The sequence below is a fragment of the Pedobacter jeongneungensis genome, from assembly GCF_000633455.1.
In the GTDB taxonomy this organism is placed as follows: Bacteria; Bacteroidota; Bacteroidia; order Sphingobacteriales; family Sphingobacteriaceae; genus Pedobacter; species Pedobacter jeongneungensis_A.
Genome location: NZ_AYMG01000010.1, coordinates 1 through 230,686 on the forward strand (window position 1 = coordinate 1; position 230,686 = coordinate 230,686).

200 protein-coding genes, 4 tRNA genes and 2 riboswitches (1 of these 206 cut by a window edge) are annotated in these 230,686 nt (G+C 38.2%); of the genes, 49 read left to right on the top strand and 155 right to left on the bottom strand.

Annotation, left to right across the window (positions count from 1 at the left end):
- Nucleotides 1-345 precede the first annotated feature (345 nt).
- Together U859_RS0108185 and U859_RS0108190 are read right to left on the bottom strand one after the other, a co-directional pair.
- Nucleotides 346-996: a LolA family protein gene (locus tag U859_RS0108185; protein WP_025142915.1), complete on the bottom strand. Its 651-nt coding sequence runs from the start codon at nucleotides 994-996 to the stop codon at nucleotides 346-348.
- Nucleotides 997-1,057: 61 nt separating this feature from the next.
- Nucleotides 1,058-3,652, bottom strand: coding sequence for an FtsK/SpoIIIE family DNA translocase (locus U859_RS0108190; RefSeq protein WP_025142916.1), 2,595 nt, complete (start codon nucleotides 3,650-3,652; stop codon nucleotides 1,058-1,060).
- Between the two features lie 727 nt (nucleotides 3,653-4,379).
- On the opposite strand from U859_RS0108190, the gene U859_RS0108195 reads away from it, so the two are divergent.
- Nucleotides 4,380-5,036: an ankyrin repeat domain-containing protein gene (locus tag U859_RS0108195; protein WP_025142917.1), complete on the top strand. Its 657-nt coding sequence runs from the start codon at nucleotides 4,380-4,382 to the stop codon at nucleotides 5,034-5,036.
- Between the two features lie 68 nt (nucleotides 5,037-5,104).
- On the opposite strand, the gene U859_RS31585 is transcribed toward U859_RS0108195, so the two are convergent.
- From U859_RS31585 to pyrF, 5 genes are all read right to left on the bottom strand, one after another.
- Nucleotides 5,105-5,323, bottom strand: a complete 219-nt coding sequence (locus tag U859_RS31585; protein WP_029277136.1) for a PspC domain-containing protein — start codon at nucleotides 5,321-5,323, stop codon at nucleotides 5,105-5,107.
- Between the two features lie 136 nt (nucleotides 5,324-5,459).
- Complete coding sequence (locus tag U859_RS0108200; RefSeq protein ID WP_025142918.1) at nucleotides 5,460-5,675, bottom strand: hypothetical protein; 216 nt, start codon at nucleotides 5,673-5,675, stop codon at nucleotides 5,460-5,462.
- 55 nt (nucleotides 5,676-5,730) lie between these two features.
- Nucleotides 5,731-7,014: a DUF2851 family protein gene (locus U859_RS0108205; RefSeq protein WP_025142919.1), complete on the bottom strand. Its 1,284-nt coding sequence runs from the start codon at nucleotides 7,012-7,014 to the stop codon at nucleotides 5,731-5,733.
- 406 nt (nucleotides 7,015-7,420) lie between these two features.
- Nucleotides 7,421-7,669: a hypothetical protein gene (locus tag U859_RS0108215; protein WP_025142921.1), complete on the bottom strand. Its 249-nt coding sequence runs from the start codon at nucleotides 7,667-7,669 to the stop codon at nucleotides 7,421-7,423.
- 137 nt (nucleotides 7,670-7,806) lie between these two features.
- Nucleotides 7,807-8,637, bottom strand: coding sequence for an orotidine-5'-phosphate decarboxylase (gene pyrF / locus U859_RS0108220; protein ID WP_025142922.1), 831 nt, complete (start codon nucleotides 8,635-8,637; stop codon nucleotides 7,807-7,809).
- Nucleotides 8,638-9,062: 425 nt separating this feature from the next.
- Here pyrF and rho point away from each other — a divergent pair, with 425 nt between their 5' ends.
- Nucleotides 9,063-10,817, top strand: coding sequence for a transcription termination factor Rho (rho, locus tag U859_RS0108230; protein ID WP_025142923.1), 1,755 nt, complete (start codon nucleotides 9,063-9,065; stop codon nucleotides 10,815-10,817).
- Nucleotides 10,818-10,901: 84 nt separating this feature from the next.
- On the top strand, nucleotides 10,902-11,594 hold the full coding sequence (gene pssA, locus U859_RS0108235; RefSeq protein ID WP_025142924.1) for a CDP-diacylglycerol--serine O-phosphatidyltransferase: 693 nt from the start codon (nucleotides 10,902-10,904) through the stop codon (nucleotides 11,592-11,594).
- Nucleotides 11,595-11,642: 48 nt separating this feature from the next.
- Here pssA and U859_RS0108240 read toward each other — a convergent pair whose 3' ends face one another.
- Both U859_RS0108240 and folK read right to left on the bottom strand, forming a co-directional pair.
- A complete protein-coding gene (locus U859_RS0108240) occupies nucleotides 11,643-12,014 on the bottom strand; it encodes an Hpt domain-containing protein (protein WP_025142925.1) in 372 nt (123 codons plus the stop codon).
- Nucleotides 12,011-12,523, bottom strand: a complete 513-nt coding sequence (gene folK, locus U859_RS0108245) for a 2-amino-4-hydroxy-6-hydroxymethyldihydropteridine diphosphokinase (protein ID WP_025142926.1) — start codon at nucleotides 12,521-12,523, stop codon at nucleotides 12,011-12,013. Before folK ends, U859_RS0108240 begins: the two co-directional genes overlap by 4 nt.
- Nucleotides 12,524-12,563: 40 nt before the next feature.
- On the opposite strand from folK, the gene sppA reads away from it, so the two are divergent.
- Nucleotides 12,564-14,330, top strand: a complete 1,767-nt coding sequence (gene sppA, locus U859_RS0108250) for a signal peptide peptidase SppA (RefSeq protein ID WP_025142927.1) — start codon at nucleotides 12,564-12,566, stop codon at nucleotides 14,328-14,330.
- An 81-nt stretch (nucleotides 14,331-14,411) separates the two neighbouring features.
- Here the strand turns inward: sppA and U859_RS0108255 are convergent, their stop codons facing one another.
- Nucleotides 14,412-15,041 carry a hypothetical protein gene (locus U859_RS0108255; protein WP_025142928.1) on the bottom strand — a complete coding sequence of 210 codons (630 nt, stop codon included), beginning with the start codon at nucleotides 15,039-15,041 and terminating at the stop codon, nucleotides 14,412-14,414.
- 89 nt (nucleotides 15,042-15,130) lie between these two features.
- On the opposite strand from U859_RS0108255, the gene U859_RS0108260 reads away from it, so the two are divergent.
- The 6 genes from U859_RS0108260 to murA all read left to right on the top strand — a co-directional run bounded on the left by U859_RS0108260 (nucleotide 15,131) and on the right by murA (nucleotide 21,681).
- Nucleotides 15,131-16,810, top strand: a complete 1,680-nt coding sequence (locus tag U859_RS0108260; protein WP_025142929.1) for a helix-hairpin-helix domain-containing protein — start codon at nucleotides 15,131-15,133, stop codon at nucleotides 16,808-16,810.
- Nucleotides 16,811-16,895: 85 nt separating this feature from the next.
- Nucleotides 16,896-17,498, top strand: a complete 603-nt coding sequence (locus U859_RS0108265) for a DUF4254 domain-containing protein (RefSeq protein ID WP_025142930.1) — start codon at nucleotides 16,896-16,898, stop codon at nucleotides 17,496-17,498.
- Between the two features lie 34 nt (nucleotides 17,499-17,532).
- On the top strand, nucleotides 17,533-18,564 hold the full coding sequence (locus tag U859_RS0108270) for a glycosyltransferase family 9 protein (protein ID WP_025142931.1): 1,032 nt from the start codon (nucleotides 17,533-17,535) through the stop codon (nucleotides 18,562-18,564).
- Nucleotides 18,557-19,054 (top strand): SixA phosphatase family protein, encoded by a 498-nt coding sequence (locus U859_RS0108275; protein WP_025142932.1) that lies wholly within the window; start codon nucleotides 18,557-18,559, stop codon nucleotides 19,052-19,054. The genes U859_RS0108270 and U859_RS0108275 overlap by 8 nt, the downstream gene beginning before the upstream one ends.
- Before the next feature lie 454 nt (nucleotides 19,055-19,508).
- Nucleotides 19,509-20,198, top strand: a complete 690-nt coding sequence (locus tag U859_RS0108280; protein ID WP_025142933.1) for a DUF4290 domain-containing protein — start codon at nucleotides 19,509-19,511, stop codon at nucleotides 20,196-20,198.
- A 157-nt stretch (nucleotides 20,199-20,355) separates the two neighbouring features.
- Nucleotides 20,356-21,681, top strand: coding sequence for a UDP-N-acetylglucosamine 1-carboxyvinyltransferase (murA, locus tag U859_RS0108285; protein ID WP_025142934.1), 1,326 nt, complete (start codon nucleotides 20,356-20,358; stop codon nucleotides 21,679-21,681).
- Nucleotides 21,682-21,996: 315 nt separating this feature from the next.
- On the opposite strand, the gene U859_RS0108290 is transcribed toward murA, so the two are convergent.
- The 7 genes from U859_RS0108290 to U859_RS0108320 form a co-directional block, all read right to left on the bottom strand.
- Nucleotides 21,997-23,358, bottom strand: a complete 1,362-nt coding sequence (locus U859_RS0108290) for a pyridoxal-phosphate dependent enzyme (RefSeq protein WP_025142935.1) — start codon at nucleotides 23,356-23,358, stop codon at nucleotides 21,997-21,999.
- 214 nt (nucleotides 23,359-23,572) lie between these two features.
- Nucleotides 23,573-24,667, bottom strand: coding sequence for a DNA-processing protein DprA (gene dprA / locus U859_RS0108295; protein WP_025142936.1), 1,095 nt, complete (start codon nucleotides 24,665-24,667; stop codon nucleotides 23,573-23,575).
- Between the two features lie 50 nt (nucleotides 24,668-24,717).
- On the bottom strand, nucleotides 24,718-24,984 hold the full coding sequence (locus U859_RS0108300; protein ID WP_025142937.1) for a hypothetical protein: 267 nt from the start codon (nucleotides 24,982-24,984) through the stop codon (nucleotides 24,718-24,720).
- 149 nt (nucleotides 24,985-25,133) lie between these two features.
- Nucleotides 25,134-26,624 carry a S41 family peptidase gene (locus tag U859_RS30980; protein ID WP_025142938.1) on the bottom strand — a complete coding sequence of 497 codons (1,491 nt, stop codon included), beginning with the start codon at nucleotides 26,622-26,624 and terminating at the stop codon, nucleotides 25,134-25,136.
- 2 nt (nucleotides 26,625-26,626) lie between these two features.
- A complete protein-coding gene (locus U859_RS0108310) occupies nucleotides 26,627-27,235 on the bottom strand; it encodes an HAD family hydrolase (protein WP_025142939.1) in 609 nt (202 codons plus the stop codon).
- Between the two features lies 1 nt (nucleotide 27,236).
- A complete protein-coding gene (locus U859_RS0108315) occupies nucleotides 27,237-27,716 on the bottom strand; it encodes a hypothetical protein (RefSeq protein WP_025142940.1) in 480 nt (159 codons plus the stop codon).
- A 117-nt stretch (nucleotides 27,717-27,833) separates the two neighbouring features.
- Nucleotides 27,834-28,484: an ABC transporter ATP-binding protein gene (locus U859_RS0108320; RefSeq protein ID WP_025142941.1), complete on the bottom strand. Its 651-nt coding sequence runs from the start codon at nucleotides 28,482-28,484 to the stop codon at nucleotides 27,834-27,836.
- Nucleotides 28,485-28,838: 354 nt separating this feature from the next.
- On the opposite strand from U859_RS0108320, the gene U859_RS0108325 reads away from it, so the two are divergent.
- The 6 genes from U859_RS0108325 (at nucleotide 28,839) to sucC (ending at nucleotide 34,578) form a co-directional block, all read left to right on the top strand.
- Complete coding sequence (locus U859_RS0108325; protein WP_025142942.1) at nucleotides 28,839-29,474, top strand: hypothetical protein; 636 nt, start codon at nucleotides 28,839-28,841, stop codon at nucleotides 29,472-29,474.
- Between the two features lie 2 nt (nucleotides 29,475-29,476).
- Complete coding sequence (locus U859_RS0108330) at nucleotides 29,477-29,773, top strand: winged helix-turn-helix domain-containing protein (RefSeq protein ID WP_025142943.1); 297 nt, start codon at nucleotides 29,477-29,479, stop codon at nucleotides 29,771-29,773.
- 351 nt (nucleotides 29,774-30,124) lie between these two features.
- Nucleotides 30,125-31,684, top strand: coding sequence for a DUF4173 domain-containing protein (locus U859_RS0108340; protein ID WP_025142944.1), 1,560 nt, complete (start codon nucleotides 30,125-30,127; stop codon nucleotides 31,682-31,684).
- Nucleotides 31,685-31,823: 139 nt separating this feature from the next.
- Nucleotides 31,824-32,594, top strand: coding sequence for a ferritin-like domain-containing protein (locus U859_RS0108345; protein WP_025142945.1), 771 nt, complete (start codon nucleotides 31,824-31,826; stop codon nucleotides 32,592-32,594).
- Nucleotides 32,595-32,697: 103 nt separating this feature from the next.
- The gene (locus tag U859_RS0108350; RefSeq protein ID WP_029985579.1) at nucleotides 32,698-33,006 is read left to right on the top strand and encodes a hypothetical protein; all 309 of its coding nucleotides are present in this window, start codon (nucleotides 32,698-32,700) and stop codon (nucleotides 33,004-33,006) included.
- Nucleotides 33,007-33,378: 372 nt separating this feature from the next.
- Entirely contained in the window at nucleotides 33,379-34,578 is a 1,200-nt protein-coding gene (gene sucC / locus U859_RS0108355; protein ID WP_025142947.1) for an ADP-forming succinate--CoA ligase subunit beta, read from the top strand.
- Between the two features lie 338 nt (nucleotides 34,579-34,916).
- On the opposite strand, the gene U859_RS0108360 is transcribed toward sucC, so the two are convergent.
- Genes U859_RS0108360 through U859_RS0108370 form a run of 3 tightly spaced genes read right to left on the bottom strand, consistent with a single transcriptional unit; the run spans nucleotide 34,917 to nucleotide 36,343 of the window.
- A complete protein-coding gene (locus U859_RS0108360; RefSeq protein WP_025142948.1) occupies nucleotides 34,917-35,123 on the bottom strand; it encodes a helix-turn-helix domain-containing protein in 207 nt (68 codons plus the stop codon).
- Nucleotides 35,124-35,162: 39 nt separating this feature from the next.
- Nucleotides 35,163-35,753, bottom strand: a complete 591-nt coding sequence (locus tag U859_RS0108365; RefSeq protein WP_025142949.1) for a hypothetical protein — start codon at nucleotides 35,751-35,753, stop codon at nucleotides 35,163-35,165.
- A gap of 2 nt (nucleotides 35,754-35,755) precedes the next feature.
- Entirely contained in the window at nucleotides 35,756-36,343 is a 588-nt protein-coding gene (locus U859_RS0108370; protein ID WP_025142950.1) for a hypothetical protein, read from the bottom strand.
- Between the two features lie 439 nt (nucleotides 36,344-36,782).
- On the opposite strand from U859_RS0108370, the gene U859_RS0108375 reads away from it, so the two are divergent.
- The gene (locus U859_RS0108375) at nucleotides 36,783-37,643 is read left to right on the top strand and encodes an RNA polymerase sigma factor RpoD/SigA (protein ID WP_010601359.1); all 861 of its coding nucleotides are present in this window, start codon (nucleotides 36,783-36,785) and stop codon (nucleotides 37,641-37,643) included.
- Between the two features lie 463 nt (nucleotides 37,644-38,106).
- On the top strand, nucleotides 38,107-38,766 hold the full coding sequence (locus U859_RS0108380) for an ATP-binding cassette domain-containing protein (RefSeq protein ID WP_025142951.1): 660 nt from the start codon (nucleotides 38,107-38,109) through the stop codon (nucleotides 38,764-38,766).
- 87 nt (nucleotides 38,767-38,853) lie between these two features.
- Here U859_RS0108380 and U859_RS0108385 read toward each other — a convergent pair whose 3' ends face one another.
- From U859_RS0108385 to U859_RS0108485, 21 genes are all read right to left on the bottom strand, one after another.
- Nucleotides 38,854-39,717, bottom strand: coding sequence for an AMP nucleosidase (locus U859_RS0108385; protein ID WP_025142952.1), 864 nt, complete (start codon nucleotides 39,715-39,717; stop codon nucleotides 38,854-38,856).
- A 96-nt stretch (nucleotides 39,718-39,813) separates the two neighbouring features.
- Entirely contained in the window at nucleotides 39,814-41,052 is a 1,239-nt protein-coding gene (gene clpX / locus U859_RS0108390) for an ATP-dependent Clp protease ATP-binding subunit ClpX (protein WP_025142953.1), read from the bottom strand.
- A complete protein-coding gene (gene clpP / locus U859_RS0108395) occupies nucleotides 41,036-41,743 on the bottom strand; it encodes an ATP-dependent Clp endopeptidase proteolytic subunit ClpP (RefSeq protein WP_025142954.1) in 708 nt (235 codons plus the stop codon). Before clpP ends, clpX begins: the two co-directional genes overlap by 17 nt.
- A 60-nt stretch (nucleotides 41,744-41,803) precedes the next feature.
- Nucleotides 41,804-42,163 (bottom strand): four helix bundle protein, encoded by a 360-nt coding sequence (locus U859_RS0108400; protein WP_025142955.1) that lies wholly within the window; start codon nucleotides 42,161-42,163, stop codon nucleotides 41,804-41,806.
- An 82-nt stretch (nucleotides 42,164-42,245) separates the two neighbouring features.
- Nucleotides 42,246-43,598: a trigger factor gene (gene tig, locus U859_RS0108405; protein ID WP_025142956.1), complete on the bottom strand. Its 1,353-nt coding sequence runs from the start codon at nucleotides 43,596-43,598 to the stop codon at nucleotides 42,246-42,248.
- Between the two features lie 167 nt (nucleotides 43,599-43,765).
- A tRNA-Leu gene (locus tag U859_RS0108410) sits at nucleotides 43,766-43,847 on the bottom strand.
- A 1,200-nt stretch (nucleotides 43,848-45,047) separates the two neighbouring features.
- Nucleotides 45,048-45,132, bottom strand: a tRNA-Leu gene (locus U859_RS0108415).
- A gap of 154 nt (nucleotides 45,133-45,286) precedes the next feature.
- A complete protein-coding gene (locus tag U859_RS0108420; RefSeq protein WP_162799901.1) occupies nucleotides 45,287-45,589 on the bottom strand; it encodes a hypothetical protein in 303 nt (100 codons plus the stop codon).
- Between the two features lie 61 nt (nucleotides 45,590-45,650).
- Nucleotides 45,651-46,448 carry a helical backbone metal receptor gene (locus U859_RS0108425; RefSeq protein ID WP_025142958.1) on the bottom strand — a complete coding sequence of 266 codons (798 nt, stop codon included), beginning with the start codon at nucleotides 46,446-46,448 and terminating at the stop codon, nucleotides 45,651-45,653.
- 151 nt (nucleotides 46,449-46,599) lie between these two features.
- The gene (locus tag U859_RS0108430) at nucleotides 46,600-47,763 is read right to left on the bottom strand and encodes a hypothetical protein (RefSeq protein WP_025142959.1); all 1,164 of its coding nucleotides are present in this window, start codon (nucleotides 47,761-47,763) and stop codon (nucleotides 46,600-46,602) included.
- Nucleotides 47,764-47,987: 224 nt separating this feature from the next.
- A complete protein-coding gene (locus U859_RS0108435; protein WP_025142960.1) occupies nucleotides 47,988-48,668 on the bottom strand; it encodes an ABC transporter ATP-binding protein in 681 nt (226 codons plus the stop codon).
- Nucleotides 48,669-48,744: 76 nt separating this feature from the next.
- Nucleotides 48,745-51,114 carry an ABC transporter permease gene (locus U859_RS0108440; RefSeq protein ID WP_025142961.1) on the bottom strand — a complete coding sequence of 790 codons (2,370 nt, stop codon included), beginning with the start codon at nucleotides 51,112-51,114 and terminating at the stop codon, nucleotides 48,745-48,747.
- Nucleotides 51,115-51,198: 84 nt separating this feature from the next.
- Nucleotides 51,199-53,595, bottom strand: coding sequence for an ABC transporter permease (locus U859_RS0108445; protein ID WP_025142962.1), 2,397 nt, complete (start codon nucleotides 53,593-53,595; stop codon nucleotides 51,199-51,201).
- Nucleotides 53,596-53,671: 76 nt separating this feature from the next.
- The gene (locus U859_RS0108450; protein ID WP_025142963.1) at nucleotides 53,672-56,071 is read right to left on the bottom strand and encodes an ABC transporter permease; all 2,400 of its coding nucleotides are present in this window, start codon (nucleotides 56,069-56,071) and stop codon (nucleotides 53,672-53,674) included.
- Nucleotides 56,072-56,148: 77 nt separating this feature from the next.
- Entirely contained in the window at nucleotides 56,149-58,530 is a 2,382-nt protein-coding gene (locus U859_RS0108455) for an ABC transporter permease (RefSeq protein WP_025142964.1), read from the bottom strand.
- Between the two features lie 162 nt (nucleotides 58,531-58,692).
- The gene (locus tag U859_RS0108460) at nucleotides 58,693-61,065 is read right to left on the bottom strand and encodes an ABC transporter permease (protein ID WP_025142965.1); all 2,373 of its coding nucleotides are present in this window, start codon (nucleotides 61,063-61,065) and stop codon (nucleotides 58,693-58,695) included.
- A gap of 69 nt (nucleotides 61,066-61,134) precedes the next feature.
- Complete coding sequence (locus U859_RS0108465; protein ID WP_025142966.1) at nucleotides 61,135-63,522, bottom strand: ABC transporter permease; 2,388 nt, start codon at nucleotides 63,520-63,522, stop codon at nucleotides 61,135-61,137.
- Between the two features lie 164 nt (nucleotides 63,523-63,686).
- A complete protein-coding gene (locus U859_RS0108470) occupies nucleotides 63,687-66,047 on the bottom strand; it encodes an ABC transporter permease (RefSeq protein ID WP_025142967.1) in 2,361 nt (786 codons plus the stop codon).
- Nucleotides 66,048-66,123: 76 nt separating this feature from the next.
- Nucleotides 66,124-68,595, bottom strand: coding sequence for an ABC transporter permease (locus U859_RS0108475; protein ID WP_240183029.1), 2,472 nt, complete (start codon nucleotides 68,593-68,595; stop codon nucleotides 66,124-66,126).
- Nucleotides 68,596-68,716: 121 nt separating this feature from the next.
- Nucleotides 68,717-69,415, bottom strand: coding sequence for an ABC transporter ATP-binding protein (locus tag U859_RS0108480; protein WP_025142969.1), 699 nt, complete (start codon nucleotides 69,413-69,415; stop codon nucleotides 68,717-68,719).
- 132 nt (nucleotides 69,416-69,547) lie between these two features.
- Nucleotides 69,548-70,792 carry an efflux RND transporter periplasmic adaptor subunit gene (locus tag U859_RS0108485; RefSeq protein WP_025142970.1) on the bottom strand — a complete coding sequence of 415 codons (1,245 nt, stop codon included), beginning with the start codon at nucleotides 70,790-70,792 and terminating at the stop codon, nucleotides 69,548-69,550.
- 432 nt (nucleotides 70,793-71,224) lie between these two features.
- Between U859_RS0108485 and U859_RS32635 the strand changes: the two genes are divergently transcribed.
- The 4 genes from U859_RS32635 (at nucleotide 71,225) to U859_RS0108510 (ending at nucleotide 76,704) form a co-directional block, all read left to right on the top strand.
- Nucleotides 71,225-71,479 carry an endonuclease domain-containing protein gene (locus tag U859_RS32635; protein WP_410477223.1) on the top strand — a complete coding sequence of 85 codons (255 nt, stop codon included), beginning with the start codon at nucleotides 71,225-71,227 and terminating at the stop codon, nucleotides 71,477-71,479.
- 128 nt (nucleotides 71,480-71,607) lie between these two features.
- A complete protein-coding gene (locus U859_RS0108495; RefSeq protein WP_025142971.1) occupies nucleotides 71,608-72,978 on the top strand; it encodes a sigma-54-dependent transcriptional regulator in 1,371 nt (456 codons plus the stop codon).
- 96 nt (nucleotides 72,979-73,074) lie between these two features.
- Nucleotides 73,075-74,430 carry a sensor histidine kinase gene (locus U859_RS0108500; RefSeq protein WP_025142972.1) on the top strand — a complete coding sequence of 452 codons (1,356 nt, stop codon included), beginning with the start codon at nucleotides 73,075-73,077 and terminating at the stop codon, nucleotides 74,428-74,430.
- 84 nt (nucleotides 74,431-74,514) lie between these two features.
- Nucleotides 74,515-76,704 (top strand): bifunctional alpha,alpha-trehalose-phosphate synthase (UDP-forming)/trehalose-phosphatase, encoded by a 2,190-nt coding sequence (locus U859_RS0108510; RefSeq protein ID WP_025142973.1) that lies wholly within the window; start codon nucleotides 74,515-74,517, stop codon nucleotides 76,702-76,704.
- Nucleotides 76,705-76,814: 110 nt separating this feature from the next.
- Here the strand turns inward: U859_RS0108510 and U859_RS0108515 are convergent, their stop codons facing one another.
- The 12 genes from U859_RS0108515 to U859_RS0108585 form a co-directional block, all read right to left on the bottom strand.
- On the bottom strand, nucleotides 76,815-78,599 hold the full coding sequence (locus U859_RS0108515) for a glycoside hydrolase family 15 protein (RefSeq protein ID WP_025142974.1): 1,785 nt from the start codon (nucleotides 78,597-78,599) through the stop codon (nucleotides 76,815-76,817).
- A gap of 662 nt (nucleotides 78,600-79,261) precedes the next feature.
- On the bottom strand, nucleotides 79,262-80,530 hold the full coding sequence (locus U859_RS0108520; protein ID WP_025142975.1) for a glucose-1-phosphate adenylyltransferase: 1,269 nt from the start codon (nucleotides 80,528-80,530) through the stop codon (nucleotides 79,262-79,264).
- A gap of 8 nt (nucleotides 80,531-80,538) precedes the next feature.
- Nucleotides 80,539-81,951: a glycogen synthase gene (locus tag U859_RS0108525; RefSeq protein WP_025142976.1), complete on the bottom strand. Its 1,413-nt coding sequence runs from the start codon at nucleotides 81,949-81,951 to the stop codon at nucleotides 80,539-80,541.
- A gap of 529 nt (nucleotides 81,952-82,480) precedes the next feature.
- Nucleotides 82,481-83,275, bottom strand: a complete 795-nt coding sequence (gene cobA, locus U859_RS0108535; RefSeq protein ID WP_025142977.1) for a uroporphyrinogen-III C-methyltransferase — start codon at nucleotides 83,273-83,275, stop codon at nucleotides 82,481-82,483.
- A gap of 350 nt (nucleotides 83,276-83,625) precedes the next feature.
- Entirely contained in the window at nucleotides 83,626-84,090 is a 465-nt protein-coding gene (locus U859_RS0108540) for a hypothetical protein (protein ID WP_025142978.1), read from the bottom strand.
- Nucleotides 84,091-84,427: 337 nt separating this feature from the next.
- Entirely contained in the window at nucleotides 84,428-85,678 is a 1,251-nt protein-coding gene (locus tag U859_RS0108545; protein ID WP_025142979.1) for a sulfate adenylyltransferase subunit 1, read from the bottom strand.
- A 157-nt stretch (nucleotides 85,679-85,835) separates the two neighbouring features.
- Nucleotides 85,836-86,741 carry a sulfate adenylyltransferase subunit CysD gene (gene cysD, locus U859_RS0108550; RefSeq protein WP_025142980.1) on the bottom strand — a complete coding sequence of 302 codons (906 nt, stop codon included), beginning with the start codon at nucleotides 86,739-86,741 and terminating at the stop codon, nucleotides 85,836-85,838.
- A gap of 147 nt (nucleotides 86,742-86,888) precedes the next feature.
- Nucleotides 86,889-87,590: a phosphoadenylyl-sulfate reductase gene (locus U859_RS0108560; protein WP_025142981.1), complete on the bottom strand. Its 702-nt coding sequence runs from the start codon at nucleotides 87,588-87,590 to the stop codon at nucleotides 86,889-86,891.
- 2 nt (nucleotides 87,591-87,592) lie between these two features.
- Nucleotides 87,593-89,104: a TSUP family transporter gene (locus U859_RS0108565; protein ID WP_025142982.1), complete on the bottom strand. Its 1,512-nt coding sequence runs from the start codon at nucleotides 89,102-89,104 to the stop codon at nucleotides 87,593-87,595.
- Nucleotides 89,088-89,858: a uroporphyrinogen-III C-methyltransferase gene (gene cobA / locus U859_RS0108570; protein ID WP_025142983.1), complete on the bottom strand. Its 771-nt coding sequence runs from the start codon at nucleotides 89,856-89,858 to the stop codon at nucleotides 89,088-89,090. The genes U859_RS0108565 and cobA (U859_RS0108570) overlap by 17 nt, the downstream gene beginning before the upstream one ends.
- Before the next feature lie 104 nt (nucleotides 89,859-89,962).
- Complete coding sequence (locus U859_RS0108575) at nucleotides 89,963-92,053, bottom strand: HEPN domain-containing protein (RefSeq protein ID WP_025142984.1); 2,091 nt, start codon at nucleotides 92,051-92,053, stop codon at nucleotides 89,963-89,965.
- Between the two features lie 965 nt (nucleotides 92,054-93,018).
- On the bottom strand, nucleotides 93,019-93,465 hold the full coding sequence (locus tag U859_RS0108585) for an RrF2 family transcriptional regulator (RefSeq protein ID WP_025142985.1): 447 nt from the start codon (nucleotides 93,463-93,465) through the stop codon (nucleotides 93,019-93,021).
- Between the two features lie 216 nt (nucleotides 93,466-93,681).
- Here U859_RS0108585 and U859_RS0108590 point away from each other — a divergent pair, with 216 nt between their 5' ends.
- The gene (locus U859_RS0108590; RefSeq protein ID WP_025142986.1) at nucleotides 93,682-94,902 is read left to right on the top strand and encodes a metallophosphoesterase; all 1,221 of its coding nucleotides are present in this window, start codon (nucleotides 93,682-93,684) and stop codon (nucleotides 94,900-94,902) included.
- 135 nt (nucleotides 94,903-95,037) lie between these two features.
- On the opposite strand, the gene U859_RS0108595 is transcribed toward U859_RS0108590, so the two are convergent.
- Entirely contained in the window at nucleotides 95,038-97,458 is a 2,421-nt protein-coding gene (locus tag U859_RS0108595; RefSeq protein WP_025142987.1) for a TonB-dependent receptor, read from the bottom strand.
- Between the two features lie 321 nt (nucleotides 97,459-97,779).
- On the opposite strand from U859_RS0108595, the gene U859_RS0108605 reads away from it, so the two are divergent.
- The 6 genes from U859_RS0108605 to U859_RS0108630 all read left to right on the top strand — a co-directional run bounded on the left by U859_RS0108605 (nucleotide 97,780) and on the right by U859_RS0108630 (nucleotide 107,056).
- Entirely contained in the window at nucleotides 97,780-99,321 is a 1,542-nt protein-coding gene (locus tag U859_RS0108605; protein ID WP_025142988.1) for a pyridoxal phosphate-dependent decarboxylase family protein, read from the top strand.
- Complete coding sequence (locus tag U859_RS0108610) at nucleotides 99,266-101,725, top strand: GNAT family N-acetyltransferase (RefSeq protein WP_025142989.1); 2,460 nt, start codon at nucleotides 99,266-99,268, stop codon at nucleotides 101,723-101,725. The genes U859_RS0108605 and U859_RS0108610 overlap by 56 nt, the downstream gene beginning before the upstream one ends.
- Nucleotides 101,725-103,104: a lysine N(6)-hydroxylase/L-ornithine N(5)-oxygenase family protein gene (locus U859_RS0108615; protein ID WP_025142990.1), complete on the top strand. Its 1,380-nt coding sequence runs from the start codon at nucleotides 101,725-101,727 to the stop codon at nucleotides 103,102-103,104. The genes U859_RS0108610 and U859_RS0108615 overlap by 1 nt, the downstream gene beginning before the upstream one ends.
- Before the next feature lie 147 nt (nucleotides 103,105-103,251).
- Entirely contained in the window at nucleotides 103,252-105,063 is a 1,812-nt protein-coding gene (locus tag U859_RS0108620) for an IucA/IucC family protein (RefSeq protein WP_025142991.1), read from the top strand.
- A 216-nt stretch (nucleotides 105,064-105,279) separates the two neighbouring features.
- Entirely contained in the window at nucleotides 105,280-105,906 is a 627-nt protein-coding gene (locus U859_RS0108625) for a M23 family metallopeptidase (RefSeq protein ID WP_025142992.1), read from the top strand.
- A gap of 274 nt (nucleotides 105,907-106,180) precedes the next feature.
- Nucleotides 106,181-107,056 carry an NAD(P)H-binding protein gene (locus U859_RS0108630; RefSeq protein ID WP_025142993.1) on the top strand — a complete coding sequence of 292 codons (876 nt, stop codon included), beginning with the start codon at nucleotides 106,181-106,183 and terminating at the stop codon, nucleotides 107,054-107,056.
- A 354-nt stretch (nucleotides 107,057-107,410) separates the two neighbouring features.
- Here the strand turns inward: U859_RS0108630 and U859_RS0108640 are convergent, their stop codons facing one another.
- From U859_RS0108640 to U859_RS0108715, 16 genes are all read right to left on the bottom strand, one after another.
- A complete protein-coding gene (locus tag U859_RS0108640; RefSeq protein ID WP_025142994.1) occupies nucleotides 107,411-107,728 on the bottom strand; it encodes a hypothetical protein in 318 nt (105 codons plus the stop codon).
- A 16-nt stretch (nucleotides 107,729-107,744) separates the two neighbouring features.
- Entirely contained in the window at nucleotides 107,745-109,253 is a 1,509-nt protein-coding gene (locus U859_RS0108645) for a M60 family metallopeptidase (protein ID WP_025142995.1), read from the bottom strand.
- 30 nt (nucleotides 109,254-109,283) lie between these two features.
- Nucleotides 109,284-110,486 carry a glycoside hydrolase family 27 protein gene (locus U859_RS0108650; protein ID WP_025142996.1) on the bottom strand — a complete coding sequence of 401 codons (1,203 nt, stop codon included), beginning with the start codon at nucleotides 110,484-110,486 and terminating at the stop codon, nucleotides 109,284-109,286.
- A gap of 172 nt (nucleotides 110,487-110,658) precedes the next feature.
- On the bottom strand, nucleotides 110,659-113,823 hold the full coding sequence (locus tag U859_RS0108655; protein WP_025142997.1) for a glycoside hydrolase family 2 TIM barrel-domain containing protein: 3,165 nt from the start codon (nucleotides 113,821-113,823) through the stop codon (nucleotides 110,659-110,661).
- Nucleotides 113,824-114,106: 283 nt separating this feature from the next.
- A complete protein-coding gene (locus U859_RS0108660) occupies nucleotides 114,107-115,810 on the bottom strand; it encodes a LamG-like jellyroll fold domain-containing protein (protein ID WP_025142998.1) in 1,704 nt (567 codons plus the stop codon).
- Nucleotides 115,811-115,822: 12 nt separating this feature from the next.
- Nucleotides 115,823-117,781 (bottom strand): M60 family metallopeptidase, encoded by a 1,959-nt coding sequence (locus U859_RS0108665; RefSeq protein WP_025142999.1) that lies wholly within the window; start codon nucleotides 117,779-117,781, stop codon nucleotides 115,823-115,825.
- A gap of 17 nt (nucleotides 117,782-117,798) precedes the next feature.
- Nucleotides 117,799-119,532, bottom strand: a complete 1,734-nt coding sequence (locus U859_RS0108670; protein WP_025143000.1) for a DUF4983 domain-containing protein — start codon at nucleotides 119,530-119,532, stop codon at nucleotides 117,799-117,801.
- Between the two features lie 26 nt (nucleotides 119,533-119,558).
- On the bottom strand, nucleotides 119,559-121,244 hold the full coding sequence (locus U859_RS0108675; RefSeq protein WP_025143001.1) for a DUF5008 domain-containing protein: 1,686 nt from the start codon (nucleotides 121,242-121,244) through the stop codon (nucleotides 119,559-119,561).
- 30 nt (nucleotides 121,245-121,274) lie between these two features.
- On the bottom strand, nucleotides 121,275-122,039 hold the full coding sequence (locus tag U859_RS0108680) for a fasciclin domain-containing protein (RefSeq protein ID WP_240183030.1): 765 nt from the start codon (nucleotides 122,037-122,039) through the stop codon (nucleotides 121,275-121,277).
- Nucleotides 122,030-123,571 carry a RagB/SusD family nutrient uptake outer membrane protein gene (locus U859_RS0108685; RefSeq protein ID WP_025143003.1) on the bottom strand — a complete coding sequence of 514 codons (1,542 nt, stop codon included), beginning with the start codon at nucleotides 123,569-123,571 and terminating at the stop codon, nucleotides 122,030-122,032. The genes U859_RS0108680 and U859_RS0108685 overlap by 10 nt, the downstream gene beginning before the upstream one ends.
- A gap of 11 nt (nucleotides 123,572-123,582) precedes the next feature.
- Nucleotides 123,583-126,738, bottom strand: a complete 3,156-nt coding sequence (locus U859_RS0108690) for a SusC/RagA family TonB-linked outer membrane protein (RefSeq protein ID WP_029985585.1) — start codon at nucleotides 126,736-126,738, stop codon at nucleotides 123,583-123,585.
- Between the two features lie 35 nt (nucleotides 126,739-126,773).
- Nucleotides 126,774-127,814 carry a DUF5007 domain-containing protein gene (locus U859_RS0108695; protein ID WP_029985586.1) on the bottom strand — a complete coding sequence of 347 codons (1,041 nt, stop codon included), beginning with the start codon at nucleotides 127,812-127,814 and terminating at the stop codon, nucleotides 126,774-126,776.
- Between the two features lie 10 nt (nucleotides 127,815-127,824).
- Nucleotides 127,825-128,499 (bottom strand): hypothetical protein, encoded by a 675-nt coding sequence (locus tag U859_RS0108700; RefSeq protein ID WP_162799902.1) that lies wholly within the window; start codon nucleotides 128,497-128,499, stop codon nucleotides 127,825-127,827.
- A 14-nt stretch (nucleotides 128,500-128,513) separates the two neighbouring features.
- The gene (locus U859_RS0108705; RefSeq protein WP_025143007.1) at nucleotides 128,514-130,112 is read right to left on the bottom strand and encodes a RagB/SusD family nutrient uptake outer membrane protein; all 1,599 of its coding nucleotides are present in this window, start codon (nucleotides 130,110-130,112) and stop codon (nucleotides 128,514-128,516) included.
- A gap of 17 nt (nucleotides 130,113-130,129) precedes the next feature.
- Nucleotides 130,130-133,123: a SusC/RagA family TonB-linked outer membrane protein gene (locus U859_RS0108710; protein WP_025143008.1), complete on the bottom strand. Its 2,994-nt coding sequence runs from the start codon at nucleotides 133,121-133,123 to the stop codon at nucleotides 130,130-130,132.
- Between the two features lie 774 nt (nucleotides 133,124-133,897).
- Nucleotides 133,898-135,604, bottom strand: a complete 1,707-nt coding sequence (locus U859_RS0108715; RefSeq protein WP_025143009.1) for an FAD/NAD(P)-binding protein — start codon at nucleotides 135,602-135,604, stop codon at nucleotides 133,898-133,900.
- A gap of 831 nt (nucleotides 135,605-136,435) precedes the next feature.
- Here U859_RS0108715 and U859_RS0108720 point away from each other — a divergent pair.
- On the top strand, nucleotides 136,436-136,996 hold the full coding sequence (locus U859_RS0108720; protein WP_025143010.1) for a DUF1543 domain-containing protein: 561 nt from the start codon (nucleotides 136,436-136,438) through the stop codon (nucleotides 136,994-136,996).
- A 3-nt stretch (nucleotides 136,997-136,999) separates the two neighbouring features.
- Here U859_RS0108720 and U859_RS0108725 read toward each other — a convergent pair whose 3' ends face one another.
- The 3 genes from U859_RS0108725 to U859_RS0108740 all read right to left on the bottom strand — a co-directional run bounded on the left by U859_RS0108725 (nucleotide 137,000) and on the right by U859_RS0108740 (nucleotide 138,855).
- Nucleotides 137,000-137,791, bottom strand: a complete 792-nt coding sequence (locus tag U859_RS0108725) for a DUF4350 domain-containing protein (protein WP_025143011.1) — start codon at nucleotides 137,789-137,791, stop codon at nucleotides 137,000-137,002.
- A 186-nt stretch (nucleotides 137,792-137,977) separates the two neighbouring features.
- Nucleotides 137,978-138,307, bottom strand: coding sequence for a DMT family transporter (locus U859_RS0108735; RefSeq protein WP_025143012.1), 330 nt, complete (start codon nucleotides 138,305-138,307; stop codon nucleotides 137,978-137,980).
- Between the two features lie 2 nt (nucleotides 138,308-138,309).
- Nucleotides 138,310-138,855, bottom strand: coding sequence for a TetR/AcrR family transcriptional regulator (locus U859_RS0108740; RefSeq protein ID WP_025143013.1), 546 nt, complete (start codon nucleotides 138,853-138,855; stop codon nucleotides 138,310-138,312).
- 82 nt (nucleotides 138,856-138,937) lie between these two features.
- Here U859_RS0108740 and U859_RS0108745 point away from each other — a divergent pair, with 82 nt between their 5' ends.
- Complete coding sequence (locus U859_RS0108745) at nucleotides 138,938-139,183, top strand: hypothetical protein (RefSeq protein WP_025143014.1); 246 nt, start codon at nucleotides 138,938-138,940, stop codon at nucleotides 139,181-139,183.
- Between the two features lie 99 nt (nucleotides 139,184-139,282).
- On the opposite strand, the gene U859_RS0108750 is transcribed toward U859_RS0108745, so the two are convergent.
- A complete protein-coding gene (locus U859_RS0108750) occupies nucleotides 139,283-139,912 on the bottom strand; it encodes a DUF4159 domain-containing protein (RefSeq protein WP_025143015.1) in 630 nt (209 codons plus the stop codon).
- 151 nt (nucleotides 139,913-140,063) lie between these two features.
- Between U859_RS0108750 and U859_RS0108755 the strand changes: the two genes are divergently transcribed.
- From U859_RS0108755 to U859_RS0108805, 11 genes are all read left to right on the top strand, one after another.
- On the top strand, nucleotides 140,064-141,062 hold the full coding sequence (locus tag U859_RS0108755) for an AAA family ATPase (protein WP_025143016.1): 999 nt from the start codon (nucleotides 140,064-140,066) through the stop codon (nucleotides 141,060-141,062).
- On the top strand, nucleotides 141,062-141,949 hold the full coding sequence (locus U859_RS0108760) for a DUF58 domain-containing protein (protein ID WP_025143017.1): 888 nt from the start codon (nucleotides 141,062-141,064) through the stop codon (nucleotides 141,947-141,949). The genes U859_RS0108755 and U859_RS0108760 overlap by 1 nt, the downstream gene beginning before the upstream one ends.
- A 3-nt stretch (nucleotides 141,950-141,952) precedes the next feature.
- Nucleotides 141,953-143,323 (top strand): BatA domain-containing protein, encoded by a 1,371-nt coding sequence (locus U859_RS0108765; RefSeq protein WP_162799903.1) that lies wholly within the window; start codon nucleotides 141,953-141,955, stop codon nucleotides 143,321-143,323.
- Nucleotides 143,310-145,442, top strand: a complete 2,133-nt coding sequence (locus U859_RS0108770) for a DUF4175 family protein (RefSeq protein WP_025143019.1) — start codon at nucleotides 143,310-143,312, stop codon at nucleotides 145,440-145,442. Before U859_RS0108765 ends, U859_RS0108770 begins: the two co-directional genes overlap by 14 nt.
- Before the next feature lie 2 nt (nucleotides 145,443-145,444).
- The gene (locus tag U859_RS0108775) at nucleotides 145,445-147,229 is read left to right on the top strand and encodes a hypothetical protein (RefSeq protein ID WP_025143020.1); all 1,785 of its coding nucleotides are present in this window, start codon (nucleotides 145,445-145,447) and stop codon (nucleotides 147,227-147,229) included.
- 345 nt (nucleotides 147,230-147,574) lie between these two features.
- Nucleotides 147,575-149,209 (top strand): TldD/PmbA family protein, encoded by a 1,635-nt coding sequence (locus tag U859_RS0108780; RefSeq protein ID WP_025143021.1) that lies wholly within the window; start codon nucleotides 147,575-147,577, stop codon nucleotides 149,207-149,209.
- A gap of 2 nt (nucleotides 149,210-149,211) precedes the next feature.
- Nucleotides 149,212-150,528 carry a TldD/PmbA family protein gene (locus U859_RS0108785; protein WP_025143022.1) on the top strand — a complete coding sequence of 439 codons (1,317 nt, stop codon included), beginning with the start codon at nucleotides 149,212-149,214 and terminating at the stop codon, nucleotides 150,526-150,528.
- Between the two features lie 153 nt (nucleotides 150,529-150,681).
- The gene (locus tag U859_RS0108790; protein ID WP_025143023.1) at nucleotides 150,682-152,322 is read left to right on the top strand and encodes a TldD/PmbA family protein; all 1,641 of its coding nucleotides are present in this window, start codon (nucleotides 150,682-150,684) and stop codon (nucleotides 152,320-152,322) included.
- 287 nt (nucleotides 152,323-152,609) lie between these two features.
- Nucleotides 152,610-152,707: riboswitch (SAM riboswitch) on the bottom strand.
- Nucleotides 152,708-153,608: 901 nt separating this feature from the next.
- Nucleotides 153,609-153,679, top strand: a tRNA-Cys gene (locus tag U859_RS0108795).
- Nucleotides 153,680-153,695: 16 nt separating this feature from the next.
- Nucleotides 153,696-153,795: riboswitch (SAM riboswitch) on the top strand.
- An 83-nt stretch (nucleotides 153,796-153,878) separates the two neighbouring features.
- Nucleotides 153,879-154,061: a hypothetical protein gene (locus tag U859_RS0108800; protein WP_025143024.1), complete on the top strand. Its 183-nt coding sequence runs from the start codon at nucleotides 153,879-153,881 to the stop codon at nucleotides 154,059-154,061.
- Nucleotides 154,062-154,073: 12 nt separating this feature from the next.
- Nucleotides 154,074-154,655 carry a DUF4833 domain-containing protein gene (locus tag U859_RS0108805; protein ID WP_025143025.1) on the top strand — a complete coding sequence of 194 codons (582 nt, stop codon included), beginning with the start codon at nucleotides 154,074-154,076 and terminating at the stop codon, nucleotides 154,653-154,655.
- A 173-nt stretch (nucleotides 154,656-154,828) separates the two neighbouring features.
- On the opposite strand, the gene U859_RS0108810 is transcribed toward U859_RS0108805, so the two are convergent.
- Together U859_RS0108810 and U859_RS0108815 are read right to left on the bottom strand one after the other, a co-directional pair.
- Nucleotides 154,829-155,104 carry a hypothetical protein gene (locus tag U859_RS0108810; RefSeq protein WP_025143026.1) on the bottom strand — a complete coding sequence of 92 codons (276 nt, stop codon included), beginning with the start codon at nucleotides 155,102-155,104 and terminating at the stop codon, nucleotides 154,829-154,831.
- A 91-nt stretch (nucleotides 155,105-155,195) separates the two neighbouring features.
- Nucleotides 155,196-155,663: a ribosomal protein L7/L12 gene (locus U859_RS0108815; RefSeq protein ID WP_025143027.1), complete on the bottom strand. Its 468-nt coding sequence runs from the start codon at nucleotides 155,661-155,663 to the stop codon at nucleotides 155,196-155,198.
- Nucleotides 155,664-155,820: 157 nt separating this feature from the next.
- Here U859_RS0108815 and U859_RS0108820 point away from each other — a divergent pair, with 157 nt between their 5' ends.
- A complete protein-coding gene (locus U859_RS0108820; protein ID WP_025143028.1) occupies nucleotides 155,821-156,315 on the top strand; it encodes a nuclear transport factor 2 family protein in 495 nt (164 codons plus the stop codon).
- On the opposite strand, the gene U859_RS0108825 is transcribed toward U859_RS0108820, so the two are convergent.
- Nucleotides 156,316-157,641 (bottom strand): amidohydrolase, encoded by a 1,326-nt coding sequence (locus U859_RS0108825; RefSeq protein ID WP_025143029.1) that lies wholly within the window; start codon nucleotides 157,639-157,641, stop codon nucleotides 156,316-156,318.
- A gap of 138 nt (nucleotides 157,642-157,779) precedes the next feature.
- Nucleotides 157,780-158,622, bottom strand: a complete 843-nt coding sequence (locus U859_RS0108830) for an AraC family transcriptional regulator (RefSeq protein WP_025143030.1) — start codon at nucleotides 158,620-158,622, stop codon at nucleotides 157,780-157,782.
- A 21-nt stretch (nucleotides 158,623-158,643) separates the two neighbouring features.
- Between U859_RS0108830 and U859_RS32475 the strand changes: the two genes are divergently transcribed.
- Nucleotides 158,644-158,769, top strand: a complete 126-nt coding sequence (locus U859_RS32475; protein ID WP_262496788.1) for a hypothetical protein — start codon at nucleotides 158,644-158,646, stop codon at nucleotides 158,767-158,769.
- Nucleotides 158,770-158,790: 21 nt separating this feature from the next.
- Here the strand turns inward: U859_RS32475 and U859_RS0108840 are convergent, their stop codons facing one another.
- The 31 genes from U859_RS0108840 to U859_RS0108995 form a co-directional block, all read right to left on the bottom strand.
- Nucleotides 158,791-160,146 carry an alkaline phosphatase family protein gene (locus U859_RS0108840; RefSeq protein ID WP_025143031.1) on the bottom strand — a complete coding sequence of 452 codons (1,356 nt, stop codon included), beginning with the start codon at nucleotides 160,144-160,146 and terminating at the stop codon, nucleotides 158,791-158,793.
- A gap of 201 nt (nucleotides 160,147-160,347) precedes the next feature.
- Nucleotides 160,348-161,451 (bottom strand): PepSY-associated TM helix domain-containing protein, encoded by a 1,104-nt coding sequence (locus U859_RS0108845; RefSeq protein ID WP_025143032.1) that lies wholly within the window; start codon nucleotides 161,449-161,451, stop codon nucleotides 160,348-160,350.
- 4 nt (nucleotides 161,452-161,455) lie between these two features.
- Nucleotides 161,456-163,621: a TonB-dependent siderophore receptor gene (locus tag U859_RS0108850; RefSeq protein ID WP_025143033.1), complete on the bottom strand. Its 2,166-nt coding sequence runs from the start codon at nucleotides 163,619-163,621 to the stop codon at nucleotides 161,456-161,458.
- A gap of 36 nt (nucleotides 163,622-163,657) precedes the next feature.
- Nucleotides 163,658-164,113, bottom strand: coding sequence for a hypothetical protein (locus tag U859_RS0108855; RefSeq protein ID WP_025143034.1), 456 nt, complete (start codon nucleotides 164,111-164,113; stop codon nucleotides 163,658-163,660).
- 108 nt (nucleotides 164,114-164,221) lie between these two features.
- Entirely contained in the window at nucleotides 164,222-164,428 is a 207-nt protein-coding gene (locus U859_RS31965; RefSeq protein ID WP_162799904.1) for a hypothetical protein, read from the bottom strand.
- 254 nt (nucleotides 164,429-164,682) lie between these two features.
- On the bottom strand, nucleotides 164,683-165,426 hold the full coding sequence (locus U859_RS0108865; protein ID WP_025143036.1) for a DUF3667 domain-containing protein: 744 nt from the start codon (nucleotides 165,424-165,426) through the stop codon (nucleotides 164,683-164,685).
- Nucleotides 165,427-165,433: 7 nt separating this feature from the next.
- Nucleotides 165,434-165,688, bottom strand: a complete 255-nt coding sequence (locus U859_RS0108870) for a hypothetical protein (RefSeq protein WP_162799905.1) — start codon at nucleotides 165,686-165,688, stop codon at nucleotides 165,434-165,436.
- A gap of 374 nt (nucleotides 165,689-166,062) precedes the next feature.
- Complete coding sequence (locus U859_RS0108875; protein ID WP_025143038.1) at nucleotides 166,063-166,377, bottom strand: hypothetical protein; 315 nt, start codon at nucleotides 166,375-166,377, stop codon at nucleotides 166,063-166,065.
- Entirely contained in the window at nucleotides 166,377-168,731 is a 2,355-nt protein-coding gene (locus tag U859_RS0108880; protein ID WP_025143039.1) for a hypothetical protein, read from the bottom strand. The genes U859_RS0108875 and U859_RS0108880 overlap by 1 nt, the downstream gene beginning before the upstream one ends.
- A gap of 174 nt (nucleotides 168,732-168,905) precedes the next feature.
- A complete protein-coding gene (locus U859_RS0108885) occupies nucleotides 168,906-171,542 on the bottom strand; it encodes a hypothetical protein (protein ID WP_025143040.1) in 2,637 nt (878 codons plus the stop codon).
- 7 nt (nucleotides 171,543-171,549) lie between these two features.
- Nucleotides 171,550-172,674 carry a hypothetical protein gene (locus tag U859_RS0108890; protein WP_025143041.1) on the bottom strand — a complete coding sequence of 375 codons (1,125 nt, stop codon included), beginning with the start codon at nucleotides 172,672-172,674 and terminating at the stop codon, nucleotides 171,550-171,552.
- Nucleotides 172,675-172,810: 136 nt separating this feature from the next.
- A complete protein-coding gene (locus tag U859_RS0108895) occupies nucleotides 172,811-173,212 on the bottom strand; it encodes a hypothetical protein (protein WP_025143042.1) in 402 nt (133 codons plus the stop codon).
- Between the two features lie 3 nt (nucleotides 173,213-173,215).
- Nucleotides 173,216-174,973 (bottom strand): hypothetical protein, encoded by a 1,758-nt coding sequence (locus tag U859_RS0108900; protein WP_025143043.1) that lies wholly within the window; start codon nucleotides 174,971-174,973, stop codon nucleotides 173,216-173,218.
- A gap of 2 nt (nucleotides 174,974-174,975) precedes the next feature.
- On the bottom strand, nucleotides 174,976-176,085 hold the full coding sequence (locus U859_RS0108905) for a hypothetical protein (RefSeq protein ID WP_025143044.1): 1,110 nt from the start codon (nucleotides 176,083-176,085) through the stop codon (nucleotides 174,976-174,978).
- Nucleotides 176,086-176,140: 55 nt separating this feature from the next.
- Entirely contained in the window at nucleotides 176,141-177,841 is a 1,701-nt protein-coding gene (locus tag U859_RS0108910) for a hypothetical protein (RefSeq protein ID WP_025143045.1), read from the bottom strand.
- Nucleotides 177,842-177,870: 29 nt separating this feature from the next.
- Nucleotides 177,871-178,044 (bottom strand): hypothetical protein, encoded by a 174-nt coding sequence (locus U859_RS31970; protein WP_162799906.1) that lies wholly within the window; start codon nucleotides 178,042-178,044, stop codon nucleotides 177,871-177,873.
- Between the two features lie 61 nt (nucleotides 178,045-178,105).
- Nucleotides 178,106-178,972: a hypothetical protein gene (locus U859_RS30985; RefSeq protein ID WP_051584670.1), complete on the bottom strand. Its 867-nt coding sequence runs from the start codon at nucleotides 178,970-178,972 to the stop codon at nucleotides 178,106-178,108.
- Complete coding sequence (locus U859_RS0108930; protein ID WP_025143046.1) at nucleotides 178,969-179,436, bottom strand: hypothetical protein; 468 nt, start codon at nucleotides 179,434-179,436, stop codon at nucleotides 178,969-178,971. The genes U859_RS30985 and U859_RS0108930 overlap by 4 nt, the downstream gene beginning before the upstream one ends.
- Complete coding sequence (locus U859_RS0108935; RefSeq protein WP_025143047.1) at nucleotides 179,411-180,268, bottom strand: hypothetical protein; 858 nt, start codon at nucleotides 180,266-180,268, stop codon at nucleotides 179,411-179,413. Before U859_RS0108935 ends, U859_RS0108930 begins: the two co-directional genes overlap by 26 nt.
- A complete protein-coding gene (locus U859_RS0108940) occupies nucleotides 180,268-180,549 on the bottom strand; it encodes a hypothetical protein (RefSeq protein ID WP_025143048.1) in 282 nt (93 codons plus the stop codon). Before U859_RS0108940 ends, U859_RS0108935 begins: the two co-directional genes overlap by 1 nt.
- Complete coding sequence (locus tag U859_RS0108945; protein ID WP_025143049.1) at nucleotides 180,542-180,844, bottom strand: hypothetical protein; 303 nt, start codon at nucleotides 180,842-180,844, stop codon at nucleotides 180,542-180,544. The genes U859_RS0108940 and U859_RS0108945 overlap by 8 nt, the downstream gene beginning before the upstream one ends.
- Nucleotides 180,844-181,062, bottom strand: coding sequence for a hypothetical protein (locus U859_RS0108950; protein WP_025143050.1), 219 nt, complete (start codon nucleotides 181,060-181,062; stop codon nucleotides 180,844-180,846). The genes U859_RS0108945 and U859_RS0108950 overlap by 1 nt, the downstream gene beginning before the upstream one ends.
- Nucleotide 181,063: 1 nt before the next feature.
- Nucleotides 181,064-181,555, bottom strand: coding sequence for a hypothetical protein (locus U859_RS30990; RefSeq protein ID WP_025143051.1), 492 nt, complete (start codon nucleotides 181,553-181,555; stop codon nucleotides 181,064-181,066).
- Nucleotides 181,555-182,544, bottom strand: coding sequence for a hypothetical protein (locus U859_RS0108960; RefSeq protein WP_025143052.1), 990 nt, complete (start codon nucleotides 182,542-182,544; stop codon nucleotides 181,555-181,557). Before U859_RS0108960 ends, U859_RS30990 begins: the two co-directional genes overlap by 1 nt.
- Nucleotides 182,519-183,139: a DUF6046 domain-containing protein gene (locus U859_RS0108965; RefSeq protein WP_025143053.1), complete on the bottom strand. Its 621-nt coding sequence runs from the start codon at nucleotides 183,137-183,139 to the stop codon at nucleotides 182,519-182,521. Before U859_RS0108965 ends, U859_RS0108960 begins: the two co-directional genes overlap by 26 nt.
- Nucleotides 183,139-185,058, bottom strand: coding sequence for a hypothetical protein (locus U859_RS0108970; protein WP_025143054.1), 1,920 nt, complete (start codon nucleotides 185,056-185,058; stop codon nucleotides 183,139-183,141). Before U859_RS0108970 ends, U859_RS0108965 begins: the two co-directional genes overlap by 1 nt.
- Nucleotides 185,059-185,258: 200 nt before the next feature.
- Nucleotides 185,259-185,810, bottom strand: a complete 552-nt coding sequence (locus tag U859_RS30995) for a hypothetical protein (protein WP_025143055.1) — start codon at nucleotides 185,808-185,810, stop codon at nucleotides 185,259-185,261.
- A gap of 8 nt (nucleotides 185,811-185,818) precedes the next feature.
- On the bottom strand, nucleotides 185,819-186,232 hold the full coding sequence (locus tag U859_RS0108980) for a hypothetical protein (protein ID WP_029985596.1): 414 nt from the start codon (nucleotides 186,230-186,232) through the stop codon (nucleotides 185,819-185,821).
- Between the two features lies 1 nt (nucleotide 186,233).
- Nucleotides 186,234-187,409 carry a DUF2586 family protein gene (locus U859_RS0108985; protein ID WP_025143057.1) on the bottom strand — a complete coding sequence of 392 codons (1,176 nt, stop codon included), beginning with the start codon at nucleotides 187,407-187,409 and terminating at the stop codon, nucleotides 186,234-186,236.
- Between the two features lie 11 nt (nucleotides 187,410-187,420).
- Nucleotides 187,421-187,918: a hypothetical protein gene (locus U859_RS0108990; RefSeq protein WP_162799907.1), complete on the bottom strand. Its 498-nt coding sequence runs from the start codon at nucleotides 187,916-187,918 to the stop codon at nucleotides 187,421-187,423.
- Nucleotides 187,905-188,363 (bottom strand): CHAP domain-containing protein, encoded by a 459-nt coding sequence (locus U859_RS0108995; protein WP_025143059.1) that lies wholly within the window; start codon nucleotides 188,361-188,363, stop codon nucleotides 187,905-187,907. Before U859_RS0108995 ends, U859_RS0108990 begins: the two co-directional genes overlap by 14 nt.
- A 201-nt stretch (nucleotides 188,364-188,564) precedes the next feature.
- Between U859_RS0108995 and U859_RS0109000 the strand changes: the two genes are divergently transcribed.
- Entirely contained in the window at nucleotides 188,565-188,843 is a 279-nt protein-coding gene (locus U859_RS0109000) for a hypothetical protein (RefSeq protein ID WP_025143060.1), read from the top strand.
- Nucleotides 188,844-188,931: 88 nt separating this feature from the next.
- Nucleotides 188,932-189,420 carry a hypothetical protein gene (locus tag U859_RS0109010; protein ID WP_025143061.1) on the top strand — a complete coding sequence of 163 codons (489 nt, stop codon included), beginning with the start codon at nucleotides 188,932-188,934 and terminating at the stop codon, nucleotides 189,418-189,420.
- Nucleotides 189,421-189,520: 100 nt separating this feature from the next.
- Here U859_RS0109010 and U859_RS0109015 read toward each other — a convergent pair whose 3' ends face one another.
- The 7 genes from U859_RS0109015 to U859_RS0109050 form a co-directional block, all read right to left on the bottom strand.
- On the bottom strand, nucleotides 189,521-189,700 hold the full coding sequence (locus U859_RS0109015) for a hypothetical protein (RefSeq protein ID WP_025143062.1): 180 nt from the start codon (nucleotides 189,698-189,700) through the stop codon (nucleotides 189,521-189,523).
- A 215-nt stretch (nucleotides 189,701-189,915) separates the two neighbouring features.
- Nucleotides 189,916-190,566 carry a DUF3164 family protein gene (locus U859_RS0109025; protein ID WP_025143063.1) on the bottom strand — a complete coding sequence of 217 codons (651 nt, stop codon included), beginning with the start codon at nucleotides 190,564-190,566 and terminating at the stop codon, nucleotides 189,916-189,918.
- A 49-nt stretch (nucleotides 190,567-190,615) separates the two neighbouring features.
- Nucleotides 190,616-190,816: a hypothetical protein gene (locus tag U859_RS0109030; protein WP_025143064.1), complete on the bottom strand. Its 201-nt coding sequence runs from the start codon at nucleotides 190,814-190,816 to the stop codon at nucleotides 190,616-190,618.
- Between the two features lie 2 nt (nucleotides 190,817-190,818).
- Nucleotides 190,819-191,184 carry a hypothetical protein gene (locus U859_RS0109035; RefSeq protein WP_025143065.1) on the bottom strand — a complete coding sequence of 122 codons (366 nt, stop codon included), beginning with the start codon at nucleotides 191,182-191,184 and terminating at the stop codon, nucleotides 190,819-190,821.
- A gap of 6 nt (nucleotides 191,185-191,190) precedes the next feature.
- Nucleotides 191,191-191,814: a hypothetical protein gene (locus U859_RS0109040; protein ID WP_025143066.1), complete on the bottom strand. Its 624-nt coding sequence runs from the start codon at nucleotides 191,812-191,814 to the stop codon at nucleotides 191,191-191,193.
- Nucleotide 191,815: 1 nt separating this feature from the next.
- Nucleotides 191,816-192,682: an AAA family ATPase gene (locus tag U859_RS0109045; RefSeq protein WP_025143067.1), complete on the bottom strand. Its 867-nt coding sequence runs from the start codon at nucleotides 192,680-192,682 to the stop codon at nucleotides 191,816-191,818.
- Between the two features lie 2 nt (nucleotides 192,683-192,684).
- The gene (locus U859_RS0109050; RefSeq protein ID WP_025143068.1) at nucleotides 192,685-194,748 is read right to left on the bottom strand and encodes a hypothetical protein; all 2,064 of its coding nucleotides are present in this window, start codon (nucleotides 194,746-194,748) and stop codon (nucleotides 192,685-192,687) included.
- A gap of 260 nt (nucleotides 194,749-195,008) precedes the next feature.
- Here U859_RS0109050 and U859_RS0109060 point away from each other — a divergent pair, with 260 nt between their 5' ends.
- From U859_RS0109060 to U859_RS0109070, 3 genes are all read left to right on the top strand, one after another.
- Entirely contained in the window at nucleotides 195,009-195,716 is a 708-nt protein-coding gene (locus U859_RS0109060) for a helix-turn-helix transcriptional regulator (protein ID WP_025143070.1), read from the top strand.
- Nucleotides 195,717-196,368: 652 nt separating this feature from the next.
- A complete protein-coding gene (locus U859_RS0109065; RefSeq protein ID WP_025143071.1) occupies nucleotides 196,369-197,046 on the top strand; it encodes a MarR family winged helix-turn-helix transcriptional regulator in 678 nt (225 codons plus the stop codon).
- Between the two features lie 89 nt (nucleotides 197,047-197,135).
- Complete coding sequence (locus U859_RS0109070; protein ID WP_025143072.1) at nucleotides 197,136-198,341, top strand: FAD-dependent monooxygenase; 1,206 nt, start codon at nucleotides 197,136-197,138, stop codon at nucleotides 198,339-198,341.
- Nucleotides 198,342-198,627: 286 nt separating this feature from the next.
- Here U859_RS0109070 and U859_RS0109080 read toward each other — a convergent pair whose 3' ends face one another.
- From U859_RS0109080 to U859_RS0109275, 39 genes are all read right to left on the bottom strand, one after another.
- The gene (locus U859_RS0109080) at nucleotides 198,628-198,945 is read right to left on the bottom strand and encodes a hypothetical protein (protein WP_025143073.1); all 318 of its coding nucleotides are present in this window, start codon (nucleotides 198,943-198,945) and stop codon (nucleotides 198,628-198,630) included.
- Between the two features lie 45 nt (nucleotides 198,946-198,990).
- Nucleotides 198,991-200,055 (bottom strand): fatty acid desaturase family protein, encoded by a 1,065-nt coding sequence (locus U859_RS0109085; RefSeq protein WP_025143074.1) that lies wholly within the window; start codon nucleotides 200,053-200,055, stop codon nucleotides 198,991-198,993.
- Nucleotides 200,056-200,331: 276 nt separating this feature from the next.
- A tRNA-Leu gene (locus U859_RS0109090) sits at nucleotides 200,332-200,411 on the bottom strand.
- Between the two features lie 79 nt (nucleotides 200,412-200,490).
- The gene (locus U859_RS0109095; RefSeq protein WP_025143075.1) at nucleotides 200,491-200,802 is read right to left on the bottom strand and encodes a DUF3817 domain-containing protein; all 312 of its coding nucleotides are present in this window, start codon (nucleotides 200,800-200,802) and stop codon (nucleotides 200,491-200,493) included.
- A 186-nt stretch (nucleotides 200,803-200,988) separates the two neighbouring features.
- Entirely contained in the window at nucleotides 200,989-201,519 is a 531-nt protein-coding gene (locus U859_RS0109100; RefSeq protein WP_029985599.1) for an iron-sulfur cluster co-chaperone HscB C-terminal domain-containing protein, read from the bottom strand.
- Nucleotides 201,520-201,602: 83 nt separating this feature from the next.
- A complete protein-coding gene (rseP, locus tag U859_RS0109105) occupies nucleotides 201,603-202,991 on the bottom strand; it encodes an RIP metalloprotease RseP (protein WP_025143076.1) in 1,389 nt (462 codons plus the stop codon).
- A gap of 28 nt (nucleotides 202,992-203,019) precedes the next feature.
- On the bottom strand, nucleotides 203,020-204,180 hold the full coding sequence (locus tag U859_RS0109110; RefSeq protein WP_025143077.1) for a 1-deoxy-D-xylulose-5-phosphate reductoisomerase: 1,161 nt from the start codon (nucleotides 204,178-204,180) through the stop codon (nucleotides 203,020-203,022).
- A gap of 274 nt (nucleotides 204,181-204,454) precedes the next feature.
- Nucleotides 204,455-206,002: a GH3 auxin-responsive promoter family protein gene (locus U859_RS0109115; protein WP_025143078.1), complete on the bottom strand. Its 1,548-nt coding sequence runs from the start codon at nucleotides 206,000-206,002 to the stop codon at nucleotides 204,455-204,457.
- Between the two features lie 42 nt (nucleotides 206,003-206,044).
- Nucleotides 206,045-206,620 carry a hypothetical protein gene (locus tag U859_RS0109120; RefSeq protein WP_240183031.1) on the bottom strand — a complete coding sequence of 192 codons (576 nt, stop codon included), beginning with the start codon at nucleotides 206,618-206,620 and terminating at the stop codon, nucleotides 206,045-206,047.
- Nucleotides 206,621-206,868: 248 nt separating this feature from the next.
- A complete protein-coding gene (locus U859_RS0109125) occupies nucleotides 206,869-207,837 on the bottom strand; it encodes a glycosyltransferase (protein WP_025143080.1) in 969 nt (322 codons plus the stop codon).
- Nucleotides 207,838-207,910: 73 nt separating this feature from the next.
- On the bottom strand, nucleotides 207,911-208,861 hold the full coding sequence (locus U859_RS0109130) for a glycosyltransferase family 2 protein (RefSeq protein ID WP_025143081.1): 951 nt from the start codon (nucleotides 208,859-208,861) through the stop codon (nucleotides 207,911-207,913).
- 126 nt (nucleotides 208,862-208,987) lie between these two features.
- Complete coding sequence (locus U859_RS32170) at nucleotides 208,988-209,146, bottom strand: hypothetical protein (protein ID WP_205314380.1); 159 nt, start codon at nucleotides 209,144-209,146, stop codon at nucleotides 208,988-208,990.
- Nucleotides 209,136-209,636 (bottom strand): zeta toxin family protein, encoded by a 501-nt coding sequence (locus U859_RS30330; protein WP_240183032.1) that lies wholly within the window; start codon nucleotides 209,634-209,636, stop codon nucleotides 209,136-209,138. The genes U859_RS32170 and U859_RS30330 overlap by 11 nt, the downstream gene beginning before the upstream one ends.
- A 158-nt stretch (nucleotides 209,637-209,794) precedes the next feature.
- Complete coding sequence (locus U859_RS0109145) at nucleotides 209,795-210,364, bottom strand: DUF4199 domain-containing protein (protein ID WP_025143082.1); 570 nt, start codon at nucleotides 210,362-210,364, stop codon at nucleotides 209,795-209,797.
- 17 nt (nucleotides 210,365-210,381) lie between these two features.
- The gene (locus U859_RS0109150) at nucleotides 210,382-211,050 is read right to left on the bottom strand and encodes a hypothetical protein (RefSeq protein WP_025143083.1); all 669 of its coding nucleotides are present in this window, start codon (nucleotides 211,048-211,050) and stop codon (nucleotides 210,382-210,384) included.
- A 164-nt stretch (nucleotides 211,051-211,214) separates the two neighbouring features.
- Complete coding sequence (locus U859_RS0109155) at nucleotides 211,215-212,471, bottom strand: dihydroorotase (protein WP_025143084.1); 1,257 nt, start codon at nucleotides 212,469-212,471, stop codon at nucleotides 211,215-211,217.
- Entirely contained in the window at nucleotides 212,468-214,507 is a 2,040-nt protein-coding gene (locus tag U859_RS0109160) for a BatA domain-containing protein (protein ID WP_025143085.1), read from the bottom strand. Before U859_RS0109160 ends, U859_RS0109155 begins: the two co-directional genes overlap by 4 nt.
- Before the next feature lie 215 nt (nucleotides 214,508-214,722).
- Nucleotides 214,723-215,247, bottom strand: coding sequence for a DUF6036 family nucleotidyltransferase (locus tag U859_RS0109170; RefSeq protein WP_025143086.1), 525 nt, complete (start codon nucleotides 215,245-215,247; stop codon nucleotides 214,723-214,725).
- Nucleotides 215,248-215,271: 24 nt separating this feature from the next.
- Nucleotides 215,272-215,676 carry a hypothetical protein gene (locus tag U859_RS0109175; protein ID WP_025143087.1) on the bottom strand — a complete coding sequence of 135 codons (405 nt, stop codon included), beginning with the start codon at nucleotides 215,674-215,676 and terminating at the stop codon, nucleotides 215,272-215,274.
- 60 nt (nucleotides 215,677-215,736) lie between these two features.
- Nucleotides 215,737-217,194 (bottom strand): nicotinate phosphoribosyltransferase, encoded by a 1,458-nt coding sequence (locus tag U859_RS0109180; RefSeq protein ID WP_025143088.1) that lies wholly within the window; start codon nucleotides 217,192-217,194, stop codon nucleotides 215,737-215,739.
- Between the two features lie 20 nt (nucleotides 217,195-217,214).
- Nucleotides 217,215-217,946, bottom strand: coding sequence for a metallophosphoesterase family protein (locus U859_RS0109185; RefSeq protein WP_025143089.1), 732 nt, complete (start codon nucleotides 217,944-217,946; stop codon nucleotides 217,215-217,217).
- Between the two features lies 1 nt (nucleotide 217,947).
- Nucleotides 217,948-218,490, bottom strand: a complete 543-nt coding sequence (locus U859_RS0109190; protein ID WP_025143090.1) for an RNA 2'-phosphotransferase — start codon at nucleotides 218,488-218,490, stop codon at nucleotides 217,948-217,950.
- A gap of 3 nt (nucleotides 218,491-218,493) precedes the next feature.
- Nucleotides 218,494-219,135, bottom strand: a complete 642-nt coding sequence (locus tag U859_RS0109195) for a DUF4291 domain-containing protein (RefSeq protein ID WP_025143091.1) — start codon at nucleotides 219,133-219,135, stop codon at nucleotides 218,494-218,496.
- A gap of 25 nt (nucleotides 219,136-219,160) precedes the next feature.
- On the bottom strand, nucleotides 219,161-219,682 hold the full coding sequence (locus U859_RS0109200) for an O-acetyl-ADP-ribose deacetylase (protein ID WP_025143092.1): 522 nt from the start codon (nucleotides 219,680-219,682) through the stop codon (nucleotides 219,161-219,163).
- Nucleotides 219,679-220,092, bottom strand: coding sequence for a hypothetical protein (locus tag U859_RS0109205; protein WP_025143093.1), 414 nt, complete (start codon nucleotides 220,090-220,092; stop codon nucleotides 219,679-219,681). Before U859_RS0109205 ends, U859_RS0109200 begins: the two co-directional genes overlap by 4 nt.
- Nucleotides 220,089-220,640: an NADAR family protein gene (locus U859_RS0109210; protein ID WP_025143094.1), complete on the bottom strand. Its 552-nt coding sequence runs from the start codon at nucleotides 220,638-220,640 to the stop codon at nucleotides 220,089-220,091. Before U859_RS0109210 ends, U859_RS0109205 begins: the two co-directional genes overlap by 4 nt.
- A gap of 23 nt (nucleotides 220,641-220,663) precedes the next feature.
- Nucleotides 220,664-221,149, bottom strand: coding sequence for a nucleoside 2-deoxyribosyltransferase domain-containing protein (locus tag U859_RS0109215; protein ID WP_025143095.1), 486 nt, complete (start codon nucleotides 221,147-221,149; stop codon nucleotides 220,664-220,666).
- Nucleotides 221,150-221,156: 7 nt separating this feature from the next.
- Nucleotides 221,157-221,990, bottom strand: a complete 834-nt coding sequence (prs, locus tag U859_RS0109220; protein ID WP_025143096.1) for a ribose-phosphate diphosphokinase — start codon at nucleotides 221,988-221,990, stop codon at nucleotides 221,157-221,159.
- A 68-nt stretch (nucleotides 221,991-222,058) separates the two neighbouring features.
- Nucleotides 222,059-222,751: an NUDIX hydrolase gene (locus tag U859_RS0109225; RefSeq protein ID WP_025143097.1), complete on the bottom strand. Its 693-nt coding sequence runs from the start codon at nucleotides 222,749-222,751 to the stop codon at nucleotides 222,059-222,061.
- Between the two features lie 93 nt (nucleotides 222,752-222,844).
- Nucleotides 222,845-224,353, bottom strand: coding sequence for a helix-hairpin-helix domain-containing protein (locus tag U859_RS0109230; protein WP_025143098.1), 1,509 nt, complete (start codon nucleotides 224,351-224,353; stop codon nucleotides 222,845-222,847).
- An 8-nt stretch (nucleotides 224,354-224,361) separates the two neighbouring features.
- Nucleotides 224,362-225,786: a PP2C family serine/threonine-protein phosphatase gene (locus U859_RS0109235; protein WP_025143099.1), complete on the bottom strand. Its 1,425-nt coding sequence runs from the start codon at nucleotides 225,784-225,786 to the stop codon at nucleotides 224,362-224,364.
- Nucleotides 225,787-225,788: 2 nt separating this feature from the next.
- Nucleotides 225,789-226,841 (bottom strand): TerY-C metal binding domain-containing protein, encoded by a 1,053-nt coding sequence (locus tag U859_RS0109240; protein WP_025143100.1) that lies wholly within the window; start codon nucleotides 226,839-226,841, stop codon nucleotides 225,789-225,791.
- Nucleotides 226,842-226,906: 65 nt separating this feature from the next.
- On the bottom strand, nucleotides 226,907-227,389 hold the full coding sequence (locus tag U859_RS0109245; RefSeq protein WP_025143101.1) for a hypothetical protein: 483 nt from the start codon (nucleotides 227,387-227,389) through the stop codon (nucleotides 226,907-226,909).
- Between the two features lies 1 nt (nucleotide 227,390).
- Nucleotides 227,391-228,026 (bottom strand): vWA domain-containing protein, encoded by a 636-nt coding sequence (locus U859_RS0109250; protein ID WP_025143102.1) that lies wholly within the window; start codon nucleotides 228,024-228,026, stop codon nucleotides 227,391-227,393.
- 6 nt (nucleotides 228,027-228,032) lie between these two features.
- The gene (locus U859_RS0109255) at nucleotides 228,033-228,671 is read right to left on the bottom strand and encodes a vWA domain-containing protein (RefSeq protein WP_025143103.1); all 639 of its coding nucleotides are present in this window, start codon (nucleotides 228,669-228,671) and stop codon (nucleotides 228,033-228,035) included.
- Between the two features lie 10 nt (nucleotides 228,672-228,681).
- Entirely contained in the window at nucleotides 228,682-229,089 is a 408-nt protein-coding gene (locus U859_RS0109260) for a hypothetical protein (RefSeq protein WP_025143104.1), read from the bottom strand.
- The gene (locus U859_RS0109265) at nucleotides 229,089-229,748 is read right to left on the bottom strand and encodes a TerD family protein (protein WP_025143105.1); all 660 of its coding nucleotides are present in this window, start codon (nucleotides 229,746-229,748) and stop codon (nucleotides 229,089-229,091) included. Before U859_RS0109265 ends, U859_RS0109260 begins: the two co-directional genes overlap by 1 nt.
- An 11-nt stretch (nucleotides 229,749-229,759) precedes the next feature.
- Nucleotides 229,760-230,311: a TerD family protein gene (locus tag U859_RS0109270; protein ID WP_025143106.1), complete on the bottom strand. Its 552-nt coding sequence runs from the start codon at nucleotides 230,309-230,311 to the stop codon at nucleotides 229,760-229,762.
- Nucleotides 230,312-230,375: 64 nt separating this feature from the next.
- Nucleotides 230,376-230,686: the final stretch of a TerD family protein gene (locus U859_RS0109275; protein ID WP_025143107.1), read on the bottom strand. Its footprint extends 358 nt past the window's final position; 311 of the gene's 669 nt are visible here — the last part of the coding sequence; its start codon lies off the right edge, out of view; the stop codon is at nucleotides 230,376-230,378.

Here is a 230,686-nt window from a genome sequence, read left to right on the forward strand (position 1 = left end):
ACCATTGACAGATACGAAGAAAAGTCGTCATTGCGAGGAGGTACGACGAAGTAATCTAAGATTGCTTCGTCGGCTGAAAAAAGCCTTCTCGCAATGACGATGCTCTGAGGCGATTTACACCACATTATCTCCTGTCATATATAATGATTTTTATAAAATAAATTACCCCTCAGGTGAACTAAGGTGCCTAAGGTGGTTCAATAACAAACAGCGGTATTTTTCTACCACCTAAGCCACTGAGCGCATGTTAGTTTATAAATGGCTTAAATTGTAATCAAACAAAAAAGGTTCAGCTGTTTCCAACTGAACCTTTCAGGTTTCATCCCGCCTTGGCGGAAATCATTATTATCTTAAATCTACAACCTCAACACCAGGATATTTTTTAGCATCAAAAGCAAAAGTAGTTTCAGGTACATTTACATTAGGTGAAAAAGTTTTCACATTGTAAGTGTATTTGTTTCCGTTTTTATCAAACAATACCACGTTTGCAATCTGTTTAGCGGCTTTATCAATACTTAAACGTACTTTAAAAATCGATTTTTTAGCATCAACAGGTGTCAAATCGATCATTTCATAAGTTTTACCACCTACTTTTTCATCGCCGGTGTAAACGTATTTAAATCCTTTTTCGTAAACCGTAAAAATTTTAGCAGGATTAATGGCATCACCGCTATTATCTACATTGCTTACCTGCACCTCTTTATCTTTTTTCAGGTAAGTCCATTGGCTTTTACCATCGCTAAATAATTCCTGATTGGTCATGGCCACTTTATATTTATTAGAATTGGCTTTAACGTATAAGGTACCTTGCTGGGTTTCTTTTACTTTAGCTTTTGGATTATCCAAAGTAAAGGTAAAATCTGTTTTTACAATATTATACGATTTGTATTTTTTACTCACATCAGCTAAAATGGCTTTAGCTTTCGCATCAGTTTGAGCATAAGTTGAAGTTGTAAAAGCAACTACAACCATTAATGCTGAAATTAATTTCTTCATCTTTTCTTTTTTAAGTTTTTTCTTTGAAACGTTAGAGTAGATTTTTACTAAATAGTTTAATCTAACCTTTGTCATCCATACTATTCAAGAATTGTTCCAAAGAATACTCATCTGGGTATAAAACTTCTCTTGCTTTACTTCCTTCAAACGGGCCAACAATACCTGCAGCTTCTAATTGATCAATAATCCGGCCTGCCCTGTTATAGCCCAGCTTAAGTTTACGCTGTATTAATGAGGTAGAACCTTGTTGATGCATCACAATCAGCCTGGCAGCATCTTCAAAAAACTTATCACGCTCGTTAGGATCAAAATCAGCCTTGCTTCCCTCTCCTGCTTCATCTACATATTCAGGTAGCTGGTAAGCATCTGCATAACCACGCTGGTTACCGATATATTCAGAAATCCGGTCTACTTCAGGTGTATCAACGAAAGCACACTGTAGCCTGATTAAGTCGCTTCCTGTAGATAAGAGCATATCACCACGACCAATTAACTGATCAGCACCGCCACTATCTAAAATGGTCCTCGAATCTATTTTCGATAAAACCCTGAAGGCTAACCTGGCCGGGAAGTTGGCCTTAATGGTACCTGTAATAATATTTACTGACGGGCGCTGGGTTGCCAGTACCAGATGGATCCCGATAGCCCTTGCCAGCTGCGCCAAACGTGCAATCGGTGCTTCAACCTCTTTACCTGCAGTCATCATTAAATCGGCAAACTCATCCACCACCAAAACAATAAAAGGCAAAAACCGGTGACCATTATTTGGGTTAAGCTTACGCTTGATAAATTTATCGTTATATTCTTTCAGATTCCTTACCTGTGCATCTTTCAATAAATCGTAACGCTGATCCATTTCGATACAAAGCGAGTTTAAGGTATTTACCACTTTTTTGGTATCGGTAATGATAGCATCAGCTTCACCCGGAAGTTTAGCTAAAAAGTGCCTTTCGATCCGGTTAAACAAGGTTAATTCCACCTTTTTCGGATCTACCAATACAAATTTCAACTGCGCAGGGTGTTTTTTGAACAATAATGAAACCAAAATGGCATTAATACCCACCGATTTACCCTGACCAGTTGCTCCAGCTACCAATAAGTGGGGCATTTTGGCTAAATCGGCAATAAACACCTCATTACTAATGGTTTTACCTAATGCAATGGGCAGATCCATAGTAGTTTGGCTCCATTTTTCGGTATTTAAAATGCTGCGCATCGGCACCATTTCAGGGTGCTGGTTAGGTACCTCGATACCAATTGTACCTTTACCCGGCATCGGCGCAATAATACGGATACCTAGCGCCGCTAGTGAAAGTGCGATATCATCTTCTAAATTTTTAATTTTAGAAATCCTGACCCCCGGAGCAGGAATAATTTCATAAAGGGTAACCGTAGGGCCAATTGTTGCCTTAATCTTATCAATTTCGATATTGTAGTGATTAAGCGTTTCAACAATTTTATTTTTGTTGGCTTCCAGTTCTTCGGCGTTAACCGAAATTTTATTGGTGCCATAATTCTCTAATAAATCAATGGTTGGGTACTTATAACCTGCCAAATCAAGTTTTTCATCGTAATTACCAAACTGCTCAACCAAATCTTCTGATTTTTTCTCTTCTTCAGTTTTTTCAATCGTAAATGCAGGTTCTTTTTCGGCTTCAATTGGTGGTTCTACCGTTAAAGGCATTGTAGCAGCAGCAGTAGCCAAAGGTAAATTTGTAGCTAAAGGAGACAATACAACTGGTGGCGCAACAGCTTCTTCCTCTTCTTTTTCTTCATAACGGCTGGGTTGCAATACCACATTTTGTTGTTTGCGCTCGTTGCTTACAGGCGGTTTATCACGTACCGGAAATTCAATCGGTTCAGCAGTTTCTTCTACTATCTTATTTTTGGTTGACTGCTCTCTGATATCATTCACATAATCAGGAGTTTCGTTATCCAGGTAAACTTCTTTTGCTTTACGCTCGGGGAATTTAAAATCGATGTTATAAGCGATAATCAAAATGGTTAATCCCGCAAAAGCAATTAATCCGGCAACACCGGCTGCTCCAATCTGGGCACCTAATAATTTATTGCTCCAGTAACCAAACTCTCCTTCCAGGTAATGCGGCGATTCTGACCAGAAACTATGTGCAAAACCCAGGGTCAGGGAAATAAAGAGTAAAAAGAAAAAGCTATAACCCAATGTTTTAGAAATAGAAAGGATTTTAACTTTAAACAATAAACGGTAACCGATAATAAAAAAGGCTAAAACGAATAAAAAAGAGGCAATACCAAACCATTCGTAAATGAACTGATGTGACAATAATGCCCCAAACTTGCCCAACCAGTTTTGAACAACTGGCGTTGTAACGCCTGCAGTTTTTAATTCTTCGGATGTTTTAAACAGATTGCCCCAGCCACCGTTTGCATCGATTACATAACTCTGGTCATCCTGCCAGGTAAAAAGGTAAGAAGTAAAGGCAATTAAAAAGTATAATGACAAGATCACAAAAAACAGACCTACAATTTTAATTGCACGTCCGTCTGCCAGATCGAATCTTGGTAAAAATTCTCTTTTTTCTTTTGGCTGCCGACCTGATGAAGGTCTGCCTGGTGCGCTTTCTGCACCTTTATCTCTGAATGTATTGGTTTTAAACTGGTTACCCCGTACCGACATTTTCTTTCCTAAATAATTTAATATTGAACAAACTTAGATAAAACTGCGCAGCATTAATAAAAAAAATAATCACAAATCGCTCCTGTACATAATTTTATATAATCTGCCTTAAATTAAATAAAAATATCCATCGGGCATTAAACCTTAAACAGAAATTATTGTCTATTATTTTAACAACGCACAAGTTGTTACGTTTTGTCAAATGAAACGGATTTTGTTTTAGGTTTTATCCCGTTTTGCCTGGAGAGGTTAAACGGGATTTTTTTATTAATAGACCTTATAGGTTTAAGTTGTCGTTTAATTTATTTCTAAGGGTCTCGTGAGGGCTGAAGCCGTTAATAAAACCTGTAAGGTCTTAGACAGGTGGCTAAAGTGGTCAATATTATATTGAAAAGCAGGGTTCAGTTCATTTCGGTAACGATAGTCCTGCTATCACTTCAAGTCCTCATTCGTACCTCGTTCCGGGCTTTCCGTTTTATCAGGTTTATTTAATAGGGGGCTCTCGTTCTTAGGCCTTTCGATCAAGACCTCGCAGGTTTTTAAAACCTGCGAGGTCTATAGAAGGTTAATGCCCACATCAATTAGTTATTGATTTTTTGGCAGATGGCCTTTTTTAAAAACCTGAGAAGTCAAATCTTGCTAATTTGCTGCACACTATATATATTTAGGCAATAAAGTTTACAATTCCTTAATTTTTGGTAATTTAAGTCGATTTTTAAATAATATTATGGGTATAGCGCAGCTCGAAGAACAAATTGAGGCCGGAAATTTACAAGCGGTAAAAGAAATTTTGGTAAAAAACCCGAAATTGGCCAATGTTGATACTTCACATCACATTTCGCCATTATTATTGGCCTGTTATTATAAAAAACAGGAAATTGCCGATTTAATCGCCGAATTTGTTGATGACTTAACACTTTTTGAAGCTTGCGCCGTTGGCAAATTTGATGCCGCTACCTTATTGATTTTTCAAAACCCCGATAGCATTAATCAGTTTTCTGAAGATGGTTTTACACCATTAGGCTTAGCCTGCTATTTCGGCCATGAAGATTTAGCCCGTTTTTTGGTACTTAAAGGCGCAGATGTTAACCTGGCATCAAAAAATGGGTTTAATGTATTTCCGATTCACTCGGCTGTTGCAGCCAATAATTTTAACATTACCAAAATGTTGCTAGATGCTGGTGCATACCCGAATGTTTGCCAAAAAGCTGGATTGGCGCCATTGCATACCGCAGCGCAATTGGGAAATATCGAAATAATTATTTTGCTTTTAGAACATGGAGCAGAGGTATCTTTACGCATGGAAGGCGGAAAATTACCGGCAGATTTAGCTGCAGAAAAAGGATTTAATGAAATTGCAGAAATTTTAAGAGATGATGATTAGTCAGTTATCAGTTTGTAGTTACCAATTTTCAGTTAATTTAACTACAAATCGTAAATTGAAAACTGATGTTATTCCCATATCCTCAGCCGCATTCTTTTCATATAAGTTCTGATATCCAGCACTACTGCAGCCAAAAAATAGAATAAGATTGGAAAACCTACCGCTAAAAACGACGAATAAATAAAAAACAAGCGGACTTTTGCCGTACTCATATTCAACTTGTTGGCCAAATACGTGGAGACACCAAAACTCTGCTGCTCAAAATAAGTTATAATTCTCTGGAACATTTTAAGCTTATTTTAAAACCCTGATAACGGTAAGTCAACATTAATTATTGTAAACCGGACCATGATTTAGTTTTCAAACCCTAATTTAGCAAAATAATCGGTTAAACCTGCAATACTATTTTTTTGAAAATATAGTTTATTCGAGAACGAGTTTTTCAAAATCCTGTTTATCCTCGTGTTTAATAAAAAGAATCTGTTGTTCTTCCAAACCGGAAAACTTATTGATTAATTCTGTTTTAAACTGATGAATATCAGCCTCTTTCTTCAATATAACGGTTAATGCGTCTGCATTACCCCTAACTTCGATAATCTGATCAGGATAAAGTTCTTTTAGCTCGTGCGGGAATTCCATAGTTGTTAAAACGGATTATAGGTTAGAAAGTTTTCTACTGGAAAAATTTATCTGATTATGCTTGTTTTAGAATTTTAATTCCAATACCACAAGATAGGCATTTTTTCTCATCACAGTACTGCTTTTTCAACTGTAAAATACCTTGAGATGCAAATGCATGCCCGATTTTTACACCTGCCCCTGTAAATTTATCAATAATTGCATTTTCTTCAGCAGGCAGGCTTTCTAACAACCTTACGGCCCTGTTGATGTAAAACTGTGTAGCAGTGTGTTTTCCATAAGCAAACAAGAACAAAGCGACGGTATTAAGGAGAATATTATCTACAGAAGCTTTACCGATCTGTATGTTTACACCAGCAGTTTCTTTTTTAAAATGATAATGTTTTTTCCAATAATTGTTAATGGGCAGGTTTTCGAATAAGGCACGTAACTGCGCTATATCTTTTATTTCCATTACTTTAGAAAAAAGATGATTGGCCTTTACAATTAATGCAGCAAACTGGGCCAAACGGATGGTTGGAAAATTCTGTGGACGCATCCGCATAAATTTCCAGACCGAAATTTCGACTGGTTTTATTTTATATTTCTTCTGTAGAAAACTGAATTCGGCTTTTAGCTTTTGGGGATATTCTTCTTCAAACTGATCATTTAAAAATCCTGCCGCACCAAAAACAAGCGCTTCAATTTGATGGGGGTTATTTTTATGTTTGGAATAAATATTCTGTGGAACTGCTTTTGCAAGCAGCTCGAAAGGTAGTGCATTTATTTTGAATCCAAAATTACGGGCCATAAAACGATAAAAAGTTTCGTCCCAATTGCCTTTCAGTTCATTTAAAGTTTCGGTAACTACTGCTGTTTTTTGCTCAAAACGTTCAATCAGGGTTCTGGCTAAAAAAGAATCTACAATCAATGGGTCAACATTGCCTATTTGAGCAATACAAGGGAAATCGGTAAGGGTAAGGAACAGTTTTTCATATTTTTTGATCAGATTGGCAGAAATGCGACTTTTTAATTCGAGCACCGGCAATACCGTATTGTCCATTCTTTTAATTTCGGCATCATGTTCGTAAACTACATGCAAAATTACATTCTCATAAGCAGGGTCTTTTTGATGATTGTGCTTTAACCAATCTGACGATTTGAGGTGGATTTCTATATTGCCAGCCCAAATGGTATCGCCTATTTCGATTTTCGCATGAAAAAAATCCGGTCCGGCGTTTTTATTAAGTAAACCCGGATTGATGATTTTGAGGCTTTCTCCACCAGCCGTTTGCAGGTCTATGTAATCAAAGGACCTGAACTGCCACACGTAATGAAGAAAATCTTCTGGAAAATTCATTCTTGAAGATAAAAAATTCTGAAGGCTTGTTTATTGAATCTTCCAATATGTAAAAAAATATATCACTTTGAATAATCAATCTACTAATGGTTAGATATCAAATCTTTCGCTTCTATAGAATAATTGTTAAATACGTATGTAACGAGAAACCGGTTATCGCTTTTTTCAAACACAAAATACCAGGTAGTATTTTGGTTCATATTGAAATGAATATAATGTTTTCCAAATTTTAAAAGGCTATTTGAACAAGGATAATGTTTTTTGTGATGAATATTCCTCTCCACATTATAGATTATTTTTGAAACATAGTTTAGGGCACTTTCTTTATATGAAAAATAACCTGCATAGAACAGATCTTCAATAAGTTGATTAAAATATAGGAGCACTGAAGGATGAAAATTTACAATTATTTCCAAGGTAATTTATGTATATTCTCATGAGCAGACTTTTCAAACTCTTTAGCTGAAATACTTTGAGCCCATTTTTCTTCAAATGATACCTGATCTTTCTTTAAATAAGCAACTTCAGCTTCCCGAACAACAAATTGGTTTTCTTCTGTTAAGATATTGATCAAGCGATTTTTTTCTTCTGTCGTTAATGCGCGAACCAGTTCAACCAACTTTTCAAATGTTACTTTATTTGACAAATCCTTCATAAACTTAACCTTATATATAAAGATAATAATTCTTTAACACAGTTAGCCAGAGCTTAACACATTATATACTAAAGCACAACCAGACAAATAACGATAGATAACTTTGTGCTTTAGTATCCGAGGTTAAAAGCAGGTACCTAAACTAATTCCGCCTTAATCAATATCTGCTCCATTTCTTTCTGTAGCTTCAATGCCTCTTCTCTCGCTTTTTCTGCAAAATCTTCTCCATGGCTGGCGTAAATAATCCCTCTTGATGAGTTGATCAATAATCCGCATTGTGCATTTAAACCGTATTTACATACTTCGTTCAAATCGCCACCCTGTGCGCCAACACCTGGCACCAACAAGAAGTGATTAGGTGCCAGTTTACGTACATCGCCAAAAGCTGATCCACGGGTTGCACCTACTACATACATCATCTGCTCATCCGTAGCCCAGGTTTGTGATGTTTTAAGCACTTTTTCGAAAAGTTTATCTTCTCCTATCTCCTGTAACTGAAAATCAGCATGACCGCTGTTTGAGGTTAAAGCCAGAAGAATTACCCATTTATTCTTAAAAGTTAAAAATGGAGTTACCGAATCGCTTCCCATATAAGGTGCTACGGTAACCGAGTCGAAACTCATTTCTGATGATGCCGCATTAAAAAATGTTTCGGCATACATGGCTGAGGTATTCCCAATATCACCACGTTTGGCATCGGCAATAGAAAAAATATCTTTTGGGATATATTTCCAGGTTTCGATTAAAGTTTCCCATCCTCTTTTACCATAACACTCGTAAAAAGCAGTATTGGGTTTATAAGCTACACAAAGATCTTTAGTGGCATCAATAATCTGTTTATTGAATTCCAGAATCGGATTTTCATACTTTAACAGGTGTTTTGGGATTTTATCCAACGAAGAATCCAATCCGACACATAAAAATGAACGTTTTTTTTGTATCTGCTCAAAAAGTTGTTGCTTTGTCATATATGGGCTTATTTGCTGCAAATATGAAGATTTTTAAGTTTTTTGAGCGACAAAATAATACCCATTTGAATTATTTTTATAAACATTTTAAACTTTTGCTTGCAGATTACGTTTCAAATACATACAATTGCAACATAATTTCTCAACCGTTTATCTGAATATCCCAGAAAAATTTATCAAGACTTGTTTTTTGTTATCCTTTTTTAAAAGCAAAATTTGCTTTTTATTCAGCTTGTAAACAATTATGAAACAATTTGGGCATTTTCCATAATGAACTCAATTAATGTTTTATAACCTTAAGAATTTATACACAATGAAACTGCCGGGCTTACGCTAACATAAATATTTTTAGGCCTGTGTAGATTTATAACAGAAAACATCCGTTATAAACAAATGAAAAATTTCTTGAAACATATATATCTAGAATGTTTAGTAAAACAGAATTAAATGATAAGCTCACAACTGAATTACGTGAGCTGGCAAAAAGCTATGGCATTGAAGGTGCCGACTCCCTAAGAAAAATCGACCTTGTTGAAGTACTTTTACACCAACAGGAAATTATAAATGCCGCTAAGGCTGGTGCAGATCCTTACAGCGAAGTAGAACCTATTGCAGCTGCCCCTGCCCCAAAAACCAAAGCTGCTAAAACGCCTAAAGTTGCAGCAGCGGCTGCGGCTGCCGCCGCTACAGTGGTTACTGAAGAACCAGTTGCTGCCGAGAAACCTGTCGCAACAGAAAAACCTGTTAAAAAAAGAGCCAGGTTAAGTAAAGACGAACCAGCAGCGCCAATTGAAAGAAGAAGAGATTCGGTAACATTATTTGACGAACCGCAGCACCAGCAACAACCTGAAAGACAGCCGGACAGAATTGTTGAATCTGAGGAAAGTGTAAAACCAATTTCTGCTTTAATTGAAGAAAGTGCAGAAGTACTTCCGGTAGCTCAGAAACAAAAACAAGAGCCAAAAGAAAAACAGGAAAAACCACAACGTGATGAAAACCGCCAGCAAAAACAACCAGGCGGTGGCAACCACCACAAAAACGAAAACAGTTATTCTAACTTAGATTTCGATAACGTAATTACAAATGAGGGTGTTTTAGAAATTATGCCTGATGGTTACGGTTTCTTACGCTCTGCTGATTACAACTATTTAACTTCTCCTGATGATATTTATGTATCTCAGTCGCAAATAAAACTTTTTGGCTTAAAAACTGGTGATACCGTTAAAGGTAGTATCCGCCCGCCAAAAGAAGGCGAAAAATATTTCCCGCTTGTTCGTGTAGAAACCATTAACGGCAGAATTCCTGCTGAGGTTCGCGACCGTGTTCCTTTCGATTATTTAACACCACTTTTCCCAACCGAAAAATTAAATTTATTTACGGATAACAGTAATTACTCTACCCGTATTATGGATTTATTTACCCCAATTGGTAAAGGACAGCGTGGTTTAATTGTAGCACAACCGAAAACAGGTAAAACCAATTTATTAAAAGAAGTTGCCAACGCAATTGCCAAAAACCATCCGGAAGTTTACTTAATCATCTTGTTGATTGATGAACGTCCGGAAGAGGTTACCGATATGGCGCGTAGTGTAAGGGCTGAGGTAATTGCCTCAACTTTTGATGAACCAGCTGAGCGTCACGTAAAAATTGCCAATATTGTTTTAGAGAAATCTAAACGTTTGGTTGAAAGCGGACATGATGTAGTGATTCTTTTAGATTCTATTACACGTTTGGCCAGGGCATATAACACAACTGCCCCTGCATCAGGTAAAATATTATCAGGTGGTGTTGATGCAAATGCATTACACAAGCCAAAACGTTTCTTTGGTGCAGCACGTAACATCGAAAATGGTGGTTCATTAACCATTTTGGCTACGGCATTAACGGATACAGGTTCTAAAATGGATGAAGTGATCTTCGAAGAATTTAAAGGAACAGGTAACATGGAACTTCAGTTAGACCGTAAATTATCTAACAAACGTATTTTCCCTGCCATCGATATTACTGCTTCAAGTACCCGTCGCGATGATTTATTGCTTGATAGAGATATTTTGCAACGTGTATGGATTTTACGTAACCACCTTGCTGACATGAACAGCCAGGAGGCTATGGAATTTGTTCAATCACAAATAAAAGGAACAAAAAGCAACGAAGAGTTCTTAATTTCGATGAACAGCTAAATTAAGGTTAAGGGCTGAAAGGTTGAAGGTATAAGGGTTTTCTTATAACCTTCCAACCTTTCAGCTTTCCAACCTCCCAACCATATGAAAAAGCATCTCCCTAATGCGATTACCTGTGCAAACCTTTTTTCTGGTTGTATCGGAATCGTTTTTGCGTTTAAAGGCAATTTAGAAACCGCAGCATATTTCGTTATTTTATCTGGAATATTCGATTTTTTTGATGGGATGGTTGCGCGTTTGCTTAATGTTAAATCGGCCATTGGGAAAGACCTGGATTCGTTGGCTGATATGGTAAGCTTTGGGCTTTTGCCCGGGGTAATCATGTTCCACCTATTAAAAGCAAGCGATTATTCATCCGAATATCTACCCTATTTAGGTTTTATCATCACCATTTTTTCTGCGCTCAGGTTAGCTAAATTCAATAATGATGAAAGGCAAACGGAAGATTTTATTGGTTTAAATACACCAATGAATACCCTGTTTATCTGCTCATTGCCTTTTATTGCAGTCGATTATCCTCAGGTAATTGGTTCGACCATTTTATTAATAGCCATTACGGCGATTACCAGTTTCTTACTGATCAGCGAGATCAAAATTTTCTCATTAAAATTTAGTGATTTAAGCTGGGCAAAAAATAAGATCAAATTTATCTTTCTTATCTTATCTGTTATACTAATTGCTTTTCTAAAATTTGCAGCGATACCTTTTGTCCTGGTATTGTATATTGCTTTATCAATACTACATTTTAAGGGCAAAACCGGCAGTAATAAGATTTAAATTTCGTTTCGTTAGAACACGAACTGAGGAAATTTCGTGCGAACCTTCCTACAGTTTAGAAACAAGCTTTATTTTCTCTTGCTTAAGTTGGAAAAGAATATCAGAAAGCATCAATTTTAGCTTCTCCAGATCTGATCGAATTTTATCAAGTGCGATTTTATTTCTCGCATTGTTTTCAATTGCCTCAACCAGCAGTTTTGCATCATTCCGGCCAACATAAATGAATGTGGGTTTTATCTTATGTGCATGATTAGCTACTTTACTCCAGTTCTCATTCGTTAAAGCATTCTCCATCTCCGCTAAATAAACCGGCGTATGTTCAATAAAGGTTTCGAAAAATTCTGCTAAAAATGCCGGATCATCGCCAACCATTTCGATCAGATAGGAAAAATCAAGCGGCTCACCATGGCTATTTGTCATATCATTATTTTTTTAACCTCAAGCGGGTCTTCTATACTTCTGCTAATGGCTAAAATAGTTTCGCCCAATATCGGGTGTAAAACATCAGGCGCTATTTCAGCCAAAGGCTCCATTACAAATTTTCTATGCTGCATGTGCGGATGCGGTACCTGAAGTTTATCCGGAATATTGATAATTTCATTACCAAAAAGGATCAGGTCGATGTCAATCAACCTCTCCCCCCATTTATCTTTTCTTACCCTGCCCAGCTCCTGCTCAATACTTAACGCATGATCTAAAACTTCCAAAGCACTTAAATTGGTCTGCAAGACCACTGCCTGGTTTAAAAAAGCAGGCTGATCGGTTTTACCCCATGCTGCTGTTTCGTATAATGATGAAACAGCAACTACCTTACCTATTTTTTCGTTCAATAATTCCACGGCACTCTTTAAATTCCCTTCCCTATCGCCCAAATTTCCACCCAGTAACAAATAAGCGGTACTGCACTCTAAAGCCTTATTAAGCATCATGTATTTTTATATCTTTACAGCACAAAATTAAAACATTTAAATGAGAGAATTCTTTAAGTATTTATTTGCCTCTATGTTGGGCTTTTTCTTATCGATGGTAATTATATTTATTATCTGCTTTGTGATCATTGTAGGTGCGATATCATCCATAGATAGCGATAAAACAGTTATTGTGTCTAACAACTCGGTACTGTTCTTGAATTTAGACCAGGCCATTACCGAGCGTACACCAAAAAATCCGTTCGGGAACCTGCCTATTGTTGGCAGTGAAGAAAAAGACGGCATTGGTTTGAACGATTTTATTAAAGCCCTACAAAAAGCCAAAACAGACGATAATATTAAATGTGTTTATCTAAACGTGAGCAGCCCGAATGCAGGTTATGCAACCTTACGCGAGGTTAGAAATGCTTTGATCGATTTTAAAAAATCGCATAAAAAAATTATTGCCTACAGCGAAGTTTACACGCAAGGTGCTTATTATCTAGCTTCAGTAGCCGATAAAGTATATCTAAATCCGGAGGGAGCCTTAGAGTTTAAAGGTTTTAGCTCCGAACTGACCTTTTTCAAGGGAACTTTAGAAAAAGTGGGGGTAGAAATGCAGGTCATTCGCGTAGGAAACTACAAAAGTGCAGTTGAGCCCTTTATTCTGGATAAAATGAGCGATTATAACCGGAAACAGGTTACTGCTTACGTTGGTGGTTTATACAATACATTCCTATCCGATATTGCACTGAGTAGAAATATCCAGAAAGATAGTCTTTACACTATTGCTGACAACTATAAAGTGCAACAGCCACAGGATGCCGTAAATTTTAAAATGATCGATGCTTTAAAATATAAAGATCAGATTTTAGAAGAGTTGAAAGGCTTATCCGGCCGAACCAGGGGAGAAAATATCCGCTCGGTTTCTATTAACGATTACGCCAAGAACAATACTGATACGGGCGAAGGAAAAGATAAAGTTGCCGTAATTTATGCCAACGGCGAAATTAGCGGAGGCGAAGGTTCTGATAACCAGATTGGTTCGGAACGTATTTCCAGAGCGATTAGAAAAGCCCGTTTAGATGACGATATCAAAGCGGTTGTACTCCGCGTAAACTCACCGGGTGGTAGTGCATTGGCTTCAGATGTGATCTGGAGAGAAATTGTACTAACCAAAAAGGAAAAACCGGTTATTGCATCTTTCGGTGATGTGGCTGCATCGGGCGGTTACTACATTGGCTGTGCGGCGGATAGTATTTTTGTTCAACCCAATACCATTACAGGTTCAATTGGTGTGTTTGGTATTATCCCGAATTTCCAAAATTTAATGACCAACAAACTTGGAATTACATTTGATGGCGTTAAAACGGGTAAATACGCAGATATTATGGCTACGAACCGCCCTATGACGGAAGGTGAAAGGTTTATTATCCAAAATGAATTAAATAGAATTTACAGCGGTTTTGTGAGCCGTGTGGCCGATGGCAGAAAGAAAAGCAAAGCTTATATTGATAGCATTGGTGGTGGCCACGTTTGGATCGGAACAGATGCCGTTCAGATTGGTTTAGCCGATAGAATTGGAAGTTTTAACGATGCCATTAAAGCAGCCGCTAAAAAAGCTAAGTTAAAGAAATATAAGGTTGTGGAATATCCGGATGTAATTGATCCCTGGAAATCACTAATGGATGAAGGTACAGATAAGATTAAAACCTATTATACCAAACAGGAACTGGGCGATAATTACTTTTTATACCAACAAATGAAAAAGGTAATTGCAAGCTCGGGTATTCAGGCCAGAATGCCGTTCGAAGCAGTGATCAAATAAAATCCAGACCTCGCAGGTTTTTGAAACCTGCGAGGTCTAATCTAATTCTCCATCTCAAATCTCTTATCTAAATTTCACTATTTATTCAATCAACTTCCACTCCGGGTGCAAGGTTAAATAAGTTGCATTAACCGGAATATTTACCGGATGTACCGTTAAAGAAATGCTTTTCCCTTTTAAAAACTCGAAACCAATTCCGTCTTTTTTGGCATCATAAACCGTTACCGTATCTTTTTCTTCATTTAAATAAGAAGAAAGTTTTTCGATGCCTGGGAATTTCAGCTTGGTATCTTCCAAAGTAGTGCCTGTTGCCAACCCATCTTGTGTTTTAAACTTGTTTGAGGTAATCCTGATCTGCTTAACATCCTTTACCCGCATACTGGTATCCCGGTAAGAAGAATACACGGCAATTTCATTTCGGTGTTTCGCAGTCGAATCGTTGCTGTACCAAATCCCCCAGGCTTTTCCCATCGCTGCATCGCCAGCATCAGGTCTGCCAAGCTTTTTACCTACCTGCTCCATATCTTCCCCTAAGGCTATTTCACCAATCGAACGACCAGCGATAACCAAAAATCGTTCATTTACAGTTTGCGCAGGAACAGAAGTTGTGTTCAGTACTGAATCGCCTTTATTTTCATCGGTTTTCTTTGCAGATTGGCACGCAACCAAACTTATACCTAATCCTAAAAGGATAGTTTTTATAGATTTCATGAGTGTAAAACAACACTTTAATAAAATTGTGTTTATAAATAAATAAGTCGAGTCAAAATTTGGGGCATTATTTCCTAATTTTACCCCTTATGGAAAATAAGACCATCGCCCGCACTTTACGTCTTTTATCGCAGCTTATGGAACTGCATGAAGAAAATCCTTTTAAGATTAAATCAGTTGCAAATGCCTATTTCAAAGTAGATAAACTGCCTTTTGCATTAAAAGACAAACCTTTAGATGAACTGGATAAAATTGAAGGCATTGGTAAAGGCCTTGCTTCCAAAATAGTAGAACTGCTACAAACCGGAGAATTACAGGAGCTTAACGAAATACTCGAAAGAACACCCGAAGGTGTGGTAGAAATGCTGGCCATCAAAGGCATCGGACCAAAAAAGATTTTCATTATTTGGCGAACCCTTGGGATAGAGAGTATTGGTGAACTGTATTATGCCTGTAACGAAAACCGCTTAATCGAAGCAAAAGGTTTTGGTTTAAAAACACAGGAAGAAATTAAAAATGCCATCGAATTTAAACTGGCCGCCAACGGCAGATTTTTATACGCACAGGTGGAGGGTTTTGCCAAAATTTTGTTTACACAGCTTTCGGCCTGGACTGCAAAACTTGATAGCAATGCACTTTTAGGCTTCGCCGGTCAATACCGCAGGGCATGCGAAATTATCGATGAGCTCGAAATTGTAATCGGTACAGAAAATATCGAAAACATTAAACAAAGCTTACCTGCTTTCGAATCACTTTCGCTTATCGAAGCTGAAAACGCTTTTATCTGTACTACTGAAGCTGGTTTTAGGATAAAAATCCATGTGGTTGAAAAATCAGCTTTTTATTTACAGTGGTTTACATTAACAGGAAATACCGAACATGTTGAAAAAGTATTGGCTTTAGCTGGCGATGGACCTTTCGCAAATGAAGAAGAAATTTACAGCAGGGCGGGATTAACTTTCATCGAGCCCGAGCTTCGCGAAGATTTTGATGAAATTGAACTCGCGAAAGCAAACAAACTCCCAACCTTAATTCAATATGAAGATTTAAAAGGCAGTTTGCATAACCACTCTACCTGGAGCGATGGCGTACATACTTTAGAGCAGATGGCGGTGTATTGCAAAGAGACCTTAAACCTTCAGTATTTAGGTATTTGCGACCACTCTAAAACGGCTGTTTATGCTAAAGGACTAAACGAGCAACGTGTTTTTGGCCAACACCAGGAAATTGATGAGTTGAATAAAAAACTGGCTCCATTTAAAATTTTTAAAGGCATTGAAAGTGATATTTTAAGTGATGGATCGCTCGATTATTCAGATGATATTTTAAAAACATTCGATTTTGTAGTTGCCTCTGTTCACAGTAACTTACGCATGGACGAAGCCAAAGCGACGGCACGTTTGTTAAAAGCCATTGAAAACCCATATACGACCATTCTAGGACACCCAACTGGTCGCTTATTATTAAGCAGGGCTGGATATCCGATCGATTATAAAAAAATTATTGATGCCTGTGCAGCAAACAAAGTGGTGATAGAAATCAATGCCAACCCCTTACGTTTAGATTTAGACTGGCGCTGGCACCGTTATGCTTTGGAAAAAGGTGTATTGCTTTCCGTAAATCCAGATGCCCACCGCACCGAAGGTTTCCACGACATGCATTACGGCATTTTAGTTGCACGTAAAGGAGGTTTAAGTGCTGATAAATGTTTAAATGCTTTCACCATAGAGGAGATTACTGCGTACTTTAATAGTAAAAGGCCAAATTAACCACGGATGAAAAGGATGAACACAGATAAGTTTAAATCTGTGTTTATCTGTGAAAATCTGTGGTAAAAAAACATAACTTTGCCCCATGATAAGTGAAATTGCCAACCGTATATTTAATCAGGTAATTACAGATTACCACAAGTTTGATGATATTGACCATCCGGTTGAGAACCCATATGATGCCGAAAGTTTAGAGCATCTTTTTTATGTTAAAAACTGGATCGATACTGCCCAATGGCACATGGAAGATGTTGTGCGTAATCCACAGATTGATCCTGTTGAAGGTTTGAGCTGGAAAAGACGTATCGATGCACAAAACCAGGTACGTACCGATATGGTGGAGTTTATTGATGGTTATTTCTTAAACCTTTATCAGGGAATTTCAGCTTTACCAGATGCTAAAATCAACACCGAAAGTCCTGCTTGGGCAATAGACAGGCTTTCTATACTGGCATTGAAAATTTACCACATGCGCGAAGAGGCAGAACGAGAAACCGCCACACCTGAACACCGCGAACAATGCCAAACCAAATTAAATGTATTGCTATCGCAACGCGATGATCTATCAACCAGTATTGATGAATTATTGGCTGATATAGAAGCTGGCAAAAAATACATGAAAGTATATAAACAGATGAAAATGTATAACGATCCGAGTTTAAATCCGGTGTTGTATAATAAAGCATAGAAAGCAGAAAGACCAAAGCAGAAAGCGAAAAGTCATGTCTTCAACCCAAAAAATCATTGTTTTACGTTTTTCAGCTATGGGCGATGTGGCCATGGTGGCTTCCGTTTTACAAGAATTTTCGGAGCAAAACCCAATGATGGAGCTCATTATGGTAAGCCGGCCTGCATTTAAACCATTTTTCGATCATATCCCCAACCTATTATTTCACCCTATCCAGCCTAAAACAACCCATAAAGGAATAAATGGGCTGTATAAACTCTATCAGGAACTTCGAAGCTATCAACCAGATGCGATAGCAGATTTACACGATAATTTAAGAAGCAGGGCCATTTCTACCTTCTTTCGTTTAACAGGCATAAAAATCAGACGGATTGATAAAGGAAGAGCAGAAAAAAAAGCCTTAACGCGTGCCGTTAACAAAATTTTTAAACCTTTAAAACAAACGGTAGAACGTTATGCCGATGTTTTCCGCGGATTAGGTTTTGATGTCAAACTCAGCCATCAAATAAATAAATCGCCACAAGCTATCCCTGAGCAAGCACAGAATTTATTTATTAATAAAACCACAAATAAAATAGGCATCTCTCCTTTTGCACAGCACATTTACAAAGTTTATAACTTAACAAAAATGGAAGAAGTGGTTGCTTTCTTAAGTAAACTAGGTTACGAAATTTTCATTTTTGGAGGAGGAAAAACAGAACAGGAAATTGCCGAAGAATGGGGTAAAAAATATACAAATACCCATAATTTAATCGGCAATTTTAACCTTACGGAGGAGCTAGCCATCATCTCGAATCTGGACTTGATGTTAAGTATGGATTCTTCAGGCATGCATATGGCATCGCTTGTTGGTGTACCTGTGGTTTCAGTTTGGGGACCAACGCATCCTTATGCCGGTTTTTTAGGCTACGGGCAATCTGAAAGCGATTGTATCCAGATTGATCACCCTTCTAGGCCTAATTCTATTTACGGAAACAAACCTTGCCTTTGTGGTGTTGAAAGTTGTATAGACTTAATCAAGCCTGAAACAATTGTAAATAAAATCAAAGAGAAACTAAATGGCTAAACAATTACTTTTAGTTCGTCATGGAAAATCAGATTGGGGAAACCTTGATTTAAAAGATTTCGACCGGCCGTTAAATAAACGCGGTAAAGAAAATGCGCCTGAAATGGCTGAAAGATTGATTAACCGCGGTTTTAAAATCGATCAGATCGTGAGCAGTCCGGCAAAAAGAGCAAAATCTACTGCAAAATATTTCGCCGAGGCTTACAATATCGATCAGATCCATTTCGAGGAATCCATATACGAGGCCAATACCAAAACCTTGCTCAAAGTGGTTAATGGCTTAAATGACTCAGCCAATAAGGTGGTGATGTTTGGCCACAATCCAGGTTTTACCGATTTCGCCAATGAGTTATGCGGTGCCGACATCTACAATATTCCAACCGCGGGCATGGTATTAATCTCTTTCCCTTTTGATTCGTGGCAGATGGTGAGCAAAGGAACAGGAGAACTGGTATTTTTTGATTATCCGAAAAATAGCGATGAGATTTAGGTAAAAGTTAGCCACGGATTCACAGATTAGCACGGAAGATTATTTCTATTTCCTACTGAGTTTATTCAGGTTGGCTGCAGCCAATTGATCGCGGACTTATCAATATTCGACGCTGGAAATATGCCCCCTAGAAGCACAAACCGTTGTTAAATAAACCCGATTGGCGTGGATGCCGATTCCTGTACCGATAAATCAGCACTAAATCGGCATCGGCAGAAACAAAAGCGGGACTGAAGAAGCCAAGAACTGCGGACAAACATTTCCAAAAAATATTACATCGTTTTAAAAATATCTCAAATTAGGTATGGATACCTCAAATAAAATATTTTTACTATCTTTGACTATAAAAAACGAAAATCTGGCAATAGACATTTCGGTGAATTCATAACCTAATCTCCTCTGGTTATTTCATAATTCGTATCGCCAGAAAATTTATCCATTAATTTATCTGTACATGAATTTTGATTATAATACTACGCGTAGCCATTTAATTTTATCGGAATATGGCCGCAACGTACAAAACATGGTGAAGTATATCTGCGAATTGCCAACCATAGAAGAACGTAATAAATATGCCCAGGCGGTAATCGACCTGATGGGATTTTTGCAACCGCATTTGCGTGATGTTGCCGATTTTAAGCATAAACTTTGGGATCACCTGCACATTATTTCTGGCTATCAGATCGATGTAGACAGTCCATATCCAAAGCCTTTGATTGAGAATGCCTACATCAAACCAGAACCATTAGCTTATCCTCAGCAACGCATTACCTACAAACATTATGGTAAAACGGTTGAAAACCTGATCGAAAAAGCCATGCGTGAGGAAGATGCCGAAATTAAAAAGGCAATGGTGCAGAGCATCGCAAACTTTATGAAAATGGCTTATGTTACCTGGAATAAGGACAATGTAAGTGATGACACTATTATAAAGGACTTAAAATACCTTTCTGGCGGATTATTATCGCTTGATGAAGGTGTTAACCTTGCTAAAGTTGAATTTAGGGCTCAAAATCCGCGGCAAAATAATAATAACAACAATAACCGCGGCAGAAGCAACAATAATAACAACAACGGTAAAAACCGTCAGAACAATAACAACAACAATAATCGTCAGCGCAATAACAATAAACCGAAATATTAATGGTGAAGGGTAAATTAAAAAGTAAAAGATAAAAAGCTATCAACTCGTAATCTAATTTCTTGATTCTTAATACTTGATACTCGATTCTCAATACTTGATACTTGATACTTAATTCTCAATACTTGATACTTAATCCCCAATACTAAATACAAAAAACATGAACGCATTTGAAATAACAGGCGGAATTAAATTAAAAGGCGAAATCACTCCCCAAGGTGCCAAAAACGAAGCTTTACAGATTTTATCTGCGGTATTGCTTACTAAAGAAAAAGTAACCATCAGCAATATCCCTGATATTAAAGATGTAAATAAACTAATCGAGCTATTGGGCGATTTGGGCGTTACTGTTGAACGTATCAATAAAGACACCTATACCTTTGAAGCAAAAAACATCGATTTAAACTTCTTCGAATCTGATACGTTTAAAGCTAAAGGTGGTGGTTTACGTGGTTCGATCATGATTGTAGGACCATTGTTGGCCCGTTTTGGTAAAGCGGCAATTCCTAAACCAGGAGGTGATAAAATTGGCCGCAGAAGATTGGATACGCACTTTATCGGTTTCGAAAAATTAGGCGCCAAATTCGTATATGACAGTAAAAAAGCATTCTTTAACGTTGATGCGACCAATTTACAGGGTGCTTACATTTTGTTAGATGAAGCATCGGTAACCGGAACTGCAAATATTGTAATGGCAGCTGTTTTGGCAAAAGGTACCACCACCATTTATAATGCAGCCTGCGAACCTTATTTACAGCAGCTCTGTAAAATGCTTAATCGCATGGGGGCAAAAATATCGGGTATTGGTTCTAACTTATTAACCATCGAAGGTGTTAGTGTTTTAGGTGGAACTGAACACAGAATGTTGCCAGATATGATCGAGATCGGTTCTTTCATTGGTATGGCTGCAATGACGGAATCAGAAATCACCATCAAAAATGTTTGTTATGATGAGCTTGGCGTAATTCCAGAAGTTTTCAGAAAATTGGGTATTAAATTAGAGCGCCGTGGCGACGATATTTATGTTCCTTCTCAAAAACATTATGAAATTGATACTTTTATTGATGGCTCGATTTTAACCATTGCCGATTCTCCATGGCCAGGTTTTACACCCGATTTATTGAGTATCGTTTTAGTTGTGGCTACACAGGCAAAAGGAAATGTCCTTATTCACCAAAAAATGTTTGAAAGCCGTTTATTCTTCGTAGATAAACTAATCGACATGGGCGCTCAGATTATTCTTTGTGATCCACACCGTGCAACAGTTAACGGTATCGATAAAAAATACAAATTACGCGGCATCAGCATGACTTCTCCTGATATCAGGGCTGGCGTTTCGTTATTGATTGCAGCTTTATCTGCTGAAGGTAAATCGACCATTTATAACATCGAACAGATTGAGCGTGGTTATCAGGATATCGATACCCGTTTACGTGCCTTAGGTGCGCAGATTAAGCGTGTAAACGCTGATGCGCCTAGTCATTAAGGTTGAAGCATAAAGACCAAAGCATAAAGCAAAAAACGCCTGAGTAAAAATTACTCAGGCGTTTTTTATGGTTTTTCATTCGTTAGTGAGGATTTGTAATCCCATCTTTTGAACAAAGGATTTTTAATCTTTAAAATGAATTGAAAATCCATTACCCGGAGGTCGAGATTACAAATCTTCACCAACATGAAGTGACAGCATTGCCAAAGATCCTTCGACTACGCTCAGGATGACAAATTGGTCTTTTTAAAACGGTAGCTGTTGGTAATTGATCATTGGTTATTAACATCCCACATTTTCCATCTTAAATCCTCCCTATCCTGATATCGCGTTAATAATATCGTACTGCGTAATGATTTCAATCTTACCGGTTTCATCTTCTACCAATACAGCAGAATTTTCTTTATTAATCAATGATGAAATTTTATCTATCGACGTATTCAGGTCAACAAAAGGGAAAGTAGCCGTCACGATTTCAGAAATTGGCGCAGATTTTAAACCCGGATTTTCCAATAAAGCGCTTAAAATATCACTTTCAGCGATTTTACCCACAATCATACCCTGTTGAGTAACCGGAATTTGAGAGATATTCATCGATTTAATGGTATTAATGGCTTCAAGAACCGATTTTTGTGCATCTAAGGTTACAATTTCAGTACTTTCTTTCTTGGCGAGGATTGATTTAGCCGTTAATTTCTCATCCTGCAAAAATCCGCGTTCACGTAACCAGTCTTCGTTATACATTTTACCCATGTAACGGCTTCCGTGATCATGAAAAATTACCACAACTACATCTTCTGGCTTTAATTTATCTTTTAGCTGGATTAAACCACCAATTGCTGCACCTGCTGAGTTACCTACAAAAATACCTTCTTTACGGGCAATATCACGCGTCATTAATGCAGCATCTTTATCAGTAACCTTCTCAAATAGATCGATTACATCAAAGTTTACATTTGCTGGCAAGAAATCCTCACCAATACCTTCTGTGATGTATGGATAAATTTCATCCTTGTCAAAGATGCCTGTTTCTTTATATTTCTTGAAAACCGAACCATAAGTATCAATTCCCCAGATTTTAATATTTGGGTTTTTCTCTTTTAAGTATTTTCCAGTTCCGGAAATGGTACCACCGGTGCCTACTCCAACCACTAAGTGTGTGATTTTACCCTCAGTCTGTTCCCAAATTTCAGGACCAGTTTGCTCGTAATGTGCCTGTGAGTTAGCCAGATTATCGTATTGGTTAGGTTTCCATGAATTTGGCACTTCGCGCTCTAAACGTGATGATACAGAATAATACGAACGTGGATCTTCAGGCTCTACGTTTGTAGGACAAACAATTACTTCAGCACCAAAAGCACGCAAAGCATCAACTTTTTCTTTTGATTGTTTATCAGTTGTGGTAAAAATACATTTATAGCCTTTAATAATGGCTGCCATAGCCAAACCCATTCCTGTATTTCCTGATGTTCCTTCAATAATGGTTCCGCCTGGTTTTAACTTACCGCTTTTCTCCGCATCTTCGATCATTTTAACCGCCATACGGTCTTTAATCGAGTTGCCTGGATTAGTAGTCTCTATTTTCGCCAGGATTGTCCCCGGAACACCTTTTGTAATCGTATTCAATTTTACCAATGGCGTATTGCCAATGGTTTCTAAAATATTATTGTACCACATCTTGCAAAATTAAGCAAAGGCATTAAGTATTTTATAAACTATATTTTATTTGAAACAAAATTTCGAAAATTAAAATTTAATAGAATTTAATTGCATAATCTATAATTATGATGGGCATTATAGATTGATTATTGGGCAAAATGCAATTTCGAAAGTAGGTTCGTTATTTCGACTGGAGTGTAACGGAATAGAGAAATCTAATGTCTGGTCACCATTATGCCAATTTATAAATCTTCCCTGGCAGCGAAACAATGATTCCCTGCATTTCTAAAGTAAGGAACACAATAGATAATTTACTCTGCTGAATATTCAATTGGATGCAGAGTTCATCAATAGACAGCTGACCATTTTGCAAGGCCTTCACCACTTTTTCTTCGTTAGGTGTAAGGCTTAATTGCAAGGTAATCTGCGAATCTTTTTTCTTATCCTTTACTTCATCATCCCATCCCAAATAATAAATCAGATCATGGGCATTATTGATTAAACCTGCCCTATTGGTCTTGATCAGAAAATTACAGCCTTCAGAAAAAACATCATTTGTTCTGCCTGGAAAAGCATATACGTCTTTATTATAAGAATTTGCAATTTCTGCTGTAATTAAGGCACCTCCTTTTATAGAGGCTTCAACCACAATAGTGGCATCGGCAATGCCCGCAATGATCCGGTTACGTTGTGGAAAATTAGGTCGGTCTGGATTGGTCAAAATCGGGAATTCGGTTAACAAACCACCATTTAAAACCATTTTCTGTGAAGTTGCTATATGGATTTTTGGATATAAGCGGTCTAAGCCATGCCCGAGGACACCAACTGTGGGAATATTATTGGCCAAACATTCTTTATGAGTGGTTACATCGATTCCGTAAGCAAGTCCACTTACAATGAGCACATCATAAGGTGCCAAAATTTCGCAAAGTTCTTTACAAAGATTTTTTCCGTATGTGGTTGCATTTCTGGTACCCACAATACTGATAATGCGCTTGTGATTTAAATCTGCTGTGCCTTTGGCATAAAGCAGAATTGGCGAATCGAAACAGTTTTTTAATCTTTTGGGATATTTTTCATCCGAAAAGAATAATACTTCTATACCATGTTTTTCAACAAAATCCAACTCCTGCTGCGCCCTTGTTAAAGCATCTGTACCACGGATGGCCTCTATAGTCTTTTCGCCTACACCTGGAATCTGCAGAAGCTGCTTTTTTGATGCTGAAAATATATTTTCGGCACTTCCACAATAAGCAAGAAGATTTTTGGCCGTTACAGGGCCAATTGATTTAATAAAAGTTAAGGCAATTTTGTGCAGCGTGCTCATATTTTGTAAGGTTAAATAAATGCGGGATGATTTATTTCCTTAAAGCAAGCCTAAAAATCGATGTCAATTAAACTTTTCAGTGGAATATGAATGTTGTTTTTTAACTGTATATATTTTTCAGTAACAGACCAAACCGTAGTATCAACACGTTTTGGGCCAATGGTGGTATTAAATGTAATAACAGCTTTCGATTTAAATTCGTTACCAAGCCGCTGCGCTTCATCAAGTTTTGATTTTAGTTCAATGGTGTGGTCTTCTTTTGCATTGATGATGTTTAAATAACTGATATGTTCCTTTTCTACAATTTCTATTGGCATGGTGTCTCTTTAACGATTAATGTTAAACAAGCTTATCAATTTTTTAGAAAAAATGCAACTCTTATTTATTCATTTATTGTAAATTAATACATTAAAAAAGGCCAGTTTTGAACTACAAAACCGGCCTTTTATGTTATAAAATGTATTAACTACTTAAATTTCAATGCCCTGGTTTCAACCATTCCTTTAAACTCATGGTCAAGCTTTTCGTTTGCGGCATCTATCTGAACCCTGGTAGCTCCTGAAGTACTGCTTAAGTTATTATCTTTTGCAAGTGCCGTAAAGTTGTTGTTTGCAGAATAGTATAAAGCCTGTGCCAGCATTCGCTCTTCAGGATCTCCAAAATCCCTGCTTAAATCATCTGCAACATCCTTATTAACCGTCATACCCGCAAAATAGTCGCCTTGATCTAATTGATTCTTAGTCTGGAATTGCGGAATATACAGGTCATTTTTATCAATCCTGATAGAGAAAAAACCAACAGGTTTACCATAAGTGGTTTTACCAATCAATTTAACGTCCATAACTGGTTTTAAATTATTGATCAATAATTCGCTTGCTGAAGCCGTACCACCTGTAACTAAAAAGTAAACCCTGGTTAAACCATTTAAAGTACCTCGTTTCGCAAAACTTTCCTGATTACCCGCTGCTAATGTTGGTTTATACGATACATCTGCATAAGAATAAAGCCTGGTTACACCATCGTTACCTTTGGCATAAAACTTTTGGTTTTGTAAAATGGTTGCGGCCCCATCCTGCATGGTTTTGGTCCAGTAGGTGGTGTACATCACTTTTCCGTTTTGCGAAGGAGGTGCAATTAAATTTGTAAACGTTTCGGAAGTAGCTACCGAACCACCGCCGTTATACCTTAAATCTACAACAAGTTCGGTTACACCATCTGCCGTAAATTTTGCAAAAGCAGCATCCAAAGCAGGAACTGCATTTGTGGTAAAGCTGTTAAATACAATATAACCTACCTTTTTCGCACCAATTGTATAAGTATGGGTATATAAAACAGGATTAATAGTGTAAGTAGCCCTGTTAATTACAATGTCCTGCGTGCCCCCACCCGGTTTTATAACTGTTAATGAAATAGAAGGATTATCTCCAAATATTGAAGTGTTTAAATTGGCAATATCGCTACTGCTCGCTCTGGAAGTTCCACCACCATTAACCTTGGTAATCTGGTAGCCACGTTTTAATCCCTGCACATCAGCCGGAGAACCTGGATAAACATATTTCACTCTTAACAGATCTGAAGCATCAAAATTGGCAGAGAAGCCATAATCGCCACCTACCCCACCAAGCTGACTGGCAACACTTCCATCATCGATAAAAGAATATTTATCTTTTCCGCCTGTGCTGGGCAAAGCTTTAATGGCATTTAAAACAGCATTATTCGAAGTATATTGCCTCGGATTAAAAGAAGTATAACCTGGCATCCCCACATTCCAAAAGTAAGTTTGCTGTGCATACAGGTAAATCGAATCTTTCGTCAATTCTTCCCTGGTTCCCGAAGCACCTTGAGGAACAGCATTAGCATCAGTATCGTTCGCTGATTTTTTACACGATACGGTAAATCCAACCACAACAAGCAAAGCATATAAAAATGCGTTTTGCGAAGTCAATCTTTTAAGCATATTTATTTGTAAATTTCTAGTGACACAATATACGGCAAATTAATTAATTTAGATTGTTGCTCATCAAAATTATTTGCACCAACAACTAACGCCTGATTAGCCGATAAATTGTTGTTGTTTAGTATGTTCTGAAAAATTTCTGCTTTAGACTGTCCAAGTTCTTCGCTAAAGTACACCGTAAGGTATTGCTCTAATCCATTCCACTCTGTTTGCTTAATTTTATTAAGTTGTTGCTCCGGATTACCGGCCGTTACAATAAAAATCTTTTTCCGGTTTACAACCAGCTCCTGCATAAACCCAAGCAAGTTTTTAAAGAGTAGCAATTTAAGCGGCAAATGGGCATTTAAATGCAGGAGATCAAAATTGTATTGGTACTTTTTGTCAATACCGAATTGTTTAGCCGTTTTTTCGAAAAGCCCATCTGTTCCGTTATTTTCATATTCAGCCTGCATAAAACTGATGATCGGCTGAGCATTTTTTTGTTCGGTATACTCTATAAACTGTGCAAAAAGGTAATAAACCTGCAATAAATAATCTTTCTCCGGAAAAAGCACGTCATCTAACTCAAAAATAACAACCTGCTTGTCTTCAACGTATTGATAGGCATCCATATTAAATTGTAAAAAGTTTTAAGTCATCAGCATTGTTATAGCCAAATACACCATTGAATGTGGATGAAAGTTTTTTAAGAGCTGAATTTTCTTCACTGGAGAAAATACAATCGCCATGGATAAACACAGCAAAATGCAGAAAAACAATACCCTCTTTATCCATATAATCAGTAACGTTGTCAGCATCCGGAAGCAATACCTGAATACCATATTCTCCAAAAAGTACTGCTGATTTTGCTAAAGGCTCAAGTTCATAATCATGCAAAGGAATTATGCAATCTATCGCCTCTGTAATACAGAAATTGAGTAAAATATGAGCTATACTATCTTTATTTAGTACACCCAAAGATGAAAAGGCATATTTTTCTGTAATGATGCCCGGTACGTCGCCGTAATCGGCCAGTAGAACAAAATGGCTTGGGAATGCTTTCATTAGCTTTAAAGCTTTAGCATTGTTTCCGCCGGTAATGAGTATTTTCAAGATTTAATTATTGAATGAATAAATTAGTGAATGAGAGGTTTTTTAATGAGCGTGTTTTGAATGAGAGTATGATTGAATGCTTGTATGTTCTTCCTAAAATCATGCAATCCTTTAATCCTAGACAATTAATCCGTCCTTCATGCTCACTACCCTGTCGCTTGTTTTTGCCAGGTGTTCATTATGAGTAACGATCACAAAAGTCTGATTGAAATTATCACGTAAGGTAACAAACAACTGATGTAATCCGGCTGCATTTTCTGAGTCTAAATTCCCTGAAGGTTCATCGGCCAGTATAATAGATGGATTATTGATCAAAGCTCTAGCAATGGCCACACGCTGCTGTTCTCCACCTGATAACTGATTAGGTTTATGTTGGGCCCTATCTTTCAAACCAAACAGATCCAAAAGTTCTAAAGCCCTTGTTTCAGCTTGTTTTTTATTCGTTTTCGCGATAAAAGCCGGAATACAGATATTTTCGATGGCACTAAACTCAGGCAGCAGATGATGAAACTGAAATACAAAACCAATATTCTGGTTTCTGAAAGCACTTAACAGGTCGCCGCTCAATTTATTGATTACCTTACTTTTTAATTCTACGGTACCATCATCTGGTTTATCCAATGTACCCAAGATATGCAGCAAGGTACTTTTACCGGCACCAGATGGACCAATAATACTTACAATCTCCCCTTTTTGTACTTCAAAATTTACGCCTTTCAAAATTTGCAGATTTCCGTACGATTTTCTTATTCCAGTGGCTTTTAGCATGGTTCAAATTTAGTAAAATGGTTTGTTAGTTCAATAGTTCATTAACCGATGGTTTATTGGTTCATTAGTCATTGGTCATTGGTTCATAGTTGATGGTTTAATAGTTCATTGCCAAATAGTTTAACTAGCGATAGTTCAATGGGCAACTAGCATAGTTTATTGATGATTGTTTATTAACCCTATTATTTATCAACGTATGCCTAAACACCCGGGCAATCAACTATTAACCATTTAACCATGAACCACTCTCCCATCAACCAACTACTAACCACCCTACCACTAACCAATAAAAGATAAAAAAGATTTGCAGATATCAATTTTCTATTTAACTTTGAAAAACAAAGTACTTTTAAAATGAGTAATCAGGAAGAACAGTTAAATGCCTTAAAAGATATCAGACAAATGATGGACAGGTCATCGAGATTTATTTCTTTGAGTGGCTTATCGGGTGTTTTTGCCGGGGTGATTGCATTAATCGGTGCCTATTTTGCCAATGATGAAATTAATAAGTTTATAAACAAGCGCGGATATGGTTATGGCGTTGATGGGGAAATGGACCTTGAATTTAACCTGATCAAGCTTGGCGTTTTCGTATTGATTATCGCTTTGGCAGGCGGAATTTTATTTACTTACAGAAAAAGTCAGAAAAACAACCTTCCTATCTGGGATAAAACTTCAAAATCACTTTTAATTAATCTATTTGTTCCCTTAGCCGCTGGCGGTCTGTTCATTATCGCTTTATTGATCAACCATCCAAATACTTATAGCATTATTGCACCCAGTTGCTTAATTTTTTATGGTTTGGCACTTATTAATGCAAGCAAATATACTTATAGTGATATCCGGTATCTGGGTTTTTGTGAAGTAATTCTTGGCTTAGTCTGTATGTTTTACATGGGCTATGGCTTAATTTTCTGGGCTTTCGGTTTTGGTGTACTGCATATAGTTTATGGTCTTTTAATGTATTTTAAATATGAGAGAGGTCAGTAAGCATGAAAAACCCGATAGCAGATTTAAATAAAATATTCGATAGCCGGATTAGGCTTGGTGTAATGTCTATGCTCGTAGTGAACAATGAAATTGGTTTTAACGACTTGAAACAAATGCTTGAATTAACTGATGGCAACCTGGCCTCGCACCTGAATACTTTGGAACAGGCTGAATTTATAAAAGTGCATAAAGGTTTTATCGGCAGAAAAACCAGTACGACCTACTCTATTACCGCTTTGGGTAAACAAGCCTTTAAGGCGCACCTGGATGCACTTGAAAAAATGATAAAAAAGCTATAAAATATTTTTTTTGACTATTCACTTTGAAATACAAAGCACTTTTAAAAATGAAATCATTAGAACTTTTACTTATTAAAATTGGAAAGAAAACCACACTGGTATCTTTTATAGGAGGAACTACCCTATTTATTAGCTTTTGTCTTTTCAGGACCCAATTTCTGATTCCTTTTGGCATGATATACATTTCTATTGCTGTTTTAGTCAATTTATTTGTAATGCTTGCCCTGATTATTTCATGCTTCCTTTACACATCAAACAGAACATCCTCCATATCGACCATATTACTTCAACTTGTTAATATTCCTATTGCCATTATGTACTTTTTAATTATAACCACAATCACACTTTAAAATGAAAAATAAATCGAACCTCTTGCTACTTTCTGCCTTATTGGGCGGTCTGCTATTTACCTTTCTTTTTTGGAAAGAGCGCTTAGCTCTTAATTTACTCATCTATAGCGTTTACCTGTTGATCGTTACTTTTATCAATCCAGATGTAGTAAAAAGCAACAAACTCAAAATTTATGGGCTGGCGCACTTACTGGCAGCAGTGCTGGTGGTTGTTAATAATTCCGATTTATCAGTGGCTACTTATTACATCAGCTTATTGATATTTACCGGCTTTGCCCATAATCAACAGCTCAGAACAGTTTTCACCGCGCTTGCCGCTGTAATATTACAGCTCATTACCGTTCCTTTTAATGCCATACAACAATTAAGTATGGTTAGCGTAGGTAGTTTTAAACTGAAGCCTCTATTTACCTTAATTAAATACCTATTTATTCCGGTAATCATTGTAACCATATTTGCCTGCTTATATGCCGCAGCCAGTAATGTTTTTGCGCATTATGCAGAGTCAATGCTCACCTACATTGGTAATTTCTTCGAAAATGTACTTCATTTCTTTTTCAAGGATTTAAGTATCGAACGCATTATGCATTTCTTTTTCGGCTTGGTTTTAACAAGCGGTTTATTGCTGGCCTTTTTTAATAAGAGCCTGGAAAAAGCAGAGCAGAAGTGTAAAGAACAATTGGTACGGATCAGAAGAAGCTTAGGTCAGAAAACAATTTGGTACAATATCGTACAAACATTTACAGGCAACCTGTTAACGCGGAAAATGGCACTAAAAACAGAATATATTGTGGGCATCATTTCATTTGCTGCGCTTAACCTATTGTTGTTGCTGCTAAATGCCATCGATATTACCACACTTTGGTTTGGTTACGAACCCACTGGTAATTTTTCGGGAGAACTACACCAGGGCACAAATTCATTAATCTTCAGTATCGTAATGGCCATGGCGGTGATCCTTTACTATTTTAGGGGGAATTTAAATTTTTACCACAAAAGCAAAACGTTAAGGTTATTGGCCTATACCTGGATGGTTCAAAATTTTATCCTGATTATTTCGGTATTCATCCGTGATGGTTATTATATCGAATTTCATGGTCTAACTCATAAAAGAATTGGCGTTTTGGTATTTGCCACGCTTTGTGTCATAGGCCTCGCTACAGTTTATTTCAAAGTAGCCAAACAGAAAACCTTATTCTATCTTTTCAAGGTAAACGGAAATATCTGGTTTGCATTGTTGTTGACTTTTACCCTTATTAATTGGGATGTTTTAATTGTAAAATATAATCTAAACCATGTTGACGCTGTTTCAATCGATCCATATTATTTAACTTCCCTATCAGAAAAAACGCTCCCTTTCCTGGATAAAAACAGAGCCAAGATTCATCCTTCTACCAATAACGACTCAGAAGTTGCTAAAGTAGATCGGCCAGAAGAAGCATTAATGAGAAAATTAGATCAACGGATCGGCTATTTCAAAGCGCGTTACGAAAAATCAAGCTGGTTATCGTGGAATTTGCAGGACTGGAATACGGCTGAATATTTTGGGTTGAATAAATAAAAGCAAAATGGATAGAAGATATAAAATAATAGCCATGGCTTTGGCATTAATTGCATTAGCCTCGTTCATTTTAAACCGAACTGTTCACAAAATTTTCAATCTACAAATCGACTGAAGTAGAAGTTAATTAACTAATATCATGAAAACACAAACCTCAGCATACTGGACCAATCACTTCTCAAATAACAGCAAAATTAATAGGATTGATTGGACAATTAAACCGAAAATTTCAGATTCAGAAAAACAAAATATTCTAAAATCGCTACAGGCCTGGCAGCTTGGCGAAACATCAGAAGGAAAGCATTTAATTGATGCTTCGAACAAATATGCAAAGGCCATCAACGATGAAGAGTACCTGAATGCTGTTAAACTTTTTATTAAAGAAGAGCAAAAACATGGTAATAACTTAGGAAAATACCTCGATCTAATTGGAGAACTGAGAATTAAAAAAGATTGGGGAGATAGCTTATTCCGGAAGATAAGATACTTTAATACAAATATGGAGCTTTGGACAATTGCCGTAATCACGGTTGAGAGTACAGCTCAAATATTTTATCAGGCATTAAAAGATGCGACAAATTGCACTTTGTTAAAACAGATCTGTACTGATATCTTAATTGATGAAGCTTCACACATTACTTTTCAAAAAGAACGTCTGTACATTATTTTTAGCCAAAAAAATTCTTTTTCAAAGTGGATTTCCTATCATGCCTATTCTTGCTTTTTCATCTGCACGAGTTTGGTGGTTTGGTCTGCCCACAAAAAATTATTTAAAACAGGCAAGCTTAACTTTTACAGCTTCATCAGTAAAATGAGGCTTAAACTTAAAAAAGTAGCGGGTAAAGCTGTTTTATACGGACACGAAAAAGTTTTTAAGCCAAAAATCGCAATAAATCAAAACCTTGTATAATTAACCTCTCCACAACCTCAACTTCGGTTGGATTTTTTCTCCTGATGCAAATTGTATCGGGAGAATTAAAACTTAATTTTTAATCAGTAAATTACATAAAATCATGAAAATTCAAGAAACACTGAGTTCAGGGAAATTTAGGATCATCGCTATCCTAACAATAACTGCCATAATATTGGCCATTCCATTAATTGCAATGCAATTTTCCCAGGAAGTAAAATGGACATTAATCGATTTTGCAACTGCAGGCGCACTATTGCTCAGCACGGGTTTGGCCATCGAACTGGTGATTAGAAATTTAAAAACAGGCACGTTAAGAACGATCATACTGGTTGTTATTTTGTTGGCGCTGTTTTTAATTTGGGCTGAGCTGGCGGTGGGTATCTTCGGTACACCGTTTGCAGGAAGTTAAAGAATACTGTTAACCACTTTGTTCCCGCAAATTTAAGATGATTAGCGCAGAGGAAATATATTTTTTTTTGCATTTGTCAGGAACCACATTGTTTTTAAGCCTGATCCGATAGCTATCGGATGCAGCGGTAAGCCATTAAGCGAGGACTTATAGCGGAAAGCAGGGCCTTCAGCCCCCCACGAAGAACCGCCCCTCACTTTCAAATAAAAAATCTCTGCTCATATCTGCGAAATTAGTGGGACACCATAAACTAGCGCATATTCCAGACACCAATTTCCCGATTAACATAAAACGTTCATTTTCTGAAAAAATCGGCAAATGCTATTTGTTTAAAGGGTTTGAAATTGTAGCTTTGGGCAAATTTTGTAGCAAATGAATATTCACGAATACCAGGGTAAACAAATATTAAAAAGTTTCGGTGTTAACGTTCAAGAAGGAATAGTTGCCGATACTCCTGAGCAAGCTGTTGAGGCTGCTAAGCAACTGAAAATTGATTACAATTCTGATTGGGTTGTAATTAAAGCGCAAATCCACGCTGGTGGTCGCGGTAAAGGTGGAGGTGTTAAATTAGCCAAAAACCTTGAAGAAGTTAAACAACGTGCAACCGATATTATTGGTATGCAATTAGTAACTCCTCAAACCGGCCCAGAAGGTAAATTAGTGAGCAAAATTTTAGTGGCTCAGGATGTTTATTATCCAGGTGCTTCTGAAACCAAAGAATTTTACATTTCTGTTTTGTTAGATCGTGCTAAAGGCCGTAACATCATCATGTACAGTACCGAAGGCGGTATGGACATTGAAGAAGTTGCTGAGCATACTCCACATTTAATCTTCAAAGAAGAAATTGACCCTAAAGTTGGCTTACAAGGCTTTCAGGCCCGTAAAGTAGCATTTAACTTAGGTGTTAGCGGAGCAGCACATAAAGAAATGGTTAAATTTGTAACTGCTTTATACAAAGCTTACGAGGCTACCGATTCTTCAATGTTCGAAATCAATCCGGTATTAAAAACTTCTGATGATAAAGTAATTGCGGTTGATGCTAAAGTTAATTTAGATGAAAATGCTTTATTCCGTCACCCTGATTATGCAGCAATGCGTGATGTTACCGAAGAAGATCCAATGGAAGTTGAAGCAAGTGCTTCTAACCTAAACTTCGTTAACCTTGATGGTAACGTAGGTTGTATGGTTAACGGTGCTGGTTTAGCAATGGCTACCATGGATATCATTAAATTAGCTGGTGGTGAGCCTGCAAACTTCTTAGACGTTGGTGGAACTGCAAATGCACAAACGGTTAAAGCAGCTTTCAACATTATTCTAAAAGATCCTAATGTTAAAGCTATCTTAATTAATATTTTTGGTGGTATTGTTCGTTGCGACCGTGTTGCTCAAGGTGTAATCGATGCTTATAAAGAAATCGGAAACATTCCGGTGCCAATTATCTGCCGTTTACAAGGTACAAATGCCGAAGAGGCTAAAAAATTAATTGATGAATCTGGCTTACAGGTTTACTCTGCAATTGCTTTAAAAGAAGCAGCTGATTTAGTAACTAAAGTATTGGCTGAACAAGCATAAGCTAAAGTTGAAAGACTAGAGCAAAAGCGTATATCATATTCAAAACCTTTCAGTAAAAACTGGGAGGTTTTTTATTCCCCTCTTTTAGAGGGGTGTCCGCAGGACGGGGTGTTCTTTTTAACTATCATAACCAGCAATTCGACTTAAATGTACTAGGTGCCTTAGGTGGTCAATATTTTTTGGAAAGCAAGGTTCTGCACATTTCGGTTCCGATAGTCCTGCTATCTCTTCAAGTCCTCGCTGCGCTCCGGGCTTTCCGTTCTATCAGGTTTATTTAACATGGGTTCGTAGTTCCTCTGAGCCCGATCAAACCCCGCAGGTTTTTGAAACCTGAGAGGTTACTCAGCACGAAATTCTAAAATATCGCCTGGCTGGCAATCCAAAACAGCACAGATAGCTTCCAGCGTTTCAAAACGGATCGCCTTCGCCTTACCGGTTTTTAATATCGATAAATTTGACATCGTAATCCCCACCCGCTCACTCAATTCGGTTAGCGACATTTTACGCCTGGCAAGCATTACATCTAAGTTTATTATTATGGGCATTACAGGGGTGTAAATTTAGGAATGTTTGAAGATGAAATCCTAAATAGTTAAATCATTTTCTTGTTTGAGTTTTCTCGTGTATACAATAAATTGATAAGCTATATTGGCGAGCATAATTAGCCCTAAAACATAAAGACTTGAAAAACCGTACAAACCACGGTAAGATTTAAAAGCACCATTTGTTAAAGTTTTAATATAATTGTCCATCAGCTCCTTCCCGGCTATGCTAACAGCAGCAAACAAAAACAGCACTATAGTCAATAACTGATAAACATTCCATTCATCTATCGCATAAACATCGATCTGCTTAAACTTTACAAATAGCATAATCGCAGTGCCGAGCACTAAATAAAAAACCAGGCTTGCACCACCATCCTCAAAAACACCATTTTCAAGAACAATTGCCTGTGTTAAACTCGGTTTTATGCTGATTACCCCTATTTCGCGCTTGGTAAAATCGAAACCATTTATTTTATTTGTTACAGGCGCCAACTCTCTGGAAACATTGAAACTCAAATTACCTTTATTATAATCCATCACCGCATACACGACATGCGAAAAACCAGAAGCTATTGCGTAAAAAATCAGGCTATACGCGCATCCTTTCAAAATTTTTACTGTATTACTCATTTTTAGATAGTTAAATCGTTTTCTTGTTTTAGTTTTTTCGAATATTCAATTAAGCTGTATACTGCATTAAAAATCATGATGCCTAGTACCGAAAAGCCGAAAAAACCCTGTAAATTATCATAATGCTTAAATTGCCCCTTGGTTAAAGTATCAACATATTCATTGAGCAGTATTCTACTTATTAACTTGAGTCCAAAAAGTAGTCCGGCTACTACCCAAATAACTTTTGCTATATTTTTCTCTGTTAAATGCTCCAAAGTAATATTTCTTTTTTTTATCATGTTAAGCATCCCCATGCACAAAATCAGGTAAAACAACATGGTAGCACCACCATCTTTATATATGGCATTCTCCAATACTACAGCCTGCATTTTGGTGGGTTTAATCTCTATTTCACCAATTTGCTTGCTTTTGAATTTTAAGCCATTAAAATTCTCAATTTGAGCATCCGGGGTTTTCTTTACCAGAAAACTTAGTGCTCCATTATTATAATCGATAAAGGCAAAAACTAAATGTACAACTACAGAAATGATGCAATAAGCAATCAGGATAATTGCAGAATTCCTCAAAGTGAGGGTAAATGTGTTCATAAGGTTAAATTTAATTAGCTTGATTATAACAAACGCCTTCAATTCTGGTCAGATTAAATTTTTATTGAACCCTAAAATCTGACAAAAATTCTTATCATTATAATCACTTAAAAACCAGAGGTTGTATTTTTTAGATTAAAAAATGGAAATTTAAGAAACGTCATATTTATTTAATTATTTACACCACAAACATAAATAATAAATTATTACAAATCAAAATATATTTATTGATTTACAATAAATAATAATCGAATATCAACTATAACTATACAAATAGAATAAATTATGGCAGTATTTTATTTGGAATGATTTTTGTTGTAAGTAAAACTGTAAAAAAGTTGTGCAAACGGCAACATTTTCAGCATTTTATCCTTTCAGAATGCCATACAATTTCGTAACTTTGCACACTCAATAATTAAAGAGCACACAATTCGTATAAATGAGACAACTCAAGATAACGCAATCTATTACCAACCGTGAAAGTCAATCCCTGGATAAATATCTACACGAAATCGGTAAAGTAGATTTAATAACAGCAGAAGAGGAAGTAATTTTAGCAAGAAAGATTCGTGAGGGCGATCAGGCTGCATTAGAGCGATTGACTAAAACCAACTTACGTTTCGTTGTATCTGTTGCAAAACAATATCAAAATCAAGGTTTAACTTTAGGAGACTTAATTAACGAAGGTAACCTGGGTTTAATTAAAGCGGCGAAACGTTTTGATGAGACCAAAGGTTTCAAATTCATTTCTTATGCCGTTTGGTGGATCCGTCAATCTATTTTGCAGGCAATTGCTGAGCAGAGCCGTATTGTTCGTTTACCTTTAAACCAGGTAGGGTCATTAAGCAAAATCAGTAAAGCTTTCTCTAAATTAGAGCAAGAATATGAACGTGAGCCTTCTCCGGAAGAACTGGCTGACATTTTGGAAACTACAGTGGACAAAATTTCAGACACGTTGAGTAACTCAGGTCGTCACGTATCAATGGATGCTCCTTTCGTTCAAGGTGAAGAAAATACATTATTGGATGTATTGGAAAACCACGAACCAAATACAGATAGCTCATTGATCAACGAATCGTTATCTGAAGAAATTAAACGTTCTTTATCTACCTTAACAGAGAGAGAAAGAGAAATTATCGTTTTATTCTTCGGCTTAGGTTCTAACCATCCACTTTCTTTAGAGGAAATTGGTGAGAAATTTAACTTAACACGCGAACGTGTTCGTCAGATTAAAGATAAAGCGTTACAACGCTTACGTCATACTTCAAGAAGTAAAATCTTAAAATCTTATTTAGGATAAGAGATTAGATTTACACAAATATTAAAAGATCGGCTAAGGCTGGTCTTTTTTTGTTTATTAGATTTCTCCGCTACGGTCGAAATGACGATTACACGCTAGCGATCTTTTTTTTATTACAAGCAACTAAGTTTATCGTTATGATTTTATATCTTTAAATCATGTCGATTGGTTTACTCACAAAATCCTTAACTATATACAAACCCATTTTTTTATGGAATGTATTGGTTAGTTTACTCACATCGGTATTTTTCATTATAAATGGCTTTAAGGAGCCGGGGATTTATACCTTTGCTCTATTCATCAAACTTATCGGCTGGTTATTTTCTATAGCTATATACTTCCTGTTTTATCAGCCTACCGCATATTATTTCAAAAATCAGGGTATAAGCTTTAGAAAAATCATGGTCAACTTGGTTTTATATGATTTAATTGTTTTTATTGGAATCTTAATTGTATCGTCACTATGCAGGGACTTTCTATCGACAGTGTTAACCAATCTTTTGCAGACCGCGAAGTATTAAGCAGCGTTTACCTAAACTGTAAAATTGGCGAAGTAGTCGGCTTACTGGGTAGAAATGGATCAGGTAAATCCACTTTATTAAAAATCATTTTCGGGAGTACAAAAGCGAATTTCAAATACCTTAGTATAAATAATAAAGTATATGATAAAGGTTACCTATCTAAGAACCTATCTTATTTGCCTCAAGATAATTTTATTCCAAACCAGATCACAGTTTTACAGGCCATTAATATCTTTTGCAAAAAACAACAAGCTGAACTAAAGCAAATTGACTTTGTGGCCAATCATTTAAATGCTAAATTCTATAACTTCTCTGGTGGAGAACGCAGGCTTATGGAATGTTTATTAATGATTTATAGCGATGCTGAATATGTACTACTTGATGAGCCATTTTCACAATTATCGCCATTGTGGATTGAAGAATTGAAAAACCACATCAATCGGGCTAAAGCATATAAAGGTTTTATCATTACCGATCATTTCTACAAATCCATTCTCGATGTTTCCGACCGGATCGTACTGCTGCACAACAGATGCAACTACAACATCAATAATGAAGATGACTTGGTGATGCACGGCTACCTGCCAGGCTTTACAGCTTAAATTTAGCCATTTACCACTAAGACACGAAGGACACTAAGAATAACGATCCTGGTGCGCTTTGAGTCTTTGTGGCCTGCTAATTAAATATTAAAACAACAAATGTTTCACGGTTAATCCGTTATTGATCAATTGTTTTAACGAATCGATACCAATGCGCAGATGTGTTTCTACATATTTTTCGGTTACCGTGCTATCGCTTTCGGCAGTTTTAACACCTTCAGGGATCATTGGCTGATCAGAAACCAAAAGTAATGCACCAGCCGGTATTTTATTTGCAAATGCAGTGGTAAAAATAGTGGCAGTTTCCATATCAACGGCCATTGCACGTAAAGTTTTCAAATATTTTTTAAATTCTTTATCGTGCTCCCAAACCCTACGGTTGGTGGTGTAGCAGGTTCCGGTCCAGTAATCTCTTCCATGATCACGTATTGTAGTAGAAATCGCTTTCTGCAAAGCAAATGCTGGTAGTGCCGGCACTTCTGCAGGAAGATAATCGTTTGATGTACCTTCTCCCCTAATGGCCGCAATTGGCAGAATTAAATCGCCTAGCTGGTTTTTCTTTTTCAAACCTCCGCATTTACCCAAGAACAGTACCGCTTTAGGTTTAATGGCCGTTAATAAATCCATCATGGTTGCCGCCAACGGACTTCCCATACCAAAGTTGATAATGGTGATCCCATTTGCAGTAACGCTCTGCATAGGCTTATCCAAACCCATAATCGGGGCGTTATCGTTCCACTCCGAAAACATGCTTACATATTTGCTGAAATTAGTCAATAAGATGTAATCACCAAATTGATCTAACGGCCTTCCTGTATAACGTGGCAACCAGTTTTTAACAATTTCATCTTTGGATTTTAATCCAGATTTAACGGGAGATTCTACTTCTTTAATTTTTTTCGATTTTTCTACGATTTCTTCGTCTTTTTTTATGTCTTTTTCTTCGTTCATACTTTTTTTGGTTTATTGCCGGGCGCATGTCGCCTGGCGTTATAAAATACTATATTAAAAAAAATCCCTCCCGAATTACGGGAAGGATTTGATTTTTTAAGCGGCCTGCAACTTTTTAAAGTCGGCCTTTTCAAATTTCTCTATCGCGTAATCGAGATTGATATGCAACTCCTTGACATCCGTCTGCGTTGGTGTATCAAACATCGCATCCAACATAATCGCTTCACAGATTGATCTTAAACCACGGGCCCCTAATTTATATTCCATTGCTTTATCTACAATAAAATTTAAAACATCCTCATCAAAAACAAGCTTTACGTCTTCGTAAGCAAAAAGCTTAACATACTGCTTAATCAATGAGTTTTTAGGCGCGGTTAAAATGTTTCTTAAAGATTCTTTATCCAACGGGTTTAAGTGTGAAAGAACTGGTATACGACCAATTAATTCGGGAATTAAGCCAAAAGATTTTAAATCCTGAGGTGTAATATACTTATAAAGATTTTTAAGATCCAATACGGTCTCATCTTTCTTTACCCTGTAACCTACAGCCTGTGTACGTAAACGGTTTGCAATTTTGCGCTCTATACCGTCAAATGCACCACCACAGATAAACAAGATATTATTGGTGTTTACCGGGATCATTTTCTGATCCGGGTGCTTACGTCCGCCCTGAGGTGGAACATTAACCACAGTACCTTCTAAAATCTTTAACAAAGCTTGTTGAACACCTTCTCCTGATACATCACGTGTAATGGAAGGATTATCGCTTTTACGCGCCACTTTATCCACTTCATCAATGTAAACAATACCACGTTCTGCAGCAGTTACATCGTAATCAGCAGCCTGAAGCAAACGCGTTAAAATACTTTCTACATCTTCACCTACATAACCTGCTTCTGTTAAAACAGTAGCATCGCAGATGCAGAAAGGCACATGCAAAATTTTTGCAATGGTTTTAGCTAAAAGCGTTTTACCTGTTCCGGTTTCGCCCACCAACATGATATTCGATTTTTCAATCTCGATCTCGTCTTTATCAACCTTTTGATTTAAACGCTTGTAATGGTTGTAAACGGCAACAGAAAGCACCTTTTTAGCATCATCCTGACCAATTACATACTGATCCAGATGTTGTTTAATTTCAAGAGGCTTTAATAGGTTTATTGCCTCCTGAATATTTTTTGTCCCTTTGGTTCCTAATTCCTGCGCAAGTAACTGGTTGGCCTGAGTAACACATTTATCGCAGATAAATGCATCCATGCCTTCAATCAACATTAAAGTTTCATGCTTGCCAGAATGGCAGAATGAGCAACGGGATTCTTTATTTTGTTTCGCCATCTTTCTTTGCGTTTCTCGATAATACTTCGTCAACCATACCAAATCCTTTTGCCTCATCGGCAGTCATCCAGTAATCGCGGTCTGAAGCTTTCTCTACCCAGTCATAAGTCTGGCCAGAGTGCTCTGAAATAATATCGTATAATTCTTTTTTCAATTTCAACATCTCTCTCAAGTTGATCTCCATATCAGATGCCACACCTTGTGCACCTCCTGATGGCTGGTGAATCATTACTCTTGAGTGAGGTAATGCAGCACGTTTACCTTTTGCACCTGCAACCAATAAAACGGCTCCCATTGATGCTGCCATACCTGTACAGATGGTCGCTACATCAGGCTGGATATACTGCATGGTATCATAAATACCTAAACCTGCATAAACCGAACCACCTGGTGAGTTAATGTAGATCTGAATATCCCTATCTGCATCTGCCGATTGTAAGAACAACAACTGCGCCTGGATAATGTTAGCATTCTGATCGTAAATTGCATCACCTAAAAAGATAATACGGTCCATCATTAATCTTGAGAAAACATCCATTTGTGCTACGTTCAACTGGCGTTCTTCGATGATATATGGTGTCATGCTCTTAGGATCCAAATTAGCCTGAGCAATAAATTTATCTACGTGTAAACCGCCAATTCCCTGATGTTTAACGGCAAATTTTCTGAATTCTTGTGAATCTATGTTCATGAGTTATAGAGTTTGGCGTTTTGCGATAAGCGTCTTATAAGCCTAAACCAAATACGCTGGTTATTTTAATAAATATTTCCTGAAGTTGGTTAATTTCCGTGCCAATTTATCTAATTCTTCAAGATAATCATTCAGTTCTGTGTCAGAAATATATTTTCTTCGTTCTAAAACTACTAAAATATTTGCATTCTCAAAGGTTGATCGATGTGCAATATTCAGATAATGAGCGAATTCCTTATTTGAAGCTGAACCTGAGCCTTCAGCAATATTATTGGATATGCTAAGAGCAGCCCCATTGAGCTGCTCTGCAAATCTGTATTTTTTATCAACTGACAATCGGTCAGCTATATCTAGTAATTTATCAGTTAACGCAATTGATAACTGCCAAACTTCGAGCGATTGAAATTTAAATTGTGCCATAACTAAATATAGCAATAGCTCAATCATCTCCAAAACGGCTTTGGCACTATGCTAAACGCTTAGCGCCACACGCCAACCGCTGTTATTTTTTCTCCGCTAACGCAATAAACTTATCATAATCAATATCTTTTTGTTCTAAAGTAACAACAGATTTGATTTGCTCAAAAGTTTTTAAAGCTTTTACCTCTTCGAAAACGCGGTTTGCATTTTCTTTATCCTGTAAAAACTGAACAGCATATTGTGCCAATTGATCTTCGGGAAGCGGGCTTGGGCTGTACATTCTGAACTGTGCATCTAATTTTGCTTTAGCTGCCTGAACTACATCCTCATATTTGATTTCGATGCTATTATCTTTAATGATTTTGTTTTCGATTAAAGTCCATTTAAGGTTTTTAGCGAAATCATCATAACCTTCAGCCAATTCTTCGTCGGTTAATTTTTCGTTGGTTGCTTTTAGCCAACGACGTAAAAACTCATCTGGCAATTCGAAGTTGTGTTTAACTAATAATGCTTCATAAATATCATTCGATAATTTACGTTCAGCATCTTGTTTAAACATGCTTTCTACTTCTTCAGTAATTTTTGCTTTGAAACCAGCTTCATCTTTAACTACACCTTCGCCAAACAATTTATCAAAAAACTCCTGGTTCAATTCTGATTCTTCTAAACGGTTTACGTTTTTAACGTGAAGTTTGAAATTTGCTTTTAACTCAGCAGCTTCTTCTTCCGAAATATTTAAAGCTTTTGAAATTACTGCAGCATCTTCTAAAGCTTTTTGAATATCGATGGTAACTTCATCATCTTTCTTTAAACCGATTAACGATTTAAGGATTTTTTTATCTTTTACCTGATCTAAACGGATTGTAGCTGTACTGGTAATACCACCTTCTACAGCAGCTCCATCAGCACCTACCTGAGTTAATTCGGTATATAAAACATCATCATCGGCCGAAACTTCAGGGTTTGTCATTTTACCATAGCTACGACGGATATTTTTGATACGGCTTTCTAAAGTTTCTTTATCAGCTTTAACCACGTACTCGGTAAATTTATCTTTTGATGAAACGTTTACATCAAAAGCAGGCGCTAAACCTAACTCGTAATCAAATTCGAAATCATCTGTGTTATCCCATTTAAATTCGCGCTCATCGTCCATTTTAGGAAGTGGCTGACCTAAAATTTCTAATTTTTGCTCAGCAATGTAGTTAGATAGGGTATCGTTTAACAAATTATTCACTTCTTCTACCAAAATACTTTTGCCATACATTTTTTTAATGTGAGCAGCAGGAACCATTCCTTTACGGAAACCAGGTAATTGTGCTTTTTTGGCTTGATCTTTTATTGCTTTCTCTACTTTAGCAGTGTAATCAGCAGGTGCGATCTTGATTTTTACAACAGCATTTAAGTTGCCGGTTTTTTCCTGTGTGATATTCATTTTGTGAGATATATTAAGATGTGCTTTAGATCGGAGAATTGAGATATGGGATTTGAGAAAAAACCATATATCGCCACAACCGAAACAGCACATCAATTTTTATTAATCAATGTTTTTAAAAACAAAACCGTTTCGATGTTTAAATCGAAACGGCCTTTATCTTGTTGTGCGGAAGAAGGGACTCGAACCCCCACGCCGTGAAGCGCCAGATCCTAAGTCTGGTGCGGCTACCAATTACGCCACTTCCGCAGTTAGGATGTTGTAAGGACTGCAAAGATAGAAACAAGATTGAATAATCAAAAGGCATCTGCAACATTTTATTGATTATTTCTTGGATAAAATGATAACTAGTTAGTTTTTAAGGAGAAAAATTTAAATATAGAGTTAATAAGAAACTTTCTTGATGGTTTGTGGAGACACAAACCATGGGACACAAACCATGGGGACTTGTAACTTAAAGCAGGGTTATTACTGAAATAAAGACATAGGTTTTGTTTCACTTTTTTCTTGAAAAGCAGGTTCAGTAGCGCTTAGGATGATACAGTCCCGCTCTCCGTTCTTTCCGATGAAAAACCGGAACCACTTCGATCAGGTTTAGGTGGGAAGGATAGGTGAAGGATTAATGGTTAAAACACCAAACGTTCCTACGGAACGAAAACGCCAATCTTGCAATTGGCTACCGGGGAGTCGTCCCTCTGGGACGGGAAATAAGTATTTAGGCTCAAGCATAAAAGGCAGGCGTAAAAATAACTGACGACAGATAAAAAATATACCATCTGTATATATCTGTGGCTAAAATCTTAATATAATGACATTCTCCTCGGGAACGGGAAAAAAGCACAATTTAGCCTCAAGCATAAAAGACAGGCGTAAAAATAACTGACAGCAGATAAAAAATGTACCATCTATGTTTATATGTATATATTTATGGTAAAAATCTTAATATAATAACATTCTCCTCTGGGACGGAAAGGAAGTATTATTTAACCTCCAGAATAAAAAGCAGGCGTAAAAATAACTGACAGCAGATAAAAAATATACCATCTGTGTTTACCTGTACATATCTATGGTTAAAATCTTAATATAATAACATTCTCCTCTGGGACGGGAAGAAAGCACAATTTAGCCTCCAGCATAAAAGGCAGGCGTAAACATAACTGACAGCAGATAAAAAATATACCATCTGTGTTTATCTGTATATATCTGTGGTTAAAAACCTTAATAAAATGACATTCTCTTTTGGGATGGGAAGGAAGTATTATTTAACCTCCAGAATAAAAAGCAGGCGTAATCATCATTGACCAGAGACGAAAAGGATTGACAACAAGTATACCATCTGTGTGCATCCGTGGTTAAAGATAACTGAGCAGCAACGCTCATCATAAGATTAACGGGCTAATGCCAGCAAAAAAACCGCTCTGATTTTTAGGTCGGAACGGTTTCTATTTATGGTGCGGAAGAAGGGACTCGAACCCCCACGCCGTGAAGCGCCAGATCCTAAGTCTGGTGCGGCTACCAATTACGCCACTTCCGCATTAGGATGTTTTAAGGACTGCAAAGATAGAAACTAAATTGAATAATCAAATTTTTGCGATGACTTATGAAAATTTAATTAGTGATGGTATGTGAGCCACAGATCATTAGAAATTCGGTATTACATCATCCAATTAACATCTCCCATTTTACCTCTAAAACTCCACCAGTGTTACATCAACCAGCTCCGGACCACCATCTATTGGATAGCCTTTAACTTTCCTTCCTTTAATCTTAACTTTTCTATCTAAGTAGGTATCGAGGTTTATAGAACCACTTTTTAAAGCATAGGATTTATTGTCGGTTTTTAATAAATGTGTACCGTATTGAAAGGTTGTCATTCCAAGTTTTTGAATAGTTCCACTTGCAGTAACAGAACTGGTATGGTTTGCATCTTTCAAGGGGCTACAGCCAGAAATTATAGCAATAAAGAGGGATAATATTAATATTCTTTTCATGATAGTGTAAACGGGATAATTTAATTTTCTGCTACAATTTACAAAAATTAAAACGGCATCACTAATAAAGTTGTTTTTGAAATTCAAAAAAATACTGAACAGCTTTAACTAACCTGCTGCCATACCAACTGAACATTTCGCCATCAACAAGCATAATTTTGACATCGGGTATTGCTGATTGGATTTCTTCAATATGTTTATCTCCAAAAGGATAAGGCTCCGATGAGAGTAAAATTAGTTCACAGTTGGTGGTTTTCAGTTGTTCTAATGTTACAGCAGGATAGCGTTCATCATTTATTATATTCGTCATGCCATTGATTAGCAGAATATCATCAATAAAAGTATTTTTCCCGGCGGCCATGTATGGCTTGCGCCAGATGAGGTAAGCTACTTTTTTATCAATGTGGTGTTGTAATGCAAGGGTTTTTAAATCATTAAATCCAGCCGAAATGAGGTGGTTAAGGTAGCTGGCTTCAGGTTCACGGTCTACCAGTGCGCCTATTTCGGCAATGGTTTTCATCGCATCATCGAGGGTAAAAATATCGCTCATCCAAACAGGGAAATATTCAGCAAGCTCTTCTATATCACGCTGCGTATTTTCTTCTTTATTACCAATAATAAGATCGGGTTTTAAATCTTTGATGAGATCAATATTCAGTTTCTTCGTCCCTCCTACCTTGGTGCGCGCTGCAAATTTTTCTATCGGATGGATGCAAAACTTGGTCAATCCGATAATTTCCTGATCTAAGCCTAAATCGAATAATAGCTCTGTTTGTGAAGGCACAATAGAAATAATCCGTTTTGGAGGGAAATTGACATCGATTTCCCGCCCCATTTGATCAGTAAACGTTTTTTGCATTACGCAAAGGTAAGATTTAAGGTTGAAAAAGATGATGTTTTGCTAAGAGCTCGTCATTTCGAGCGGACCCGATAGCTATCGGGTGCAACAAAGTCGGGAAATCTATAATAGATCTCTTCATTCCACCGCGTTTCAGTGGAGATGACGTCAACTATGCCCCGCTCTTTTTCTGCTCCACGTAACCGTCATTATAAAAATGATTAGGTTTAAGGTAGATTACATTATTCTGGAAATCAAGAAAAGTATTGAACCTTTTTAAAACTTCGTTACCCAAAATATGGATATTAGCGCCCCTTAATGGTTTGTTACCCGTTATCAGTTGTACCGGCACATTTTTTAGGTCGTATTTACCAATTTTAAGGATCTGCAGGTTTGAAGTAACTACAGGTATTTCGTTTCCGGTAGCACCATGCATCATCACTTTTTTAATCACGTCCATTTTATCCGTGGGGAATTTGCCTGTTTTAAGCAGATCATTATCCAACATGGCTGTACGGTGATAGCCCGTATCAAAAAGGAACCAATCTGTATTTTTTACACCACTCTGCTCAATAGTACTTTCTACCAAAAAAAGGCTCGATAGATATTTGATATTTAACTTGCTAAAGTCTTTATCCCTGCTTACATATTTTGGCATAACGGAATGAACAACCATTAGATTTTGATCGTAGTTAAGTTCGACTATTTTTCCATCGAACAAATCCCAGCCAAATCTTCCATCGGTACCAACGCCTGTGAGCTCGGCCGGATACACTTTTGTTTTATAATCCCTGTTGCCCAGGTTAAGGTTATAATAGGTATCGTAAAATTTAGGGTTAGATTTTACTTTATTCTTTAATACATCATTGGTGATTACCAGTTCTGTTGTTCCGCTATCAAAATTTAAATTTAGGGTATCAATTTTATTCAGTATCGATTTAACATAAATGGTACTTTCGCTATTAATAAATAACGGGATACTGTCGTGAATTTCGGGCTTAATTTTACTAAAGTTCTTAATTTCCGGACTTGCAATCTGTGTATAACAAGAATCCTTGCCATTTAACAAAACAATAAAGTCCTTTTTTTCGCCCGGTTTAATTTTAAAGCTGATGGAATCAATATCAGTTTTAAATTTAACTATTTTTGCTTTTACCAGTTTTGAAGTTGTAAAAACATCAGGTTTTGTTTTCGGATCGATATTCCAACCTTTAAGCAGGCCATCTTCTTCGTAAATTTTGGCTGTCTTGGAATTAGCCTTAATCATTGGGGGCTGTTTTTGCGAAAAGGCTGCTGTTGAAAGGAAAGTAAGCGCGATAATTAGAATCTGTTTCATTAAAGTGGTTTTAGAAAACGAATTTAATGATTAAGAACAGTATTGAGGGCTAAAATTTATTTTATTTCGGGACGCGTTTTATTCCACATCCCGAATATCTATTTAGGTTTAGGCCAATTGTTTTTTTAGCCACAGATGCACACAGATAAACACAGATTTTATATTGGTGAATCCATTTTATCTTCCTGTTATTGGTACAAACATTGTTTTAACTGTATCCGGCTTTAAGCAACAGTTACATCTTCTTTTACCACACCATCGGCAATGTGTAAAATCCTGTTGCCGTACTGTGCATTTTTTTCTGAATGGGTAACCTGGATAATGGTAATCCCATCTTCCTGATTTAACTTTTTAAACAGTTCCATAATTTCTTCAGCCTGTGCCGATTGGAGATTTCCTGTTGGCTCGTCGGCAAGGATTATTGATGGCTGGGCTGCTAATGCTCTTGCGATACCAACCAGTTGTTGCTGACCGCCAGAAAGCTGGTTTGGGAATAAATCTTTTTTGGCCACGATATTAAAACGGTCTAAAAGATCTGCAATCCTACTGGCCCGCTCAGAACTACCAATTTTTTTATACAATAACGGGGCTTCAATGTTTTCATAAACAGTCATCTCGTCAATTAAATGGTAAGCCTGAAATACAAAACCGATGTGATTGCGGTAAAGTTCAATCCGTTTGCGTTCGTTAAGCGAGGTCACATTTTCTCCCAAAAATTCGTAAGTACCATAGGTTGGTTCTTCGAGCATGCCAATAATGTTGAGCAGGGTCGATTTTCCGGCTCCCGATGGCCCCATAATGGAAACAAATTCTCCTTGTTTAATGGTGGTGGTTACCAAACGGAGCACATAATTTTTAACGCCTTTGTTTGCGTAGTATTTTTCGATGTTGGTTAATTGTATCATATTTTTAGGGTTGAGCGCAAAGCGGTTGGCAGTTAGCGAGAAATCCACGCTAAAGGTCAAACGCTATACGCAGGTCTTATTCGTATTTTAAAGCGTTAACAGCATTTGTTTTTGCAGCGCGATAGGTTTGCCAGGTAATGGTTAAAATTGAAATTACTAGAGTAAGTATTGCTGTTGCCATAAACATCCACAAATTTAGGCTTGTTCTGAGTTCGAAATGCATTAACCAGTTATTCATAATATAATAGGCAACCGGCAGTGCAATTACGATTGCAATAAATATTAATTTTAAAAAACTTAAAGAAAGTAAAGTCATCAACTCCGTAATTGAAGCGCCTAAGATTTTGCGGATACTTACTTCTTTTATTCTTTGCGCTGTACTAAAAGATGAAAGACCGAATAAACCTAAGCAAGATATGAAAACGGCCAAACATCCAAAAAGATTTGCCAAGGTGCCCAAAATCTTTTCATTTTTTAATTTAATTTCATTTAAACCATCAATAAATTTGATTTCGACAGGGAAATTTGGGTTTAGTTCTTTTACCAGCTTATTAATAATGCCGATGCTTTCACTTAAGCTATTGTGAGGATTTAGGCGCATGGTAATTACGTCACTGATATCTGCATAAGCAATAACCATCGGTGCGGCAACTTTACTGGGATCACCCCAAACAATATTATCAAAAACCCCTACCACATTCCTTTTTGTTCCCTGGTATACAATACTGGTACCAACCGGATTTTTCAGGTGCATTACTTCAACAGCTTTTTTGCTTAAAAGTATTGCTGCTGTATCTGAGGCAAATTTCTGATCGAAATCCCTTCCTGCCAGCAACCTGATGTTTACCGTTTTAGTAAAATCGTAAGTGGTGTAGATCTGATCAAAATCGATCATTTTATCACTTTCGGACATCCCATCCCAGCCAAGGCCTCTTACACTGCTGTTTTTGTTCGAAATACTGCCAGATGATTGTGTTATGCCTACCACAGCGCCACTGGATAGTAATCTTGTTTTTAACAGGTTGAATTTTTCATATAGCAATCCTTCGTGCGGTATTTCCAACAGTCCATTTGTGTTGTAACCTAAAGGCGTATTTTTAATAAACTGGATCTGTTTATAAATGGTTATGGTTGCAGCAATCAGTACCACTGAAAAGCCAAATTGTATCACAACCAAAACCTGCCTGAAAGTTAAAGCATAACCTTTTTTAAAATTTAAGGATTTTTTGAGCGATTGTATCACATTAAAACCTGAAAGATAAAATGAAGGATAGCTTCCTGATATGAAGCCGGTTATAATCAAAACGCTAAAAATCAATATCCAGTTGGTTGGATTGAGGTAATCAAACACAATTTCAATCCCCAATAATCGGTTAAACATCGGCAAACTGAATTCGAGTAGAATAATGCTTAGCAAAATGCCTATTAGGGTTAAAATGAATGATTCCAGCATAAACTGAAATACCAGATTTGTTCTGGATGCACCCATTGTTTTTTTAACGCCAATTTCTTTTGCCCTGCCCTGCGTGCTGGCGGTTGCCAGATTCATAAAATTAATACAGGCAATAAGGAGGATGCCTATCGACAAACCAACAAAAAGTTGCACCTGCTTAATATTTCCCCCAATGCTTTTTCCATTTAAAAATGCTCCATACAGGTGTAATTTTGTTAAAGGGTAAAGAAATACATCTTCTTTGGCAGCGGCAAAGTGTTTGCCTACAAAACCTTTTAATTTTAAATTAAAAGCATTCACATCTGTATTTTCATTCAATTTTAACAGGGTGTAATAATCATGACTGCCCCAATTTGGCTTTTTTGGCCACTGGTTTAAATTTTCATATAAAGTAAATGTGGTTAACGATTCGAACCCATAGGTAACATTGGTTGGAAGGTCTTTTATTACTGCTGTAACTTTTAAATCAACCTGATTTTCGAATCGTACTTTTTGATTAAGCACATCTGTTGTACCGAATATCCTTTTTGCTGCTGTTTCAGTTAAAACGATGGCATTGGGATCATTTAATGCCTTTGCAGGATTTCCACTGATAAAATGATAGTCAAATAATTTTAAGAAATCCGGATCGACGTATCTGCTATCTAATTTTAAGCTTTCTTCTCCATTGGCTACCAATCTTTTATAAACATCGGTAACCCTGGCACCATATAATACATCAGGAAATTCTTCTTTAAGTGCGGCCAACATCACATTCTGCGATTGGTTTATTGTTCTGATCACCTCTCCTTTCTGGTCATTTAAATTGATCATGGCCTGATAAATATGCGGTGAGTTTTTAAATTGCCTGTCATAGCCCCACTCATAACCGGCATATAACAATAGTAATAAACAGGAGGTTAAACCAATAGCCAAACCACCAATGTTTATGGCTGCATAAACTTTGTTTCTAAACAGGTTACGCAATGCGATTTTTAAGTTGAGTTTAAACATAAGGCGTTGTGTATAGTGTAAAGCGCTTAGCGGTCAGCGGTCAGCGATAAATTTACGCTGAACGCCAAAAGTTTTACGCAGATATTATTCATATTTAAGTGCATCAATAGTATTTGCATTCGCGGCTTTATAAGATCGAAAGCTTACTGTTATTAAAGTAATCAGCATTGATATTACCATCGCCATAACAAATGGCCAAACACTCAGATCTATCCGATAGGCAAAGCCCGAAAGCCATCTCGAAACAAATAAATAAGCCATTGGCCATGCTACCATGTTTGCAATAAATACCATCAATAAAAAGGATCCGTTAAGCATTTTTACCAATTGCAAGGTAGATGCACCCAAAACTTTACGGATAGCCACTTCTTTGGTTCTTTGCATGGCTACAAAAGAGATCAGGCCAAATAAACCTATAAAGGAAATAAAAATGATTACACTGGCAAATACTTTAAATAATATTCCCATTACCCGTTCGCTTTCGTAGTAATTTTTGATCCTCTCATCAACAAAGTTTGCATTGTAAATGCTGTTTGGAAAAGTATTAGTCCATAATGCCTCTATTTGTTTCGTTGTAGATAGCAGATGGTTGCCTTCTAACTTTATTGCGGCTTGCCAATATTGATTTTTATCTGAAGAAATGGCCAGACCAGAAATGCTTTCTTTTAACGATTTATCATTATAATCTTTCACCACCCCAACAATGGGAATATTAATTCCATTGGTATTAATTGTTTTGCCTAAGGCATTTTCGGGCTTGTTTATACCTACCTTTTTAAGAAAAGTTTCGTTCACCACATACCCATTGGCGGTATCGCTTTTCATAAAAATTTTACCGGCAATTATTTTTAAATCAAAAAGCTTAAAATAATCTTCGTCGGCCTTACAGGTCCTTACCTCGAAATCTTTATTCATTGCTCCATTAAAGGTAAAATTAGTAGAATTTACATCCTGAGATAAAGGTGGTGCCTGGCAATAGCTTAACAATTGTACACCGGGGATTTTCAAAACCCTTTCTTTAAAATTATCACGCTTGTTCCGACTAATATTGTCTCCGGGCATTCTCACCATTACTACCGCAGCAGAATTAAAACCCAATGGTTTTTGCTGCAGGTAGTCCATTTGATTTACAATTACAATGGTTCCGATAATGAGGATCACAGTAATTGCAAACTGAACCACAACCAGGATTTTACGCAAGCTTAAGCCATTATTGTTAAGGGTAACTTTATTTTTTATCGCCAATGCCGGATTAAAGCCCGATATAATCATAGCCGGATAAAAACCAGCCAGAAAGCCAACAAAAGCAACCAGCAAAATCATAAACACGAAAATAACCGGGTGACCAAACAAACTGAAGGTAACCTGATTTTTGAAAAGGTTCTGCATGGATGGTATGGCCAGCTCGCTAATGATGCAGGCAACCAGCAGCGCGATTAAAACCAACACAACCGTTTCGGTTAAAAACTGTATAATAAGTTGTTTCCGTTTGCCCCCCATTACTTTACGCACGCCAACCTCTTTACTCCGGTTAACGGCCTGAGCCGTATTTAAATTAATAAAGTTGATACAGGCGGTAAAAATTAAAAACAACCCAATAACAGCAAGACCATAAATCTGGCTCCTTGCAATTGTTGCGTTTGCAAAATTATCGTAACGTTCATCAAAATGGATCTCTTTTAAAGCCTGAAGCCTGTTGACCTGATTACCTTCAATTTTCCGATCTGCATAATATTTTTTATTAAATTTTGCCATTGCGCCATCAAGATCTGATTTGCTCAGTCCCTCATTAAGCAATACATAGCTACTTAAGCTCGAGTTTATGCAATCCCAGCAATCTTTGTTACCATAGTAATCATATAAATTTTGATAAGCGATTACTATTTTTAGTGGAAAGCTTGAGTTTTGTGGCATATCCTCAAATACCCCGGTAACCCTTAATTGTGTCTTTGTGCCTAGTGTAATACTTTTGCCGATTGCATTGTTTATGCTGCCAAAATATTTAATGGCCATCGCTTCAGATAAGGTTACACTGTTAGGGGCTTTTAGTGCTTCTGCTGGCTTTCCGTATTTCCAGTTGATATGGAGTACATCAAAAAATTCGGGTTCAGCGAAGTACATGTTCTCATTACTCTTTAAAATTTCTTTGCCGCTATCATCCTTAACATGTACAATATCATCTATTTTAGCTATGGCACCAATCTTTTCTATACCAGCTATTTCATTTCTCGCTGCCGCGGTAAAAGGTATGGGTACACCGGCAGAGAAATCGTCGAAAGCATTGTATTTCCAATCGGTAACCACCCTATAAATGCGATCTGCGTTTTTATAACTCTCATCAAAACTAAGTTGAAACCGGATAAAAATAAAAATAAGGATACAACTGGCCATCCCGATTGATAAACCAAGAATATTGATCAACGTATAACCTTTGTTTTTCCAGAGGTTCCGCCAGGCGATTTTTAAATTTAGTTTGAACATATTTTGAGGTTTAGCGTGAAGCGGCTTAGCGGTCAGCGATAAATCAACGCTAACCGCAAAACGCCACCCTTAGGTTTTATTCGTATTTAAGGGCATCAATGGTATTAGCAACCGCAGCTTTGTACGAGCGGATGCTTACCGTAATAAGCGTTATCGTCATCGAGATGATCATCGCCAAAATAAAAGGCCATATATTCACCTCTATCCGGTAGGTAAAAGTAGCCAGCCATTTGGCAACAAACAGATAAGCTAAAGGCCAGGCAACTAAATTGGCTATAAAAACCATCATCAGAAATGAACCATTCAGCATTTTAACCAGTTCGACTGTTGATGCGCCCAATACTTTCCTAATGGCCACTTCGCGTGTGCGTTGAGTAGCTACGAAAGAGATCAAACCAAATAAACCGATAAAGGAAATAAAGATAATTACCCCTGCAAATACTTTAAAAAGGGCACCCATTATTTTTTCAGTCTGGTAATACTCGCTAATTTTATCATCCAAAAAAGTAGATCCATACACATACTCAGGCAGCACATTGTTCCAGGTTTTTTCGATGGCCTGCATAGCAGGCAAAATACTTTTACTATCCAGTTTTATTGCAATAGTGGTATAAGATTCTTTATCGCTATTTAAAATAATTGGCGAAATAGGCTCATGCAGGCTTCTGTTGTTAAAATCTTTAACCACTCCAACAATAGTCCCTGTTTTACCATGTACCCTAATGGTTTTACCAAGGGCTTCATTATAATTAACCACATTCAGTTTTTTCAACATGGTTTCGTTTACCACAAAATTTCTAACGGTATCGCTTTTAGTTAAACCTTTTCCGGCAATAATTGCTAAACCAAATGTTTTAAAATAGTTTTCATCACCAGTTTTGGTATTGGCCTGAAAGGTTGCATTTACAGTACTGTTGTATCTGAAATTACTCTCGTTATTAAAATCAGATGATGGTGCAGCACTGCAATAACTGGTTGATAATACTCCCGGGATTTTATTGATTTGATCCTGTAGCGTATGGTAGCGGGTAATCGCAATGCTATCAGAAGGAATGTCGACCAAAGCAACAGCGGTTGGAATAAAACCAAGCGGTTTCTCTCGCATGTAACTCATTTGCCTAAGCACAACCAAGGTACCGATAATGAGTATAATGGTAATGGCAAACTGTACCACCACCAGGATTTTGCGTAAACTTAAACCTCCGGCATTTGCAGTAATTTTATTTTTTATTGCCAATGCAGGGCTATAGCCCGACATCACCATTGCAGGATAAAAACCTGCTAAAAAGCTTACCAATATCATCAAAACAAGCATAAACGCGAGAATGATGGGGTGCTCGATAATACTAAAAGAAATATGATCTTTAAATAAACTTTGCATGCCCGGTAGCGCAATTTCGGTTAAAACACAGCCCACCAGTAAAGAAAGAACCGTTATTGTTAAAGTTTCGGTTAAAAACTGAACGATTAATTGCCTGCGTAAGCTCCCCATTACCTTACGCACACCAACTTCTTTACCCCTGCTTACCGCTTGTGCGGTTGCGAGATTAATGAAATTGATACAAGCGGTAAGCAATAAAAAAACACCGATAATGGCTAAGCCGTAAAGTTCCTTTTTAGAAATTACTTTGTTTGCAAAATTGCCAAGTTCTTCATTGTAATGAATATCCCTTAGGGGTTGAAAACGATGCCCTTCTTTTGAAATATCATCTTTCTGATAGTATTTATCGATAAATTGAGGAATACTCCTATTCGCATCTTCAATAGAAACACCTTTTTTTAACAAAACATAACATTCGGATGATGAAGAAACCGATCCCCAGCTGGTTAACTCTGGTCCGGCCTGGTTTTGGTAAGTTTTGTAGGAAATAATAATTCTAAGTGGAAACGAACTATTTTCAGGTGTTTTTTCTATGATTCCAGTTACTTTAAGGTCTAGTTTATTCTTAAAATTGATGCTTTGCCCCACTGCTTTATGCCAATCGCCAAAAAGTTTGTTGGCCATTTCATCAGACAAAACAACAGTATTAGGTTGGCTTAATGATTGACGTGGGTTGCCTTCCAGCCATTTAAAATCAAGGATTTCGAAAAAATCAGGATCTGCATATTGCACATCCTCTGCGGTTTTAATGCTTTCTTTTCCTGATGCATCTTTTACCTTAATAATTCCGCCACCGCCCTGAATGGTTCCTACTCTATCAAATTGTTGACGAAAATCGTTACGCATAGCTGGCGGAAGTGGCCTGGCCGTACCGGGAGATTCAAAAAAACTATCAGGAGCTGTCCAGCTGGTTATTACACGGTAAATTCTGCCTTCATTTTTAAAGTTTTCATCAAAGCTGAGCTGATAACGGATAAAAATAAAAATGAGGATACAACTGGCCATTCCGATAGAAAGGCCAAGGATATTGATCAGCGTATAACCTTTGTTTTTCCAAAGGTTTCGCCACGCAATTTTTAAATTAAGTTTGAACATATTGAGTGAGGTTTAGCGTGAAGCGTTTGGCAGTCAGCGTTGATTTATCGCTTAGCCCCAAACGCTATCCGCAGGTCTTATTCATATTTAAGTGCATCAACAGCATTTGCTTTAGCTACTTTGAAAGTTTGCAGGCTTACCGTTAAAATGGCAATAATTACCGAGGTTAACAGCGCCAGTAAAAAGGGCCAAAGGTTTACTGTAATTTTATAATCGTATTTTTCGAGCCATTTGGCAAGAAGAATGTAAGCCACGGGAATAGCGATAATGTTGGAGATGATCACCAGTTTCATAAAATCTTTGTTCAGCAGGATTAAAATATCCGAAAGATTGGCGCCCAGCACTTTACGGATACTGATTTCTTTACTGCGTTGTTCGGCAGTATAAAGTGCTAAACCCAATAAACCAAGACAGGAGATGAAAATGGCAAACCCTCCAAAAATGTTCGAAAGTACACTGAGTAACCTTTCGCTTTGAAGCTTTTCGGCCATGCCCTGACTAACCATTTTTACTTCTATAGGGTAAGCCGGGTTTAAACTCTGACTCACTGATTTTATTTTTTCAATAGAGGCAGATAGCGATTGCTTGGGGTTTAGTTTAAGTAACAGTACTTTACTTGTTTTAACATTATAATAATAAACCGTTGGCTGTATTTTTGAAGCAAGCGATTCGCTCGAATAATCCTGTACCACGCCTACTACTTTAAGTGGCGGATTATCACCCCAATGGATAATGGTACCAATAGGGTTTTTTAAACCCATTATTTTAACGGCACTTTGATTAAGTAAAAGCGATGTGGAGGTATCAGCCGAAAATTTAGGGTCAAAATCCCGTCCTTCGATTATTTTAACGCCTGTAGTTTTAGCAAAATCGAAACCCGTGCTCCTGTAATTGATAATCGAAACATCATTTTTAGGTTTGCCCGGCCATACAATATCACCGGTAATAGAACCACTGCTGGTAAAAGAACGGGCATATTCAGTTGAAGCCATGATAGCCCCTGCCCTTTCCAGTTCGTTTTTAAAAGTATGCAGTTTCTCTGGTTTTGCCCACTCTCCTTCCAGATCAATTTGTGCCAATGCGGTTTCATCAAAGCCTAATGGCTTATTTTTAAGGTGCTGAATTTGGCTGTAAATAACAATTGCCGAAATAATCATGCAGATAGAAAGGCTAAACTGCACCACTACCAAGGTTTTACGGATAGACAATGAACCCGTTGAACCTTTAAATCCTTTTAAAACTTTTACGGGAATAAAAGATGACAGGTAAAATGCAGGATAACTTCCCGCCAGGATACCAGTAATTAATACCATTGAAAGCAATACAGCCCAAAATCCCATTGAACTATAATTGATTTTAATCGAAATATCGAGCAGGTTGTTAAAGTATGGCAAAGAAACTTCGAGCAGTGTAAAAGCAATTAGCATGGCTAAAAACGATAATAAAAGCGATTCTACCATAAACTGTCCCATGATGGTATTCCGGGTAGAACCCAAAGCTTTCCTCACACCAACTTCTCTTGCCCGTTTTTCTGATTTAGCGGTAGAAAGGTTCATGTAATTGATACAGGCGATAAACAACACGCAAATGGCCAGAAAAACAAATAACCTCAACTGATCGATTTTACCGCCAACAACTTTTCCGTTATCGAAATCATCGTATAAATGCAATTTGCTTAAAGGAAAAAGAAAAGGCTCATAAGTCATTTCTTTTAATTCGGGTTCTTTATCTGTAATAAAATGTTTTAAAGCCGCATTTGTAGCTTCCAATGAGGCATTATCTTTAAGCTGAAATAAAGTTAAACAGGTAATGGCACCCCACCCATATTCTTTTTCGGATGGATTTTCCTGTTCAAAGAAGGCCCATGGCTGTAACACATCAAACTGGATACTCTGATTTTTAGGGAGATCTTCTATTACGGCACTCACCTTTAAATTAATGTGGTTATCGTATTTAATGCTTTGCCCGATAGGATTCTCATCACCGAAAAGTTTCTTAGCCGTAGATTCGTTAATAAGTACGTTATTTGGCTCGCTTAAGGCCGAGTTTGGATCTCCATAGATAAACCTATAATCGAGCATTTTCAAAAAATCGGGATCAACATCAATGCTTTTCAGTTTAAAATTGTGCTGGTTTCGGCTGTATAATTTCTGACCGTTATTCATTGATATGCGTGCAGCACTCTTAATGCCCGGAAGTTCTGAAGCTCCGGCTTTGGCCAGTTTATTCGGAACCGCCATTGTGGTAGCCAATTTGCCGTTAAACTTTAAATTTAATGCAGATAAATATACTTTATCGGCATTTTTATATTGTTTATCAAAGCTCCATTCATAGTATACATACAATAGCAGCATTAAACAACAGGCCATGCCAATTGCCAGTCCACCAACATTGATCAATGTAAAGCCTTTGTTTTTCCAAAGGTTACGCAGTGCTATTTTTAAGTTGAGTTTGAACATATTTTTGAGGTTGAAGGTTGAAAGGTTAAGGGTTGGAAGGTTGAAGAACCTAAATCTTCAATCTTATTCCCTCTATCTCTTCCAGCCATTATGTTATTTAATATTTATTAAAAGTGGGAATGGTTAAGCCATCTAAACCTATTACCTTCCACCTTCCCACCCTTATTCGTATTTAAGTGCATCAACAGGATTGGCGTTCGCCGTTTTATAGGCTTGAAAACTCACGGTAACCAATGCCATCATTAATGTTCCTAAGCCGGCAAGCGGCATAATCCACCAGGATATTTCGGTATGGAATTCGAATTTCATCAACCATTTATTCATTAAAAAGTAACTTAAAGGGATAGCGATAACAATCGACACCACAATCATCTTCACAAAAGAGAATGATAACAACTGCATTAAGTTAAATAAGGAAGCACCCAATACTTTACGTACCCCAAATTCTTTTGTTCTTTGCTCGGCACTATAAGCTACTAAACCAAATAAACCCAAACAGGAAACGAAAATGGCCAAACCACCGAAAAGGTTTGAGAGGATGCCTAAAGTTTTCTCGGCATTGTATTTTTCGGCGTATACGTTATTTAAAAAATTAATTTCAAGAGGATAAGCCGGATTTATAGCTTTTGTAATCCTGCTGATGGTTTCGATATTACTTTGGAGGCTGTTATTTTCATTCAAACGCATCGTGATGTTTCCCGTTTGTGCCTTATCAAAGAATACCACCATCGGGTTATTCGATTTATAGGGCGAATCCCATACATAATCATCAAAAACACCTATAATATTAAATTTATCATCATTAATGGTAACTGTTTTACCAACTGGATTTTTATACTCAAAAATTTTAACAGCCGAAGCACTCACCATCACCGCACTGGTATCTGATGCGAAATTTTCTGAAAAATCCCTTCCGCTCGTCAATTTGATGCCATTGGTTTTGATAAAATCGTAGGTGGTGATTACCTGGTTAAACATTTGGTTATTTGTAGCTTTCAACATTCCTTCCCATTCTATACCCGAAAAATTTCGTCCATGATGTGATAAGCTCACCGAAGATTGGAACATTGAAGTAACCGCACCTGATTTTAACAATTCTGAACGCAGCAGCTCATATTTCGTTTTTAATTCGCCATCCTGAGGCATTTCTACCAAAGCGTTCACATCAAAGCCTACCGGTCTGTTTTTAATGTACTGGATCTGTTTATAGATCACCAAAGTGGAAATGATAAGGATAATGGCAAAACAAAACTGCCCAACTACCAATACCTGCCGTAAACTCACCGCAAAGAATGCTTTTGATTTAATTTTTCTTTTTAACGTTTGGATCGGATTGAAAGACGAGAGGTAAAATGCAGGATAACTACCGGCAATTAAACCCGTAGCAAGAACAATCCCTAAAATACCTATCCAACTGCTGCTATTGAAATATGATACGTTCAGTTTGATGTTCAGCAGGTTATTAAAAGTTGGCAAAAAGATTTCGAGGAGTGCAATGGAAAAAATCACTGCAATAAAGGTCAGCATCATCGATTCGGTTAAAAACTGGACAATCAGTGAGCCACGGTTAGCACCAATGGTTTTTTTGATGCCTACCTCTTTTGCACGTTTTTCTGATTTGGCAGTGGCCATATTCATAAAATTGATGCAGGCAATCAACAGGATGCCAAAAGCCAGTGCAACAAAAAGATATATCTGCTCTACAGCACCGCCAACACTTTTTCCATCCTCAAACTTGCCGTATAAATGTAATTTTGCCAAAGGGTATAATACCTGCGATTGCTGATTGTTGGTGTTATTTTTTTTCTCGATCTGATTTATTTTTTGATTAACCAGATCTAAATTCGCACCGCTTTTTAACATTACAAGTGTTATAAAGCTGAAATTGCTCCAGTTGAGATCTCTGGCGCTTTGATCAACCGTTTCGTAAAAAGACCAGGGCATTAAATAATCAAATTTGTTTGAGCTATTATCGGGCTGATCTTTAATTACACCGGTAATATTCAAATCGAAGCGATCTTTAAAACGCACCGATTTATTCAACACATCGGTAGTTCCAAACAGTACTTTAGCAGTAGATTCAGTTAAAATAACCGAATTTGGATTACTTAAAGCCGTATTGGCATTACCTTGAATAAATTTATAATCGTACATTTTCAGGATATCGGGTTCAGCGAATTTAGATTGACGCTTAAAAGCGTTCTGTCCGTTGGCAATTAAATTCTTGCCTCCGTAATCCATTCTTGCCATATACTTAAGCTCGGGCAGGCTTTGCTTAATTGCCGGACCAAACGCGGTGGTTGAACCTTCAAAAGTTCCTGAAATTTTACCGTTATCACCTGGAATATTGGTCATGGTGGTAAAAACATCGGCCGAATTTTTAGCCTGCTTATCAAAGTTCCATTCGTAGGTAACGTATAATAACAAGGTTAAACAAGCAGCCAAACCTATAGCCAGGCCAATTACATTAATAAACGAGCTTACCTTATTCTTCCAAAGGTTACGCAATGCTATTTTTAAGTTTAATCTGAACATGATAGGTTAACTGTATAAATTGTTAAATTGGTTAATTGTTAAATTGCTAACTGAAAACTGCCAACCGGATTACTCATATTTTAAAGCATCAACAGGATTAGCATTTGCAACTCTAAATGATTGTAAACTCACAATAACAACCGTAAGAAAAAGCGTAATTAATCCCGATAAAACAAAAGGCAAAACAGGCATAGCTATTCTAAAGGCAAAACCGTTAAGCCATTCTCTTAATATTAAATAGGCAATAGGCCACGCAATTAAGTTCGCCAGCACAACAAGTTTGGCAAATCCTTTATTTAATAGGCCCAGGATATCAAAAATTGAGGCGCCAAGAACTTTTCTGATATTAATCTCTTTACTTCTGCGCTGAGTGGTAAATGTGGCAATGGCAAAAATCCCCATTAAAGCAAGCGCAACCGTAATGATGGATAAAAATGCGACAACACTTCGGAGTTGCATCTGTTTTTGCAGCAGCTTTTCAAATGATCTATCCAATAAGGTATATTTAATAGGAAAATCAGGCTCGAGTTTTGTCCATTCTTTTTCAATCTGTGCGATAACTGCAGCCGATTTTTGCGCAGAAACATTTACCAAAACATATCGGAGTGGATTTCCTTTAATAAATTGAAAAACAATTGGTTGATAAGCTTTTTCAGGACTATAATGATTAAAATCTTTTACCAGACCGATCACTTTCGCGTCTATTGTATGGAATTTAATCGTTTTGCCAACAGGATTTTGAAGATTAAAAGTTTTAGCTGCAGTTTCAGTCAGTATCAGTGAATTTAGGGTATCGGTTGCTATTGCAGCGCTAAACGGTCTTCCATCCACAATCTTCATCCCCATCGTATTAAAATAATCTACATCAATAGAAATAAAGTTGGCATTGTAGGTTTTTCCCTCGTTCATATAACTATTTCCACCCATATCTTCACCGGGAATATGATCGGCCCTGCTTATGCTGTTTACACCGCTGATATTTTTTAGTGTATTTTTTACTTTCTGGTAATGTGCCTCACTATCATCTTGTAAATTTATGGCCATTACCTGCTGTGGTTTATAGCCCAGATCACGCTGTTGCATGTAGTTCAACTGATTATTAATGATCCAAATGCCCGAAATAAATAAAACAGCAATAGCAAACTGAAGTACAATTAGCCCGTTTCTAATCCAATAACCATTATTACTATTCGCAAAATTTCCTTTTAATACCTTGGCAGGGATGATATTACTAATAAGTAATGCCGGATAAAGTCCTACGATTAGGGTTATGGTTAAGAGCAATAGTAAAATCTGACCGGCTATCTGACTATAATCAGAAAAGTTGTTGAGTTGGATAGACGAACCAATAGTGTTATTGAAACCGGGCAAGAAGAGTTCTACCATAATAATCGCAATAATCAGACTCAATAAGCACTGAAAAGCTGTTTCTAAAATAAACTGCATACCAATCTGCATTTTATGAGCACCCAAAACTTTTCGTACCCCCGTTTCTTTAGCCCTTCTTGTAGCAATAGTAATGGATAAATTGGTAAAGTTAACAGCAGCGATAATCAACACTAGTGTAGCCACGATAAACATCAGGTACATGTAACGCCCTATTCCATTGCCCGTAAATTCGTACTCAACATTGGCTTTTGTTAAATGTATTGCTTTTACAGGTTGCAGATAAAGTTTATTTTGGGTAATGAATTCAGAAAAACTACTTTTTTCGTCGTTTGGTAATTTGGCCAGCTCGGCATTTAATATTTCTGTACGGTTCTTATTCAATAACCCTTCTGTTTGTACTACATCACTATTTGCATTTAATTTAACATAGGTATAAAAGTTATTGCTGTAATAATCATCGCTGGCACTCTTTTTAAATCTCCGGATGAGTTTAAAATGAAAATGCGATGGAAATTTGGCCTCATCTACCACAGCCGTTACCGTGCAGGGCAATGTTTGATCAAGTATAATGGTTTCACCAACCGGATTTACGCCACTTCCAAAAAGCGTTTCGCTCATTGTTTTGCTTAAAATCAACGTTTGCGGTTTACTCAATGCAGTTTCGGCATTACCATAAACCAATGGGTAATTAAATACCTTTAAAAAATTGCTGTCAGCAAGCAAAACATCATTCACATATAAACTCTTTGTTTTTGTTTTAAGCAGCAGATCGCCAAACCAGTAATCCTGTATCCGGGTTGCGGCTTCAACAGCAGGAATTTTCTCTTTACTCACTGTTGCCATGTTACCAGGGCTTAAAGCAACATTTTCAGTTGATGACTTATAATTTACGCGATAAATATGCTCATAACCCGAATTCCAGGAATCAAATCCTTTTTCATAATTCGCATACAACATTGTTAAAATAAAAATGGTTAAGGCCACGGCCAAACCGAATATGCTGATCATAGCATAGCTTTTATTCTTCCAAAGGTTACGTAGTGCTATTTTTAAGTTGAGTTTAAACATTCCTTTGAGGTTGAGGGTTAAAAGGTTGAAGGTTGGAAGGTTGAGGTGTCTAAACCTTCTACCCTATAACCTTCAGCCTTCCAGCCATTATATCTTCTAATTTTAATATTTTATAAAAATTGTAAAATTGGGGGGATAGATTATAAACCTTCCGCCTTCCTGCCTTACTCGTATTTAAGTGCATCTACCGGATTTGCTTTTGCCACCTTGACAGATTGTATACTTACCGTAAGTATTGCTATAATAACCGACAGGCTAACCGCAGCAATAAACGGTAGCGCAGAAACCGAAATGCGGTATTCATAGCCCGATAGCCATTTGTTAATAATAATATAGGCCAACGGAAAAGCAATCAGGTTTGCAATGGCAACCAGTTTTATAAAATCTTTATTTAATAAGGTAAGGATGTTGGCTGTACTGGCCCCTAAAACTTTACGGATGCTGATTTCTTTTTTACGCTGCTCGGCCATAAATAAGGCTAAGCCTAACAAACCTAAGCAGGAAATAAAAATAGCGAAGCCTCCAAACCAGTTAGAAAGCGTTCCTAAAAGTTTTTCATTCCTGAATTTTAGCTCAAAATTATCATCCACAAATCTTATTGTTGCCGGATAAGACGGATTTAATCTTTTTACTGTTTCATTAATCTGGTTAACAGACGAAGTAACGTTATTTTTATCGTTCAACCTCATAATAATGGTAGTAGCCCGGTTAGGGTTTTGCGCAATAAGAAGTGGTTTAGCTTTCTGGTATGGCGATTCCATCACATAATCTTTTAGTACGCCAATGATCCTGATGGGCTGGTCCCAATCAATCATTTTGCCAACCGGATTTTTCATCCCCATTACTTTAACCATCGCCTCGTTAACCAAAACATTAGCTGTATCTACAAAATCTTTCGAAAAATCTCTTCCCTGTAAAATTTCCATTCCTGTAGTTTTGGTAAGATCAAGGTTAGTAAACCTAAAGTTGACCAGGATTTTATCTTTTTCGTTTTTGCCTGGCCATTTAATTCCATAAGTATTGTTTCCTCCACCAGTTAATGAGGTGCTGTATTCTGTAAAGGCTGTTATAGCACCAGATTTAAGTAATTCATCCTTTAGGATTTCGCGTTTTTCTTTTTTAGAAAATTCGCCTTCGGTAGAAATCTGTACCAGGTTTGCCTTATTATAGCCGATTGGCTTATTTTTGATATAATTTAACTGCTGGTAAATTACTCCTGTACAAACAATTAAACAGGCTGCGAAAACAAATTGAAAAACGACCAGAAATTTACGGATGGACAATGAAGATCCTCCGGAAAGTTTAAATCCTTTTAAAACTTTAACCGGATCGAAAGAAGAAAGGTAAAAAGCAGGGTAACTTCCCGCAATTACTGCAGTTAACAGGGTTAAACCCAAAAATACCGACCAAAACTTATAATCTTTATAATCTATTCCTAAGGTAATGCCCAGTAAATTATTAAAATAAGGTAAGCTTACTTCAATCAGAACAAATGCCACCAGCATACTCAAGGTGGTTAATAATACAGACTCGAACATGAACTGGCTTACCAGGTTATTGCGGGAGGAACCGATGGCTTTACGCACACCAACCTCACGCGCTCTTTTTTCTGATTTGGCAGTAGAAAGATTCATGAAATTTACGCAGGCAATTAAAAGGATACAAAAAGCTAAAAGGAAAAATATCCTCAGCTGATCTATACTTCCACCTACATTTTTACCATTTTCAAATTTATCGTACAAATGCCATTTAGAAAGCGGATGCATAAAAGGTTCGCCGTTTACCTCTTTATCATGCGCTTTGATCATCCCTTTTAACTGACTATTGGTGCGATCAAAAGATAAATTATCCTGAAGTTGCATAAACATCATACAATAGTTGTTGCCCCAGCCGCTGTTTTTTGTCCATGGATTTAATTTATCATACAATTTCCACGACATGATATAATCCAAAACTAAAGTTGAATTTTTAGGGCGATCTGCTATAACACCTTCTACCTTTAAATTTTCATTATTATCCAGCTTAACCACTTTGTTAAGCGGATCTTCATTACCAAAAAGGCTTTTAGCCAGTGTTTCTGTCAGAATCACCCCATCTACACTATTCAAAAATGTATTCGAATTCCCTTTCAACACTTTATAATCGAACATTTTAAGAAAATCAGGATCACCAAAAACGGCGTTCATTTTAAAATTGTTCTGATTATAAGATAAAAGCATCGGTTCAGGGTAGGATAAACGGCTTACCTTTGCTACACCAGGAACCTTCTCTTTAATTTCGTCTTTCAACAGACCAGGGAAAGCCATGAAACTAAAAGTTTCTGATGCAGTTTTTTGGTTGTTATAAAGTACATAGGTTTTATCATAATCCGTAAATTGTTTATCGTAACCATATTCGTAGGCTACGTACAATAACAAAATCATACAGCTGGCCAAACCAATGGCTAATCCACCCAGGTTAATGAGGGTGAAGCCTTTGTTTCGCCACAGATTGCGTAATGCTATTTTGAGGTTGAGTTTGAACATATTTGTGAGGTTTAGCGTAAAGCGTTTTGCGGTTAGCGATAAATCCACGCTGATCGCCAAACGCTAAACGTGTTACTTATTCATATTTAAGTGCATCAATTGGGTTTGCTTTCGCTACTTTAACCGACTGGACACTAACGGTAAGTACGGCAATGATTACCGACAAAGCAATGGCTACGATAAACGGCAATGCAGATATAGCGATGCGGTATTCGAAAGATGAAAGCCATTTATTTACAATGATATAGGCTAATGGAAACGCTATCAGATTGGCAATGGCCACCAATTTTATAAAATCTTTATTCAGCAACACGAGGATATTACCTGTGCTGGCACCTAAAACCTTACGGATACTGATTTCTTTTTTGCGTTGCTCGGCCATAAAAAGCGCCAGACCTAATAATCCTAAACAAGAAATAAAAATGGCGAAACCACCAAACCAGTTCGAAAGTGAGCCTAAAAGTTTTTCGTTCTGAAATTTCACTTCAAAAGATTCGTTCACAAATTTGCGGTTAACAGGATAATTAGGTTCCATCTGTTTTATTAAATCATCCATTTTAGCCAGTGACGAACTGATATTTTGATTTGGATTTAAACGCGCAATGATAACCCTCGCATCGTACTTTCCATTTGACCTAAAAATCATTGGGGATACTCTTTGGTAAACACTTTCTACCACAAAATCTTTTACAATACCAACTATAGTTAGTTTTTTACCCCAGAAAGTAATCTCCTTACCTACCGGATTCTTTAATCCCATCATTCTCACTGCTGCTTCATTTAACAATATGCTGGTTGTATCATTTGGAAATTTCGCAGAAAACTCTCTGCCGCTTACCATCTTGGTTCCAATAGTTTCAACAAAATCATATCCTATTGCCCTATGGTTAAAAGAAATTTTCTCATTCGGATTTTTACCTTCCCATTCTACACCCGTTGTATTATCTCCACCTTCAGTAAAATCTGTACTAAAAGAAGTAACATGAGTTGTTGCACCAGCGGCTATAAGTTGTGTTTTAAGCAATTCTAGCTTAGCAGCATCGTTCATTTTGCCAACTACAGCTATCTGAATTAAATTGGATTGATCATAACCAATAGGCTTGTTTTTAACATAATTAAGTTGCTGATAAATTACTGCTGTGCAGATAATTAAACTTGCGGCAAAAACGAATTGGCCAACCACTAATACTTTCCTCACCGAAGTGGATGAATCTGTTTTAAGTGTGAAACCTTTTAACACTTTAATCGGCTCGAAAGAAGATAGATAAAGTGCCGGATAACTACCCGCAATTAATCCGGTTAAAATCATTAGCCCCACTAATGTTAACCAAAACAGGCTGTTATGATAATCTATTGTTAATTTAATATCTAAAAGACTATTAAAATATGGCAAACTAACCTCAATTAAGATAAAAGCCAATACGGTGGCGATAAATGTGATGAGCAGGGATTCTAAAAAAAACTGACTAATTAAAGATTTACGTGTTGATCCGATTGCTTTACGAACGCCAACTTCTTTTGCCCTGCGCTCTGACCGTGCTGTAGATAAATTCATAAAATTTACACAGGCAATTAGCAAGATGCAAAAGGCAAGCAATAAAAATATTTTAAGCTGATCTATTTTTCCACCTACCGATTTACCGTTTACAAAATCATCGTATAAGTGCCATTTGTTTAAAGGATGCAATAAAGCTACTGATGTATTATCTTTTTGATTGCGTTTGTAAATACCATACATCAAATCATTTGCATTATTGAAAAAGTTATTATCCTTTAACTGAACAAGTGTTAAACACATGTTGTTCCCCCAATTGCCTTCCTTCACCCAGCTTTCTCGTTTTTCGAACAATGCCCAGGGCATAATACATTCAAAAATTAAGCTGCTATTTGCAGGAGCATCTTCTATTACCGCTTCTACTTTTAATACTTCCTCGTTTTCAAGCTTTACTGTTTTATTAATAGGATCTTCATTTCCAAATAATTTTGTTGCAAAAGACTTGGTCAGAATAATGGTATTTACATCTTTTAAAACTGTGGCCGCATTACCTTCAAGAAATTTATAATCCAATATTTTAGTAAAATTCTGATCGGCAAATATGGCATTGCTATTGATCTTATTTTCGCCAACGGTAATGAGTTGTTTTCTCGGATAAGTAGTGTGTGAGGCATATTTAACGCCAGGGATTTTTTCCTGCACTTCTTTAGCCATCACATTTGGTGTCCACGCCCAGCTAAAAGTTTTACCACTTGCCTCCATGTTTTGATAAACTACATAAGTTTTTTCATGATTGGAGAACTGCTTATCGTAGCTCCACTCATAAGCAACATAGAGCAACAAAACCATACAACTGGCCAAACCAATGGCCAATCCTCCAATGTTGATAAGAGAAAAGCCCTTGTTTTTCCAAAGGTTGCGTAAGGCTATTTTAAGGTTTAATTTGAACATATTATTGAGGTTGAAGGTTTGAGGTGTAAGGCTTAAGGTCAGGGCGCATAAACCATACGCTTTACCTCTTACCTTTCTTTTGCCAATCCCAAATCTCCCCATCCGGGGAAGATTATTGGGCGGCTATTATTAACTAAACTAAAATCTTTTTATAAGGTGTGAGGTTTGGGGCTGAAGGTTTAAGGTATTTTACCTTATGCCTTAAACCTTTTACCCTAAGCCTCTAAATCAGCTCTTCGTTCCGGCTTTTATTAATCTTCTCTGAGATTACATGACCATCTTTCAGGTTGATAATCCGGTTGGAGAAACTCGCATCGTGGCTCGAGTGGGTTACCATTACAATGGTGGTTCCAGTTTCGTTCAGTTCGCAGAGCAACTCCATTACTTCATTACCGTGCGAGCTATCCAAATTTCCGGTAGGCTCATCAGCCAAAACCAGTTTAGGTTTGGTAACCAAAGCCCTTGCTACGGCTACACGCTGCTGCTGCCCTCCTGATAACTGCTGCGGAAAGTGGCCACTCCGATTTACGATGTTCATCCTTTCGATGATTTCATTTACCAGTTTTTTGCGTTCGCCAGCTGCCACTTTATTATAGATTAACGGCAGTTCGATGTTTTCGAAAACCGTTAACTCATCAATCAGGTTAAAATTCTGGAAAACGAAACCCATATTCCGCTTACGGAAATTTGAGCGTTCACGGTCGTTAAGTGTTAAAAGCTCCGTATCGATAAACTTATAACTTCCACTTTCAGGCTTATCCAATAAACCCATCACATTTAAAAGGGTAGATTTTCCGCAACCCGATGGGCCCATAATGGAAACAAATTCGCCCGCAGCCACATGAAGGTTAATCCCGTTAAGCGCAGTAGTTTCTACCTCTTCAGTTTTGTAAACTTTTTCCAGATTTTCTATTTTAATCATCGTATCAAGTGTTTTTCTAGTATTTAGTATCAGGTATCAATACCTGATTATATTAATTTTATTGTCTTTTTTGGTTAGTTGGTTAATTGTTTAAATCGGTTAATCGACGCTAAACGCCATCCGCTCACCGCTCTACTTATTTATCACCACCTGATCGTACTGGTTAAACTGATCATAAGATGAAGTAATTACTTCGTCGCCTTTCTGCAAACCATCTAATATTTCGTAGTACAAATAATTTTTTCTGCCAATTTTTACATTTTTCTTGGTTGCTTTGCCATTGTTTACCACAAATACCCAGGAGCCGCCTGTACTTTGGAAAAACTGTCCCTGGGCTAAAAGCAAGGATTTGCTATTATCTGATAAGGTTAACTTGGTTTGTAATGATAACCCGCGACGTAAACCTTCAGGTGCAGGACCTTTAAACACCATTTCCACCTGAAACTGACCAGCGGTAACCTCCGGAATTACCTTGCTCACCGTTAAGTTATAGGTTTTACCGTTAAATTCACAGTTAGCCGTTTGTCCTTCTTTAACCCTGTTGATATAATATTCATCTACACCTGCCTGAAGTTTATAGCCCTGCAATACATCAATTTTCCCGATCATTTCGTTAGAATTGTATGATTTACCAATTACAGGGTCGTAAGACGATAACTTACCCGAAACAGGTGCTTTTATGGTCATATTTTCAATGTTTTTACGGATCATTTCTAAACTTTCGTTCATTTGTCCCATTGATTGATCAATTTGCGCCAACTGCATTTTCCTGCTCTGGTTTTCCTGTTTAATTGCCTGACGCACAATTTTCAATTTACCCTGATAATATTCGTAATCCTGATTCGATTTATTAAATTCCTGTAGCGTAATTACTTTTTTGGCAAAAAGCGAACTATCTAACCTATATTGGCGGGTGGCTGTTCTTAAACTGTTCTCTACATCTAAAACATCCTGATTTAAAACCCTTTGATTTTGTTCTAAATCCAATCTCGATTTACGTAACTGGTTAATCTGTTCGGTAGCAGCGGTTTGACTAGAGGTATAACTCAACATCGCATTTGAATTTGAAATTCTTAATAATGGTGTCCCTTTTACAACTGAAGCACCGTTTTCGGTAAAAATTTCGGCTACTGTACCACCTTCTGATGAACTTACAATTACCGAAGTTAATGGAACAACACTGGCATTTAGCAAAACTACATCTTCAAAATCGCCATATTCTACTTTACTGATGGTTAATTTATCAGCATCGGCGCTATAAACTTTTTTAAGCGATAAAGTGTAGCCATAAATTACAACTGCTATAAAAGCAATTGCACCACCAATAATTAATAAGGTTTTAGTGCTAAATCTTTTTTTCTCTATTTTCTTATCCATGTGTTCGGTTGTACTGTTCGGTTATCCTGATAACCAAGCTTGTGCCAAAAGCTAAAATCACATTTAAATCACTAATAATCAGCTATTTAAGTATTATTATTATTTTCACCTGTTCATTATCGGACAGTTAATGTGCGGGAACGGACAGTTTTACTAATTTTGCCTCACCCCCTTCGTCCCCTCTCCTGGAGGAGAGGGGACTGGGAGGAGAAAAGCAAGGTTCAGAGAATAGGTTTGATCCTTTCTGGTGTAAAATGAATAGCATAAAACATTATCTTTAATAGGTTAAGTTAATCTATCAGATATGGATGATTATAAGGATAAGTTATTTCACGGTGCCAATTCGAAGCTTTTTAAGTTTTCGAAGGCATTACGGAAAAATCAAACGGAGGTGGAGGAAATTATTTGGCAATGTTTGAGAAATAGAAAATCCTGAATTTTAAATTTAGAAGACAGCACCCGGTTCATAAATTTATTGCAGATTTTTATTGCCATGAGGCTAAATTAATTATTGAAATTGACGGAGAAATACACAACAATTCCGAAAATCAACAATATGACCAAAACCGTACTAATGAACTTATGGAGATTGGAATAACGGTAATCCCTTTTACAAATGAGGATGTAAATAATAATTTGGATGAGGTTATAAAAGTTATTAAAAGTCACCTTTTTGCGCTGAAATAAATGGCAGGGCAAAAATATAAAACCTAATAAGAATTGTGGGTTCAAACCACTTTACCATAAATCCCTCTCTTGAAGGAGAGGGATAGCAAAAAAGAATAAATATATACTAACTTTAATAGGGAGAGGTTATGCTAGACGCCACAGTTTTAATTATCGATGATGATGACGATATTCTGCTTAGTGCCCGTTTGTTCTTAAAACAGCAGGTAAAGCAGGTTATTACCTGTAAATCGCCTAAAGAAATTAATGTTTTATTGAGCAAGAATGAAGTAGATATCATTTTACTTGATATGAATTACCAAAAAGGTGCAAGTGATGGACGAGAGGGGTTATATTGGCTTGAACATATTTTATCGATCGATAAAGATTATGTGGTAATCTTAATGACCGCATTTGGCAACGTAGAATTAGCCGTTAAAGCGATCAAAAAGGGAGCTACCGATTTTATTTTGAAGCCCTGGGAGAATGAAAAACTTTTCGCCACCATTTCTGCAGCTTCAAAACTCCGTGAATCGACCAGAAAAGTTAAAAAACTCGAAAAAATACATTCTTCCCTACAAAAAGATCTTACAAGGGGTTTTGAGAATATTGTTGGACAGGCAGAAGGCATAAAACAATTACAGGCTACCTTATTAAAAGTGGCACCAACAGATGCCAATGTGCTTATTTTAGGCGAAAATGGTACTGGTAAACAGGTTTTCGCTTATGAAATCCATGGAAATTCGCTGCGCAAAAATCATGTTTTCATGCACGTTGATTTAGGCTCCTTAAACGAAAACCTATTCGAAAGTGAATTATTCGGCTATGCCAAAGGAGCTTTTACAGATGCCAAAGAGGATAAACCAGGTCGTTTTGAGCTTGCAGATGGTGGAACAATCTTTTTAGATGAGATTGGAAATTTAACCTTACCGCTTCAGGCCAAACTATTAAGCGTTTTACAAAACCGAACAGTTACCCGTTTGGGAGAAAGTAGAGAACGTAAAGTAAATGTGCGTCTGATCACCGCCACTAATATGCCTTTGAATGAAATGGTTGCTAAAAATACATTCCGGCAGGATTTACTTTTCCGGATTAATACGGTTGAACTGTTACTGCCACCTTTACGTAAACGTGGAACGGATATTTTATTGCTGGCCAATCATTTTATGCAGGTTTTTAGTTCCAAGTACCATAAAGAAATCCGTAATTTAAGCAACAAGGCAGAAAATGTATTATTAAATTATAAATGGCCGGGCAATGTTCGCGAATTACAGCATGTACTGGAGCGGGCCGTAATTATGAGTGATGGAAATGAAATTTCGGAAGAAGATTTACAATTAAGCCAGCAGCGTTTTGCACAGAATAATTCAATGCCCGATGAAATGGCGCTCGAGGATATGGAGAAAATGATGGTGCAGAAGGCGATCGATAAACACAAAGGAAATATATCAAAAGCCGCAGCTGAGCTGGGTTTAACCCGGGCCGCACTTTATAGAAGAATCGAGAAATTTGGAATCTGAGAGAGGTAGAAGGCAGGAAGGTTGAAGGCCTAAGGTTATATGCCATTTTTCAACCCTAAACCCTAAACCCTATACCTTAAACCCTAAACCTTAACTATGTTCTACCAACGCTTTACCTTTCGTTTAGTATTCCGCCTGGTGATTATCAATCTCCTCGGTTACCTCTTATTTTACCTGATAAAAAATACACAACTCTGGTTTACCATTATTGGTGTTGCGTTAATTTTATTGGGTACTATTATTTCGCTTTATTATTACATCAACCAGATCCGGTCAGACATTAATCGTTTCATTTTGGCGGTTAAAACACGAGATCACACTTTAAACTTCAAAAATAAAGTAACCAGAGGCAGTTTTCCCGAGCTTTACGAATCATTTAGTGATATTTTACTCGTGCATAAACAGATCAGGTTAGAACAAGAAGCCATGTTTCAGCTGATCAAAACCATTTTAGAACAGGTTCCGGTTGGTGTAATTGTGGTAAACAATACAACAGAAGAAAGAGATGAGGAAATTGCCTTTTTCAACCAGGCCGCATCAAATCTTTTGGCTGTACCCGCTTATAAGTATTGGCATCGGTTAAAACAGCATCTCCCGGCATTTGGAACTGAAATAGAGCAGATTTTAACGGGCGGAAAGCGCTTTTTGGAACTAAAAATCCAGGATAAACTGATCCAGTTATCAACAGAGGTAATTCCCTTAAACCTTTATGGGAAAAACTATACCATCATCAGTTTCCAGAACATTAAAGATGAAATTGAACAAAAAGAAACGGAGGCATGGAACAGGTTAATCGGCGTTATTTCGCATGAAATTTTAAATTCCATCACCCCCATCAGCTCATTATCGGATACGATCAATAAAATGGTAACCGATAAAAAGAATTTAACGGAGGATGAAATGGACGATTTAAAAACAGCCTTACAAACCATACAAAGACGTTCGTCCGGCTTGTTGGATTTTGTAAAAGATTACCGCTTAATTGCCGAACTGCCTACGCCTAACCTCGAATCGCATACCATTGGCGAAATATTAAAACACATTAAAGTTTTAATGCAACCATTTGCAAAGGTTAAAAATGTGGTACTGGATGTAGAGCAAACTTCTTCAAAAATCACGGTACAGCTGGATTTAAAATTAGTGGAACAAGTACTGATCAATCTGATTACCAATAGTATTTATGCGGTTGAAAACAGAGAAATGCCGCACATTAACGTAAATTACCGCTTAGAAAACACCAAACTTTATATCGATGTTAGCGATAACGGAAAAGGAATTGATGCGGGAGATTTAGAGAAAATTTTCGTCCCGTTTTACACCACAAGGAAAAATGGATCGGGTATTGGATTAACCATTAGTCGCAACATCATGAAAATGCATAAGGGAAGTATTGAAGTAATTTCTACACCTGATAGTGGTACAACTTTTTCATTGGTATTTAACTATGTTTAATCATTTGAATGTTTTTTTGGGTTAAAAATCCAAACAAAACCAATTTGATATGCTTTTAATGATGTAGATACATCAAATACAAGCATGAAGACAGTTATAATATCGAACAGACTACCCGTTAAAATCATTGAAGAAAACGACAAATACACGTTTATTCCCAGCGAAGGCGGCCTTGCCACCGGCCTTGGCGACGTGTACAAATCAGGCAACTCTATCTGGATAGGATGGCCCGGAATCGAGGTTCCGGAAGAACGTCAAGAAGAAGTTACACAAAAACTCGCCGAATTAAACCTCTATCCGGTTTTCCTCACCCAAAACGAAATTAATTTATATTATGAAGGTTTCTCAAACGAAGTATTATGGCCCGTATTTCATTATGTGGTCACTTATGCTCATTTTGAACAGAGTTATTGGGAATGTTATAAATCAGTAAACGAAAAATTTGCAAAGAGCGCCATGCAGGTGCTACAAAGAAAAGATAAAATCTGGATTCAGGATTATCAATTGCTACTTTTACCCGGCATTTTAAGAGAAAAATTACCCAACGCCACTATTGGCTTCTTTCAACATATCCCCTTCCCTTCTTACGAAATATTCAGGTTAATCCCCTGGCGGGAAGAAATTTTAAACGGATTGATTGGTGCCGATTTAATCGGTTTCCACACTTACGATGATGTGCGTCATTTTATCAGCACCGCAACACGTTTACTTCCGGTAAATTCATCATCAAACGTACTCAACAGCAACGAAAGGCAGATTGTAGTAGAAGCTTTTCCAATGGGAATTGATTATGATAAATTTTCAAATTTAACTACCTCCGAAGAAGTAAAAAAAGAAATTGACTATTTCAGGGCGGGGAAAGAAGATATGAAAGTGATTCTTTCTATCGATCGGTTAGATTATAGCAAAGGTATTTTAGAACGATTAAAAGCTTTAGAACTTTTGCTGCAGCTCCATCCCGAATATATCGGTAAAATTGAGCTTTTTATGATTGTGGTCCCCTCACGCGATAACGTTCCTCAATATAGCGAGCTAAGAGATCAGATCGATCAGTTTGTGGGCAATTTAAATGCACGGTACCGCTCCATTAACTGGATTCCGGTTAATTATTTCTATCGCTCCTTCCCTATTGAGGTATTATCGGCACTTTATGCTACGGCCGATATTTGTCTGGTTACACCCATGCGCGATGGAATGAATTTAGTGAGCAAGGAATATGTGGCCAGCCGGAACAACAATGATGGGGTACTTATTCTAAGTGAAATGGCTGGCGCCTCCAAAGAGTTAACTGATGCGGTGATTGTGAACCCGAATAACCTGGGCGACATTATGGAAGCCATTGTAACCGCATTAAAAATGCCTTTGGAAGAACAAAATCAGCGTATGAAAGCTATGCGTGCAACTGTAGAAAAATTCAATGTAAAACATTGGGTAAACAATTTTATTTTAAGATTAAACGAAGTGAAAGATTCTCAAAAATCGTTATTAACAAAACATGCAGTAAATACCATTAACGAAGTAATTGCTGCAAAATACGCCAAAACAACCGATAGGGTACTGTTTTTGGATTATGATGGTACACTGGTAGATTTTACCGGAAATATTGATGACGCTTCTCCGGATGACGAACTTTATGATTTAATAGAAAACCTGACCATTGATAAAGCAAATAAAGTTGTTATTATTAGTGGAAGAAGGCACGAAACTTTGGAACAATGGTTCGGGCATTTAAAGGTCGATCTGATTGCCGAGCATGGTGCCTGGCAAAAATCGTATGGAGATAAATGGAACAGCCTCCCCTTACTCACTGATCAATGGAAACAGGAAATAAGAACCCTGTTAGAAACCTATACCGATCGTACACCAGGATCGCTTATTGAAGAAAAAAGTTACTCATTGGTTTGGCATTACCGTAAAGCCGAAGAAGGATTGGGCGATTTAAGGGCCAATGAAATTATCAGCCACATGAAAATTCTTGCTGCAGATAAAGGCCTGCAACTGATGCCCGGTAACAAGGTAATCGAGTTCAAAAACATGGAGGTAAATAAAGGCAAAGCAGCTTTAAACTGGTTATACGATAAAGACCCCGATTTTATTCTGGCACTTGGTGATGACCATACGGATGAAGATATTTTTAGGGCGCTACCAGATGATGCTTTTACCATTAAGGTTGGCAACAACATTTCTGAAGCGAAGTATTATTTAAACGATTTTAAGGAAGTAAGAAAGTTGCTTTGGAGTTTGGTAAAGGAAGAATTTGTAGAGCGGGGTTAATTTTTATAACACCAAGGTCTGTGTCTCCACAGACCTTTTTTATAATAGCTTTGACAACTTTAATATGCGTTGTGCGTGTTAAAGTTGTCAAAGCTCTTTGATCCATATACTTACAAAAATATAGGTCTATCCAGTTTAATTGCAATACGGTAGGCCGCATTCATTAATCCAACATGACTATAGGCCTGCGGAAAATTACCCCACTGACTGCCGGTTTTTGCATCAACATCTTCGCTAAACAAAAGCAGGTGGTTACAGTATTTAATGATGTTTTCAAATTCCTTAATTGCTTCATCAGTCCGGCCTACACAGGCTAAAGCTTCCACATACCAGAAAGCACAAATTAAAAATGTGGTTTTGGGTTTTCCGAAATCATCGGCATGCAGGTAACGGTAAAAGAGCCCATCTTCAGTTTTCAATTCCTTTTCCAAGGCAATTAAATGGTCTTTTGCCCGGTCTGAAGCCGGATCTAAGTAGTTCATCATAATCAATTGCAAAGTACTCGCATCTAAATGCGGACTTCCAACTGCATTGGTATAAACTTTTCTTTCCGGGTCGTAACAGGCTTCGATATGTGCAGCGGCTTTATCAATTAACACCTGCGCACGCTTTTCGAAATCTTCATTCCCGATTGTTTTTGCCATTTTTAAAGCGGCCTGAGCGCCAGCCCATTGAAATAAGTTACTGTAACAATGCACATTGGCAATATTCCTGAATTCCCAGATACCCGCATCCTTTTCATCAATGGTTCGTTCAATTTTAGAAAGCACACTTTCAATCCATTTTATTGAGTCGCTACGTTCCGAGAATACGAAACGGTGATCGGTATAAAGGGGCAACATCGAAATCAACACCTGTCCGTAAATATCATTCTGAATGTGCTCGTAAGCCTGATTCCCTATTCTGATGGGCTGCTCACCTTTGTATCCTTCCAAATGGTCTAAAGTACGTTCCGTAATTTCCCGCTCACCTGCAATGCCATACAAAGGTTGGTACCGCGTATCTTCAGCATGAGAAATATCAGACAGATAGTTAAAATATTTCTCCATTTCTTCAAAATGCCCGATGTGATTTAACGAGGTTAACACATAGTGCGAATCGCGCAACCAGCAATAGCGGTAATCCCAGTTCCGCGTACTTCCAGGCGATTCCGGCAAACTTGTGGTACTGGCGGCAATAATTGCCCCGGTATCTTCATACTGGTGGATTTTTAAAACCAAAGCCGATCGGATGACAAAAGGTTGATAAAATCCTGCTATAGAGGAGTGTTTGATCCATAACCGCCAGTAAGCAACAGTTTCACGCAGGAAGTTTTCGGCTGTACTCACCACAGGCGCTTCAAGGTTTTGTCCATAAGTCATAATGAGGTATTTCGCCTCATTTAGTACAAATGCTTTTTCATCAATGATATAAGTAAGCGACACATTGGTACTTAAGCGGATATTTTCATCACAACCTAAATAATCGATGTGATTACTACCCCTGATCGATTTCATTTTACCTTTTCCATAATCGCAAACCGGTTCGCATTTAATGGTAATGCGCGGATTGCCCTCTAAAGGTTCAATTTTTCTGATGAACATTAAAGGCTTAAAATAACGCTCGTAAAGGTGAAAGCGTGGAGCAAAATCGGTTATGCGGTATTTTCCATCTTCAGCGGTGATTTCTGTCCTTAAAACATTGGTATTTTCGATATAATATTGGGTAGAAGTAAATTCACCTTGTGGTAAAATAGAAAACTCGCCTCCTTTTTTCTTGTCCAATAAACTCCCAAAAACAAACGGACTATCAAAACGTGGCCAGCAAAGCCATGAGATATCGGTATTTTTATTTACGTGTGCAATGAAAGCGCAATTTCCTATAATTCCTGTTTGATAAAGGTGCTGTTCGGCCATAAGCTAATTTTTGTTTATTTTACTAACAAGCTTATAGGGAAAATGTTGGGTAGAAAGATTAAAAAGAGACTATGTAAATATTTTTCGAGTTATTTTTCTCCCAAACCGTCATGCTGAATTTATTTCAGCATCTTTTCCAGCTATTTATTAGACCCTGAAATAAATTCAGGGTGACGTATCGATTAACCTGCGAGATGTAGAAGGAAAATTCTACTTACTTTTTGGAAATGTAAGGTTCAGTGTTAATGGCGGCCATTAGTCCTGCTATCGCTTCATGTCCTCACTCGTACCTCGCTCCGGGCTTTCTGCTTTATCAGGTTTATGAATAAGGGGGTCTGCAATCCGAAGACTAAATCTATTTGGAAACGGTTTCTCTCTTGCGTTAGGGATTGTAAGGGGTCAGTGCCGATTCTTCATCGGTACCGGAGCGAAGCGCAGCCCTGAAAAGCCCGCCACTTTCCCGTATTTCACGGGATTGGGGAATGCCCAAATCAGTTAATAATTTTCAGTTGGCAATATTCCGTATCCACTTCTTTTATCTGCAAATAACGAACTATTTTTAGTCATCCCAGGGATTCTCGTCGAACTCAGAATTATAATCAGACAATAAAAAAGCCAGTCACGAAAAATCGTGACTGGCCTGTTGATGAATAATGATTATCTTAAATTACTGTTCCACTTGGTACAACAGCACCTTTTTTAATTACTACTATACCATCTTTAACGGCATAAAGTTCAAAATCTCCATCTTCTAAATGGTCGCCGCCGTTAATTTTTACATCGTTACCAATGCGGCAGTTTTTATCTATGATGGCGTTATTGATAAAACAACGGTCGCCGATACCAATTAGAGAATTACCCTTACCCGTTTCCTCCTGTATCTCTTCTAAGGTTTGGTACCTGTCGCTACCCATAATATAAGCATTGGTAATTACTGTATCCTTTCCAATCCTCGATCTGATCCCTAAAACAGCGTGTTCTACTTTGCTTGCCTGAATAATGCAGCCTTCGGCAATAATGGTTTTATCTAAAGTGGTACCCGAAATTTTTGAAGGAGGCAACATACGCGCCCTGGTAAAAATGGCGTGATTGCTATCGAACATATTAAATTTAGGAATTTCATCCGTTAAGCCTAAATTGGCCTCAAAGAAAGAAGAAATATTACCAATATCAGTCCAATAACCTTCATACTGATAGCTTAAAACCCTGCTTTGAGTAATTGCCCTTGGCAAAATTTCTTTACCGAAATCTTTTTCCTCTTCATTTTCATTTAAGATGTTGATCAGGTATTCGCGGTTAAAAACATAAATACCCATCGATGCCAGGAAATTACGACCTTCGCCCTGCATTTCTTCACCTGTATCAGAAACCCACTCCTCTAAACCGGTTTTAGGTTTTTCGATAAAAGAGGTGATCATGTTTTCATCATCAGCCTTTAAAATACCAAAATCAGTAGCATCTTTTGCCGTTACCGGAATGGTAGCAATGGTAATTTCTGCATTGGCCTCGATGTGTTTTTCGATCATATCTTTAAAATCCATCTGGTAGAGCTGATCGCCAGATAAAATTAAAATGTAATCGAACTCATGCGAAACAATGTGATGCATACACTGACGGACTGCATCTGCTGTACCTTGAAACCAACCTGAGTTTTGTACAGTTTGTTCAGCCGCCAAAATATCAACAAAAGCCGTACTAAAGTGGCTAAAGTGATACGTGTTTTTAATGTGTTTGTTTAGGGATGCCGAATTAAACTGTGTTAACACAAACATACGGTGGATGCCTGAATTAAGGCAATTGGAAATTGGGATATCTACCAACCGATATTTACCAGCAATCGGAACTGCCGGTTTTGAACGTGTTTGTGTTAGTGGCGATAATCTAGAGCCCTGGCCACCGCCAAGGATAACGCCTAAAACTTTGTCAGTCATGCTTAAGCTTATTTTAATTTTTGGTATAATTCTATATAATTTAATGCTGCCCTATCCCAAGAATGATCAATTTTCATCATTGTTTTTCTAACAGCTTTAAAAGCTTTTTTATCATTGTATAATTCAACAGCCCGATTAATGGCATGGGTAACATCCCAAATACTCGTTTGGTCATGGCAGATTCCGAAACCATTGTCGCCTATGTCAATTACTGTATCTCTTAATCCCCCAACCCTGCGCACAATCGGAACGGTTCCGTAACGTAGGGCATAAAGTTGGTTTAAACCACAAGGCTCAACCCTCGATGGCATAATCAGAAAATCTGCACCGGCATACATCTCGTGCGATACCTGCTCATTATAACCAATATAAACATTGTACCTGCCACCAAAAAGATCCTTTAACTGGTTTAATCGTCCCTCTACCCAACTATCACCTGAACCTAAAACCAGTATATTGATGTTATCGCCATGCTGCTGCAAAGCTGTATAAAAAATATCTGGTAGAATATCAGCTCCCTTTTCATCAACCAACCTACCAATAAAAGTAAATAAAGGTTTAGACGGATCTAATTGAAAAACACTGCAGAGTGCTGTTTTGTTTGCAAGTTTTCCCGCTTCTACTGTTTTTAAATTATAATTTTTGCCAAGCATCGGGTCAGTTTCCGGATCCCATACTTCGCTATCAATTCCATTTAAAATCCCGATCGATTTCCAACGCTCCTGCCTCAGCAAACTTTCCAGTCCACGGGCATTTCCCATCATCTCTTCCAGGTAAGTTGGCGAAACGGTAGTTACCCTCCAGGCACATTTAATGGCCGAAGCCAACGGGTTAATTGCATCTTCCCAGCCTAATAAACCACCTTTCCATAAATCGAAAGCAGGTAAATAATAGAGTTTATCCCATCCAAACTGTCCCTGATATTGTGCATTATGTATGGTTAAAACTGTTGGAACGCCACTAATGGGCTTGTATTTCACAGAATTAGAAACCATAAACGGAATCAAACCCGTATGGTGATCATGACAGTGGATTACATCCGGACGGTGTTCCCATTGTACTATCCAATCAAGGGTGGCAATCTGGAAGGCTAGGAAACGTTCAGTATCATCACTGTAGCCATAAACATTCGGTCGGTCTGTTAAACCTTGTATATGGATAACATATAAATCGAAACCCAGTTTATTGATTTTCTCTTTTAAAATGCGGTACTGAAAGTGGTGATTACCGTAGTTTGCCCAGGCATCATAAGTAACTTCAAATTCGCTTTCACGGATAAATTTTGTATCGTATGCAGGCACAACCACTTTAGCAATGTGGCCTAGTTTATTCTGATATTTTGGTAAAGCCCCTACCACATCGGCTAAACCGCCAACTTTTGCAACAGGGTAACACTCGGCGCTTATATGTATAATTTCCATCAACTATTTGGTGTAGATAACCCAAGTAAGTTACTAATTGTTTTGAGCTTTGCAAATAATGTAAATTATATTTTTAGTTGGTTATTTATCCCCTCAAATCACATGAGGTTAATTTTATCAGCGGCAATCTTTTTAATCTGCGGGAGAAAGCGGCCAATGGTTTTCCAATGATTTCGCAGATACACAAAAGCCTTTTTTGAAAGTGAATGGTCTGATTCTTCGTGGCAGGCTGCAGCCCTGCTTTCCGTTGCAAGTCCTCACTGCGCTCCGAGCTTTGCACTACAATCAGGCTTAAAAACAAAGGGTTGTTCTTGTTAAGCGCAAAAAGTAGCTAAATTTAGCTGCGGTAATCTTTTTAATCTGCGGGGGAATATAGCGCATAATTTCCCGCTGATTTCGCAGATATACGCAGAAGGCTATTTCATCAGTGCTAATCTCTCTAATCTGTGGGGCATAAAAACGAAAAAACCGCTTAAATCCATAAGCGGTTTTTAACAACAAAACAAATATATTTTTGGTTTAAAAATATCTAGTACTCTTCCGCGATGATTTCGTAGAAATCGCGGATAGGTTGAAACTGAGGGTGCAGTGAAACCACATCTCCAAAAACCAATAGTGCTGGTGCATCTATTTTTTTATCTTCAACAATTTCGGCAATGGTATCTACTATACCTATTGCAATTTTTTCTTGTGGGGTAGATCCATTCTGGATCACCGCTACAGGCAACAGATTTTTATTTTCTGCCTGAAAGATTGCAGCAATTTCTTTTACTTTTTCAATTCCGTTTAAAACTACAATGGTCGCTTTGGTTTTTGCAGCGATATATAAATCCTCTGATATTTCGCCTCTGCTATTTGTTCCGGTTACTGCCCAGAAACTTTCGCTAAGGTCTTTATAAATCATCGGGATTTTTTGCAAACTCGGCGCACCAGTTGCACTCGAAATACCCGGAATGATCTCGGTTGGGATACTGTAAGATTCTGCCGCATCAATTTCCTCATATCCTTTTGCAAAGAAAAACGGATCACCACTTTTTAAACGTACCACGTGACCATAGTTTAAAGCATAATCAATAATCAGCTTGTTAACTGCATCCTGCGAAAAAGATTCATCATCAGAACGTTTGCCCACATAAACTTTCGGAATACCATCTGGCGCATGACACAATAAAGCTTCGTTCACATTTGCATCATACAAAACAACATCAGCTGTTTTCAATGCTTTAACACCTTTTAAACTAAATAAATCCGGATCGCCAGGACCAGCACCTATTAAAGTAATTTTTGGTTCAATGTTCGCTTTTTCTACTTTATTCAAAATCATAACAGAAAGTTTATGCTCGTTATACGTTTGTTTAATTATACAAATATATAAAGTCTATAGGAATTGTCGTAATTTATTTTAAAATATTTTTTTAAATGTCATTCTGAACGTAGTGAAGAGTCTTCAAATAGTCGTCATCTCGACTGAAACGTAGCTTCGAATATTCGCGAAAGAGACCTAACTCGAGATAGATTTATCGGCTTCGCTACCATTGACAGATGATAAGAAAAGCCGTCATTGCGAGGAGGTACGACGAAGCAATCTTTCCTGCTGGCGATTATTGCAAGAAAGATTGCTTCGTCGGCTGAAAAAGCCTTCTCGCAATGACGATGCGTTCGGGGTGACAAATTCTATTTACAATTCACTTCTGCAAAAGTAAACTTGCCAGCTTCGTAATTAATGGGCTTACCTTTAACAAAATAAGATCTGCCCAATGTAGTTTCGATCTGTGCAACGCCCATAATGAGTTTACCATCTTTTTTTAAAAAGGCTAATGGGTTGGTAAAAGCTTTAGAAGTATCTTTACCTGTATTAAACCGGTAATCAACCATTAAGGTATCACCATTAAACTTACCATCAATTTTACCATTATTTTCAGGTTTATCAGCATATTTCACCAATAATGAACCAGTTACTTTACCAGATGCCATTGTTTTCACAATCATAGCTGCACTGTCTTTTTCGAAAAAAGCGGCATAACAGGTTTGGTTAATCACCGAATCCTTTTTCGCGGTATCAGCCTTTTTATCTGATTGGTTACAGGCAAAAACAAAAGGAACAGCGGCAAAAACGAAGTATATAAGATTTTTTTTCATGTGGTTTGTAATTAGGTGCATTATAAATATACGAAGAAGATGAAAGGTTTTGATTATTTCCATAAACCAGGGCCTTATTAATTTTATATCTCATCAATAGATAGCATCATAAAAAAGAAAAACGGGAGACCGTTATCCGATATCCCGTTGAAATTGCTTTCACTTTAGGTTAGCCCCAAAGCTTTCATTATTATATTTGGTTGTGGTTCTACACTGTATGATTTTCAGGATTGTAGGATTTCAGGATCAACTGGTTATTTCTTCATGCCTAATAACGCTGTCGCCATTGATCATTGAAAATTGGTCATTGGTTATTGATCGTTTTACATCTTCCATCCTACTCTACCGCCGCCCTGAACATTAAAGCACCAACAGTTAAATTGGTACGGGGATCGACTAATATCGCCGAACCATTTGCACGGTTATCATCATATAAATCAAATGCCAAAGCATCGGCAGTTTTCACAATTACACGGCCAATGTCGTTTAATTTAAATTCTTCTGCAGCATGTTTTTCTAATGTATTGATGTCTACTTTATGCAGAATTTCGCTGATTTTACATTTAGTAATCTTGCTATTATGCTGAATATTATACATTATCGAGGTATCCAATGCACGGGTATCCATCCAGCAAAGGTCAGCTTCGATCAGTTTTGATTCCTGAGGCAAGGCCGAGGCATTTACAATGCTATCACCACGGCTAATATCCACATCATCTTTTAAATGGATAATAACCGACTGACCAGCATGTGCAGCATCAAGTGCCTGATCGAAAAATTCGATCTTCTCTACGGTAGAGCTGGCTCCTGACGGAAGAACCGTAACCTTATCATTTAAGTTAAAGGTTCCGCTCAATACCCTACCTGCATAACCACGGTAATCGTGCAGTTCTTCTGTTTGTGGTCTTACCACCCACTGTACGGGCATACGTGCCAATTGTGATTTGTCTAAGCTATCGGTATCTACTTTCTCCAAGAAATGCAGCAAACTTTCGCCTTCATACCAATCCATATTTTCAGAAGTCTGCGCTACATTATCTCCTTTTAATGCACTCACCGGAATGTAGGTGATATCAGCAAGTTTTAACTGTTGGGCCAAAATTTTGTATTTCTCGATGATCGAACTGTAAATGGTTTCACTGTAATCAACCATGTCCATTTTGTTGATGCACACCACCACATGTTTAATGCCCAATAAGGAAACTATATACGAGTGGCGGATGGTCTGCTCAACTACACCATTACGCGCATCGATCAAAATAATGGCCAAATTAGCGGTAGACGCACCTGTAACCATGTTCCTGGTATACTGTATATGCCCCGGGGTATCGGCTATAATGAATTTACGTTTCTCTGTCTGAAAGTATTTATAAGCTACATCAATGGTAATGCCCTGCTCGCGCTCTGCCCTTAAACCATCGGTAAGAATGGCTAAATCTATTGTTCCGTCGTCATTTTTGCGGTTCGAACTCTGCAAAGCTTCTAACTGATCGGCCAAAATAGAATCCGTATCGTATAACAAACGGCCAATTAAGGTACTTTTACCATCATCTACGCTGCCTGCTGTGAAAAATTTTAATATGTTCATGTTTTTTTAGATTTGAGATATGAGACACTAGATTTGAGACGGATGCAAGATTCTCAAATCTCACATCTCAATACTCAAATCTCTCTTAAATAATAGATATGAGATATTAGACGGATGCAAGATTCTCAAATCTCACATCTAAAATCTCACGTCTCTTTTAAAAATATCCTCCCTTTTTCCTGTCTTCCATTGCGGCTTCAGAAACTTTATCGTCCAAACGGGCGCCACGTTCTGAAATTTTAGAGGCACTGATTTCCGAAATAATATCATCGATCAAAGTGGCGTCTGATTCTACCGCAGCGGTGCACGACATGTCGCCAACTGTACGGAAACGAACCTGTTTGCGTTCGACAACATCTTCATCATCCATATTTAAAAATGGAGAAGCAGCCATCAATTGTCCATTACGGGTGATACAATCGCGTTCGTGAGAGAAATAAATACTTGGCAGATCGATTTTCTCCCTGCGGATATAGTTCCAAACATCTAACTCTGTCCAGTTACTGATCGGGAATACACGGATGTTTTCCCCTTTATGGATTTTTCCGTTATAAATGTTCCAAAGTTCAGGGCGCTGGCGTTTTGGGTCCCACTGACCGAATTCATCGCGAACCGAGAAAATACGCTCTTTCGCCCTTGCTTTTTCCTCATCTCTACGGGCACCGCCAATGCAGGCATCAAACTGGTATTTTGCAATGGTATCAAGCAAGGTTACGGTTTGTAAAGCATTTCTACTGGCGTTTTTACCGGTCTGCTCTACCACTTTACCCTGATCAATAGATTCCTGCACAGAACCAATAATTAATTTTTCGCCAATTCTTTCTACCATCTGGTCGCGGTAAGTGATGGTTTCTTCGAAATTATGACCTGTATCTATGTGTACCAAAGGAAAAGGAAATTTCCCCGGACGAAAAGCTTTTTCTGCCAAACGAACTAAAGTAATTGAATCCTTTCCACCTGAAAATAACAGGGCCGGTTTTTCAAACTGACCTGCTACTTCACGCAAAATGTGAATGGCTTCGGCCTCCAGTTCGTCTAAATAATCAAAATTATATGTACTCATTACAATTGTTGAAATGTTAAAATGTTGAATGTTGGAATGTTCCAATCATTCAAAGTTATAATTGTTGTTGTTGTTCTTGTTGTTAAAAATTGTTGAAAGGTTGTAAAGTTGAAATGCCATCATCCCTTTTTCATCTTCCATTTTACATCAGGATGCTGCATGCAAACCACATTCTTTCTTGCTTTGGTCTTCCCACCACCATCTTCCCGCCCTAAAATCTTCGCCTGGCTGTACTGCTCTTGTACATGGCGCGCATCCTATGCTCGGGAAACCTTTATCGTGCAAGGTATTATACACAATGTTATTTTCTTTAATATAGGTTTTTACATCCTCTAAAGTCCAGTCGAAAATAGGATGGAATTTCACCAATTGGTTTCCTTCGTCCCATTCTAAATCATGCATATCCTCACGGTTGGCACTCTGATCGGCCCTTATTCCTGTTATCCAGATTTCGTTCCCTTTTAATGCTCTTTTTAAAGGTTCAATTTTACGGATGTAACAGCATTCTTTTCTATTTTCTACCGATTCGTAAAAGCTGCTTGGGCCTTTCGTATTCACCATATCCTGCAATAACTCATTTTGCGGATAATAGGCATGTATCGGTTTGTTATAAATTTCTAATGTGCGGTTCCAAACATAATAGGTTTCGGGGAACAGGCGTCCGGTTTCTAAAGTAAAAACCTTAATCGGTATATTATTGGCAAAAATCAAATGGGTAATGGCCTGATCTTCCCAGCCAAAACTGGTCGAAAATATAATACGGCCGGCATATTGATCAGCCAAAAATTTCAGTTTATCAATTGTACTTAAACCTGCCAGTGCTGTTTTTATCTCCTCTAGGTCTGTCATCACTAAATTAATTTTAAAATAAACATAATCACACTGCGCAAACTTACAATCATCACAATAATTCCAACAGCCACCATAATGGTTTTTGCCGAAATTTTATTAGATACTTTTGCGGCAATTGGCGATGCGATTGCACTACCAATAATTAAGCCTAAAACGGCTTCCCAGTGTTTGCCGCCCAACATGGTAAAAAAGGTAAGCGAACTTAAAGTGGCAATAAAAAAACGGCTGATTTTTACCGTACCCAGTGAAAATAAAGGGTGACGGCCGCCTGCAATTAAACTCGATAAAACGATCGATCCCCAGCCACCACCAAAAGCAGCATCTATAAATCCACCAAAAAACCCCAATAAACCAATTTTCTTGATTTTTTGATCGGCTTTTTTTCTTTTAATGTTAAAGGCTTTCATTAAAATAACGGCACCTAAAAACAAGGTATAAACGGCAACAACCGGCTTAACGTAACTGCTATAATGCTCCAATGAAGATAAAATATAGGCACCTAATACCGCACCAACAATTGCAGGAAGGATCAATATTTTAAAAAGCTTCCAGTTTACGTTGCCCATACGGTAATGCATCCAGCCTGCAATCCCGTTACTCATTACTTCTGAAATGTGTATGGCCATACTTGCTGATGCAGGTGGTAAACCCATCGCTAGTGAAAAAGATGCCGTGGTAACGCCATATGACATCCCAATCGCCCCATCAATCAAAGCGAATAAAAATCCTGCCCCTAAAAACCAGTAGAATAATGGATCGATGTTGATTAAAAACGTCTGAAATTCAGGTTCAGTATTCCAAAGGGAAAGTCCGATTGCTCCAATCAATAAAACCGATGCCACCCAGATCAACCATTTGATATTCCGCTCGGCAAAACTTTTTTTAGGATTAATTAAACTCTGGGTAACCTTATTTAGCTTTTTAACCTTTGCAGAGAAATCGCCGTTTAAAGTCTGGCGCAAAGCGCTCATGTTCTGTAAGGTTTCATCCAGTTCTGCGGGTAAACCCTCATTCAAAATCTGCTTTAAACGTTTGGCAATGGTTGGCGATTTACCGTTTGTAGAAATGGCAATTTTTAAATCGCCCTTTTGAACAATCGATCCCAGATAAAAATCACATAACTCAGGTTTGTCAGCCACATTGATCAACAGACCACGCTCATGCGTAACCTTTCTGATCTCTTCATTTAAAATATTGTTATTGGTTGCAGCGAAAACGATATCAATATCATTTAAATCATCTATATCAAAAGTTTTCTGCTTAACCTTTATGAGCGGATAATTTGCAACAAGTGCATAAACCTCCGGCGATACCGTTTCTGCCACGATGGTAATGGTAGCACTATGGCTGTTATTTACAATCGCCGTTAACTTCTCCAGCCCAATATTGCCTGCTCCAATTAATAATGTACGCAGCTTGTTCAGCTTTACAAAAACTGGAAAGAGCTGGTTACCTTTTTCTTCTTCCGAAAAAGATGTTGCATTATCAGGTTGGTTAGGCAATACTTGCATATTGTTTAATTAATTTCTTAAATGATGGATGTAATGATACAACTTCTCCAAAAATTAATAAAGCTGGTGCTTTAATATTTTCTTGCTGCACCAAACTTTCTATGGTTTCAACTACGCCGACAACTAAACGTTCATCTTCAGCTGATCCGTTCTGCACCACTGCAGTTGGTAAATTGTGTTTGCCTGCGGCTTTAAAAATCTCTACAATTTTTGATAGTTTTTTAAGCCCCATCAGTACCAATACTGTGGCTTTTGACTGTGCTGCCTGGTAAATATCGGCCGAAACCTCTCCTGAAGTGGTAGTTCCGGTAATTACCCAAAAGCTTTCGCTCATGCCACGGTGCGTAACCGGAATTTGTTGCAATCCTGGTACACCGATGGAACTCGAAATACCCGGAATTACACTTACCGGAATGCTGTATGATGCAGCATAATCCAATTCTTCATATCCCCTGCCAAAAACAAACGGATCACCACCTTTTAAACGCACAACATGTCCGTAATTTAAAGCGTAGTCGATCATTAATTTATTGATGGTATCCTGTGGATACGAATGCTCACCCGAACGTTTGCCCACATAAACTTTAATGGCATCCGCCGGGGCATGCTCCAATAAAGCTTCGTTTGTTAAAGCATCGTACAATACCACGTCAGCGGTTTGCAATGCTTTTACACCTTTTAAGGTCAATAAATCCGGATCTCCAGGACCTGCGCCTAAAAGGGTAATTTTTGATTCTTTATTTTGATTAACCATGTTTCTTTTTAATTATTGAATTTTGAATGACTGGATGAAGAGTTGTTTGGCGCATGGCGTTTAGCGTCTGCAGTTCTCAAATCTCATATCTATTGTCTCAAATCTCATTTCGCTAATACCGCTCTTTTCTCCTTAATCTGATTTAAAAATTGATTGGCTTCTTCAAAATATTTCTTTGCAAATTCTGCCGTTGGTTCGTTTTTGTTGATCTGTAAAACCAGGTCAGAGAAATTGGTTGGTAAATTAAATTCGCCGGTTTCTACATAATGGTTATCAAATTCACGGATCACACCAACCTGCGTACTGCTGTTTACGCCTTTATCCAACAATAAAGATTTTGCTGCACTTACAAAAGTGCTGTAGGTATGGTATATGGCGTCGGCATAAGCACCTTTATCTAAGTTTTGCTTTGCCCAGCCAAATTTTTCGTCTGCCTCTAGTAATAAAGTAGCCACTAAATCAATTACTACACCAGCACATTCTCCCACACCAATTGCGGTTACAAATTCTTCAACATGTCCCCAGTCTACAAATTCATCTGTTTGCAGGTTGGTTAAATCAGCCAATGGTTTCAACAACTGATAAAAATGGTCTTTACCTTTTCTATCATAATATTGGTGGAAGTTTTCATTTTCCAAATTATTAGCTTTAAAATCATTTAAAATGAAATGTAAAACACTTGTAGCCCTTTTAGAAGGTACTTTAATTACGCGTTCTGCAACACGGCCAACACCGTTACCAACAGTACCGCCACCAAGCATCACCTGAACTGCAGGAACCACTTTTCCTTCAGCTTTTACCGAACTTCCATGGAAACCGATTTCAGCCAAACCATGCTGACCGCAAGAGTTCATACAACCACTAATTTTGATCTTGATGTTTTTCTCGTAAATAAACTCAGGGAAATCAGTATAAATTACATCCTCCAAAACCTCTGCAAGCGTCATGGAGTTCGAAATACCCAAATTACAGGTATCAGTACCCGGACAGGTAGTAATATCGGCCAGACTATCAAAACCTGCTGTGGTAAAACCAATTTTATTTAAAGCCGCATATAATGAAGGTAATGCCTCCTTCCTCACAAATTTTAACAAAAGGCCCTGGTTTTGGGTAATTCTGATTTCATCAGCAACATAAAGCCTGATGGCATCAACAAAAGCCCTTGCTTTATCTGTTTTGATATCACCTACCTGCACTTTTACATAAACGCCGTAAAATCCAGCCTGTTTCTGCTCAATTACATTAGTAGCTAACCAGTGTTTATAATGACTTTCGTTTAATATCTCTACCGCAGGGTATTCCTGCTCTAAAGGTAAAGTAGGCTGTGGAACGGTATTAATATCTATTTTAAAGGTTTTTACTTTATTGGCAATACGCTCTTCGGCAACCAAACGTAAAACCTCTTCTAATCCTAACTTCTGAACAAGGTATTTTAAACGCGCTTTATTACGGTTACTGCGTTCGCCATAACGGTCGAAAACGCGAAGAACAGATTCTGTAAAGGGAATCAATTGGTCTTCAGGTAAAAAATCGTGAACGGCATTCGCCAAAAAAGGCTGTGCGCCTAAACCACCGGCAAATAATACTTTAAATCCACGTTCGCCATTTTCGTTAATTTTTGGAATAAAACCTAAATCGTGAATGTAGCTAAAAGCCGTATCCCTATCGCTCGAAGAAAAGGAGATTTTAATCTTGCGGCCCATTTCCTGACAGATCGGGTTACGCAAAAAATAGGCAAATACCGCCTGTGCATAAGGCGAAACATCAAAAGGCTCTTCCGCATCAATACCCGAATTTGGAGAAGCCGTTACGTTACGTACTGTATTACCACAAGCCTCGCGGAGCGTAATATCATCCTGTTCCAGTTTGGCCCATAGCTCGGGCGTACGGTCTAAACTCACATAATGGATCTGAATATCCTGACGAGTGGTTAAGTGTAAATTTCCACTTCCGTATTCATCAGCAATATCGGCTATACGCAATAACTGTTTAAAAGTTACCTTACCAAATGGCAGTTTAATACGCACCATTTGTACGCCTGGCTGTCTTTGTCCGTAAACACCACGGGCCAAACGGAGGCTCCTAAACTTTTCGTCGTGGATGGTTCCATCTCTAAAAGCTTTAATCTTATTCTCTAAATCGATGATGTCCTGCTCGACGATCGGATTTTCGAGTTCTGTTCTGAAACTTTGCATATGTGTTGTTAGCTTTATTCAAAAAATGCTTCCCTGTTACCGAGAAGCATTCCATATTTTATACATAAAATTATCTGTAGGCTCCTGTTACTGCGTTTTACAACAACAGCACATCATTTGCTTAGCGGTTAACTGGTTAGGTATAAAACTGAAGTTCATACGCCAAATATATAAAGTATATAGGAATAGTCGTAATTTATTATAAAAAATTTTACGATATCTTGTTAAAACCCTTTCAAGATCGTCATTTCGAGCAAAGTGCCACGCAGTCGAAAAATCTATAAATTAAATTCCTTAAATAATATAGCTAAAACTGCCATTTGAAAACTGCAACTGAAAATTGAAAACTGTCAAACTAATTTGGGCGTTACCTAAGCTACGCAAAGGTCGGGCTTTGCAGGGCTGCGCTTCGCTCCGGTACCGATGAAAAATCGGCACTGAACCCTTACAATCCCTAACGTGGAGTTATCGCATTATGCTAGCTTACTTTGAAAAACAAACAGCTTTTACCTAAGAACGCTGTCAATCCCAAGTGCTGGGAAATCAAAAAAACAGTTGCAAAACAGAAGAATTAGCACTACCAAACCTGAAACGCAGTGGTTTTGTGCACATTTTGCAAAACCGTAAACCTGGCAATTACTGCACAAAACAAAGTGCCGCTGTTTTTTTGATGTGAAATGGGTTTGTGTGGGAGCACATTGCTGGATTGACAAAGCGCTTTGGGTACTTTGGCGCTCCAAAGTACCATGCCCCCGCGGCATAGAGCGGCAAGAAAAATCTTCACTTATGTCTTCACGGACGGATTTGAAATGTTAATAGAACAATAACACTCGAAATGTACCGAAGCTTACTTTCCAAAATAATATTGACCACCTAAGTCACCTTAGTACATCTAAGTGATATGCTTAACATTGTTGGTTTTAGACCTCGCAGGTTTTAAAAACCTGCGAGGTTTAGAAATTATTTTATAAATTAACGATACCGATTTTCAAAGTATCTTCCCTGCCGATAACATCGGCAATGCTGGTTTCGGTTAAAACCTTAAGCGTAGCATCCCTTACATCAATAAAGGCACTTCTGATGCCGCATGTTTTCTCATCTACACACTCATCACATTTATGGTAAAAGTTTAAACTGGCACATGGCACCATCGCAATTGGCCCATCAGTTACACGCATTACGTGTACCAATAAAATCTCTTCAGGTTTTTTATTGAGGCTATAGCCGCCGCCTGCACCTTTTTTACTGTATAAAAAGCCTGCATTGCGCAAATCAAGAAGGATCTGTTCAAGGAATTTTTTCGGGATATGCTCCTCCTCTGCAATTTTCGAAATCTGCATTGGTGGTTTATCTAAATTTTTACCCAGCGCAACAAGCGCTTTAATGGCATATTTTGTTTTTTTGGACAGCATATTCGCACAAAGCTAATAAAAGAAAGTAAATTATAAAATATGCAACAAGAAGTTGATTTTAATTCAACATACTATCATATTTATAAATATAACACATCATAACAATAATTGCTTTAATCAAACGAGCGTAAAAATAATCGGCAACTGTAACAGTAGGCAATTATCAGCGTTTAAATTCTATTTTTACCCCCTATTCTGATTTACAGATTTTTAATAATGAAAAGAAAACTCAATCTATTGCCACTCATCATAGTTGCAATCATATTTTTTGCCTTAAATGCTTATGTTTTATCAGGTTTGGGTACCATCAATCAATCAAGTTTACTGAGCCCAATCTTTTGGGTATTTATCATCGGTTTAACTTTTGCTTTGTTCTTCGCCATTCAGCAGATGCGCATCCAGGGAATAAATAAGTTCTTCCAAATTGTTAGTCATGCTTTCTTGATTGTTTTTGCTTCAGAAATTGTTTTCGCTTTTTTTCTAATGCTGGGCGATGTTTACCGCTTATTAATTGGCTTATCCACCAATTTTGAGCCCGGTGGATTCCATATTGCCGGCCGCAGCAACTATTGGGTCGATTTTGCCTTTGTGATGTTCTGTTTAACCATTGCCCTATTTGCTTATGGCATTACCCAGGGGAAATACGCTTACCGTGTAATTAAACATACTTTGTATTTTGATGATCTGCCTGAAAGTTTTGATGGTTTTACGCTGACCCAGATTTCGGATGTACATGCCGGGAGTTTTACTAACCCAAAAGCCGTACAAAAAGGAATTGACATGATCAATGCACAAAAAAGCGATTTATTTGTTTTTACAGGCGATTTGGTCAACAATGCCTCATCAGAGATTGTGCCTTACATCGGCCATTTCTCACAGATTAAGGCCCCTTTCGGGCAGTTTTCTGTTTTAGGTAACCACGATTATGGCGATTACATCAAATGGCCAAGTGAAGCCGATAAAATACAGAACTTAAACCAATTGAAAGCTTACCACAAAGAACTGGGCTTTAAATTGTTGTTGGATGAACATGTAGAGCTGCATAAAAACGGCGAAAAAATTATCCTCGCCGGGATAGAAAACTGGGGAATCGGTTTTGGGGAACGCGGCGACCTCAAAAAAGCCCTTCAAAATACAGAGGTGAACGATTTTAAAATTCTTTTATCACACGATCCTTCGCATTGGGATGCACAGGTAAAAAATTATCCTTCAAAAATCCAGCTTTCTTTGGCTGGCCATACGCATGGCATGCAGTTCGGTATCGAAGCTTTTGGCATTAAGTGGAGCCCGGTAAAATACCGTTATAAACATTGGGCAGGCATTAAAACTGAAAATGGCAGGTATTTAAATGTGAACCGTGGCTTTGGTTTTCTTGGCTTTTCCGGAAGGATTGGTATTTGGCCGGAGATTACGGTAATTGAATTGAAAAGGAAATAAACAACCAATGCCCCGAAATTGGGGCATTGGTTGTTTAGGCGATCGTCATTCCCGCGCAGGCGGGAACCTTAATGCAAACAACAAGTCTAGTTATAGCATTACGATTCCCAATCAAGTTGGGAATGACGAACTGCTTTAGTAATTAAGCGTATACGTTAAATTATAGGTACGGCCGCGACCTGCATAATAAAATGTTTCTTTTTTAGCTAAAGCTGCATACAAATACTGTGAACGTTGGCTCCAGATGGTCTGGTAATCTTTGTTCAACAGGTTTTGTACACCGAATGATAAACTTCCTGTGAATATTTTAACTGATCCTAAAAGATCAACAGTTGTATATCCTTTTAATTCTTTACCTGCACCAATATTATCTTTCGTATCAAACGAATGGAAAATCTGTGCTTTTAATCCGAACACTTTACCATTATAGCCTAAATAACCGGCCAATTTAGATGGACTAGCCACCGTTACATCCTGTAAGGCCCAGGTACCATCGGTATTCTGTTTCTGTGTTTTAATGTACAAACCGTTTGCACCTACCTCGAAACCATTTTTCAGGTTTAACGATAATGAACCTTCAACACCGATATTTCTTACTTTTTCGTCAAAAACTTCAATATTGAAAGTGCTGTTGGTTTTCACGTTTTTATCAGATAAGGCATAAAAACCAGCTACCTGTGCATTAAATACACCTGTGCGGTAACGGTAACCTGCTTCATATTGTTCTGTTTTAATACCAGTTAAAGGAGAACTGGCCACATTAATGGAGTTACCCAAATTAAAGTTGGTACCCACTAAAGTATAGCTTCCCTGTCCGTAATATTTAGCAGGATCGGCTAAGTTAAAGCCTTGTGAAAAGTTAACCCAAACCTGTTGTGGCGCATTGATTTTAACCACCAAACCACCGTTTAGCAGATTTACATCGTAGTGGTTTTTACCACCTGCAATTGGGGTTGCCGTTCTGCCCACGCCATAAGCCAAAGGCACTGCTGCTGTTGTACCAACAAAATCACCAACTTTAACAAACATGCGTTGCTGACGTACTCCACCTGATAAACTTAAAAAATCAGTTACTTTAACCTGTGCCTGCAAAAAGCCAGATAAACCGTTCACCCTGAAATTAGGATAACGTGCAATGGTTGCCACGGTAGCGTTGGTTAGTCCACCCGATGTAGCAGCTTTCACCCTATCGAATAAGGCTTGCTGTGCATTAAAGTTTTCGTTATCGGCATCTATACCGTAAGTAAGGTTAACCCTGTTCCAATCTTTGTTCAATACCAGTTTTAAAGCGCTATAATTGGTGTTTTGGATTGATGAACCACTGTAAAGCACACCAGGTATTGCCGCCTGGCCAGGGAATGGGTGAAAGCTGAACTGCTCATTTCTGGCAGCAGCCTGTATATAAAGTGTTTGTCCGCCTAAAATTTCATTCGCCTGATAGTTGGCATTGATATTTGCCCTGCTTGTTTTTGGATCAACATCTGAAGAATAACCATTTCTCATTTCCAAAACTGCAGGATTTGATAACAAGCCCGCATAGTTTGTACCTAAAAACAAATCTTTATCTCCACGATAACCCGAATTATAATATTGGCCATTTACCGATAGTTTTTGATATTCAGTAAGTTTAAATTCTGTACTTCCGAAGAAATCGAACGATTGGTTGTATTGTAAATCGGTTTGGGTAATATCGGTAAAAATCTGTTTTCCATCTGCACCATAAGCTGCATTGTTTTTTTGAAAAGCCATACCGATACGTCCGTTCCAGTCTTTGCTACCGCCAGAAATGGCCTGTGCTACACGCACATCATGATCGCTTTTTTCTTTCAATCCGCTACGCACACCAATTTGCGTGGTGAAACTCGGCTGACTGTCCTGACCTTTTTTAGTGATGATGTTGATGATACCACCCGTTGCACCACCGCCATAAACAGCACTTGCTCCAGATAAAACCTCAATACGCTCGATGTTAAATGGATCAATCGATTCGAACTGACGGCTTACACCACGGGTACTGTTTAACGATACCCCATCAATCATTACCAGTGCATCCCTGCCACGTTGGTTTTGTCCATAGTTGGTACGTCCTTCCGGACCTGCATCCAAACTTGGGATCAGTTGGGCCAATGTTTGCTTTAAAGGAATGCCTGCCCTTGCCTGCTCCTGGATTTTTGCACCATCTACTACCCAAACCGTACCCGGTATTTCACTTATTTTGGTCGGTTTACGCGACGATACCACAACCACCTCCTGCATATTTGAGGTTGGGCTTAGGCTAATGGTTAAATTAACGGTCTGGTTTTTACCTAAATTCACTTTTTGCAGTACAGTAGTATAACCTACATAACTTACCTGTAAAACGTAAGCACCTTCGGTTAATTTTAATTCAAAAGTACCATCTGCATTTGTAGTAGCGGAAGTGCCCTTTCCTTCCACTTTAATATTTGCCCCAGCTAAGGGAGCAGTTTCTCCAAGCACTTTACCTGTTACGGTTTGTGCTTTACCTGTAAGAATAAATCCACAGATCAAGATTGCAATTAAGTATAGATTCTTCATTAATGATTATTTTTTTGCGCAAAGCAATCATTTATTTAGATCAAATCCAAATAAAATTATTTTATTTTTTATTCATCATTGTACTAAAACGGTTAAGTATTGGTATTCAATCAACTTATTAACAATATGTTAAAAATATTTTAAATATTATTTTTAATCAATCTAAATAAACACATACCTTAGCAACCGGAATTATCGATAAAAATCGCCCGCATTTAAATATCTCAGCTAACCAGATGATGAATAAAAAAAATACCGGCACTAATTGCCTGGTATTTTATTGCCTTTACCATTAAACTTTTTTGAAAAATTGAAAAACTAATGTTTACATCAGACCTAGAAAAACATGAACTTATCGATTTCCTTACGGAAAGTCCGACGAAGGAAATCTTTCACCACGAAAACGAAGAAGAATACCACCATGCTGTTGGTAAGGTTACTCAAGCCGTTAAAAAATTCCTGCACAACAACCAAAAGCCCTTCAGTGGCGTATCGCCTGCTCAATTAAAACCCTTATTCGATGCCATCGAATTTGAAAAAACGCATGATAACTATGATGCGCTGCTTAAAGAAGTAGAACAGCTTTACACCAATCATGCTGTTGCTTTTCATCATCCCGCTTACATTGCCCATTTAAACTGTCCGATTGTAATCCCCGCAGTGGCGGCCGAGGTGATGATTTCGTCGATTAATTCGTCAATCGATACCTGGGACCAAAGCGCCGGGGGAACATTGATTGAACAAAAACTAATCGAATGGACTTGTGACCAAATTGGCTATAGCAAAAAAGCAGATGGTATTTTTACCAGTGGCGGCACCCAAAGCAATTTAATGGGCCTTTTATTGGCAAGAGACCATTATGCCATTACCGCATTAAACCACAATATTAAGGTAAACGGTTTACCACAGGAAGCCTCACGCTTTAGGATTTTTGTTTCAGAAAAGGCGCATTTCAGCATCCAGAAAAACGCTTCGCTGTTAGGTTTGGGCGAAAAATCGGTGATCAAGATTAAAACCGATCGTAGTTTCAGGATGAACACCGTGTTATTGGAAGATGCCATTAAAAGAGAAATCGCCCAGGGAAATATACCCATTGCCGTGGTGGGTACTGCAGGCACTACCGATTTTGGAAATGTTGACCCTCTGAAAGAGCTTGCCTTTATCAGCAAAAAATACAATACCTGGTTCCATATCGATGCGGCTTATGGATGTGGATTATTGCTGACAGACAAATACAGGGGCCTGCTTAACGGGATCGAACTGGCGCACTCGGTTACGGTTGATTATCATAAATCTTTCTTCCAGCCGGTAAGCAGCAGTGGTTTTTTGGTAAACGATAAAAAATATTTTAACCTGATTACACACCACGCCGATTATTTAAACCCTAAAGATCATGATGAGGATGGTTTGCCAAACCAGGTAAACAAATCGATACAGACGACCCGACGGTTTGATGCCCTGAAACTTTGGTTTACACTCAGGATGATGGGCAGAAACAAACTGGGAGGCTATTTTGATACCATTATTGAAACTGCTGCCAAAATTGCCGACCGCTTACATTACGACAGCGATTTTGAACTGATGAACGAATCAGACATCAGTGCTTTGGTTTTCCGTTACCGGCCAAAAAATGTACAGTTGGATGTTTGCGCAATGAACCAGTACATCAAAAAAGCCATGTTTAACGAAGGAAAAGCCTTAGTTGCCGGCACCAAAATTAACCAACAGTTTTACCTCAAATTTACCCTACTTAACCCGCTTACTACCATGAGCGATATTGAAAACATTATTAAAATCATTAAAAAACATGGAAACGAATACGTTAGACTTAATCAAGCTTCAGCAGATTTCAGAAGAAACTAACTTTAATGCACTCCTAAACAGTTATTGCAGAGAATTTAACAACTGGAGCCGTTATGTTGGCATACCTAAATACGATGCGCCATTGGCCAATTACCTGATTACCACAACCGACCGGTTGCACATCAGGTTCGATTTCAGTTCTATTGGATTTGAAGTATATGCACCACTAAAATTTTATGCAGATAGTGGCCGGCATGTATTTAATTTTCCGGTAATTGAGCGCGATGTTGCTACAGATACGATCCATCCGATCAGCATTTACAGGTTCATGGAACTGGCCATCCAATTCAGTGCCGAAGAGTTCCCGGATGCTGATGCTGATATTGTAAATCAACGTTTAACCAACAGTGTAGAAAACCTCGAGGTATTTCTGTCTTATTTTAAACAGAATGGCAAGCCTGTAAATTTTGCCAAAATGAGCTTTATTGAGGCCGAGCAATCTTTATTTTTAGGTCACAATGCCCATCCCCTACCAAAAGGAAGAGCTGGTTTTAACAACAGGGAAGAGCTTTTCAAATTTTCGCCAGAAACACAGGGCCAATTCCAACTGGCGTATTTTTTAATCGCTGCAGATAACATTAATGAGAAAAACGCTGAAGGTTTTGACATTACAGATCTTTTCAGGATTGAGCTGTTAGAGTGTGGAAATTCAGATATCATTGCCATATTAGATCAGCATCCAAACCATAAAGTGGTACCCATGCATCCTTGGGAAGCCGATTATCTGCTCACTTTACCTGCGGTACAAGCCATGGAGGAGGAAAAGTTATTATTCTACCTGGGTTGTTTTGGAGTGTTTTATACACCAACATCATCGGTGAGAACAGTTTACAATGCAACAAGCGATTGGATGCTAAAATTTTCGCTACACGTAAAAATCACCAACTCAGAACGGGTTAACCTGATTCGGGAGCTTCACCGTGGTTATGACGTAAGTAAATTATTAAAAACAGAATACGGCAAAGCGGCTAAAGCTGAATTTCCGGAGATTGAATTTATTACCGATCCTGCATTTATCACCGTAAATTATAAAGGCGAAACCATTGATGGATTTAACACCAGCATCAGACATAATCCTTTTAAAGCTGATGATGCCGAAAAAAATGTAACCTTACTGGCTGCACTTTGTCAGGATGGATTACTGGGACAGAAACCTAGAATTGTACATATAATTGAGGAAGCATCGATCAATAAAAACAAAACGCTTGCCTATACTGCTGTAAACTGGTTTAAACAATACCTTCACCTTTGCGTAGCACCAATTGTTGGACTATACAATAATTTCGGTATGGCCTTTGAGTTTCATCAGCAAAACGTGATGCTCGAACTGGATAAAGATTTTTATCCTGCCAAATTTTATTTCAGGGATAATCAGGGTTATTTCTTTAGTGATGCTAAAGCCGAAGCATTAGAAGCCGTTTATCCGGGGATTGCAGCCGAAAGCGGATCAATTGTTCCGAACGAATACATTATCCCTAAACTCACCTATTACCTGCTCATCAACAACATTTTGGGCGTAGTTAACGCCATTGCCAGCAATGGTTTGGCAGATGAGAAAACTTTGATCGATCTGGTTTATCTCGAGTTTAAACAATTCGAGAACAGCGATACTACCGGTCTGGTCGATTATATCATCAACCGCCGCAGCTGGGAAGTAAAAGGTAATTTATTAACCAATCTTTGCAACATTGATGAAGCCAGTGCACCAATTGATAATCCGGCCATTTATCGCGAGTTTCCGAACCCTTTGGCTAAATATTTCTTCTCCGAGAACCTGATCAAACCACAAACAAAAGAGGTATTGTACAGCAGGTTTTTTCCTAAAGAAAATGTAACGATTAATATCCGTCCATTTAACATCGACCGCGATCTGGAAATGGTTCACGATTGGTTTAATCAGGAACATGCCAAACCGATCTGGAAAATGGATGGCCCGATTAAAGGTTTAGAGTTATTTTACAGAACACTATTGCCGAACGATGCGTCACACAGTTTTATCGGCGAAATCAATGGAGAACCAACCTTTACGATAGAGCCATACTGGCCAATGCGCGATGGTGTAGGTGCCTGTTACGAAGCATTGATGACCGATTATGGCGCACACTTATTGATTGCCCCAACGGATAAAGACAAAAAATTCAGTTTTGAAACCGGACAAGCCTTAATGGATTTCATTTTCGAACAGCCGGAAGTAGGCAAATGTATCGGTGAAGCCGCAGTAGAAAGTCGTGCGATGCACATTTTTGTTACCAGACTGGGTTTCAAATTAGAGAAAGTGATCCAAATGCCTTATAAAATGGCCAATCTAACTTTCTGCTACCGCGATTGGTATTGGGATAAATATCCTGAAGCCAAGGCACACGCTATGATTAAGTTGGGACAGTTTGAAACGGAGGAGATATAATGCAGGAACAAAAAATATACGACATTGTTGGGATCGGAATCGGTCCTTTCAACTTAGGTTTAGCCGCTTTGTGTACGCCGATAGAAAGCTTATCGACTTTATTTTTAGATCAGGCAAGCGAATTTAACTGGCACCCGGGCATGATGCTGAGTGATGCCACATTGCAGGTCCCTTTCATGGCCGATCTGGTTACCATGGCCGATCCAACCAGCCCATACAGTTTTTTAAACTACTTAAAGCAAACTGATCGCCTTTATAAATTTTACATCAGGGAAGATTTTTTTGTACTGCGCAAAGAATATAACGCTTATTGTAAATGGGCCATTAATCATTTAAAAAACTGTCATTTTGGACAAAAAGTGACCACTATAAATTATGTTGATGAAATTTATCAGATCGAAAAGATAGATCAGGTAAGTGGTACTACTGAAACCATTTTGGCTAAAAAAATCGTACTCGGAACGGGTACGGCACCTAAAGTGCCTGCCTTTGTTAATCCAACCGTTCATCAGCATGCAATACATTCTTCGGAGTATTTAAAGTTTAAGCAGACTTTGTTGGAACAAAAAACGGTAACCGTTATCGGCTCGGGACAAAGTGCTGCAGAAATTTTCTACGATCTTTTACCTGAAACAGAAAATGGCTTGAACCTAAAATGGTTTACCCGTCCAGATCGCTTTTTCCCGATGGAATATTCGAAATTAACCTTAGAGCTCACCTCGCCTGAATATGTCGACCATTTTTACAATTTAAGCGATGCCAAGCGGAAACAACTTTTAAGTAAACAGAATTCGTTGTTTAAAGGGATCAATTTCGAGCTGATTAACCAGATTTTCGATAAACTGTATGAATTGAGTGTTGACGGCGAAAAAATCAATGCCGAACTGATGCCGAACTGCCAATTGAACAACCTAACGGTAAATAATGATGGCAGCTATCAGCTTGATTTTTATCATACCGAGAGCGAAAAAGATTTTGCAGTTGATACAGATGCTGTTGTATTGGCTACAGGCTATAAATATAACGAGCCCGGCTTTTTATCTGCGGTTAATGATCGTATTGCACGCGATACCTATGGACTTTTCCAGGTACACCGCAATTATGCCATTGATGTAAACGGAAACGAAATCTTTGTTCAAAATGCCGAACTACATACGCATGGATTTGTAACACCAGATCTGGGCATGGGGGCTTACCGCAATGCGTCCATCATCAACGCCATTTTAGGTTTCGAAATCTATCCGGTAGAAAAACGGATTGCTTTCCAGCAGTTTAGCGTAAACGGTGAGGAAGAGGTCCTTCGACAGGCTCAGGATGACAATTCGAAAACTGAGTTTGAAGTCAGGGATTGTCACGTTGAGCCTGTCGAAACGCCTTAAAAGCTAAAGCTGGTCCTTCGACAAGCTCAGGATGACAGATCGCGTTGGTCGGGATTTGTAATCCCGACCATTGAAAACCGGATTTGAAATCCGGAGTACGAAAAGTCCAGATTGCAAATCTGGACTAACACTTAAAAATTAAATACCATGAGTTACAACAATTTCAATCATATAAAACCTTTAAAAAAAGAAGTTTGGGACAAGGTAAACCTAAACTATATCGCAAAATCGATCGTGGAACTGATGCACGAAAAATTAGCAGAACCAACACTTGTTAATACAAACGAAAATGGTGTTTTGGATTTCCGTTTGACTACAGATAATGAGGAAATTTATTATACGTTTTCAGGTCAGCAACGCGCTTTGGATTACCTGCACATTGATAAACAGAGCATCAAAAAGTTCATAAACGGCGAAAGTATGGCGGTAAACAATGCGCCGGCCTTTTACACCGAGTTACAGCAAACCTTTGGCATCAAACCCTTTACCCTCGCCCATTTTATCGAAGAAACCTTAAATACTTTATACGCTGATGCCTATATCCACGAAAAAGGCAGGTTAACGGCTGATGAACTGGCCAATGCAGATTATCAGACGATTGAACACCAGATGGATGGCCACCCCTGGGCTACCATTAACAAAGGACGCATCGGTTTTAATCATAGCGATCAGGGTAAATATGCACCAGAAGCGGCACAAAAAATGCAGCTGGCGTGGCTGGCCGTACACAAATCAAGGGCTCAATTCAAAAGCATCGAAAGCATTTCTTCATTTTCTTTTTATAATGAAGAATTGACTTTAAAACAAGTCCACGATTTTAATCAGGTGCTCATCCAACAGGAATTAAACCCTAAAGATTATTTCTTTATCCCAGTACACGAATGGCAGTGGAACAATAAAATTGTATTGCAGCTGGCGCACGATATTGCTCATCAGTTAATTGTACCAGTTGGTGTTGGGAGTGATGAATACATGTGCCAAAACAGCATCCGTACTTTCTTTAATGTAAGTGAACCTAAAAAGCATTATGTAAAAACGGCAATTTCAATCTTGAATACCTCTATTTTCAGGGGATTATCGCCTAAGAAACTGGCCATTGCACCAAAAGTTACCCAATGGGCAAAAGATATGTTACAAGGTGATGAATACCTGAAACAAACACGTGTGGTGCTTTTGGGCGAAGTAGCTACAGTGGCTTATACCCATCCGCAATACAGTGAAATTCCGGGATCTCCATACCAATATCAGGAATTTTTAGGTGCGATTTGGCGCGAAAGTGCAGAAAATTACCTGTTGGAAGGCGAAAATATCATGACGATGGCCAGTTTACTTTATGTAGATGATAATGGTAAAAGCATGGTACAGGCCCTGATCGAAAAATCGGGATTAGATGCTTCAACATGGTTAAATGCCTACTTAACTGCTTATTTAAAACCCGTATTGAGGATTTTCTATAAACATGCCTTTTTCTTTAGTCCACATGGTGAAAACACGATTTTAGTGATGAAAAACGGTGTTCCGGAACGGATTATCATTAAAGATTTTGTGGAAGAGATTGTATTAACAGAAGAATCGAAAGCGAAATTACCAAATGATCTTGTTGATGTTTTAAGGGAGATTAATGACGAATTAGCGCCATTATTTATCCTTTCGGGCATATTTGATGCTGTTTTCAGGTATCTTGGCAATATTTTCCACAGTTATGTGGGAATGGACGAAAAACAGTTCTGGCGTCAGGTGGCTGATGTAATTTTAGAATTTCAACAAGAAAATCCAGAATTAGCCTCAAAATTCGAAAAATTCGACCTTTTCGTACCTGAATTCATCAGAGTTTGCATTAACCGCGTGAGATTATTAACACATGGTTATAGCGAAAGCACCGATGTTCCGGTTCCGGAACTGATTGGTACTTTGGTTAATCCTGCGGCAGAGGCGCTGAAAGAGGATGTTTTGGCGTAGCTGAATTAGCATTATTACCGTCATTGCGAGAAGGCTTTTTCAGCCGACGAAGCAATCTTTTTTGCAATAATCGCGAACAGGAAAGATTGCTTCGTCGTACCTCCTCGCAATGACGGATTTTCTATTGAAGTTTGTCGAAATGACGATTTTATTACTTAAACTATAAAAATAGTTTATTTTAATAAAATTATTATCTTGCTTTTAAATTCCTAAAGCATGAAAACATTATTATTTCTATTCTTATCGATCTTTTTATTCGAAACTCCAACAATAGAGAAAGACCGCGACCGTTGGAAACCTTATTATACGGATGCTGCACCTGCGAAAACAGCCGATCAATGGTATCTGCCCTTTGATGTAGCCAACCGGAAAAAGGTAAATAATATTAAAATCATCAGCATTTTTGGCGATCATCGCGATAGCTATGTTAAAGGCCATATCCATACCGCCATTGATATCAATCCTACTCAACCCAAAGCTAAACTCGTTAGTGTTTATGCCATGGCCAATGGGATAGTTTGCTCTGTACATTTGGGCGAAAATCAACGTACCGTGGTGGTTAAGCATAAACTACCAAATGGTCAAACGATGTTTACCTCTTATAAACACCTGAAAGAGGTTTATGTAAGTAATGGTCAGGCGGTAGATCAAAATACCAAACTGGCGAGGTTATTCACTCCGCAGGAAAGCAAAAAATATGGTGGCGATTATCATCATCTACATTTGGAAATCAGGAAAAAGTTTGATGATTATGGCTGTGCCAGCTGGTTAACTTTTAATAATACGCAACTGAATGATCGGTTTTATAATCCTCAAAACTTTATTAAGGAACATATTAAATAAGATAAGTTTCACATAAAAAAGTGGTCCTTGAGGACACAGACCAGGGCGATATAGGCATTTTTTTGGGAGAAAAATCTTTGTACCAAGTTATCAAAATGAAATTTAAAGATTTCTTCCAGAATCTTCGGGATCGAAATGACGATAAACTTTAATTAATCAATTACAAGTTGATGCCTTTTGATAAGCCGCGAACTTACAGAAAGTCAAAAAAGCTGAAACCAAAATTCTGATGACTTGTTGATTAAAAAAACGCTCGTAACTAAAATTGATTGTTATGTACGTAATCTTAGGCGCATCTGGTCAGGTAGGGTCAGCCATTGTAGATCATTTATTGGCTAAAAAACTAGCCGTTAAAGCTATTATCCATAACCCAGAAAAAACTTCGGAAATTAAGAAAAAAGGAGCCGGGGTAGCTGTTGCTGATGCAATGGATTTAAACTCACTAATTGATGCTTTTCAAGGCGGTGATACCTTATTTGTTTTAACACCCGAAACCGGTAAAAATAAAGATGTACTGGGTGAAACCAAAACCATTCTCGAAAATTATCATAAAGCGATCCAGCAATCATCAATTAAAAAAGTGGTGGGTTTATCATCTATTGGTGCACAATATGATAAAGGAACGGGGAATTTGTTAATGTCGCACATGCTCGAACACGCTTTTGAAGATCTTGATATTCCGCAGGTTTTTGTCCGGCCGGCCTATTACTATAGCAACTGGTTGGCACAACTGCCAGAGGTTAAAAAAAGTGGTACACTTCCAACTTTTTATCCAACTGATTTAACCATCCCTATGATTTCACCTATGGATGTGGCCACATTTATAGGTGATGTGTTGGTAAAAGATGATGAATCTAAAATTTATGAAATTGTTGGTCCTGAAAAGTTAAGTTCTGACGATATTGCCAAAGCATTTTCGGTGGTTTTAAAGAAAGACGTAAAAGCAAAACAGATTCCGAGAGAAAATTGGGATGTTACACTACAAAATATAGGTTTTTCACCCGATGCGAGAAAAAATTTTATTGAAATGACCGAAACAGTGGTAAATGGAGATACCGATCCAGAAAATAACGGAACAACGCTAGTGGAATTAAAAACGGGTATTTCCGAATACATTGAAAATGCCCTTCGAGACAAAGAACATAAATAATAAATCTGAACATGATAATGATCAACAAGAGATATCATTAATCGAATTCAGTTATTAAATTTCTGTCATTCTCCGTTTTGCATGGGCTCATCGCCATCTTTATGGCCCCAGGTTAAACCTATAATCAGCACAATGGTGGTTAAAGTATAAAGCATCCGTTTCATTGTTTGGTTAGTTTAACTTAAACGGATGTTAAAATGAAAACGCTACATCAGTATATTAAGATTTATGAGGTTTTTAAGCAATAAGCATATTAAACCTCGGAGGTTTACTAGAAGATTTCCGAAGTTTGACAGGCAATAAAAGACCTATGAGGTTTTCGGGCAACATGCTTATCAAACCTCATAGGTCTTGTTAAAATTTAATTTTCAAAGTACATTTTTTTCGGGTTTCATCATTGGTTAACCCATCAGGCAGAGTAATCCTTAAACCTTTGGCATTCTGTTTCCATTTGATGTTAAATTCTTCATCTTCCATAAACAGTTCCTTTACTTTTAAAATGGCCGTCGACAGGGATTTAATGATCAATTCGCCATAATTGAATTCTAAAAGTTCGATGTTGAGTTCGTCTGCTTCGCCAGAGTAAAAGATGATGGGGTTAACTTCGTAAATATGTAGTTGATTACCGCTATGCTCATCAGTTTTTAAAGCAATTTTTCTGCTTACTGCCATCTTTGATTGATTTGAGTTAATTTACTGGTGGAAAATTAAAAGGTTTCCATGCTGGAAGGCCTGCCAGTTCTTTTTGGGTTTTTCCGCTAATATCCACTCCCCAGGTATTAAAAAATGGCGCCAGGTTACGCTTCACTACATTAGAATAGGTTTTCGCCCATAAATCGCGTTTTTCCTGATCGTTTAAACTGCCAATACCTGGACCGATTTTTTGGTATTCTTTAAAAAATGATTTAAAACTTTCCCAACCAAAACCTTCCTGCATCTGGCGGAACATGATCAAGCCCAGAAATGGATCATTTTTCCATTTTTCGTAGCTGGCGCCCTCAGCAAAATATTTTTTCATCATTTTTTGTGTGTTAGCACTCGAAACAGCAGCGTGCGAATCGTCTCTTCCACCCATTAAACGATCGAACATATAAAGCGAAAAGAAATTATTACTGACCTCGGTAGTACCTCCAAAAACCCAGTTTAAATTCTGCTTGTTGTGCCCAATTTCGTGAAAGAAACCCCAGTTTGCACCGCCTTTGCTTGGTTTCATCAATAATTCAGGATTGGCCATAATTTCGTTTGAAAGCATTTTTCTTGTAGGGGAATGATGGATCATAATCGGATAGCCACTGTGCATGTAGCCCCCGGCAATATGCTCATCAGGCACCATGCGCTGTGCCCTGTAAAATGGCGCAGGCATATTGGCGAGATCCAACTCCCCGAGCACAACTAAATCCCACAGTTTTAATACTTCTTCGGGCTTTTTAATAGTCTGTAATACACTGTCAGGTAAAGTCAGGATTACATTTTCAGTAGCCATTTCGCCCCAGGGTGCCTTGTTGTTTTTTAATTGGTATTCCCAATCGGCCTGTGTGCTTTTTCCCAATACAAAAAGTGGTGCAGCTACGGCATGACTGATTTTGAAATCAATTTTTCTACTGTCGGCCTTTGGTTTGATATCAATATAGATTAAGCCACCAAAAGGTGATGTTAATCTATTTTTTCCGACAGCTAATCTCTGCTTTTTGGTAATAATCGGCATCCTGCGCCAATCTTCTTTACCTGCAATCCAGTAATTTAACCGATCGCTGTGTGCACCGATCTGAACTTCAAGATCGTTTACATCAGCATTTTTAGGTACATCAATTTCAATATATTCGCCTGCTTTTGCATATAAACCTGTACTGTACATGGTCGCATTATCATAACCAGAATAACCCAAGGTTGATACAATTGACACCAGGCTATCGGCCATTTTTTTGTGTTCAATAGTTACGGTTTTAGCAATAAACTGAAAACCTGTTTTAACAGCACCAGGAAAAATATCGGCAGATGGCTGTGCTTTAATGTTTTTATAATCGGTACTTTTTAAAGTTTGATCGCTCCATTTTGCAATGGCTCGTCTGAAAACGGTATCGTTTTTAGAAAGAGTATGCTGTGGCGAGATAATCACCATTGCGGGATCTTTTGCTGCATCCTGAGCGAAGGTGGTTAAGCCAGTTGCTAATAATGCAAGGGATAATAATGATTTCATTTGTGTGTTTGGTTTGTGGTATGGTAAAGTTTATACTTTTTTCAAGCGAAAAACTTTGGTTTCGTGAGCAGTTACCTCACCGGTCCATTTGTTGTTTTTACCAATTATTTTATGCTGCCATAAATCTTTAATTTCGTATTTATCGGCTAAGCCCAGCTCTGCAAAACTTATTTTGGCATTTTGTGTAGATGCTGATTTATTTAACACCGCAACTGCAAAATCGCCATTGGCCAATGGACGCACAAAAACATCCCATATATCAGTTTTAATTTTTCTTTCAGCTTGTTTACCTAAGCCATCCTGATTTAATGCAATTACTTCTGCATTGGTAAAAATAGTTTTTGCTTCATCGTCCATCTTACGGATATCGCAGCTGGCATATAATGGCGAATTCAATATGCTGTATAAACTCATTTGGCTTTGGTATTCGGCTTTTGTACAGCCATTGCCATTAAAGGCTGACGACGGGCCTTTTGTACCGTGCAAACCGGCTACCAACATATCTCCGTCATTCCACCTGCCCGGGCCAGAAAAACTGGCCAATCCTGCTGTTTTATCAACCACGTTATAAATACCCACACCGCCTTTGCCTTCAATATCCATCCATTTATCCCTGATATCGTAAGTGGTACGCCAGCTTTGTCCACCAACCTGTGCGCCCCAGTTCCAGGGTTCGCGCGGGCCCCATTCGCAAATACCGAAAACAATATCCCTACCTGATTTGCGCAGTGCCTGAGCCATTGTACCATAACGTTTTTTAGCTGTTTCTACATCCTCCGGTGCATTACAATAATCATATTTAAGATAATCGATGCCCCAGGAAGCAAAAGTTTTAGCGTCTTTCTCTTCGAAATTTAAACTTGCGGTATAACCACCACAAGTTAAAGGAGCGGCATCAGAGTAGATCCCCAATTTCATACCTTTACTGTGCAGGTAATCGGCCAAAGCTTTAATACCTGAAGGGAATTTCTTTGGATCGGCAATGATATTATTTTTATTATCACGACCACCCTGCCAGCAATCGTCTAAAAAGATATACTGATAACCTGCCTTCACCATGCCGCTGCTAACCATGGCATCGGCCATTTCTTTAATGTCCTTTTCGTTTGGATTTTCTGACATGATGTTCCAGCTCATCCAACCCATTGGCGGTGTGGCGGCTAATTTAGTTTCCTGAGCAAAGCCAATTTGTGAAAACAGCAACAGGCTGAAGCAGATTTTGATAAATTTCATTTTACTTTTGGTTAGGTAATGTTCGTTTGATTAAAAAAATAGCGGTCCTCATCCGATAGCTATCGGATCCCGCGCAGGCGGGAATCCTAATGCAATATATAAACCTAGCTAAAGCATTAAGATCCCCAATTAACCCGATAGCTATCGGGTTGGGAATGACGAACTATCTATGTTATTTAATCGGTTTGATATAATAACTATACTGGTAATCTTTAAAAGGGATCTGGTATTGGATCAGCGGCATTGAGCCCCAGCTATCAATTCCCTGAACCCCCAACTGCTGCAAATCCATGTGTACATAAATCTGGTTGCGTTTTACCAGTTCACCAGAGTGATATTGCTTTTTCTCGGCTTCCGGATCGAGATCTTCGATCGCATAAGGCAGGGCGTTAAAGCTTAACAACTGATCTGCAAATTCGAAACGCAAACCTTTACCTGCTTTATTGGTAAAGGCCACCCAGCGTACTTCAGTTTTATTGCCACTTTCCTGCGGACGGGCATAAGCAAAATACTGATCTGCCACCGTTGATTTATAGGTACCGATTAAAGAAGCTGTTTTACGATCTATATAATTTTCTCCAGGACCACGGCCATACCATTGGATATTGCTGAAATCGTTTTTCAACTGCAGATCATTACCGATACGCATTAAACTTTTGTAATTACCGGTTATGGCTTTAAATTGATTACTTACTTTGATCGTTCCATCAGCAAGCACATTAAATTCTTGTGTGGTTTCGGCATCGCCTTTCAATAAACCTGACTTAACGGTTAAGGTAAAACCATCGGCTGTCGAATTTATGGTAGATTTTATATTGGCTGCAGCATTATCCTGATACACATTGCGCCACATGCGTAATCTGGTATTTAAACCCGCACCAATATCATTATCGGTAGGTGCACGGTAAAAACCCGGCTGTGGCCCAGACGCTAATAATTCTTGTCCTTTTGATAAATAACTGATTAATGTCCCTTTGGTTAAATCGAAAGTAATGGTAAAATCGCTTCCTTTAACTACTGCCCTATCGGTTGTTTGTTCTACTTTTAAGGCTTTTTTGCCTATAGCATAAGCATTGGCTTTAGGGGTACCAGCCAAAGCAATCTGCTCATAAGCAATTTCATAACCTTTTTCTAAAAATGGCTCAGGCGTTTTTAAGCGGTAACGAACATTTAAAAAATATTCTTTGCCCGCAGCATAATTGGTTTTAAATGGCAAGGTTAATTGCTGCGTTTGTCGCGGTGCAATATTAAGATCTGGAATTACTCCGGTCTGAATTACTTTTCCATCTTCTACCAGTTCCCAATTAAGTTGTACATTACTAATATCTTTAAAGAAATAGCTGTTGTTTACATTGATCTGGTTAGTACCATTGTAGGTCGTTTTAATATATTGATGTACTTTTTTCAGTTCTACAGCCATAGGCGTCATGCCGCGGTATGCAGTTACCACACCTTTTACGCAGAAATCGTTATCACTGAAGTTTTCATCAACCGGTCCGCTTAAAGGGAAATCCCCTCCATAAGCCATGATGCGTTTACCATTTTTAACGGTATCAATCGCCTGGTCGATCCACTCCCAAACAAAACCACCCTGAAGTTTCGGGTTATTTTCGATGGCATCCCAGTATTCTTTAAAATTACCCAAACTGTTACCCATAATGTGTGCGTATTCGCTCATGATAAACGGACGGGTTTCTTTTTCCTGTTTCGAATAACGTGGCAAATAATTTGGCGATGGGTATTGTGGAACGATCATATCTGTATTAAAATCATTCTCCGCTCTTTCGTACTGTACCGGGCGTAAATCTTTTGCTTTAAGCCATTGGTAAGCTTCGTAAAAGTTAACGCCATTACCTGCTTCGTTACCTAAAGACCAGGTGATTACGGAAGCATGATTTTTATCGCGCTCATACATCCTGGTAATGCGCTCAAGATGAGGATTTCTCCATTGTTTATCGTTGGCAAATGTGGTTTCTAAACTGTAATAACGGCCATGCGATTCGATATTGGCTTCGTCTATCACGTATAAACCGTATTCATCACAAAGTTCCATCCAATAAGGATCTGGTGGATAATGAGAATGGCGAACCGCATTTACGTTCAGCTTTTTCATCATTTCCATATCTTTTTCCATATCAGCATGGGTTAAGGTATGGCCCTGGGTAGCGTTATGCTCGTGCCTGTTTACACCTTTTAAAAATACACGCTTACCATTAACCAGTAAATCGCTTCCTTTAATTTCAACAGAACGGAAACCGACACGTTGAGGGATTATTTCGATTATTTTATTGTTTTTATCTTTTAAAGTAATGTACAGGGTATATAAATAAGGTATTTCTGCCGACCAGGTTTTTACATTGCTGACCTCCGTTTTAAAGGAAAGGTTGGTTTTATAATTACCCAACACTTTTTGAAGTGTAGTTTCATCTTTCCAAACTTTGTTTCCTTTGGCATCAACCAGATCGAGCGCTACATAAAAACTATCGGGACGGCTATGGTTGGTGCGCTGATCTATCCTATAATTTTCTACAGCTAAATCTACATTTAACAATCCATTGTTGTAAGTGGCATCGAGATTGCCTATCACCTTGAAATCGCGGATATCGAGTTTTGGGGTAGAATAAAGATAAACTTCACGTTCGATACCCGAAATGCGCCACATATCCTGGCATTCTAAATAACTGCCATCGCTCCATCTGTAAACCTGAAGTGCAATGGTATTTTCGCCGGGTTTAACAAATTTTGTGATATCGAATTCGGCAGCAAGCTTGCTATCTTCACTATAGCCTACCTTTTTGCCATTTACCCAGATGTAAAATGCCGATTTAACAGCTCCTAAGCTAATAAACACTTGTCTCCCGTCCCAGTTCGCCGGAATGTTGATCTTTTTCCGGTAAGAACCAACAGGGTTATTATCTGCCGGGATATCGAAAGGTGGGTTCATTTTGGCCCCGGTTAACTGTCGGCCGGCAAACTCGTAAGGCTGGTTTACGTAAATAGGTAAGCCGTAGCCATTCACTTCCCAATTGGCCGGAACTTTAAAATTATCCCAGGTTTTATCGTCGAAATCTACTTTATAAAAATCTGTTGGTCTCTTGCGGGGATCTTTTACCCAGTTAAATTTCCAGGTACCATTTAAGGATAAAAAATAGGCTGATTTTTCTTTCGCTCTTTTAGTTGCTAAATCTTGATTTTCGAAAGCAAAGGCCGTTGCGCGCATGGGTAAACGGTTTACCGAAACTACTTCTGGTGTTTGCAGTTCGGAAGGCAGATCCTGCGCGCTGATCTGTCCGGCAATAAATAATAGTGTAAATAAAATGGTTAATTTTTTTTTCATTTTGTGTGTTAAAATTGGTCTTGTGGAACCAAATTACTGATGATTAACTGATAATGATGAAAATGTTTTAGCGCAAACGTTTGAGTTTTAAATATGTTACCGAGCAGTTAACTTCTTAGCATGAAATGGGTAAAATTGAGTTATAGTTTTTTACCATTAAGCCGTCAAGAAAATTAAGTTCTATGGGCTGTAATGAAGTTTAGAATATATATTTATCATCCTAAAACAGAAAAAACCCTTTGCCACCAATTGGCGGCAAGGGTTTCACTAACTAAACTAACTACTATTTTAAAAATTCTAATTCGAAGTTTTTCAGGTAAGGTTTACCATCAAAACCGAAATCAGGAAGGATATTAATCTTCATCCAATATAATGCTAAAGCAGATACATCACTTACTGTTGATGGAATAGATAATGATGATGTTACAGGCTCTGGTGTTGTTCCCGGAGGATAAGCATTACCTAAATTAGCCCAACTATATACCCCAGAAAGCGACATATTGTAACCCATGGGGGCTTTATTGAAAAACGTGCCTTCTGTTCCTTCATCCATTGGCCAAAAGCCTACCAAATTGTTATAATTAGGGTGCTTAGTAATGTCTTTAAGGCCAACATTTGCCTTTATAACGGCGTCGCTTAGGGCCACGTTAAAAAATGCAAGGTTAGCCCCATAAAACGGTGTTGGCGTGTCGGAGTCACCCGTTCTATGTCCTACCCTTAGTGCTTCGGTTGTTGTTAAACTTTTCCTTCCTAAGATATCACTCGTTGCTTCCAAATTTCCATCCATATATAATTTGAGTGTTCTGGCTGTGGCTGCACCTTGCGCATTCACTGTAGTATTGATACTCATGGTTAAAGTATGCCAATCGGTTCCCGGTGCTGTTGTTGTATTTACCTGTAATTTCCCACTACCGCCATTTGCTGATCCTCCAACGGTAACTGAAAATTGATCGCCATAATGCCCCCATTGCCAACCGGTAATGGTACTACCGCTTAAATTTGTACTCTTACCAAAAAATGTTGGATAATATACATTGGTACTATTGAATTTGGTTTCCATTTGAACGGTAATACTTTTGGTATCGCCCACATCATAGAGGCCATTATCGTTTGGTGTAACCGCCCTTGAGGTATTGGTACTAAAAAGCACTGGATTGAAACCTGATTTTTTTAACTCAAATGATTTAAAAGCAGGGTTATAAACCAAGGTAAAGCCATTGGTTGGGTTTGCACTGCTACCACCATGATTACTGGTTACTATGACCAACCAATCTTCGTTTGCATAATTTTTTCTTGCTTTTAAAGCGGTTAAAATGTTACCAACATATTCATCGGCCTTTACAATGGCATTTTTATAGTTGGCATTGGCAGCTACATAACCTCCATTAGCGCCAGCCGCTTCAACTTCTCTAAAGTTTACAAATATGGTACCTAAACTGGTTTGGCTATTTAGAATGCTCACCGTACTGTCTTTAACGGCTATATCATTTGCCACAACAGGTGCAAAATCTGCATTTTTCATATAATTCCGCAAATTAGCCCATGGCGTAACGAAAGCTGTTTTTACCGATTTATACTGTGTAATATAATCAAATACGTTACGGTAAGATACAATGGTGGCATGTTCATCAACACCAGAACCTGCTGCACGTTCAAAATTATCAGTACTGATCTGGTGTTTCACAAAACTGGTACCGGTTAACATCGACACCCATCCGGCTGCATCAGAAGCTGTTTTTAAAGTATTATAAGAATATTTAGCATTCTTCTGCAGGGTTGTAATATTGGTTGGGGCAACAGTCTGCAATTCTGAACCTGTTAGCCCATCGATGCTGATGACCAAAATTTTGCGCTGCCCGGCAGAGAGTGGTTTCAGGTCTTCGTAAATTGCTGGTGGATTAGCGTATTTTTTACAGCCAGAATATGTTAAGAGGCCTATTGCGCAAATACAAAGCAGTATATTATATATTTTATGGTTTGTTTTCATAATAGTGAGAGTTTAAGGTTTAATAAGGTTACACTCTGATAAGTTGGCATACGTAGCATTGGCACCGCTTTTAATTACCACTTTTACAAACTTGGCACTCACATTACCTCCAGGGAAGTTAAAATTATAAACTGAAGTATTTTGCGGTAAAGTGGTGGTGCCCACACTCACATAATTCACATTATCGGTACTGGTAAATATTTCTACATCTTTCACATAACCACCGCTATTATTTTGTCTTTGGGCAAAAGTTACCCCTTTAACTGCTATAGGAACAGGTGATCCGGTACCTAGAACAATATTGATGGGATAGCCCAACGTGTTTGTGGAGGTTGCTGTTCCATAGTTTGAATGCCAGTAAGATGCTGCAGAAACAACACCATCAACCAGGGCAGCAGTTGTACCATCACCAGATTGAACAGAACTTACAGATACTACAGTGGTATTGTAGGTAATTGTACCGGTACCACCAGTTTTGTTTAGTGGATTATAAGTCCATAAAGCCGTTTTTAACAATGGGTACTTGGCATTTACTTTTGCTACCACTGCATCACTGATCAAAATTCCCCATGCACCGAAAAATGGTGATAAGTCGGTTTTGGTATAATCAGAGAGCTTTTCGTATACAAAATTGTGCTTAGTGATGTCATTAGTATTTAAACGGTCTGCATGGCGGGCCTGCGTATATAAATAAGTCATTGCGCCATAGCCATACTTTTCAAAAATCTGTACGAAAGGCGTCATTTTCATAAAAGGCGCTTCATCCACGGTATTCATTGCTGCATCTGTATCAAAGTTTTTAGTTCCTGTACCACTTGCATAAGCAATCGCTTTAGGAAAACCACTGGAAACTGCCGGGTGTAGAATATTGTAGTTGGCACCAATCCTATTGGCTACTTTAAAGCTGAACAGGTTGTTGGTGGTTTCGCCCAAAGTACTCCAGCTCCACACATTTGCCTGTTGACAGTTGTGTCCAAACTCATGATAGGTACCCCATTGGCCCGAACTGGTAGAGATTGAATTTAAACTGGTAAAACTGGCAAACCAATAAGAATCGTTTAAGCCCACAAAAGGAAAACCTGAGTGGCCATAACCTAAACTCAGCTGAATATCGAGTACGCCGCGCCACTGACTTTGAGGACTACGGTCTCGAATATCGGCAGCATTATCTGATAAACCCATCCAGGCATTATAATCGAGGTCGAAAACATCGTTCCATCTGGTAAATACCGCTGTTGGATTGGTAAAAGGCTCGCTTGAATTAAAAGTAGCCATTACTTTATCCCTGGGAATGGTAAAAATAACGCTTTTTGCCCTCAATTCTAACCAAGGCACTTGCGAAGCCTTTACTTTGGCCACCCAATCGGCATCACTGATTTGACCCAAAATAAAATCGGGCGATACTACAGCACCCGTAATGGTAAAAGTAACCGGGTTAGCATAAGCGAAAGTAGCCAAAATGTAAATATGACCACCGTAAAGGTTACGGATATAATTGACACCAGCAACCAGTTTTTTTCGGTTATATATTACGGGGTCGCGAAGTAAAGGGGATTTACCAGCCAGGTTATCGGTATGAGCACCAATCTGTACGGTTAATCCATCAACCCCTGCCGGAACCACAAGTTTGATCAACTCGCCCGGGGCAGCGTAGTAACCTGTACTGTATTGTGGTGATGGTGCTTCTGAAATTCTTAAGTTTTGTGCAGTTTGATCGGTAAAGTTAAGGTTAAGTGTAAACTGAGCATCTTTTACCCTGGGTTCTGTTTGATCAACCAGGCCAGGGAATACCCTTGCTTTGGCGTACATCGACTTATCGATCAGTTTCATATTGGTATCGATGGTTCCTTCAGCTACGTTCTGCGAATCATCGGGATAACCATCCGGAACTTCATAGCCATACTTTTTACATGCAGTAAATGCCACTAAAAGAGACAGGCCAAATATTTTAGTTAATTGATTAAATTTCATTTTATCAATATTTAAAGTTAATTAGTCGGTAATGATACAGTTGGGATATATAACCTGCCTGTTAAACCCCATTGAGGAGAAACAGCAATATTTAACCAATTGTAAATGAGTAGTGGAATATCGACACCATTAGGTACAGAAAGGTATGCTGCAGGAGAAATATCAGGCGAGATGTTTGGCGAAATTTCTTCAAAACCAGCAAATGTTACGTTACTGCTGTAAGTAAAATTGTTTCCTTTACCCGATTGATCTAACATTGTGGTTCCGCTTGTTTCATTTCCTGGCCAGAAACCTAGCAAATTGTTATAAAACGGCGTACTCGGTTTAATCTGCGTTCTCATAATTGCAGCTACATCAGTTGCAGACATGCTTACGTTAAACAAGGCTACATCCCTGATTAAAAGATTGGTTTGCGTATCACCATTGGTACCTACGTCACCACCTAACCTAAGTGGAATGTTGTTATCTATATTTCTTCCGTTTATAGATCCTGAATACCTGGTTAGCCCATCAACATATAAAGTAAGTGTTCTTACACCGTTTAACAGGCCAATGGTAAAGGCTACAGTGTGCCAGCGTCCATCACGGATATCGATACCAAAACCCGGACGTGGAGTTCCGCCCCAATCTAACTGAGCAGAGTTTGAACCGAACAGAAAGCCCCATCCGGTAGATGAAACGGAGTTAAAAGCATTTCTTTTTGCCAAAAACATCGGATAATAATTGGCCTGCCCATAATCATCCCTAAATTTGAACATAAAAGTAAAATCGCCTGTGGTACCAAAATTGCCAATTGCGGTATTATTTTGAATAGCAGTAACATTAGAATTGGTTGTCGCGATAAAACGTGGACCTGTACCTACGAATGGGTAGCTATTGGGATCTGGCTGTGAAATCAATACCGACGAAAAACGGGGATTATAAAAAGCGATGTAAGCATTTCGTGACGGATCGTTAAAAATATTCGTACCTGGAGCACCTCCAGATGGGCCACCACCTTTATTTGAAGCAATAACCACCAACCAGTTTTCTCCTGAATATCCTTTTCTTGCTTTTAGCGCAGTTAGTATTTCGCCGATGTAACCATCTATGCTTTTTATAGCGGCAGCATAAGCAGGTGTAGCAGCGGTGTAACCATTAGCTGCTCCGGCCGTTTCGGCACTGTGAAACTGCGCCACTACCATTGATGGATTGTTAGTGGTTAACTCGGTAACTACTCCGGTTTTTACAGCAGCATCGTCAGCCACATTCTGTTTTACAGTGGCATCGCCAGCCAGTTTATCATTAAAAACGGTTGTTGATGCAATTGAAACTGTTCTGGCATTATTGAGCGAACTTTTAATCCTCGTGAAAACCGTGGGTGTAGTTTGCAGGTTTAAACCCGAAAAATCTTCACTGGTTACATTGTGTTTGGTATAATCGTAACCGGTTAACATGGTTGTCCAGGCCGAGGCATTGGTAATGACGTTATATTTATTATCAGCCAAACCTTCGTAAGTGTAGGTGGCTTTGGCATTAATCTGAGCCAGATTGGTGGGCGCCAGTGCTTTTATTGCTGCACCCGTTACGCCATCCAAAACGATATAAAGCACCTTTTTACCGGCCCCTAAACCTAGTGTATCGTTTCTGAAATTTTGTGGCAATGTATTTTCAAAATCCTTATTACACCCGGTGGTCATAAGGAATAGCCCAAATACCAGGCTTAAGCCCAGGCATTTAAGGGTTGCTGTTAATGTTAATGCTTTTTTCATCTCTTTAATATTTGAAACTATACTGATCAATTGGCAAAATTTAGGCGTATAATATTGTGTGGTAAGGTGCCGTTAAAGCGAAGGATATCGCCCACTAAAATCACCTGCGAACCCGTAGCGATAGTAGTTTCTACCATATCGTAAATTGCCCCCTGAAAACCACCGGTATTATTATACCCTACAGCCAGCTGCCCGTTGGCTTCTAACACCATAAAACCCTGACGCAGGTAATCGCCATATTTATTAAAAGATCCACTTACAATAATTTTCCCATTGTTAAGCTGCCCCACAAAATTGGTAATGCCCCCGGTAATGGGCTGGCCAGTAAAGGTTGTTACATTAGAGCCATCGGCATTTAACAGGTTAATACCCGATGCCGCTTTACCATTAAAACTGGTGAAAGTGCCTCCTACCACAATTTTGTTCGTGTTAGCGTTATAGCTGATTGAAATAATATCACTATTGGCACCAGAACCTGCATTAAAACTGTTATCTACGCTACCATCAAGGTTTAACCTTACAATTCTATTGGCCTGTGTGCCATTAAATGTACTAAATGTACCCACCAGGATTAATTTACCATCACTCTGCATCATAGCATCTGTTATTATACCATTGCCACCTATTGCACTTTGACGGGTAGATTTATTGTAGTGGAAGGTCGAATCCATCGTGCCATCCATATTTACCCTCACCATCTGACGCATCCGTGTATAATCGTACACTTTTTCATCGTAACTGGAATTTGGCAAATACATGCGCTTGTAGTTATTAAAGTTACCTACAATATAGACTTGTTCGTTAAATACAAAGGTTTTTCTAACAAAGCCATCAACACCAGCATTAAAGGCAGCAACGGTATCGCCATTTTTATAGGTATCCTGAGGTTTAGGATTAATTACATCCCTGAGGATCAAACTATCCAATGTACCATTGGTATTTAAGCGGGCCACATTGTTTAAGGTTTGACGGTTGATGCGGGTAGAGTTAAAACTGGTAAAACTACCAGCGATGATGTATTTACCAGCCTGCGATCCGGTTGGGATGCGCGTAATAGAATAGATTGATTTATCGGCACCACCTGCTCCTTTTCCAAAATTAACGCCACTGGTGGAGTAAGCTCCATTGCCTAAAATCTGCGCAATGCCACCAATGGGTAGTTTTTCGGTTCCATTTAATTCAAAATCATTAAAGGCACCTCCCAGAAAATAGTTACCTCCAGGTAAAGCCTCAATATCGAATATGGTACTTGGGCTAAAGCCATTGTTGCTGCTATTTGTTGCACCATTAATCACTTTCCAGCTGGCATCAACACTTACTTTACCTCCCACTTTAACAATCGGACCGAAAAAGCTCTGCCCTTGTGAAGTAATCCACATACTGCCTGTACTGGCGGTTAAAGGAACTTTGAATGTTAAGGTACTATCATTGGTAGATGCAGTAACTACTTCGGCTTCTATTTCGTTTACATATACTTTAAAATCGTTGATGTATTTGCTCAGGCCTTTTACCCTTACTGTTAAAACATCTCCGGCATTTACCACATCTGGTTCGATTGTTTTGGAAACAAAGGTGAGATCCAATGGTTTCTTACCTCCGGCATAAGGATCTTCGCCGAGGCCCTTTTCCTTTTGGCAAGAAACTAAAGCTGTTATTAAGCCTATTGCCCCGAACAAAAACAGCTTAAATTTATATTTTATGTTAGTTAACATTTTATTCAATTTATGGATGAGATAATAGGGCTATTTTATTGGTGGATTAATACCCGCGGATATGGCCTGTTCGATAAAAACATTGGTATTAAAGCCGAAATTATGCCTGATCTTTGTTAGCACATGCAAAACGCCATTGGTGGGTTGAATATCTGATGTAGCAATCGGAATGTTGACCAATGCCACCTGAGGATTGGACAGATCGGGAATGTAGGCAAGATACAGTTGGCGGTAACCGGCATAAGCTACCCGCGAAAGTTCTTCACCTTTATCGCTATACACCACTGCATCATTAAAAATCACCCCAATGTTCATGATCCTGCCGCTATAAGATGTATAGCCCTGACCAGGAAAAGCGAGGTAAGATAAGGTATCCCGCTGTGGATAATCTTTTAAGCGGTTACTACCTTTAAATATATATTGTGATAATATATTCTTCCATACTTCAGGTTTAATCTGCGATAATTGAGAAACGGTATCTTTACCCGTTGATCTCAACCTTACATTTAGGCCCTTAACGGATTTAAAGATCGAGCCGCTTGGCGGCGCAAAAAATGTGATGTTCTCTTTGCTGATCACATCAGCCAAACCAGCCAGTTTAATCACCGTTAGGGTTGAATCGAAAAACGGTTTCTTTTCTTCCATGTACTGCATAATATTGCCATTATACTTTGCTTCATGTACTCCCGTTTCTATATAGTATTTTTTACAGCCGGTTAAAACTGATAATACGCAGATTATTAAAAACAGCAGTGTTTTATAATTCTTTTTCATCATCATATCTATTAGTTCCAAAAATTATTGCCAATTAAACCTGGATTAGCGCTACGCTCGGCAGCAGTGATGGTAAGCGGCCATGTCCATGCACCTGCATTGAGGTTAGCTACCGATATAGGCGCGTTGGTAAAATCAGAATTCAATACCCTCTTTGTTCTTACCAGATCGAAAAAGAACTGCCCTTCGCCAATTAGCTCCCTGCACCTTTCTCTATAAATTTCATCTTTTAAATCCTGTCCGCTTTGCGTAATCATTGGTGCATTGGCGGCTACGGTTACCCTATTTGCAAAATCTCTTGCGCCGCTTTCGTCGCCAAGCTCTGCAAGTGCTTCGGCAGTTAACAAATAGCAATCAGGTAACCTGAAAATGATGGCACTATCATCACTTGTGATGGATATTGCACTGCCAGATCCGGTTGAATAAATATTTGCAAATTTTTTAAACTGGAAAGCTCCGCCCTGAGCATCATAGTTTTCAAACCAGGTAGTTATCCTTGCATCTGCAGAGCCTGGAGGATAGAGTTTACGGATATAATCGGTTGAATAAGCGATAGAACTTTGCGTTTTGGTTACATTGCCCTGATATGGGTAATGTGACAAGTAATATGACATACTTGCCGGCAAAGAAAATCCTTCTCCATAATTAAAATCCTGTAAAATACCGAACAGGTTTTCAGAACTTCTTCCTTTAAAAATTTTCAGGGTGTTGGCAGGGGTAATGGGCAATATTTTATAATTACTATACGTATCCAGTTCGGCAGACAGTGTTTTTACCGCATCGTAGTATTTGGTTTTAACCCCGGTATCCCATGCGGCAGCCCACATGTTTAAATGCATTAACAGCGCTATTGCCGATGCTCTTGTAGGCCTGAAACCGTTAGATGTAGCATCGTTGTAGAATGTTGGCAGATCATTTTTTGCCGCAGTCATATCTTCGATACACTTGTTCAATACTGTTACCTGCGGCGTTCTAGCCTGTGGAGTACTGTGATAAGCATCTGTATAATAAATGGCATCGCCAAATAATTTACAGATAAACATGTAGCTCAGGTTGCGCAAAAACACAGCTTCTGCTTTATAGCGTTTTTTATCGGCGTCGGGCAAACTAGATGATGGCACTTTATCAACTTCGAAGTACAAGATGTTGGCTGCAGCCACTACATCATACCATTCTTTCCAGCTCATAATGTTTTTCATCATGCCATTAAACCTTCCTGAGCTGGCAACCAGGAATTTCATATTGTTACCCGTAAGTGCAATAAAAGTATTTGCACCATCGCTACTTAAACTCCCTATGGCAACCTTATTGCCCCTCATCTCTAATGCAGGGAAGAATGCACGGTCATCATCATTAAAGAAGGTCGGTGTACCTGCCACTTTTGATTTTAACCGAGAATAAATTCCGTTTGTAAATCCCTCTACATCTTCACGTGTTTTCCAAAAGTTATTTCCGCTCTGTGCTTCAATTGGTGTTACGTTTAGAAATTTTTTGCAGCCAAAGGCAGTAAAAACCAGTGCAGCAATCAGAATTATGTATTTTGTATTTTTCATCTGTCTAATTTTTAAAACTCAATGTTTAAACCTAATGTAAACTGCTTTGGAGAAGGATAACCTCCTGAGTCATCTCTACCCAAACTGGTCACATTTTCAGGGTTTGGCCCAGAGTAACGTGTGATAAAACCAAGGTTTGCCGCAGTAGCATTGATACTTACCCTGTTCATTCCGAACCTGCTGGTAAATTTCTTATCAAAGATGTAATACACTTTAATCGAGTTTAACTTAAAGTAAGAACCATCTTCCTGAAATGCCGTTTGGTTTAACCTGAAAGGATCGATAATACGTGCACGCACAAAATCTAAAGGATTGGCATAGGTTGCATTCTGACCAGGTGCACTCCAGTAGTTCAGCTGATCAAGTGGTACCAAACTCGCGAATTGAAAATTACTATAGTTCTGTAATTGCTTACCCAATGGGTTATTGATAATATCACGAACCAGGGTAAAGGAAGTGTTCACCTCTATGCTCCAGTTTTTCCATTGCAGGTAGGAATAAAAACCTCCTGTTATCTGTGGCTGAGAATTACCGGCAATCACCCTGTCATTACCATCAAGAACATAATTTCCATCCAGATCAGTAAAAATCGGATCACCTGCCTTAAAATAATTCAAACGACCCGTACCACCTACGCGGTAAGGCAAACCTGTATTCGGATCAACTGGTACCTGTGAATTGGTAGAATAAACTCCCTTTGTGTTGTACAGGTAGTTAGATAATGAGTTGGTACCTAAGCGATAATAAGTGTCTTGTTGTAAAGCTTTATCATAATAAATAAAATCTCTCAAATTATCAGGCAATTGTGCTAAAATTTCTCTGTTGATCGCTAAGTTTCCTGATATTGTCCACTTAAATGGACTTGTAGGATTTAATGGGCGGGCCGTTGTTTGAAATTCCCATCCGTAATTTACGTTACTGATTTCGTTAGAGGCAACTGTTTCGAATGAGTTGGCACTTGAAATATCCTTATACCTGAAAATATTATCATTTTGTTTGTAATAGGTATCAAAAACGAATGAAAAACGGTTTTGAAACAAGCTAAAATCAACACCGGCATTATAAGTGGTAGCTCTTGTAGGTTGTAAATCTAAATTTGGCAACCTTTTTAGATCCAATATGATAGAATTGGCATTATTATAACGGTTTCCTCCCACATATTTACCATAGGCATCAAAAACTCCACCTACCGGCTGTATGTTAGAGCCATAACTTAAACGGATGTCGGCATAATCGACCCATTTAATGTTCTGCAAAAACCTTTCTTTGTTAAAGTTCCACTTTAAGGCAAAAGATGGATTGGCAACATAACGGGCATTTTCTCCATTGGCCGAGTTGGCATCTAAGCGATAGTTAAAATCCAATACATATTTTTGCTTATAGTTATAAGAAAATGCACCTGCAAAGGCCACACTCCTGGCGTCGTTATAATCAATGGTTCCGCCTAAAGATGTCAGGTAATCGGTCATATTGGTTAAAGGACCTCTTAACTGATCATTCACCCCTCTTTCGTTCAAAATAGCGTCGGCTTTAAAAAAGCTCGAGTTGATTTCCGTAAAGGCAAAAAGGTTAAAGGTGTGCGTATCTTCTCCCGCAGCATCTTTTAAACCATATACATAAGAGAACTGGTTTCGGTTGTACAACTTGGTGGCACGATCGTTATAAGTATAATACTTAGATTGATTTCCATTTAACGCCGCCGGCGAAAAATTATCTTTAGTACCGGTACTATTGGTATAGTTTAAGAATGTAGCTATCCTAAAATTCTTAAAAAGCTCATATTCTGCGTTAATGGTTGCAAAAGTTTGTAATGATTTATTGTCGTTATCGGTTTGTAGCTGTGCCAATACCCCACTTTGCGATGAAAATAGTGATGGTGAAGGCAATAGGCTTGAGGCCTGGCCCGTAGTGGCTAAACCGCTATTTAAGAAACCATTGCCACTGCCGACCTGTTGTTTCTGGATTGAATTTTGCAACTGACCATATAACTTAAATTTAGGAGTAGGATTGTATTGCATATTCATGTTAAGGTTATACCTCGAATAACCTGTATTCTCCTGGATGCCAGTTTCATCATAAGCACCTAAACCTACTTTATAGTTAAATGCAACATCACCACCCGAAATGCTTACATTATGGGTTTGATTAAAAGTATTCCTGTAAAAATAGGATTGCCAATCGGTCGAGTTATTAAAGTACGCGTTTAAACTATCTGCTAAAATTGGATTATAATTGATCAGATCTATGGCATGGTTATAACTGGTATCATTTTGCAAAATCTGATTGATCCGCAACAGCCGTTCACCTTTACCTCCAATAACGCTGCGCAATTGAGGAACCATGGAAAAGAAAGATGCACCAGTGTAACGAACCACCGGCACTTTAGAATTACCGCGTTTGGTGGTTACTAAAATAACTCCATAAGCCCCCCTCGATCCGTATAAGGAAGTAGCAGCAGCATCTTTTAATGTCGTAATATCTTCAATATCTTCTGGTGGAATCTGAGAAATAGGTGATACACCCGGACCTGCCTGTTGAAAACCATAAGAATAATTGGTATTGTCATCAACAGGTACCCCATCAATTACAAACAATGGTGAAGTTGGGGTTAAGAAACTCGAACTTCCTGAACCTGATACATTGATGTTTGAAATACCACGTAGGGTAATAGAACCCCTGAAACCCGGCGCACCAGTGTTATTCTGAATGTTAAGCCCGGCAACTTTACCTTGTAAAAGCGACATGATATCACTTGCAGGCTGCCCCTGGATATCTTTACCCGAAATAGTCACGGTAGAACCTGTAGTTAAAGTCCTTGTTTTGGTTTGATAACCAGCGGTAACCGTAACCTCTTTAAGGGTAGCGTTATCGCCCTGTAAAGTAAGGTTAATGGTGGTTCTTCCGTTTACCTTGATGATTTGGGTGATATAACTTAAATATTTAAAGGTAATTTCTGCATTTGATGCTACGGTAACCCTGTAACGGCCATCGCCGTCGGTTTGGCCCAAAACCCTGCCAGCGCTTAAAATACTTACGCCCGGCATGGTTTCTTTCTTTTTCGATTCGCCATCATAAACCGTACCTGTAACCGCAATTTGCTGTTGTGCCAGGGCGAGATTTTGCAAACCAAAAATCAATAAAATTACTATGCTGTAAAAATACTTCATTGGAAATATGTTTTGTTTGGATTTAGTTTGTTTCATCAGTCGTTATCAAATTTTGGTCGGTCGTTCTTGAACTGAAAGATAATTTCCCAATCCCCCTCCTCGTAGATCTTGAAATTTAGGGCGAGATAACAATGGAGCAAGGCCGCGCCAAATGCCTGCCTGTCAAACCTGAATACTACCCTGGCGGCAACACCATCTGTTGTAGTGTATTTTGTAGGATATGCGGTTAAAGGAATCGGATAAGCCACATCAAACTTCACCTTGGTGGCATCTTTTACCATATTGAAACCATGTACCAAATTGCCCCAATCGGTTAAAGCGAACTTATTTGGATCGATCACCTGAGCCAGCGTATCTATAAATTTGAAACTGATGCTGTGTCCTGAATAGCCTGGCAACCCTTTTGGCAATTTATTAAACACCACGGCTACGTCATTGGAAGATAGAAACTGATTGGTTCTTGTTCCGGTAATAAATAAACCTGCCGGACTAACAGAGGTTGATGTTCCCTGCCCTGTAACCGGATCTAATGGCGAAGGCTCGTAAGGACGTTCGCGCAGTGGGCTAAGACGGAAATTCTGAAAATATTTCCTCCCACCGGTGTTCGACATTTCTACATCAAAAACGTAACCCGAATCTGGTTGCGCTTTAATCATGTTCGAATTGGCTTCTGCCCACATTAAAAACTCACCAGAGTGCGGACGTACTTCGAACAAAGGGTGGTTTTCGATTACGCGTTTGGCCTCAATTTCGGCCAGCGATTTTTCCGTACCGTCATAAGCCGTTTTCCATACTTTAACAGGATAAAGTTTGGTGAGTTCGGGAGCAGGCTCTCCACCAAAGGTGCGCATGTTTACAATTTTAAAATCCAATGGCCTGCTCGAGTTGCCATAGGTAAAATTGTTGGTAAATAAGGTATTTCTACCTAAAGTGGGCTGATACAGAAACTGTGTGTACTGACTATCGTTAGCGATAGACAATCTATTATCTGGCAAATTTTTCTTACACGATACCAACATTAGCATCATGCCCGATAACATTATAGCTACACTAAGAAAGTATTTTTTAGTTTTCATCTTCATAAGGCTATTGGTCTAATCTGTATGTAAATTCATCAAACCCAAAATTGTGCAGCGGGCTTAAAATGTTTATAGTCGCGTTATTGGTTTTGATGTTAATGGCATTGGTGTTGGTGGTTACCCAGTTAAGCCTGATGGTTGAGCCATACATATCGCTATACTCGAGCGTAGTGGCACCTCCACCTACAAAACCTGATGCATTAGCCTGTAGCGCTTTTACATGCATAGGATAATTGGAGGCTACTGTTGTAACCGAAATACCATCAACCGTACTGGCATAAGCAGCAGGTGTTAAGTTTCCCCTTACAATATATTTTGAAAGCATAAATGCCAGCTCCAGCGGATCTGCAGTACTTAAATAAATAGGTGCTTTCCCTTCTGCTTTTCTGGTTTGGTTCAAATACTTAACCGATGCAGCGAAATTTTCATTTACCGGTGCAAACAGGGTTACTTTCTGATTGGTTAAAGAATCCTTCAAAAAAGGAAAACGGTCCAATACCAATAGCAGCGAATCAAAAGTGTTCGGTTTCGATTTTAAATAATCCACTGCTGTTCCTTTATAGGTTTGTACCGTATTGGTATAATCGTAATAAGGAGAATCGCTTTTTTTGCAGGCACTCAAATAAATACCCATTATGGCTATTAGCAACAATAGGCTAAGCTTATATAATTTCTTTTTCATGATCTTCTGATTGATTATTGCCAGTATGGATTTTGGGTAACCGATGGATTTGCATTGATTACATCCTGAGATACCGGCCAGTAAATACCACCTGCTCGCTCAAACTGTGTAAATGTTAGCGGAACACCATTTTTCCTAATAAAGGTACCGGTAGCATTTTTAAGCCTGTTGTAACGAACAATATCATACCATCTCCAGCCCTCACCCATTAATTCTCTTCTGCGTTCTTCAAAAATGGCGTCAACCAAATCTTTGCCCGATGCCGGATCGTAAGTAACAGTACCTCTTAAATTAGCTGCTTTGTTTAATGCCGAAATGGCTTCATCGCGTTGCCCCAATACCGCACAGGCTTCGGCCCTGAGCAAGGTGATTTCCTCGATGCGGCTAAACAGCATGGTAGAACTGAACAGGGTTAAGTTACCAGAGGTTTGAGCCGTATAAATCACTTTGATCTTGTTAAAAATGGGCTGCTCTGAAGGGAAGTTGTAAAAATAATTTGTCCGGTATAAGCCTGTTAAAGGGTTAATGCTGAACCTCAGATCTCCCGGGTCGGTAAATATTTTAAGAATACTATCCTTTGGCACAAACATTTCGGGCTGTGTTTTAGGGATAAATGGCGATGCCAGGGTTAATTGCTCGATGTGGCCATTTGCTGTTGATAAACCATTACCAGCTTCGAATGGAAAACCTACCAGTACCGTTGCACGTTTAAAAGCAAATGGGCTGTAGTAATTTACATTCTCCGTCAAGGCGTCCATATCTAAATAAACGATCCCGTTAGAACCACTTCCGTTTGATTTGGTATAGTTATCCAATACAAATTTTGAATAGGTAGCCGCATCCAGGTAATTTCCCTGCCAGGCCGCAATGTGGGCCAAAATAATATAGGCCGATAAACGGGTAAAAATATTGCCGTTCCAGCTTGCCCAGCCCGCACCATAATAAAGGCCAGGTAAAATAGGGTCATCGCCGCCATATTTAAAAGGTACCACCTGTGCTGCAGCCAATAGTTCGGTTGTAGCAAACTGTAAAACTTTCTCTTTAGCGGTTCTTGGCAACTGTACAAAATCACCATCGTGCGATGAAGTTAATAAAGGTACATCGCCCCAGATCCTTACCATGTAGAAATAGGCAAATGCCCTTAATATTCTGACCTGTGCAATATCTACATTATTGTTTATCGTCGTATAACGCGAATCTAAAGGGATAATCTGTTTAGAGCGTTCGATAAATAAACTTGCTGCATTAATTACCGCATAAAATCTACGCCAGTTGGTGATCCTGTTAATCACCGGATATTGTGCATTTAACTGGCCTGTAACAATAGATTTTAAATCAGCACGGTTGGTAATCTGAAAATCGCCCTGACGTAAATCGCCCATTAACCAATGGGTATTATCTGATACCGTAGCCGAACGCATCAGGCCATATACCGAAAGCAAGTTTGCGCGGGCGTCTTCCAGCGTTTTCCAGTTACTTTCTTCGGTAGCTAATCTTGTTGATTGTACATCATCAATTTTCTTACAGGAGAAATTGCCCATACCAACCATGGTTAGGATTAACACCAGGGTAACCGACCTGTAGATACTAATTTTATAATTAGAATATTTCATATCAATAATGGTATATTTTATAAATCGAGTTTGAAGCCTAAAACAAATGTTCGTGGGATGGTGATATTAGCACCGTCGTATATTCCATTGTAATTGATCAGTTCTGGATCAACTCCCGAAAAATCGGTCAGGGTAAATACGTTTAAGGCTGTAGCATATAAATAAGCTCTCCTGATTTTCCCACCAGCTTTTTTGAATAAACCTGTTTTGCTAAAATCGTAACCGAGGGTAACCGATCTTAATTTCACATAAGAAGCACTTTCTAAAAACAGATCCTGATCGGTACGGTAAGCATCTACAGGACTCCATGGATTGTATATCGGATAATTTTTCTCGTTATCGAACGATTGCCAAGAAGAAACTTCTTTAACCGAGTTGATATCGTTTCCGGCCTCGCGGTTTACGAAACCGTAACGGGTTGCCTCGTACTGGTTAATGGCTTTTTGTCCGGCAGCAAAAATGAAATTGAAATTTAAATCGAAGTTTTTGTAAGCAATGGTATTGTTCCAGCCACCCACAAATTTTGGTAATCTGTCGCCGGTTAACACCTTATCTTTACTGTCGATGCGGTTATCATTATTGTAATCAACCCATTTCGGATCGCCTGCTTTTAAAGGAATACCGTTAAAAGTTCTGCCGGCAGGTACCTCAGCATCGCTGTTATAAATGCCCTGGTTGGTGTATAACCAATAACTGCCTACCGATTTTCCTACCTGTAATTTATTATCGTTCTGATAAATTAATTCATTCAAACCATCGGGCAGTGCCGATAGCTTATTCTTATTATAACTCAGGTTCAAACCTGTATTCCAGTTTAAGCCATCGCGTTGTTGTAATACCGCACCGTTAACCAAAAGCTCAATCCCTTTGTTATTAATATCCATACCCGATTTATATTGGGTAGAATAACCTGTTTCAACTGCTACAGGCAAGCCGATTACGCTGTTTTTATCGTCACGGTTATATACCGTTACCGCAGCATTAACCCGACTGTTTAAAAACGATGCATCTAAAGTTACACTGGTACGATCGGCATAAGGTAAACTGATGTTATAACCAATAAAACCACTATTATATGGGCGGTTAATACCCAGCAAACCACCGTAGCCTGGTATAGTTGGTTCTTCTTCCCATCCATTTTCTGAACGGTACTGGGGTCCTGCAGCAAAACGGTCATCCTGGAAAATCCTCAAAGTCCTGCCCCAGCCTGCACTTAAGTGCAGCGCATCAATCGCTTTATTATCTTTTAAAAATTGTTGTTTTAAATTCCAGTTGGCATTAAATGCTGGTGTAGTTACCCAACGGCTATCTGGCTGACCATTTGAAGCACCATCTCTTCTCAACAATGCACTTAAGGTGAACAGGTTTTTATAAGCGTATTTCGCAGAACCATAAAAAGACATTAAATTATTACGCTCCTTATCAATATACCTGAAAACATAAAAATTACCATTGGCCAGTACGTTTAAGTAATCCGGGTTATCTGCTCCGTCTTTGGTTGGGTTACCATCTACAAAAGTCAGTTTTACATAATCATTCGGACCGTTGTAGGCCCTTGCATAATTATATTTGTAGGTATCGCCCTGTAAGCTTTGTCCAAGTTCAAAATCTATAACATGATTTTTATTAATATCATATTTATAGCTAATGTTATTGTTGATGGAAACCCTTTGGCTATAACCAAAATAGTTAGAAATGTAACTGATGCCAGCCAACAAAGTTGATGGTATAAAGTAATCCCTGATCCCTTCATTGTAATTAAACAACCCTGTGGTAGAGATTACAAATTTATTCACCTTTGCACTTAAGGTTAGGTTTCCGTTTAATACCGTAGAGCGGTTGTTATCTACATTTCTATCATTTTGAGTTAAATACGTAGCATAAGACTCGGCATTTGGAGAAAGCGGACTACTTAAATCGGGGATGTAGCGTGTTTCGGCAAAACGATCGCGCAAACTTTTATTCCGGGTACGGTCTAAACGGGCCGTATTAACCGTGCTTGATACCGTAAGCCATTTAAAAGGCGCCATATTGATCCCGAAAAACAGATTGTAACGATCTAAACCTGTATCATCCGCATTTCCGGCATTTTTAGTACCCGAACCAAAAAACCTGAAGTTAGCCCGGTCTGTGCCTCCTGTAATCCCTAAATCAGCAGAAAAGGTTGGCGTATTCTGATAATATAAATCTGTCCAGTTTGAGGGGCCAAAATAGGCCACATTGGTAGAATCGCGTAAATAAGAAGCCGGACTGCCTGTAGGATTATATTTTTTATAAAACTGGCTTCTGAAATTATTTTCGTAAACCCCATTAACGGTATTTACCTGTGGAGCGGTTACATAACCAAAATAAGAATTAAGGCTAATGTCTCTAAGACCTGCCTTGGCATTTTTGGTGGTTATATATATAGCCCCATTAGCTGCATTCGGACCAAGTTTGGCCAATTCAAATGGATCTTTAATTACCGTAATTGATTGTATATTATTAATATCAACCTGTGATAATAAATTGGTGGCAGGCCCTATCCTATTGTAATCATATTTCTGCACATCGAAAGCAAATGGATTATCTGCCACTAAAGGCACTCCATTTAAGTAGATAGCTGGCTGTAAAGCGTAAATATCTTTTTTATTAAACAGTAAGCCCGATGTACCCTGTATAATAATACTTTGCTCGGTTCCTGGTTCTCCGTTTGGTTCCTGTACATAAACGCCGGCTAAATTGCCTTTAATAATCTGCTGTAACGACAGGTTTGGAACTGGTGCAGACGAACGGATGTTAACCGTATCGCGTACTGTTTTAAATTTTTGCAACGCCCTGATCATTTGTCCAATCGTATCTGTTTTTACGGCGTTAGCGGATAAATCTTTTTTAGATTTTGAGGTATCTTGCTGAAAGGCAAAATAGTTGCTGTTGATCCTCTTAATCAGTGCCTCATTGGCGTATGAAGATTGAAATCCAAAAACAGATAAAAACAAGGCAAAACAAATGCTTGTGTAAATTTTAACCATTTGATTAGTTTTTGTTTGATTTTTTTGTTTAAAGAAGAAACTCTGTTGCTTAAGAAGTAATTAAGAAATTACCCCTGTTTGGTTTTTTTGGGCATAGCAATGCCTGGAGACAAAAAGTAAAATTTTTGAACATACGGATTTGTTTAGAATGATTAATATTGATTCATAGCTCAAATAGACTGTGCCACGAACGGTTTAGTTATTGTTTGTTTGTTATACCTTGGTTAGAGGTTTTATTTTATTTATTATTTATAGTGATCTTGCCGGTTAAACAAGATTTTTTTGCTCGTAATACTAAAATAAAAATATCGGCTCGTTATGATTTGTTAATGCAAGGTATAGATTAAGAAAGCTGGATTTTTATTTTTTTCAACGCAAACGTTTGCTTAAAAAAATGCTTTAATCACTTAATTATAGGCACATAAGCGATTTTAAAACCAATAAGACTTGTGTATTGATAAGTTTTTACAAAAGCAATATTCCATTATTGTGCGACACACTTAAAAAAACATTAAAATGACAATTATAGTTGTCGTAAAAATTAACCCATTGTAAACAGATTTCAATTTAGCATAGATTTTTAATTACAAGCAATTGTTCCGAAAAACGACATTAAAAATTATAGCACACAAACTAAGCGCAAACGTTTGTTTTTTTTAAAACACGCAAAAGATTTAAAAACATAATCAACTGATTATCAAATTATTAAAACAAAAAAATCTCTTAAAAAAATTTAAGAGATTGTCTGAAATAATAAAAAATTGTTTCCGTTTTTTAGCGCAAAATGCTGTTAATCACGGCCTCTGATGCGGCTTCACAAAAGTCGATTCCAGAATAATCGGGGTTATAACCACCAATGTATGGAACGGCCATAATGTAAATTCTTTTGTTTGGAACACCCTTTTTATCGACCACCTGAAAATGATCATTTATCGTAATTCCGGGTACCTTTAAAAAGTAAGTATTGTCCTCTTCTTTGGTTACTAAATCGTTATTCTTTATTTCAGTTTTTCCACTTTCTGCAGATTTAAATTTTAATCTTGCAGGGCTCAGCGTTCCTTTATCGATCAGGCTTTTAAATGGAAAATCGTTAAAAGAAAGGTGCGGCTGACCGATGCAATCGACAAAGGTATCGAAGTGATTAACCGTTTTTTCACCGTTTATTTCGTAGTGATAATCTGCACCGCCAGTTTTTAAAGGTTCTACTTTAGCATCATCTCCAACAGCAACAATACTCAATACGCCAGCTTCGTTTAAGGCTAACAACTCTCTGCACGAGCTTTGGGGTACAAATGCAATTACAATGGAAATTAAAGGCATTAATACTTTTTGAAGCCTTTCCATATCTTCTGCTGAAAGGTATTTTGCCGGATAATTCATCGCGAAACTTAAAACAGCCAGGGCTTCTTTCCAGTAAATGGATTTTCTCTTTTCAATGGATTTTTCGGCCTCATCATATTCTTTCTTAAAAAGATCGAAGGGTTCCATCTTTTCCCTATAGCCCATCATGGCCTCTACAAAGGCTTCGAGGTTCATTTCTTTGATTTGCTCATAAAAAAGCAGATCTTTTTTAATAAACATTTCTTTGAAATTCTTTTCAAACACAAAATCTAAAGGTAAAAAGCCACCATTCTCGGCGATACTTTTATGAATTTCGGCTTTGCTCAATGTTTCATCTTTACCCAGGTGCGAATCTTCCAAATGAAACCTGATGGCCGGCAACAAACCGCTTCTTGAGTGCATCACGATTTTAAAACCTTTGCTTTCTAACCGATAGGAATAGGTTCCATCATCATTGTCTTCGAACTTTCCATTTTGCCTGGCTAGTGTTCTTAAGGCATCAATTGCCGTTAACGACGAACCCATAATGCCAACAGCATGGTTTAGTTTTAACTCAAGTTTTTTGGGAGGATATGGCGAATCGAAGTAATTAGGAATACTACCTTCATATTTCTTTGGCCAATTGTGCCCGGTACAGATTACAATCTGATCAAAATAGGATTTATCTTCATTTTGAACACATACCGCTACCTGATTATCTGCTGGCAAATCAATAATATCTTCTACCACACAGTTTAAATGAACATGGGTTTTAATACCTTTTTTTGCCGCAGCTTCTTTTAATAAATTAAATTGGGCAGATAGATACTCACCGAAAAATAACCTCGGCAATACTTTATACTCATTAAATTTCGCTTCGTTAATGTCAAACTTTTTTAAAATGGCCTTTGGCGCAATTTTTACCCAATCTTCAATAGAATTATAGATAATAGGGATTTCATTGTCTGATACATTGGTAATATGCTCTACATTTGCCCCTTCGGCACTATAAGGCATTCCAGCACCCAAATAATCTTTACGTTCGAATATGCTGATTTCAAAATCAGTGCTTTCCGATTCTGTTAACCTTTTATACATGAAAAGACCACTTGGTCCGCCGCCGATGATGGCAATTTTCTTTTTTGCTGTTTTCGTATCCATTTATAGTTGTATAATCTTAAAAAACAGAAATTGTTTTGTATATGATGGAATAACTCAGATAGTCGGGAGTCAGAGGTCCGAAGATGATGTTGCAGAAGAACAGCCCTAAATTATGGAAAATGTAAGATGGGTGATGGAATTGATTGACAATTGGGCATTGTGAGGCCAATACTCTTTCACTGTTGGTCATCCTGAGGGATAATTTATTGTCTCGCGTAAAAATTTCCTCGAGTTACCTTCATTTCGAGCGGACCCGATAGCTATCGGGTGCAACGCAGTCGAGAACCACGTAAGTGCTCAGCGAAGCTAAATCTGTCTAGATAGATCTCTCCACTTCGCTTAAGTCGGGATGATGACCAATTTTTAGAATTTTTCATTGGCAACACGATTGGGAACCAAGGAGTGCTTATGAATAATCATAATGCAAGCGCTTTAAGATTCCCGCATACGCGGGAATGACGACCAAACTATTGGATTCCGTTAATGGAACGACGGCGAAAGATCTTTTTAAGGTGGATGATGGAATTGATTGACACGGAGACACGGAATGAGGGGCAATACTCTTTCGCGGTTGTCATCCCGAGTGTAGTCGAAGGACCTTTTTAAGATCGAAATTCTAAGATAATATTGCAGAGAGATAGCTCAACTCTTTGCCCTCTGCCCCTTTCTATTTGTGTTCTCTATGGTTAAAATGAATAAAATAACAAATCCCAAGAACCAATTATGATTACTGCTGTTAAAAGATGAATGAGTTATTATTAATGATTGAATTGTGAATGAAGGAATGAACCAATAACCAATTGAACTAATGACCAATGAACTAATATACTAATGAACGATTTAAAACTATATATGATTTTACTGGGCTCGAAAGCCCCAAAGCGAAATGTAGAGCAGCACGATTACTTCTTCGGCATCGCCCATTCACTTAAAGACCTCGTGCCCGAAATTAAAGCATTTTGGCCGGGAACAGGTACAAGCCTGCACATTGATGGCTGGCGGGAAGTAACCAAGGTTGATGATTATGAAATCAATATTAAGTTAAGAGATGAGCATACGCCGCCATCACTACATAAATTGTTCTTTATCAACCTGGGGGGCTATTTATCCAACAAATTATACGAACAGCACCATATTGTACTATCGGTGCACGATGAGCGTGCCAAAGCCATACAGGATGCGAAGAAAACGGTTTTTTTTAAAACCAATTCGATAAAAGGTGCCAATTCGCATATCGACGAAAAATATGGCATCGATGTAGATGATATATATAAAATTGAGGATATTTTAAGTGAAGAGGCGAAACAGAAATACCATATCGAAATAAAACCATCTTCAGAATTACCTGAAGATGAGATTCATTTAGGCTATTTTAAGTTGGAGAAACTTTAACGATTATTTTTTAACGAGACTTTTTAACCAAACCACCAGATCATATGCAGCTTTATCGTTTTCGAAGCCCATTTCCTTTGGTAAACGGCCATTTACATATTCATTGTACAACCATGGGTCGGCAATGGCAATCACATTTCCTTTACCAAATTTGGTGGATGCAATAACCGTTGCACCGGCAGCATTTTTCAATACCGGTTTTGCCCCGTTTTTGGTATCGATAGAACATACATCTTTCATGAATATTTTTTTGGCCGTTTTAAACACCGGATTATTTTTGATCACGATGCCGCCATCTTCAAAATGTGCATCATCAATTACATGGTTCTGCATTTCGTTCGTAAAATGCATGCCAAATACATTGGCTAGTTTATTAAAATGCGGCAATTCTACATTTGCGCTATCATTGGCAAACATCACCAATACCCCACCCTGCTTTACCCATGCAGAAATTGCAGCAATATGATCAGCCTCTATGTAATTTGGTTTAGGGTTTTCTTTCGGACGATCGGGATCTACAATTAAGTAAACATCACTTCCTTTTAAATTGGCCGATGTTGGTGCTGCTTCAAGCGAATCTAATTTAAAACCTTCTTTCTTAAACACATTGCCAAGAATAGAAAAACCACTCATTGCCTGTTCACTCCACAGGTAATGAAAACGGACCTCTTTACCTTGTTTATCCTTACGGGTTTCGCGGTTAAAAAAATAATCAAGTGTAACGGTTTGTGCACTCGCCAAAATAGATGAACCTGTTAAAAGCCCAAGCAAACAAAATCTAAAAAGTAGTTTCATAAAATCGTAATATGATTAGAAAACCAAAAATATAAATTAAAAGGGCAATCAATCCATTAGCACACAAATTTCAACCATATTGATAGATTTTTAATCCAGATCGAATTTTGCAACTGTTTGCCAACATGGTTGATATCAATAAAAGTTTTATGCTGATGAACGGTTGTTTGTGTTGTATCTGGCATTTTAATGTGATGTTGATTTAGAAAAAACATTCAGTACCACTACTCCGGCAACAATCAAACTAATGCCTATAATAGCAGGAAGGTCTAATTTATTTTTAAAAACCACAACAGATATAATGGCTGTTAAAACAATCCCCAATCCACCCCAAATGGCATAAGCAGTACCCAGTGGGATCGATTTTAAAGCAATAGACAGGAAGTAGAAACAAAGCAGATAAGCCACAACAGTAACAGTCGATGGAATGAGTTTAGTAAACTGATTGCTTGCATTTAAAAAGCTCGAACCGATTACCTCTGAAATAATGGCCAGGGACAGGAAAAGATATTTCATACTTAAAGTTTTATAAGTGTTTCTAAAATCTGTTGCTTTTTTTGATCGCTGATATCGTAAACCCCAAGGTTATCCGAATACCATAGCCCATCAGCAACGAGCATCACAATCAGGTGTTTTATACCTTGTTCGCCATCATCACCATTGCCAATATGCAAACTAAACCATTCATCCCAGCCTTTACGGTATTCCGGATTAACGAGAATCACCTGAGTAATGATTTTCATCGTCCTCCTGTAAAAAAGGTCGTTACTTTTACCAATAATAAAACGCAGATAAGCTAAACTTCCTACTTCCTTACCCGATAACTTCTTTTCTTCTACAATCCATTCGGTTAGTTCGGCAAGGCTCTGGTTCATCAGTTCTTTAAGCAATTCTTCTTTGTTCCGGAAATGATGGATAATCCCACCCTTGCTCAAACCCGTTTTATCGGCAATGGCCTGAAAAGTAACACGGTGCCAATCTGATGCACCAATTTCTGCAGCCGCAGCCAAAATGAGCTGTTTGCTTACTTCAGGCTCCTTTTTTCTTTTGTAGGGATTTTCCATTATTCAAAGATACCGAACATATGGTTTGTTTGCAAATTATTATTATATTTGCATTGCAAAATTCACAAATCAGTTCGAAAATATGTCTACCTATATTACCATCATCTCCACCGTCATCGAAACTTCTAACGATACAAGTCTTATTGCACTGGCCATTGCAGGGCTGGATGATGTTTCTGAATGGTCAATCGATCTGGAAGACTGCGATAAAGTAATCCGAATTGTTTCAACACAAGATATCGGGATTGAATGCTGCGAAAAACTGGCACTATTAGGGATAAAAGCATCAGTAATGCAGGTTTTTGATGATCGTTATCTTTTAATGTAAGGTAAGCATGGCGGCAGATGTTACCATCTGCTGCTCTCCAGGTTTAACTAATGAATGGTCTAAACCTGTCAGATGGTAACATCTGACAGCACGAAAAAGCTAACTGTTTATGCCCATGGCATACAATATAATGTTTACACCGAATTTGGTATTATCTTCAGCTAAAAAGCGTTTATTTCTGAAATCATAATCCCATTCACAGCCATAATCTTTATTGCTGTACAACACCCCGATCCGGTTGTTAATGGTGATGGCTTTAAGGTAATCGTGTACCAGATCATCACCCCAGCCGTTTAACTCAAAAGAAGTTGTGGGAGGACCTTTCTCAAACTTGAAAAAAGAATTGTAAATGCCATGGTTGTTGGGGATCTTTTTCAGCGCCTGCGGCCCGAACAGGTTACTCATCTGCGTTTCAAACGAACGGGCAAATAAGCCGTCGATATCATGATTGCAATCGTCAACAAAAACGAAGCCTCCATTATGCACATAAGTTTTAAAATTTATGGCTTCCTGCTGGCTAAATTGCACCAGTTTATGCCCGCTTAAATAGCAGAAGGGGTATTTAAATAAATCGCGACTGCTTAACTCTACAATCTTCTCTTCTTCATCCAAAGGAATGGTGGTATATTCCAGAAGAGAATTTAAGAGATTAGACGGCATGCGCTGATCGGTATCCCAATCACCTGAATTATATTTTAACCTCGCAAATGTAAATTTTGCTCTTTGCACAGCATAAAATTACCTTCATTTTTTATTAAATCAGTTTTTTATCCTAATTATCGTGTAAATTTTTTGATATTTTTTCTTTTTAGCTAAAAACTATCTGCCAATATGCGCTATATTGAAGCACCATATCGTCAAACTAAAAAAACCAACCATTTTGGAGCGTTCAGAAAGCAACCTAAAAATATTGATCGATAAGATCTCCCTGTTAAAAAGCGAAATACAGAAAGTAATTGTAGGTCAGGATGTGATCATTGAAGAAATGCTGATTGCATTAATGGCCGGCGGGCATTGCCTGCTGGAAGGTGTGCCGGGTTTGGCAAAAACTTTAATGGTGAGGACCATGTCGCAGGCTTTAGATCTTTCTTTCAGGAGGATCCAGTTTACACCCGATTTAATGCCTACCGATATTGTGGGCACCGAAATACTTGAAGAAGACCATGTAACCGGAAAACGCTTTTTTAAGTTTAACCAAGGTCCGTTGTTTGCCAATATCATTCTGGCAGATGAGGTGAACAGAACTCCACCCAAAACGCAATCGGCCTTACTGGAGGCCATGCAGGAATTTGAGGTAACCTACGGCGGACAAACCTATCCTTTAGATCGTCCTTTTTTTATTTTGGCTACCCAAAATCCGATCGAACAGGCCGGAACCTATCCCCTGCCCGAAGCACAGTTAGACCGTTTTCTGTTATATATTAAAATCGGTTACCCTACCGCAGCCGAGGAAACACAAATTTTAAGCAGTACCACAGGCAGCAAAAAAGCGGTAATCAACCCGATTATCGGTGCAGAAGAAATTAAGGAATTACAGGCCATTACCCGTGAAGTTAACATCAGCGATGATCTGATTACTTATGTTAGTGACCTCATCCGTGCTACACGCCCTGATACCACAACAGTAAGCTTCGTAAAAGAATGGGTACGTTGGGGGGCTGGTCCGCGGGCTGGGCAAGCCTTAATTTTAACAGCCAAAGCAAGAGCCTTATTTAAAGGCAGATACGCAGTAATTTTAGAAGATTTACAGGCCATGGCTTATCCGGTACTGCGCCATAGGGTATTAATGAACTTTAAGGCAGAGGCCGAAAATGTGTCATCAGATAAGGTTACAGAGGAACTGATTAAAGCCATTTCGAAACCAAAAGCGAATATTTAATGAGTAAACTGCTCGATCCTAAAATATTGATGGCCATTAAAGACCTTTCATTATCGGCTAAAATGACGATTGATGGGTTTATGAACGGCATTAATAAAAGTACTGTAAAAGGGCCAGGATTGGAGTTTAGCCAATACAGAAGTTACCAGCCCGGTGACGACCTGCGTTCGCTCGATTGGAAAATGTTTGCCCGTTCCGACCGTTATTACATCCGCGAATCGGAGGTGGAAACGAATATTGCCGTACGCATATTAATTGATGCCAGTGCTTCTATGAACCATAGCGATGGTGATTTTACCAAAATAGACTACGCTAAATACCTTGGTGCATCTTTGGCCTACCTCGCCAATTTGCAAGGTGATGCGATTGGTTTGTATGTACTGAAAAACTCCGGCATTTTTTCGATGACACCCAAACAGGATTATCAGCATTTGGCCCGATTATTTTACCAGTTGGAGCAGATTAATCCCGACGGAAAATTTACCAAACCCATTCATTATAAAGAACTGTTTGCCGGTGCCCAAAAACGTGAACTATTGATTTTTGTAACCGATCTCTATCAAACTGATGATGAAATTATCAAACTGTTAGATACATTGAATACCCTTCGGCACGAAATTGTAGTTTTTCATGTGGTCTCCAGAAACGAGCTCGATCTGGATTTTAAAGGATTTAGCACTTTCGAAGACCTGGAAACAGGAGAAACCATTCAGATTGATCAGGCAAAAGCCAGGGTTGCATACAAAAACAAGCTTACAGCCTATTTTGAGGAAACAAGGATTAAAATGCTTGATGGAAGAATCTTTTATCGAACCATTTGTACCGATGAACCTTTAGATCTGGCTTTGAGAGATTTTTTAAAACAAAGAAGTAAACTTAGAATTTAAACGGTGCAATTTTTATATCCCATAGGTTTACTGGCGCTTGCAAGCTTAATGATCCCGCTCATTATCCATTTGTGGAATGTGAAACAGGGCAAAACCATTAAGATTGGTAGTATTGCTTTTTTGGGCGAAAGCTCGAGTGCAAGTTCGAAAAGTTTTAGGATTAACGATTGGCTTTTATTGGTACTGCGCTGTTTGCTACTTATACTGCTGGCATTTCTTTTGGCACAACCCTATTTAAAAAAAACAATACCGGTTAATAATAAAACAGGGTGGGTTTTGATAGATAAAAACAATTTCCCTCAGGTTTACAAAGCCCATCAAAAAACAATAGATTCCCTGCTTAAAAAAGGTTATGAAATCCACGATTTTAACTTAGGTTTTGTACAATTAACGCGAAAAGATACAACTGCTAATCAAATCAAGCAGCACAATAATCTAAGTTACACAACCTTACTTAGTGCCGCCAATCAACTGATTCCTCCGGCTGCTTCTGTTTATCTTTTTGCCGATCACCGCCTGAACCGTTTAGGTAACGAATTGCCAACTGTAAATTATAAGCTGAAATGGATTCCGCTGAACCAAAGCGATACTTTAAGCAGCTGGATCACCACCTATTCGGGGAAGAAATATGAAGCAAAATCAAATCCATCAAATACAACTTATCAAGCTTTAAATCCTCAAGATGAAGCACCAATAAACATAGCTATACATGAAGCCGCTGGCATTACAGATAGTAAATACCTAATTGCAGCCCTAAAGGCAATAGCCAGTTTTACCAGGCGTAAAATTGTCATCAATCCAACTGATGAAAAAGCAGACCTGGGTTTTTGGTTATCCGATGAGGCTGTTTCTGTAAACTTTAAATCTTCAATTGTACCAAAGGGCACCTTATTTCGATATGAAAAAGGAAAAGTGCTTACCGCACCGTCGTTTATTAACCTTGATGGCCGTCAGATTAAATTGAGTAAAAGAATTGAGTCAAATAATGAGGCAGAAAAAATATGGAACGATGGTTTTGGAAATGCAATTTTGGCAAAGGAAAAAACAAATAATTTGAACATTTTTCATTTTTACAGCCGTTTTAATCCACAATGGAGCGAACTGGTTTGGGATGGATTATTTGTAAAGGCATTGATGCCAATTGTTATTCAGGATAAAAACCCGGATAGTTTTGGCTTTGAAAATAACCCTGCTGATCAGCGTGTTTTATCACCTAAACAAAACGAAACAATTGAGATCAGCAAAAAGCAGTCTTTAACAAAAAACACTCAAAACGAGGCACTTGCGACTCTGTTTTGGGTAGCTGCTTTATTTATTTTTGTTACCGAGCGTATCTTATCATTCAGAAAAAAACCACAATATGTTAAAAACTGAAGGACAAAACTGGATACGTAGCTTAAAGATAAGGTGGATCAGTTTTTACCTGATCAGCACCATTGCCATCGCTTTGGCTATTGCTTTGCTGTTATCGGTTACGGGCTTTTATCTGCTACATTCCCCTGCCTGGATTTTTGCAGCTATTTTTCCTCTTATACTTGCTATTTTATTATTTAGCAAACCTGTTTGGAAGACCACCGACCTTGACGTTTCGAGATTTGTAAACAACCATTATCCCGAACTGGAAGAAAGTGCCGATTTATTGCTTCAAAACGAAACAGCGTTATCTATGTTGCAGCAACTGCAGCGCAACAAAATAGAAAATATCATCCCAAATTTGGCACAGCCAAAAGAACCTCTTAAGAGATTATATTTTGGCTTAGCGATACTTGCTGTGGCTTTGCTCATCAGCTTTGGAATTACAAAAATCCCTCAAATTAGCAAAACAGATTCCATCATTCAGGAAAACAAAAATCAAGTTCCTACGATAAAAGAAAATATACCGGCAGAAATTTCCGCTTTCAGCGCCACCATTATTCCACCAGCCTATACAGGAAAAGGTGAACGTAAACAAAAACAATTTACTATTGCTGCCGAAACAGGTGCAACAGTCAGCTGGAAAATTGAAACGAACATTGGTATCAAAAAGCTAAAACTTATTTTTAACGATAATGAAAGTATTTCCTTAAAAGCTTTAAATGCGGCACATACACAATGGATTTATAGTAAAACGATCAATAAATCTGGATTTTATCAGCTTGATCTTGATGGCAAAAAATCAGATCTCTACCAGATGGAAGTGATTCCAGATCTGCCGGTTACCATTAAAATCACACAGCCAAAACAGCATACTACGATTGATATCGGTCAGCCACAAAAATTCGATCTGAAGGCATCGCTTAGCGATGACTATGGCATTAACGATGCTTTTATATCGGCAACTATGGCCAGTGGAAAAGGCGAAGGCGTAAGTTTTACAGAAAAAAAACTCTCTTTCAATACCAGCTTCGATAACAAGAAGAATATTTCATTAAATAAACTCATCGACCTAAAAAGCCTTGGCATGAAACCAGGTGATGAACTTTACTTTTTCATTAAAGCGATGGATAACCACGGGCAATCGAGCCGTTCGGATGTCTATTTTGTTTCAATTGTAGATACTACGGAACTTATGAGTTTGGCAGGCATGACCAACGGCGTTAACCTGGTTCCTGAATATTTCAGAAGTGAACGGCAGATTATTATCGATACTGAGAAATTATTAAAAGAACAATCAACATTACCCGCTGCAACTTTTAAAACCAGAAGCAACGACCTGGGGATTGATCAAAAATTATTAAGGCTACGTTACGGACAGTTTTTAGGTGAAGAAAATGAAACCGAAATCGGCGGTGATCATGACGACCATGATGAACATGCTGAGCATAAAGCTGAAAGTGAAAAATTCGGTGATGTTAGCGCTATTATGGATAAATATGCCCATAAACATGATATTGCTGAAGATGCCACCTTCTTCGAACCCGAAATGAAAGCGCAGTTAAAAGCTGTTTTAACTGAAATGTGGAATGCTGAACTGCGTTTACGAACTTATAAACCGCAGGAAGCTTTACCTTACGAATATAAGGCATTAAGATTACTCAAAGATTTGCAACAGAAATCGCGGGCTTATGTAGCGAAGACCACAGTTAAAGTTTCAGCTTTAAAACCGGAGAAACGCTTAAGCGGAGAGCTGGATAAAATTACACAGCCTGTGCAGAAAATGACTTTCGAGCAAAAAGAAAAACGAACGGTTTATTTAAAAACGGCACTTGCCTTATTAGAAAGCAGAAAAACAGGTAAAAACTTTACCGGGCAAGATCGGTTTTTGCTTGGCGAAACAGAAAAATATATGATCGGTGCCGCAGCAGATCATCCTTCAACCTATTTAAATGCCCTAGCAAGCTTAAGAAAGCTGATTACAGGAAATAGACCAACGATTAAAGACATCGATCTGGTTCAACAGGCCATACAAAAAATGATTAATGTCGAACCGGCCAAACCACAAGTGCAAAATACTGCCCCGGCTTCGGCCTTGTACCAAAATTATTTTAATAACCTAAATAAAGCCGGCAGATAGATATGGAATTTAACTACATCGCTATGCTGGCTGGTTTTTTATTAATGACCTTTTTGCTCTACAAAGAGGTTCGCAGGGCTAATCAAGCCAGGTTACTATGGCGAATTTTAGCAAACATAGTGGCTGTTGGCTGTTTCGTTCTGTTAATTGTACCGATCAGATATGAAACGCATCTAAAACAAAATCCTGATGAAATCATTTTACTCACTGAAGGTACAAACCTTGATTCAGTTGCAAACTTAAAAGGGAAAAAATATACGCTTCCTTCGGTAGATTTAAAAAACACAAAGGCCACAACCATTGCTGATCTTTCTTATTTCCTAAAATCGAATCCCAATATCAGAAAACTAAATGTTTATGGTTACGGTTTAACTGCAGCTGAATTGGAAAATCTTAAAGGATACCAGATCAGCTTCCACCCTTCAGCAAATCCTACCGGTATCATTGCTGCCAACTGGCCAGCCAAATTAAAAACCAGCGAACCGCTTCAGGTTCAGGGAATGTACCAAAATACAACGAAGGAAACGGTTAAACTTTTGCTTAAAGGTTTAGGTAAGGCGGTAGATTCTGTCAATATCGAAGCAAATGCTAATAAATCCTTTTCATTCAAAACAACACCTAAACAAACAGGGAAAGCTGTTTACCAGTTACTGGCTTTGCAGAAGAATGATACATTGGCTAAGGAAGCTGTTCCGGTACAAGTGGGCAACCAGGCATCGATGAAAGTGTTGATTCTGGCATCTTTTCCTGATTTTGAGTATAAATTTTTAAAAAACTGGCTATACGAAAATCAATATCCACTGGCTTTCAGAAGTCAGATCAGTAAAAATAAATATGCTTCCGATTTCCTGAATATGGACAGTATAAACCTCAGCCAGATTAATGCTTTATCCTTAAAAAAATTCGACATCCTCATTATTGATGAAGAAGAATTAGCAGCCATAAGCCCCGGCGAGAGGTCCTCGATAAATATTGCAGTTAATAATGGAATGGGCTTATTAATCAGGGTAACAGACTCAAAAGCTTTAACAAGGCTAAGTGGTAAATCCAACAGGTTTGAAATTCCTCCTTTAAAAGGAAAAACACTTAATTTAATGCTTGCAGAGGATCATTTCAAGTTTAATCCATTGCCGCTTGAACAAGGATTATTTTTAAAGACAAACCAAAATGAGCAGTCGGTTATTACCGATGCAAGCGGAAAAACGCTGGTAAATAGTAGCATTAGTGGCTATGGTAAAATTTTGACTTCGAGCATTTCTTCAACATACAACTGGATACTTTCAGGAGAAAAAACAGATTATGCTGCCTATTGGTCTAAACTTTTGGCCAATGCGGCAAGAAAAAGAAACGATATGCTGACTGTAAACATCATTCCTCAATTCCCTGTTGTGAATCAAAAAACGAGAATAATTACAGATTTATCAGTAGCGGGCAAATTACCAATTTTGAAGGTCGATGACGTTCAACTTAACCCACGACAAAATATGGAACTTCCTTTCCAATGGGATGCGCTTTATTGGCCAAAAAAAACAGGCTGGATCGATTTACAGGTAAACCAAAACATCGAGCCCATATATATTTATAAAAAAACCGATTGGCAGGCACTTAAAAACCAACAAAATTTAAACGATACGCATCAATTTATCAAGAATTTAGGCACAGCTGTAAATAATACGCAGTTAAAAGATGTGGTTATAGAAGAAGAGATCTCAATCTGGTGGTTCTTTACAGGATTTTTACTCGCGGCTGCCTTTTTATGGTACGAATCGAGAATTTTGGCTGTTTAAAGAAGTCGTGTTGCTGTCATCCTGAACGCAGTGAAGGATTACTCACCGATATAAAATGGACTGATAATAAACCCTCCGACTAAGCTCAGAACGACTAATTGCCGGGGATGCCCCGCATTTGCAATCACTTAATAAAAATAAAAGATTCATCACTGCGTTCAGAATGACAATGAGGAAAAAAACACAAAAAATCTGTGTTTATCCGTGTTCATCTGTGGTTAAAAACATCTTTTCACAAAAAATAGTTCCTTTTTCAGCTTTGAAACTAAAATGTTATAATCAATTGGGCCTTTTTAGCCTCAAAATTGGCTATATTGAGATCGTAAACCTACTAAACTGAACCAATTGAAAAGAAAAGATTTCCTCTACTTATCCGGAATGGGTATGGGTGCATTACTCCTGCCCGACCTTTCTGCATTCGGAACTCCTATAGACCCTTTACAGGCTTTAGATGGAGTGGATGTAAAAATTAAAAAGGAACTGGCCGATGTTGCCCTTAATGCTGCAAAATCAAAAGGTGCAACCTATGCCGATATCCGCATCGGACGTTACCTGAACCAATTTGTAGCCACACGCGAAAAACGTGTTCAGGGTGTTGCCAATACCGAATCGTATGGTGTGGGTATCCGCGTTTTGGCCAACGGGTGCTGGGGTTTTGCCGCAACAAACAATGTAACCAAAGATGCCATTGCCAAAGCCGCCGAACAAGCTGTTGCCGTTGCAAAAGCCAATGCCAAAATACAGGGAGAACCTGTTCAGCTAGCCCCCCAAAAAGGTTATGGAGAAGTAAGCTGGAAAACACCGATCGAAATAAATGCCTTCGAAGTTCCGGTAAAAGAGAAAGTAGACCTGCTTTTGAACGTGAATGATGTGGCGATGCAGAATGGGGCCAACTTTGTAAATTCGGTTATTTTTGCTGTTAATGAGCAGAAATATTTCGCCTCTACCGATGGTTCTTATATCGATCAGGATGTTCACCGCATCTATCCTACTTTCAATGTAACCAAGGTTGACCGCGAGTCGGGTAAATTTAAAACACGTAATGCCTTAAGCGCACCAAGCGGAAAAGGATACGAGTATATGCATGCACGCCCCGAAGATAAAGTTACCGGAATTGTAACCCGTTACAAAGACCGTTACGATATGCTTGAAGATGTTAAAGAAGCAGCCCGTGTAGCCAACGAAAAAGTAAAAGCAAAATCGGTTGAACCGGGAAAATACGATTTAGTATTAGATCCTTCGCACCTCTGGTTAACCATCCACGAATCTGTTGGTCACCCTACCGAGCTTGACCGTGTTTTGGGTTACGAAGCCAATTACGCGGGTACCAGTTTCTTAACTTTAGACAAATGGGAATCGAAAAAATTCAAATTTGGAAGCGATAAAGTAAACATTGTGGCCGATAAAACGCAGGTAGGCTCTTTAGGTGCTGTGGGTTATGATGATGAAGGCGTAAAATGCAAGAAATGGGATCTGATCAAAGACGGGGTTTTGGTAAGTTATCAGGCCATACGTGATCAGGCACACATTATCGGGTTAACCGAATCAAACGGTTGCTGCTACTCGCAGGGTTGGGATGATGTGCAGTTCCAACGTATGCCAAATGTCTCACTTCAACCGGGCAAAGAAAAACTAAGTGTGGATGACATGATCAAAAATGTAGAAAAAGGCATTTACATCATTGGTGATGGCAGTTTCTCGATCGATCAGCAACGCTACAATTTCCAGTTCGGCGGACAGATTTTCTACGAAATTAAAGAAGGTAAAATCGTGAGCATGCTCAACGATGTAGCCTATCAGGCCAATACACAAGAGTTCTGGAACTCCTGCAATTCGATCTGCGATGCAAGCGACTACCGTTTAGGTGGCTCGTTCAATGATGGAAAAGGTCAGCCTTCGCAGAGCAGTGCCGTTTCGCATGGCAGTTCTACAGCGCGGTTTAATGGAGTTAATGTTATCAATACAGCAAGAAAAATATAATTATGGCCATATTAAGTAAAGAAGAAGCCCAGGCGATATTAAAAAAAGTAATTGGTTTTTCTAAAGCCGATTTCTGCGAAGTGAGTTTAAATGGTTCTGACGGCGGAAATATCCGTTATGCACGTAATGCCGTTTCAACCGCAGGACAGATCAGTACCATGAGTTTAGGGGTAAGCTCAACCTTTGGTAAAAAAACAGGTGTAGCTACCATCAACGAATTTGATGACGCCTCTTTGCAAAAAGTGGTGAAAAGAGCAGAAGAACTGGCCATGCTGGCACCAGAAAACCCAGAGTTTATGCCACCGTTAGGTCCGCAAACCTTTGCAGAATCGAATACCTTTAATGCTAAAACTGCTGCCATGACACCTGATACCAGGGCAGAAATGGTTGGAAAAAGTTTAAGTGTATCAAAAGCAGCCGGTTTAGATGCCGCAGGTTTCTTAGAAAATTCGACACGTTTTAATGCCATCCTAAACTCTAAAGGTTTATTTGCCTACAATAAAGGTACAGATGTTTCTTTTTCGGTAACCGTTAGAAACAAGCAAGGAACGGGTTCTGGTTATGTTGAGCAAGGTTTTAATGATCTTGACAAAATGGATACCCTTGCCCTCAGCAAAATTGCAGCAAGCAAAGCCAATGGTTCTGCAGGAGCAAAAGCCATCGAACCGGGAAAATACACGGTTATTTTAGAACCACTTGCAGCCAGCGATATCATTGGCAACATGTTCAGGGGATTTGATGCCCGAAGTGCCGACGAAGGTCGGAGCTTTATGAGCAAAAAAGGTGGTGGTACACGTTTAGGAGAGCAATTGTTCTCAGAAAATGTAAATATCTATTCTGACCCTATGAATACCGAAATTCCATCTTCAACCTGGAATGGAGACGGTTTACCTGTAAAACGGACACAATGGGTAGAAAAAGGCGTGGTGAAAAATCTTTCCTATTCGAGGTATTGGGCCGCACAAAAAAATGTTGAGCCGCTTCCTTTTAGCCGCAGCATGATTATCGAAGGTGGAACACAATCGTTGGAAGATCTGATCAAAAGCACTGAAAAAGGCATATTGGTTACCCGTTTCTGGTACATCCGCTCAGTAGATCCGCAAACATTATTACTGACGGGATTAACACGTGACGGTACTTTTTATATCGAAAACGGCGAAATCAAATTCCCGATCAAGAATTTCAGGTTTAACGAAAGTCCGGTAATTATGCTCAACAATGTAGAGGCTTTGGGTAAACCCGTGAGAACAGGGAGCGGATTGATCCCACCAATGAAAATCAGGGACTTTACTTTTACTTCATTATCAGACGCGATTTAAGGAAGCAATTCCCACCAAAAAATCCGTCATTGCGATGTACGAAGCAATCTTAATGCGCACGCTGGTAGCGATCGTTGTAAGATTGCTTCGTTGTTCCTCCTCGCAATGACGATTCTACTATGAATGACGACCTTTTATTATAAAAATTAAAAATTGAGAAGAAGAGATTTCCTATACATGACAGGTGTTGGCCTCGGCGCCAGCATGATACCCAACATCCCTGCCTTTGGCAAAATTATTTCTGTTGAAGAATCTTTAACCCCTGTTGACGTTGCCTTAAAGAAAAAAATGGCCGATGTTGCCCTTAACGCAGCTAAAAGCAAGGGTGCAACTTATGCCGATGTGCGCATAGGCCGGTACCTGAACCAGGTTGTGGCCACCAGGGAAACACGGGTAGAAAACATCTCCAATTCCGAATCTTATGGTTTGGGTGTACGCGTTATAGCCAACGGAAGCTGGGGCTTTGCCGCCACCAACAATATGGATGATGCCAGCATTGCCAAAGCCGCAGAAGCTGCCGTAGCCATTGCAAAAGGGAATTCCAAACTGATGGAAGAACCTGTTCAACTGGCTCCTCAAAAGGGTTTTGGCGAGGTAAGCTGGAAAACTCCTATCGAAATCAATGCTTTTGAAGTGCCCATTGCCGATAAAGTAGACCTACTTTTAAAAGTAAACAGCGAAGCCATGAAAGGTGGTGCAAAATACATCAGCTCCAATCTTTTCATGATCAATGAGCAAAAATACTTTGCTTCTACTGATGGTTCTTATATCGATCAGGATATCCACCGGATATGGCCAACTTTTACGCTGACCAAAACCGATGCGGCAAGTGGTAAATTCGAAACCAGAAATGCTTTAAGCGCACCAATGGGTATGGGTTTTGAATACCTGAAGCCGAAAGACGAAGAAAAAATTAAAGGCGGTCAGGTTACGATGTACAAAAAGCGTTACGACATCCTCGAAGATGTACGTGAAGCCGCCGTACATGTTGACGAAAAATTAAAAGCAAAACCCATTGCCCCCGGCAAATACGACCTTGTATTGGATCCTTCGCACCTGTTCCTAACCATTCACGAATCTGTTGGTCACCCGACCGAACTCGACCGTGTTTTGGGTTACGAAGCCAACTATGCCGGAACCAGCTTCCTGACATTGGATAAATGGGAATCGAAAAAATTCAACTTCGGGAGCAAAGAAGTAAACATTATTGCCGATAAACTGGAAACAGGCTCTTTAGGCGCGGTAGGTTACGATGATGAAGGTGTAAAATGCGGTACATGGGATATTATTAAAGATGGAATTTTGGTGAATTACCAGACCATACGCGATCAGGCACATATTTTAGGGTTAAAAGAATCGCAGGGCTGTTGTTATGCAGATAGTTGGGATAGTATCCAGTTTCAAAGGATGCCCAATGTTTCCTTAGCTCCCGGAAATGCGGCTTTGAGCGCAGCAGATATGGTTAAAAATGTAGAAAAAGGCATTTACATGTTCGGCCGGAATTCTTATTCCATCGATCAGCAACGTTACAACTTCCAGTTCAGTTCACAACTGGCCTACGAAATTAAAGAAGGTAAAATTGTAGGCATGTTTAAAGATGCTGCTTACCAGGCCAATACCCAGGAATTCTGGAACTCCTGCGTGCAGCGTTGCGACAAAAACGATTACAGATTGGGCGGAACATTTTCGGATGGGAAAGGTCAACCAGGGCAAGCAAGTGCTGTATCACATGGCAGCGCCACCACCCGTTTCAATGGGGTTAATGTGATTAATACAGGGAGGAAGTTGGGGTAAGTTTCAAAAAAACTCGTCATTGCTTCGTCGGCGGAAAAAGCCTTCTCGCAATGACGACCGTGAAAAAATCTTAAAAAACAAAGGGGCATTCTATCCAGAAATGCCCCTTCTTCTAACCAAATATAAACCTGTGAGCCAGGAGTTTTTTTATACATCTAATGATGATGTTAATATGCGTTTTAATAATATAACCTACTGAAACCATATAACATGGATACAGGCTGTTTAAACAGCTGTTATCTTTAATGATCTATAACGGGAAACGGTGTGTTTACTTGTTACCGGTTAATTTATAATCTATTACTAGATCAGTTTGAGCACTTTTTCCTATGGAAAGTTGCTAGAAGTTCAACGAGTACTGACTCTCCCTTCTTCTGTATAAATCAACTAATTAATGGTGGTGAATTAATTAGAGCAATAACCTAAACTAGTGGTGGTGATTAGTTTGGGCTGTTCCTGATACCCCGGCAACTTATTGACTGAAATACATGACCACCATAATATTCTATCAAAAGGCCCCGGGGTACCAGGATTTTTAAATGAGAATATCTGAATGAAAACCTTTACCAGGTGATCCGTATCTTAGTTTATATTAGCGGCAACAACAGTTATACTGACCGGAAAAATTGATCAGAAAATATGACTGAGGTTGTGTGCAGAGTTTCATATTGAACGTAAATTTGCTGGTGAACTGTTTTAATTTTTTGTAAAAGTATAAATTTTGAACAATTTACACAAGTATTCCTATAGATTTTATAGACTTTATTTATAACACACTGATTGACAGACTTATTTTTTACAATTTTAGTAATTTAAACTGTATTCAGGTTTTTATTTTAACCACAGAGCCCACTGAGAGAAACCACGGAGTGCACAGAGGCTGATTAATTCCATCATCCATTTTACATCTTCCGTAACACGCTGTCATTCTGAACGCAGTGAAGAATCTTTTAATTATGGAACACAAAAGTAACTGTGTGAAAGATCCTTCGTTGCACTCAGGATGACAATTACAACGAAACATCGTCATATTGACTGAAGCGCAGTCCTGAATATTCGAGAGAGATCTACCTTGAGACAGATTTCTCTACTACGGTCGAAATGACGGCGCAATAAAACAAGGCAATCAAACAACTAAAAATCAACACATTAAACACAAAAATAAAAATCAAAAATCAGAAATCTCAAAAAAACTACTATTTCTATAGAATTTATAGTAATTATTATTTACCTTTGCTGTGTCTTCTTCGAAAAGTGAATGAATAAGCTGATTGAAAAGACCGCATAGTCATGTGGCCGAGTGGCGAGGTAAAGGTCTGCAAAACCTAGTACGGCGGTTCGATTCCGTCCATGACGTCTAAAATTGTATTACATACTTATCAAGAAAGACGGAGGGAATGGCCCTTTGATGTCTTAGCAACCTGTTTTTAATAAGGTGCTAATTCCATCTGCAGATAGCAGAGAAGATGAGTTTGAAAATGGTTAATGCGACCATTTTCGGCGAATGACCAACGGCTATCCCTTCTTTCTGAAACTGGTAAACTAAATTTTAAGAAATGTCAGTTCATTTTGATTACCCATCAATCAGGGATTTTTTTGAAATCCACGGAAATACTTCCTACGAAAAATTAAACGACTATGAACATTGTAAGGCAGAATCAGACCGCCTTTATAATGAACAGCTCAAACAAAGTGAGGGAGAAATCCAGACTAAAGATCAAGAAAAAACAGAAACCTAAGATAAACTATAAATGCATTCTAAACCACCAAAATTTTCCATTCTGACTAAAACTTTATTTTCTATTGTTTCGTTGATTTTCATTTTTTCAAGTCAAACCTGGGCACAAACAAAAGATCCCTCCCCTATCAATTTTCCTACGCCCAAAAATGTAGATAACATGTTGTTCTACCTGCAGCGAGATCCGAATACCAATACACTTATTTATGCCTTAAATTTAGAAAAAAATGGTAGTCTCAACGCTGATAATCCCATTCAGGTATATTGGATCCGTTACGGTGAAAAGGGGCAGAAGAAAGATCTTGGTTATATTCAACGCAAATTTGCTTATGGGATAGATGTGAAAACCTTAGGAACAGATAAATACGAATTTCGATTTGTATCGCACAAAAAGCTACCTTTTTACCTGCAAAAATCCAGTGATAAAAGTTATCATGCATCGGTCACTATTAATAACCATACGATTAAGGTTAACCGCTTATTTATCAGGATACAGGGTGGAAGTTTTTGGCTTCCAAACGTAAAATACGCAGAAGTGGAAGGCACAGATGAAGCCACTGGTAAACCGACTGTGGAACGGATAAGTGTGAAATAATCCGTGTTTTCCGTGCATATGTGGTTAATTAACCAAAAAGAACGCTCCCCTGCTGTTATTCTGAACGCAGTGAAGAATCTTTTAATGAAATGGTAATTATATTGCTAAAAGATTCTTCGTTGCACTCAGGATGACAAACTGCAAAATAAAGTCTGTTGGAAGAAAAAAATATATTATTTGGCTTCTCTCCTATTATCAATTGCGGTGCTAAAGGTTTTATTAAACTCTCCTTTTATCCATTGTACTTTTCCAATATCACGCATATCGGGTGCAATAATATAATTCCCGGTTTCACTATCAACGATAACCACCATACTACCCGCATTTACTTCGGTATGGTACCTTCCTCCGGTCTGATCCTGACTGTTTTTAAAACTGATGGCGGTGAACATTAATCCAGCGCCTAAAAATCCCAACAAAAGGGATTTTGTGTCTAATGTGATTTTCATATTCTTAAGATTTTATTTGTGTCTAAAATCAAGATAAGATTTTTGAACGTCACATTTTCATTCTATCAGAAATATTGCAATTTGCTCAAAGTTAAATTTTAAACATAAGATAAGTTATGGCTATAGCAGTGAGGATAATGATCAGCAGTTTGATCAAAAAGCTTCTGAGTGAGTTTGAATGACTGATTGAACTACCTGAAATGATATTTTTAATATCGGTATCTCTGCTCTCCAGCACATGATTGCCACCAACCTTATGCTGCATCAACTTTTCAACATAATCTTTACTTTCTGCCAGCCCCAAGCCTGTAGCATCTTTATAATATTTAATGGCATTTAACTTGTTGCCCTGGCTTAAGATAGCCAATACCTGATCATCCAGATTAGCCGGATTTATTGTGGGCTTCTGGAACCCAACCTGTAAGCCATCTATATAATCTTTCGCTTCCTTTAAACCGCAGCGGGTATGATCGATAATTAACTTTACTGCCAATATTTTCTGATTATTAGCGATGAGTAACTTCGCTTCTTGCTGTAATTCGGGACTAACATTAACCATAAGTTTAAGTTAACTAAATATTTAAGATTTAATACAAAGGGATGTAAAAAGCAATTAAAATTAAGTTAGCTTTACAGCCATAACGCTACGAAAACCTTCCTCTTAAAAACATTTGGGCTTAGTTCAGTTATAGAAAATAATTCCCTCAATAAACCAGATGAATTACAAAATCCTTTTCTTTATCCTATTTACAGGCCTTTTTACCAATGCAAGTTTTGCACAGAAAAGCCCCTCCATTGCACCCGACAGTTTATATAAAGCAATTGTAAAAGCAGACAGCCTTTTATTTAATGCCTTTAATAACTGCGATACATTAACCTATAGAAAATTCATTAAAGATGATCTTGAATTTTATCATGATCTGGGCGGACTTGCTGTTGGTGCAGACATAGAAATGTTGTCGATTAAGGAAATGTGCGCACGTGGGAACCACATCCGCAGGGAGTTGATCAAAAGCAGTTTAGAAGTGCACCCTTTAAAAGGTTATGGTGCTGTCGAAATTGGCATTCACCGATTTTACCATACCAATAAAGGGCAAAAAGAAAAAATCAGCGGAACCTATAAATTTGTGCAGGTTTGGCAGTTAAAAGATGGGCTTTGGAAATTAGCACGTGTAATCAGCTATGGCCATGATGAAATGCATAGCGATTAATTAAAAAACCAGGTTCCCATCGTGGATCAATGATTTAACCGGAGATACCCTCGAAACGGCTTCAGCAGAGCAACTCGCATCAACCAGCACTAAATTGGCCTGATCTCCCGTTACCGGCCATTGCCTTTTTCCTTTATCATCCAAAGGAAGAATATTACCTGTAGCCAGTTTTAATATCCTCGAAAGTTCAAATTCTGTACGGTAACCGTAAATCTGCGCAGCGATATTTGCTTTTTGTAAAATACTCCCAGTGCCAAAGGTATTCCAATGGTCTATAATGCAATCGTTACCTGCAAGCACCTCTACACCATGTTTGTAAAGTGTTGGGATTGGCATTGGGTTACCCGAAAGTGGAATGGTAGAGGCAATCCCCATCTTGGCTGCGCCAAGCTTTTCGGCAATTTCTTCAGTTTTATTTTTATCAAGATACCTGAGCGCAAAAGCATGACTCACATAAGTTTTACCTTTTAAAACCGGATTTTCATTCACTTTATCAATCAGGTATTCTATGGTTTTAATTCCAGATTCTCCTGCTTCGTGAAGATGAATATCAATGCCTTTTCCGTTATCAAGGGCCAATTGAACCACAAAATCCATTTGTTTTTCAATGCCACCATCAATGGAAGTTGGATCAAGTCCGCCGATAAAATCGATATCCATTTTGGCAGCTTCTTTTAGCAGATCAGCCGATTTGGTGTAGTAAATGCCATGTTGAGGGAAAGCTACCAATTCGGCCCTAAAAGATTTATTTTTATTTTCTAATGCCAGCTGTAAATGTTTTAAAGAATCCAGTTGAGAAGTAGGATCGATATTTACATGCGAACGGGCATAACTGGTTCCATACGATTGAAGTAAACCGATCAGCTTTTCGGTTCGCGGAATGGAGGTTTTTAACAACTCTGGGATGACCTGTTGCTCGAAAGCGATCATATCCTTAACAGACTTGTTCTTTTTTAAATGCGCCTGCCAGGGTAATCCATAATAGGTTTTATCCAGGTGGATATGCATGTCCCTAAAAGCCGGGAGCATCAACAATCCTTTTGCATCAACCGCTTTTGTTTTGGGCTGATTGGGCAGCACATTTTTGATTTTACCATTCTCGATCTCTACAGTAAAAAGTTCAGTTTTGGTATGGATTACTTCATCCTGATCATATTCAAATCCCGTTTCGAGCCTTACATTTTTAAGGATAAGGGTTTTATCCGCAAAATTTTCTTTTACCATTTCATTTGCCTTTGTCTCTTGCGTGGAAGGGATATAGGTACTGGCCAGCAAAATAGAAGAGCTTCTGATAAAATCTTTTCTGGAGATCGATTGTGGATTCATTGCAACAGGTTTTTGTTAATACAAATGTAATGCTCAATCCATTTTTTGAGTGGTAGGATTTATTTCAATAATTGTATTATTTATAACTTTAAGCAATTATTTTCACAATTAACAACATAACTACAGCTCAATTCATCACTATCTTCTAAAAGCATGTGGTGTAATCTGTGTCTGTTTTTTAAAGAATTTGGAAAAATAAGCCACGTCATAAAAGCCAAGATCAAAGGCAATGGCTTTAATTGGTTTTTCGGTAGTTAATAAAATCCGTTTAGCTTCGAGGATCAATCTTTCATAAATCAAAGCCGTAGCCGAAACATTTAAATGCCTTCTACAGAGAATATTCAGATAATTTGCCGAAATATTTAATTGATTGGCATAAAAAGGAATCAGTTTCTCCGTTTTGTAATGGGCATCGATCAGCGACCGATATTTAAACAGTATCGGTTTTGTTTGATAAACGGTTTGATTATTGAAAATGGTTTCCGCTTCCTGGCTGATCATCAGGGCAATTAGCCTGGTTCTGGTCTGGATGATTTCCCACAATATTATGGGCTTTGCAAGTTCATTTTTAATCTGCTTAAACTCATATAAAATATTATGATAGGCTTTTTCACTTAAACTGATCACCGGATAATTCTGGTACAGAATTAAAGAAAACCGCAAAGAATTAGCTAAAGTTTCGAATATGCTTCTGCTGATCATCAATTGGTGCGCATAGGTTTCTTTGTTGAGTTCCCATTTGTGGATCTGCTCTGGGAAGAGTAAATGCAACTGTTTTCCGGTAACCTGGTGGTCTATAAAATCGATGCTGTGAGCCCCACTTCCCTCTTCAAATAACATAAAAAGGAAAAAATCGTGCTTGTGCGGTTTTTCAATATGCCTTTTCCCGATTATTTCATGATACAATAAATTATTCCCCGCATTCTGACTGGGCCAAAATTCGCTGATATCGAGCGTGGGGAAATTTGTAATCGCATCCATTGGGGAAAATTAACATTTTGGATGGAAAATGGAAAGGGATGGATGATGGAAATGGATGATGGAAAAAAAATAGAACAAGGTGCCACTCGTAACAATCCAAAAGAAAATCGTCATTCCCGCACAGGCGGGAATGACGATCGGTTATAGCTATAAGAGAGCCTACAATTTTTATTTTTTCACCGGCGCAAGCAAACCAGGATATAAAATTCCGTCTGTTTTAAGGTTCAGGTTTAACAATTTTGCAATTAAGGGAGCAATATCTTCCTGCCCCATTAGTGGCAGTACCGTGCCTTGTTTAATGCCTTTACCAAAAACAACAAAACCGGTTTGTATTTCTTTAAAATCAGTAGGCAGATAACCATGTGTACCACCACTTGCCGGGGTAAGCATTTCGCCCGATGCGGCAGCACCAAAACTAAAACCCTGATTTGCAGCCAATGCGATAAATGCATTCGGATCGCCCTGTGCTTTGCTTATTGCTTCTTTATCCAATACGTGAAATGTTTTTTTGATACCTTCAGGAAGTTCGTTTAAAGCCAGTTTAACTTTTTCTAAAGTGGCTTTATCTTTTGGATCCCTTAAATGCAGGAAAGAAGAACCGCCACTCTGTTGAAAATAAGCTTTCCAGGCTTCCCTGTTTGTATCGCTGTATAAGCCCAATTTGGCCAGCATTACATTTGGATTAACCTGGGTATGGATATCTACAAAACCGTGGTCGCCTGTAATAATGAAAGTGGTGTTTTTACTGATACCGGCAGCTTCTGCAGCATCCATAATGGTTTTAACGGCTACATCAGCACCAACGATAGCCGATCTTACTTTATCGCCATCACGACCTTGTTCGTGCTCAAAATGATCGAGCAATGCAATATGCAAAGCTAAAAAAGCCGGTTTATATCTTTTCAGGATATAAGCAGCCATTCTCGATTTGTTCTGATCGCTGGTAAAAAAATCGATCGAAGCACCAAATTCTCCAAATTTACCAATGGCATTATCCTGAACTTCCTGAAAAAGTTCTTTAGGGTTCGATTCCTGCAGCATGGCTTTAATTTCGTCTTTCTTTTCGCCTTTACCCTGTGGTAGAATGACATACTCAGGCAGGTTATAATCAATCGGTGCACCCACAGTAACCGGCCAGCTTACACCTGCGGTGGTTAAACCAGCATCTTTAGCAGCTGTCCAGATGGTGGGTACTTTAATATCTTTGTAATACCAGAACCATTTGCCCGAAATACCCAAAGGCTCAACCGGCGTATTATAATAAATACCATGTTTAGCAGGCAATACGCCACTTACAATAGTGGTATGTGAAGGATAAGTTACTGTTGGAAAACTACCTCGTACACCTTCTGTATAAGAACCTTTGTTCATCCCCTGACGCACGTTAACCATGCCCCACTGCGGATCTAAATAAAATTCGGGACGTAAACCGTCTATACTGATCAATACTACGTGATTCTCCTGGGCTGATAAATACCCTACTGAAAGCCAAAGCAAGGCAATCAGCGAAACTATTTTCTTCATAAAATTATTTTTACGCGAAGGTATTTGAGTAAGATGCCGTTAAAGTTGTATAAACGTTAACAAAATATTAAGGGGAAGTAACTTTGCAGATAGGATAAAGTGAATCGTCATCTCGACTGAAGCGTAGCGAAATGGAGAGATCTATAATAGATTTCTCGACTGCGTTGCACTTCGCTCGAAATGACGACTAAACAAAAAACATTAACTAATAAACTTCTTTTTACGCTTAAACCAAAGTAATGCGCCTGTAACAGAAAGAAATCCTGGCAATAATCCAAGCAATACATAAAATGATTTGAGCACATTACCGCCAAAAGCACCGATATGAAGCTGGTACATCCAGGCATCGAACCGAGCAGCGAAAGGTTGTTTTTCGATGATACTCGTCTTCAATAATTCCCCGGTATTTTGATCGAAAGAAAACCCACTCGCCTTGCCCCGATAAAGTAGATTTCCGCTGCCGGGCATGTGTCCGCGAACCTGAACCGGAATTCCCGGTGTGGTAGGGATATTCACCGCAATGGGCTCAAAGCCTTTAACCAGTTTCCTCGAAGCAGCAACAAGTGAATCGATATTTACTTTTACCAAAGTATTTTCAACCGGTGGGTTTATTTTCCATGTTTCGGGATTAAAATGTTCACTGTTCATCCAAAAACCTGTAAAAAACAACAATGCGGTAAACAACATTGCCCATACCCCAACAATTCGGTGCAAAGAGGAAATAGCCGTCCTCGAATTTTTAAAGTTAAGGCCTGCTTTAAAACGAAGAGCATCCCAGAAATGTTTCCGATACACAACTATGCCTGTTAATAGTGAAAGCAACATAATTAAGCCGATTATCGCTGAAAAAAGTTTGCCGGGCATCCCCAATTGTAAACTGTAATGCAGCGAATAAAGCCAGCGAAAAAACGAGGGCTGAAGAGCTGCATAACTGCCCTCTTTTAAAATTTTACCCGAATAAGGATCGACACAGATATAGTAAAGGTAATTTTCGGTCATCTGCTGCTGATTCAGGTAAACCATAAACTCATAACTGTCGTATGCGTTAACAGGAAAATCATGCAGTACAATTTTCTTCAAATTAGGATGAGACCGTACCAAATTTCTATAAATCCCATCGGCGCCCAACATTTTCCCTTGGGGTGTAATGTGGTGTAGTTCAGGATTGAAATACCTGTCCAATTCACCACGGAACATGAGCATAGAGCCGGTGATCCCATAAAAGAGAAAGAACAGCCCGGCCATCAGGCCAAGCCATCCATGTAAATTGAATGCCCATTTAGTGAAGCTGTTCTTTCTTTTCATCTCCTTAGAAATTATAACCCACTGTTAACCTGAATTCCCGTGGTGCAAAAGGCACGTAAGCATTTAATCCGACCGGATTTGAGGCTACCGGCGTAATCCAAGCACTGCCATAATTATTTCGATCGAGAATGTTGTTTACAATCGCATTCACAATAATGTGATTGTTTGTCCAGCCGATGCCACCATCGAGCCTGAAAATAGGCGCAACTGCCAAATTATTTTCTACAGAATAACGACCAGAACGGCCAGACTGAAGCTGATAACCACCAGAGACGGTAAAAGAACCTGGCAGCGCAAGCGGAAGCCTGTAATTTAGCCAGGTATTCTGAATATGCTTAGTTAAATATGGAGAAGGAAGTCCAACTATTGCTGCGTTCGCATCTTTCGAAATAATTGCATCAGTGTAAGCATAATTGATCACGGCGTTCAATCCTTTAACAATTTCTCCTTTTAGATCGAATTCGATACCCCTGGCCTTAGTTTGCCCAATCTGCGACTGCAATAAGGTTGAGGGATCGGTTACAATGATATTATCGCGGGTTAACCTATAGAAAGATAAGGTTGTATTCCACTTGCCGTTGGCCCAGTCTTTTTTTAGTCCAAATTCAAAATTTTCACCTTTCAGTGGCTTAAAAACCCCTCCGGCTATACTTAAACCACTTTGTGGCGTGTAAGTATTATCGTAAACAGCATAAGCTGCAAAATCGCTCAGAATCGAATAACTGATGCCGGCCCTCGGCGTAACTATCCAGTCTTTCACTTCGCTTACTGTTGGAACAGCAACAGCACTTTTTGATCCGGTTAACCTTGCTGCAAATGTGATTCTCAATTTATCGTTCAGCATATTCAGTTCATCCTGCGCATAAGCGGCATAATATTCAACCGATTGTTTGTTGGTGGCAATATCTTTCAAGGCTCCATCCCTTTTGTTCGAATCGAAATTGATCCCATATACTGGGTTATTGATATCCAGATAGTATAAAGTAGGATTAGCGGTTTTATCGTTATAACCAGAATAAGCCAAAAGATTTTTACGGTTAGCATCTATCCCGCCCAGAAGTTTATGCGTAATGCTTCCTGTTTTCACCTCACCGTTTAAAAAAGCCTGAAAAGCATATACATTAGTATTGAACCTTTCGTAAGTTACCCGCCTCGGTAGTAAATTTGGAGCAGCCTTATTGTAACTGGAAACAAAAAAGTAGTTCCCATCTAAGTGGCTACCCGCAAAAACACCCTTCGCGGTTAAATGCCAGTTCTTTCCAATCTGATTTTCATAAGTCAAAAAAGCATTGTTTTCTGAGCCTTTAACTGGCTCCTTGTTCGGATCAGAGATGCTAAAATCCCTCGGGAGCGAAGCAAATCCATCAGGTGTAAACACAGTGAGCAGGTACTGCAAAAATTTTTGCTTCTGGTAAATGTATTCGGCGGTAATGGATGAATGGTCGTTGATATTGTATTTCAGTACGGGATCTATCACAAACTTATCATTAAAGGCAAATTTTTGAAATGATTTGGCCTTTTGCCCCACAACATTTAAACGGTACTGCCATTTTTTGTTTTTATCAAAATTCCCATCAAAATCGCCGCTCAGCCTAAAAAGATCAAAACTTCCGGCAGTAAAGCTGACATTATTGGTGGATATTCCTGTAGGATTTTTAGTTACAATATTAAAAGAGCCTGCCGGATCGCCAATGGCATTCATAAAACCTGCCGGACCTTTAATAAACTCCATGCGATCGATAATGGCGGCATCCTCAGGCATTGGCCCGTAATAAATCATCGAAAGATCGACACCATTGCGGAGTGTATTTATTCCTGCACCGCGCATAAAAATGAATGGTCCATAAAAATCTGCTGTATTATTACGGATTGCACCACTTACGTTCCGGGTTACACTTTCGTTGATATTAATGGCTTGTTGATCTAAAAGAATACTTTTGTCAATTTCCTGGATATTCTGCGGCAATTGCAACAGCGGAGTGGTTTGTTTTAGGGTAGCGGACGATTTGCCAATATTATACCGACGGTAATAGCGCGAGTTAATATCAACGGTTTGTAAATGTTTAACACTATCGGTTTTTGCAGTATCTGTATTTTTTGTTTTGCCATTCTGTGCCAATACGCCAAAAGGCATAGCCAGGAAGGCAAATAGAATAAATCTGTTTGTCATAATTTTTGGGACGATTATCCCTGAAAATAAAGTCTGTTAATGCAGCGCTTTTCTTTTTTCAATGTGAAGACTATCGAGATAGCGGTCTGAACGAACAATTGCCGCCTTAAACTGCCTGTCGAGATTATTTATCTTTTTCAGCTCAACTTTAAAATAATCTAAAGCCTCTCTTTCACTTTTTCCCGAAATGTCAGGATCAAAATGATTCATCCAGCTTTCCATTTGCTGGTTGGCCTCTTCTATTCCACTAATCACCTCAATTAATGTAACTGAATCAACCAAAACATCAGGCTTATTACCGGAAGATTTAACCGACTGATAAATAGAATCAAGTATCGCCTTTTGACCATTGGCCAGATCTGCATCGTTCATCACCTTATCATGCCTGGCAACTACTTCCGATCGGAGCGTTTTATAGTCTTGCTCTTGCTTACAGGAAAACCATAAACAAGCCACGATAATGACGAGCAGATAAGAAAAAATAAGTTTCATAAAGAATTTACAAACGCAAGTATATTATTATCGTTCTGATCTGGAAATTCTGCAGTTGCAAAAAAGATCAGAATTTAGTAGAAATAGATCATCAATCTACTCCAAATATTAACAGGTTTGCTTTGGTGGCTGAAATATAGAGAAATGACAGCTAATCGGACTTTCTATTTTAGCCAGCGAATAGTGACGTTCGAAAAGTACTGGAGTAAAATGATATGCAACTGGTGAGCTTGGCATGGCCAACTGAAAAGCTGTACGCTGACTTTCGCGCTCCTGTTTCTTTTCTTTCTCTTCGGCCTGTTTTAGCTTTTTCATCAGGTAGCACTTTCCGTTACAGTGCATCCAGGGCCTGTTTTTATTTACACAAAACTTTTCAGCCAGCTGCTTTTGGTTCACTTCAAATCCAGCATATACAAAATAGGTGGAAAGATTGGATCCAACGAGGGAAATTAATAGCAAAATGACGGTAAGCCTTTTATACATTTCGCGCCAAAGATAAGGACTATAAATGTTAAAAGGTGGTACTTCACCAATTCATTGATTATTTTTCATAGGTAGATGAAAAATAATCAATGCTTCATATTCATAATAGCAGATACTACTCCAATTAAAAATGATACCAGGTAGTAAGAGGCAGGAACAAGGATACTTCTTATAAGTAATCCTTTTTTACTATAGTTAAAGCCGGAAAAAAACTGGTAATAGAACCAGATGCTGTATATAAATGCAAAGAAGGTTGCTGCACCAAAATACATTAACACCAGCCCTTTGCTATTGGTGTAAAAAATAGTGATGACCGAAATAAGCAAACCAATAATTAATTCGACAATAATGCGGTTTGAATTTAAAACCAGATGCTCCGAATAATTAAGTTTTGCTTTTCTGAACCAGATAAAAGTAAAAAATGAATAAATCGGGATAGTAATAATCAGGATCAGCTTTGGATGGTCGGAGATAAATTTTTCGATCTCACTCATCATTGCCTTGCTTCCCTTAGGCATCAGGTCAGTGATGCTACCATGTGTATACGGTGCGATGAGACTTGATGCCGTCAAGATAAGCAGGATGAGCGTAACAAAACTAAAATAAGGAACCCTTTTGCCCTGGATAAATTCGCGGACACTGTGGCCCGGTCGTGTAAATAAGGCTTTTAGGGTAAATAAAATACCTTTATCAACGTGCCATACGCCATGAACAAAATCATGGGCCAGGAAATGTTTAATGGAATAACGGTGTGTGGTAGATTTTTGCCCGCAATTGGAGCAGTAATTATGTGTAACTGGAGCAGCACAATTTAGGCAATCTGGCGACATGGGAAAGCTATTTTGAAGCGCGGTTTTTAATTTCAGTATTGATTTGGCCCAGACTAATAAAAGCGGGTAATAATGCTAAAGCACAAGATATAGGAATGGCTGCCAGCACTTTTGGTGTTTTGGCAGTAAAAACGAGGTAAAGCAAAATAATGAAGGCGGCGAGCATTACCACACCAAGACCTATTAAGGCTCCTTTTATACTTTGTTTTTTCTTATATAATTCTTCTACAGATAATTCGTTGAGTGGAATTGCTTTTTTCATTTCAATCTTGATCAGGTTAATATAGTTTGCGGTATGATGCAGAGATACATAGCCAATTTGCAATGTTTCTTTAGCTGAACAAATATACAATATATCACTGTATAGTGACAAAAATATTTAAAATCGATTGACGTAATTTTCTGATGTGATATTCTTCATCAAAACGGAAGAGAAAACTGAGGTTAAAGCACTAACTAACAATGGAAGTAAAACTTTTGGATGTGGTTGGGAAAATACTTTACACCAAAAGTTTTTAATCTGCATCTTAATTTGTAATCCTGAAATTCGAACCACATGTAATCGCCAAATCGAATTGTACAAATTTTAAAATCGATTTGTGTATTGAAATTTAATCACACAAAAAAAGCACGGTGTTAAACCGTGCTTTTTTTCTTTTTAACATTTCGGAACAGGCCGCATAAGCCCGCTCCGAATAAAAGCCAACCAGTTTTGGTATTGGCTAAATCTAAGCCCGAAAGGTTTTTAATTATTGCATTTGCATTGGGTTCGATGTAAAGAATCGCTGTGGCCACCACAATCACACAAAATGCCCAAAGCCATATGGTTAGATTTTCTTTGATAAAAATTGTTAATATAAATGTATTGGAGGCAATGTATTCTTTGGCTTTAAAGAGGTTGTAAATGAGGATGCCTAGCAAGCCCATCACAAGAATTAAAAAATGTTCCATTATAGAGCAGTTGTAGTTAAAACACCCGTATCGCTTACCGTAATTCTGAACCTGCTACCATTTGGAGATGTCAGGATCACGCCTTTGGTTAAATCAGTAATTTCAATATCATTTGGGACAGAAACCTTACCATCAGAACCAACAATTAGCCTCTCTGCGCCGTTATTGTACAAATACAAGTCGTTGTATTCATTACCAGAGACATCAGTAACCCGACCGCCAATACCATATTGGGTTGTGCCATTTGTATTCCAGGAGCTAAAGCCAATTTCATGCCTTGCCCCTACTTGTGAACCATCTTGTACCGGGACTATCCTAATGGTTGTAGCAGTTCCTAAAGTGCTGGAGTTAACCGCATTTGGCCTTAATAAAACATTGTTTTCGACTTTTTTTACGTGACCATTTGATGGATTGTAAGCCAATAAGGGAGCAAAAGAATCGTCCGTTTTTTCCTCCAAATTAGTTATTTGAAAGCTATCATTATTTAATTGAAATGAATTACCCGCTGTTTTAAATACAACAGCTGCATCATTGCCAACTGAAAAATTTCTAAACTGCAATTGATTGTTTTCGCCAGGATAATAATCTTCAGAAGTAAAATTTATCAAAGCCCCATTAATACCTGACTTAAGGAAGATGGGGGCATTACCTTTGGAGTTATAATTTTGAATAGTAAGCCCTCCAAAAAGGTCGGTTTCTTTATCGCCTCTTAAAGACATAACCCCATTGCTTCCTGCATTAATGCCATAACCTGTATCATAATCTACAACAGCCAGATAAACAGGATTTTCATCCCTTTCGTTAGATAAGATTAAACTACCTTTTTTTGTTTCATCAAGAGTTTTATGTAAAACATCACCATCATTTGGAATTATAGAGTTTAAGCCTAAAAAGTTTTTTACTGCTAGAGAATTATATAGATAAGCACTACCATCAATATCTTTCCCCAAAATACCCGTAATCGCACCATTCTGTACAGAGCTAAAGGCATCACCTGTATTTAAGCCGCCCCACGAGTTAACATCAACTTGATTTTTATTTAAAACTCTTGTATACCCATCAGTTCCAACAGTTAAGAAAGCTCCAAATTTGTTATCGATGTTTGGTCTGTCTATATATAAGCCACCTACAGGTAATGTTCTGTCATCAGCACCAAAAAATTTAGGAATTTTTGCATCGCTGGAACTTAAAAGAGATGTTTTTGGTAGTTGAGCCATTTCACCAGTTTCTTCATTCCGGGCCAAAATGGTTAAATTATCAGTCAAATCAATAGGATTATAAAGTGATGGGTAAATTTTCTCATTGAAATAGGCAGGCATCCCGATAGTCATTTTATTTTGAAAAGAATTTATTTCCATGTTTGTAACATTAGAACCCGATGCATCACTTTGAAAAACCAAATTACCTGCTTTAAGAACACCTGAACCACTATTACTAAAATCTATATTATGATTGCCATCATAAGAAAGAACCATATTAGAAATTTGCGATTTTCCAGCAACGTAAAGATCAGCTTCAGTTCTAATTTCTCCACTAACCTTAACACTAGCATTTTGTTGGATTGAATTGTAAGAACTATTTGCATTCCAAATAAAATCGTTTACACTACGTTTTTTAACTTTATCGGTAGTATTGTCAAATCCTAAAAGAAAGCCTTTTAAATCATAATAATCATCAGTAATGGCATTTTCTAAATCTGGCAGATGCAATTCTCCATCAATTGTCCCTCCTGCTAATGGCAAATAATTTGCTATTTTAGGATTAATGAGTGCATCTAAATCCTTATCTTTTAAAAACTTTCCTCCTCCGTTCCATAAACCAATATTTCCATCCTCACTGAAACTGAATACTTCATTACCAACATGCAACCATAGTAGCGGCCCTATACCCGGACTACTCAACGAGAAGTCATAAACTCCACTAGCATCCTTAAAATTAATACCGCTACCATAAGGGAAATTAACTCCATTATAGAATTTTACCGGGTTTGCATTTGCAAATTCAACAGATTGTCCATTAAATGTTTTTATTCCCCCGATGATCTGTGTACTATTTAAATCAACAAAATTTGTTAGATCTATTGGTAAAGCATCGCTCCAGGAAGATGATAAGGGATTGTAAATCCTAAGCTTTCCCAACGTTGTGTTATAAATTAGTTTTACCGTATTCTGAGGTAAACCTCCCGCATCTAAATTATCGGTTTCGCTTGTAGGTATACCTAAACGCTTTAAGCCAATTAAATAGTTATCTATCTGCGAAAAATCGTTATTAGATCGTGTTTTATTTGTTGGTGTTTGTTGGGCTGCTGCTGATAGACAAATGCTTATCAGTGCAATTATTAAATATTTCTTCATTTTTTTTTATTATATCAATATTTGAACACTCAATTCAAATTTTGGAACGTACAGATGTAATCTCAGCACCAAAAGGAACTAAATTCAGGTAATATGAAATTGTTATGGAGTGGTTTTTAGTTGGAGGTTAGAATGCAAGCAACCGCAGTTATTGGTATTTAAAGGAGACTATTTTTATAGGGCTGTTTTAACAAAGTCACCAGTATCATTAATGGTTAACCTGTAGCGTGTTCCGTTTGGTGAGTGAAGAATGATGCCTTTAGTTGCATCAATAAGTTCTACATCATCTAAAAATTCTGCCTTACCATTATCTGCAATTCTTAATGGTCTAATTCCAGTAGCTGTTAGATCAGTATTATTTTCACCTTTTATCCAAAAATCTAAACCACCTGAACTGTATCCGATACCTGCTGATTTTCCATAACCTCGAGACCTAAATCCTAACATTGGCTGTGAACCCGAAACTCCTATCGGAACATTAAATCCCCCAGATCCCTCTCCACCATCCGCAGAAATGCCATTACCAGCCTTTAAAGAGTTACTCAAATTTAATCCGCCATTAAAAGCTATAATATTATTATTAAAATCGAAATTAAATTTTCCTGACTCAGAGTTTCTACCGAATGACCAAGTACCGGCATCACTAGCACCTGAAATTCGCCCCTCCATCACGCCACCACCTAAGGATAAAAACTTATCGTTTATGACAGACATGTTACCGGAGGTTTGATCTTTAACTACAAATTGGTATGGTTGTCCTGTTATATTCGGCATGGTACCAACCCAAAGATTTCCATAAACATTTTGAGAACCGTGGAAATCAGTATTTCCATTATATCTAAAAGAACCTTGATTAAGATCGAACCAGGTTTCACCATCTTTAATCCACTTTAAATATTCTTGTCTCCACACTATTCTATCCCCTCCTTGGTCTTCTGTTTTGTACATAGCAAAAGATCGGTCATTTACCGTTGCTAAATCACCATTCATAGTACCGCCTGTTAGCGGTAAATATCCTTCCAAATCAGATTGATAAGCTACGTTAGCATTGACCTTAGGAACAGGAAAAGTGATATTATGCCCACCCTCAAATTCGGGAATTACAAAGTTCAAATAACCAGTTCCAGAGTTAAAACCCCAACTATTACTTCGATAAGTACCTCTTTTCCCAACAGTATTGTCTTGACTTTCAAAGTAGTTATATGCTCCGCTTGTGTTGTTGTCTGCTATTACTGCTCCATGAAAAGTACTATAACTCTCCGTAATTTCTGCTATAGCAATATTAGTACTGGTTCCAATGTTTAAATTTCCGGTTATTTTTATTTTATCAGTTCCCTGTGGTGCAATTTTAAGATCACCATCATTTGTACCCAATTCAATAGAATTGACATGCATCGAATTTGTTTTCAAATCTCCATTTAACAAGCCATTTCCGTTCAAATTAAAGCTCGCATTTTGTGCGTTGTCGGTAGCTATTAGATTTTTTATAAAATTATTGTCAACATATTTTTTAGGCATCATGGTTTGAGGCCCTGCATTTGCCCAAGAAATATCGTCATTATATTGCATTCCCATTTGTGCAACTGCATCATTTACAATAATGCCGTTGTTAGTATTAGCACCATCAATACCTATCCCCTTTTGTCCTAGAGCTGTAGCAGTAAAAAACTGTAAATAGCCAGTAGCTGCGTTAGATTGTGCAGAAATAGTGGCCTGACCGATTCCTCTGCTAGCATCCCCGTGTGATATTGTTGCTTGACTATTGTTTAACACTAATCGAGCATGTTCACTTGACCCTAAATTTATTCCGCTTGTATAATCTCCACCTAATTCTAAATATCCATCGTTATCAACAATCCCATTTCTCGATCTTAGTAGCTCGCTTAACTGTAATTTACCTATAGTTCCACCATCATTATCACGTGTTAATAACTGAACAGGGGATAATCTACCCCTATCTGGGAGGTTTGGCGAATTGACTAATGGCAAAGCATCACCCTGTTTTAGAAAAGGGGTACCATTAATATCAGAAATATTATTATACACCCTTACATCTTTGTTTCTTAAAATTTTTAGACCAGATTCGTCAAAAACCTTTAAATCGATAACAGCATCAGTATTACCAGGCTGTTCTATGTCAGCATCAGGATTTGCCTGTAAAGTAACCGAGTTTCTCCCTAACATTCTTAATCCCGAGCCAGTCCCATTCCATCCGTAATTATCAAAATAACCATAGCCTGCACCCAGTCCTAAAGTAAGATTACCATTAATAAATGTATTAGTATTTAAATAAGAATTAATCCCGTTAAAATTAAAATTATACCCTTGAAAACTAATGCTACCGCCAAGACCATTACTCACAAAAGCATTTGCTCCCTGCCCATCACCTTCGGTAGATATACGCAAGATGTTATGGTCATTTCCGCCCATGCTTATATCGCCCTTTAAATTAATTGAGCCATTTATAGCACCACCTGTTTTATCAAATTTGCCATTGAATGCGTCGTCTATCTGCGATTTTGTATAATACGCAGATAAATCTGTTGCATCTGCCCAAGTTCCTGTAAGTGGATTATAAATCCTAAGCTTTCCCAGTGTAGTGTTAAAAATGATTTTAACCGCATTCTGAGGCAAACCAGCTGCATCTAAATTATCGGTTTCACTTGTAGGAATACCCAAGCGTTTCAATCCAATTAAATAGTTATCTACCTGCGAAAAATCGTTATTAGACCGGGTTTTATTTGTTGGAGATTGCTGGGCTGTTGCTGAAAAGCCAAGGGCAATAAAAGCAATTATTAAATATTTTTTCATCTGTGTTTTATTTGATCAATATCAGTGCGTCGATTCCGCTCAATGTGAATCGGTATTCGTTTGGTTTACCATCTTCTCCGGTAGTAAATGTGATCGGCACCTGTTCTAAACTACCATTTAACCAAACACTAAAATCGCCATAGGCTCCAAAAAGTACTTTACGCTCGTCATCCCAGGGAAGTACATATTCTTCTGTTCCGGAAACTGTAATCGGAATGGCTTTTTTATTGACGACTTCATCTACATAACTTTCTAAAGCTAATGTTCCCGAGGTTGCTGGAAGTTTGTAGATAACTGATTCAGTTAATGACTCATCAATATCAATCCGGCTAGATACATTACCGGAATTTCTAAATATTAATTTATTTGGAGTAAAAGTAAACCCTTTGCCTGTTGAGCCATCATTAATAAATAAATATGAAGAAGTTAACGTTACTAATTTACCAGAAGAGTTCAAGTTGACCGATTCAGAATTGACAGAAAAACTACCGGAGTTATTGCTACCATTAAGGGAGGATGGATTTAGCCCAAAGCTCCCTGTCGCTCCTCCAAATGAAAATCCTGTAGTATTAAAACTTCCTCCTGCAGCCCCTGTTGATAAAGAAATTGAAGCATTCTGTATTTGTGTGTAAGCTGTTGTACCAAAAGTACCACTACCTGTTATTTTAATATCAGCCAACTGTGCATCAACAGGACTTGCTTTAATAAATTTACCTTCCAAAGGGCCAGAGTCTCCGCTTAACAGTACATTGATTTCTTCTTTAGTGTAAAACTGCGTTAGATCAGTAGCAGTTGCTGATCTCCATGCGGCCCCATCATAGATGTAAAGCACCTGCTCAACAGTATTGTAAAAAAGGTTTGCACGTGTGCCGCTTCCTGTTAAAGTATTAATTGGTCCGGCAGGTATAGAAAGGTTACCTATGTTATGCGCATTTGGATCATTAAGATGCGCTTCGAAAGCTTCCTCATCAGCCTTTTCCTCAAAACGGGCATCCAGATTCTCAATAGAACTTGCAGGAATCACCTGGTCTTTATGCCAAAAACTGTCCCAGGTATCCCAAAACTGTTGTTGTGTTGGTTTAAAACCAGTTTTAAACCAGTTTTTTATCGTATTTAAAGTTTGTTTTGCCATTGTTTAATTCTTTGAGGCGATGCCAATAGTTTTGATGTAGTTTATTATTGATTGATCATCACTTACACCTGTTAAAAGTGATGTAGTTCTACCCTAAAGCGGGTAATGAAACCTTAGTTCCGTATTTAAGCAATTTTCAATCTGGATTGAATGAAAACCTAGTTTCGTTAATGAGATATACATGGGAAGGATAATCTTTGAAGGTTATAGACATCCCAAGCAACTTAGTTTTCTCATTCACGACCTTTTCAGCTTCTGTAAGCTTAAATTGTATTGCCATGCCATTTATTCCTGTAGGCGCTAAGGGAAAAGAATGATCACTATGAGTTTGCTTAAAAAGGATAGTTCCTGACTTTATCTCTGATATTTCAGTTAAAAGCCCGACACCATCACCAGCAAAAACAAATTCTTTAAAGCTATCAATGCCTCTAAAAAATTCGCCGGTACGATATTCATTATCAGCGTAAACAACATTTTTATCGCCTATAACTTTATAGAGCGCATTTGGTATAATCTGACCGCTTTCAACGCTATACATAAATTAAGGTTTTAAGTTTTTAACCCTGATGATGTATTTTAACTGAATGAAACGGGCATTGATAGGAAATTCAAATGCAGTACCCCTTATATAATCAGGATCGCCATTACCACGCAAAATTTGTCCTGTTCTCACATTGCCTACGTTATTACTTGAAAATGCAATACCGGGCTCATAGTGCTGATATTCTTCATTGGTGAAAGCTTCAATTAAGACTCCACCATCTGAAGTTGTAAAACTATTGATATCAATCGCTTTAAACGATTTTTGAAAGTATTCTACACCATTATAATTTATTGTCCCGGAAATTGCGTAATACCAATATCCAACAACCAGGGGATCGCCAACGCTTTTTGAAGCACCACCATTGCTAAACCTGGCCATTATGGTATGTCTTTGAGGCGCTTCTAATATTTCTCTGCATACACCTCCTCCGTCAGAAGAAAAGTCCAATACATCTTTTGTTGTAAATCTTTCTCCTGGCTGATATATATTACCATTTAGGATAATTGAAGCCCCTTCAACGATATAGGGTGTTAAATCTTTAAGACTTGTTCCAACTGAAACTGTTATTTCACTCAAATCAGCTAAACTATCAATATATTGACCGTTTCTATCAGCACTGAAACCGAAAATTGGTGCTTCTGCCAATTCTCTACCTATCAAATTTGCCTTAACAATTGTTTCAACGCTTGCATCTAGTGTAGGATTTGTGAGAATTATACTATTATCTGAAATTGTTAAATTTTCAATACTGCTGAAATCAAAATCTCCTTCATTTTCAACTGCTGAGGCTTTAATTGGATATGCAATTGATCTGGCACCAACAAAAGTTCCGAGATATGATAAATTTTTGGCAGGACTATCAAAAGCTAAAGAATAATCACCAATTTCAATATTGTTAAATTTTGGATCGGCAACGATACAATTTTCAAAGTATTCATTAATATCAAGGGAAGGGTGAACTATTGCAAAGAGATCCTTTAAATCTTGCAAACTATCGATTTTAGACCAACCTGCCTCTGTTGTTGGATAAAGCGTGTTAGGAACCCCAGCATAGGCTAAGGCAACGTTGCATTCTTGCAAAATTGAATACTTCATTGCACATGATCCTATATCCATAAGCAGATTGCATCGCTTAAAAATATTGCTGTGAATATTAAAGGGATCAACATTCGTGAAATTGTCAAATAGGTTTAAAAATTTACAATCAACAAAAGTATTGTTCTTAGTTGATGGGCTTCTTTGAGCAGGATATAATGCGTTGTTACCATTGTATACTGTTATGTTAGTGAAAATATTATCTGTGCCATAAAAATTACTTATCCCAGTGTTTTCAACTCGACATCTATAGTAATTACTTGGGCCTCTTGATGCATAATAAATTGCGTTTTTCATTGTCACATCGATTACTACACAATTATTTCCCCCACTATTATTTGATACACAATAATCTAATCCAGTTCCATCTAATATTACATCGCTATCGCCACATATTCTCGGTAAAAATCCCTGTACAGTTTCACGATAAACTCCGGAACCTACGATAATCATCTCTCCAATAGCAGTTGAACATCCTTTAGAGATTGTTCTCCATGGTTTATTTCTGGAGCCATTACCAGTTTCATCATTTCCAAAAAGCGCTACATAACCAACATTATCAGGCTTAACATCATCATCTGAATCTGCTACAAATAGACCAGTGTTATCATAATATTTTATAAATGAGCCACCCTTGTATTTCCAATTATAAGTTGCCATAATTAATTGTATTTCCCTTTAAGTATTACGTTGCACTTGGCAAACATTACATCATCATAGTTGAATGTAAAAAACACCCTATCACCTGCATTAAAAACAAATGGATATACCTGATTATCATCAGTGTAAAGCGCATCCACACCATTTTTTAATTTTAAGGTGTTGCAGCCCCCTAGAAAACTGGAATTGATCTGACCAGAATATTCCATTAAAATGGCCTGTTCGGTTTCTCCTGTCATCGCGATTTGAAACTTAAACCATTTCTTTTCGGCTGCGATTGTTGCACCAATTTTCGCAGGTGTCATCATTTCGGTATCACTTAGTTTGGCAATTGCCTGAGCTTCTGTAGCAACTTTAGCAATACCAATTCGGGTTTCGGTTGCCTGCTGGCTATTTACCTGACCGCTACCCCAGTTTGCTGAGATCTGACCTGGGGCGTTTAATTTAGCACGTAACTGATCGCCAACCTCGTACTCTTTGCCATCAATTATTCCTTCAACATTAATCTCAAAACTATCGCCACGCCTAACAGTACCATCTGTACCAGTGCCAAATATTGGATATTGTCCGGTACCTGCATCCCAATCGCCAGCATACCTCAAAACATCTGTTGCAACCAAATCAGCATAGTTTTTAGCATTGATTTCCTTCTGATCGGCATACTCTTTATTGGCAACCTGTCCATTCTCTTCAGGGCTAGCAACATTTAGCCCGGTATTTCCGTTAAAATCAATAGCGCCTAATATTTTATTATCCAAAGCCCTTACTACTTCTAATGATCCCGACGGCCTGCTAAAAAGTTCATCAACCTGACTTTGCAAATAATTATCTCCATTTGCCCGTGCAGTTACTTCCGCTTCTAACTGATTTATACTTGCCTTATTAGCCAAACGACCATCAATATTATGTGCATGGTTATCGCTTAAATGGCTTTGAAATGCTTCTTCATCGGCTTTTTCATCAAAACGGGCATCTAAATTCTCGATGGAACTGGCAGGAATTACCTGGTCTTTATGCCAAAAACTGTCCCAGGTATCCCAAAACTGCTGTTGAGTTGGCTTTAAACCAGTTTTGAACCAGTTTTTTATTGTATTTAATGTTTGTTTTGCCATTATTTAATTGTTTGAGGTATTATTGCTACAAGTAGAACCGATCAAATAATTGATTTTAATTAAGGCTTTGGGTAGCATAATAGTTGGTAACGATCCAATAATTACCTATGGCGACCAAAATAATATAATTCCACTGTTGCGGAAGTACTTTAGTAGGCTCGCCCTCTATGACATCCATTGGATCTGATTTAACAATTACCGAATAGTTAGATTGGTTATGATTATCAATTCTCTTTATGATGACCTGTTTTCCCTGATGAGGAAGACTACCAGACAGTTGAGGTAAATTTACTTCTACATCACCGGTAGATGCATTTATCAGCTCTATATCTTTAGTCATATCCAAAGTAAAGCTAGCGGTAGAAATTCTTATTGATTTTTCAACAAGCCCAATCGTTCCGCTAACAATGGGTAAAACTAAACGCGCTATATTATTTTCTAAAAATCCCAGCCTTAGATTGGTTGTAGTACCATTAGACATACTTGCTACACCAAAACCTTCTTCTGTAAAAGCAGCTTGCATTTGGTTTGCCGGATTGAATGTATAAAATAGTCCCCCATTTACATATGAAACTTTATTACCATCCCTGTACTCCTGATTTCCCTCAAATTGATTTCCACCTGATAATTTGGCGTAGCCAGAGCCTGCTGCAGTAACATCACTTAATAAGGCTATTATACCATCTTTATCCTGAAAATTCTGAGTCCTATCTGCCGTTAAGGCTGTTTGATTAATAGTGTTTATAAAGCTGTTATTACCAAAAGATATATCACCAGATTGCAATTGTAAATAACGTCCACTTGTTAATTCTGTAAGTCTGATAGCGCTGTTCGTATCCTCAGCAGAATTACTCTCTAATCGTTGGCTACCCGTGAAGGTATTATCTGTATTAAGTTGAGCAAATCCATTAGTTGAACGAATCAGGCTATCAGCGTATTTTTTAGTTATCAACACATTTTCATCATTGACGCCCCAATTACCTGAATAATCTTCAGCATATACTGCACCTTTTTTAAGTAAATCGTCTTGCAGTACAATACCGTCCTTTTCACTAACCCTAACGTGAGAATAACCTGTAGAATAACCTACGCTCAAATATGCACTAAGTTCTTTTTCTCCTGATTGACTATTAACAACCTGATTTTCCTGTAGCTTTATTTCACCTTGAATATTATTGTAGTATTGATCTTTATTGGTACCCAGTGTTGAAATACCAGCGTATCCATTACTTAACGAAAAGCTACCATTTGTGTAAGTTGGGCTGTAGATATTAATATAATCATTATATGTTCCCCCCAATTTGATATCTCCATTGCTTATTGTCAAACCGTTAGACGCAGTCAAGGCTGGCGCAGATCCAGAAAGTAATAAATCTACCTGTTCTTTAGTATAAAACTGAGTCAAATCAGCTTCTACAGCAGGCCTCCACGCTACCCCATCATAGATATAAAGTACCTGATCTATAGTGTTGTAAAACAGGTTCGCACGTGTGCCACTTCCTGTTAAAGTGTTAATTGGACCAGCAGGTATAGAAAGATTGCCAATATTATGAGCGTTGAGATCACTAAGATGAGTTTCGAAAGCTTCTTCATCGGCCTTTTCGTCAAAACGGGCATCCAGATTCTCAATAGAACTTGCAGGGATCACTTGGTCCTTATGCCAAAAGCTATCCCAGGTATCCCAAAATTGCTGCTGAGTAGGTTTTAAACCGGTTTTAAACCAGTTTTTTATTGTATTTAAAGTTTGTTTTGCCATTGTTATTTTTTTGAGAAGATGCAATACATCTATTTCGGTGTTTCGGTTTTCCAGGCGCCTTGTTCTTCGTTGGGTAACAATTGTGCTAATACCCTAAAAGCATAATCTAATAATCGACTGTCTGCACGGTTTAATGGTAAAGCTGCAGTAGCCTGATAAATAATATCAAATGCCTGCGCCGGTGTTAATTTTTTTTCGTCCATTTTATGTGATCTTGTTAATTATAGAGTTGAAATACTAAATATTTCAATAAGCTTTCGACTATTAGTCTAAGCCCGTAACCTGGTTGGTTTGGAGTTTCATGATGTAAGCCAGCACATAAAATGGGGGCATGTTGTTATGCGCCATACCGCCCCCTGTATCTGTAGTAAAAGGATTGGTTGCATCTACTGAGTTTCGTCCACTACCCCGGTCAGCGGTATAACTTTGACCGATATTTCCACCAATGAGTTGATGATGATGTGGTGGTATTTGCTCAATGGTTAAAGTATGGGTTTCAGAACCACCAATACCAGGACCAACAGCACGTGATCCTCCTGCTCCATAAACAAAGCGATCGACCAGATTTGGTGTGCCATTTTGACCATTACACAATGCCCAGCCTGTTGGGATCGCGTTAATTGCACCACTCCATATTACAATGGCTCCTGCAGGAAATTGAGCTTCTATTTTATCGTTTAAAGTTTTTACCGCTTTTGAAGTTGCTAAACTATCTGTTGTATCAAAGTCAATTGCCGAGCTAACCTGTGTAGGCAGATCTTTAAACGCGGCAAGGTTTTTTAAACGTGAAAGACTTGCCCAGGCAATGGCATTTGTTCCGGTACCGAAAGAGGCATAGCGGGTAAAAAACACATCTTTAACCTGCCCGTTCTCGAAAGGGCGTGTTTGTTTATCTTCACGAATAACAATATTAGTCTGAAGTAAACCTCCCTTAAAAGGTAATACTTCATTGTTAATTACGATATAACCATCTGCTACCGTAGTTCCGGTGGTTGCACAACCCGATAGGATGTAGTTATCGCCACCCAGTGCAGCAATGGCCTGCAATGCTGTGTAAGCAGTCTGCATAAAATCCAGTGTATCTGTTTCGAGTGGGAAACCACCGGTTTGCTGTAAATTTATTTGATTCATTCTTTTTCAATATTATAGCGTTTGCCCGCCAGTTTATAAAAATCTATCATTGCTTTTAACTGGTATATGTTGTTTACCAGATCGAAATCTTGTGGGATTACCACCCTAAAATCGACGCCTGTATCGGCATAATCCCCTACCTGCAGCAAATAGCTTAAGCCTAAGTATTTCTGTTTTTGTTCTGCGCTGGTATAAATGTATTTGCGCTGATATTTGTTCCCATTCGTAATTTTAATCCTTCTTTGCCCAGGATCAAAAGCATCATTTAAAGCAGCCCGTAAGTAACATACCTGACCATTATGGGCCAGCTTATATAAATTATCTAGTCTTTTATTGTACCATTGCTGATGCAAGGTTGTTATTGGTGTTGCCAAAGCCTGTAACCATGCAATAAATACCGGTTTCCTCAAAAAGGTGGGAATAAGCAGGATGACGAGTTTATTGATATCTATCGTATACCACATATTTTATTAGATCAAAATTTACAACTTCAAAATATCCCGACACGGGTATTTTCTTTACATCAATCGCTTCGGGTGCTGCATAGGTGGTTGAATTATTCTCATCATTGATCCAGCTGCTTTCCGCACTGTCTATCTGTGGGATCAATACCCCTTCTACCTCCTGCAAACGATCTACCAGGTGAGCTAATACTAATTCACCATTGAATGGCAGTTCTTTTAAATATTGCTTTATAGCTTCTTCTACCGGTTTACCCCCGCTTATAATGCTGTTTCCCCAGGCATCCAGAACCAAAGGATCGTAATAAACCTTCATGTTCAGATACAGTTTATCAGGTAAAAAATTAATGGTGTTAATGTTCACCCCAGCATCTTTAATTTCGGCGATATAGGCTTTAAAGCTTTCTTTTTGCACATCGCTGATCGGACTTAATATGCCACCGTTTTCGGTAGCGATTTTAACAATTACGACACCTTCTTTAGACTCTGTTACAGCCGAATATTTCACTATTTTGCTAAGTGTCAACTGCTCTTCACTAACATTGGTGTTATCATAAACATCCGAATCGGTAACCAGGGGATAACCATATTGAAAAGCCAGTGCCTTTTGGCGGTACCATCGCGCAGTATGCGGTTTTAGTAACGCAATTTTATCGTCGGTTTCTGCTTTATGAATATCAAACAGTTTTTCGAGAGCATAAATGGAAAAAGCAATAACAAAGGTTATCAGTCTCCAAACTGCTGTTTTACTGGTGCTGGTTAGTTCGGCTAAATCGGAGTTACTTTCTTTAGCACTAATGATTTCATTTTGAATTTGTTCTATACTTCTTGCCATTATCTTACAATAAAAGTGCTTAAAACCCTCATTTCGCCAATTCCATAATCGGTATCGATGAGGGTTGCTGTTGCTGGTTTATAGTTGTTACTGATGTAGTAGTTTAAAATATCGGAGTCTGCCAGAAGTTCACCGCTGAGTGGGTAACTGTTGCCAACCTGAAGGTCGTCTGTGATCGAAATGGCCACATCAAAGCTGAAGTCGATAGCCGCAGCAATACTGCCAGTATGATTGAGAACAAAATCCAGAACCGATTGATTATGTAGGGCTTCTTTAGTCATGATCTGTATTATTTAACTTTTTATGCTTTTTCAATTCCTCAGTTAGGGCTTCCACTTTCTCTTCGAGCTCTTTAACCATTTCTTTTGTTTTATTCAACTCTACTATTGCTTCTTTAAGCCGAAGCCCCAAATCATCAACCATCTCCCTGTAATACCTTAAAACTTTATCTGCGTTATCGATTTCGTTGGCCTGCAGCTCAGCCTTTTGTTTATTCCGTTGAAAAAACCAACCTCCAAAAGCGGCAATAACTGCTGTAATTAATTCGCCAACATGTTGTTTAATAAATTCGTCCATTAGCTTAAGGTTGCGTTAAAGGTGCCTGATACCGCTCCGTTAGGTGCAAGCAAACCGCTGTTATAGGTGATGGTCAACTGTTTGATTTCGTCAATCATACACTGGGCAAGTTTATCCGCTATACGGTCTAAACTAGCTACATAATCTTCCTGTTCGGTTTGTTCTGCCTCAAAAGCGGCTATGATTTTAGATTTTAATCTATTTTTGTTTAAAGCCATTTTAATTATCTTTTAAAAATTGTTCGAACCGGTTTTCTATAGCAGAAAACTGTGGTGTATTTACCAGGGCGATGGTAGGGCCTGCATTGGTTGTAAACTTCATGGCTTTGATTTCTTTGATCAGATCCATCATCAGGGCTTTTAGTGTTTCGTTATTTTTCTGCAATAAAAAACCGTCTTTATTGATTTCAAAAACCACCTCCCCTATTTGTAATACCAATTCTTCTGGCTCACTTACAGCCGATATAAACTGCATGTTATAATCAGCATCGATGGGCGTTACCAACACAGTGCTGCCCACTTTTGGATAGAGGTAATACTTTTGTAGTTTCTCATCAATAATGGCCGATAACCTGACGTCAGTATGCAAAACCCCATTCTCATCGCAGGTGCAGGTACCTTCTTTTTTATCTACTGCCTTTACCGTCATGATGGTGGTATCGGTATCCTGTTTACCCAGCAGTTTTATTTTTTTTGCGATCTCTTCAATCATTACTTTTTGTTGGTGGTTAATTTATTGCCAATGCTTACTATTCGTCTCGCGCCACCCATACCGTAAGTGGTTACTACCTTTTTTATGAAGTATTTCCCCTCACGGTTGGCATGTTTTTTATCAAAAATTTCGACAGCCATTGCGGGCGCGGCAACGGGTAATAAAAAACTGGTAACGTCTCCGCTGTAGCCACCATATTTTGCAATTTTCAGGTATTCGTCGGCCAGTTTGTCAATCGATTGCTGATCGGTAACCACCTTGCTATTGAATTTAAATTCTTCTCCGTCCTTATCTCCGCGCGTAGCCGTTATCTTTTTATTATCCCTGGTGCATCCTTCGCAAATGATCTTTACCTTTCTATCATCGCCACTTTTAAATTCGAGCTTATTTTCTATGATGTTGTAGTTAAGATCATAGCTGGCCTTTTGGTTAATGTTGTTCAGTTCCTGCAGGCCACAATACAGTTCGCCTTCATCGTTAAGGTAAATTTTATAGATTTCCTTAAATTCGTCCTTAATCTGTTTCAGGGCCTGGGCGCCATTTTTATCCTTGATGAGGTATTTATTTAGCGCCATTTCGGGTATGTTTGCGGCCAGTTTTAAAGCTGTACCGCTCACAATACTTTCGAGCACTTTTTTTAAAGTAGTTTTACTTTCACTAAAGGAAGCAGCTTTGCGTTTTAATAACCAGGTGGCATCTTCGCAGTAGATTTCAATCGGTGTAGTGCATTTAATGCGGTCTACATAGCCGGTAAACTCTACTCTTTCCAACTTATCTTTATAGCCCAAAACGATTTTAACAGGATCGCCTTTTTTGATCGCTTCCTCTACATATACCGCTTTTCCAGATCCCTCTTTAATTAAAAACTTGGTCGGCATTTTAATTACCGCGGTATCGGTAATTTCATCTACCGAACGTGTAATTTCGATGTTGTTTATCACCCTGAATTTATAAACCCCTATTTCAAAGTACCCCTGTAAGACGAACATTATTTAGTGCTTTTGTTACTGATTCGTTAATAAATTTGCCTCTTTCTGATAATTCAGCGAAGAAAGGCATATCGCTTACTGCACTGATAGTATATTTCTGTACCCCTTCCTGCCCAACCATTTCGTCGAGTTTAAAACTTTTAAGCACAATTTTATTGATACCAAAAAGCTCGAAAAAATTGTTTTCCTGTATTTCAAGGGCTTCGTTAACCAGAAATAGATCTTTTACAGTTTTAACTTCTTCAGTTGGATACCTGCCATCTTCTCCGATACAAACACCTTTGATCTCGATATCATAATCTTCGGTACAGATATACTCTTTTACCGTGCCTGTTCTTCCCTCGCCAACGGTTGCTGTTTCTACAATCGTTTTTTGCAACGATATCGAAACAAGTGGTTCATTGGGTAGGGTGATGATTTCACCTTCTTGTTTTTTTAAGCTTAACTGCATAAAATAAGGCGAACCCAATGCGCTGCCGATGTTATTGATATCGGGCAGGTTGAACATTTTAAGCTTTTTATCAAAGCCAGGGTATGGCGAAGCGATATAACTTAGATGGGCCAGCGCTGTTAATTCTTTAATATTTAGTGTCATTACGCAGTTTGCATTAGTGTGATTGAGCCTAACAGGCGGTTTAATTCTTCTTCGAGCAGCTGGCGCATTTTGGTAGCCCCTTCGCCTGAATTGATGGTATTGATTACGATCTGATCCTGCATTTTGGCGAGGTTGATGGTAATGTGGGAGGTTTGTGTACCGCCACCGGTAATACCGCTTACAGCATTTTTATTTGCTGGATTAGCTCCGCCATTATCTTTTGGTCCTTTATTATCTCTGGCAAACTTGTCGTAAGAACTGGTTTCTTTTCCGGCCCCAGAAAGCCCACCCGCTACTTTTTTAATATCTTTAGAAAAGTTTTCTCCGTCAAAAGAAATCCCCAGGTTATTTACTGCACCAACAAACTTTTGTACCCTTTGAGCGGTTCCTCGGTAATATGCTTCTGTTTGAGTTTGGTGCTCTGTTCTAAGCCTTTCTATCTCGGCTCCGGCTTCTGTTCTAACTCCTTGAAAGGCCTTGTCCATAGCGCCAGTTAAATTGCCGTCAAGTGCCATTCCAATGGCTTCACCTAGATTTGAAAAAGTACCAACGATTTGCTCTACTACGTTTCGGGCTTGTAGATAGATCATGTTAAAACCATACACCATATTATCAATCCCAAAATTGAAATCGGCACCAATTTGATCCCAAACCAGTGTAAATATTGTTTTTAATGCTTCCCATGATTTACCCCAGCCATCGGTATATTTAATCACTAAACCGATGATGGTAATGAGGGCAATAATCCCCAGTACAATCCATTCTATAGGATTCATCGCCATGGCTATATTTAATGCTACAACTGCACCTACCACCATAAAAATTGCGGGAGCAAGTGGTGATATCAGGTCAATAAAACCCGAAATCGCTGTTGATATGATGTCGACTACGAAGAGGGCTCCGGTCAGGGTATCGGTAAAAACCGAAACCCCATTGCTGCTTTCGTCCAAACCAAGCATGGTTCTTAAAAAATTCCAAACAGAATTGATCACCGGCTGAATCACATTTTGCAAGATTTCGAAAGCCCTTGAAATTATCGGGATAAACTCTAACAAAAATTTTAAATTGCTAATATCATCAACTGAGTTACCAACCTTTTCCATAGCACCAGCAACGCCATTCATATTCCCAAATTCAGCAAGTGCTGTTTTCATTGCTTGGCCATTATTTTCGACCGTTTTGGTTACACCATTGAACGAAAGGCGCACTTTATCTCCTGATGCGCTGGCCTCAATGCCAAATTGCTTGAGGGCCTGAAAATCACCTTTTTGTGCTGTTAATAATGCAGAACCAACATCTTCAAACTTTTTACCTTTAACGGCAGCCAGATCTCCAAGCGACATCAGCTCTGCCGAAGTGGGATTAATTCCATTTTTCGCCAGGTTATCAAATGCGCCCACAACATCTGCTAGTTGAGAAGGAGAATTGGTTACGAACTGTGTAATAGCATTCATGGCTCCTTCACCAATCTCTTTAGACTGAAAGGTTTCGCTTAAGTTTTTTTTGAAACCATCATATTGCTGGGTTAACTCCAAAATTTTTTTCCCAATTTCGCTTATAGCGGACACTGCCGGGCTTGACTCTGATGAATCTTCCTGTTTTAGAGAAAGGGATGCCATAGATTCTCTTAAACTTGTTGCTCTTGTTTTTATAGATTTTGAAAAACTTTCAAAACGGACTTCAGTTCTCTCTATGGTTTGCCTCACCCCAGCAATGGAGTTCTGGGCTCCGAAAGCAACAGCTGTCATTGTCGTCCTCGAGATGTTTACAACGCTTGAAGTTGTTTTTTCCACCATCGTTTTTAACTCAACACTAATTGTTCTGAGTTGAGCGATGACCAATCCAACGCTTTCGGCAATTTTGTTTAAAGCAGGGCTGCTCTGGTCATTTAGCTTAATTAGATATTCAATTGGATTCATTTATTATTTGGGCTTTGAAGCCTCGGCTTCTTGTTGTCTGATGTAGTGTAAGTTTTGCAATTCTTCAGCCCATTCCTCATCAGAAAGAGAGGAAGGGCTTTGAATGTGCATGTAGTATTTCAAAAAAGCGTCACCTAGCCTTACACTAATTTCAGCTAATGAGTAAGCTGAGGTGTCGTCGGGATCAACGACAGCCTCGGTTAAAGCTTTTTTAGCTGAGCAGCTTTTTGATTTTGTAAATTTTCGATGGCCTGATAAAGCGGGAACCTTAAACTTGCATTGTTTTTATCATTAAATGCTTCGTCCTTTTCGGTACAAATCAGATCAAACAGAGCTTCTTGCGTTACAAAAGGCTTATTTGATGGATTTCTTTTATCTGCCAGTTTCAAATCTTCCCTGGTAATTACCCTTACAACACAACTAAACTCGTCGATTGTAATTTTAGAGCTTCTGTTCTCCACAGGAGTAACAACTGCTTCCGAATAATTAAACAGGGAGGCGATTTCTTTACGCGCTGATAAAAAATAATCGTCTTTTGTTCTGATCTCTTCATCACCTCCTAACCAGCAGGTGGCCAGCATCTCTTCGGCAAAACCTACGTCGCCGCTTTTCTGCATAATTGTAAATGCCCTTTTCCAGTCTACCATTAGTGGTGCTCTCAAATAACATACCTTATCATCGATAGGCATTTGGTACACATCGGTATGCTGTTTTTTCCAGTCGGCAATCTGTTGGGTTGTAACTTTACTCATGATTGGGGTTATTGTTGGGTTTTAATTTTTGTGAAAACGATAGGCATTTCTACTACCATATTTTTATCACCCTGTTTCATGGCTTTCTTTACTTCCGTAAATTCTACGTTTTTAAGAATATCAACCACAATAGCACCACCATCTTCTGGCACGTAGGTAATCACTACATCAAATTTTAGTGATAATACATCGCGGTTCGGTGCAGATTGAACCAAACTTTCGAGTTCGCTCTGCCAAATGCCCAGCTTCCCTTCGTAAGTGTTTTTACCACTTAAAATAGCGTGTGGATCAGAACCACGGCCGTAAAGGGCTTCTTTTTCTTTTTTCACAGTGTACTCTACCTCTGTTACACCGTTGATAATTTTTCCGCCTATGGCGATGCTTACATCGCTCCACGAATATTGTTTACTTCCAAAGATCATATTAGTTATTAATTGTTGTGGTAAAACCAATGTTTACGGTAATCTGCTTCGCATATCCAACTGGCTGTAATTTGATTACAACCTGCATAATGCCTGTGCTTAAAATGTTCTGATTTTCGTCGATATAAACCTCTACGTTTGATAAGTTACCAGCGGCAACCATGGTGTTTAGGGCATTTTCGACCTGACTTTGCCAGCTTTTTACAACTGCCGGATGGATTGCGCCTGAAGCTGCAACTTCAACCTCATCCAATAAGTTATTTACTAATGATGCGTAGGCTAAAATAATGGCCTTATCCAATACCAAACCACGTGCTAAACTGTTAAAATCGTCTGTTTCGCTGGTTAAGGTTAAATCATCGCTGAAATAATAACCGCTCTTACTTACAAATGATCTTAAAAAGATGTAACCCTTGTTATAAACGGCATCCCAGGCATCTTGCTGGCTCTCTACCTTTTCGCCATTTGTAAAGTAAGCGGTAAGATTTTCTACGGCACCATCGGCTACACGGCCAAGGTTTCTTTGTACAGGTGTTTTTGCCAAGCGACCCAATGCTAAACCAACTGAAGCTACTTTAGAAGCATCGGTATTGGCCAACAGGCAAGCTACCCTGTTAAATGCAGTTGTAGTGTAGTCTTTTAAATCGGCAATGGTTCCGCTGTAATTGTTACCAGAAATAATTACACGTACAGGCATATACTTTTCTGCATAATAATCGGCCAAAGCCTGTGCTTTAACTACTGCAGTATGCACATCGCCATCTAAACCTTCTACAGCAACTTCGCTACCAGTCGATTTTTTTACAGCACCTAATACACGGATTGCGCCACCTGCATCGGCAAGTAATTTTTTAGCATGTGCTTTGGTTACATCGAGCATCTCGGTATAAGTGGTTGCTGCCGATACCAGCATTAACCATAACTCGGCACCCTGACCAGCCTCGGTATAAAACTGTTCTAACTGTTTGTAGATAAAATCGTTGGTACCGCCTGCTACGATTCCGATGTTTTCTGCATCGCTTAAACTGAATAACTGATACGAGGTATCAAGTGTTAGGCCCGGGGTTCCGGTTACGGCTACTCCGGTTGCAATAAGTCCGATAACTTTATCGCTTGTTGCTGGCTGTTGTAATAAACCGCCGTTTTGAATGTTAAATTTTACTGAAGGTAAATTCATTTTAACGCTATTTAATTTATTTTTAATTTTTGTTTAATTAAGCGGTACACCAGGTATACCACACTGAGTAAAAGTGCTGCTCGTCCCAGATAAATCTGTAAGTTCTGCCACCATGTTAAAGGTTTCTCAACCTCAATCGGAGGCCTTATGATTGTTGCAGTTTCTCGCTCTTCAATGTATTGCTGCTGCCATGTTTTAAATAGGTTTTGTGCAACGGCATAACAGTCTACATTCAGCTCGTTGCCTTCTATTTTTACGTTTGGAACATGGAGGTAATTACCTGCCTTTTTTATTTCGCTGCTCGGTTTAAGAACTGGTTTGCCATTAATGCAATCAATCCATGCTTTATAAAAGCTGCTGTCCGGATCTGTTTTTATAATGGTATCGCGTTGTATCCGGGTAACGGTTTTGGTTTTTGATACCTCGTTTGTGGCAACCTGCCTGGAACGGCAAGCCACCTGCAAACAAAGTACAATCAACCCGAAAAAAACTATCCTAAACCGCTCCATTTAATCTGATATATGCTTTAATGGTTTTTATATTCCTGGTACGTCTTGCTACCTGATATCCTTCTCTCGATCCGTCGGCATTTGTGTTCCCTTCAATGGTTTGTACAATCCCATTACCGAGCACCTTTTCAATAAATCCGGTATGTCCGGTCCCGTTCGGGTTAAGCATGATAAATATGTCGCCCGCCTGAGGTGTATTTACAGCTAAACTTTTGCAGGCGATATACTGATCATTTACTCCGCCGGTACGTTTCAGTTGCATTTTTAATCCTTTTGCCGTACATGCCTGAAGCACGCACCAATACACAAATGCCATACACCATGCGTAACCTTTACCTAAACCAACAGCTTTTAAATAAACTTCTACCTGTTTACCGCCATTGCTTCCTTTTGGGTATTCTTCTACGCCTATTTGTTTTTGAGCAACACTAATCCAGTCTATCATTTTTCTCTTTGATTTTTATCGGGAGTTGATGTGTTTATCCCCCGTTGTTAGGACAAAACTGCAACGATTTTGGGGGCTAAAAAAATTGGGTATCAGGCATTGTATTTTATTTAACAAGCCTTGTAAAGTGTGCCTACAATGCCTGATTCCTGTTTTCATGAAGACTTAAAATTGATAGAGATTTGCTGATATAATTAAAACATGCAAGACTTAATATTTAACACAGACTTAGAATTGGAACAAGGAGATTTCCTTGTAGGCTTCTCAGACGAGTTGCACCAAAAACACATTCTAATCGCCGAAAAAGGCGAGTACAAGCAATACCCTGAACTTGGGGTAGGCATTTTAAACCTCTTAAACGGAGAGAATGCAACGGCCATGCTGATTGAGGCCAAACAGAATTTTGAATATGATAGGATGAAGGTAAAGGAGCTGAGGTTTACTGATGAGAACAGTTTACATATAGAGGCAACTTATTAATTATGCTTATCGCAAAAACACCTGCACAGCACAATGCCATTGTAAATACAGGGCATTGTGTTAAACAACTTAAAAAGAGACAAAAATTATGACACCACGCAAGGAATTATTTTTAGCGGTAAGAGATAAACTTAACGCTATAACAGGTATTGAATATGTTGATTTACACCGTAAACAATTTGGCCCTGGCAACGAAAATTATATCCAGTACCATACCGCCTGTTTGATTAAAATTTTACCGATACAATGGACCACTATGGTTGAACACCGACAAGAAGGGATTGCCACAGTTGAGGTAAAATTATATACCAGAGATGGTTTTGCTGACCATATTCTGGGTACTACAGGAAATAGTGATGGATTGGCTGAGATTGATCTGATTGATCAAATTGCAGATGGGCTGCAATTTTTAAAGGGTGACTTATTTACACCCCTGCAACAGCTGGCAGAAGAAAATGTAATTGAGGATGAAGAAGCAGGCGTTATTGATATTTCGATCTATAAACTCACTTTTTCAACAATGGTTTATAAAATATCTGCTCCAAAATACTCAACAAAGAAAATCACCTTAGAATAGGCGATGAATGTTAAGGAAAATTTAAAAATTAGCTTAAAGGCATGGATGGTTTAGCGATAATACATGCCTTAATGCGGTTTAAAGATTATTTAAACTGCACTTAAAGGGCGTAATTGCCTTCGCCCTTTAAGATTGCCCTAACTGTACGCGGACTAATGTAGAAACGTTGTGCCGTTTTTTCCTCAAGTGCATCTAAGCGCCACTCCGGGTACTTCCTGCACAAATCGTCGAAATAGGTTTTAACATCCTGATTCCGTAATTTAAATTGTTGTTTTGCCATGGTATAAATTTATTTAATGTGATTTTATTATTATATGTTATTTATAAATGCTGTTTTTAAAGCCGTTTGCTTTTAGGTATCATCTATGCGTTCAGTATCTTTTGATGCTTTTGTCCTACTCAGATAATCCATTAGCACACCAATGATAAAAATGATTCCAAATACTAAAATGGAAAGTATGATTTCCTTTGTTGTGTTATTTATCATTACCAGGTTTAAAGACTTGAAAAATTAAGGCTCAGACTCTCCCATTTACCGGTTTGATTTCTTTTTTTAAATTCGTAACCAAAGGCTTTAAACGATTGGCTATAACTTTCTTTAATTAGTTGTAAACCATTTACCCAGCGCACGTCGTTAAATTTATCTTCATGTTTAAGTAAATCCATTACTTTAGCGTATTCTAAATCACCTTTAACATTTCTCTCCAGAAAACTCATTAAAATATCATGGAGTTGTGCGTCTCTTTTTTTAACAGTATCACTTAAAAAATCCCTAATTAAACCAACAGCTTTTGTTGCACGTTCATCCCAAAAACGATCGGTATCTCTACGCCGGGTAATGTTTTTAGCGCCACTGCTGTGTACAATTGCAAAGCCGCCTTTGCTGTTGCCTCTAATGCCACCATATTGATTCAGTTTCTCGGCCTGCAGATCCATAATGGTATGCAGTTTATTTTTAAACCTGGCTGTTGCCAATGCCAGTTCATTAGCTTCATCCCACAATACTTCAATGGTACCATCTTTATCTTTTTCGTAAGCAGCCTTTTCAGCCATGCGCTGCTGTTTTTCAGCTTTCTTTTTATCGGCAAGTAATTTTTCCAGTTGAGCAGTGCTTAATTCGTTGATGTTGATTGATGTGTTTTGCATTTTCTTTCTATTTTATTGGGTTAATTGTATTTTATTAGTTTTTAAGGATTTATTTTCGCTTTGTAATCTTAATATCGGCAGCCTGTACAAAAAAGATTTGCTGGGTATCGAAACGTTTTACTTTAAGGCCTGTTTCTTCACCCCCAATTACATCTCCTACAGCATTAAAATGCGGATGCATATCGTTAGTTACCCTTATTTCGCTGTTGTTGTAATATTTCAGCAGCTTTTCAATTTGTTGTAATTCCATAGTTATATAAGTTGTTTAAGTAAAATTTTCTTTTGTTTTATAGTACGCATAAAGGCCTCGCAAACCACCTGGGTTGGTTTTATGACATTATATTTCGGACTTTGCCATACTGAATAAAGACTTAATGTATTTTTACCGGTTAACCGTTGAGGATATCGCTTCAAAATCATCTTATCCCGGTTTTGCCACATTTGCTGCCACCATAACCAAAACTCAGGTGTTGCCTTCCAAATTTTAGCGGCATTCGCATTACCTGCATAATCCATTAAAAATTCGTCTGCCAGATCCAGAAATAGATTAAGAACCGCTTCCTCGCTCAGGTTCAGATGCTGCGACATCTCTTTGATGTGCTGGTTAAAGTTTTTCATTTTTGATCAGGTTAGTTCGTTCCAATACCTTGCTGCCTCTGCAGGCCATATATCATAATGTGCAGATCCTTTTCCGCGTACTTGCGAAAAAGCACGATAGCCTTCGATCCTGATCTTTTTGGCTGCATCATATTTAATTTTTTTGGCCACCCGGCCTTCAGGTTCTTTACCATCGGCATGACTGATGATGATGAATAACTTTTTAGGGAACCTGGCGCGCAGTTCTTTGTACGATTTTAGGTTGAGATCCGAATACTGCAAACTATCTATCACCACAATGGCTGCACTTTTGGGTTTATCGAGTCTGTTAACCAGATCAGGAATGCTTTCTTTACCTAAAAACTGAAATTTGTTTTTAACATCTTCCATACCTACATCGATCAATGCATCCTGCATATCTTTGCAAAAACCCTCTTCCAAACTATCATATGCTACTTTTCCGAAAGCGGTGAGGTATTTGCAAAGGGTAAGTACAAAACGTGTTTTACCGTTAAAGGAGTTGCCCCATACCAACCAGCAGCCGGCAGGCTCTGGTTTGCCCAGCAAGTCCAGCCATCCGCCTGTAAAATCCATGGTTTTAAATTTCATGGTCTTTACTTCGGCACCGCTTAATGCTCTTTTTAAATTCATTTTATACTGCTTTTAATTTTTGAACTTCAGTAAATACACGACGGAGGCTCCCTCCTGTTCTGGCATAGATTTTCTGTATATCAATGGCCCCGTTTACTTTTGCCACCATAGCCACCTGGCGTTTGATAAAATCTTCCCTGGCTTCTTTCCCCTGAGGTACCACCTGCTGATACTTATTGCCGAAACGGCTGAATATTTCTGTGTAACCCACTTTTTTAAGGTCTTTATTTCTGGTTATTTTGGCTTCCAGGCCTTCGGCGCCCATCATATACCAGGCACAGAACCGTTCGGTTGCATTCCATAAAGCTTTTAGCTCTAAAAAGGCAGGATAATCCAGGTCGCCAGCTTCATCGAGTACAATAATGGGTTTATCAATGCTGCGCAGATAATAAATCAGGTCGTTATATACATCTGTATATCTGCTGGTGTGGTTTACACCGAATTCTTGAGCAACATAGCGGATTAATTTCTGTCTGCTTTTAACCTGGGCACAGTCTACATATACCGAGTTTTGATGCTCTTTAACATATTGGCGGGCGGTATAGGTTTTTCCTATATCCGCCATATCGCACAATATTCCTGACAGGGAATTATTTTGACAAGTTTCGAGCTGGGTATATACAAAGTGAAAAACATTCGTTTTTGCAGTTACCCAGGCTGGTGCATCATTTAATTGTACATCAAGTTTCCTGGCGATATTGATCCATTTTCCATGGCTTAGCACATTTTGTGTGTCTCCCTTTTTTATACGGTTAAGCTGTGCGGCATTTATACCTAAAGCCACCGCCTGTGCAGCATCACTCGCAAATTTTGATCGCTGCAGCTCCATTGCGGCAACAATTTTAGTTTTTATGTTTTCGGGTATCATATTTATAATGCGTTTATAGCGTCTAATCGGTTGTAATCTTCATGAGCGTATTCATCTGGCCAATCAAATAGCTTGTTGGGCTGCATTGCAGTTTCGGCAACCGCTTCTACTTCTTCTTCTGCGTAGTAATTGGTGTTTTCGATGATTTTAAGTTTCGATAAACTGGCTTTTCTTTGTTTAACCATCCTATCGAATTGGGATACATAGCTTGCCTGTTGCGAATAGCTAAGCGGATCTTCTTCGTTCCATTCGGCATTTGCGCTATTGTATGCCTTTATCTTATCGCATTTGCAGATAAATAAATCATTTTGATAGAGGTAAACACTTTCGGTTTCTCCGAGCTCGTTTGGCAGATAGTAGGCCTTAACCTCATAATTGTTAGGCGCCAGGCGCTCCATCATTTTAGGATCAGGCAAAGCGTATTTGGCATATTGTACCTGTACATACTGACTCCTTCTGATGCTTGTGGCAGCAACATTGCCGATGTAGCGTAGCAACAGCGCCCGGTCTATCTGGGCCAATTCGGGGTTTGTATACATTACCAAAACCTGCGCCCGTGTTAAATCCTTGTATTTTTTTTGGTTTGGATGCAGGTCATTATTATATTTCTCAATAATTTCTTTATCATCAGCTACAAGCACCTGATATGAATATCTTTTCTCTTTATAGTTATCGTTCTGAGCATCGAATATTTTCTCACTTTTGGTTTTATTGGCTTCCAAACGCGAATAAAATCTGCCTATACCATCCTGGTAACGTTTTTCATAACCATACTTTTTAACCCTGTTACCGGTTTCGGCCCATTTTTCCTGCGAGTTTCCAGGGTTACACCAGCGTACGAATGGAAAAACTACTCCAGCCTGCATTAAATCATCCTTGAAAGTATTTACCAGGTGATGCTCTACCTCTACCTGCATTGGCATGCCATATCCATTTCGATCAAGAAAATGAAACATATTGCGCATACAATCGATAAACAGTACTTTATCTTTAGTTTGACTATATGCTGCCCCAATTACACATCCACTAGTAATATCATAAGCATAATAAGCCTTAACCCGATTACCATTTGGCATTTTCCGTGGTAAATCACGGTCATCCATTGATATTTTACTGAAAGAGTAATTGGGTGCATGCCTGTGGTGATGCGGGCGGTGTATACTATTAAACGTGAGACTATCGCTTCTGAACTTATCCACAACAATCCTGTTGCCTGGTTCATTAATGTAGTTCCAAACCGTGGCTTCACTTAAGGTGATCGGTTGTCCGTTTTCACAGAATTGATTACGATCAAAAATCTCACCTGTCTCGAAATCAAAAATATCGATATCACCAGCCAGAAAACGAAGGTAATCGTTGCTTACATCGCCCACGTAAGGTTTGTTTTGTGCAATGTATAAGCTCAAAATCAAGCGTTCTACATCTACTGTTACCTTTCTGCTGTTATCATTACAAAATCCCCTGTGTATTAAAGCTGTATATCCCTCTTTTTTATATTTTCTAAACTTTTCCTGTAAACGGCGGTAGTTTGGTGGTAAAGCATGTGCAAATTCTTTCTTATCTAAGTTTAATACGCAATTGGCCAGTTTTTCCCACATATTAACCTTTACCCCACCCATTGTTTTACGTTTTGCACTGTTGTTAGTGGTGATGGTATGACATGCATTTAATATTGAAGCGTGCATGGTATAATTTAAAATAACTTCCTTAGGCAACGACCGACCGTCGGCAAGACGGTATCCACTAAAAAAATTAAGCGCTTCTGCGTCAGGAATGATAAAATCTTTAAATTGATGATGTTTGGTTGTTTTAGCGGGATCACCCCATTTTTCAACCAGTACATTTTGCTCCTGCAACGGTAATTTTGAGAAATTTATCAAGGCTTCGTTACCGAGGCCTCTTCCTTCTTTAATCCTGAAACCTTCATTGCGGTGAGAACGCAGTTTATAGGCACTGTAGCTAAATAAAGCAACACTCTCGGCATGACGCTTATCTACATCGCTTACAATGTAGCTCAAGCGTACACCATATTGATTGTTAAATAATTCGTACGGAGAGTTATGCATAAATTAGTGGTTTAACGCGGTTTCTACTTTCTTTACAAGTTGTTTATATTCTTTTCTAATGGTGTCAGCTGTTAAGCTATTGCGGTCGCCCTTAAGGCATTGCCTTATAAAAATTTTTGTAAATCCGTGGCGCGATGATAATTCGGAGATGACCACGGTATTGTATGTATTACGATTTTGATTACTTTTGTTCATTGCTCTTATTGCTTTCAATACGAAAGCAAATGTATAGATAAATATCTCAATTTTAAAAATAAATCATGAAAAATATCTCAACTCAGAAGGAGCGTATCATTCAATACCTTGAAATAAAAGGAGTTAGTAAGAACAAATTTTATAACGAAACTGGCATTTCTAATGGCGTTTTGGACAAAAGCAGCGGTCTTACCATGGATACGGTTGAGAAATTTTACTCGAAATACAGAGATATAAATCTAGAGTGGTTAATCACTGGAACCGGCTTAATGATGAAAGAAACTCAAAATCCCACGAACGAACAAGTTGCTATACTTAACAAAAAATATTTGATGCGTACAGATATTAAACAAGAATTACAGGAAATTCCCCTGTACGATTTTCAGGCGGCAGCAGGCTTAACTTCGGTATTTAATGAAAAGGCCAACATTTTAGATCGCATTAAAATACCTAATCTGCCGAAATGCGACGGCGCCATCAGTATTGTTGGAGATAGCATGTATCCTTTATTAAAATCGGGTGATATCGTAATCTATAAGGTAATTCAAAACTTTGTAGAGAATATTTTTTGGGGAGAAATGTATCTCTTGTCATATTCGTTTGATGGTGATGAAATGGTAACAGTGAAATACATTCAAAAATCAGAAAAGGGAGATGAATACATTAAACTGGTAAGTCAAAACTCCAACCACCAGGCTAAAGATATCAGAATTGATGGCATCAACAGTTTAGCTTTAGTAAAGGCCAGCATCAGGATAAACAACATGTCTTAAAGCACTCCACACCACTAAAACAGCACCAACAAACATAACAAACTATAAAACAAATACTTAAATAAAAAAGCACTTAAATTATTAAGGTAATTTGGGATACTTAATCACTATAAAATGTGATTATTTTAGCGCTTTCTAGGCAATTTACAGCCTTTGAAACAGTCATTTTTTAGCAGAATTGTAACCCTACAAGTAACCCTAAGTGTAACCCTGTTTAAAATACTTATTAAAATTTAACTCATAAAAAAAGCCCCTAAAAGGAGCTCTACAGAAGCGAAATCAGGCTTAAAACCCAATTAAACGTCAATAAGGGCAATATACGGCCATCACCTTCCTATACACTTAAGTTCTCATTTTAAAGGTATATCATATTAGTTTGTACAATTTGTTCTTTCAGCATCCATATTTCTTTAGCTAAAAACTGCATCCTGAGCACCAATACTCAGCTTCTATAATCTTGCCCTTCAATCAACAATGCACCTATCGTTTTATAGTACACATAGCCTGAATTTATTTTCTTAATACCAAAAGAAAGTATTTTGGGATATTATTAAATACTATCAAAATAGTACGTAAACATTCATAATTAAAAATAAAATATCAATTATTACCTTATTTTTGTATAGTTTTGATACGTAAACATTTTATATTCATGACTAAAAAAGAAATATTACACAAATTAGTTGAGCACCTGTTCGACTTTGATGAAAATTATCAGGGTGAAAAAGAATATACAATGGCCGATTTTGTGGGTTATTTAAATGCCAACCACGGAAGTAATCCCTCTGCTCATCGAGATATCTCTGGCGGGCAAGAAGAATGGGTAAGAGAGAGCCAGGACCAGAACACGGAAATTGCTACGATGCTGGTTTTTATTTACCGTTACGCAGTAATGTATTTTAAAAAGGCAATTACAAAAGGCAACATCCATACCCTCGATGAATTTTCATTTTTGATCGTTTTGCTAACCTATCCTTCCCTAAGCAAAACCGGGTTAATTAATAAGCTGGTTATGGAAAAAACTTCAGGCATGGAAGTCATCAAAAGATTATTGAAAAAAGAGATGATTGAAGAGTTTGATAACCCAAACGACAAAAGGAGTGTTTTAGTAGCTATTACAACTAAAGGAAAAAAGGAAATAGCAGATTTACTTCCCAGAATGGGATTAGTAGGCAAAATGGTGGTCGGAAACCTTAATCTGGGCGAAATAAGTTCATTATCATTTCTCCTTCGGAAGCTGGATTATCACCATCATGATATCTTCATAAATTATAAAGATTTGACTTTGGAAGAACTTAACGATAAATCTGAGATCAGGGAAGCCTTATAGAGCAATATTAAAATTACCATAGAACATCAATTGGAGTATACCGGTTTAAAGAATTTATCCAACCACCAAAACACATAAGCAATTAAAATATGAAAAATGGAAATAAAAAAGTATTGATATCAGGAGCGAGCATAGCGGGTCCCACATTAGCTTTCTGGCTGGCCAAATACGGGTTTGACGTAACCGTAGTAGAACGCTCAAAATCACTGAGATTGGGCGGACAGAACCTTGATATAAGGGGGGCAGGCAGGGCAATTGCAAGGATGATGGGAATCGAACAAGAAATCCTGGATGCAAATACCGGAGAAATAGGCCTGCAATTCGTAAACAGGAACAACAAAGTTGAAGCGGCCTTTCCGGCAGATGGACCTGGAAGTTTTACCAGCGAGGCTGAAATCTTAAGGGGAGATTTGGTAAACATACTTTACAACAAAACAAAAGATGATGCTCAGTATATTTTTAGCAAATACATTGAAGCCGTAAATCAGGATAACTCAAATGTTAAAATAACCTATAGCGATGGTAGCACAGATATAACTGATTTACTGATTGTTGCAGAGGGCATTCGATCTACTACAAGACAACTCCTTTTTGGCGAGGAACCAGAAATAAAATTTATGGGACTTTATAATGCGTGGTACACTATACCGAAACAAGATACAGATACGAATTGGGCGCGTTGGTATACTGCAACAGGATCAAGAGTCTTATTGCTCCGCCCGGATAATCATGGTACCACAAGGGCATCATTCAGCTTTCTTTCTGATCACATAGGGTATCAACAATTATCAAACGCGGAACAGAAAAAAATATTAAAAGAAAAACTGTCAGGTATAGGCTGGGAAGAACAACGCCTGAAAAAGGAAATCGAAAAAAATGAAGATGTATACTTTGATGGCATCAGCCAGGTACATGCGCCAAGATGGTTTAATGGCCGCACAGGAATGATTGGCGATGCAGCTTACTGCCCTACTCCCCTCACAGGCATGGGTACCACTTTAGCCATCGTGGGCGCTTATTTATTAGCAGGAGAACTTTCGCAGCATGAAAAACATGAGGATGCATTTGCAGCCTATGAAAAACGCATGCGTCCATTCGTCGAAGATGTTCAGCGCTTGCCGCCAGGAGTTCCATGGCTCGCACATCCAAAATCAAAATTTGGCGTGTCCGTAGTCAATACAGTAGCTGGAATTCTGGCGAGCAATATTGTAAAAAAAATCAGCAAGCTCTTTAGCAGTAAAGAAAAGGATGTCACCAAAGACAAAATAGAATTACCACACTTTAATCACCAATAATTCAGTTACAGCCAATAAATGTGTTGGGCAAAATTCCGGGCTGGTTGTTCTCATAAACTAAATAAAGGTGATCAACTACTAACAACCAGCCCGGATGCATAGAATGAAAGGAAAAGTTACCCTTCAACTGCTGTGCTATTGCAGCTACTCAGCAAATCCTGTTCTTGGTTAATTTACTATAAAATCAATCATCAATATTCCCTTATTCTAGATTAGACTATTAGATTAAGTGGTTAATAAAACTGATTTTACTTCAAAAAGACGGGCAAGATACAGCACTAAGATATTACCTCCTGATGCGGTCAGTAGAAAATGCGATAATGTATTCAGCTCCCGGCAGCACATCTGTAAAAAGACTCGAAACGTTAATCTTCGGCTGCCCCTTAAGATTCAGTATCACACTGGTTGAGAATTCTTCCATAACCTTCGGATCCACTTTAGTAGAAACCGTAGGAGAATAATTTCTTTCAATATCGAGTTTAGACTCTTCACTCACCTGTTGGAGCGTCCAGCTTTCGTAACGGCGTATGCCATTTTCATCATTGGAGTTGTTTAAATGGTATAAAAATACCTTTGCCTGTAAGGCTATGTTTTCATTTTGCATATTATATTTTAAATTGCCTATAGCAATAATTATCCGGACGAATTGTTAATTTGTTATGCCCAGTTTTTTCAGATGAGAAAGGTGCGAGACAAAAGCCTTCAGCATCGTCCGGTGCTCCAGGTAGCAAATATCAAACTCTTTGCAGGTCTCCTTTACAAATTCATTAATTTTAGGATAATGCACATGGCTGATTCCCGGGAACAAGTGGTGCTCCACCTGAAAATTAAGTCCACCGAGAAAAAAGTAGGCCAGTTTGCTCCTGGTAGCAAAGTTTGCCGTGGAAGAGATCTGATGAACTGCCCATTCATTTTGAATCTTTCCATTTATATTTTCCGGAAAAGACGTGCCCTCAACTACATGCGCCAACTGAAAGACAATGCTCAGGGTAAACCCACAAACTACTGCTGCAATGATAAACCCTATAAGTGCTTTTGCAAAGCCCAGCATCAATACCGGGAGTAACAGGTAAATGGATATATAACCTAGTTTGGTAACCCAGAAAATCAGATGCTCCCTGAAATCAATCTTGATTTTTTTTCCATCTCTGCCCATTTTTCCAGAAAAATATTTCTCAAAATCCTGATATAGTACCCATGCGATATAAGACACTCCATACAACAGGATCCAGTAATACTGCTGAAACCTGTGGTGATTTTTTCTCTGCTGTTCTTCATGCATGCGCATAAACTTAATATCGATGTCGTGATCCATACCATCGATATTGGTATAAGTATGGTGATCTATATTGTGCTTTTGTTTCCAGAAATGAATCGTTCCCCCCATAATATTGAGCGAATAAGCTGAAACCGAGTTGATCCACTTATGTTTAGAAAAACTCCCGTGTCCACCTTCATGCATCACATTGAAACCAATGGCCGCCAGGTTCGCCCCGAAAACCGCGCACAATAACACAGCAATGATCCAATGTGGAGAGTAAAATACCAGAATAAAATAAACGGCTATCGCAGATAATATAAGCCCAAGTCCTTTAAAAAAAAGCGCCGGACCACCGTTCCTGCTCTTACCAGTTTGCGAAAAGTAATGGTTTACCTTTGCTTTTAATGATTTGAAAAAAGGAGTGGAACTGGATTCGAAAGATGTTTTTGACATAAGATCTGATTAAACACCTGATCTTTAAGCAAACCAGGAGGATTCCCGTTGCGCGCAAGAACAAAAAGAATGCACCTTTTCGGGTGCGTGTATTTTTAAAACGTAAATATAGGCTTTTTATTGTTCATATATGGATTTAAGTTTATTTTATATAATCACCTGTAAAACAATCAATTAAAAGATATTTAATCATAAAAAAACAAAAAATGGGGCAGTTTCAATATTTTTTTTTCAAAACAAAAAAGCCTAACTATCAAATAGTTAGGCTTAAAATCGTACCCGGAGCCGGAGTCGAACCGGCACGGTTTCCCACAGGTGTTTGAGACCAGCGCGTCTACCAATTCCGCCATCCGGGCATTCGTGTTGGACGGGGTTGCAAATGTAGAAATTGAAAGTTAAAATCCAAAAATTATTTTCAATTAATTCATAACTCTTTTATTGTATGCCACTTGCATTTTCTGGCCGTTCATCTTTCAACTTCCTATCTACAATAAATGGAGCAAAAGGAAGTAATGAAGCCACAAATATTAATAATGCTTTACCAAATTTCCATTTTTGCTCTTGCCAGGCCAATACCAATGTAACGGCATAAAGCACAAATAACAAACCATGTACCCATCCCGTGTATTTTACATACAATGGCATATTTGCGAAGTATTTTAATGGCATGGCTACAAATAATAAAAGCAGATAGGATATTCCTTCGGCTACGGCTACTTTACGAAAAATAGAAAGGGAACTGTTCATTGATCTGATTGTTTGCCTCGAAAGTAAAACAAACCTGGTAGCAAACAAAAACTAAAAAATGATTTGACAATAGAGTGTTTTATAAGGTAGAAGGCAGAAAGGTGGAAAGTTTAGGGTGATAACCGCAAAGTTGACAATTATCTCCAGACCCATTCCATCATCCATTTTCCATCCCACCTCATCCATCTAAAGTCGTTCCCTGATTCTATCTATATATTTCTGGCGGTAAAAATTATCTTTTATGACGGGTAGTAGCGCTTCAGAATTTTCTGGATCCTGATCAAACTGAATTTTTAAGTCTTCCAGCTCGCTCGCTAAATCTTTCTCTATGGTTTCAACATCGCGTTTTACCTGTATCAGTTTTTCTGCATCAGGTTCAAATTCCATATCCATCAAGGCTTCGTTGATATCCATCATTTCCATTAAGAAGTTTTGCGATAACTGATATCCTTCATCTGTTGCTACAATCCCCTTTAATTCCAATACGTATTTTAAGCTCTTTTTAGCATTGCTCAGTGTTTGGTAGGCCTTATTGTTCAAAGTTGATAAATCAAGTACCTCCTGCTGCTTTTCTTCGCTTTCGTTGGCATAAAAATCAGGATGATATTGCTTGCTCAAAGCATAAAACTTTGCTTTCACCGCATTTTGATCAGGCTTGAACTGTATTGGAAGATCGTAAAATTCGAAATAATTTGGCTGTTGTGTTGCTTCGCTCATGATATGTATTAAATTAAAAAGCCGCAGATGTACAGTCTGAATGATCAAATCTGCGCATCTGCGGCAATTATATCAATTTGGTTTTACTTACCGAAAGATTTTAAAATATCATTACCAAAAGCAAACACCATTAAACAAATCAGGATTACAAAGCCTACAATCTGAGCCTTCTCCAGCACTTTTTCGCTTACAGGCTTACGTTGCACCATTTCGATCAATAAAAACACTACGTGGCCTCCATCTAATCCCGGAATAGGCAATAAGTTCATAAATGCCAGGGCCATTGAGATCAGCCCGGTTAAAGTCCAGAATTTAACCCAGTCGAAAGTGCTGCCATATACTTTTGCAATCCCAATAGGGCTGCTGATGTTACGGGCGCTCAATTTACCGGTAATCATTTTTCCAATACCTTTTGCATTATCTACAAAAGTGCTCCAGGCCATGGTTGCGCCAACCGGAAACGACTCAATAAAACCAAAATCAACATGTGCCGTTTCAGGCGTACTTAAGTTAGGAATAATACCGATTGTGCCTTCTTTGCTTACTTTAAGATCGAAAGTAATTTCTTTTCCTTTGCGAAGGGCATTAATGGTAACGGGTTTCAATTTATTTTTAGAAACCTCTTCTTTAAACTGATCGAAGAAAGTGATGGGCTTACCGTTAACGGCTAAAATGCTATCTCCTGGTTTTATACCCGCAGCATAGGCCGGATAAACTGGTTTTTCGAATTTCCTACCAAAAAGCTTGTCAAAAAATGAAGGCTTATCGGCCTTTTCATCAGGTGCACTTACCTTATCAACACTTTGCATCCGGTAACGCGGAGAGATAAAATTTTCTTTATCGTTTTTCGATATTTTGTTTAAAATGGTATCAGGAACCGAGATATAAAGGGTTTTGTTTTCTCTTAGAATCGTTAACTGTGCGCCATCAAATAAAACCTTACTCGATATGGCATCTTCAAAACGGATTAGCTTATTGCCATTGATGGCCAAAATCTTATCTCCATTCTGCAGGCCAATTTCTTTCCCAATCGTTCCAACCGAAATACCATCATTTAATTTACTGTTAACGGTATAGTTTTGGCCAATGTTAAAGGTTAACATCCAAAAGATAAAAATACCAACAATTACGTTTACGATAATACCGCCTAACATCACAATTAAACGTTGCCAGGCTGGTTTAGAGCGAAATTCCCAAGGTTGAGCAGGTTGAGCCATCTGCTCTGTATCCATGCTCTCGTCAATCATTCCTGCAATTTTCACATAACCGCCCAATGGCAGCCATCCTATTCCATATTCAACATCACCTTTTTTGAAACTAAAAAGTTTGAATCCCCAGGCATCAAAAAACAGATAAAACTTTTCTACTTTAATGCCAAATGCCCTGGCTGCTAAAAAATGCCCTAATTCGTGTAATATTACCAATAAAGACAATCCAAGCAGCAGCTGCCCCGCCATAATCAATCCATTCATATTTTCTTATAAAATTTTATGTTAGATGTTAAACTATACTTTTTGTTACTAATTCGCCAGCTAAGATACGGCTATGTTTGTCAGTTTCTAAATAATCGCTCAATTGTGGCTTTTCAATAAAACTGATCTCTTCCATACATTGCTCAATTACCTCACTCATCTGCAGGAAACCGATTTTATCTTTCAAAAATGCCTCCACAACAATTTCATTTGCTGCATTTAAAATACAGGGCATATTCCCTCCTTTTCTTAAGGAAGTAAATGCCAAATCTAAATTCCTGAAGGTTTCCATGTCTGCTTTTAAAAAGCTAAAGTTTGGATATTCCAGAAAGTTAAAACGTTTAAAATTGTTTTTTAGCCTGTCGGGATAATTTAAAGCATACTGAATGGGCAATTTCATATCCGGAACACCCATTTGCGCTTTCATTGAACCATCGGTAAACTGTACAAGCGAGTGTACAATAGATTGTGGATGCACGATGACATCAATCTGATCTACATCAAGGTTAAACAGCCATTTGGCCTCGATTACCTCTAAACCTTTGTTCATTAAAGAAGCAGAGTCGATGGTGATTTTTGCGCCCATTACCCAATTTGGATGTTTTAAGGCCTGCTCTTTTTTTACCGTGGAAAGAAAATCTTTTGTTTTGCCCAAAAATGGTCCGCCGGAAGCAGTGAGGTAAATTTTCTCGATCTCATTTTGCTCCTCTCCCACTAAACACTGGAATATGGCCGAATGCTCTGAATCTACAGGCAAAATCTTCACCTGGTTCTCAATGGCCAATTGGGTAATCAGTTCTCCGGCTACTACCAAAGTTTCTTTATTGGCCAAAGCAATGTTTTTACCCGCTTTTATAGCAGCAATGGTAGGTTTTAACCCTACTGATCCCATTAATGCCGTAAGCACGACATCACTATCAACGTAGGCAGCAACCTGTGCTAAAGCGGCTTCGCCAGCCAAAACTTTAATATCAAGACCAAACAAAGCATTTTTAACTTCGTTATACTTGCCTTCATCACAGATGACTACAATTGCCGGTTTAAATTCCAGCGCTTGTTGAATGAGTAATGCTGAATTCTTTAAGGCAGATAATACAGAAACTTTAAAAACTGTAGGATGATCCCTAACAACTTCAAGTGCTTGTGTACCTACACTTCCCGTAGAACCTAATATGGTTATTCTTTTCAAATCGTTTTAATATCGTTATGCTTAATTATAATTAAACATTTTATTTATTCATTTTACCATCCGCCCACTTCGATTATTCTCCGTTCGAGTCAATCGTCATCTCGACTGAAGCGTAGCGAAATGGAGAGATCTATTCAGGCAGATTTAGCTTTCTCGACTGCGTTCCCGATGTAAAATCGGTACAAGTTGCACTCCTCTCGAAATGACGATACATTGTAAATTGTTATAATAAAAAAGATTGCTTCGTCGTTCCTCCTCGCAATGACGGAGTGCGTTAAACAATATATTTCTCCAATCCATCCGCCACTTTCCTATCATTGCTCAATCTTGGTACTTTATTCTGCCCACCTAACTTTCCTTCACTTTTCATGTAGTTTACAAAGGCATCTTTTTGCAAAGTACGTATTATTAATGGCTGAAGGATGTTGCCCTCAATCAGGTCAAAGTAATAAATATTTTTCTTTTGCAAAGCTTCATCAACCTTTTTACTAAAAGCAGCTAGATCTTTTGGCGCTGATGAAAATTCCACAAACCACTCATGGTAAGGCAATTGACCAGCATCTGGATTAACCTGCGGCGCAACCGTAAATTCTGTAATTTCTACTTTTTCTTCGTTCGCCACACTTAAAATAGCCTGTTCTACCTCTTCTCCTATTACATGTTCACCAAAAGCAGAAATAAAATGTTTAATACGGCCGGTAACTACAATTTTATAAGGATTTTTAGAAACAAATTTAACGGTATCGCCAATACTATAACCCCATAAACCCGCATTCGTATTTAAAATCAATGCATAATTGCTATCGAGTGCTATCTCGCCCAATGATAATCTTGTCGGGTTGTCGTTATAATATTCATCTGCAGGAATAAATTCGTAAAAAATCCCTGCATCAGCTAATAACAACAGTCCTTTATCTTTTTGCGAATCCTGATAAGCAATAAATCCTTCAGAAGCAGGATAAGTTTCAATTGCATCAATTTTTTTGCCAATACTTTGCTCAATTTTGGCGCGGTAAGGTTCGAAATTTACCCCACCATAAATAAACAGACTAAAGTTTTTAAAGATTTCGGCAATTTTCTTCCCTCCCGCTTTTTCAGATAGTTTATCGAAATACATCTGTACCCAGGGTGGAATCCCAGAAATCAATGTCATGTTTTCATTGACCGTCTCCTCCACAATGGCATCAACTTTCTGCTCCCAATCTTCGATAATATTGGTTTCGTAAGAAGGCAAACGATTCTTCTGGAGATAAGCAGGGACATGATGCGCTACAATGCCTGATAAACGCCCCACATTGATTCCATGTTTTACACTCAAAACCGGACTTCCTTGTAAAAAGATCATTTTTCCATTTACAAAATTGGCTTTGCCTGTTTCATTAATATACGTTAAAATGGCATTCCGGGCAGCTTTGATGTGCTCAGGCATCGATTCTTTAGAAAGCGGAATGTATTTTACGCCCGAAGTGGTACCCGATGTTTTGGCAAAATAAAGTGGTTTTCCTTTCCAAAGCACATCAGCTTCGCCTGCCACCACACGATCTATATAAGGTTTTAGTCCCTCATAATCCTGAACCGGAACATGCTTTTTAAAATCAGCGTAATCTTTTATCTCAGCAAAATGATGATCCTTACCGAAAGCAGTATGCCTGGCTTCATCGATAAGCTTTTTCAGCAAATTATTTTGAGCATTTACGGCATTGTGCTTCCATTTGTTGATCTGCCAAACTGCAAATGCGGCAAAGGGTTTACTTAATGCTGCTTTAAGCCCCCAACCCCCTGAAGGGGACTTTTCCCTTCTGCCATTCTTTTCTTTTTCCATAAACTTTAATCTGATTTTTAACTCCCCTTTAGGGGCAGGGGGTTAAACTATATTATGTAAAATATCCGGATGTTCGTCGCCTTTGTATTCTCCCGAAATTTTACGGTAAGCAACTGTTATGGCCACACTTGATAGCGGGACAATAATAAAGGAGCTTAAAATATTCACAACAAAAGCCACAAATGGCCAGTGTAATAAATTAAACAATAAATACACTAAATATCCTCCACCAAGTACCAGTAATAGTAATAAAATTTTGGTGAAATTTCCTTTAGTAATTGCCAGACTTAATTTAATCGACTCAAAGGGGGCTGCGTTCTTATCTATGATAAAAAAGGGGAAAAATGATATCCTTAACCAGGTAATAAATAAAGCAAGAATTGCTATACCAACGGCAATTTGTGTAATTACAATACCTGTTTTTTGAAAGCTTTCTACCCATCCAATTTGGACCAAATAGCGTAAAACAGGATCCAAAATATAAAGCACAGGAAATAAAATCATCCCAATGAAAAGTATGCAACCAACAAAATAAAGTGTTGCGATTAAAAATCGAATGATCTGTTGCCTGGTTGGCAGTGTATCAACAATTTTAACATCACTTTCTTCATCATCCATTAGGTGAAAAATATATTTAAAGAGTGATAAATTGATGGTAAAGTACAAAAACACAAAAACTATAGCCATTACAAAACTTAAGATTTTGCTTACATCTTTAATAAAAAAGGCCATTAAGCTCGATGCGCTTGCGGTGATAAACATCAGAAAGCATAGCGTAGCAATCGAAAAATAGTGTTTCCTGGTAATGCTCCATGCCTTTTGGATTACATCATTAACGGCGAACGTACTTTCTTTTAGATAATTGATCATTGTTGTTTGAATACCACACGTTTAAATAAATCCTGTATAAATCCTAAACCATAAGCGGTTAATTGGATAAATGAAGATATAATGCTCAAAAATGCAACTTTTAACGATTTATTTACTGACCATGAATGAAAAAATATCAACATAAAGTAAATCAATAAGAAGAAGTTACAAACATACGCCAATGGCGGATAGATAAAGTTACACAAAATGGTGAAACCAAAACCCAGTGTGAATAAGGCCGGAAAAAAATGCACCAGCTTTAATTCTTTTGGAAAATGTTTATAAATATTGATCCTGGCCCTACCAAAAAAGTGTAATTGTTTATAAAACTGGCTAAAACTCGTCCGGCGCTTATGGTAAACCTTTGCGTCCGGGATCAAGCCGATTTTGAAACCATTTTCATGGATGCGAATACTGTATTCTATATCTTCTCCCAATCTGGTCAGGATAAAGCCACCTACCTTCTCCCAGGCCTGACGGGAAACGCCCATATTAAAACTGCGTGGGTGGAACTGCCCCACATGCTGTTTGTTTCCACGGATACCGCCAGTGGTGAAAGGCGAAGTCATGGCGTAACTGATGGCCTTTTGCACTGGCGTAAAACTATCATGCGCTGCATCCGGACCGCCGTAAGCATCCAAATGATGTTCGTAAAGGTAATTTCTAACAATTTCAAGATAATCGTCAGGAACAAGGATATCTGAATCAAAAATGATAAAATAATCTCCCTTAGCCCTTTCAAAACCAAAATTACGGGCAAAACCCTGTCCGGCATTCTCCTTGAAATAATATTTTATATCAAGTTTGTCCGCATAACGATCTACAATGGCCTTCGCATCGTTTTTAGAACCATCTTCGATCACTAAAACCTCAAACTGTAAATAAGTTTGTTTAGTTAAGGTGTGCAAAAGCTCGTCAATTTCCTGTGGACGATTGTAAAGGGGGATTATGATGGAGAAAAACATTTTTTGGAGGTTGAAGGTTGAGGGTGTAAAGGTTGAGGGTAAGGGGCGGATGAACCTTCCGCCTTCCCGCCTTCTACCTTAATTCCTTTTCTATCAAATACTGGTTTCTTTCTGGTGCGTTACGCGATAAAAGTTCGGCAATAAAACCTGCCAAAAACATCTGCGAACCGACAACAATGGCCACTAATGATAAATAAAACAAAGGTTGATCCGTTACATCACGGTAAGCTAATCCTTTCCAGATTAGGATCTGTTTTTCTACCAGCACATAAAGCGACATGATAATCCCTAAAAAGAAACTCAACACGCCGAGCGAACCAAAAAAGTGCATCGGGCGTTTACCGAATTTACCAACAAAGAAAATGGAGAGTAAATCTAAAAAGCCATTAATAAACCTGCTAAAGCCAAATTTGGTTGTTCCGTATTTGCGTGCACGGTGTTCTACCACCTGCTCTGCTATTTTACTAAAACCTGCCCATTTAGCTATTACCGGGATATAACGGTGCATTTCGCCATAAACTTCAATGGTTTTGATTACATCGCTGCGGTAAGCTTTTAAGCCACAGTTAAAATCGTTCAGTTCGATACCGCTCATTTTGCGGGTGGCCGCATTGAAGAGTTTAGTAGGGATTGTTTTGGTAATCGGATCGTAACGTTTCTTTTTCCAGCCCGAAATCAGGTCAAGTTTTTCTTCCTTAATACGACGGTATAATTCTGGAATTTCGTCAGGACTATCCTGAAGATCGGCATCCATGGTAATCACTACATCACCTTGTGTAGCTTCGAAGCCTACGTTTAAAGCAGCAGATTTACCGTAGTTACGTCTAAATTTAATGCCTTTTATAGCAGGATTCTGAAGTCTTAATTCTTCTATCACCTCCCACGATCTGTCGGTACTGCCATCATCAACCAAAATAATTTCATAACTGAAATTATTGGCAATCATCACTTTATCAATCCAGGCCGTTAATTCGGGCAGGGATTCATCTTCATTAAATAAGGGTACTACAACTGATATATCCATTTAGTGATTTGAGACTTGAGATTTGAGATTTGAGATTTTCCCAACCAAATCCTGTACAAAATTAAAACGTGCAAATTTCATCAAATTAAATGATAAAACCTGCACGTTCAAAATTTTTGACCTTAATTATAATTTTATGTCTTTAGCTTTTACTTTTATAATTTTCCCCTGATCGGAAAAAACCAAAACGCCATCGTTCTTCGCTTTATAAGCAACCAGTTTTTTGAAAGCCAAGCTAAGTCCTAAACGTATTTTTTCTCTTAACTCGATATTATTATTTTCCATTTGGCAAGAAATTAAATTTTGACCAGGTATTTCTTTCAAAGATAGTTATTTCATTTTTTAAATTTCCTTCAGCGATAAATTGTAAATCGCCATTAGAACTATTGATAATTAACCAGTAATCTGCAACATTGGTAAACTGCTGTAAATTTTGCATACCTTTTATATACCTTCTTCGGATTACGTCTTCAGGAATATCATGTCCACCTTCTAACACTCTGATTTTAACCCGTTCTATAGCGAGCTCTACATCATTTAACCAAAAGAATAAGAGTGTAACCTGATAACCCAGAGATTTGGCTTTTTCAATTGTATTTAAATAAGATTTAGTGGTTAATGTAGTTTCAATGGCAAGGTCTACTTTTTGGTTCAGCAGGTCATCAATTCTGTTTAACATAATCCTACCTGCCTGAATGGCAACACTTGCAGGTTTAAAAGGAGAAATTCCACGGGCAATTTCATCCGCATTAACAAACTCTCCGCAGTTTAACATTTCGGGTAAAACAGTAAAAGATGCTGTTGTTTTACCAGCTCAATTACAACCAGAAATAATATATAAGTTTTGCATTAAGATGTTTGTAAATTAAAAAACGTGCAAGTTTTACCAAATTAAATGATAAAACCTGCACGTTCAAAATTTTATAAAAGAAATTAAGCTTCTTGAGGAAACGAGTCTAATCTTACTGGTTCTTTTTTCTTTAAGATAGCTGAAAGGATTAAGGAAAGAACACCGTACAAGGCTAGTGAAACACCAAAACTTGTAAAAATATTTTTAAAAGTTGGCTCTAATTTCTCTTGCATATTACCTGCTTTAGCCATTGCTTCATCAACCTGCTCTTTAGCCATACCGAATTTTTCCATCATTGCACGTTGTGCATCTTCAATTGCCGCAGCAGCTTTTGCCGGAAGATCTGGATCGATAAACTTCATCAGTATCACATTATAAAGTGTTGCAGTTAAGGCCAGAATAAGCGAAATAATTAAAAAAGCTTTAAAAGCTTCGCCAAAAGTCCAAAAACCACCTATTTCTTTACGGATATTAATTCCTACTACAACGAGTAGCGCTATAAACAATACAAATATGCCTACCTGGGCAAGAAAACTGGTGTAAACTAATACCGGATCAATAAAATGCAGGGTTAACGATAATACTACCGAAACTGCTGCAAGCATAAATCCGTTTTTAAGCGATAATTTGGAAATAAGAGCACTTTTGTCCATAATTTTAAGTTTTAGTTTTAATTATTAATTGTTGTAATTAATATATAAGTAGCAGAATCGAACGATTTGTTACTGCTAAATTGAATTATTTCTTTAGTAGTTTCTGCACTTCCTTCCACATCAAGGAAAAAAGCCATAAATGGCACAAATAATTCCTGCATTTCTTCACTGATATTTAATTTCTCGGCAGTTTTGCAAATTTCTTCTACACTGCTTTCTGCCAGTTGCTGGTTACTGATCAGTTCTTCATAAATTTCGAATTCATCCTGAAACTCATCATCCTCTACCAATAAGAATTCTTTCAGGAAATCGCCCAATTCAGGATCCAGATCTTCATCCTTACACTCTTTAATGTAAAGCAACAGGTTTAACAGCTCAGTACCCCTATCAATTGTTTCTTCTTCAATATTTGCCCATTCGTCGCTTTCCAGATAATCGTCTTCCAGTTTCTGCACATCACTGCTAAAGAAGTTTACCATCAATAAATCGAACAATACTTCACGCAATTCTTCAAATTTTGGATGCACATCGAAAACGGCATCAAAAGCTTCTGCTTTATCTAAAAAGTTAACATCCAGCTCAAAAGCAGCCAATAATTCTGTTTCAAAACCTTCTACATTAATAGCCGAAACTTCAGCATATTGATTAATGGCGGCACTTATCGCTTTTTTTACTCTATTATCCATAGGATCAAGATTTTTAAGATTATAGGATGACAGGATCATTTTTCACAAAAAATCTATCCCCTTAAACCTGTTTTTATTATATAATACTATTTTTTGAACTACTATTTTAGAAAGCCCTGCTGGAAAACCTTCCACCCCCTGCCTTTTAACCTTCTACCTTTTAACTACCTCGCCGAGTATTGATTATTATTATAAACCAACGTTACTTTTCCAGTAAGCTCGGTACCCAATAACGGATTGTTTGCCGATTTAGAATGGTTGCTCGCTGAATTGTACAACCACTTTTCTGTTGTGTTAAAAACAGTAAAGTTAGCTTCAGCACCTTCTTCAATTACCGGAACAGTTAAATTTAATAATTTACGCGGATTAATGGCCAATTTCTCGGCAATTAAAGCAATGTCCAGTCCGGCTTTTAACAATAACGGCAACACGGTTTGCAAAGCAATGATTCCATAATGGGCAATTTCGAATTCAACGTTTTTAAATTCTATTTCCTCCGGACGGTGCTGCGAGGTAATGGCATCAATGGTGCCATCTTTTAAGCCGGCAATTAAGGCTTTTATATCTGCTTTGCCACGTAATGGTGGTTTAACTTTATAATTGCTATCGAAATCGTTTAAAAGTTCTTCGGTAAATACCAGGTGATGTGCGGTAACATCGCAGGAGATCTGTACGCCATCTTTTTTCGCTTTGCGGATTAGCGCTACGGCTCCAGCAGTTGAAATGTTGCTGATGTGGATTTTGGTTTCGTTATAAGAAGCGAGGAAAATATCACGTGCAATGTGCATTTCTTCTGCCAATGCTGGTAAGCCCTTCATACCCAAAAGCACAGAGTTCTTGCTTTCATTAATCTGCGATTTGCCTGCAATCGATTTATTTTCCGGATAAACCATTAATAATGCATCAAAACCCTTGGCGTATTGTAATGCACGGCTCATAAAACCATCATCCTGCAAGGCTTTATCGCCATCAGAGAAGGCTACTGCACCAGCCTGCTGCATATCGAACAGTTCGGCAAGTTCTTTTGCTTCTCGGTTCTGGCTAATGGCACCAACAGGTAAAACATCAACCAGGTTATTTTTTGCCCTGTTGATAATATATTCTACCTGAGATTTTGACTGCACAACTGGGTTGGTTTGTGGCAATAATGCCAAACCTGTAAATCCACCTGCTTTTGCCGTTTCGGTAAGCGTTTGGATATCTTCCTTGGTTTCGAAACCCGGATCGCCGGCTACGCAGTTTAAATCGAAAAAACCCGGCGTTAAAAAAGCGCCCTGAGCATCGAATGTAGTTTCGCTTTTATCGGCAGTTAATTTACCTATGTTTTTAATTGTACCATTTTCAATCCGAACATCGCATTGTTGGTTGTTAAATTTACTCTGCGGATCGGCAATGGTTACATTTTTAACCAGGAGATTCATATTGTTCTTTTTGTGTTGTTAAAAAATCGGATGAGCAAAATTTCTGCTGCAATAAAAATCAGCGACAAAATTAGACAAAGTTTCCATAATGTTTGTCCGATTTTATTGGCGCCGGCAATTAATTTAACGGCATCCTTATCGGTATCGAATATTTTCAGGTTGCTTTTACCTGCTAATTGCGCTAATTCTGCTTTGCTTAAATAATGCATATCAGATTCTGTCCTGCCACTATTGAAACTATAAACAGCGAGTAACGAATCGGCAAGATTTAAGTTGTAAAAACCTGCATTTTTAACTTGATCGGCAATATAGATCAAGGTTTTTCCATCTGCCTGACGGATTTCCGGAATGGCTTCGAAATGATCGGCCGAAATTTTTAAGGTCTGGTTTTTACCTATAGTAATTTTTTTACCGGCCAACGCATTATCATTGCCCAAATTGTAATACAATGGGGTTTCATTTCCGCCGCTTAGTGCCAAACGGTAAATTAATGGAACAAAAACCGGGTGACGGGCCAGATTACCATCATTTGTATTTAAACCAGAAGCAGATAAAAATACCTGGCCATTACCTACACCATATTTGGAGAAAAAAGATTTCCTGCCGGGCAATAACATGATATCTTCTTTATTTGAAGTATTTTTTTCTACAAAGGAATAATAGCGTGTAACTGTTGGAAGATCTAAATTTTTAGGAATTTCCTCAAAAACAGTCTTAAAAATAGGGTTTTGAAGGTCAATCTGATCTACCTTGGTTGCTGTAGTATTGAGCGACTGGATTGCTGGTAGTGATAGTGCGTTTAAAAATGAGTTGTACGTTTGGATATCGGCATCCAAATCAGGAAAAAGTACTAAGCTTCCGCCTGCATTCAGATAGGTTTTAAGCTGTTGTGCCAAACCGGTTGAAGGGCTTTTCAAGCCATTTAACACAATGAGGCCGAAATTGGCGAAATTGCTATAATTCATATTGCTTTCGGCGTTCTCGGTAAGTTTGTAGTAGGTATCAGCTGCAAATAAGGCTTTAATGTAATTGCCGGTATTAGATCCGTTAATACTTAAAACCGGAAAATTTTGATCTACTTTAAAACTAAATGAAAGCGTATCATCAAAGGTTACCGGAAAATCCTTAATGGTGATAATCCCCTTTTGCCATCCAGCGGTGAGGCCAGAGAAGTTTAAAGTATCTTTCACTGTTTTTCCTGCAGGAATGGTTACGGCCCCCAAGCCTTTTTGCTGGTTGTTGATGCTAAGCTTTAAGGGAATATTTTTGGCTTCTTCTTCAGAATAATTCTTTAACTGCACCACTAAACGCTCATTTGCGCCGGGCTGGTGGTTTGGCGAAAGTACCCAAACGCTATCTACCGCAACATTGGGCAAGATATTGGCATTCAATTTCAAAAATGAATATTGTATATCGGGTTTGGTTTCGAGTTTGCTGGTGGTAGAAATATTTTTCTGGAAATCGGATATCAAAAAACTGTATTTGTTTTCTGCTCCTGTTAAAATGTTACCCTGCCTGTTCAAGATCTGTTGAAGATTACGGTTTGCAGCAGAAATTTTCACATCATCTAAAGCTTTCAAAAACGCCTCTTCATTTAATAAACGCTGGTGTTTTCCTTCGAAATCGTTCGTTAAAAGCTGGAAACGATCGTTAATACCGAAACCTTTAACGAGTTCTTTTGCCCTGCGTTTGGCTTCATCGAGCAGGTTACCATCTTTATTAATGGCTTCCATGCTGTAAGAATTATCTATATAAATACTTACCACGTTGCTTAAAGCAGTCGTTTTTTTGTTATGCTCTGGAATGTAAGGCTGGGCAAATGCCAGCACCAGAAAGATAATTGCTAAAATCCGCGACAAGAGAATCAGCAGGTTTTTAAGCTTTTCTTTCGATGAGTTTTGTTGTTCTACTTCTTTTAAAAGCTGAACATTAGAGAAATAGATCTTTTTAAATTTCCTGAAATTGAACAAATGAATGATAACCGGGATGGCAACCGATATTAGTGCAAAAAGAAAGCCCGGATAAAGGAAATTCATTAAAAACCAAAGATAGAAAAATTATGGAATTGGGTATAACAATCCTTATTTATTATTATCAATGTTACTTTTTAATAACAGGTTTTACATTATCCCAAAATTTGTATAATGATTCATTATCGATCAACATTTGATACAATCTTTCGCTCGGAGTTTTCGATAACCATAGTTTAAGTTGTAGTTCTTTAATTTCGTCTGAAGTATCTTTCATTTCTTTAAAAAAGATTAAATGTTGCAAGCTTAAGTTCTTTAACCCATTTATTAATGTATTCCCAATCTAAAGTATCTAATTCAGCAAGATTTTTTATATCTTGAATTTGGATAGCAGATTGCAGAACTTGAATCCAGATTAATTTAGATATCAATAAATCCTCAACAGTAACCAAATATACTGATTTCCCTAGGTATTCCATCTCAACCCTTCTATTAAATTCTTCTTGTCTGAAATTCTCGTTTTTCAGAATTACAAAATCAGCTTTATATCCTGATTCATGATCAATTATATTAAATAAACTTTGTTGTTTAACTGCATCCTTTACCGAATTAATATTACAATAATAGCCATCCTTAAAATTTGCGACAAATCCATCGATATCCTCCTGTTGAAGATGAATAATAAAGTCAAAATCTCGCGTAGCTCTTGGCACTATATATACTCCCATCGCAATACTTCCTGAAAGCATATAAGGAATATTATTCTCATTTAGAACATCAACAATTTTATTAAAAAAAGAAAGCATACCAGATCTTATGTTAAAAATTAATCAATAACTAAATCCCGGAAATTCAATATTAACAATTTTCCAACTGCTATTGTATAGCGCGAAATACAGCTTAAAAGGTCCGCTTATAATTTTGGATTGTTTTTGAAGAACATCCCGATAACCTGCAACACCTTCAACAAAGCCCATCCCTTTACCATCATTCAGTAGTTCGAAATTAACATCAATAATATCATATCTGCCACCAACATATTCATCGGACTGACCAAAAATACCTTTCAACCTGCTAATAATGACATCTTTGCCGATAATTTTATTACCTGGAAGCATAAAAAAATCATTCAGTTCGTCGGTAATAGCCTTCGATTGTTTAAACCATGCATTTATAAATCTGATGGCACTATTTACAATATCGGCTTGATGGTTAAATGTGGAATTTTTCTGCATGGTATCTTTCAAAAATTAATCGACCAGCCAAAGGCCGATCGATTAAAAAACTTCGCGAAGTTAACTATTCTTTAGCCTTTCTCTAATGTCAGCAAGAGAATAATCGATCAATAAGCTTCCATCTCTGAAAACTTCCTTCAATTCGCCCTTGGCTTCTTCTTCCCAGGTGCACTGATCTTTCAATTCATATTCTCCTTCTGCATTTTTAAAAATCTGCAGTAAACCTTTTGCCGATTTTTTGGTTCCATCGTCGGTAATAGGATCTTTAAATATCTCACGACCAACGCCATCTACCTCGCCATAAGTGGCTTTCATGGCAAAACCAAAAGTATCTCGTGTATTGTACTGATAAGTGAAAGAACCGATACCGAAAACCACGTTGGTTGAAGCAAAACCTTTCGTTTTTAAGCGTTCGCAGATTTGAGTAGCTCTTTCGGTAGTGATGCTATCGCCGTAAATGGCCCCAATCTGTGGAACCAGTTCTTTAAAGCCTTTATCGTTGGTTTTTCCACCAAAAACATCCCAAAGCAGCTCTATCACACCTTTTTTCTCATTTTCATTTTTGCCATTTGGATTGCCGCAAATAATATCAACCGGATCACCGGAATCTGGCCTGATTACTACTTTGCCTGGCCTGGCGATGATATCGTCTTTTAAAACAGGCAGATATTCAGTTAATACTTTCCATAAATCCCAGGTATCGGAAACGATAGATACAATTCCTTTTGGATAAACGTCCAAAATCAAACGTTTAAAAGTTTCGAGCTCGCCAGTATTCGTTCCCATGCACATTACCGAATGTTCTGTAGCTGCAACCGAGCCACCAATCAGCTCTTTATCAGAATCGGCATTGTAATATTCCTCTAAAAAGTCGATTGCAGGAATGGTATCTGTTCCGGTAAAACTCAATAAATGGCCTGCGGCCGATGTTACCGCAGCTTCTATCCCACCCATACCGCGCATAGAGAAATCATGTCCCTGCCAGTCTACAAATTCTGGTACCGATGAGGTTTCTGCTGCATATTTATCCAAAATGGTACGGTACTGTTTTGCAATAGTAGCCGAATTACATGGTAACCAAACCACTGCAGAAAGTAATGTTTCGAAATAATTGGTAAGCCAGAAAAACTCTGGTTTGGTATTGTACATGGTGAACATCGGCACACGCAATGGCACCTCAGCTCCTTCGGGAAGTGATTTAAAAACCATCGGAATATAACCCAGATCGTGCAAATCGGCAATATGCTGCGTTCCTACCAGGTTTTCGCCAAGGTAATTATTGATCCTGCGGGCATATTTGCTAAGAATCTCATCTTTTGGCTGTTTAAAGAAATTCTGGTTAAAATCTTCGATAATGTATTTTTTGATAAAGTACTGTAAGCCAAAAAGTACTACATGGTTTACATTTTCGAGCCTGCTTTTTCTAGGCGTCCAATTGGAATAAACCAATGTGGTATTTTCAGGGTATTGCCTGCGGTGGTCAACTTTATAACCGTCTGTTAATAATAATGGATTCATGGTTTTGATGTATTTAACTATTATTTATTTCTTCCTTTTTCGTTTGGATACAGGCTTTGTAGTGTATCGCTTTGCCAAAATTGTTTGGTTTTGATATCCAAACAGCTTAACTTTCCAGTAAATGCAGCACCAGTATCGATATTCCAAACATTACAGCCCTGCATCGGCACATTAACATTGTAGTAGAGCGTTGGTGTATGACCGATGTAGATTTCGTGATAAAGCAATAAACGTTTCGGATAAATGGCCGAATCTTTTTTAATCCGGTTATCCATAGTCAGTGCCATTTCCCATAACGTTCTGTCCCACGAATAATTGGAAGAATAACGCTCCTTTTCCGGTCCGTGCATGGAAGAAAAACCAGCGTGAATAAAGAGGTTGTTCTGTCCGTCTACATAATAATCATGCATCCGTTCAAAGAAATCCAGATGTTTCTGTCTCATTGTATCCGATATGTCTTTATAACTCTCGATGGTTAATTTACCACCATGTACGAACCAAACATCATCAACAATACCTTTTTCGAGCCAATCGATACACCATGCATCGTGATTTCCTTTGATAAAAATGCATTGATGGCTTTTTTCCAACAGCATCAGGTAATCGATCACCTGAGCCGACTCACTCCATCCGTCAACGTAATCACCAAGAAAAATGAGCTTATCTTCGGTTGATATTTCTGCACGCTCGAATAGCTGGATCAGGCCTTTTAATCCGCCGTGTATATCGCCAATTACCAATGTTCTGCCCATGCTAAAATTCTATATATTCAGCAGGCACAACATCTGTAAGCCACACGTTGTTGGCCGATAAGTAAAATTTATATCCTGCCCTGTGCATCGCCCCGCTGTTAATGATTAGAATAACCGATTTTCCTCTCCTACCACCCACTTTATTAGCGATTTCTTTATCGGCGCTTAAGTGCACATGCTGTCTGCTCATTTTTTGCAGCCCCTGCGTTTTAATATCTGGCAGAAACTTCTCTACGGTACCATGATACAGGTGTTCCAAAGGTTCGGTTTCATTTAAGTTTAATTCTACCGAAATGGAATGGCCTTGATTGGCCCTTATTTTGGTTTTATCAGCATTAAAGGCAAATCTTTTTTTGTCGTTATTTTCAACAACGTATTCAAGCAGCTCAAAATCTAATGTTAGTTCATAAAGGTCAAATTTGGCAATCAGCTCGTTCACCTCTGCCCAGCCATTTTCATCGAGCTTTAGCTTTATTGTTTCTGGCGAATGCCTCAAAATATAGCTGAGCAATTTGCTTATGCCTTTTGTTATTTTATTGTCCATGACTTACTCTTTTATGATTTTCAATTTCCTGTTCAATATTTCATCGTTTAAAATGAACGGTTTTTCAACAGGGGTCATTAAATTTTCCAATTGGCTATTTTGAACAAATTCATACTGTTCTTTTACAAATTGACTAATATCTTCAATTAATAAAATATCATCTTTTGCAAAAGACCTGATAAAATTATCCCTTAATCCAATCTGGATGGCTCTTCTTTCTTGTTTTGCACCATAAGGATCGTGGTCCGGATCCCATTGCAACCTGATATTGGAATTTTCCAGTTCACCTCTCCATTGATCATGAGAAATACCTTCTGTTTGATCGAATGAAGTATAAACTGCGTTTTGCAGGTAATTACGGAATGCAGAAATTTTAAGGTGAATTGCTAACGAAATCTCCTGACCTTCTTTAGTTCCCCAACCACTTCTGTACATCATCCATAAAAAATTGGGTTTTATCCAGGTCATTCTACTTAAACTGAACTCACCTCCAAAAAATTGGTTTTTGACTGCAAACTCACCGATTTCTTTTCGGTAAGCCTGATAAACAATTATTTTTTCGTCATCATACTGGGCCATAATATGGCATCCTGATTTTGGCCATTCTAATATCTGTTCTTTATATTTTTTTACTGTTATTTTCATTTTATAATTCTATTAATAACTCATCTCATTGTTTCATGCGATTGAGTTTTTCTTCATAGAGCTGGTAATTTTCATCGTCGAAACAAACGAAGATTACCTTTTCTATTTTTTCTTTTTCAGCGAAATTATTTACCGTAGTAATGGCAATATCTGCTGCTTTATCCTTCGGGAAATGATAGATCCCCGTACTGATGTTTGGGAAAGCAATTACCTTAACATCGTTTTCTATAGCAAGGTTTAGGCTGTTCCTGTAACAATCGGCAAGCAAAGCCTCATTTTTTTCATTTTTTCCATTCCATACCGGCCCAACAGTATGGATCACATATTTAGCAGGCAAATTACCGGCAGTTGTAATTACTGCATTTCCGGTTTTACATTTCCCCTGTTTATCCCTGATTGCTATGCATGCTTCTAAAATTGCTTTGCCACCTTTTCTGTGGATGGCACCATCAACCCCTCCGCCACCTAATAATGAACTATTTGCCGCATTAACAATGGCATCGGCATTAATTTCTGTTATATCGGCTTTGATTAATTCTAAAATCATTTTTTAAACTTTTCTAATTTGCTATTTAACGCCAGGTTTTCTGTTTTTGCAGATCGACTCGTGAAATAAACATTTACAATTTCTATTGTTCCTGAGATGTGATTATTAAAATCGTTTAACTCCTCTGCAGGAATCCAAAGTTCATTATGTACTGTTCCACCAACATTTTGAACTTCGTAGTGCTTCAAATAGTCCTCATTTACATCAAAAGCAGTTACAATGCCAATAAAGCCAGAAAATTCATCATTGGTATTCCATTCTAGTGCAATCTGTTCAGCATATTGCTGGTTCATTACCGGATAAAAAATAGGTTGCCATGCTAATCTGGACGAAAAAGCTTTAAAGCCACTTTCAGCAATAAGCTCCATTTCCTTTAGTCCAACCGGCCTGAACAATGTTATTGTTTTCATATATTAAACTTTATCTCATCCCTTACTTCCATCAATGCGAACCCCAATAGGTTTAAACCTTTCCACTTTTTAGGATTTAACGCATCCGAATTGTCTTCTGCCAAACCAATCCCCCAAATTGCATCAACCGGACTGGCTTCTACCAGTATCTTACTTTTTGTTTGCAAGAGGAACGATTTCAATGCTTCATTTTGAGAAAACTTAAGCAGGTTTCCCTGTTTTACAATATCAAATTTGTGTGCGTCCCAATTTTCTATGTCAAAATTTTTGATCTGCCTGCCCAGATCTTTTACATCTTTCGGAGAATTTTTTGTTAATATTTTTTCAAAAATCTCCTGATCATTAAACAACAGCGCTTTTTGTGCCATCATGTAATGCTCTGCTGTTTGATAGGTGATGTTGTTTTCAACAATTGAAGATGGCCACCATTGACTCATGCAGGTTTTAATAATCGATCCATCTTTGCTTCTTTGATGCCCCCAAAACATTAAAAAGTCAAATTCCTTTCCATCTATGGTTTTGAATAACCAGTTAATATCGTACTTCATGCCAATTGTCTTTAAACTAATTCTTACCTGCTTTCTACTAACTTTTTAAGCTTCGCAATTACAGCAGCACTAAGCTCATCGAATGTATTGTATTGATCAATCCCTTTCCTTTTACAAACGATATCGATATTGCCTTTTCTCCAAAATCCATCCTCACAACAAACCATTAACTTACCTGAATCGGCAAATAAGCCTAATTCCATCATCGAAATAGGTGATTTGGAATTACCTTCAAGGAACAACAAAATCACATCAGCATTTTCCATGGCATCCAGCTCCCAGTTAACCTGCTCACTAAATTGTGCATTTTCGATTGTCTGCGTCCAGGTATGGTCCCATGATGCTCTGCGCGGATTGAAAACGATAACATTATTCAAAGTATCTTCATTATTTGCCCGATCGATAAACTTTTGCTGCCAATCGATCGAATTGCCCATATCAATGGTTCCAGCAAGAAACACCGAAACATCGGATGGAGTAATAACCTGTGGGGGAAGTATCGTTTTCATCTTTATTTTATAAAATTTCAGCTAGTTTTATCTGCGTTACGCCAGCATGATCAACTTCTTTGATAGAGTCGGTGGTAAAAATCTGTTCAAAATATTTGCCCAGTTCATCAAAGCCTTTGCTAAATATGCCATGACTAATGGCCAGATATAATTTGCCTGCATTTTTAGCCTTTAATGCTTCGGCCAAACCAATAAATGTTCCGCCACCATCGCAGATATCGTCTACTATTAAACAATCGGCACCAGCCAGATCATCACTATACACTTTAAACCCTGAAAGTTTTCCGGTTTTTACATCTCTGCTTTTTGAGCATTCTACAACTTCTGCACCTCCTAAAAATTCGGATACTTTATAAATTTTCTTTAAAGCCCCTCCATCAGGGGAAATGAGTTTTACATCTGTTCCAATTTTTGCGATTACCTGTTTTATAAATTCGTGGTTGGAAATGGTAACGCAGTTGTCAAGCAAGGCTGGGGTTACTTCGCTATGCGGATCGAAAACGGTAACACTTGCCAAAGCCATCGCATTAATGATGTCTGCATAAACTTTTACAGATAAAGGCTCACCGGGAATCATTACCCTATCTTGCCTTGCTGCGGGAAAATAGGGTATAAAAAGATTGATTTCCTTTACGCCCATTCTTTTCAAAGCATCAACGGTAATGCAGATCAGGCCTAAATCATTAAAAGAATTTATCCGGTGTGTAATCGTAACCGGAAGGGCAGCATCAAAATTATTTGAAATTTTAATATGTGGTTCGCCACCTGCAAATAAGAAAGATTTGTATTCGATTAAGTTATTTTCGCCTAGCGGAGTAAAACTTGGATTTAGATTTAACATATATTTGCGTATTATTTACACAAATATAAAAATGATTTTTAGAATCCAAAGAATAATTTGTGTTTTTTTTACGCAAACCTAATGTCAAACTGAAAATTTTCTTTTAAAAGCTGATTGTATTTCGACTTATCAAAGGTAAAAAGCTTGCCTGGCCTGCCGCTGGCACCTATTTTAACCACTTTATCAGTTTCTGTAACAATTCCAAAACTCAGGATTTTTTTCCTGAAATTTCTCCTGTCAATATCTCTCTCTAAAATGGAACAGTATAAATTTTCGAGGTCGGAAAAGAGAAATTCCTGATCTAAAAGATCAAATCCGATGGGCTGATAAGTCAATTTACTTTTTAGGCGTTGATGTGCCAGATTCACCATTTCATTATGATCATAACCCAATTTCGGCACTTCGGCAACTGGAAACCATTTGGCGTCTTTGGCATCAGTATCGGCCTTCAGTACAAAATTTTTAGGATTCACTAAGGCAAAATAAGCAACAGAAATCACCCTGAAACGTTCGTCGCGTTTAACATCATCACCAAAAGTGCCTAACTGTTCAAGGTAATTCACCGTGATACCAGCTTCTTCTTTAAGCTCACGTTCTACTGCTGTTAATAAAGGCTCGTCATCTAAAATAAACCCACCCGGCAACACCCACCGATCGGCCAGTTTACCAAAGCGCTGCTGAACAGCCAATACATAAAGCGTTCCCCTTTCGTAGCCAAAAACAATGGCATCAACAGCAATTTTGATATTTTGATTGATCATTTCCTAATTTGTGTAAAAACAACACAAAGTTAATAAATTTCTCAATCTCAAATCGAATATTAAGATATGGCATTTTCTGAATAAGATTACCTTTTATTTATTTGCCAGCGTAACCAAAATAACCCTTCCACCATCTTCTTTTGAAAGGAGCAGCTTTTTGCCATCGGTTAATTCGACCATAGTATTAACAGGCACCTCTTTATCTTCAGTTTTATCAACCATGGAAGTGAGCGTTTGATTAACGAAAACCCATTTCCCTTCGTGAAAAGTAAAATAGCCAACCGGAATTTTCTGTTCGGCGGTTAACCGTTCATTCCTGATCACGTTCCGGTTAACATGCCACTGAAACAAGTATTGATTGTTGTAAACCATTAACCTATGGTTTTCTGGTCGCCAAACCGTGGGTTGAAACTGATAATACAGATCTAAAACCGGTAATGTTCCTTGATGGCTGGTACCACAAAAAGGACATTTGGGAATCGTGGTATTGTCAAAAACATACCATTTCTGATCACAATAGATATTACTGCATTGTTGCATCAGATCAGTGGTTTTTAACAGCGCAATTTCCCATTCTTCGGCGGTAGGCCGTTGCATTGGATTGTGCAAACCATCTATAAAAGCCTTATCAAACAATGCTTTAAGGTATGGACCGGTGATGGTATATGGAATTTTATTTACATCTGCCCAATAAGTATCCCATTTAGAAATCTGGTTCATTTTAGGCCGGTTTGATAAATCGGCAGGGTGTTCGATAAATAAAGCTTTTTCGCCCATACTCAACAGGTCATCTTTTTCGGTATCGAGATCGTGTACTTTACCGCCTTTTAAGGGATGCCTGTGCAATAAATACATATAAATTAAACAGGCTAATGCATGTAGATCGGTTAAGCGGTTGGGAAGTTTTCTTGAAGGATCAGTTTTATTGAGGTGTTTGGTAGCCAATACTTCTGGCGCAATAAAATCGGCCGTTCCGATTACCTCTGCCTGAAATAAGCCAGGGACAACCAAACCATCCAAATCGATCATGCAGGCCGAGCCGCTTGAAGGATCGATTAACACATTGTTATAAGATAAATCGGAATGCGACAAGCCCATTTGATGCATCTTTTTCACGCCCCTCGAAAGGTTAATGCCAATCTGAAAATAATTTAACCACCTGCCCAGTTCTGTCTGATCCAAGCTTAAGGGAAACAGTTTATTACGGAATTTAGCCCCAGCAAACCATTTTCCATTCTTTTCTTCTCCTTTGATCAGATCGCTGGATGAATAACCTTTTGCAAAAAAGAACTTCGAATTGTAAATCGGGACAATAATCCCAATCCTGTCTCTGGTTTCTATGAGGTCGGTTGGCCAGCGGTATATTTCATTTAAATAATAATCTCCGGCCTCTTTGGATTGAATCTGATCTAAATACCTGGTTACAATCCTGGTTAAACGTTCTTTTTGGTTAAAATCCTGCTTTTCTTTAAAAATAGCCACCACATATTTCCGGTCGGGACTAAAATATACATTTTTAGCCGTTCCGCTTTTAGGGTCGCCATTATCAACATATTGATAGATACGATCGGTTAGTATGGATTTTACGGTAATTATCGACATGATGCTTATTAAAAAATGATGGCCAAAGTTCGATCGTCGTGGTTACCTGGACTCCAGAAATCCATCCATGCAGAAAGCTGATGAGCAATTTCCTGATTTGAGACATCGAAGCTTACCGCAGCACGATCTTCATTATTACCTTTTAAATCATCAACAAATGTTTTCCAATTTTCCAGTTTTTCTAAATTGGCCTCTACCACAAACTTGGCGTCATAAATACCATCCGTCATGAGCATCAGGTAAGAGAAGTCATTAGTTAAGGTAAAACCAAAACGTGTGGGGAATTTTTCACTGCTAAAAATCTCTGGCATGGTAATAAACCTGGTTCCACCACCAAATTCGCCCACATCGAGCCAGTTCATTAGCTTAATTTCAGTTAAATCTTTGTTCAGCAATCCTATCGGACAATCGCCAACGCCAAAAGTTAAAATGGCATAACCGAAATCGAACTTTTTTAACAGCGCGAAAATCAGTGTTGAATGAAAATCTTTTATCGGGTGATTTATTTCTGCTGCAAAACCTTCAATTTGTTGATGGGCATAAAGGGCTGCTTTAGACAAGTTATTGTACACAAAATGGCTGATCGGCTGACTATCCCCTCCCTCTTGATGGTGATGCAATAAGATTTCGTCAAATTGTCTGAGGTTATCGTCAGTTAAATTTTGTTCAAAATAATCAACAACCGCTTTGCAGGCAATTTTAGATCCCTGCCTGGCTAACTTGGCACTTCCGGCGCCATCTGCGACGCAAACTACACTCCAACCATTAGCCTCAAAATGTTTAAAGGCATAATCGTCTTCCCTAAAAGCCCCCACATTGGCATGGCTTCTCCCTCTTTTGGATGAAACTACAATATGCTTGCTGCCCAATTTCTGAAAATCTTCTACCTGATCGGGCTTCCAATAGTGCTGCTCTTTCCAGGTTTTGTCTTTTTGATCATCGCTGGCAATATTTTTCCAAAGCGATTTGGGATCGGCATTGATTACTAAAGAGATCATTTTGGTGTTCGGTTCTGAATTTTCATCTTCACCGAAAACCTTAAATTTCATTTTGACTTTAAAATCGCCGCTTTGGTTTGGGATACCTTCTATCAGTTTAAGATCCGGATTAAAATTTAAACCATATTGATCTAAATTATCAAATGCTATAAAGCTGATCTCCATAAATTCTGGCTGGTTAAAATCCAATGCCTCCTGGTATGGTTTTGCAACTGTAGCATTCGGAATGATGAGTTGCTTTGCTAAAATATCCTCAATCCTTACTTTTAACTCCCAATTCTCCATGATAATTTTATGTTTTTCCATGATCAATTTTACGGCCTCAACATTAAATTCTTCGTGCATAAACTGCTCAAAGAGTTTCTGTCTGTTTGCCGGGACCCGAACATTAAATCTTTTAAAAAGGTTTTCGATGTACATTCTGGTTTCGACCATGCCTAACCTTGTGCTCTTCCAACATCAAAACCACCTTCGCCATAACCATAACTCCCCGTACTACCACACCAGGGGCAGGTACTCATGGTTTCGTTACCGATACAGTGTATTTTTTGGCATTGGCACATGGCCAGGCCAAATTGGTTACCACAGCAGGGGCATGAGGGTGCACCTATCAGTTCTTCAGTATTTACTTTTTGCTGTATGCCATTATCTTCGCACAGCTCGTAATAAGATTGATCTACCTGAAAACCACCCACCAGACGGTAAGCCTGTGTTTGTAGATTTAAACCCTCAAAACCTGATTCGTTAACCACTTTCCGGTACTTCATCAAATATGGCCGCTTTGTATTCTGGCATTTGGCCGATAAAACCACATAATTATTATCAATATACTGTTTAGTAGCCGGTGCTTTCGAAATATCGATTTTAGAAAGGGTATCTCCATCTAATTTTGCGAGTTCGAAGCCAGATTCGTTATTTTCTACACTGATACTGCTTGTTTTAATGGAATCTGTTACCCATTTAAAAAACTTATTGTAATCTTCAGTGCCGGCATTTTTAAACTGGAGTACATTTTCGGTCAGTTCTGCTAAAATCCTCGTATCTGTACTGTCGCCAAAAGAAATGGCGACCATATTTGCGGTACGCTGCCAGTTCTGTTTCCATTCGGCAATGGCGTTTTGCGTATCATCTGTAGGTACACCATCAGTAAACAGAAATACAATCGGTTTCCAATCGCCTTTTTGTTCCATGGTGGTTTTAACGATATCCTTTCTCATCTGGAACATTAAATGCCCTAAACCTTTACTTAAAGACGTGCCCCCGCCAATCGGGAATTTTGGCGGATAAAAACTCACCACTTCCTGCAAGGGAACCAGCGTTTTCGCTTGTCCGGCAAAAACAATAATCGAAATCCAAACGGTTTCTATGGCATAAGGGTCGGTTTTAATGGCTTTAATAATCGTTGCCATCCCTTCTTCTACCTGTTGGATCTGATCGCCAACCATCGATTCGGAAATATCTATTAAAAAGTAAATGGGTAATCTTCTCATATTATAAATAATTGGCTAATGGTTCGAATAAGGAAATAATTTTATGATCCTACATTAAGCTGGTATCATCGGGAAATTATACTGCGGATTTCTTTAGCAACATCCCTGTAACCATCTTTAATCCGTTGATTATAGTTGGTACAGCCGTAAACAACCACATTATCTGTTCCTTCTAAATGATTGACTGAGAAATAAGCGTTTACTTTGTTGTTAAAAGTTACTACCTCATTGCTTTTACTCATTTTATCAAAAACATCAATAAACTGCACATTTAAATAAAGACAATCGCCCTGTAAATCTGCCGCAAGAACCTTAAAATCGCCATATTGATTGCTTCTCAAATTCAGTTCGGCATGGCGCATATTAAAATTAGGAAACTTAAAGCTTTCATAACAGATTAAAATTCCATCTAAAGTTGTTTCAGGAAATATATCGCTGGTAGTTAAAGGCTGGTAATGTGAACCGTTATCGCTGTCTCCACCCGACGACATTGTAACAATAAAACCTATAACCGTAATGGCTATGCTAATTATACTTAGAGCATCCATATCAAATAATTAAAGTAATTTCACTAGGAGGTGGCGGCAAGGTTACACTTTCGCCTGTTCCCTGGCTTTTATTTCCCTGTTCTATAGTTTCGGATACCCATTTAAAAAACTGTTTCAGTGTAGCACTATCGGCCGTATCTAAATGGACTACATCAGGTGTAAGTTCTTTCAATAACGAATCGTTAGCCAAATGCCCTGCAGCACAGCAAACAATTGCTCCAAAGTTTAGCGACTTAATTTTAGGCAGCATTTCGCGGTACAACTGCAGATCGCTAGGCTTTCCATCGGTAAATAAAAACATCAGGGGTTTCCAGTCACCTTTTTGCGTAGAACTGCCCCTTATTATATCAAGCTTAACTTTTTCGTATAACATTTCGAGTGCGTGCCCCGTATGTGTGGGGCCGCTTTGTGGACAAGTGATTTCAGGAAGTTGAAAAGAGGGAAGTTCGGTTAAGGGCACAATTTCTTTAACCTCACGATCGAAAGTAATCATACTGATCCACAAGGAATCTAATGCCTGTGCATCTGCCCTTAATGTATTTACCATACCGCTCAGGGCATTGTTTAAGGCCTGAATAGGCTCTCCATACATCGAACCCGAGGTGTCGATCAAAAAGTAAACAGGTAATCTTCTCATATTCTTTTAAACAACAATATTTAATTCAGGCGGAGGAGGGGGTAATTCTTTAATTCCCTGTATTTCTTTCCCACCATCTTCTATCCTTGTAGAGGTTACGCCAATAGAGGCAGTTACCCATTGAAAAAACTTGCCAATGCTTGCCGAATCGGCGGTATCTAAACTGACCACATTTTCGGTAATTTGCTTTAAAACTGCCGTATCGGCCCCTACACCGGCAGCACAAGCCACTGTAAATGCCGTTTTACGTTGTTTAAACTCATTTAAACCCGGCAACCAATCATCAGTTGGTATTCCATCTGTCATGATAAAAACCAAAGGTTTCCAATCGCCTTTTTGCTCGGTTGTGGTTTTTGCGACCTCGTTATCAATCCGGTTGGACACTAATTTTAAAGCTTCGCCCAAAGCGGTAGTGCCGGTTGCCCTTAAATCGACCATCTGGAATGATGCCAGATCGGTTAGCGGTATAATCTGCTGAGCCACGCTATCAAAAGTAATGATACTGATAAAAGCGGTTTCTATGGCCTGCGGATTTTGCCGCAAAGCACTGATCATAACCTGAACACCGTTTTTTACCGCTTCAATTGGTTCGCCCGTCATGGACCCTGATGTATCTAACAACAGGTATACTGGAAGTCTTCTCATAACCAAAAAATTATTGTGGAATATTGTAAGTATTGGCCGTTTCCGGATTAGCTGATTGAATATGCGCAGGTATATTATAAGTAGCACCTGCACCGTAAGTAGGATCGTTTTGGTTGATGTGTGCTAAAATCTCGCCGGTATAATCTTTTCCTCCACCCAAAATTGTCGAAATATTACCAATGGTATAAATCGGCCCCCAGGGAATTCCCCACCAGCCCAAAAATAAACTCACAAACAGATATCCTAATCCAGGTGTAATACTGCTTTTGCCTGGATGGATAAAATAAAAATCAGACGGCCGGTTAAAGGTCATAATTATTACAGAAATGCAATATTTATACATGACAAATTTACCGCCCCGGGCAACCAAATCCCTGATTTCGTCGCCGGTTAAACCTTCGATATTTTTAATACTCATTACAGGTAAGATTTTAGGATTAAATGAATCGTTTGCCCTAAAAAGGTATCTGGTGTGGGATCGCCAATGGCATCAAATTTCCATTCGTTATTGCGTTTATAAAGCTTACCCATTATTAGCGCTTTTTTACCAGCATAACCTGATTCGGCAGATACATTGTAAGAAGCAAAAACCTCTTTTACCTGTGTTGACGTTCCTTCATACATCCTGATTTTTGAATAAGGAATCTGAGAAAAATCCTCTTTACCCACATTATTCAGAAAAAAGAATATCTTGGCCACTTTAGGGTCAATCCTTGACAAATCGACCGTGATAATTTCATTATCCAAACCATCATCGCCGCCAGAATCTCCTTCTAAGTCATCACCTGTATGCCTTAAAGCGCCATCTAAAGAAAGTAGTTTTCCTTTTGGCAGGCCAAATTTCTGCAAAAAATCAATTTTATAAAGTGGCGAATAAATATGGTCGCACAGGTTGTTGTTATCATCAATGAGGATACAACTCAAATCAAGATCTACGCTTTGCTTATTGGTTGTTAAGCCCAAAAAACCTTTAGTTTCTATTGCACCCCAATTAACCCCCACGCAAAAACTCGTTAAAGTAGCACCGCTTTCTTTCCGCAGGTCTATTTTTTGTCCTTTTGATAAATTAATTGCCATAATGAATGCATTTAGTTGTATTTATTTAAGAAAAACTCCAATCCATCTTTCATTCCAACACCTACAGCTTCAAATTTCCATTCATTATTGCGTTTGTAAATCCTTCCAAACTCAACAGCGGTTTCTATAGAAAAATCTTCTTCTAATTCATATTTCAATACCTCATTATTGGCGCCATCCAACACCCTGATGTAAGAGTTCCGGATCTGCCCAAAATTCTGTCTTCTGTTTTCCGCATCATGAACAGTAACTACCACACAGATTTCTGCAGCAGCTGAGCCGATTTTTGAAAGATCTACCTTAATCTGTTCATCATCGCCATCGCCATCTCCCGTTAAGTTATCACCTGAATGTTCTACAGCACCATCTGGTGTTTTTAAATTGTTATAAAAAACGAAATGAGAATCGGATAATAATCTTTTATTATCGCCCAGTACAAAAACTGAAGTATCTAAATCAAAACTAGAACCTGTTGATGCACTATTGGTATCCCATCCAAGTCCGATGGTAAATTGAGGAGCATTAATTGCTTCACGTTGTCCCTTTTGCAGGTTAATTGTCATATCTGATTAATTTACTGTGAAGCTTTGCATGATGTTGCTCAACAGTGGTTTAATTTTATAAATATTATGCGTTTACGTATTTTTTTAAAATCTCTAAGAAACTATCTGTTTGGTATGGTTCGCCAATAGCCCTGAATTTCCAGCCACCATCTTTACGATAGGCTTCGGCAAAAACCATCGTGCACATACCATTTAAGGATGCATCACCAGAAAGGCTATATCTCGTTATTTCCTTTCTATTGGCATCAACAGCCCTTATAAAAGCATTTTCGACCATGCTAAAATGTTGATTGTTCTGCCTGCCCTGATAAATAGATACCACAAAAATTATTTTCTGATAAACAGGATCCAGGGCATCCAATTTTACGATAATCT

Bases quoted from the DNA above. Each gene is read 5' to 3' on its own strand.
- tig (WP_025142956.1), bottom strand. From the start codon at position 43,598: ATGAATATCACACAGGAAAAAACCGGCAACTTAAATGCTGTTGTAAAA.
- sppA (WP_025142927.1), top strand. From the start codon at position 12,564: ATGAGAGAATTCTTTAAGTATTTATTTGCCTCTATGTTGGGCTTTTTC.
- U859_RS0108375 (WP_010601359.1), top strand. From the start codon at position 36,783: ATGAGACAACTCAAGATAACGCAATCTATTACCAACCGTGAAAGTCAA.
- U859_RS0108240 (WP_025142925.1), bottom strand. From the start codon at position 12,014: ATGACAAATAGCCATGGTGAGCCGCTTGATTTTTCCTATCTGATCGAA.
- dprA (WP_025142936.1), bottom strand. From the start codon at position 24,667: ATGAGCACGCTGCACAAAATTGCCTTAACTTTTATTAAATCAATTGGC.
- U859_RS0108270 (WP_025142931.1), top strand. From the start codon at position 17,533: ATGTCTTCAACCCAAAAAATCATTGTTTTACGTTTTTCAGCTATGGGC.
- U859_RS31970 (WP_162799906.1), bottom strand. From the start codon at position 178,044: ATGGACGAAAAAAAATTAACACCGGCGCAGGCATTTGATATTATTTAT.
- U859_RS0108500 (WP_025142972.1), top strand. From the start codon at position 73,075: ATGTTCTACCAACGCTTTACCTTTCGTTTAGTATTCCGCCTGGTGATT.
- U859_RS0108700 (WP_162799902.1), bottom strand. From the start codon at position 128,499: ATGAAAAAGAAATTATATAAGCTTAGCCTATTGTTGCTAATAGCCATA.
- U859_RS0108200 (WP_025142918.1), bottom strand. From the start codon at position 5,675: ATGGAATTCCCGCACGAGCTAAAAGAACTTTATCCTGATCAGATTATC.
- U859_RS32475 (WP_262496788.1), top strand. From the start codon at position 158,644: ATGGAAAATGGAAAGGGATGGATGATGGAAATGGATGATGGAAAAAAA.
- U859_RS0108985 (WP_025143057.1), bottom strand. From the start codon at position 187,409: ATGAATTTACCTTCAGTAAAATTTAACATTCAAAACGGCGGTTTATTA.
- U859_RS0109000 (WP_025143060.1), top strand. From the start codon at position 188,565: ATGCAAGACTTAATATTTAACACAGACTTAGAATTGGAACAAGGAGAT.
- U859_RS0109175 (WP_025143087.1), bottom strand. From the start codon at position 215,676: ATGCAGAAAAATTCCACATTTAACCATCAAGCCGATATTGTAAATAGT.
- U859_RS0108430 (WP_025142959.1), bottom strand. From the start codon at position 47,763: ATGAAACAGATTCTAATTATCGCGCTTACTTTCCTTTCAACAGCAGCC.
- U859_RS0108660 (WP_025142998.1), bottom strand. From the start codon at position 115,810: ATGAAAACAAACCATAAAATATATAATATACTGCTTTGTATTTGCGCA.
- U859_RS0108195 (WP_025142917.1), top strand. From the start codon at position 4,380: ATGGGTATAGCGCAGCTCGAAGAACAAATTGAGGCCGGAAATTTACAA.
- U859_RS0109115 (WP_025143078.1), bottom strand. From the start codon at position 206,002: ATGGAAAAAGAAAAGAATGGCAGAAGGGAAAAGTCCCCTTCAGGGGGT.
- U859_RS0109025 (WP_025143063.1), bottom strand. From the start codon at position 190,566: ATGCAAAACACATCAATCAACATCAACGAATTAAGCACTGCTCAACTG.
- U859_RS0109045 (WP_025143067.1), bottom strand. From the start codon at position 192,682: ATGATACCCGAAAACATAAAAACTAAAATTGTTGCCGCAATGGAGCTG.
- U859_RS0108540 (WP_025142978.1), bottom strand. From the start codon at position 84,090: ATGAAAAAAAATCTTATATACTTCGTTTTTGCCGCTGTTCCTTTTGTT.
- U859_RS0108290 (WP_025142935.1), bottom strand. From the start codon at position 23,358: ATGTGGTACAATAATATTTTAGAAACCATTGGCAATACGCCATTGGTA.
- U859_RS0109240 (WP_025143100.1), bottom strand. From the start codon at position 226,841: ATGAGAAGATTACCCATTTACTTTTTAATAGATATTTCCGAATCGATG.
- U859_RS0108465 (WP_025142966.1), bottom strand. From the start codon at position 63,522: ATGTTTAAACTCAACTTAAAAATAGCACTACGTAACCTTTGGAAGAAT.
- U859_RS0109085 (WP_025143074.1), bottom strand. From the start codon at position 200,055: ATGTCAAAAACATCTTTCGAATCCAGTTCCACTCCTTTTTTCAAATCA.
- U859_RS0108440 (WP_025142961.1), bottom strand. From the start codon at position 51,114: ATGTTTAAACTCAACTTAAAAATCGCATTGCGTAACCTGTTTAGAAAC.
- U859_RS0108735 (WP_025143012.1), bottom strand. From the start codon at position 138,307: ATGAAATATCTTTTCCTGTCCCTGGCCATTATTTCAGAGGTAATCGGT.
- U859_RS0108710 (WP_025143008.1), bottom strand. From the start codon at position 133,123: ATGGTTAAAATTTACACAAGCATTTGTTTTGCCTTGTTTTTATCTGTT.
- U859_RS0109185 (WP_025143089.1), bottom strand. From the start codon at position 217,946: ATGGGCAGAACATTGGTAATTGGCGATATACACGGCGGATTAAAAGGC.
- U859_RS0108650 (WP_025142996.1), bottom strand. From the start codon at position 110,486: ATGAAATTTATCAAAATCTGCTTCAGCCTGTTGCTGTTTTCACAAATT.
- U859_RS0108775 (WP_025143020.1), top strand. From the start codon at position 145,445: ATGGAATTTAACTACATCGCTATGCTGGCTGGTTTTTTATTAATGACC.
- U859_RS0109190 (WP_025143090.1), bottom strand. From the start codon at position 218,490: ATGGACAATAAAATAACAAAAGGCATAAGCAAATTGCTCAGCTATATT.
- rho (WP_025142923.1), top strand. From the start codon at position 9,063: ATGTTTAGTAAAACAGAATTAAATGATAAGCTCACAACTGAATTACGT.
- U859_RS0109215 (WP_025143095.1), bottom strand. From the start codon at position 221,149: ATGAAAACGATACTTCCCCCACAGGTTATTACTCCATCCGATGTTTCG.
- U859_RS0108475 (WP_240183029.1), bottom strand. From the start codon at position 68,595: ATGGGGAGATTTGGGATTGGCAAAAGAAAGGTAAGAGGTAAAGCGTAT.
- U859_RS0108945 (WP_025143049.1), bottom strand. From the start codon at position 180,844: ATGGACGAATTTATTAAACAACATGTTGGCGAATTAATTACAGCAGTT.
- U859_RS0108480 (WP_025142969.1), bottom strand. From the start codon at position 69,415: ATGATTAAAATAGAAAATCTGGAAAAAGTTTACAAAACTGAAGAGGTA.
- U859_RS0108205 (WP_025142919.1), bottom strand. From the start codon at position 7,014: ATGAATTTTCCAGAAGATTTTCTTCATTACGTGTGGCAGTTCAGGTCC.
- U859_RS30330 (WP_240183032.1), bottom strand. From the start codon at position 209,636: ATGTTAAACTGCGGAGAGTTTGTTAATGCGGATGAAATTGCCCGTGGA.
- U859_RS30990 (WP_025143051.1), bottom strand. From the start codon at position 181,555: ATGATTGAAGAGATCGCAAAAAAAATAAAACTGCTGGGTAAACAGGAT.
- U859_RS0108830 (WP_025143030.1), bottom strand. From the start codon at position 158,622: ATGGATGCGATTACAAATTTCCCCACGCTCGATATCAGCGAATTTTGG.
- U859_RS0108520 (WP_025142975.1), bottom strand. From the start codon at position 80,530: ATGACTGACAAAGTTTTAGGCGTTATCCTTGGCGGTGGCCAGGGCTCT.
- U859_RS31965 (WP_162799904.1), bottom strand. From the start codon at position 164,428: ATGAAAAAGCTAAAACAGGCCGAAGAGAAAGAAAAGAAACAGGAGCGC.
- U859_RS0109235 (WP_025143099.1), bottom strand. From the start codon at position 225,786: ATGGTCGAAACCAGAATGTACATCGAAAACCTTTTTAAAAGATTTAAT.
- U859_RS0109030 (WP_025143064.1), bottom strand. From the start codon at position 190,816: ATGGAATTACAACAAATTGAAAAGCTGCTGAAATATTACAACAACAGC.
- U859_RS0108825 (WP_025143029.1), bottom strand. From the start codon at position 157,641: ATGAATCCACAATCGATCTCCAGAAAAGATTTTATCAGAAGCTCTTCT.
- U859_RS0108460 (WP_025142965.1), bottom strand. From the start codon at position 61,065: ATGTTCAGATTAAACTTAAAAATAGCATTGCGTAACCTTTGGAAGAAT.
- U859_RS0109265 (WP_025143105.1), bottom strand. From the start codon at position 229,748: ATGGCAATTAATTTATCAAAAGGACAAAAAATAGACCTGCGGAAAGAA.
- U859_RS0108690 (WP_029985585.1), bottom strand. From the start codon at position 126,738: ATGAAGTATTTTTACAGCATAGTAATTTTATTGATTTTTGGTTTGCAA.
- U859_RS0108450 (WP_025142963.1), bottom strand. From the start codon at position 56,071: ATGTTCAAACTTAATTTAAAAATTGCGTGGCGAAACCTTTGGAAAAAC.
- U859_RS0109210 (WP_025143094.1), bottom strand. From the start codon at position 220,640: ATGAAGTACGATATTAACTGGTTATTCAAAACCATAGATGGAAAGGAA.
- U859_RS0108365 (WP_025142949.1), bottom strand. From the start codon at position 35,753: ATGAGTAATACAGTAAAAATTTTGAAAGGATGCGCGTATAGCCTGATT.
- U859_RS0108815 (WP_025143027.1), bottom strand. From the start codon at position 155,663: ATGGTTAATGTTAGTCCCGAATTACAGCAAGAAGCGAAGTTACTCATC.
- U859_RS0108760 (WP_025143017.1), top strand. From the start codon at position 141,062: ATGAGTAAACTGCTCGATCCTAAAATATTGATGGCCATTAAAGACCTT.
- U859_RS0108545 (WP_025142979.1), bottom strand. From the start codon at position 85,678: ATGAACATATTAAAATTTTTCACAGCAGGCAGCGTAGATGATGGTAAA.
- U859_RS0109205 (WP_025143093.1), bottom strand. From the start codon at position 220,092: ATGAAAACAATAACATTGTTCAGGCCGGTTGGACTAAAGGAAATGGAG.
- U859_RS0108840 (WP_025143031.1), bottom strand. From the start codon at position 160,146: ATGAAGAAAATAGTTTCGCTGATTGCCTTGCTTTGGCTTTCAGTAGGG.
- murA (WP_025142934.1), top strand. From the start codon at position 20,356: ATGAACGCATTTGAAATAACAGGCGGAATTAAATTAAAAGGCGAAATC.
- U859_RS0108330 (WP_025142943.1), top strand. From the start codon at position 29,477: ATGAAAAACCCGATAGCAGATTTAAATAAAATATTCGATAGCCGGATT.
- U859_RS0108630 (WP_025142993.1), top strand. From the start codon at position 106,181: ATGTACGTAATCTTAGGCGCATCTGGTCAGGTAGGGTCAGCCATTGTA.
- U859_RS0109170 (WP_025143086.1), bottom strand. From the start codon at position 215,247: ATGCTTTCTTTTTTTAATAAAATTGTTGATGTTCTAAATGAGAATAAT.
- U859_RS0108485 (WP_025142970.1), bottom strand. From the start codon at position 70,792: ATGGATAAGAAAATAGAGAAAAAAAGATTTAGCACTAAAACCTTATTA.
- U859_RS0108805 (WP_025143025.1), top strand. From the start codon at position 154,074: ATGCATTCTAAACCACCAAAATTTTCCATTCTGACTAAAACTTTATTT.
- U859_RS0109010 (WP_025143061.1), top strand. From the start codon at position 188,932: ATGACACCACGCAAGGAATTATTTTTAGCGGTAAGAGATAAACTTAAC.
- cobA (WP_025142983.1), bottom strand. From the start codon at position 89,858: ATGGTTAATCAAAATAAAGAATCAAAAATTACCCTTTTAGGCGCAGGT.
- U859_RS0109200 (WP_025143092.1), bottom strand. From the start codon at position 219,682: ATGATTTTAGAATTAATCAAAGCCGATATAACAGAAATTAATGCCGAT.
- U859_RS0109050 (WP_025143068.1), bottom strand. From the start codon at position 194,748: ATGCATAACTCTCCGTACGAATTATTTAACAATCAATATGGTGTACGC.
- U859_RS0108810 (WP_025143026.1), bottom strand. From the start codon at position 155,104: ATGAAAATCACATTAGACACAAAATCCCTTTTGTTGGGATTTTTAGGC.
- U859_RS0109160 (WP_025143085.1), bottom strand. From the start codon at position 214,507: ATGAATTTCCTTTATCCGGGCTTTCTTTTTGCACTAATATCGGTTGCC.
- U859_RS0109120 (WP_240183031.1), bottom strand. From the start codon at position 206,620: ATGGATGATGAAGAAAGTGATGTTAAAATTGTTGATACACTGCCAACC.
- U859_RS0108470 (WP_025142967.1), bottom strand. From the start codon at position 66,047: ATGTTCAAACTCAACCTCAAAATAGCATTACGCAATCTGTGGCGAAAC.
- U859_RS0108620 (WP_025142991.1), top strand. From the start codon at position 103,252: ATGAGTTACAACAATTTCAATCATATAAAACCTTTAAAAAAAGAAGTT.
- U859_RS30985 (WP_051584670.1), bottom strand. From the start codon at position 178,972: ATGAATCAAATAAATTTACAGCAAACCGGTGGTTTCCCACTCGAAACA.
- U859_RS0108280 (WP_025142933.1), top strand. From the start codon at position 19,509: ATGAATTTTGATTATAATACTACGCGTAGCCATTTAATTTTATCGGAA.
- clpX (WP_025142953.1), bottom strand. From the start codon at position 41,052: ATGGCGAAACAAAATAAAGAATCCCGTTGCTCATTCTGCCATTCTGGC.
- U859_RS0108940 (WP_025143048.1), bottom strand. From the start codon at position 180,549: ATGACTAAAGAAGCCCTACATAATCAATCGGTTCTGGATTTTGTTCTC.
- U859_RS0108675 (WP_025143001.1), bottom strand. From the start codon at position 121,244: ATGTTAACTAACATAAAATATAAATTTAAGCTGTTTTTGTTCGGGGCA.
- U859_RS0108445 (WP_025142962.1), bottom strand. From the start codon at position 53,595: ATGTTCAAACTAAATTTAAAAATCGCCTGGCGGAACCTCTGGAAAAAC.
- U859_RS0108670 (WP_025143000.1), bottom strand. From the start codon at position 119,532: ATGAAAAAAGCATTAACATTAACAGCAACCCTTAAATGCCTGGGCTTA.
- U859_RS0108215 (WP_025142921.1), bottom strand. From the start codon at position 7,669: ATGAAGGATTTGTCAAATAAAGTAACATTTGAAAAGTTGGTTGAACTG.
- U859_RS30995 (WP_025143055.1), bottom strand. From the start codon at position 185,810: ATGAGTAAAGTTACAACCCAACAGATTGCCGACTGGAAAAAACAGCAT.
- U859_RS0109070 (WP_025143072.1), top strand. From the start codon at position 197,136: ATGAAAAATGGAAATAAAAAAGTATTGATATCAGGAGCGAGCATAGCG.
- U859_RS30980 (WP_025142938.1), bottom strand. From the start codon at position 26,624: ATGCTTAAAAGATTGACTTCGCAAAACGCATTTTTATATGCTTTGCTT.
- U859_RS0109095 (WP_025143075.1), bottom strand. From the start codon at position 200,802: ATGAACAGTTCCCTTTCTATTTTTCGTAAAGTAGCCGTAGCCGAAGGA.
- U859_RS0108265 (WP_025142930.1), top strand. From the start codon at position 16,896: ATGATAAGTGAAATTGCCAACCGTATATTTAATCAGGTAATTACAGAT.
- U859_RS0109015 (WP_025143062.1), bottom strand. From the start codon at position 189,700: ATGGCAAAACAACAATTTAAATTACGGAATCAGGATGTTAAAACCTAT.
- U859_RS0109250 (WP_025143102.1), bottom strand. From the start codon at position 228,026: ATGAGAAGATTACCTGTTTACTTTTTGATCGACACCTCGGGTTCGATG.
- U859_RS0108770 (WP_025143019.1), top strand. From the start codon at position 143,310: ATGTTAAAAACTGAAGGACAAAACTGGATACGTAGCTTAAAGATAAGG.
- prs (WP_025143096.1), bottom strand. From the start codon at position 221,990: ATGTTAAATCTAAATCCAAGTTTTACTCCGCTAGGCGAAAATAACTTA.
- U859_RS0109230 (WP_025143098.1), bottom strand. From the start codon at position 224,353: ATGTCGATAATTACCGTAAAATCCATACTAACCGATCGTATCTATCAA.
- U859_RS0108655 (WP_025142997.1), bottom strand. From the start codon at position 113,823: ATGAAAAAAAAATTAACCATTTTATTTACACTATTATTTATTGCCGGA.
- sucC (WP_025142947.1), top strand. From the start codon at position 33,379: ATGAATATTCACGAATACCAGGGTAAACAAATATTAAAAAGTTTCGGT.
- U859_RS0109150 (WP_025143083.1), bottom strand. From the start codon at position 211,050: ATGGATAATAGAGTAAAAAAAGCGATAAGTGCCGCCATTAATCAATAT.
- U859_RS0108855 (WP_025143034.1), bottom strand. From the start codon at position 164,113: ATGAAACTTATTTTTTCTTATCTGCTCGTCATTATCGTGGCTTGTTTA.
- U859_RS0108560 (WP_025142981.1), bottom strand. From the start codon at position 87,590: ATGACAGACCTAGAGGAGATAAAAACAGCACTGGCAGGTTTAAGTACA.
- U859_RS0108880 (WP_025143039.1), bottom strand. From the start codon at position 168,731: ATGAAGAAATATTTAATAATTGCACTGATAAGCATTTGTCTATCAGCA.
- U859_RS0108715 (WP_025143009.1), bottom strand. From the start codon at position 135,604: ATGGATACGAAAACAGCAAAAAAGAAAATTGCCATCATCGGCGGCGGA.
- U859_RS0108895 (WP_025143042.1), bottom strand. From the start codon at position 173,212: ATGTATAGCGTTGAAAGCGGTCAGATTATACCAAATGCGCTCTATAAA.
- U859_RS0108590 (WP_025142986.1), top strand. From the start codon at position 93,682: ATGAAAAGAAAACTCAATCTATTGCCACTCATCATAGTTGCAATCATA.
- U859_RS0108625 (WP_025142992.1), top strand. From the start codon at position 105,280: ATGAAAACATTATTATTTCTATTCTTATCGATCTTTTTATTCGAAACT.
- U859_RS0108740 (WP_025143013.1), bottom strand. From the start codon at position 138,855: ATGGAAAATCCCTACAAAAGAAAAAAGGAGCCTGAAGTAAGCAAACAG.
- U859_RS0109040 (WP_025143066.1), bottom strand. From the start codon at position 191,814: ATGAATTTAAAAAGAGCATTAAGCGGTGCCGAAGTAAAGACCATGAAA.
- U859_RS0108640 (WP_025142994.1), bottom strand. From the start codon at position 107,728: ATGGCAGTAAGCAGAAAAATTGCTTTAAAAACTGATGAGCATAGCGGT.
- U859_RS32170 (WP_205314380.1), bottom strand. From the start codon at position 209,146: ATGGAAAATAATAATATCGAGTTAAGAGAAAAAATACGTTTAGGACTT.
- U859_RS0108875 (WP_025143038.1), bottom strand. From the start codon at position 166,377: ATGGAACATTTTTTAATTCTTGTGATGGGCTTGCTAGGCATCCTCATT.
- folK (WP_025142926.1), bottom strand. From the start codon at position 12,523: ATGATGCTTAATAAGGCTTTAGAGTGCAGTACCGCTTATTTGTTACTG.
- pyrF (WP_025142922.1), bottom strand. From the start codon at position 8,637: ATGACAAAGCAACAACTTTTTGAGCAGATACAAAAAAAACGTTCATTT.
- U859_RS0109080 (WP_025143073.1), bottom strand. From the start codon at position 198,945: ATGCAAAATGAAAACATAGCCTTACAGGCAAAGGTATTTTTATACCAT.
- U859_RS0109270 (WP_025143106.1), bottom strand. From the start codon at position 230,311: ATGACAATTAACCTGCAAAAGGGACAACGTGAAGCAATTAATGCTCCT.
- U859_RS0109145 (WP_025143082.1), bottom strand. From the start codon at position 210,364: ATGGACAAAAGTGCTCTTATTTCCAAATTATCGCTTAAAAACGGATTT.
- rseP (WP_025143076.1), bottom strand. From the start codon at position 202,991: ATGAATGGATTGATTATGGCGGGGCAGCTGCTGCTTGGATTGTCTTTA.
- U859_RS0109180 (WP_025143088.1), bottom strand. From the start codon at position 217,194: ATGAATCCATTATTATTAACAGACGGTTATAAAGTTGACCACCGCAGG.
- U859_RS0108360 (WP_025142948.1), bottom strand. From the start codon at position 35,123: ATGCCCATAATAATAAACTTAGATGTAATGCTTGCCAGGCGTAAAATG.
- U859_RS0108950 (WP_025143050.1), bottom strand. From the start codon at position 181,062: ATGGCTTTAAACAAAAATAGATTAAAATCTAAAATCATAGCCGCTTTT.
- U859_RS0108990 (WP_162799907.1), bottom strand. From the start codon at position 187,918: ATGGAGCGGTTTAGGATAGTTTTTTTCGGGTTGATTGTACTTTGTTTG.
- U859_RS0108565 (WP_025142982.1), bottom strand. From the start codon at position 89,104: ATGCAAGTATTGCCTAACCAACCTGATAATGCAACATCTTTTTCGGAA.
- U859_RS0108910 (WP_025143045.1), bottom strand. From the start codon at position 177,841: ATGGCAAAACAAACTTTAAATACAATAAAAAACTGGTTTAAAACCGGT.
- U859_RS0108595 (WP_025142987.1), bottom strand. From the start codon at position 97,458: ATGAAGAATCTATACTTAATTGCAATCTTGATCTGTGGATTTATTCTT.
- U859_RS0109155 (WP_025143084.1), bottom strand. From the start codon at position 212,471: ATGAATCTCCTGGTTAAAAATGTAACCATTGCCGATCCGCAGAGTAAA.
- U859_RS0108320 (WP_025142941.1), bottom strand. From the start codon at position 28,484: ATGCTAAAAGCCACTGGAATAAGAAAATCGTACGGAAATCTGCAAATT.
- U859_RS0108905 (WP_025143044.1), bottom strand. From the start codon at position 176,085: ATGGCAAAACAAACATTAAATACAATAAAAAACTGGTTCAAAACTGGT.
- U859_RS0108960 (WP_025143052.1), bottom strand. From the start codon at position 182,544: ATGTTCGTCTTACAGGGGTACTTTGAAATAGGGGTTTATAAATTCAGG.
- U859_RS0108300 (WP_025142937.1), bottom strand. From the start codon at position 24,984: ATGCCAATAGAAATTGTAGAAAAGGAACATATCAGTTATTTAAACATC.
- U859_RS0108720 (WP_025143010.1), top strand. From the start codon at position 136,436: ATGAACGATTTAAAACTATATATGATTTTACTGGGCTCGAAAGCCCCA.
- U859_RS0108510 (WP_025142973.1), top strand. From the start codon at position 74,515: ATGAAGACAGTTATAATATCGAACAGACTACCCGTTAAAATCATTGAA.
- U859_RS0108850 (WP_025143033.1), bottom strand. From the start codon at position 163,621: ATGACAAACAGATTTATTCTATTTGCCTTCCTGGCTATGCCTTTTGGC.
- U859_RS0108525 (WP_025142976.1), bottom strand. From the start codon at position 81,951: ATGGAAATTATACATATAAGCGCCGAGTGTTACCCTGTTGCAAAAGTT.
- U859_RS0108385 (WP_025142952.1), bottom strand. From the start codon at position 39,717: ATGAACGAAGAAAAAGACATAAAAAAAGACGAAGAAATCGTAGAAAAA.
- U859_RS0108980 (WP_029985596.1), bottom strand. From the start codon at position 186,232: ATGATCTTTGGAAGTAAACAATATTCGTGGAGCGATGTAAGCATCGCC.
- U859_RS0108820 (WP_025143028.1), top strand. From the start codon at position 155,821: ATGAATTACAAAATCCTTTTCTTTATCCTATTTACAGGCCTTTTTACC.
- U859_RS0108345 (WP_025142945.1), top strand. From the start codon at position 31,824: ATGAAAACACAAACCTCAGCATACTGGACCAATCACTTCTCAAATAAC.
- U859_RS0109065 (WP_025143071.1), top strand. From the start codon at position 196,369: ATGACTAAAAAAGAAATATTACACAAATTAGTTGAGCACCTGTTCGAC.
- U859_RS0108885 (WP_025143040.1), bottom strand. From the start codon at position 171,542: ATGAAAAAATATTTAATAATTGCTTTTATTGCCCTTGGCTTTTCAGCA.
- U859_RS0108900 (WP_025143043.1), bottom strand. From the start codon at position 174,973: ATGGCAACTTATAATTGGAAATACAAGGGTGGCTCATTTATAAAATAT.
- U859_RS0108725 (WP_025143011.1), bottom strand. From the start codon at position 137,791: ATGAAACTACTTTTTAGATTTTGTTTGCTTGGGCTTTTAACAGGTTCA.
- U859_RS0108645 (WP_025142995.1), bottom strand. From the start codon at position 109,253: ATGAAATCATTATTATCCCTTGCATTATTAGCAACTGGCTTAACCACC.
- U859_RS0108935 (WP_025143047.1), bottom strand. From the start codon at position 180,268: ATGGCAAGAAGTATAGAACAAATTCAAAATGAAATCATTAGTGCTAAA.
- U859_RS0108400 (WP_025142955.1), bottom strand. From the start codon at position 42,163: ATGGCACAATTTAAATTTCAATCGCTCGAAGTTTGGCAGTTATCAATT.
- U859_RS0108970 (WP_025143054.1), bottom strand. From the start codon at position 185,058: ATGAATCCAATTGAATATCTAATTAAGCTAAATGACCAGAGCAGCCCT.
- U859_RS0108890 (WP_025143041.1), bottom strand. From the start codon at position 172,674: ATGGCAAAACAAACTTTAAATACGATAAAAAACTGGTTTAAAACTGGT.
- U859_RS0108380 (WP_025142951.1), top strand. From the start codon at position 38,107: ATGCAGGGACTTTCTATCGACAGTGTTAACCAATCTTTTGCAGACCGC.
- U859_RS0109225 (WP_025143097.1), bottom strand. From the start codon at position 222,751: ATGATCAATCAAAATATCAAAATTGCTGTTGATGCCATTGTTTTTGGC.
- U859_RS0109035 (WP_025143065.1), bottom strand. From the start codon at position 191,184: ATGAAAAACTTTAACCAGCACATCAAAGAGATGTCGCAGCATCTGAAC.
- U859_RS0109125 (WP_025143080.1), bottom strand. From the start codon at position 207,837: ATGTTTTTCTCCATCATAATCCCCCTTTACAATCGTCCACAGGAAATT.
- U859_RS0108185 (WP_025142915.1), bottom strand. From the start codon at position 996: ATGAAGAAATTAATTTCAGCATTAATGGTTGTAGTTGCTTTTACAACT.
- U859_RS0108455 (WP_025142964.1), bottom strand. From the start codon at position 58,530: ATGTTCAAACTCAACTTAAAAATAGCACTGCGTAACCTTTGGAAAAAC.
- U859_RS0108575 (WP_025142984.1), bottom strand. From the start codon at position 92,053: ATGCAAAGTTTCAGAACAGAACTCGAAAATCCGATCGTCGAGCAGGAC.
- U859_RS0108275 (WP_025142932.1), top strand. From the start codon at position 18,557: ATGGCTAAACAATTACTTTTAGTTCGTCATGGAAAATCAGATTGGGGA.
- U859_RS0108425 (WP_025142958.1), bottom strand. From the start codon at position 46,448: ATGCAAAAAACGTTTACTGATCAAATGGGGCGGGAAATCGATGTCAAT.
- U859_RS0108350 (WP_029985579.1), top strand. From the start codon at position 32,698: ATGAAAATTCAAGAAACACTGAGTTCAGGGAAATTTAGGATCATCGCT.
- U859_RS0108930 (WP_025143046.1), bottom strand. From the start codon at position 179,436: ATGTGGTATACGATAGATATCAATAAACTCGTCATCCTGCTTATTCCC.
- pssA (WP_025142924.1), top strand. From the start codon at position 10,902: ATGAAAAAGCATCTCCCTAATGCGATTACCTGTGCAAACCTTTTTTCT.
- U859_RS0109100 (WP_029985599.1), bottom strand. From the start codon at position 201,519: ATGAGCGAAGCAACACAACAGCCAAATTATTTCGAATTTTACGATCTT.
- U859_RS0108785 (WP_025143022.1), top strand. From the start codon at position 149,212: ATGGCCATATTAAGTAAAGAAGAAGCCCAGGCGATATTAAAAAAAGTA.
- U859_RS0108665 (WP_025142999.1), bottom strand. From the start codon at position 117,781: ATGAAATTTAATCAATTAACTAAAATATTTGGCCTGTCTCTTTTAGTG.
- cysD (WP_025142980.1), bottom strand. From the start codon at position 86,741: ATGAGTACATATAATTTTGATTATTTAGACGAACTGGAGGCCGAAGCC.
- U859_RS0108870 (WP_162799905.1), bottom strand. From the start codon at position 165,688: ATGAAAAAAGCAATTCCACTCAACGAATTATCTGTAGAAGAATTATAT.
- U859_RS0109060 (WP_025143070.1), top strand. From the start codon at position 195,009: ATGAAAAATATCTCAACTCAGAAGGAGCGTATCATTCAATACCTTGAA.
- U859_RS0108605 (WP_025142988.1), top strand. From the start codon at position 97,780: ATGTTTACATCAGACCTAGAAAAACATGAACTTATCGATTTCCTTACG.
- U859_RS0108435 (WP_025142960.1), bottom strand. From the start codon at position 48,668: ATGATACAATTAACCAACATCGAAAAATACTACGCAAACAAAGGCGTT.
- cobA (WP_025142977.1), bottom strand. From the start codon at position 83,275: ATGATTTTGAATAAAGTAGAAAAAGCGAACATTGAACCAAAAATTACT.
- U859_RS0108190 (WP_025142916.1), bottom strand. From the start codon at position 3,652: ATGTCGGTACGGGGTAACCAGTTTAAAACCAATACATTCAGAGATAAA.
- U859_RS0108695 (WP_029985586.1), bottom strand. From the start codon at position 127,814: ATGAAAACTAAAAAATACTTTCTTAGTGTAGCTATAATGTTATCGGGC.
- U859_RS0108255 (WP_025142928.1), bottom strand. From the start codon at position 15,041: ATGAAATCTATAAAAACTATCCTTTTAGGATTAGGTATAAGTTTGGTT.
- U859_RS0109255 (WP_025143103.1), bottom strand. From the start codon at position 228,671: ATGAGAAGACTTCCAGTATACCTGTTGTTAGATACATCAGGGTCCATG.
- U859_RS0108965 (WP_025143053.1), bottom strand. From the start codon at position 183,139: ATGACACTAAATATTAAAGAATTAACAGCGCTGGCCCATCTAAGTTAT.
- U859_RS0108325 (WP_025142942.1), top strand. From the start codon at position 28,839: ATGAGTAATCAGGAAGAACAGTTAAATGCCTTAAAAGATATCAGACAA.
- U859_RS0109195 (WP_025143091.1), bottom strand. From the start codon at position 219,135: ATGAAAATAACAGTAAAAAAATATAAAGAACAGATATTAGAATGGCCA.
- U859_RS0108845 (WP_025143032.1), bottom strand. From the start codon at position 161,451: ATGAAAAGAAAGAACAGCTTCACTAAATGGGCATTCAATTTACATGGA.
- U859_RS0109245 (WP_025143101.1), bottom strand. From the start codon at position 227,389: ATGGATGCTCTAAGTATAATTAGCATAGCCATTACGGTTATAGGTTTT.
- U859_RS0109130 (WP_025143081.1), bottom strand. From the start codon at position 208,861: ATGGATATATCAGTTGTAGTACCCTTATTTAATGAAGATGAATCCCTG.
- U859_RS0108260 (WP_025142929.1), top strand. From the start codon at position 15,131: ATGGAAAATAAGACCATCGCCCGCACTTTACGTCTTTTATCGCAGCTT.
- U859_RS0108615 (WP_025142990.1), top strand. From the start codon at position 101,725: ATGCAGGAACAAAAAATATACGACATTGTTGGGATCGGAATCGGTCCT.
- U859_RS0108705 (WP_025143007.1), bottom strand. From the start codon at position 130,112: ATGAAATATTCTAATTATAAAATTAGTATCTACAGGTCGGTTACCCTG.
- U859_RS0108800 (WP_025143024.1), top strand. From the start codon at position 153,879: ATGTCAGTTCATTTTGATTACCCATCAATCAGGGATTTTTTTGAAATC.
- U859_RS0108585 (WP_025142985.1), bottom strand. From the start codon at position 93,465: ATGCTGTCCAAAAAAACAAAATATGCCATTAAAGCGCTTGTTGCGCTG.
- U859_RS0108420 (WP_162799901.1), bottom strand. From the start codon at position 45,589: ATGAAAAGAATATTAATATTATCCCTCTTTATTGCTATAATTTCTGGC.
- U859_RS0108310 (WP_025142939.1), bottom strand. From the start codon at position 27,235: ATGGATGCCTATCAATACGTTGAAGACAAGCAGGTTGTTATTTTTGAG.
- U859_RS0108745 (WP_025143014.1), top strand. From the start codon at position 138,938: ATGTCTACCTATATTACCATCATCTCCACCGTCATCGAAACTTCTAAC.
- U859_RS0108340 (WP_025142944.1), top strand. From the start codon at position 30,125: ATGAAAAATAAATCGAACCTCTTGCTACTTTCTGCCTTATTGGGCGGT.
- U859_RS0108610 (WP_025142989.1), top strand. From the start codon at position 99,266: ATGGAAACGAATACGTTAGACTTAATCAAGCTTCAGCAGATTTCAGAA.
- U859_RS0108515 (WP_025142974.1), bottom strand. From the start codon at position 78,599: ATGGCCGAACAGCACCTTTATCAAACAGGAATTATAGGAAATTGCGCT.
- U859_RS31585 (WP_029277136.1), bottom strand. From the start codon at position 5,323: ATGTTCCAGAGAATTATAACTTATTTTGAGCAGCAGAGTTTTGGTGTC.
- U859_RS0108495 (WP_025142971.1), top strand. From the start codon at position 71,608: ATGCTAGACGCCACAGTTTTAATTATCGATGATGATGACGATATTCTG.
- U859_RS0108685 (WP_025143003.1), bottom strand. From the start codon at position 123,571: ATGAAAAATACAAAATACATAATTCTGATTGCTGCACTGGTTTTTACT.
- U859_RS0108865 (WP_025143036.1), bottom strand. From the start codon at position 165,426: ATGTCGCCAGATTGCCTAAATTGTGCTGCTCCAGTTACACATAATTAC.
- clpP (WP_025142954.1), bottom strand. From the start codon at position 41,743: ATGAACATAGATTCACAAGAATTCAGAAAATTTGCCGTTAAACATCAG.
- U859_RS0109260 (WP_025143104.1), bottom strand. From the start codon at position 229,089: ATGAGTATTAAAAATATCGAAGGTTTAACCGGCGACGAAATCAGGGAT.
- U859_RS0108995 (WP_025143059.1), bottom strand. From the start codon at position 188,363: ATGATAGACTGGATTAGTGTTGCTCAAAAACAAATAGGCGTAGAAGAA.
- U859_RS0108370 (WP_025142950.1), bottom strand. From the start codon at position 36,343: ATGAACACATTTACCCTCACTTTGAGGAATTCTGCAATTATCCTGATT.